Below are 230,686 nucleotides of genomic sequence, written 5' to 3' on the forward strand. Positions count from 1 at the left end.
TAATTGCGAGTATTACAGCTGAAGAATTTGGTCATGTTGAATTAGTGGCAAATGCTATTAACCTACTATCTATTGGCAATACCGTTCCTGGTGATCCCGATACTGCTCCTTTGCAAAATGGAAAAGATGCCCGCTATTCCACGCATTTCACAACTACGGCTCAAACAGCATATCCAGGAGACGGGATGGGAAGACCATGGAATGGATCTTACGTTAATAACAGTGGAACGCTCGTCGAAGATCTACTCGCTAATTATTTATTGGAAATTGGAGCGAGAAACCACAAAATGCGTGTGTATCAAATGACGACGCATCCAACTGCATTAGAAATGATTGGCTACTTACTTGTTCGAGGCGGAACGCACATTATTGCGTATGCGAAAGCGATTGAAGTAGCTACGGGGGTTGAGGTCGGTAAGATGCTCCCAGTACCAAGCTTGGATAATAATCAGTTTGATTACGCTAGAAAGTACATGGATCAGGGTCTGTTTAATGTCTTGTATACATGGGGAGAACCTGAGTATCGGGATATTAATCAAATTTGGAAAGGGGAAAACCCTGAAACCGGTGAAAGGTTGAGAGTAATTGATGGAATGCCTGAGGGCGCAGATGTTCCGGATTTCCCAGAGCTTCCAGAGCAATTTGCACCAGGCATTGATCGTGATGACTACTATCGTATTTTAAAACGTTTAAAAAGCAATATGTAAGAAATGGAACATATTAAGATTAAGCTCATTGCATGAGTATCTGTTCACTAATCTTAATATGTTTTTTTATGCTTTTTTATAGATCTAGGCAACTTCCCCCGTTCAGCTACACAATACATCAGCACCTTGATAACAGTCTCACAAGTTAGGTACTACACCTAATATGACAAATTATTGCCCTGAATAATATTCCATACATAGTTTTAGAAAAATAGAGGAAATATATAGTCAAACTGTATTTATACTAGGAGGAATTTCGATGTCAGGACAAGATCAACATCATGAAATTGAAAGATGTACAAATCAAGTAAAACAAGCTTATCAAATGATTGTACAGGCAAAAACGAACGGAAATATGGAACAGTTAGAACAAGCTGAGCAGCAATTACTTCAAGCAGAAGAGTATTTAAAGGCTACACAGGCTCACTTTGGAAGTGAAGCTTTAGAAAACCCACAATTCCAGCAAACCGAAGAACAATTGCATGATGCTCGTCAAGAAATAAATCTCTTTAGAAATAATCATAGATGAGGTTGAAGCTGATAATATTTTTTGAGGGCGGTTTTCTCCTCTTTCCTTTTTGGCCAAAGATTCTAGTCTTCAAATTGCGATACTGCTACCCACATTTAAGGATAAGATAATAAAGATACCCTAAAAAATTTGCTACAGGCATTTTTCAGGGTAGAATTTTTTATTATATAGATCTCTTGTTACGTTAACTTTTCTAATCAAATTCTCATTTTCCTATAATTCCCATCTCATTTATAAACGTTACGATTAGAGGGACAGCCTAATGAGGAGGAATTACTTATGAACAAAAAAATTTTAATTGGAGCAGTAGCGGGAACTGTTATTTTTGGAGGAACCGCAATCGTAGGGGCATCGGATGAAAATAAGAATGTGGAAATTTCTGCGCAACAAGCCCTCCAAACAGCCTTAGAGAAAACAGAAGGGTTTGTGCAAGAAGTAGATCTATCCTATGAAGATGATGAAAATTACTATGAAATTGAAATCGAAAGTAATGGTAAAGACTATGGATTTCATATTGATGCAGTTACTGGAGAAGTTTTAGAGCAAGGGAAGCCTGATGATGTACAAAATGACAACCAAATAGAAGATGATCAGAATAATTCTAATAACAACCAATATCCAAATGAACCAGCGAATCTTATTTCTTTTGAAGAGTACAACGCAATTACCGGCCAGGTGAACACAGACGATCTGACTTTCCATCTGGAAACGGACAATCAAGGGAACCGTATCATGTTCCTCGTTGATGAAGATGGTAAAAAGCATTATAAAACCATTTTCATCAAACATACAAACCACTTGAAAATCATTGACTTGAATGGTGGAGGACAGATTTACGACGACCGGGTTTAATGAATCGGTTGGGGAGATTCTTCTAAATATACGCAAAGGACCTAACATATTGACTGACCATATGCTAGGTCCTCTGTTAGATTTTGGTCATAATTTAGTTGCTACTGTTCAATTATATAGGTTCATCCTGTGTTGAGATTTGATTCATCTTCCACATTATTTATGTAATAACCTCTATTCTTTAATCCAATTAAACTCTCTAAATATAAACCCTTGTTTTTTAGCATAGTCATTAATCATTTTAATTAGCTTTTTCTTAGATATAGAGAATGAATGATGAATTTCTCTTTTGTTATCTATTTCATATTCTTCAAAGACAATAAAGTTTAATATGTCCATTTTCTTTACTACAAATTGATTCCCTTCATACTCTCCACATCTAATGTTGTATGAATAAATAAAACGAATGATGTCATCATAGTATTCTTGATCAGAAACCTCTACTTCTAGAAAAGAATGGATTATTTCTTCCATGTGTGATCACTCCTTGACAGCTATTTCATACATATCACGTTGGAACGTATTCCATTGGCTTTGTGTACTAATTAGCAGGTGAGTTAATAAGTTTTATTAAACAACGAATAATTTATAAGTATTAAGAATAAAAATTCTCGGGTTCTGAGAAATACTTGTCTACTACATCAGCTGCATCGTCGTGATACATGTTGGGGCATCTTCAAATGTCGAAATTGTCGATTTGGCTTGTTTATCTTCATATGTAATCGTTGCTTTGAATTCTTGATCTCGTGGTAACCATAAATCCACAAATCCATTATCAAAGGATTCAACCGTATCATCAAAAACCAGATTGCCTTCCATATCTTCAATATAAATATCAAATGGCTTGTTTACTAATTCACCTTGGCAACCTGTCAAACTATGAAATGTACATGGATGCGTCTCATTAATATATGGAGCAATGGAAACAAAGAACTCGTCCTCTGGCAATTCATAATTCTCCTGTGTGTCATCATTCTCGACCATAAGTTGCGTAGCATTAACAGAAGCAGATGTGGCAGTTAATTGATGCGTGCTGTAATCTTGTATCATCGATTTAATGTCTTCTGTAGATGATTCTGTATTATTGGCACAGCCGACTAAAACAAACAAAAAAGCAATGGAAATAAATAATACTAATTTAATTTTCATCGATAGCCCTCCTTGTTATATCTAGTATTAATATAACATTTATATTGAGGGGATATTTTGATGAATTATTACAATTTATGAAAATAACGTACACCTTGTATGGAGAATGATTGTGACGGGGATATGTCTAAAAATCAACCGACATGAAGTAGAGTAAAAATTTAAATGGTTTCCCAAATTAGGAATAGATGTTGCTATAATCTTAACTTTACTTATCCCTAACAGTAATAATCATCATTCGCTATCACTGCCAACTCTATAATAACGATTAAAGCCTAATTCATAATTGTTTAGTGAAACAATAACAAACTAGGCTTGATATAATTCATCACCGAATATTTAGAAACAAAAGATCTGGAAGAGAAAATTAATTATATTTCACTGCTAATTTTGTTGATCTTGTTGTTCAGTTGGTTCTTCTGTTGGATCTGGTTCCTGTTCATCTTGCCCGTTTGCACATCCAAACAATAGACTGGTTGAAAAAATCGCTGCGAAAACAGTTGCGTAGAATCTTTTCTTGTTCATTTTATTCACCTCACTTATATATTTAATTACACTTTATTTCTCCCCAAGATCATTCTACTTATTCATTTTTATATTAATGGGTTACATATGTTTCTTTTTTAGAGCTGCTCTATTCACTACTTTTTCACATTCTCAAGCTGTTTTTGGTTAAAAGAAATAACCACCCCCAGCCTGATGGCTAATAAAGGTGGTTATTTCGATTTCTCATTAAATTTATCGAATCTTCTATTGCACTTTAACTAACTACTAATTATATTCTTCAACTATTCTACTCCCACTCCTGTATAAAGTTTTCTGCTTGATGCAGTAGCGTGTGATAAGCAAAATCAGAGATCGCATCGTCATCATAGTGGTGTTCGAGTAAGTCCACGAATCCATTCATGTGCTTAAGAATTTTTTCTGCATCTTCTTGTTTCTCAAACTGCCTGACAGCCTTCAAGTGAACCTCTAATGAGTGGGCAGTGTCCTCATCTGCGAATTCTTCTTCTGTTTCAAAGTGCTCTACTAGCATCTCTATACTTGATACATTATTTTCTAAGTCAGGCAGTAATATAATCCGCTGATCGGTGGCTTCTTCTATCTTATCTCGGCTATATAATAATGGAATTGCTTCGTCATTAGCCCACTTATCAAATAAGTCGTCATAGTGCTTACTGTTAGGGTCGCCTGATTGTCCAGGGCTGTTCATCGCAATCGAATTATCCCATTCTCCAACGTCGACAACCACCCTGAATGTAGCACCATGTACTTGCTGGAAATTCGAATTATATCTTGATGCGCCGACCGTATCTCCACTTCCACCACGTGGCAGAGGACCAATATTCATATCGGCAGCTTGTTCCTCACCAACTAATTCGGCTAAAGGATGATCTAAATATGCATGCTTTAACTCTCCCCATTGCCACTCATTCATGTTCGGCCCTAGTAACTCCTCTACTTGATCAATCGCACTATCTAATGAAGAAAGCAAAATTTCATCACGTATTTCTACGGGATTATCGCCGAAACGTTCATCTGGATTTTCTAATAAGTCCAAGATGACAAGCGGATCACCAGAACCAATATATTCCGCAGCTTCTTCCGACATAATCTCTGCCAATACCGCGTCACCTAAATGATATTGGTACCATACTTCAAACAAGGTGCCTGCTGTCGTTTCTACAGACAATTCACCATCCCACGACCGCAACAATTCCAATGCTTCATTTACCTTTTCATCCGATGAATCCAGTTCGATATCATTAAGTAAATGGACGACACTTTTTGCTGGAATGGATGTATAGTCAGTTTGTAATTGAAGCGAGTCTTCAATTCCCATTTTTTGATTGCTTTCCATGACTTCTTCTATCCGCTGAAAGCGAAATGGAGCTGTCCATTCGAATCCCAGTTTATATTTTTCATAATCGTAATCATTCGGTAAATTCATCTCATTGGCTGTTCCTATCCAACCTCTGTCGGGATTAATCTCATGGGGTAAGTTCTCTTGATCGAGAAAACCATCCCATTCATACGTCCCGTCACCCGGTACTGGTAAAAGACCATCCCAATTGTCTCGAACTGGGGTTAGACCGCCTGGTTTCCATCCGATGTTTCCTTCTACATCCGCATAGACCTGATTCTCGGATGGCGATCCCCATCGATTCATTGCTTCATAAAATTCGTCCCAGCTCTTGGCTCCCATATACGATAAGCTTCCCAAATATGGAGCCATTCCTGGTTCTAACCACCCTGCTCTCACTGCATATGCACGGTTATTCTCCTCGTCCTTATAAATAACCGGACCGTGGCGTGTAAACTCTAAATCGGTTACTTGATGTTCTCCATCTTTTACCGCAATATCTTCGGAAACCGAAGTCATCGATTCCCACCCATCTTCATAGCGATACTCCGATGGGTTATCTGGATTGGTTTCATATACATAGAGGTCTTCCTGATCAATGGAAAAAATCGTTAGTCCCCACGCGCTCGTCCCATTATGCCCAATCGATATCCCTGGCAAGACTGGCTCTCCGCCTCCAATCACATCTAATCCCGGCGCAGATAAATGAGTAATATAACGCAAAGATGGAACATCAACAGCTCGATGCGGATCATCAGCCATAATTGGACGCCCTGTTTCCGACTTTTCCGGGCTAATTACCCAGTTGTTACTTCCAAGTGAAGATTCAAGTTCAATCTGTTCATTTAAGTTTCCAGTTTCCGCCGTCAGTTGTGTCTCCACATTCTCCAGCCCTTCAGCTCCATTTCCAACGTTATCAAAATTCACTCCACTCGTTGCTAATTGATACGTATCCAATACGTCTTCGGAAATATCCTCAAGATCCAACCCCACTGGTATTTCTGTCTCCCAATCAGGTTGGAGTTTTTTTCGAACGCTTTCAACATCTTGCCCATGATCACGTAAAGTAATCGCCCGCGCTACTTCATTAGTAATATTTCTCGTTAATCCATGACTACGAATACGAACGACATCTTCCGGTTCCCATTTCGATGGTTCGTAATCGAGAATATCAAACTCATCCGGCAGCAACTCAGGATTCGCTTCCGTCATTTCAACATATGCGTTAATCCCTTCAGTAAAAGCAGTTACAATTTCCTCGGTTTCTGGTCCATATGCTTCCCATTCTTCCTCCATATCTCCTCGATAAAGGAATAATCGCTTCGCCTTATCCTGTTCGACATACTCTGGACCAAGTACCTCCGATAGTTCCCCTAATCCATTTTTTCGCCATAAATCGATTTGCCATAAACGGTCACGTGCCACATTGAATCCTTGAGCAAAGTAAACATCTGTTTGAGAAGACGCATAAATATGCGGGATTCCCCAGTTGTCGACGAGTATTTCTGCCGGTTTTTCCAGTCCCTCCAGTTCATGGATGGTCGTCATAACACTTGAAGTGGCATTACTCGTCGTGCTAGTAAAACTAGATAAAAAAGGTGTCATTAAAAGCATACAAATAAGCGCAAATACAAATATTTTCTTCATGGACTCACTCCTCATAAAATATGATCCCTACGCATCCCCTGTTCTGTATTTTCTTTTTCACCTTTCTTGTGTCTATCTTTTTTCAGCACGTTTTATTAATCTTTTGAACTCCTTTCTCGATAAAATCAAAATTTCATCGGTGTACAATTCCACACCTATTCAAACGTACATAACCGGAAAAATTGGCTTTAAATTGCTAGTAGTATTCCCAACAAATTTCCAGTATTTTCAATTTGATTATAGCAACCGTTATATACAGCGTCAATAAATTTTAAAAATTCAATCTATTATACCTATTACGTCCAGTACAATAGGTCTACTAGGGAGGTCTGTTAGTAGACACTGTAGTAAATGGATTATTTTTATTGTAAGTAAAAGATATAGTTGACAACGTTGGTATAATTTAGAATAAACAAGATGTAATACTTACTATTTAGGGATACCGGCTTAATATGGAGGAATTCAAAAACAGCCCTATTTACTAGAGCTGTTCTTTCTTAGGTAGAAAATTTATTTTTTAAATTTATAATGCAATTCAATAAATTGATTAAATTATTCGTTCCTTTCAGAGAAAGACCTATTTCCCCGGCTCCAACATCAATTCTTTCCCTTCTACACCATCTATCCGGGTCTCGTGATAATTTCCTTCGACCCAGTCGCTCATTTGGTCATGGTACCAGTCGCTGCGAAAATGACCGTCCTGGCCTGGGCCTACAATATGGTAGCCAGACTGCATGTCGCTTGTATCAATCACAAACCTCCAGGAAGCGCCGTGGTCGACCTCGCCGGTTTCGGTATCATAGCTTGTCGCCATTGGTGTTACACCACTCCCACCAACGGGGATCGCATCTTCATTATTGAAGAAAAATGCCACCAAAGGACTCACGCCCGATAAAGGATGGTGGAATTGCACTTGGTGGTAATCGCCCCATTCCCAAGCAGCTATATCTTCTCCATACGTTTCTGTTAGTTTTTCCATCGTGTTCTCTAGCGCATCGTGCAATACTACTTCGATACCGCCTTTTTCTTCTATCCACTGTGACTCTTCACCGCTTGCTGCTTTTCGTAATACGTTTTCGGTGGATTGGGATTGTGTAGAAAATAATGTTCGCATCACTTGTGGTATTTCCTGTTGATAAATGGTACTTTGAATTGCTTGCATCCAATGTTCAAAGATAAGTGGCTGCGGTGCCTCCTTATCTGCTACAAAATCCCATCCCGATAAGGATTCCAATGCTTCTTGTTCCTGCTTGGTAAGATCGGTATCTGCCAACACTTCTTGGAAAATCGGTACAAATTCTCGTGCTCTTAAGTCAGTTTGATCCATTTGTAAATCTTGCATATCTTCTGCTGTAAAATTATCACCCGCTTCTAACACTTCTGCAATCCGTTCATAGCGATACGGCTGTGCCCACACATTACTGATATGGTACGGATAGCTGTCTGGTGCAATCTGATTATTAGCAGTTGCGATAAAACCCTTCTCCGGATTAACGATTATTGGCAGTTCATCATAAGGAATATAGCCTTGCCACTCATTGTCTGCTTCCCAGCCATTCAGTGGCAATAGCGCATCGTGGCCATCTTCATAAATTGGAATTTTTCCATTTGCTTTATAAGCAATCGTTCCATCATTCGAGGCAAATACAAAGTTCTGAGCTGGTACGAGGAACTTTTCTAACCCTTGTTCAAATTCCTCCCAGTTCGTGGCTCTGTTCATCTCCATAATCGCTTCGAGCTCTGTAGTGGCATCGAGTGCCGTCCATCTTAAAGAAAGTACCGTATCCTTCCCAGTCTCGGAGGCAAATTCGGATACAATTGGCCCATGTCTCGTCTCGACTACTTCATAGTCGACCGTGTCTCCATCTTTCACTTTAATCGGTTCTTCGATAATCGTTGCTTCTTCCCATTCATCCTCAAAAAGAAATTCATCTGGATTGTCTGGATTACGCTGCTCGATGTATAACTGCTGCACATCTGGACCGGTATTGGTTACGCCCCAAGCAATCTGATCATTATGCCCGAGGATAATTCCTGGAACACCCGCAAAAATAACCCCGCTCACATTCAGTCCATCTGTTGATTCCAAATGCATCTGTAGCCATATAGATGGAGTTGCCAACCCGAGATGCGGATCATCTGCCAACAGCGGCAGACCAGACGCCGTCTTATCACCGCTCACCACCCAGTTGTTGCTGCCGTTGAACGGATGCGGGATCACTGCATGCTCAAAACTCGCTGCGATATCGATTTCATCCTCTTGAATAATCGTTGGCTTGTTTTCCGGATAGGCCGGGAACAACTCATATGCCTTTTCTTCTTCATAGTTGTCCAACAGGTAATAGTTGAACGCTTGTTGCTGCCAATGCCCACCAAGGTCAAATGCCATATATTTTCCTATTGTCAATGAGTCCACCGGTGTCCATTCTTTCGGTTCAAATCCCATCAGTGTAAATTCCACCGGCAAGGTATTGTTCGCTTTGGCTTCTTCTATGTAGGTATTCACCCCGGAGGCAAACCACTCCAGCACTTCCACAGAATCACTCGAGTACACCTCATACGATTCTTCTGCCGCCCGTCGCAGCCCGAGTGTACGAAAATACTTATCTTGATTCAGCGCATCTTCTCCGACTACTTCACTTAATGTACCAGACGCTTGTCTTCGCGACATTTCCATTTGAAACATACGCCGGTCTGCCTGAATGTAGCCCTGTGCAATATACATATCTCTGGCAGTTTCCGCTTTAATATGCGGAACACCATCTTGATCGGTAATCACGGTTACTTCGTTTTCCAGCAATGGCAGTTTGATCGTACCTTCTGTCTGTGGTAGTGATTTGTTTATGTATTCGTTTACAAATAAAACTGCAATAAGTACGAGTAAAAATACTGAACTTAATCCACCCAATATAATCTTCTTTTTACTGATGCTTGCTTTTTCTTTGGTTGCGACACTTGCGCTTCCTGTCTTTCCCCCATTAGCAAGACCTCTCTTATTTACATAATTTTTTGAAATATTTCAGTTTAAGAGAATCATAGCACTTTTTAGGGTAGATGGGCAAGGTGGATAGAGGACGAATATCTGTACAATTCTAGGAAATGAATACACAGCGTATAACCTGTAAGTCATTCAGTGAGAACAAATTGAATCACCACTGAATTGGCCAATAGGACTGCTCTATTAACTCTATGGAAAATGGATGTCCACTTCTCAGTAATTCCGATAACCTTCACTTCTTATTAACCCTCTCATTTCTGTTTATTACACACTACATCCAAGGCTTCTTTGAATTCATCTGGCTTTTGCGTCCCAATCACCACTGTTTCATATTTTAATTTCAACTCTATACCTTTTTTCCCATACAAGTTATAAGCTGTTTCACCTTTCATATTTATCCTTATTCCAATTCCACCAAACTGTTTGATTGGACTGTACGTAATGCTTTTATAATCATATATATCTTTAAAAAGGAATTTCTTATAACGAATATGAAAAGGTGATAATCGAATATATATACCATCATGACGCACTTCAGTAGTCAGCTTTGAAAAACCCAACATAACAACAGGAAAGATTACCCCGAAAATTACCCAAATTACGATCATTGTTCCATCGGAAGCAGGATTATTTCCAAACGGAACACCAAAAATAATTTGTTGAATGAACCCGTACCACATAATGGCAGTGCATAATAAAACAATTGCCCAAACCCAAAATTGCCGCTGACGCTGAACTTCCCAATATACAACTTTATCGTTCATTTTCATAGCATCGCTTCCTTTTCCTATTTTTCTTTTATTTTACACTTTATAATATGAATTCTAAAACCAAATCATTTTTGCATAGTACCAATTTCCTTAGGAAATGCTAAGCGCAACAAATTGGAAACGTAGAGGTGAATAAATAATGCGAGATGATGAATCGTATAAAAAACACATGAAAAATGTGCAAAATGAAACGGAGAATCCAGCAATCTTGGAAGATATTATTGAAAGTGGAATGGAACCATCTCCACAATATGGGGCACAACAGGCACAACCAAAAAACAGTTCGCTAAATCCTTTAAAGAAGTAGTTCGAAACAACACCGACGGAAAGACGTGGCAAGAATTGGATAGTTAGTTGACCAGCTATTTCGAGTGGCACTTGGATTCTTATATTTTTAGAAGTGATTCACATTTTGAACATTTGGAGGGATGTAGTTATGACAAATTTACAAAATAAAGTGGCCATCATTACAGGCGGTGCTTCAGGGATTGGCCTAGCAACCGTAAAGGCATTCTTAAAAAAAGGGGCGAAAGTCGTCATCGCCGATTACAATGAAGAGTCTGGTAAAGGTGTCGAAGAGCAATTTAAAGAAACATATGAAAACGTGTTATTCGTTCGCACTGATGTAGGAGATGAACAATCTGTAGAAAACCTTGTGAAAACAACCGTGGATTCATTTGGCCAATTAGATATCATCTTCAACAATGCTGGAATTGGCATTCAAAAGCCGACACACGAACTAACCGATGAAGATTACAAAAAGGTTATTGCGGTAAACCAAGATGGTGTATTTTATGGCATTAAATATGCACTTCGCGAAATGATAAAGACAAATGGCGGTGTGATTATTAATACTTCCTCTATTTTAGGTACAGTCGGTGAGCCAACATCGATTCCTTACACAGCAAGTAAAGGCGCAGTCAATCAAATTACCAAATCCGTTGCATTGGAATATGCAGATCGCAATATCCGTGTAAATGCCGTCGCGCCCGGATTTATTGAATCAGGCCTAGTCAATAAAGAAAAATTAGGCGACTTCTATGATGGTCTTATAGCCAAGCATCCGATTGGTCGTCTTGGCAATCCTGAAGAGATTGCACATGCAGTTGTCTTTTTGGCAGAAAATGACTTCGTTACCGGTACAACCGTTTACGTAGATGGCGGGTATACGGCGATATAAATAGAACGATTAGATTTAGAATCGTTTCTGATAATAAAAGAATCCGTCATAAAAATTAGCCTTGTGTGAGGGATTCTTTTTTATCTATGTTCGGTATTCCAGTCTTGGTTACCTGTGTCTTTTAAATTAAATTACTAAACTATTTCCATTAACTCTTTGGTCATTTCCTCTACTAACTCTGGTCTACCATGAAACTGAGCTGGCGTATTTTGAAAGAGCTCAATCTGCCATTCATCATCCTTCTTCACCGCAACTAGCGTTTGGTGCGCATTTACCGATGGATCAATCTCTTTTTTGCCAGGAGGGATCATCCCTGCAATAGCGTGTAAAATCGCAGTATCGTTCCCTAGAATCCGTATATTTTTTACTTTAGTAACAAAAGGAGGGGTAGGGTGGTTTTCAAAAATTGGTACAAGGTGCGATAATATATCTTTCTTCCCTACTAGCTTACTTCCATCAAATCCAATTTGTACTCCTTGTGCTGTAAAGAGACTAGCCATTCCTTCAGCATCGCGTTTATTCCACGCGTCTATTAGTGTTTGATAAAGATTTTGGACTTCTTGATTGAATGAATCATTCATATTCATACCTCCTCTATCAGGATCCTTGCAATACTATCTTAAATTCGTAACCTATTTATTTCAAAATACCATAAAGTTCCTCGAGTGTTTGAATTTCATAGGTTGGAACGATGTCTGTGTTATTGGCTTTCTTATCCGGGTTTAACCAACATGTATCAAGTCCGGCTAGTTGTCCACCTTTAATATCCGCAGTTAAAGAATCTCCGATAATCAATGCTTGGTTCACATCAAAATAAGGAATTCGCGTAAATACGTAATCAAAATACTCTTTCATTGGTTTTTGAAAGCCCGTGTCCTCTGAAACAAAAATATCTCTAAATAATGGATGCAGTCCCGAAGCGCCCAAGCGTTTATATTGCGTCTTTGAAACACCGTTCGTCACGATATATAACTCATATTTAGGCTGTAAGTCTGTTATCAGTTCAAGGGCTCTATCAACAAGCTGTTTTCCTTCCTCTAAGTAGCTGCGATATTTCTTTTCCAGTAACACCCCATCCACTTCTCGATCATACTCTTTAAACAAAAGTGAAAAACGCGTATTTACAACTTCATCACGAGTTAATTTCCCTTCTTCAAAAGAGCTCCAGAGGCCTTGATTTATTTCTTTATATTGTGTTTTGATTTCAGCGGTTAAAGGTATGTTTTGCTCTTCGAAAAGCAAGCGTAACGCTTCCCTTTCTGCTGCTCCAAAATCCAATAATGTATCATCTACGTCGAATAATAATGTCTTGTACTTTTGCAAAATTACCTCTCCATTTCTTGACTATACGTTATAATAACCATATAAATAATCCCTCATGCACTATAGTGGTATGTGAGTAATTAATTTCCTAGGATTCCTAACCCTCTTGCCAGAATATAATTTGATGCGACTACTCAATAACCACATGTGTGCGCTTTATTATTTCACATTATAGCACGGATGATATGTACCTATAATCAAATCAGCTTCTACGTACTTTCATATCCTATAATTTAGCAATAACATCTAGTCATGACTACTCCCACACGGATAATTGTTGTGACTTCGAAACAAATTCGGATGACATCGCATCTGTTCTTGCTTCTAGGAGTACTCTTCTGCCTTCTGTTGTTCTCGTATAAATCAGCTCTGCTTTTCCTAGACGTTTTACCCAATGCTTTAAGAATATCTCGGCAGTTTCTTTTTTCTTTGCTAATTCAGAAGGAACAGCGTGATAATCTATCTTCGTACGAAATAGCGCTTTTGCTTCTCTTCGAATGATGTATCGTGGATTCTGAATAGGATCACACACTTCTAACAATGAATGTAGATATATATTCTGGTCATATATTGTACAATCCTCTACCCAACAAAATAGGTTTGCACTAAATTCATCTGTCTTTATCGTAACACCTTTTGGATTAGTTTCAGCCAAACCAGCTTCATATAAGGAGTGATAAATTACTTCTCCTATCTGTCCCAAGCTTTTCTCTACACTTATATTTTTATAAGTAATCTTTAATAATTTCCAAATATTACGTGAAGCAAGCATAATACCAATTATAATAAAAGTGGTCACAAATATGAATATTGATTTGGTACTACCCGTAACTACTTCATTACCATCTGATAGTATCAGCATGAATAATACATAAAAAGAAATTGTAGCTACAATAGAGACCATTAAACCCTTCATGGTATTTCCAAATACAAACATAGTTGGCACCTTTACTACACTTTTATCTGTACGTAGCTTTTCTTTCAACTTGCCGTCTACTTCTACCGCTTCCTTCCACCTCTGAAATAACCTATTCCGCTCACTTGAACGATCTATCATTTTCTTATTTTCCGTATCGATATCCAGCTTTCCGAAAGGTGGTTCAGCTAAGTCTAGCCGATTTATTCCTGATTGGATAACACCTTTAGTATGGCCTAAACCAATCAGTGCCTCGAATCTTCTTGTTAATGATAAGTAATCTTCTCCTCCATCAAAACGTGTAGAATCGAGGCAAACGAGATGCCAAATATTTGCAGTCTTTGTTGGGTTTCCTTTTTCCACACGAATTGCTCTTCCTCGCATTTGATTGGATAGCATAAACGATCCTACATATGACGCTAGTATCAACGAATTGATAAAAGGAGCATCCCACCCTTCACCTAATAATGCCGTTGTACCAATCAGCACTTTGATATGTCCTTGTTCAAACAATATGGTCATCAATTGGACCATTCGATGTTTCGATGTAGAATTCAGGCTGATTTCCACAAACCGTGGATCATGAGGAAGTTCCTTTCTAGTTACATCTATATTCCATTTATCTTCTAGTTTATTTACCTCGATAAGTGCTTCTTTTGGAATAATTGAAAGTGAGCCAGTTACTACTCCTACGGGAATTTCTAACCCTTCCCTACGCAGCCTCTCAAAAATAGGAACCGCTCCTAACCTGCGCAATTCCTTTTCATCTCCGACCTGTGTGGGTAAATCTTCTTTTCTGATATAATCCGTTAAAATAACCATCCGTAATTGTTCCTTCAACGCAGTAGCTTCCACCCGAACAATTTCTTCAATACTATTTAATTTAGACGGACTTTGAACAAGCATTCGATTTAATCGCTTATTGGAAGTAAGGAAAACTTTCTGTCGTTCAATCGCCCCTAACCGCTTCAACTGCTTCCGCTGTTCTTCCAGCACAGGTTGTTTAATGTCAACGAGGGTTTCTTTATATAACAGTTTGCTAAGTAGTATCTCTAGCCACTCTAGATTTAATTCCGGTAATTTTTTTGTCTTTGCTCCAGTTAATTTAACTGGCTCTACCCACGCACCACTTCCTGCTTCCTTTAAAAAAATAAGCATACTTACAAAATAGGTCGGTTCAGATAAAATCTCTTCCGTATGTATAGAGGATTCAGTGATATATGGATGTGACTCAATGATTTCAATAAATGAACTATTCAACCGAATTTGTTCCTGATATTCATTAACTTGTCGGCGAAATCGATTGATCTTTTCCTTTTCTGTATTCATCGGATTAGACATCCACACATAATCTTGAAAAGGCGCTAACTCTGATTCTCGAACAAGCTCTGCAATATTAATCTCCGCATCAATTTCACCGCAAAGCTCTATATACCGACCCCATTCTTGCATCGTTACATCGTAAGGCGGTGTAGCGGTAAGTGCTACAATGGCCGGATCGGACAATTGATTTTTAAAACGCATGGTAGATTTCCACCAGGCCGTACGTAGGTGATGGGCTTCGTCGAGCACAAGCGTTTTTATTTGTTTAGCCAATAATGCCTTGGATACATCCTTTTCCTTTGTTATCCATTGATGAAATCCTTGATATGTGGATACCGTCACAAGCCTCGGATTCTCTAAATCTGTTGTAAGCCAATCCAGCTTCTCTTTTTTTTGATAAAATAATTCTATAAATCTATGTATCCACTGATTACGTATAGCAATCGTTGGCGCTAGTATAAGCGTTGCTTGATTAAATCGCAGCATCATCTCAAGACCAATTACTGTTTTCCCTGAACCGGGTGGTGCTACTAAATGCAAATGTCGTTTATCCAAAAAGTTGTCCATATCATCGATCACTTTTTGTTGATACGATCTCCATGGATATTTAAATTGAATATCTGATGGAAACTTTCCCATACAACTGTCTCCTTACATACCTTCAAAAGTACAATTTTTTAATCGTTAAAATAGTTGAAATATAACTAGTACAATTATATACGAATCAGTAAAAACTTTCATACCAATCAATCCGTTCTATGTCATAGTACTCAGCCTATTGTCTCTTTAAAACCATTAACACTATCTTATGAATCCCCAACATAAAAACACCCGCCATCCCTTGATCATACCTTGTATGAAACGGTGGGGGGAGTATGTGTACGGATAACGATTGAGAAGGTATACAGAGATGAGCAGTTAATTGTGTTAGGAAGGGGTTATTTATTCCATCTATGATCGCGCTGAATATAAATAATAGACAAGCCGGCATTAAGAGGATTCCGCTTAAAGATACATATGTCCTCTTTTGATCCCCATAAAGCAAATGTCTCGAATCAGGTGAAACCAATGGCCACCACATTAAAACAGCCAATAGTAAAAGTAAATATATCATTGCTTGATGAGCAACGGGATTGTTTGAAAGAAACGTTAACACAACCGGCAAGTGATACATAAAAAATAACACAGAAAACAGAATTAATGAGGCCTTGGAAGTGGACAACCATTTGCTTCCTTTAACTGACTTTGACAACTTCCATACCCTTTGCCATAAAGCCGTTGGAATCCCTGATATAAGTAATGGAGGAACTATAAAATATAACATGCTCATTTGAATCATATGTAAGCTAAAGGAAAGGTGACTAATCGTTGTAAATGGACTGCCCACGGTTACGTAGAACAAGCTTAAACTAAGCAAGAAAAAAATAGGTTGTCGATGATACACTTTTATGTCGGTTAGATAAGTGATGGATAGGGCATAAAGGAAAGCAATCAGAATAATGACAATCAATAATAGAACATTCCACGATAGTAGCTCTCCAACGAATATATCATAAAATATAAACATCCCTCTCTTCTGATTTTTCATCATGTAAATATACCCTTTTTATAATTATTGATATAACATGTGATTTATAACAACGAATTACATGTTATAATGAAGAAAAAAATCATATTTTCAAAAGTTGGACAATTGAAAAATTAAACTTGTTAAATTATTTACTTTCCATCAGAGGCATATGTTTATAAAGAATGGAGGTGAAAAAAGTGGAAGATAACAAGTATGTAAGAGCGAAAAAGAAAGTGGAAGAGCTTAAAGCATTTTATATTCATTTAATTGTTTTTATCCTTATTAATTCCATGTTTATCGTCATCAATGTATTGAACTATGAACAAGCTGGCCATTGGTGGTTTGTATATCCACTTATTGGTTGGGGGATTGGTTTAGTTGCCCATGGTATTACCATATCCTCGTTTGGAATATTTGGCCCAAACTGGGAAGAGAGAAAAATTAAAGAATATATGGATAAGGACACTAGTGATGATTAGGTTTTTGAGCCTTTTTTTACCTAGAAAGTATCCCATACAGTAAAAAAACCCATTCTGCACATATGTCAAAATGGGTTCCTTATTCACTATTATTGCGCTGTATATCCACCATCAATAACTAGACTATTTCCAGTCATGAAGGAAGAATCATCACTAGCCATGAACAGTACTGCTTTTGCCATTTCTTCTGGTTTACCTAAACGATTCATCGGAGTAGCAGTTGTTAGAGCTTCTCTATCCGAATCACCGAGGATTGCTGTATCAATAAATCCTGGGCAAAGTGCGTTTACACGGATATTACGTGTTGCATATTCCAAACCAAGTGAACGTGTTAAGTTAACCACACCTGCTTTTGCTGCGTTATATGCCGCACTTCCTGGTGATCCAACCCAACCATACATAGAAGCTGTATTTACAATAACTCCACTTCCTGCTTTCAAGAATTCTTTAATTGCGCCTTGTGCAACTAAGAATACGCCATCTAAGTCCACTTCTACCGTTTTTCTCCATTCTGCATAGCTTAGTTCTTCGGTTGGTTTTACTGCACCAATTCCAGCGTTATTGAATAGAATATCTACTTTTCCATAAGTATCTAATGCTGTCGTAAAGATGCTTTTCACTTCTTCTTCACTTGTCACATCTGCTTTGATAAAAATAGCTTCTGATCCCTGTGATTTTAATTCTGCTTCTATGCTAGCGCCTTTTTCTTCATTCATATCTACAAGTACTAATTTCGCACCTTCTGAAGCGAATAATTTTGCTGTTGCAGCACCAATTCCAGATACCCCACCAGTAATAACGGCCACTTTATCTTGTAATTTCATCATAAATTCCTCCGATTTTTTATTTTTAGGTTCTCCGTATTTTTTTTATTTCATTCATCATAATGCACCAACGACTCAATATTCCTGCGTTTTCAGTGAGTAAATATTCACCTCGAACTCCTTAATGAACCGCTTCTATGTTTGTTATTTGTTCATCACACGTTGAATAAAGCACCATCTACTGTATATGACGATGAGCTTACGTAAGCCGCTTCATCAGAAAGTAAAAATGCAATGACGTTAGCTACTTCTTCAGGTTCTCCGTAACGCTTCATTGGAACCGCATCGTTATAGGCTGTTTGTGCTTGATCCGCAGATCCTGGTGCTACATTTGATTCAATGTTACGCATCATTTGTGTATTAATCACACCTGGGTTTACCGTGTTTACACGCACGTTAAATGCTGCTGATTCTAAAGCCGCAACTTTATTCATACCCATAACAGCGTGTTTCGATGAGTTGTATAGTGCCATGCTTGGTGAACCAATTAAACCAGCTACGGATGAAGTGTTGACGATTGAACCAGCTTTTTGTTCTTTCATTACTGGTAATACGTATTTCAGACCGAAAAGTACGCCTTTCACGTTAATGCCATAAACGAAATCGAATTCTTTTTCTGTAATTTCTTCAATTGATTTAGCTGGACCTTCCACGCCAGCATTATTGACAAAACCATCAATGCGACCAAATTTAGCAATGGTTTGCTCCACATAATTTTTAACATTTTCTTCATTTGAAACATCCGCTTTTACAACTAGACTATTCTCTTCTGTTAAACCAAGCTCAGCTTGAACGGATTTGATTGCTTCTTCATTTAAATCAACTAATATAACTTTCGCTTGTGCGTTCGCTAATTTCCGAACAACTTCTTTCCCGATACCACCTGCAGCACCTGTAACAATGACTACTTTATCTTGAAATTTACTCATGTTGCTTCCCCCCTATTATAATAAATGTGACAATCCACTGAATTTGAAAGTGTTTACAAATTTATTATAATACGATGAAAAGTGGGTTCAACCACCAATAAAACACTTATTGTGTATTTACTAGACATATTAGGTATAATTGTCTAGTAACGTTAAATTTTTTGATATATAAGGAGATGGAGTGAATGCAAACCAATAAATCTACCCCGAGAAAAGATCGGACAAAAATGCACTTTCAACAGGCTCTGATTGCCTTAACGAAAGAGAAGGGGTTTCACTCTGTTTCTGTAAAAGATATCGTGCAGTATGCGAAGTATAATCGAAGTACGTTCTATATTCATTATCGAGATAAATTTGAATTAGCTGAGGATCTTCTGTGTACCAATTTCACGTTATTAGAGGAATCTTTTGAGAAACCATACAAATTAAAGCGAGAATTTAATACTGATCTATTAAAACAAGGTTCGTTTCATATCATCTCATCGATTTATAATAATCGGGAGTTCTATGATTTAATCAACTATGTAGACACCATTCCAAAACTGCATACCCGGTTCCCACAGATCATACTTAAAATGTATCAGGAGAAGTTTGAATTTAAAACGATTAATGATCTGCCAGTTAATATGGATTACTTTAAACGATACACAGCGTATGGCTTTTTTGGTCTATTAGCCCATTGGATTCATACAGGTTTCCAGACGCCGCAAGAAGAATTAATTAAAGAAGTTATCATGTTAGCTCAAACCCATATGGCCTCAGTGAAATATATAGGAAAACAATAGAAGCGTGCAGAAAAAGCGGTTATTTTAATGCACACTTCTTGTGGCTAGTTACGATCCTTTAAAAAAGAACGGCTTGTTTTTGCGTTTTGCCAGCATCCTTCGCCATTGCTTTTAGTGCCACTTCATTCAGGAAGTTCACTGGTTTATTGTAATGCGGCTGGAAGAAGAAATCGGTCAATGCCAATTGCTCAATCGTCATGTTATTGGCAATACCGACACTAATCGTATTGATTGCCTGTGTGAAGTCAGCATCGGAAATCACCTGTGCACCAACGATGCGATGTGTCTCCGCCTCATAGACAAGTTTTAATTGAATCTCGGCGTTTTCTGGCATAAAATCTGGTCGATAATTATCTTTATAGACAACACTATCCACCGTCAACCCTGCAAGATTTGCGGCACTTTCTGTTAATCCAGTTGAAGCAATGTTATGATGATATAACTTTAATCCGGACGTACCTTGCGTTCCCGGATGGGCCATCACCGGACGCATCAGGTTATGCGCAGCTATCGTCCCCATTCTTACTGCATTAGTTGATAATGGGATATAGGCAGACTGTTTGGTCGCATTGTTATAAATAGCACAGCAATCCCCTGCCGCATAGACATCCTTTGCACTGGTTTGCATATATTCATCCACCACGATCGCACCATTACCTAACATGTCTAATTGATCGTTCAACAAGCCAGTATTTGGTCTAAATCCAATACACATTACCACTAAGTCTGCGTTATATTCACCCTTGTCGGTAATCACCTTTTCAACCGTTTCTTCTCCTTCAAATTGGGAAACCGTCTGGCCGAGTGCTAATTGAACACCGCGCTGTTCAAAACTCGCTTCCACAGGTTCGGTAAAGATATCATCCAAATAGCGATTTAAGATTCGTTCTTCACTATCAACTAATGTTACATTTTTACCGTTTTCTTCAAAAGCTTCCACGAGCTCCACACCAATGTATCCTGCACCGACAACAACAACATTTCGGACCGATGCGGAACGTTCAATAATCTCTTTAGCATGGTCATAATTTTTACATAACAACACATTATCTAAATCAGCGCCTGGAATTGGTGGCGTTATTGGCCATGAACCCGATGCGATAATTAATTTATCGTAGGAATAGTTTTTGTGCTTATCTGTTTTCAAATCTTTTGCTTGCAGTTGCTTATTCGTTACATCACAGGCAATCACGTCATGATTCATATGCATGCGTACGCCTAAACTTTCAAATTGTGGGACAGAAGCATAAAAGAGATCCTCTGGATTCTCTACCACACCGCCTACAGAAAGCGCGATCCCACAAGATAGAAAGGAAACATTATCATTTCTTTCGAATACATCAATCTCTGCTTCAGGGTAAAGGTCTACTATATTTTTAATCGCTGTTGTTCCAGCGTGTGTACATCCAATTACTGCTACTTTCATTACGAAACACCCTCCAATTTATGTTATGTTCAGTATTTCACAAAATAAGGTGAATTCCTTTTTAAGGATTCATATTCTTAGTATAACAACTTGTTCACTATTTCACAATAATAAATGTGAATTATTGAGCAAATTTTTGTACTCCTCATAATAATTCCTTTAGATACGTAGTTTAAAAATATAAAACCAGCTCTTTACATTTATTTATAAAAAGCTGGTCTTATAAATTTCAAAAAGGGATTAATAACATCATCCGAACACTAATATTTCTGGCACAAATGTGATTACGAGTAAGACTGCAACTAGTATTAAAAACATAGGAATCACAGCTTTCGAGATTTTTGATATAGATAGACCTGAAATACCTGTGGCCACAAACAAAATCCCTCCGAGAGGCGGCGTAATAAAACCAATTGCTAAGTTAACGACAAGTATAATACCGAAATGTATTGGATCTACTCCAATTTCTACAGCGATCGGGAAAAGAATTGGCGTTAGAATAATAATAGCTGCCAATGTGTCCATAAACATTCCGATAAATAATAAAAATAGATTAATAATTAACAATAAAATAATAGGATTTTCCGAAATACCCGTAATTCCATTGGCAATCATTTCTGGAATTCTTTCTAGTGCAAGAATACGACCAAATGTAGTGGCTGTACCAGTAATAATTAGAATGACACCTGTGGTAAGTGCGGATTTAATAAATACGCTATAAATCTTGGAAAGTGGCAATTCTCGATATATACATGTGGCAACTATTAACCCGTATACTACGGCTACTACAGCTGCCTCCGTCGGCGTAAAAATACCACCATAAATACCGCCCAATATAATGACAGGAATAAGTAAGCTCCAGAATGCTTCTCTCACTCTACTAAAAAGTAGCTTCCCAGTAAACTTTGTTTGGTCACGTTCATAACCTTTTACCTTCGCATAGAAATATGCATAAACAGCTAAAGCTAACCCCATTACAATTCCAGGCACTATACCGGCTAAAAACAAATCTCCAATAGACGCTCCAGATGATACACCATAGATCACCATTGGAATACTTGGCGGAATAATAACACCAAGTGTACCCGCACATGCAACGAGAGCAGTAACAAATTTTTTATCATATCCTTCCGCTACTAACATCGGGATAGCCATCCCGCCAATAGCAGCAACCGTTGCGGGACCCGAGCCAGAAATGGCAGCAAAGAACATACTTGTTAGTACAACTGCAATTCCTAGCCCACCTGTAATATTTCCTACAAATATCCGAGCAAAATTAAACAACCTTCTTGATATACCACCTTGGGCCATAATTTCTCCCGCTAAAATAAAGAAAGGAACTGCCATAAGCGGGAAAGAATCCGTGGAGGTGATTAAGTTTTGTGCTAAGAATAGTGGAGAGATTGTCCCACTTGTAAAAATTGCTACCAAACATGCCAGTCCAATTGAAATACCGATCGGCACGCGCATTAACATAAATATAATAAAGGCGGCAAAGAGCACTAATGCAACCATTGTTTTTCTCCTCCTTAATTAAAATAGTCCGTTTTGTCCCTCTGTACCTTGCCAACCGCGTACGTGATGGATAACATTTTGAACCGCACGAATAACAGTTAAAAACATACCTACAGGCGCGGCAGCATACACAATGACCATATTTAAACCAAGTGCAGGACTAAGCTGACCAAACTGCGAAATCATCGATACTACAATAGAACCGTAGTACAATAGTAATATCGCAAAACATGCGACCAGAATTTCAGCTACAATATCCATGTATCTCTTTATACGATTTGGTACAACTTCATAAATAACATCCAGAGTAATATGCCGTTGCTTTTTAATCCCATATGGCACCGCAATATAAATCAGCCAGATGAAAGTATAACGAGCAAGCTCTTCAGACCAAGATAAAGAACTATCTAGAACAAAGCGCATAAACACTTGCAATCCTATAGAAAATACTGCTGTAACAAATAGTATAAAAAGGATCCATTCTTCCAAATGCTCGTCTATTAATTTAGTAAAACGTTTCACTATTTATCATCGCCTTTCTCATTGGCTTCATTTTCAGAATAGGAATTGACCGCTTCAAGAAAGGATTCATAGACATCTTCTCCAATTACATCACGGTATTGCTCATAAATTGGTCTCATTTGCTCTTGGAATCGATTCAATTCTTCTTGATCAAGCTCAGTAACTTCCATTCCGTTTTCCTTAAGGCTTTCAAGTGCATCGACATCCTCTTGTGTTGCAAGTTCACGATTGTAAGTTTTTGCTTCTTGTATCACTTCGTTTAAGACATTTTGTAGGTCACTTGGCAACTCATCATAAAATGGTTTGTTCATAATGACAACATATGGACTGTAAATGTGGTTTGTTAACGTTAAATAATCCTGTACTTCATAAAACCGACTAATATTCATCAAGCCCATCGGATTTTCTTGTCCGTTTATAGTACCTTGTTGTAGCGCGGTATATAATTCTTCAAAGGACATTGGCGTAGGATTTGCGCCAACACTTCTCCATGCATCAATATGCATACTATTTTCCATGGTACGTATAGACAGATCTTCCACATCTTCTAATGCCTCAATTGGTCTTGTACTATTTGTCAGATTACGGAAACCGTTTTCAAAAAAGGTTAATCCTTTCAAATTATTATCATCTAACGTAGCCAATACTTGTTGACCATTCTCTCCATCTAAAATATCATAGGTCTGTTCTCGAGTTGAGAATAAAAATGGCAAGTCAAATATATTAAAGGTTTTATTAAAACCGGTTACCGCTCCAGTGGAAGGTGCAGTCAATTCGATTGCTCCAAACTGTACAGCCTCAGTTAAAGCACGATCCCCACCAAGCTCCCCATTAATAAACAATTCAACCTCAAACCTGCCGTCCGACTCCTCCTCTAGGCGCTCTTCAAAGAACGCCCAAGTTCTGGAAAGAGAATGCTCTGGACTACTTGTTCCACCGCCAACACGAATAACATATGACTCTTCACCCTGTGATTGCTGGGTAGAACATGCTGCTACCAAAGAAAGGATAACAAGTGAAAATAACATAATTACTTTTCTCATAGAAAGATCACCCTCTTATAGAATTTCTTTATTGATTAAGTAACGCGGTACATCACCATCAAGCACCAATTTTATATTTTCTGCTGCTTTTTGCTTCATTTCTGCCGATGATTCATCAGAATAAAAAGCTGCATGTGGCGTAACAATAACTTGTTCCATATCCAAAAGGGGACTGTCTGCACTAAGTGGCTCTACTTCAAATACATCTAACGCTGCCCCCGCAATGGTCTTATTCTGAAGCGCTTCAATTAATGCTGTTTGATCAATCACTGGACCTCTACCAGTATTCACAATAAAAGCGTCTTTTCTTACTAATGAAAGCATCTCAGCATTAATGAGATGACGAGTAGACTTGGTCAGTGGTGCATGCACACTTATAACATCAGAGCGCTTCATTAATGCCTCTAGCGGTAACAATTCCACACCATACTCCTTAGCAATTTCCTCCGTGCAATATGGATCAAACGCAATCACGTTATACCCAATTGCTTTTAATTTCCGAGCTAAATTTCGAGCAATATTTCCAAAGCTAATAAGTCCGACTGTTTGTGTTTTAATACGACGAATTGGGGTTTGGTCAAATACAGTTGAGCGAACATTCTTCTTCAACCCTTCATGCAAAGGTATGATTTTTCGACCCATTGTTAAGATGAGAGATAAAGCATGGTCCGCTACTTCATCATGGCAGTAGTCTTGTACATTTGCCACATAGATACCTCTCTCCGTTGCGGCTTTTACATCAATTGTGTCCACACCAATCCCATAACGACAAATCACTTTTACATTCGGTAATAGTTTTATACGCTCTTCTGTTAATTGGAAAGCAGCATTTAATAATGCATCAGCATCGTGCGCAACTTCGACAAGATCCGCGGTCGATTTACAGTCTGCTACTACAAACTCAACTCCCATTTCTTCAAAAATCTTACGCTCTATTTCATAATCCTTAAACGTGATATCGGTTACAACCACTTTCATAGTTACCTCTCCTTACGTTTTGTTTATCATAGTTACGGTTTCCCCTACATGGAGAACAGGGTTAATGATACGCTCTCGAATTGGATATGATTCTTCAATTAATAAACGGTTTTTTAACATCATGGAGGCTTCAAGACCAATTTGGCGTGCCTGCTGTGTCATTAACGTTATAGTTGGTGTAAATAATTTCCATTGCGCCTGATCTCCAAATGCAATAATGGATAAATCCTCTGGCAGCTTCATGTTCCGTTCCTTTACAGCCTGTAGTAATCCAAGTGTCATGGTGTTATTACAACTGTATATGGCGGTTGGAGGGGTGGGTAGTGACAAGAGATCCATTGTTTTTAAATAAGCCTCTTCTTCTCGGAAGTTTGCCTGTAGCACAAGCCGTTCATCATAATTCCCTTCCTCCTTTAACGCTTCCACCGCACCATGGTAACGCTCAGCTCCAATAGTGTTAGACGTATGCCCATACAGTACTCCTATTCTCGAATGACCATTACGTTGTAAATACTTAATAGACTCATAAGATCCAGTGAAATTATCATCAGCAACATAGTCGGTCTCCACATTATTTACACGACGATCGACTGCGATTACGTGGATCCCACTTGCCATCATGCGCTCTACTATGTCCTTGTTAGCACCGGTTGGAATTAATACCATCGCATCAACTTGTTGTTGTAATACAATTTGAAATAATTCAGCCTCTATCTCTGGATTATCATTATGACTCATTAAAATCATATGATAATCAATTGCACGAATGGTTTCCTCCACTCTTTTAGCAATAGACATCAGATACATATTAGAAATATCAGAGACAAGGACCGCAACCTTCTTTGTCTTTAACGCTTTTAAACTCTGAGCATTAGCATTTACCTGGTATTTTAGGATAGATATAGAATGCTGCACTTTCTCACGTGTTGCTTGACTGACATATCCTTTCTTATTAATTACTTTAGAAACCGTCGCAATGGAAACACCAGCATATTTTGCAACATCCTTTATAGTAGTTCGTTTCATGTACCCAACCCTTTCGTAAAACGTTTATCTATAACGCCTTAAAGCGATTTATTATCGCTCTCTAGTTTACCAGAGTTGGATAGTTATGCCTACTATGCAAGTAATTCTTTGCCTTCTTCTGCAAGTACGTCTAATTGCTTATATAAATTGGTAATCTCAGCATCCGTTATTTTAAGCTGTGGACCTCTTACATCTCCAACATCCAATCCACGATAATTTAACGCTTCCTTGAAAACAGACAGGTTGGCACCGCCACGTAGTACTTCGCAATATTTCGCAGCAAAACGCTGAAGACGTTGCGCTTTCTCCAAATCTTTTTCCAAATAAGCGTTATAGATAGCAACAAATGGCTCTGGATAGACACTAGATACACCTGAAACGACGCCATCACAACCAAGGGCAAGTGCTGGCAGGAATAGCTTATCCGCACCTGGGACAACAGAGAAATTAGCATCATTTATTGCAGTATACTCTGCAACACGGTGGAAATCTGGAAAGCTATACTTCACACCAATGATATTGACAAAATTAGATGCAAGTTCTTCCACGACAGATACTGGTAAATCATTCGCTGAGCATTGCGGTATATTATATACATACATTGGAAAATCAGCAGGAATGCTTTCAGATACCGCTTTAAAGTAGTGGTATAACTCACGTTCATTTGTGCTAAAAAACGCTGGGGTAACCACACCAATTCCATCTGCTTTAATGGAAACAGCATGCTTTGCTAGTTCAATTGTTTCTTCAGAATTCATAGCACCGACATGTACAAATACCGTCACGCGACCGTTTGCTTCTTTTACTACTGTTTCTGCAACCGCTTTACGTTCATCTATAGATAATTTAAACATTTCCCCAGTCGTACCAAGCGGGTATAGGCAGTTAACACCCTTCTCAATCAAGAAGTTAGTTAATTGTTGGAGCTGGTTATGATCTACCTCTCCAGATGCTTTAAAAGGGGTAACCATAGCTGTTGTTACTCCATATAATCGTTTCATGTAAACCCTCCTCTTTTTAGTAAAACGTTTTATTATTTCGGTATCTAAATAAATCCTTAATATATACATATAAAGAGTTTGTTTTAACTATAATTTAAGTTATATTTTGAAAGTAATAGTAAAACGTTTTATTGTACAATAAGTATAAAGGTAGCGGTTTCATATTGCAACCCTATTTTTTAGAAAAGAATGTAAAATACAATTACACAGATGTTAGATATATATATTGAAATAACTCCTTACAAAGGCAGGAAAAAAAACGTGAAAACGAGAAAAAAGTGTGCAAACCATTCCGCGGCGTCAAACTTAGAAGAAATAAAAGAGTTTCTTTCTAAAGTCCCGTAAAGTTTGAGATTTAAAAACAAAAACCGATTTTCTAATTAGATGGAAAATCGGTTTTAATTATTAATTCTAAACACCAATAGGTAAAACTACTACCATTTCTCCATTATGGCGTCTACTACCTTTGTGTATTTTTAAATTTATTTTCTATATTCACTTTATGCCTTCTATCAATTCTATCCTCAATTTTTTGAAGTGTTTCTTTATCAGTAGTGACTTCGACTAAATTAATCTTTATGAGTTCCTCGATGCTTAGATGTTTTCTTCTCGAATGGTTAAGGATTATAAACACCTCCAATACAATATAACCACCAGACTTAATATCTTTTAATTAAATAAAACCAATATCCCACACCTAATAACAGGTTTAAGGATATTACTATGCTTATACTCATTTTAAATACTTGATAAGATATTTCAGACCAAGTATTAAAAAGGAATATTATTACTATTCCTAACAATAAAACTGTATACATACTTTTGAATACTTTTTGTGAAAGAAAAATTGTTCTTTCATCATTCCCTTGGTTTTTCATACTTAAGATAAACAATAGAAATCCAATCAATGAAATAGCTACCAGACCATTAAACAATGCTTGAAGTATTTCCATGTACTCAATCCTCCCCAAGTTGAAATTCAAATACTTCTGTAATACTAACATCAAAGACATGTGCAATTTGAAAGGCTAATAATAATGATGGCGTATATCGTTCTTTTTCAATTGCAATGATTGTTTGCCTACTTGCCCCTACTTCTTTAGCTAACGCTTGTTGAGTCATTCTCTTTTCAGCTCTCAATACATGTATTTTATTACGGATGTGTGGTGAATTATTCGACATTAACATCCTCCCCTAATGTAAAATAAATTGAACAAATAGTACATTGAATTATACTTATTGTAAAACAAAACACACTTTATGTAAAGTATTTTTGACATAAAGTGTGTTTTGTTTTTAAGTTGCTGCCATATGATAATCTTTTTTACTTCGAGAATGAAAACTATTGTAGAAATCAGATAATAATAACATTTCCTCATGGTTACCTTGATTTATTATTTTCCCGTCTTTGACTTCAATAATATTATTCGCATCCACTATCGAAGAAAAATTATGTGTGATAATTACTCTTGTACAATTTAAGCCTTTTAAATAATCGTCTATCTTCTTTTCATTATGATGATCTAAGGAACTGGTTGCCTCATCTAATAACATTATTGAAGGTTTATTTACTAATGCTCTCGCTAAAGCTACTCTTTGTCTCTGCCCGCCAGATAAATTCATACCCATTTCGGACACCATAGTATTTACACCCATAGGCATATTACTAATATCCTCTTCAATGTTTGCCATTTTAATTGAATTAATCAACCCTTCATCAGTTACATTCTGATTTCCGAATGTTATATTTTCTTTAATCGTTTGATTAAATAAAGAAACATTTTGAGGAACTACACCAATTTGTTTACGTAATTCATTTAGCTTTAATTGATTTAGGTGTATATTATCAAAATATACATCGCCTTCACTAGGTTGGTATAACCCTAGAATTATAGATGCAAGTGTGCTTTTACCAGCACCAGACTTACCTATTATAGCGATTTTATCACCTGGATTTATTTTTAGATTAATATTTCTTAATATATCTTCGCCATGTTGTTCATATTTAAAAGAAACATTTTGTAATTCTACTCCTCCGTTTAACTGTATTTGACGGTCACCCTCTTGTTCTTTTTTGGATTTCAAAACATCATTTACCCTAATTAAGTAACCTGTTGTTACATTAATTGAATTGTATGTTTGAATTAAAGAGTTGCTGCTTGAGAAAAAAGTTCCACATAATGAATGAAATGCTACCAATTCTCCAATTGTTAATGCACCGCTAAAAACTTGATACGATCCTAGCCAAAGAATGATAAGAGGAAACACCGTCTGCATCATGCTCGTAACAGAAGTTATATAGTTTAAGAAGATTTCCTTTAGTCGATAAGCTCGTATTTGTTTATTAAGAAATTCATCCCAGTTAGAATATACTTCCTTCTCTATACCAGATACTTTCACACTTGAAATTCCATAAAGTATTTCCGTTTGATATCCTTGTAATTGTGCATTCATAGATATTTCTTCTGCATTTTTTTCTTTTAACTTTAAACTGTGCATTATAGTGAAAATAACGCTGATCATAGCTAAACCAAATACCGCTACAGCCAAAATGGGCGATTTAATAGTCATATATATTAAAATAAATATAATAGAACCTATATTTAGTGTACCTAATACTAGTTGAGAGGACATCATATCTCTAATTATTCTTAAACTAGAAGCTCTATATAAAATATCCCCAAAAGATCTTGTCTGAAAATATTTAAATGGTAATTTTAAAATATGTGAAAAAAACTTGCTCATAAGACTCTTATCAAGGAATGTATTAAGTTTTATAACTAAATGCCCACGAAGATATTGGAAACCACCTTGAATAACTAATAAAGATATAATCCCAGTCATAAACCAAAAGAGAAGATTTTGGTCACCCTGAATTAAAATATTATCAATTAAATATTGTATTAGTATGGGCACAATTAACATGCTTAGTTGTAATACTAATGCAGCCAACAATATCCACATTACTAAATATGGTTTCTCTTTTAGTTGTTTAAGATAATCCATCCAGACAGCTGTCTTTTTTCTTTCCTTAAATGAAGAATTAGGTTTTAATTCCATAATTATATTTTTGTATTTAGATTTAAACTCACTATATTCTAATTTTTTTCTTCCAAACCCTGGATCAATAATATGATACATACCTTTTTTTACTTTCTCTAAGACAACAAAGTGATTATTGTCAAAAAAGACTATGGCAGGTAGCTGAATATGATTTAATTCAGATTGATTACATGTATTGGTTTTAAGTACTTTTGTATCGAAACCCAAATCTCTACCTAAGTTCCGTAAATTCAGAAGGTTTAAGCCATCACGCCCCGCCTCATTAAATTCGCGCAGTTCATTTAAAGTGTAATTACCATTATAATATCCAGATACCATTGCTAAGCAACATAATCCACATTCCGTTTGTTGCATTTGTTCAATAAATGGTGTTCTTTTTTTAAACACATTCCCACCTCTTTCTTTCTATATATCTAGAGTAAGAATAGAGGGTACTCTATTATCATATAGTTTCAACATCCCATATCCAAATCCTGCTTCTCCTAGAAATAGACCAAGCAATTCTGCTTCACCATAAGAAGCATTGATAAATGAGGATTCCATACCTTTTCTTAACTCTTCTATTTTATGAGTAACTATATGGCTTTCTCTTAAAGAATGAAACTCTTTTAATATTAATAAGTTTCCAAATAAACCATGACATATACTATGATTATTATATTCGGATACTTGGAGTGTCCCTTGTAAAGCTTCTTCTATCTTTAAGTCTTGATTACTTAGGTAAGGTAATTCCATCTGCAGCTTAGTCCTTCCTATAAGAATTCCAGGAGGTCCATAACACCAAAATGTAGGAGATAATTCTTTGTTGTTGTTTCTAATATCTTTCCAATTATTTGCTGAAGGTACAAAATATTCATCTTCTTTTCTGATTAATTGTAATATTATATCAATAACCTCACTCTTTTCATCACTATATTTAACATATGTTGAAAGAGCGTAAGCAATCCCGGAGTACCCGTGCGCAAATCCAGTGTATATTTCATCTGATTCCAATTTATTTTTAAGTAGGAGTATGCAATTTGTTTTCAACCTTTGATATATATGTTCTAAACATATTTTCACCCCATTAGTAGGGTAATTATCATATAAATTAATAACTACTTTTAATAAACCTGCTAATCCACTAATAAAATCACTTTTAAGTGGTTGTTTTTCTTGTATGAATTGATTACAAATTTCTATTGTTACAGCTTCTGCTCTCTTTAGAAGTTCTCTATTTCCCCATAACTTTCCGAGATAAGTATATAAATAAACAAATATTCCTACTCCATTGTAAGCTGAAATTGAAGTAGTATTTGCCATATATGTTTGTTCACTATCCTGAATAAGAGATAGTATCTTTTGGGATATATCGGTATATTTCTTATTATTTAAGACTCTGCCAGCTTCAGCGTAAAAGATACTTAGACCTGTTAATCCGTCATACAATTCTAATTGCAAGGTAGAAAAGGTAATAGACGATTCATTAAGCTTATTCGTTATCCAAAACGGGCGCTCATTATGCAGGATTGCTCTATTGAGGATGGAATCCGCAATATTCTTTATCTCGCTTTTTAGATCACTTACGTTTTGTTTTGAGTTATATCCTAGATTTATGGCTTGTTTTGTTTTAATGGAATTTAGAGTGTTCAAGGATAACTTAATGTATCTCAACTGTCTCTTCAAATCTATTAAAGAAATTCTCATAATTACATTCTTTGACCGTTCAAGCGCAGATATTTTAAAAGCTCCATTAATTAATTTATAGTTAGAATCTATTAACTTTGTGTCATCTGCTTTGAAGTAAAAAAAAGGTACATCATTTTGAAGTAAATCGTTTATTTCAGAAGGGATATAGACATTTGCTCCTTCCATTGTTTCTCCAGCAGTACTTAAAAACTCAAACAAACGTTCACGCTGCTTAGTATCACTTAAGTACTTGGGATGAGAAGAGGCATCTAAAAACCTAGAGTAAACACCAGTAGGTCGAATAATATGTCTTATAACAACATCTTTAAAGTAATTAAGTACGCCTCCTTGTCTTAATAATTCTTGCTTCTTATAAAGAAAAACTTTATAAGTATCTTCGAAACCATCCAAAATGAAGTTACTATAATTTTCACTATAACAAAATTTACCATTGAGTTTGGGATTATTCTGTTTCTCTGTAGTAACTGCATTTCGTTTTACTAACTTCATATTTTCTTGGGCTCTATTTTTAATATCATAAGAAATCATTTTATTAGAAGGTTGTCCACCTCTTGCACCTAAAGCACTTAAGTCAAAATCGTAAATTTGATCCCAGTCACTGAATGAAGGTAACATCGAGCTTAATAAAACACTATCTTGAACCTCGAGGGAAATAGGATCAAGGTCTAGATTCTCCTTGAATACCTCAATATTGCTAAATAGTGTTTCTGTATCAATAAGTATAGGATACTCTCCAGAAGCCATTATGTTCTCAGAATGGAAATCTACACCTTTAAATATATACAAAACAGCTAATAAAACACCTTGTCTATAATAAAAATTTTGAACTTGAGGTTTTTCTGTACACTCTTCATATGTAACAAATTCTTGCCATCCATACTCATTTTTACTCACTGTAGTAGCTGTTTTAAGCTCGCATTTAATTTCTTGAGAATTTAGCCAATTGATGAACCTGTCAAACTGATAATCTATCTCAAGAGACTTTGGTTTGTATACTAATTTAGAGGTTTCAAATGTAAAAGTTTTTACACTTTGTCCCTTATTATGTGAATCTCCTTGTCCGCCTTCTATATATAGTAATTGAGCTCGGTTTAAATTAAATTTTTCATTTATTTCATCATAATCTTCCATGTACCTACTTATGACCTGTAACGTATCTTTGACTACGGTTATAACTTTCTCTGTCAACACCCTCGCTAACATTGGATATAATTCTAATATCGATAAGAATATATTATAGTCGTCTATATAATGCTTGTTGAAGTAAAAAAACCTTTCTCTTGAATCTTCCCCTTTAATTAAACCTTCTTCCACCGCTACATGTAGTTCAGTAATTAAAGTTTTGTTTCCAAGGATACTTAATCCAATCATTAATTCATTAATAAAATTAGCTTTAAATTTATGAGTATTAATAAAACGTTCTATGTATATTTGTTCTTCTAAATATTTATCTATTTGAATAACTGCATATTTTATAAAGGGTTTATAGAAATTAGTACATATAAAACTGTCTTGATTGGGTATTTTAATATTATATTCACCATGATATTTTAATTTTGTAATATCTTTGAGAACTTCTAACCATTCAGGTTGAGATTGTTTATCCTCAAAACTATAAAATGCTTTTTCAAAGTCATTTATTGTAATAGACATTTTAAAACCTCCTGGAAAGCCCATCAATTTTAAATTGATGGGCTTTTAAGTTAAGGCAACTTGTTTTTACCACTCCGTACAATCACTTGTACATGCTGATGTTGGGCAGAATGCTAAAGAAATTGCAACACAAGATCCACTTGAAGGAGTAAGCGGAGACAGAGAGTTTTGCTCAACTTGTCCACCAGAGATTGCTAATAATTCCTCTTCCGAAATTTCCCCTGCTGGATGATTTTCAAATGATGTATTAATCTCAATTCTTTTTGATGAGTTCTTAATTATGTCCATCGATAAACCTCCCTTCTAAATTATTCAAATACAATATGTCATAATATTTTATAATTGTCAAATTTTTTAATATAATGAAATTATTGACAAAATTGTAAATTATATGTACTATACTAATTGTAATTTTCTAAATAATATAACAGGGAGTGGTTCAAATGAAAGAAAAAGTAAAGGCGTGGAAAGATCCGTTAGCTAGAGATGTGCATACTTCTCATCCTTCAGGGGATATCTTTAGCGAGATTAGTGATGAGGAAATGTACAAGCTTTCAGGGGGCTCCGCAGAAACACAAGATATTACTTTACCAATAGACTTATGTTGGTTAAGTAGATTAGGTGGGAATCAAGGGTGGTTCTGTACCATTACCAAAGAATGTCAAGTTAATTGTAATGTTGGCTAAATTTTTGACCACTGATAAAAGTCACTTTGGCTTTTATCAGTGGATTTAATTAAAGGAGGGGAACAGGATGAATAAATCTGCCTATTATGATGAGCGTATACTAGAAGAAAATAAAGAAAATCATAAGTTATATAAAAAGAAATTAAACTATTTAGTAGAATTACACGAGGGGGAACAACAATTTCTTGAAAGAACAAAAAGCTTTCTTACTTCAGATAATTTGTCTACTTTAATTAATTCTTCACTAGCACCTACTGTTCAAACAAAGCAATCCTTCTTTGACAACAATTGGTTGACCATTTATAAAAAGCTAGCTTGTCATACATACGATTACAATACATTTTCATATAGAAATGAATCTGTTCAATTCGATTCTTTATTATGTAAATTTGTCAGTATAGCATTAGAATACTTAGAGAATAAAGATCAACCATTTAACGATATAGTACGTAACACATCCATAAATTATCTAAAGAAAATTCTATTAGAAGTAGCTTACCAGACTTTAGTACTTGAATTAAATGTCTCTAAAGAACAAGGGCAACTAATTGGTAATACATCTGAAGAAAGATATACATACTATAACAACGAACTTTTAACATCTCCATCATACTTAGAACAATTATTTGAGGAATATCCTGTATTATTGCGAATGCTTTGTCAAAGAACTATTGATTGGATAAATTCAGTAACATTGTTTAATACTAGATTAAAAAAAGATCAATTTATATATTCAAATGATTATGATCAGATTCAAGAAATTAACATCGGACTAGGAGACCCTCACAATAACGGTAATTTTAATGCTTCAGTTACATTCAAAGACGGAAAAAAATTAATGTACAAGCCCAGGTCCCATAGCATTGATGAAAAATATCAAAATCTCATAGAATGGATAAACGCTTCCTGCCCGTCATTAAGCTTGAGGACACAAGAAATTATGAATATGAAAAGTTACGGTTGGTCGGAATATATTGAATACCTACCATGTAGTAACGCAGAAGATGTTAATAATTATTATTATAATCTAGGTGGCGTGCTTTGCTTATTGTATAGTCTAGGAGCAGTCGATTTTCATAGTGAGAATATAATTGCACATGGTATTTATCCAATGTTAGTTGATTTAGAAACGCTTATGCATAATAAAAACTTGTCAGTTGAAGAAAATAAAACTGCACATAGTAAAGCAATGTATTTCATTAGTCGTTCGGTACAGTCTACAGGGTTGCTACCTTTTGACATATATTTTGGAAATGACAAGCAAGAAGTTATGGACCTTTCAGGTATGAGAGGTGAAAACTCGAATGCAAAAGTTAATGTGCGTGTAATAAAAAACCCATTAAGAGATGATGCGTTAATTAAAAGAGAATTAATGGAGCTACCAAAGGATAATAATGCGCCTAACTTAAATGAATTTGAAACTACTCAACTTGATTATCTAGATACAATTTTACAAGGATTTAATATGACTTATAAAATCATTCAACAAAATAAAAATTCGTTCATTAATTTGTTAAATGAATTTAAACACGTTGAAACTCGTTCTATATTAAAACCGACAACGTATTATGCATCTGCTCTTCATAAAAGCTTTCACCCAGATTTTTTACGAGACTCCGTTGATAGAGAATTGCTTCTAACAAGATTAATCAGTAGTAATGCAACCAATTTAAATAAAGAAGTAATAACATCTGAAATAAAGCAGTTAATTAATACAGATATTCCTTATTTCTTTTCTGTTCCTGCTCTTAAAGATCTAAAGTCAAGCCAAGGGCTGCACATTAAAAATTATTATAATGAATCCGCATATGAAAGAGCTATAAAAACTTTAAATTTATTTTCAGAAGAGGACTTAAAGCAACAAAATAATATAATTAGAATGTCATTACTTGCAAGTCACAATGCAGAGCATCATAAAGAAGAAAGACTCATATCGGAGATGAACATAAATAATATAAATAGAAAAACACCTAATCCTTTAGCTTTAGCTAAAAAAGCGGGAGAACATTTATATGATAAAAGAATTAAAGGGGACGAGAATGATGTCACATGGATAAGTACGCTTATTCAAGGAACTAACCAGGTATCTTGGAGTGTTTCCCCTGTTAATCTTGACTTTTATAACGGATTATCAGGTATAGGTATTTTCACCAGTTATTTAGATAAATACGACAACAGAGATATATTTTCCAAAGTTACCATGGAGATTGTAAATACTATAAAAAAAAGTATTACACATATGGAAAAAATTAAGTTAACAACAGGATTTGAGTGCGGTGCTTTCACAGGATTAGCTGGATACATGTATTTTCTACAGCACGCAGCTAAGAACCAAAATAAGAAAGAATGGATAAATGAAATCTATAGAATGTTACCTTTATTAAGAAGTGGTAGAAAAAATATAAAAAGTGTAGATATACTAGATGGTCACGCTGGAATAGCAATGGTACTTCTCTCTTTGTACGAAGATTTAAAGGACGATTTGTTTTTAAAAGAAGCTGAAGTATCCATTCAATTCATTATGGATTCTAAAATCACCTTAAAAAATGGTATAGGGTGGAAAGATTCGCAAACAAACCGTTTTTATACAGGGTTTGCGCACGGTTCCAGTGGTGTAGCTACAGCCCTAGCAAAATATAATTACTATATTAATAATACATCCATTGAAGACACCATTTACAAAATTTTGGAATTTGAAGATAGCCTGTATGAACCAACATCTAAAAATTGGTTTGCATCATTTGAGAAAGATAATATACCTTTTAATTGGTGTCATGGTGCTCCTGGTATAATTATGGCGAGAAATAGGTTAAGACAGTATGGAATTGATAATGAACATATAACAAACAGTATAAAATTTGGTATTGAATCGACTCTTGAAAATGGATTTGGTCACACAAGATGTCAATGCCATGGAGATGCAGGAAATATAAATATACTTCAAACCTTTAAAGAGAAAAATGTTCAGGATTTCTTAGTAGAACAATTAAAAGTTCAAGAGGCATACTTTCATCAAAATCCTTTTGAGAAAGGTGTATCTCGTGGAGTTGAAGCTGTTGGTTTTATGATTGGGATAGCTGGAATTGGATACTCCATGCTAAAACAGCATGATAATAGATTGCCAAGTATTCTTGAATTAGAGCCTCCTCAATAATATTTTTTCATTAGTATTCACGCAAGGTCCGTGGAAGTATAAACATACTCTCATGGATCTTAATTTTTGTTGGAACGCTTTTCAAATATTCCTTCTAAGTTATAGGAATCGCCTTTACTATAAAATATCTCCCAAAATTAAGACGTTTAACAGAGCTTTCTATTAAGGTTGAATTATCCATTACCCCCTCTTTTTATGTTAAAATAAGTGGATGTGAGTTAATTTATTCATGGCTTAGATAATGAATTAAGGGAGAATCCATTTTGAATAAAAAAGATATAGCAGACATCAAGAAGCAATTTAAGATTAATAATGATCTATTAAAGATTAAAGATATTTTTAATGTTTATATAATGAAAGAATCTAGTGAAATTTATCACCATCAAAGCACACCGTTTGAAATGCTTGAACAGGAACAGCAAGAACTTTTCTTAACGAATTTCAAAAAAGTACTGACTGGCCAGCTAGATCAGAAGTTATTCGAACTAAAATTTCAGCAGGATGTAGAAGACAGCAGCCAGCTAATCCTTCATCAAGGATTGCTAACCAATGATACGGAAGAATGGAAAGCGCAGATGCTCCAGCTCGTAGAAAAAATGCTGAAAGATAAACAATATGAAATGGACATTGTCGTTACATTTATACATGGCGAATATTTAAAGCCTTCCAAGCGAAGCAATGCGGAAACCGAAGAAAGTAGCCGGGATATGGTCTATTCCAATCCCTTTATCTTATGTAGTATCAACAAGACGCTCGACCCTAAAAAAGAGCTTCTGTTTGACTATGTGGAGAAGGAATTCAAATATCACTTTGTCGTAGACCCTGTCATCAATTTGAAAGCACCCGTCGGCGGATTTCTATTCCCAAGCTTTACGGATAGTGCCGCAAACGTAAATCGTGTCCTATACTCTGCAAGCAAGCCATACGAGCTCGATTATCATTTCATCGAGGAAGTATTGAATGCCGAAGAAGCCATGACAGCCGAAGACGACAAGATTGTATTTGAGGAAATTGTGAAAGATGTGGCCGGCGACCAGATAAATACATCGACACTTGCCAATGTATACGATGAAATCCACCGAGTTGTGGAAGAAAATGAAGAACCCGATGCGCCAAAACTGGATTATCGAGACGTGGAAAAGGTTCTAACAAGTAGCGGGGTTCAGGATGTCGATCCGGAAAAAGTGGAATCCGCTTTTAAAAAGGTGATTGACGATGAAAAATATGAGCTGAAAGCAACCAGTATCGTTCCAAAGTATACTTCTAAGTCGATAAAAATCAAAACAAAAGTAGCGGATATTTCTGTGTGTCCTCAGGACCTGCGCTATGTTCGTCAAATGCATCTCGACGGCAAACTTTGCCTGATGATCGAAGTTGAAGAAAATACCGTGATCGAAGGCTTTGAGATGATTCCGGAAATCATATTTAACAAAGCAGAAGATGAAGAATAGTTGACAGGTTTTATATCACTATAAAGGCATATTTAATATAATTTAATAATAAAGGAAATAATTAAAACTTAACCGCCTTAAACCAACTATAAGGCGGTTAAGCAAGACTTAAGAGTGTAAGGAATAAAAGTTACTAATAGTTTAGATTCTAGCTCTTACTCAAATGCGTTTTACAAATCCAGTGGTTGCTGCCATACCTTCCGTACACCTTTTTCTAGTAACTGATTACTTACTTTCTCCGCATCGTTCTTAGATTTAGCTAGGGCAATGATACTTCCTCCCAAGCCACTACCAGTCAATTTAGCTCCCAACGCCCCAGAGTTTAACGCGGCGCCAATTATATCATCGATAAAAGGAAGGCTTATGGATAAATCTTTTAAAACGGTATGTGCTCTATTAAAATAATGTCCGAGATTTATAGGATCATTTTCTATTAAAGATTCTTTTGCACGTCTAGTGAAATTACCTAATTGTTTAATCTTTTCTTCCGTTGATGTCTTATCATGGTCAACCAAGTATTTCACTTTCTTAATTGCAGTACGCGTATTTCCTTTAATTCCACTTTCAGCAACAATTAGAACACTGTCCATTTTCAATGGAAGGTAAGTGGAAAACTTCCTATTTTCAAAGCAAACTAATTTATTACTACTCGTCGCAAATGCATCCATACCGCTTGGATTCCCATGTGCTATTTTTTCTGATTGATTCACATAATTTAATAACGCTTCCCGCTTAAGTGGTATATCCATATAATCATAAAATGCTCTTGTTATTGCAGTTCCCACGCCCGCACTTGATCCCATACCTCTTTCTAAAGGTATATCACTACGTATAATTAAATCTATAGAATGGAATAATCCAAATTTATTAATAAATAAATGAATCAAATATGCAATACTGGCAAATTGAGTTGGTAGATCTGCAATAGCTCCTTTGAAGTGAGCACATTCTATCCAGTTTGTATCTCTATTATTCTTTTTAATCTCCACCGTACAATTCACATGTGGAAATGGCATAACTAATGAAGGTTCTCCATACACTGCTGAGTGTTCCCCCATTAGAATAATTTTTCCTGTAGAAGTTCCAATTCCTGATATTCCCATTGTAAACCTCCAGGTTCTTCACTATTTATGAAATATATAATTGCAAAAATCTATTAAGTATTTGGGTAATTTTTTGTTAAAATCGGCCCGTCCTTAATCCCCATTCATACTGTCCACGAACAGCCGCTTCCATTCCTACTATATATTTCTCCACTATTTCTTTATATGAAGAATTTGTTGTTAGAAGCCTATTTTTCAATTTATTATATTTATATAGTTCAATATCTAACATTTGCAATACATGTTCTAGTGAATCAGATATGGAAGTCTTGTTCTGCCTATGAACGCTTATCACTAAATTTTGGCTTTCCCCATTCTTTAATTCTTTCTCTAAAGATAATATATCATTTGTCCAGTTCGCTATTTTACTTGCAGTATTTACTAAGTCTACAAACACCTCATCACGAAACTTATTTGCGCAATATCTCATTCCTCCCCTTTCTACTAGATCAAAACAAACAAACACACTCCCACTATGTTGACGATTCAGCACATACTCATGGACATTAGGAATAATATTACGAATGCGATTGTTAATCTCCCACATAATTGCTTTAAAACATTTAGATATACTATCGATAATACGAATTTGCCATTCCTTAGGGGTGCCTGCTCTCACACGTCCCCACCAATCTTCCCACCCTTTTAGAAAATCGTCTCCTTTTATAGGGGGGTTCATACCTCTTAATATATTTAGAATCTTACCAGAATAATCACTAAAATCATCCGGGTTCGATACTTCCTCACTGTAGTCATCTAACATACATAGCAACAGAAGATACTCTGAAGTCAACATTATATCGGAGAACTTATCATATGGTTGCGCTCGGCATGCTAAGTAGCCTAACTTTTGGATTTCATAACTTTTTAAAAGAGATGGCTCATTTAATATGTTGCGTTCTATCGCCCATTCAATTGTGGAAGTTTGGACACGTGTGGCAAAGGGACTAATTCCACCTTCTAATACATATTCAATCTTAGGAATTTGTTTTATCTTCTCCATGTTATGGCCTCCTTTGCATATTATATTTTTGAATAGAAACTGTGAAAAAGATTAATTATTTTCTACCGGATATGCATACGTAACAAATCTTTCTGGTGCACCACCAATATAGTGAAAAGGATAACACGTAGTTACAACAAGAACCTCTTCTCCCATATCCCTAATAACCGAAGTATCATCTTCAGGCACAATCTCTGTTTCTCTTATTTCATAGATAAAGGTTCCATAGGGCATATTTACAACAAATTGATCTCCTATTTCCAATTCACCAAAGTCACGGAAAACAGTATCTCGATGTCCAGATAATAAAATTTGTTCCCCTTGTCCAGGAAAAACAGAATTCGATAAATGCCCAACACCTCTATCAAGTGAATCCGGATCAGTACCACCCACTACCGGAAGTTCTTTATCTAATTTAGGGATTTCTAATGTCGCAAATGCCTCCCCTGCGTTCACGAAGAAGTTATCATGAGGGGAAGAGCTGTCAGCTTCCATTACTTTCTTTGGTTTATCTTCGTGTTCAATTTTCTGAGTAGCTTCAACTAGAGCAGTATCCTGTTTTTGTTCCAAAGAACTTATTTGATAACCATATATAAAAATACAAATTATTCCTACTAACAACAACCAATTCCCTATATGTCGCATCTAATCACCTTTTCTGCGTTATAGTTTTTTTGCGTTTGTTTCTAGTTGTTGATTTAATAATTTATAATATCGACAATATCCCGATAAATAGTGTTCTACATCGTCAATTCTAGATCGAAAAGAATGATGTCGGATAAAGAAACTACCATTTATTCGGGCAGGGTTCTTAAAATACATAGATAGCTCTGGATAGAAAAAACCGTTTCGTTGGTATTCAGCACGCTTCTGTATAGTTTCATGAAGAAAATATTGATCGAAACCATCCAGTAATTCTTCACAATCTTCGGTTCTCATTTTTTCTACAAGACTATATACAGAAAGTAGTAACTCTAAAAATGTTGGATAAGTTGTTTGACGATGATAGATAAAATCGAGTTTGTTTTTGATGTTCAAGATTCCAAACTCATAATACTTACGTAGAGGACGATATGTTGTTAGTTCATTGACACAGTAGCCCAACCAATGATCATGATGTTTCCAATATTTATTCTCAATAAAATAGTCCATTGCTTTCTCTACTGCATGAATCCATATATCTTGGTTGTCTAATTGATACAGTCTCATAAGTGCAAATGCTGCTTCGCCGTCGTAATATACAATACGAAAATCTTCTTTTGTTTCCAAAGAAGGGAACAGAACATGCGTAAATGCACCATCTTCCAACTGCATATATAAAATACCCCTAGCTAAACGTCGAGCATTCTCTAAATGGACCGAATTATTAAACACACTCATGTACTTTGTTAATGCCAGGAGGGCTGTAGCATTCGCACCTAATTTATATTCATGAGAACCTTTACTAGTCTGATCTATTACATAAGACTTCTCATTATGGTTGTACGTCTGGATACCTTGAGTTAAAAGAAAATCAATTCCTTTCTCAATAGCTTTTTGTAAATCATTACTCGGAAAAAGTTCATAAACTTCAATCATAGAATACAGTGTACTTGCATGTCTTAGCATATTATAAAATTTAATAGGCTTATCAAAGCAAGAAAAATATCCATAATTAAATTTGCCGTCACTTCTATTATTGTCGATTAAGAAATTAGCTCCTGAAGTAATTAAGTACTTCAATTCATCATTATTCAATGGCGTATCTCTGCGGCCGTTATCTAGTTCATTATTTTTTAACGTGTAGAAGTTTCCTTCGCTATAATAAAACCCGCTTGTTGAAAATGATTTAATTACATGGACTTTCGTAAAATCCACCATGGACTGATTCGGACGGTGGTTCTTAATATAATGGTTAATATTTTTTGCGTTTAAATACCCGCGATTGTTTTTTTCACCTTTCTGAATAAAAGCATTACCATTTACTTCTTGTTCTAAGAAAGCATAGTTGTAGTCGTTACCGAGAATAATACCTTTTCTATAGTAGTTCTTCTTTGTCTTCGTGATTAGATTTATAAATTGTGCAACTGAATGTGTTGTTTCTTCTTCCATCCAATCTATCTTCAAACTTTTAATCTTCTTATCAAATGTAGAGGAAAAATGACTAAATTGTTGAGATAAATCAGCCCATGCTTGATCGAAGTTTCTTTGAGTGGAAACAAATACAATTGCACGACTATTTTTCGAACCTACAGATAGAAAAAGTGTTGTTTTTGTGTCCTTTTGACGGTCTTGAAAAATACTACTTTGACTTATTTTTTCATACATTTTTTCCATGTAACTATTTTTTACATCCATCGGCGCACTTGAAGTTGTCAACCTATAAACTCCCTTCACCATGTATTTTGTAAAGAAGTTGGGACAAAAAGTTATAGTCAAAAGATAAATATTTGAAAGACAGCTTGAGAAATATCCCCCCGTTTTCAGCAGTTAGCTGGCGAGCCTCCGTTTTGCAAGCAATCCTGGTAGGCTCACCTAAGCCTTCCTACTGCAGGAGTTACATATATTTCTTACAATTCTTTATTCAATGTTTATAGCAATACTTTTTGTTATGTCCCAACTTCTTTGTCATTACTTATTATTTACGGCGGAAGAACCCTGCTAACCTTGCTAATGCTCCAGCAAGAATCGATCCCAATCCGATTGCTCCTAATGTACCAACTCCAGCTGCTGTATCTGGTAACGTCTGGTCATTGTTTGTGTTTGAATTGTTATTAGAGTCTGTGTTATTGGAACCAGTATTTGGATTAGGTGAATTATTTGTACTTACCACTTGTTTAAACGTTGATTCTCCTTTATTTCCGTTCTCATCCACTTGATACAATTCGACAACATCTCCTGAAGTTACTGATTCATCTAGACCAATCGTAAACTCACCATTATTCGATACAAAAGCATAACCAATCACTTCACCATTCACTACTGCATAAACCATAGATCCTGCATTCCCTTCACCGGTGATGCTTGTTGCTCCATTATAAATTGGATCGATACGATCAATAATTAGGTGATCTAAATCGGCGTCGGCATCCGCGTCAGCATCGGCATCCGCGTCAGCATCCGCATCCGCATCGGCATCTGCATCCGCATCTGCATCCGCGTCAGCATCTGCATCGGCGTCGGCATCCGCGTCAGCATCCGCATCGGCATCTGCATCGGCGTCGGCGTCGGCGTCAGCATCCGCGTCAGCATCTGCATCTGCATCCGCGTCAGCATCGGCGTCGGCGTCGGCATCCGCGTCAGCATCGGCGTCAGCATCTGCATCTGCATCCGCGTCAGCATCGGCGTCAGCATCTGCATCGGCGTCAGCATCTGCATCTGCATCGGCGTCAGCATCCGCGTCAGCGTCGGCATCCGCATCCGCATCCGCATCGGCGTCGGCATCACTATCATCCTCAAATAATAATGTTGTTTCCGTTCCTTCGTCTCTTATTTGACTAAGTATATCTGCACCAATTACTGGGTCATTGACTGCACCTGCGCTAACAGTAGCTTCACTAACACCTGGGTCGGAAATTTCCGTTTCTAACTGAAAACTGGTTTCTCCTAATAACCCTGCATCTAAAGCATTTGTAAGTACATCACTAGATCCATTAGCAATTTCATCAACTAGGTCAAATAAAGGGTTAGCTGCATTTTGTACAGCTTCAATTGCCGCACCCACCCCTGGTATAGAACCAGTATATTCAACTTCATTCACTGCATCTCTTAATGGGTCAAAGAGGCCGGAAAATGCTGATCTAGTAAATTCGCCTAATCCCTCAGAGAAATCAACTGTGATGGACTTTCCATCTTCAGATACAATTCCATCCACTGTTGTTTCATAAGAACCCAAATCTTGCGTACTATTCACTGCTTCAAATGCTGTATTTAATGGATCTAAATCCAAACCAGGTACCGGAATATTTGAGAGTGCTTCTACAGCAGTACCTAGAGCACTAACTAATGGACTCACACCAGGTACATCACCTGGAGTAATTGCAGTTAACTGAGCATTAATTGTCACAGTGCTATCACCAACTACTGTACCTTCTAATTCTTCTGGCAATGTAAATACAACTACCTTATCATCAGCAAGACTTAAATCTGCAACACCAGTACCAGTAAAAGTTAAATCTATGTCATAATTTCCTGCTTCATTTTTGATTTGTTGTTCCCCGTTATTGGAAACAAGGGAAGCATTTTGTAAGATACTTATATCAGCTAATGCAAACAAAGATACCTCGTCCGATACAGGCGCTTCTGGATCGACTAAAGGATTTGCATTAATACTATAAGCTGGTAAAGTCCCAGACAGTACTAGAGCAGATGTTGTTGCAAATATCATCTTTTTTTGGTTTCTTGACTGCATATTCTTTCTATTTAGTTTCTTCTTGTAATCTATTTTTTTTCTCAATATGAATCCTCCTAAATAATAATTAATAATTAAATCAAACTGCTATATGATCTTTCTTCCAAATTTAGTAAAAGATAAAAAATAATCTGATTATTCATGTTGTAAAAAGAGAATTATTGCTATTAAAAATGGAATACAGAACTAAACAATGAACTAATCTACTTGCCCCAACCTTGAATAAAAGAAATTCTTTTTTATTTTCTAACAATGTTTTCTAGCTCGGAAACTAAGCTCAGAGCTGCTTTTTTGGATAACACCACCTCTCCGTCACCAAGAATGATATTATCGTCAGATATTTCACCAGTTATCATACACTGTAGATTTCCATTATTTTTTCTTAGAACAATATGATCTTCTTCTAAAGACAAATTCACTTTCTCGGTAGAATTAATATGAAGAATATTAAGTATTTCTCTTGGAAGTACAATTCTTCCTAAAGAATCTATCTTTCTGTACATGTCAAACCTGCTTTCTATCACTATTATTCTTCTTTATGAATCAAGGTTGAGAAGGGACAAAAAAACCAATGGCCCAAATACAAAATGCTCCTCCCTTCGACTTTTTTTGCGATACAAGGCATATTCTAGAGGTTCAACTTAACTTTAAGTCAATACGATTTTTGAACTGGTTCTGTCTATATATAGAATTGGATTATAATGGAAATTTTATGTTTGTATCGACCTAACGATAATTTAAGGTTTTTCTTTCTATATTTATCTGAATATAGAAAAAATAATTAAAAGTCTTTTTTCTTTGCGTAATCTTTTGAAATTAATTTTTATACCATGGTAAAAAACCAATACTTAACCATTTGGTTAAGTATTGGTTTATCTTGGATATTATAATTAAATAGACTTACCATTATAATTACATTTGCTCTAAAAGTTCCATTTTTCTAGATAATTTATGAAGTGCATAATCTATATTTTCTCTTTCTTTTAGTAATTTTTCTTTATGTTCTTTAAATAGCTTTTTTCTTTCTTCTACCGTCGATGTTCCCCTCGTGCGTAATTGTGCTACTTTCCGTAGTTTGTTGATTGACATACCTGTATCACGCATACTGCCTATCATTTCTAACCAGAATAGGTCACTTTCTTCAAATTGTCGACTTCCATTTTTATCTCTTTTAATAGAAGGTAGTAAACCTTGGGAATCATAATATCGAATGGTGGATGGAGGAATGGATACTTCTTCTGCAGCCTCTTTAATAGATAAAAACATCTATATCACTCCTTTTTCTTTGACTTTTGTAACTCCAATTCGAGTCTTTTCTCGCTCGCTCTCCATACAGTTCCATATGTATTCATCCACTTAAGTGAGCGTTTAAACTTCGGTCCATTTAAACGACATTGTTTCACCCTCCCTATTCTTAGAACTTCTATTAATCCAGCATGCTCTAGTACTTTTATATGTTTGGATACACCTACTAAAGATATGCTGAATGAATTGGCTATTTGCGAGACTGTCATCTCCTTTTCTGAAAGCATTTCTATAATGCTTCTGCGTTTTGAGTCTGATAATGCATAAAACACTCGGTCTAATTCTTTACCTTCCATAAATCGAATATTACTAACAATTGTGTATATCCGCAACAAATTTGACTGGAAATTATTAACAATAATTATTTTTTTACCATACGTTTACATAATCATCTATTTTTCTAGTTTTTGTGTTTTATTATTATGTTTATTAATTCTTTTAAACTAGAAAAATTCCTTTTTCTGTAAATATATTAATGACATATTATTAATTTCAAAAAAATACATTTATTTACATTATTTTTATGGTAATCTTTGTTATTACAAAATACTTTTAAGGAGTGGTGTTATGAGGAATCGTTCTATTATCTTTGTTGTTGGGTTAGCCGTCACTCTATTTTCTTTTCTGTTACCATCTTTGCAGTTATCAAGTGCACAAGCTAGTAGTTTAGAAACCTTTGAAGTAAATAATACGGTAATTAATGTTCGCTCTATACCTTCTATTGACGGTGAAATTGTAGGCCAGTTAGAAAAAGGAGACCAATTGGTAGCTTTTGATGAACAGTATGGTTGGGTACAAACTTATTATGCAGGTAAAGAAGTTTGGGTTGCTAAATACCTGTTAATAGCGAAAAGTTCGAACTCCCCCTCATCACCAAATCCTACACTAAACCAATCTACTGATCTAGAAGGGTATAATATTATCATTGATCCAGGTCATGGAGGAAAAGACCCTGGTGCGATTGGTATCAATAATATACAAGAAAAAGAACTTGTTTTTTCCACTTCTTTAAAAGTGGTAGAGCAGCTCCAAAATCACGGTGCTACAGTAATAACTACGAGAGCAAATGATAATTTCATATCATTAGAGGATCGCGTAAGAATAAGCAACAGCTATAATACTCATGTCTTTATCAGTATTCATTATAATGCAGCAATAAATCATTCTGCTAACGGAATTACTACGTATATTCGAGACAATTTGGATAGAGATTTAGGGCAATCCATTCAAGAAGCAATGATTTCGAGTGTCACGCTTCATGACCGTGGAGTTAGACAGGCCGATTTTAAAGTTTTAAGAGATACAGAAGCTCCTTCTGCATTACTAGAGTTAGGTTTTATAACAAATTTCACTGATTTATCTATTGTCCAAACAGAAGCGTATCAAGAAAGTATTGCTGAGGGTATCACGAATGGAGTCCTTGATTATATAGAATAGGTTATATTATTATATGATGAAAGTGCTGTAAAACTGAAGGTTAGTTCAACATCCTTAGGGTCGGGTTCATAGTTACTGTGAAAATAACCACAACAATTGCTTGTTCGCAATGGGTGGTTATTTTTTATAGTTAGCAGACAACCACAACAACGCGTAAAATCATCATCAGTACTAGCGACTCATATACTATCATAGATAAACTCGAATCGTAAAAAGAGATAATAATTACACCGTTTAATGAACGAAGTCACAACATTAATCTAACTACTAGATAATTTTATTCACTCATCCGCAGTCCCAAGTGTCATTCCACCATCAACAACAATCTCTGTACCCGTACAATAAGAGCTTTCATCAGACGCCAGAAATGCTATAACCTTAGCAATTTCGACTGGTTGTCCAATACGCTTGAGCGGTACTGAATCATAATAAGCGGGAACAGTTTCACTTTCGGTGACCATATCGGTTTTGACTCCACCTGGATGGACCATATTCACTCGAATCCCTGCTGGACCTAATTCTATTGCTGCAGCTTTTGACATTGCCACCACAGAGGATTTTTTCGCAACATAAGCAGAGGATTTACTGATTGGAGCAAATGCAGAAATAGATACGTTGTTGATAATAGAGCCTTTTTGCTGTTTCTCCATTTGCGGAATAACGGCTTGCATACCCATAAAAACGCCGAGCTGATTGACATTAATCAACTGTTGATAATCATCCAGTGTTGTTTCTTTAAATGGTTTACGTTTAAGAGCCCCAGCATTATTGACTAACACATCAAGCTTACCGAATTTATTTAATATCTTATCTACTGCAGATTTCCACTCTACCTCTTTTGAACATCTAACTGAATTGGAAAAGCATGTTCTTCTCCAATCTTACCAGCCACTTCTTGAGCATCCTCATAGTTTCGAGCAGCAACTCCTACTATTGCGCCCAAGGAAGCAAGGTGCTGAGCAATTGCCTCCCCCTGTCCTCGATTAGCCCCAGTTACAAGAATGACATGGTTGTTTAAATTTGGCATATGCACACTCCTTCTTTTATCCTTACAAACATTTCTAATTTAAACTTTAATACCATAAAACATTTTCATTGTACTTTCTTTAGATTTAGCACCTATTCTTTATGTTCAAGCAAAATCCTATACAAATCCCCCTCCATTTACTACTATATCTTAACAAGGAGGAGTACAGCATGAACACAAATAATCACGATATGTTTTCCCCATTAACATTTAAAAATGGAGTTGAATTAAAGAATCGTTTGGTAATGGCGCCGATGACACATTACTCATCCAACCCAGATGGAACGGTAAGTGATGAAGAGATAAGTTATTATGCTCGCCGTTCTAAAGACGTAGGCATGGTCATTACTGCAACAACTTATGTAACACCTAATGGAAAGGGATTTCCCAATCAATTTTCGGCAGTTGAAGATAACATGGTCCCGAGTTTAAGTAAACTGGCAAAAGGAATTCAAGACGAGGGCGCCAAGGCCATATTACAAATTTTCCATGGAGGAAAAATGTGTCCACCCTCTCTTGTTCCAGATGGAGACGTTGTAAGTGCTAGTGACATCCCAGCAAATAGCGAAGCTGTAAAACCGCGTCCCTTAAAAGAAGCAGAAATAGAAGAAATTATTGAAGCTTTCGGTGAAACGACACGTAGAGCCATTGAAGCAGGCTATGATGGCGTTGAAATTCACGGAGCTAATGGCTACTTAATTCAGCAATTCTTTTCTCCGTATTCTAACCGACGTGAAGACCGGTTTGGAGGAAGTTTGGAAAAGCGGATGACTTTCCCACTCGCTGTTATTGATAAAGTACAAAGCGTTGTGGCAGAACATGCAGATGAATCATTTATTGTAGGTTACCGTTTTTCACCGGAAGAGCCAGAAACACCAGGAATTACGATGGGTGAAACACTAAAATTCGTCGATGTTTTAGCAGAGAAAAAATTAGATTATCTACATGTTTCCTTAATGAGCTTTTTCTCCAATGCCAGAAGAGGTGTAGAAGATTTAAATAAAATGCGAATTAGCTATCTTCTAGAAACGATCGATAATCGTGTACCATTAATTGGTGTTGGTTCTATCTATACAGCAGAAGATGCCAAGAAAGCATTTGAGACTGGTATCCCGCTTCTCGCATTAGGAAGAGAGCTTATCATCGATCCTGATTGGGTAGAAAAAGTCGCTGAAGGAAGAGATGATGAAATTATTACCGAAATTAATAAAGAGAAACAGGAAGAATTAGTAGTTCCAGATCCACTTTGGAAAGTTATTATCCATACACCAGGATGGTTTCCTGGAGTATAGAAGAGCGAAGTCCGTTCTCTACATTGTTGTAGGGAATGGCTTTTTTAATTTGGTCCAATAGTACAAGAAAAAGACACATCTCTACCAAGATGTGCCTTCCTCTCTAATTCCGATCAAATGTGACTCTCTCTGTAGCATTTCCCAGAGTAATTGCTGTTTCGCTTGGCTTCGTCTGGGAAATTAATTTTCCATTTCTGAAGGAATATCTTACTGTCGCCTGCTTGCGTATGACTTCATACTCATTCTCGGCTGTCATGACGATAAAGTTCGCTGGCTTGCCTTCTTCAATTCCGTATTTGTCTTCAATGTGTAATGTCTTCGCACTATTTTTGGTAATCATATCAATAGAGTTGACAATTTGTTCATACCCCATTAATTGCGATGCGTGAATCCCCATTTGCAAGACCTGAAGCATGTTCCCTGTCCCTAACGGATACCATGGATCAAAGATATCATCATGGCCAAAGCAAATGTTTAAGCCAGCTTCCTGTAATTCTTTTACGCGCGTTAGACCTCGGCGCTTTGGATAAGAATCAAATCTTCCCTGCAAATGAATGTTTACAAGTGGATTGGACACAAAGTTAATATTTGAGAGCTTCAACAAACGGAATAACTTTGCTGTATAGGCATCATTGTAAGAGCCCATTGCTGTCGTATGACTTGCTGTCGTCCGTGCACCCATGCCACGTTCATATGCCTCTTTGGCTACCACTTCTACAAACCGAGACTGCTCGTCATCAATTTCATCACAGTGAATATCGACTAAACGATCATATTTCTCTGCCAAGTCAAACGCCGTCTTCATCGACTCAACGCCATATTCTCTCGTGAATTCAAAATGAGGAATACCCCCGACCACATCTGCTCCCATTTTCAATGCTTCTTCTAGCAATTCCGCTCCATTAGGATAAGAAGGAATTCCTTCTTGCGGAAAGGCAACAAGCTGAATATCAATAAAATCTGCCATCTCTTTTTTCACTTCCAGCATGGCTTTATGCGCGGTTAGGCTAGGGTCCGTCACATCAACATGCGTCCGCACATGTTGAATTCCTTGGGCAATTTGCCATTTTAAAGCTGTTTTCGCCCTTGTTTTTACATCCTCTTGTGTTAGCGACTCTTTGCGCTGTGACCAACGCTGAATCCCCTCAAACAACGTACCGCTCTGATTCCATTCCGGCTCCCCAGCAGTTAAAGTTGTATCTAAATGTATATGCGGTTCAACAAAAGGAGGTAAAACGAGCGCCCCTTTTGCATCAATTACTTCTTTTGTTTCCGGCACTTCCTCTTGTTTTTGGGTAATCGCAGCAAACTTGCCATCTTGAATGGTTATATGCCATTGTCCTTCTTTTCCACGTAATGTTGCATTTTTTATAAGCATTTCAGATCTCCCTTATCTTCTTCATTTTTATTAGTAGATATCAGATACATAAATCCGATATACACGACAGCTGTTCCAATCAACGCATTAAGTGGCGTAATCCCTGGGGCTATCTGAGCAATCACCACTCCAATCGCCCATGCAGCAATTGAAATCCAATTTACTTTTTTAAATACCATTTTTTCAAACGTACCATACTTTCTGCGTCTGACAAAGAAATAATCAGCGATAATAATTGCCCCGATGGATGGAACTGCAGCACCTAGGACGTTTAAAAATCCGACAAAGTTGTTGTACATCCACATCGCAAGCAATGTACCGACAAGACCATTTATCACTACAAACGTTTTGCGAGAAAATCTTGTAATATTGGCAAACCCTAACCCTGAAGCATAAAGCGCATTATCATTGGTCGTCCAAATGTTCAATCCCAACACGATGATCGCAGGGATCATTAATCCTTGTAAAAACATCACTTCTGAAATATCCGGTAATCCATAAGACATCGCGCCAACTGCACCAAACAAGAACATCAGGGAGTTCCCTAAGAAGAATGCAATTACTGTCGCCACAACAGCAGAGCGTGATGACTTCGCAAACCGTGCAAAATCAGGTGTTAGTGTCCCTCCACTAATAAAGGATCCGACACAAATCGTTAAAGCTGCTGCTACTGTCAATGTCTCCGTTGTTTCATAGTTCCATAATGCCTCCATACCACCTAGTGCTTGTGTGGCTTCAAATGCAGAATAACTTCCTAGAATGGCAATAGCTGGGACGGCAATAAACCCTAAAACAACTAATGCTTTCATTCCGTATATTGCCGATATGGTTATAGCAATCCCAAAGATAAAAATTAAGGCATAGACATTCCACCCCATCGCATTTGCAACAGGAACCGCAAACATTGCAACCCCTACACCAAACCAACCAACCTGGGTAAAACCTAATAGAAAGGATGGTAGGTACGACCCTTTATCGCCAAACGCATACTTGGCCAACAAATGTGTGGACAAACCTGTCTTTGCTGCGATATAAGCAAGCGCTCCTGTATACATACCAAGCGCTATATTTCCTGCTAACACGATAATAATAAACTGTGAAAATGATAAACCAACACCTAACTCCCCTCCAGCTAGCATACTCGCAGAGAAAAAGGTGAATCCAAGCATGACGGATAATGTCTTCCAAAAATTATTTCGCTCTGTTTTTGGTACTGCCTGTGATGAATACTCTAAATCTATTTTTTCCATCTTAATTCCCCCAACTATGATTTCCTGGTACCCAAAACCACAGCACATAAAAAAGAGGCTAATCATCAGTTCAACCTGACAATTAGCCTCTTTTTCGTTACAATACACTACACCATCATAGGATAAAACACACCTACTCCGCTGTATATTGTAAAAAAATCCGCTGTCCTTGTCAGCCTCTCTGGACTGAATTAAAGGTACCTTATGCAATTAGAATAGATTATGACAGGAAAATTGAGTTGTGTCAATGGGTGAAGCATTATGGGAATATGTTCCAATTAGCAGAATTTGAGCAAGAGACAGTTTTATGTTTTTCTAGTTTTGTCTTGCCAAACACCACTACTATGTTATACTATATACCAGTAGTAAGTAACACTTATTACAAGTCATACAAATTAGAGAGGAGTGGCTATATTGGAAAATCTAACAGCAATGCTAAAAGGCGTGCTTGAAGGCTGCGTTCTTGAAATTATCAGCCACAAACAAACCTATGGTTACGAAATTACCCGGCAATTGAATGCACTTGGCTTTACAGATGTTGTAGACGGAACGGTGTACACGATTCTGGTTCGGCTTGAGAAAAATAAACTTGTCGACATCGAAAAAAAACCTTCCGACATGGGACCACCGCGAAAATTTTTTATGCTTAACGACGAGGGTCGCGAGGAACTACGGAAGTTCTGGGATAAATGGGAGTTTGTATCAACAAAAATGAATGCATTAAAGGAGGGAAAACAATGAACTTTTGGGAAAAAATTACGGGTAGCGACATGACGAAAGAAATGAAAAACTTTGAATCACGAGCTAAAAATCTGCCATCTGATTATCAAGCTGCATGGGAAGAAATTAAAACCAATCTTTGGCCGCACACAGATTTCACCGGGCGTAACCTCATGCCAATACTTGACGGTGTGCTCGGCCTGCTCGAAGAAACAGCTTCGGAAGGGCAGAGTGTACAGGAGGCTCTGGGTGAGGATATCAATGCCTTCTGTTCAGCGCTAATCGGTGAAGAAGGGGCAAAGTCTTATCGCGACAAGTGGCGCAATCAACTCAACAATAATATCGCCAAAAAATTAGGCAAATAGGAGGGTGAATGAAGATGAGAATACAAGATATCATCGAAGGCAAAAAAGAGTGGCGAGCACACATGGCGCGTGTAAAAGCACTCCCGAAAGATTATCAAATTGTCTATAAAGAGATTCAAAAGTATCTCTATAAAGTCGGCCCTGTTGAGCTAACCAATGGAATTGGTTTACTCTCGGGAATTATCGATCTTTTTGAAGAAGGCGCTAGCTTAGGAAAAAATGTGCTTGAAGTAACAGGAGAGGATGTAGCAGCTTTCTGCGACGATCTAATCAAAGATTCAAAAACTTACGCTGATATCTATCAGGAATCTGTTAACCAAAAAGTTAACGAAGCCATGAAAGAAGATTAGTATATAAATCATCCTAATATTCCACAAAAAAGCACATTACTGGAGTTAAGTAATGCGCTTTTATGCATGAAGCGGACGTACTGTGCAAATTAGGCGCAACCCCAAATTTTGGTGTGCGCCTCTCCTATTTTTCTAAAATTATTACTATGCAGTCGCTGTCAAAAGAATTGCCAATCCGTTAAATAATGCATGAATTATCATTGCAGGATAAATAGACTGTGTTTTTTCATATGTCCAGGCAAAAATCAGACCAGACAAAAAAGTGTATGGCAAGGAATTAAATGTTGGAATATGAACGAGCATGAAAATGAATGAGCTAATCAACATCCCCGCTAACAGTCCATACTTCGTTCTAATCCAGCGATATAGAAAACCACGATAAAAAATTTCCTCATAAATGGGCGAAATAATTGCAGCTGACACAAAAGCAATCACGATATTCATCGTTGTTAATCGAGTTTGTAAACTATCTGTCTTGCTATTGTCCGTTCCGGTATCGAATACCCATTCCATAATATAAGATAGCAAAATGCTACCGATAATTAGAACAATTGTCCATCCGATTATCGGACCCCAATAAGATTTTGAAAATCGCTGGAAACCTACTTCCTTCCAAGAAAGGTTTTTTGGCCTAATCGCAATAAAATAAACACCAAGGGTAAAGATAATCGACATGATCAATCCGATTAACGTTCCCGAATATAACTCATTTTGAAAAATTTCGGTTAAATATTGCATTAACAGATATTCAATAAAAAATGGGATGAGTACCAAAACCAGCGTCAATAGCAATATTAATTCCTTCCACGACCATGCACTTTGATTAAAATAAGATTTTTCAATTTTCATGAATTACCACTTCCTTTTTTATGCTATATTAAGTGTAATTGGTGACGTTGCGTAACCTGCAACAGTTATTTTTGGAGGGATTAAGGTGAATTTTTATTCAACAGGAGAAGTTGCGAAAATGTTGGGTGTTTCGGTCCGGTCATTACGGTATTACGACCAAATCGGATTAATGAGTCCAAATAAGAAGGATGATTATGGTAAACGATTTTATAGTGATGAGGATTTATTAGTACTAAAGAAGATAACGATACTTAAAATGTCGAACTTGTCACTAGACAATATTAAGAAAATACTTTCCGATATTACGATAGAGCAGTTACTTTATGTCCATAAAGATTACTTACAGCAAAAAATTGAGGAACTTCACGCATCCGTTAATCATACGAACTCACTTCTCAATAGTATTAAGTTGGAAGGGGATTTAAAGTGGGAGCAATTAATCCCTTTGATACAAGAAGCACAAACAAAGAATCGTACCGATGACGACTGGAATCAATTTTTTGATGATCAAGAACAGAAAGCCCTTAAGGAAAAACTTCCAAAATTAGAACAAGATAGTCCACAAGTTAAACAATGGATTAATCTGATTAGAAGAATTGAACTTTGTTTGAAACGAGGAGATAACCCAGCTTCTGAAGAAAGTCAGATTATTGCGGAAGATACGTTGATATTATCGAATGAATTATTTGCCGACAATGAAGAGCTAGGTGAAAAATTTTTTGAAATACGTAAGTCACCTGAAAAGTCACAAGCCATGAACCTCTATCCGGTAAAAGAAGAGGTATTGGATTTTTTGGAGAAGGCAATACAAGTCTTTGAAGAAAAAGTGTTGGTGGACTGAGTAGGCGTTGGATAAAAATCTTCTAGAGTTTAACTATCAGTTTCGTTTGTATTGTGATGGACTAAAAGGTTACCTGGAGCCATGTGAAATAAGGAGAAACCTGTTAATGCTTTTATTCAAAAGTATTGCTTAATAAAGCGGTTTCAAAAATGTAGCTGAGAAAGCTATTTATAGGAGGCGTAAAAATATGCAAAAGGTAGTTAAAGGAATAAATTATTGGATAGAAAAATTACCAGAAGAGTACGACTCCATGTCTGAAAAAGATATTACTAATCGACCACTACCACATAAATGGTCTAAAAAAGAAATTTTAGGACATTTATGTGACTCTGCGATAAATAATATTGAAAGGTTTATAAAAATTCAATATGAAGAACAAGTATATGTTATTCAATCGTATAATCAAGACCAATGGGTAATGGTTCAGAATTATCAAGATAGACCATTTAATGAAATAGTAAACCTTTTTCAGACATTAAATAAGCAAATTGTTAATATTGTTAAAAATATTCCCGATGAAAAACTATCCAACCTTTGTGATATAGGAAATAATCAACATAAGACACTAGAGTGGCTTATTCAAGATTATCTTGAGCATATGGAACACCATATTCATAATCAAATTTTGATTAAAAATTAAAACTTATAAACTTTACTCTTATCTATGAATAAGAATCAGCTCTGGAATAAGCCACAGCCCGTAGTTCAATATGGGGTAAATGCAAACAGTGGCAAAGTCATTGCTTTAAATGATTTATAGATTAGCGACTAAATCATAACATGGAGGTTATGATTTAGATCACAAAATTTGAAAAAGCGGCTTACAAAATACGTTGGCTGCTATTCTTTTTCTTTTCTTTACCCTTTGTTGTTCAATTGAAAAGAAACATAAAGCCACAACAACTAGTAAACTTAAAAAGAATAGTAAGATACCATTCCAACTACCGTTAAATAAGTTAATATTTATGGAGGTTGATATGAACATTAGCAAAATAATAAACATTAAAATTTGGTTAGTTTTCAATTAATCATCTTGTCCTTTCTTACAATACAATGCTAATAGAAATGTATACTCATTTTCAATAGATGAATCCATATTTTCCTGTATCTGTTGTCCTATCATGGCACTTAATAATGTAATAAACAATATCCTTATAAACTACTTAAATGTTCATGTATTAATCTCCACTCACCATCATGCAATGTAAAAACATTAGTCGCCCTCCCACTACCAGATACAAACTCTTCAAGATAATATCCTTCGTAATGATAAGTATAAATACAAGTAGCGACTTGATCACTTGCAGCAATCCATTGGACATCTGTAGCAGAGTAAACTTCTTCTTTAATAGTATCCCAAGATTTCATAAAGTAGCTCCCGATTTGCTCATTGGAAATACAATTTTGATCAGTAAACCAGTATACTGCTTGAGGGTGTAGTACTGCTTTTACATTATTAAAATCATGTGAGTTAGTTGCTTCAATATATTTATCTAACGCTTTACGATATCCCATTTCTCATCACCTTCCTAAAACCATTTAATTTTGACTCATAATATATTCACACGTCTTCTTATCCCCTCTGTCGTTACTATGTTCAAACGAGGTAAAGGGCCAAATAGTTTCAATCTTTACTATAAATTTTTTAATCAACAATTATTCAATCCTCTTCACTTAAACAAATCCCATTAAGCTAATAATTCTTCTTTTGAAACAATACTCCATTCATTTGCCATAAGTTTGTCTATATAGTCGTTGATACTAATATCCTCTAATTCTATCGCTAGTGGATGTAGAGAGACATAGCACTCATTTGTCGTATAATTTATAGTAACTTTTACAACCTCATAGCCATTATGAAATCTTGAGTCAAATCCGGGATCGTCAATAATATCTCCTTTAACAGGGCGAATCATTGATTCAAATGTTTTCATTACTATTTGACCACAATTATTTTTTTCTTTTGAAGATGTTAGAAAAATGATCATTTTGATTTTCATTCGCTCGCCTCTCTTTAACTATGAATTTGTTACTTATAGTATAACATTTCTACGAACACCTTCACCTGCACCCCCAAACTTATCGAGATAAATCTCAAGATACGAAGCTATTTCCTTTATCACCATCGGTTTTCTTCCCAAAAAACACCTCCTTTTGGTTCTCTCATTCTTATAATCGAAATGAAAGTCCAAAAAGAGGCATTTTCGGTTAAATTAGTTTAATCTTTTTTCAATCGTGCAGCAAAGTAATTGCCGAGCGACTGTAATCCTTGCACTAAAATAATCAGGAGAATAACGGTTACGTACATCACATCTACTTCATATCGTAAGTGACCATATCGATATGCGAGATCGCCAAGGCCTCCACCGCCAACTAAGCCAGCCATAGCAGATGCTCCGATTAGTCCGATGATCGCAATCGTTAACCCGAGAACAATAGAGGAGCGAGATTCCCGTACAAGTACATGCCACACGATATGTCTCGTTTTAATCCCCATCGCTTCATATGCTTCAATGACACCACGGTTTACTTCCAGTAATGCAGACTCCATTAACCGAGCGATATAAGGCGCCGTATAAACGACCAATGGAACGATAACGCCTTTGACACCGATCGATGTTCCGACAATAAATTTTGTAAAAGGCAGAATGAAGAATAATAGAATGATAAACGGAACCGAACGAATAATATTGATGACGATATTCAACACATTATAAACGAGTTTATTACTGAGTGCTTTCCCCGGTCTCGTTAAAACAAGTAGAATTCCTAGCGGTAACCCAATCAAGACTGAAATAGCAAGGGATATACCGACCATCTGAAACGTTTGAATCGTCGACATCCATAAATCCGAACCCCATGCATCAAGAAACGCGTTGATTTTCTCCATCGAACGTCACTCCTTCCACATGTACTTGTTGGTCTTGTAAAAACTGAAACGCATTGTTTATCTCCGCTTGTTCCCCTTTGAAGTGAACAAGTAATTGTCCGAATGCTTCTTCCTTAATTCGTGTAATACTACCGGACAAAATATTCGGATAGATATTGTATTTTTTCGTTACGAGCGCAAGCGCCGGATCTCCCGATGATTCTCCGAAGAAAGATAATTTAGCTACTTGGCCATTCTCACTCAATCGATCTACTAAGTCATCCGGAATGTCATGCGAGAATAAACTGTTCACAAACCGCTTCGTTGTCCGTTGCTGTGGTGAAATGAAAATATCTTTAGTATTGCCTTCCTCAATCACTTCGCCATTTTCCATGACAGCGACCCGATCGCAAATTCGCTGGATGACATTCATCTCATGCGTAATCAGCAAGATCGTAATTCCGAGTTCTTTATTTATTCGTAATAATAGATCTAGGATCGCCTCTGTTGTATCTGGATCGAGTGCACTTGTCGCTTCATCACTTAACAGAACTTCTGGCTCATGAGACAATGCTCGGGCAATCGCCACTCGTTGTTTTTGCCCACCGGAGAGCTCTGACGGGTATGCATCATGCTTGTCGGCTAAGCCAACGATATCCAAGTATTTCTGCACCCTTTCCTTTACTGCCTGTTTATCGAGGCCAGTTAATTTCAGCGGAATAGCGATATTATCGTAGACAGTTGCTGTCTTTAATAGATTAAACCCTTGAAAAATCATCCCGATATGACTTCTGGTGTCTCGGAGTTTTCCTGCCTTTAACGTGGTTAATTCTACATCATTTACTTTTACCGATCCTTGATCCGGCTGTTCCAGTAAATTCACACAACGAATCAATGTACTCTTCCCGGCGCCACTATAGCCGATTACGCCATATATTTCGCCTTTTCCAACGGATAAAGAAACATCTTTTAATGCATGAATATCTCCTTGTTTTCCTGAAAAAGTCTTTGTGATGTTCGTTAATTCAATCATATGTTTATGCTCCTTCCGTTACGCTCATTTCCTTACTCCCTTACCATGAAGGAATGAGCGATCCGCCAAATTCCTCTTCGATGAACGTTTTGACTTCTTCACTACGATAAATATCTGCTAGTTTCTGGATGATTTCATCGTCTTCGTTTTCTGCCCTCACCGCAGCATGGTTAATGTAAGGAGAATCTTTCGGCTCAATATAAATAGAGTCTTCCGTAGGGGTAAATCCGGCTTCGATAGCAAAATTTGTATTAATCGCAGCTGCATCCAATTCCTCTAACTGACGTGCAATCTGCGCAGAATCTAGTTCCACAAATTCATAATTGCCGTTATTCTTATCAATGTCACGAACCGTAGAATTAATTCCTGTCTCCGAATCCAACTCAATTAAACCAGCTTGTTCAAATAGTAAAAGTGCACGACCACTATTTGTAGGGTCACTAGGCAGTCCGATGGTGGATCCCTCAGGTAATTCAGACACATCATCGACATCTAATGAATAAATCCCCATCGGGAAAGTAACGGTATCAAATGATTTCACTAAATCTAAGTTTCTATCTTCTTTAAACGCATTAAAATACGGTTCTGTTTGGAAGATATTTAAATCAATCTCCCCTTCAGCTAAAGCAACGTTTGGCATAACATAATCCGTGAACACCTTTGACTCGATTTCGATGCCTTCCTCTTCTGCTAGTTCCGTTACTTTTTCAAGAATTTCTTCATGTGGCCCTGCCGTTACACCGATGACTAATTTTTCATCATCGTACAATCCTTGACCCGACCCGCTAGATTCCTCACTGCCACACGCAGCCAATAATGATATTGCTAAAAGTACGATCGCTATTAATAATCCTTTTTTCATGATGTTTTCTCTCCTCTTTTTTCCGTGTAATAGGCTTGATTATATTTCTCTACTTGCTGTAACGCACCAGCTAATGATTCCGCCGTAACTTCCTTATTCATAAAATGAATCGACTCTTGCGGCAGAATTGCTTTCTGAATGATTTTCTCCACGAGCTCCGTATTGGTTACATCAATGCCGATTCCTTGTAAACTAGACGGCAATTGCCATTGATCGTAAAAATCGAGTAGACGCAAAAGCTCATCCTCTTTGTTTTCGAATGCCAATTGGCCAAGAATTCCGTATGCGACGAGCTCTCCGTGTAAGAAGTTTTTTGCCTCGATTGCTTCCGTTAATCCATTATGTATCGAATGCGCACCGGCAATTCTCCCTGCTTTATCGCCAAATCCGCCTACCATTCCACCCGTGATGATGATCGCCTCGATAACTCGAATAAATGCAGGCGTAACTTGTTTAGTGCGTGCGGCATCCAGTGCAGCCTTTCCATCCTTCAGTAGTACATCCCGGCAAATCCCCGCAGAAAATTGCGAAACTTTCACTGGTACAGGCGCTTCTTCATTCGGGTAAAAACTCTCGATCAATGCATCTGCTTCATAAAATTTTGCCAGTGTATCACCTATCCCCGCCCTTAAATATTCTATTGGGGCATGTGCAATGATAGCTGGTTCTACTAAGACAAGCGTGGTCGCCAACGGAAAATCCGTATAATGTGTAAATGCCCCATCGCTGTCATAGAAAACACTAAGCGGTGTCCACGCAGCACAAGTCGCAGCAATCGTCGGAATTAAAATCGATTTAACATCTGCTTTCACAGCTGCAGCCTTCGTAATATCGAGCGCTGTCCCGCCGCCAATACCAATCACAGCATCCACAGAATGTTGATGAAGCTGATTCGCTATGGTCTCTGCTTTTTCTAGCGTGGTATGACCTTCGATAAAGATGATATTCGGTTCTACTTGCTCCACTAATACATAAGGTAAATACGGCTTTGTCGCCTGCCATGATTTCTTCCCTGCGATAACTTGTATACGGTCAACTGATAATTCTTCAAGGAGTACAGGAATTTCCTCTAAGACATCAGAGCCAATCCGATAATGACCAGGAGCTCCTTTAACAATAGATGTGGACATAAACCCTTCCTCTTTTCTCATGGTGTAAATTTTTTTGGGAAACTAAAAATGCCTCCCGATTTGAACTCGAGAGGCATAACATAACAATACGTAAGTCATTCATCACCTCTCTTATTTCTCAAAATACTATCCGTATTTTGCAGGATTTAGCACCTATTCATCATTGGAATTAAGATGAACGGTTGCCGGGCGTCACAGGGCCAGTCCCTCAGCCACTCTCAATAAGAGATATTAGCGTATTTAATTTTAATTATCATACTATTACGGTTTTTACTAATTGTCAATAGAGTTAGTTAGGTTTTTTTAGTAAACAGGCAGCAAAAAACTCTACTATTCCTTTTAATGAGTATATTTTCTTAAAATTCAGTAAAAACATTGACACACGAAATTATAACTTTTAAGATAGATTCATATATAAATGAGACCGCTTTATTATAGTGGGAATCGTATTCAACCATTGGGGGACGTGTTATTACAATCTAGGGAAGTCACAGATAATCCTATTACATTTTAACAAATAGGATTATCGCTTCTAAACCTCGGGAGGTGTATTCTCCGCAATAATTCTAAGAAATAAACCAGGACAAGCAGGAAAGCCATTCAAATTTAGTTTTTCGATCCTTTACGCCTTTTTGATCTTGTACGACAAATACAAAAAAGAAAGGAATAAAGAAAATGAAAAAACAACTGTTATGGTATTCACCTATTATCGCAATGTTGCTCGTTAGCTTTACAACGGTATCGTTCACCTCACACATAAACGCGGAAAGCAAAAGTACGGAAGTGGAATACGAATTCTACCCAACACCCCAGAGTGTCGAATACGGGGAAGGTGCGCTAACCCTCAACAAGGATATTCAAGTTGTTTATGATGACACGATTGATGATGCCACAAGGAAAAAAGTAACCGAAATATTTGCCACCAATAACCTGCCCATACCGGAAATCACAGAAGAACCTTCCAAAGATGCCATTACTCTTTTTGTCGGAACCGTAGAATCTGGTGGCCCAGCAGCAAAGAACGCGGAGAATACACTTGATTCGAATAATATGGACTTTGATCAGATTGATGCTTACCAATTGGAAATTAGCAACAATACGATGACGGTGATTGGTAAAGATACCGATGCTGCATTTTATGGGATTGTCTCCCTCGAAAAAATACTCAGCCAGCGTTCTGATAATCAAATTAAACACTTAGAAATCAACGATTATGCGAATACGAAAGTGAGAGGTTTTATCGAAGGTTATTACGGCATACCTTGGAGTAATGATGATCGTAAATCATTGATGGAATTCGGTGGACAACTCAAGGCGAATTCCTATGTCTTCGCTCCGAAGGACGATCCATACCATAGGGAACAATGGGAAGAACTCTATCCTGAAGATATGTTAGAAGAGATTCGCGAATTGGCAGAAGTTGGGCGTGATAGTAAAACGCAATTTGTTTGGACCATCTCCCCGCTTGGCGAAGTTGCTGAAATTGCCCGTGAAGAAGGCGAAGAAGCTGCCATGGCATTACTCGATGAAAACACAGAAAAAATGCTTACGAAATTCGATCAATTATACGACGTAGGTGTACGACAGTTTGGCGTTTTAGGTGACGATGTTGGTTCGCTGCCATTAGATTATGTCGCTGAACTGATGAATTCTGTTTCAGAATGGGCCCAGGAAAAAGGTGATGTGAGGGATACACTATATACGCCTGCAGCCTATAATTCTGCTTGGGCTTGGGATGGCGGAGAAGAATTAAATAGACTCGAAGAAGCCTTTGACGAGAACATCCACATTCTTTGGACAGGGGAAAATACCGTCGCTCCAGTCGAGCAATATACCATCGACCGCTTTAAACATCGTGATAATAATGGCGTGGTACGTCGCGATCCACTTTTTTGGCTAAATTGGCCGGTGAATGACATTGATATGACTCGTGTGTTCCTTGGAAAAGGAGACATGCTAGAACCCGGCGTGGAAAATCTTGCAGGAGTGGTAACCAACCCGATGCAGGAAGCCGAGGCCTCAAAGGTTGCCATTTTCGCCGTTGCGGATTATACATGGAATACAGAATCCTTTGATGCTCAAACAAGCTGGGAAGACAGCATGAAGTATATTGAACCAGATGCAACAGAAGCTTTCCATACGCTCACCAAACATATGACACATGCAGAGCCGCAGAATGGACTGGAAGCTGATGAAAGCGAAAATATTAAGGAATTGCTAGAAGAAACATTGTCCCGTATCGATAACGATGAACCCCTCGGGAATGTTGCACCTGAATTTATAGATGAACTGAGCCTCATTGCAGAGGCAGGAGACGAATTTTTAAGAGAATCCAAAAACGAAGCATTGAAAGAGGAACTCGAGCCATTTGTCCACGCACTTCAAGATATGGTTCTAGCCGACATCGAGTACATCCAATTTCATCAAGACTTGGAGAATGACGATATAGAAAGTGCGAAAGAACACTATGTATCTGGTACGATTTTACGTGAACAGAGCTTGAATCATGAACGCCCAATGGTGGACGAAGAAGATACCGTCTACGCTATACCTGCTGGTAAAAGACTACAACCATTTACAAATGATATTGAAGACCACGTCATCCAAAAAGCAGAAGAATTGATTGATGTAGGTGTGATGAAAGCATTCGTCGATCAATATGTCGAAGCAGGAAAGATTGAACAGGGCGAAAACGTACGTTTGTTGCAAACCCATCTGACTTCCATTGAACATTTTGTAAAACAAGAATCCTACAACAAAGCGGTAAAACATATGGAGTCCTTCAAACAATTAATAGATACATTCCAAGAAGAAGGAAAGATCGACCAACAAGCAGCAGCCCAATTAACAGAAGTTGCTGATGTCTTGATTGAAGAATGGACAAATTAGGCGTGGGTTTATGAAGAACAAAGAGGTAGTGGCCGATTGAGCTACTACCTTTATTGACCTACATTATGAATTAAAATAGTTAATACATAACTGTATTTCAGAGATCTTGAGTAAATAAAAGCTACGTAGACCCCCAGCCTTGTAAACATCTACTTGTGTGAGGTAGTTAAACACAACTAAACCACAGTTTTATTCGCTTTAGCTATTAATCCTGGTGGCATTTCCTCTCGCAATTTCCATATAAAGCTGATCGGCTTTTCCCCAGAGTGACTCACGTAATCGCAGGTACCTAAGAATGTAAATGGTGCTGTATAGCCCTGTTCCTTTTTATATTGCCTAACAAATAAAGCTATTTGACTCTTTTTTTCCCGATGGTGAATATATCTTTGTGCGGTCGGGCTTTGAAGCGTCAACATACTTTGCGATTGCCAATGGAATAGTCTCTCATTAATTGCATAATCCTCATATAAGGTTGAAGGTGAAAAGTCTTTTTCTGATTTATTCAGCGTAATGAAAAACACGTCTATATTTTCTTCTTTAAAATATTTCGCTCCTTCACGGAATGCTGGGCTTTTCTCCTCGTTGTAATAGCCAAATGCAGCCATTATTTGATCTTTAGAATAAGTAGAATGGACTGTTAAAGGTGTTGTAAAATTAAAGTCATTTGCTTTCTCTACATTTTTTATCGAACGATAGATAAATTTGAGTATTTCTAATATCTCCTTTCGTATCGATTCTTCTTCTAATACAGATTGAAGTGCCTCATAGAGAGATGTGAATCCTTCTTTAGCTGGATCTCTTTGAAAAAATGTATAGTAAAACATATTCAACATTAACTTTTCATTTTTATCACCAACAACGAGCTCACCTCGTTCATCTACAAAACGAATTAAAAATGTAAGGAGGTTACTTGAATTTAAATAGAAAATTTTTGGAAGACGTTTAATAATCTTTTCTTCATTCACACAATAAAAATCATCTGCATTTCCTGCTTCTACCATCATACGCTGAAAAGAGCGGTTACCACTCTTCCCATAAAAGTCATATAGCGATAGATGGTAATGTTCTAGAAAATTCCCCAAAGTTAATGATAGACCTGTATCCTGTTCAAAATACTTCATTTTATTAATTAAGTTTGTCTTCGTATTAGCCGTAGATTTTATGTTCCTTAATACATATTCTTTCACTTGTTTCTCTAGTTGGATAAAGCTCCCCTTTGGCAAATTAGAGAAACCTTCTTCTACGTAATGTTTAATAGATTGTTTAGTTCTACCAATAAGCGATCGAAATTTATCTTCAAAACTATAATTCAGATGTGCTTGGCCAATAAAATCTAATACAGTTAAGCACTCTTTACCTTCCGCTAGTCTTAAACCACGACCTAATTGCTGTAGAAATACCGTTAAGCTTTCAGTTGGGCGTAAGAAAAGAATAGTATTTACCTCCGGAATATCTACTCCTTCGTTGTATAAATCGGCTACAAAAATAAATCGGATATCACCTTTTTTTAATTGATCTTGAGCTAATTTTCGAACTGTTTTATCAGAAGACCCATGCAATGCAACAGAGGGGATTCCTTGCTTATTAAAGTAAGTAGCCATATATTCAGCATGTTCCACACCAACACAGAAGCCTAGACCTTTCACTTCACTAACATCTGTTACATACTGATTCAAGCTTCTTATAATTTGCTGACTACGTCTCGTGTTATTCGTATATACATGCTCTAATTCACTGATGTCATAGCCTTTTCTACTCCACTTCAGTGTAGATAAATCAACGGTATCACTTACACAGAAATATTGAAAGGGACTAAGCAATTTTCGATTAATCGCTTCTGTAAGTCGCATTTCTGAAGCAATTTTTCCATCAAAGTACTTCGTAATATCTTGTCCATCCATTCTTTCTGGAGTTGCAGTTAATCCTAGAAGAATCTTTGGGTCGAAATAACTTAATAGTTTTTGATAGGATTGAGCAGCTGCATGATGAAATTCATCAACGATTATAAAATCATAAAAATCATTAGATACATGTTCATAAATCTTTTTACTATTAAAGCTATGAATACTGACAAACAAATGGTCTAAGGTAGTTGGATTTTGACCACCCACTAACATATCTCCAAAATTGAAATCTTTTAAAATAGCACGGAACGTATCCCTACTCTGTTTCAATATTTCTTCACGATGAGCTACAAAAAGCAATCTAGCTTTCCTATCATGTTTTTCTGTAAATTTTCTATAGTCAAACGCTGATATAACCGTCTTACCCACACCTGTTGCTGCCACAAGTAAATTTTTATTTCTACCAAATACTTCTCTTTCTGCTTGTAAATTTTCTAGCATTTCCTTCTGATAAAAATAAGGCTGGATATCGAAATTAAAATGTATATCATTTTCTTCTATTACGACCTTTTTCTTTAATGCTTCCTTAAGTATTTGGTGATCCACTTCATTGTTTTTATCAAATAACTTAAACTCAGCATCATTCCAATAACTTTCAAATGTTGCTTCAAATTTCCGTATAATATCAAATGAATCCTTTTCCGTTACTTTCAAATTCCACTCCAATCCAGAAGTCAACGCAGGATTAGATAGATTTGAAGAACCTATATATGCTGTTGTAAAACCAGTGTCTCTATTAAACATATACGCTTTTGCATGAAGCCGTGTACGAGCAATGTCGTAGGAAATTTTAATTTCTGTATTGGAAAGCTGACCAAGTTCTATAACAGCTTTATAATCTGTTGCTTCCATATAAGATGTGGTGATAATTCGAAGCTTCCCTCCGTTTTCTGTAAACGTTCTTAACTCATCAATAATGCAACGAATACCACTCCACTTCACAAAGGAAACAAGAAAATCTATAGAATCACATGAAAGAATTTCTTTTTTGAGCTCATTCAACATATTTGGCTCATTACTTGAACCTGTAAACAAAGAACTCTCCGCAATGGAAGTTACTGGGCGTATTGTTTTTTCTTTTTGAATGCTTCTTACAGAGTTCAGTTTTGCAAAAACAGACTGTAATACTTCACCCGCCTCATCAATTTGTAACAAGTCGAATGATTGATCGTCTATTTCTTTTCTTAATAGTGCAATAATTTGATTACAAGCATGAATTTGCTTTAAGAGTGCTTCCTTACCTTCTGATTCCTGGTCACGTATAAAATTCAATGCTTTTCTCGTTACACGTGAAATATAGGAAGCTAGAAATTTACGAGCTTCCTCTACATCTAAATCTCCTATCTCCACATCAAAATCTGCTTCATCAAGTGCTAAAATCTCTTGTTTCAATCTCTTATTGATTATCTGTTCATAGAGTCCCTGCTTTACCAAAACGTAACACCCCAGATTATAGTTTGTATTCTGCAACTATTATACTAGAAAACCGCTTTATAAATTGAAAATTATCTCATGATTATAAATTAGAAAATTCCTTTACAACTTTTTCAACAGCTGGTAAATCTGCTGGTGCCCAATCTAATGAAGATAATTCACTTGGGTCTAACCATTTGATAGCCTTATGCTCCGTTAACAGTGGTTCACCTTTGGTGAGCTTGCAATAAAAGGTAGTTAAATGAACTTCACCAAAGTCATACGCATGTACAGTATGAACAACTTGATCTCCTATTTCAACGATGCAATTCATCTCTTCTATAATCTCTCTCATTAAAGCTTCTTGTGGCGTTTCACCTAATTCTATTTTCCCACCTGGAAACTCCCATTTAGAAGGAAGTGTTTTGTAATCACTTCGTTGAGCACAAAGGATTTTCTCGTTAGAAATAATAATAGCGCCAACTACATTTATCTTTTTCATATTTGTCTCCTTAATATTATTTTCTTTTATAACCTTCTATATTTACTTATAACGCAATTTAAAAAGAGCTACACTCGTTTATGGTGATAAGGACCTTATAAAGCTACTTTAACACAATCACAAAAAGGGTCTTGCAGGACGTGTTCTTTCCGTTTGCTGAACAGGATAATTTTTCTTAAAAAAGGAAGATTATACTTGCGATTTAATGAAGAACTACGTAAAACAATGGGAATACGAATGCGAGAGGCTAGAGAAAAGAAAAGATTAACGCAGGAACAAGTAGCTGAAATTAGTGAGTCGGATGACAAACACATCGGAAAAGTAGAAAGAGGAGAGAAAACTCCTTTAATATCAACCATGTATGGGTATTGGAAAGCAACCGATATAAATATGAACCAGCTCTTTCGTGAATTACAAGAACTCGAGAACCAATTAGAGAAACAACAATCACTAGAGGAAGAAGATCTAGAATAACTCCATCTACTTTTAATGGTATCTCCTCTATGACTATGGCTATTTACCCTACATATAGACCTGATGTTTCTTCTATTATTCTCGAGCAACAGAAATCAATAGAGCATAAGAAAACCCCTCTTCAACTCATTAAAGAAGGATGCTTATATCATTATTCCACTTATGAAGGCAGAAAAACTGCTACATCCTATCACACTGGTTTCAAACGAAAAGTGCCTATAGTAATCAGCGTCTCCCAACAAATTATTGCTTTCCCCACCCATGCTACGACTAATAATGAGTGTAGCTGGATTTTCTATCACCATGTTCAATCCATTCAACCGCAAACTACTAATGACCAAGGAAAATCGATCATCACATTCCGTAATGGAATCCAACTCCCTATCAGCATCCCTGCAACGTTCTTAAAAAAACAAATGATAAGGAGTTTAGCTTGTTACTATAGTTTAAACAAATAAATTAATAAGAAATTTCTTATTATTTGTTGCACAATTTCACACTAAGCGAGACAATAGTACTAGAAAAGAGGAGTGAAATGATGAATAATGAAAATAATATCGCCATTCCAACAGAACTACTTCAGGATAGAAAAGTAGAGATTACTTTTTTCTCAGAGATAAAAAAGAATCTAGGAATCCTTGGTTTGTCTGAACAGACCGATGCTTATATATTACACCTGTATCGCTTGTTCTATAACGATTCAAAGGGTAAGTTTGAACCAATTCAGCAGTTAGAAGCCTTTCAATTCCAAACAGAGTCAGAGATGCATCAATTTATCGATAACCTACCTAATATCAGCGCCTTAGATATGATCCTCCTCATGAATCCGACTACACCACCGAGAAAGCCGTTTTCGTTTTTGATGTAACTATTGAAGTAACAAAATGAATCAAAATGAATAGTAAAGATATGTTTCACTTGATATTTTTTCCTTAAAAACATCTCTTTGTACATTTTAGAATTTAGATAGAAATAAGGGTAGAGAAACAATTCTACCCTTGAATATATACTAAACATTAAATTGAACGTTTTTATCCCTTTTCATAACAAAATCTTCTCTTATTATGAATTCCGCTTTTGTCCTCATTTATATATCTCATTGCTCTCAGCAACTATTGCGCTTGTCCTGAAAAAATCATTTGATTCGTAATCATTTACCATTTTCATCCTATCAGTAAGATAAGTAGCTAGTGCTTTATCCGTGCAGTAAACATAACAACCTTTCTGTCCACGAGTTAAAAGAGTTCTATAAGTGTTGCGTATAATAGTATCAGCTAGTTTATTGGCTTCTTTTGGTTGTTCTTTTAGCATTTTTTTAATACCAAATAACGAACGATCTGACTTAGCACGTTTAGTATGGTTTGTATAGACTTCACCATCTTTAAATAAGAGGTCGTCTCCTATAATGACTCCTACATAATCAAATTCCAACCCTTGAGAAGTATGTATACAACCCGCTTCATTTACTGAGTCATCATCAATAGCCCACGTCAATGTATTATCTAAGTTCCAACTTATCCCAAAGTTTTTATCGGGAATAATAATATCGGGTGTATCTGATTTTTTGCGTGATTCTTTTGGCCATTCCCAACAATAACCCGCCAACATCCTCGCTTTATTCTTCTCTTTGTTCAATCTTTGAATTTCATTCAATAGATCATTTGGATCGTCAAATACTTTGAAATCATAATCTTTGCCAATAAAGTTTGAGTTAGCTGTTTCCCGAATCTGTAATACATCATCAATCCATGCTAAGTAACCGTCTGATCCGTTACATCTAAATTGAGATTCTAGTTTCAACTTATGTACTTCACCATTGTATTCATTGGCATATTTTTTTATTAAATCCATACTTCCAATATCTTTTAAAGTTACTTTCTGATTTTCGTCTAAGAAGAATATTGTCATATTCCCAGAATTAATTAATTCCTTCACTTGATTTTCACCTAAGTTTTGAAACATTCCTGATTTTTCATTTAACCGATGTGCCTCATCTACTATTAGAACATCAAATTCATTACTTGGTACATCTACATAACTACCGGATCCCTTAAATAAATTATCAATTTGAGTCTTTTTAAAATCTCTCTTTAGTTTTGTAGCATATATATTTCTTGGAGCAGAGTTCTTCGTTACATATTGAGCCACCATACTTCTTTTAGTTAATTCAACTAAGAGATTTACTGCTAATACAGACTTCCCTGTCCCAGGTCCACCTTCTACAACGAGTACTTGTTTTGTATTAGTTCTTTTTGCTTCATTTGCAAGTCTTAATGCTTCTTCAAATACAACCTTCTGTTCATCAATCATTATAAATTCATCATTACCACTTAACATTGAACTTAAAGCATCTTGAAGCGACTTAGACGGCCGTATTTTGCCTTTTTCTATTTTATAAAGGGTTTCTTTATTATCTCCGTACGTTATGTATCTCTTTATAAATTCCCTTAACCTTTTCGCGTCTCCTTTTGCGTACACAGGGGCTTTATCAATATAATATTGATATACATTGTCAGTTAGAGGATCACCACTTTTATTTACTATATAATTATGTAGATATGTGCACGGAAATATATTTATATTCTCCTGTTGTACCGTCGCATTATAATCTTTTATTAAAGACGCATAGGACCAGGCTTGGTAAGAAGGGTGTGTAGTTTCCACAAGCCCGTGACTAAAATTGGTTTTAACAATAGCTTCTTTTCCGTCTACTTTTTCAACTTTATCCCATTGTTTTAACTCAACAACTACTACAGCCTCTTGATTATCACTTTTTCCAGTTATTAAGAAATCAACTCTTTTAGATGAATAAGGAATTCTATATTCAATTGCAACACCCGAATCTTTCGGTATTTCTTCATCCATTAATACCCTATACATATACTGCATAGAATTATCCCAGGATCTGACTTCACTTTTGTTTACTTTACCAATTTTTGTTTGGAAATTATTAATAATATTATTTGTTAATTCATCATGAAAAACATCATTCAAAAATTCAGTTTTTGTTGCTTCATAAACTAACATAATATCTCCTTATCTAATTCAATGATTTTATTTAATGTGACTATAATACTATTTTATCAAAATTCACATTTTTGTTAACCATTTATTACCAAAAAGTAGTAATTTAAATATCATAAAATATTGATTTAAATTTACTACTACGTTTATTTTTTACAACAAGAAAAATCTCCCACTTGAAACCTCCATAAATTCCTAGTAAACTATTCAAGTGTTCATTAAAATCTAATAGTATACTGTATAACCTCAAGAATATGGCTTGGGGGTCTCTACCAGGAACCATAAAATCCTGATTACAGAAAATGAGTCGATCATTTTTTGTAATCAGGATTTTTTTGTTTTCTAGTAGAATTTATTATGTTTATCAGAAAGGAAGAAAAACAGAATATGAATATAAAAGTATTTATATTAGCATTATCCACGGTTGCCGTTGGACTTGTGGAACTGATTGTCGGAGGGATACTTCCTACGATTGCAGAAGATTTAAATACCTCGATTAGCTCTGCAGGACAACTGATAACCGTTTTTGCACTTATTTATGCCGTTTCCGGTCCAGTATTACTTGTTCTCACGAGCAAATTCGAACGTAAGAAAGTATATCTTATTTCCTTAGGTGTATTCTTCATCAGTAATATCATGACGTATTTCAGCCCTGATTTTACATTTATGATGTTCGCAAGGGTATTAAGCGCAATGAGTACTGCTCTGATTGTTGTACTATCGTTAACGATTGCTGCGAAGATTGTTGCACCGGAACACCGAGCAAAAGCGCTTGGACTTATCTATATGGGGATTAGTTCATCTCTTGTCATGGGTGTACCACTAGGAATTCTTATTTCCGATAACTTCGGATGGCGCGTGATTTTCCTTGGCATTGCGATTTTATCAGTGATTTCTTTTGTGCTTATTTTCATCTTTTTGGAGAAAATTCCAGGAGGGAAGACAGTCCCGCTTAAACAACAGTTAAAAGCGGTAGCTAGCTTGAAAATTGGAAGTGCCCATCTGGCAACCGTATTTATGCTGGCAGGACACTACACGCTATATGCGTACTTTACACCATTTTTAGAGACAGAACTTAATATGAATGCGTTTTGGGTAAGTATTTGTTACCTATTATTTGGAATTGCAGCAGTAAGCGGTGGAGCATTCGGAGGATTCCTATCTGATTCCATCGGTCCGAAGAAAAGTATCCTATTCGTTATCACGACCTTTGCTGCGATGTTATTCTTATTACCATTCACGACCTTCTCTCTTGTATTATTCATCCCCGTGATGATGGTTTGGGGAGCACTAAGCTGGAGTCTATCTCCACCGCAACAAAGCTATTTAATTGAGACCGATCCAGAAACATCCGACATTCAGCAAAGCTTCAATAACTCGGCATTGCAAATCGGTATTTCCATCGGTTCAGCATCTGGCGGGCTCGTATTAAACCAGACAGGAGCCGTTACTAATGCTGCCTACTTGGGTGGCGCGCTTGTGATTATCTCCTTGTTATTTGCTGTCTTTTCTTTAACTCGGAAGAAAAAGGGTGAAGAGGAAGTAGTTATGAGTGACGCGATGAGTGATCAGGTAGAAGTAAACTAAATTTATTATTATAGAGAAACAGCACCATTCGGCATCAATGAATGGTGCTGTTTCTTTACCTAACCTACTTCACTACCCAACCACATCCTCCACCAACACTTCCATAAACCTTTCCTGCTCTTCCACAAACGGAGAATGCGCCGAGTGTTCAAATGTGTACATCTGTTTCGATGTCGCGTCGATACTTTCATAGAATCGCTTCGCTTCCTTATAAGAGGTTTGATAATCATACACGCCATGCACAATAAATACAGGAATCTCGAATCTTGGTGCCATGACAGTGGCATCTGTATTAGCCAATGATTCGCCTAACGCTTGATAACTGGAGAAAATGCCCTTTAGAATGTTCAGACGTTCCTTCCACGTATAGTGCTTACATTCGATAATATCCTTCATACCCTCCCAGCTCGAATCACCCTCACGCTTCGTACCGCCGCCATATTTATTGAGGTACCTGCCTAACAGTTTGCGATACTCCTGACTCTTATAAAACCCTTTATTGAATTTGACCGAGCGTATATGTTTTTCTGCCTTTTCATCTCCTCGTTCGATCGCTGTCTCCAGTAAGAAATCATACGTATCCCTATTCGATTCATAATGTCTTCCCAGTTGCCCGATACCGATGTACGCAAGGAAATGTTCAGGTTGTCGACTTGCCATGATACTGCTGACTAACGAACCCCACGAATGTCCGCACAAGTAGATTTTCTCCTGGTTATATTTCTGTTTAAGATGGTTTACGACTTCTAAACCATCAGCAACGATTCTTTCTAATGTTATCTCACCCTGAGTAGATGCATTATACGACATACCGGTACCTCTTTGTTCCCAGTAACACACGGTAAAATGATTCGCCCACGCAAGCCCAGATGCTTTCACATGTGCATATTGTGGGAATCCAGGACCGCCATGCACAAAGAGTAAAACAGGATTATTAAGATTCGTGGACTCGATAAACATCCCACTTTTATGCCCAGCTGTATCTATATACTCTTTCGTTACGTTCATGTTCTGATTTGTAGTGTTCAAATTATCCCCCCTTGGACCGATTCGATACTTACAATTATTATGTCTGAATATAAGTAAAAGAACAAATTTTTGAAACATCATACAACCTAATTTGTATACAAAACTCCATCGATAGTTTGATTTCTTCTCAAAACAGACGTGTCATTATATAAACAACAACTGATGGTGTTTTTTATGTAACCATCAACTATACCTACTCCAATGAATACTCTTTTGACTCACTAATCCGTTCAGGAATAATACCTTGTAAATAAATCAAAAAACCCGTTGCGAAGTATTAGAAACTATTAAGTAAAGGATTATTTGAATGAAGGAAACCTAGTAGACGAAAGGAGAAAAAAAGATGAGTAATGTTAATCATGAACAGCTCCCAAAAGCAACATGGCGGGAATGGATAGGATTAGGGGCTTTGACATTGGCTGTTTTCATGCTCGCTACAGATATGACGGTCCTTTTTCTTGCGATGCCATCCATTGCTGCGGATTTAGCACCGAGTGCAACCCAGATGCTTTGGATTATTCATATTGGTGAAATGTTGGCGGTTGGATTTGTGCTTACAATGGGTCGGCTAGGAGATAAGGTGGGTAGAAAACGCCTGCTGATTATCGGGGCATCCATTTATGGATGCGCCTCGCTTTTTGCAGCATTTGCGACGGAAGCTTGGATGTTAATTGCTACTCGAGCATTGATTGGTATCACGGCTGCAACAGTGATGCCTTCTACAATGTCGTTATTACGGAGTATGTTTACAGACTCGAAACAATTTTCCGTAGCTATCGCTATTAATCTTAGTGCATTCTCTGCAGGTATGGCATTAGGACCCCCGATAGGAGGTTTACTTTTGGATACTTTTTGGTGGGGGGCAGTGTTTCTTATCAATGTCCCTATAGTTATTGCATTGTTACTAACATCGCCACTTTTACCTGAATATCGCAATAAAACATCTAATCGGATTGATTTTGTCAGTGTGCTACTATCTTTGTTAACTTTAGCAACTTTAATTTTCGGTTTACAGGAGATGGCTAACCATGGCTTTCATTTTGTTTATGGAGGATCGATACTGGTTGGAATCGTAACTGGAATGTTATTTATTCGGCGTCAGAAGAAAATGGAGGATCCATTGTTGGATTTACGGATGTTTCATATATCATCGTTTAGCTTTTCATTGATTGCAGTAATGGCTGTATTACTAGTAACTACGGGGGCAGATATGCTTTTCGCACAACATTTACAAGCAATTATAGGACTCACTCCAACACAGGCAGGACTTCTATTGATTATACCCGCATTCTTATCGATGGTAGGTACTTTAGTATCTCCCGCACTTACAAAGTGGTTGCGCCCAGCTTACGTCATGGCAATAGGTCTGCTTACTGCAACTGCAGGAGCTTTAATCATCATGATAACGGTACATGACGGGGGAGCGCTTATCTTAATTATTGGTGCATCACTAGCCGGATTTGGTATCGGCCCTACCATGACAATCGCAAGTGAACAAATTGTTTCCAGCGTACCGCAAGAGCGGGCAGGTTCTGCTTCGGCAATGAGTGATGTAAGCAGTGGGCTAGGTTCAGTACTAAGCATTGCATTTATTGGAAGTATCGGCATGATTGTATATCGTGCTACTCTAATGGACTCAATTCCTTCTGGAGTTCCTCAAGAAATAGTTGCGTTTTCCTCAGAAAACGTAGGGAGTGCCATTGTAGCATCCGAAGGGTATCCAGATTTCCTTCTTGCCATACAATCTTCATTTAGCTTTGCGCTTCAAACCGTATATGGCATTGTTGCTGTAGGGTTATTTACCTTAATGCTAATTATCTTATGGAAGTTTAGACATGTAAGGCAGGATGACTCTACAAATGAAGAAGAGCAAGCCTTATAAACGATGGAAAGAGTACACATCAGCGATGGTGCTCCTTTTCTGCACCAGCGGACTGTATCTTACTTTTTGTGGAATACCACATATCATTTATACCGTCTCCAAATAATGATTGGTTCCTTCCTCTAGACTTTCCATCAATTCATCATATACAGCCGTTGTATTTGACCGATCACCATTTACAAATAGAGAGTCACGTAACCCTGCAGTCAGCTCTAGCTGTACACCTTCTCCTAATTGCGTATCATTGACAATATTATCTTCACTCATCCCTGAGATATGACTAGGTGCATTTTCAACGGCGAAACCATGGTGCTGAAGAGCATCACGTATCGATTCCCTATATGCTTCATTTCTACCGCCAAGGAATATCATTGATTCTTCTCCTTGATATCCATGAATAGATAAAGCACTTACAGAATTTTGAACCATATTTCGTCCGATCGGTTCATCAAAAAGTGTAGATTCTATATGCAAGATCATGTTGCCTGCTGGCTTTATTCCTTCAAAGAGATAATAAGAAAGGTCCATCCTGTCTGCCAGCCCTTTTGCTACCTCTGAAGTTCCCGGTTCAATACCTCCACCATGGACTGCAATCACAGTAATGTCGCTATCCCGCTCCACATAATTGATTTCGTAGTCTTCATTCAGTTCTTCATGTTCCTTTAATTCTTCATGGGAATTATATTTTAAACTTATGTAATGGGTACCGCCGTAAAGTAGTAAACATAAGAAGGCAGGAAGGAAAATTATATACGTATATCTATTATTTTTTCTCATCTTAACCTCCTAATCATTTACTAATATTTTCCATTATATCAAATAAAGCTATAATGTTAAGAAAAATGGTACACTGTCATATTAGGAGTTCAAAGGTATCAAGTGCCACCAACTACGCCTAGATGGAATGAAGCTCTACTTTAATTTGATTTTTTACTAATTTTTCAATTTCTCCATCCATATAACGTAGTGTCAATCCTTTCTTCCCTCATAATATGATTTAAGAATATCTTCTAAATAAGGTTCTGCTTCATCAAGTAAGTCTTTTTCACCTTTATTCCATTTTTCCCGATGCTTATCTACTTGGAGAAAAGCATTCGTAACCTCTGATTTTCCTTTAGTCACTTTTTCAACCATATCAATCCACTCTTCAGCTAATTCAAATGCAAGACTAGAGTCTACAGGTACACCAGCACCTTTATATGAAACCGCCTTTATGGATAATTTTCGAAAAGTATTATAAAAACTGAAAACAAGTTGTTGAGAATCAAATACATCCTTAAATATGGTTAACTGATCCTCTGAAAAAGGGTAGTTACTCCAAATGGAAATATCCACTTTATTTATACCCATCATAATTTTAGATAATAAATCCCAAGGAGGGGAATATCCCATTTCAATCAATCGTTTTGAAGTGGTTACTGCATCTATTTTCCCTTGAGTCTCTTCTAACTGTGAATATAAATAAATTTCTTGTTTAGATAATACATCTAGTAATGATTCTTCTTGGTCATTATAATTGATTTCTTCTTTTATCTGTTTAAGAGAAAATCCTAAATTACGGTAAAAAGTAATTTGTTCTAAGATACGTAATTCCTTAACAGTATAAAAACGTCGATTGTTTTCATCCCGACCTGCAGGTTTTAATACCCCTTCATTATCATAGTATTGAATAGTTCGCCTTGTTAACCCTGATATGTTTGAAATATCATTTACGTAATAGCGTTCCTTTTTCACAACTTTAGCTCCTTTATTTATTCATATTTATATCTACTTCATGTAAAAAATCTACTATGTTTTTAGCTAACTTTTCTGGGTATTCACCATTAATTGCATGAGAAGCATTTGTGAACATTACCATATGACTTAATGGATGTTGCAAGTTTTCTAATCCTACATCCATCGATTCTTGTGAATGATGCATCGTTGAGTCTTCAGCTAAAATACCCAGTACAGGCATTTTTAATTCCTTCAATTGTTCTTCTGTTATTTTCTCCGGTAAAGGAAGTTTACTTTTATAAGTTCGCATACTTGTTTCTATAAGCTTACTTATTGGTTCACTTCCATCTGTTTCTGCTCCACCTGCGATATAACTTAACATTTTTTCTCGGATTGATTGTGGAACTGCTGGAATGGAAGCCGGAATGGAGGCTAAGATCATCTTTAAAGGGATGGGTCCAAAAACGTATACTGGATCAATTAATGATAAAGATGCAATTTTTGTAGACTCATATAATGTGACATTTACTGCATTCCAACCACCAAATGATAATCCTGCAAGATGAATCGTTTCTTCAGGCAAATGTTCAATAACGTTGTTTAACCAAACAGCTTGATCATTAGCAGTTACTATACTTTTTGTTTGAACACTTAATCCTGGTTCTCCTAAAAGATCGATTGTGTATATGGGCCTATCTTCCATGAGATCTTTCAAATTTGGTTCCCACATGGGAGTAGGTGCTGATTTCCCTGGTAACAGTAATAATGGAATTTTTGATTCTGTACCTTCTTCTGAAAATTTATAAACCTTCACCTTTCCAAATTCAGTTTCTACCCAAAATTCTTTCGTCGGGTTGGGCAAATCTTTCATGGCAGTATCGTATGCTTGAGCAAACTCTCTTTCCCCTTCATCAGTTATAAAACCTCCCAACTTATCATCATCTCGAAATAATAATCCAATTATCGTTAGCACAACAAATGATATTCCAACAATTATGATTACTGATTTTATCCACTTCCTTTTCATAAACTCAACTCCATCATATATTTTCCTCCTATCATAATCTATTACGTAACGTTATATGCAAGTAGTGAGAAATCTATTTTCTGCCCTAAAGGAAAAATAATGGGGGAAGTAAAAAACAAAATAATACTTTTTAGTTTAGTAATGAAATATCTTATAACACTCTAAAGTCAGCAAAATTCTTTATAAAAACTAATAGACGTTAATTACATAAATTCAGCACCTTTCAAATAACTGAAAGGTGCTGTTTATCGTTGCGTTGAAACAGTTTCTAAGATTAACTAACAAATCCGTATTTTGCTACTCACTTTTCTGCCTTTGAAATAAAATCGACGCTGCTATAAACGAAACAATAAGCAACCCACCAAACCAAGCAATCGTCAACCAGTGATTATTATCAATTGGAGTAGCGATTAAAAGGCCACGCAATGTTTCAATCAGTGGCGTCATCGGTTGATGTTCGGCAAAGGCATGGAGCCAAGCAGGCATCGTCTCTGTCGGCACAAAGGCACTACTAAGATAGGGTAAAAATAACATTGGAAATGCGAAGGAATTTGCTACTTCGACATTCTTGGTCATCAATCCAAAGACAACAAATAACCAGTTAATCGAGACCATATAAAGCGTTAAAACACCAATCACACCAAGCCATTCTGGCCATCCGGCCTCGGGACGAAAACCAATTAACATAGCAACACAAAAAACAACTGCGGTGGCAATAACATTCCGGAGATACCCCCCTATCACATGACCAACCAATAAAGAGGAGGGGTGAAGAGGCATGCTTCGGAATCGTTCAAATAATCCTCCACTCATATCCTTCGTCACACTAACAGTGATTAATGAACTCCCAAATCCAGCACAAGTGATAATGGCACCTGGAACAACATAGTTCACATAGTCCGTACCTGTTTGAATAGCTCCACCAAATATATAAACAAATAAAAGCATAATCGCAACGGGTAGAGCTATTGCCATTAACAACGATTCCCCTTCTCGGAAAATATGTTTTAAACTGCGCTTTGACATCGTCCACCCATCTCGTATCGCCCATATCCATTTTGCCTCACTCATGTACTAACAACTCCGCTCTTTTTTTGATTTGTCATTGTCATAAAAACATCCTCCAATGTTGGTTGACGAATATGAATAGTATCCGGTTCTATTCCATTTTCAAATAATGTATTTAAAAGTTCGCGCAACTCGTGAGATGAACGCATCGGTACGGATATAAGTAGTTCTTCCTGATTCGTTTGACCAGAAATATACTTCTCAGCATGATAAAAAGTATCGAGATCCAAAAATGTTAATTCTAATTTTTCTTCTCCAATCACACTCTTTAACTCTTCAGCAGTTCCTTCTTTGACGATTTTGCCATTATCAATAATAGCGACTTTATCGGCAAGCTGATCCGCTTCTTCCAAATATTGTGTCGTTAAAAAGATGGTCACACCTTGGTGTGCCAGAGATTTTATAAAGCTCCACATATTGTTGCGACTACGAGGATCTAAACCGGTTGTTGGTTCATCTAAAAAAATTACTTCAGGCGATGCAAGTAAACCAATCGCAATATCTAATCGACGACGCATCCCACCAGAATACGTCTTTACTTTCCTTTTCGATGCATCCTGTAAATCAAAATAGTCAAGAAGCTCTGCTGTTCGTTTTTGTACGAGTTTTTTATCTAGATGATTCAGCCTTCCCATCATCAGTAGTTTTTCCTCCCCCGTTAACAAATCATCCACAGCCACATATTGTCCCGTTAGACTAATCAATTTTTTAACAGAATTGGCATCACGTTTTGTATCATAACCAGCTATTGTCGCTGTACCTTCATCCCCATGAATTAATGTTGATAAGATCCGAACGGTTGTCGTTTTTCCAGCCCCGTTTTCACCAAGTAACGCAAATATTGACCCACGTTGTACATCAAAACTCAAATCATCTAGCACCATTTGTTTACCGTACATTTTCTTTAAATTTCGAACCGAAATAACATTATCTTTCATCACTTAACCTCCTTGTGATTGATTTATTCAGTCAATATAAACGCTAAAAAAATAAACCAAGTAATTAATTATATTGATTGACTTTATCAGTCAATATAATAACCACTATCTACCTCTTTGTCAATAACCTGCTCGTCCGTTTTTTCCTTTTGCTCCATAGGAGGTCTCGTAAAGTTTCCAACTCCGTGGTCGCGATCAGGATCAGATCATTCGTCCCTACTTCCAAATAAATAAAAAAATCCTGAAGCTCAGGATTTTTGTTTCTTTCATATAAGTTTTTTATCGTAAAGTAATCATTCGAGATAAGAGAGTCACCTTTTGTTCAATATTATCGTTCCACCAGTCCGGATCGTCCGCCATAATGCCGGAAATAACACTTAAAAAAAGCTCGACTAATTCCTCTGTATTGCCTTCAATAATTTCTCCTACTTGTTGCCCCTCTTTAAAAATCGGGATAAAAAATTCTATATAAACTTCTCCCACATTTGTATATAGTTCATGGATATGACTTGGAACACCTTTACTATTTTCTAGATGTTGAATGACACGAAACACCTGATTACTACCCGATGTTAGAGCAAATTTGGTAAACGTATGTATTTTTTCTATAGGAGAAAGACTATTATCATCTTTAAGTTTCTCTAGGAAATCTTGTGTCTCTCCTAAAGCAACAGCCCACTCAAGGCTTTCGTACAATACATCTTCCTTCGATTGAAAATAATGATAAACAAGCCCGTGACTAATACCGGCCTCTTTGGCAATCATACTAATCTTCGTCAGCTTGACCCCGTTCTCGGCAAACACCTTTATCGCAGCTTTCATAATTTGTATTTTACGTTCTTCACGAATCGTCTCTAACTTGGTATCACTAAAACGAGGCATTATCTCCAATCTCCTTCACCATAATCATTTTCAATGACTATCATAACAGATATTGCTGCGTATAAGAAAGTTTGATTTACGTTATTAAAATGGTCTTAAATGTATTTAAGCAAGCCTTCAACGTTTTATTTAATTCGACGTTAATTGCCTCTGCAATTTATCATCAATCTCATTAATATATTCCGTATACTCCTCTACCTTTTCTCTAAGCACCCGCTTATGTTCCAGTAAAATATTCTCTAGGCTCTCATCATTAAAGTGATTCACATCGATATTCTGTTTGATTTTACTAATCGGTACATTCAGCCTTCGCAAACAGGCAATCAGCTTAATTAATTCGATATTTTGCTCGTTATATACGCGATTATTTTGTTCATCTCGTTCAATATTCTTTATCAGACCATGTTTTTCATAATATCTTAGTTTACTTTTGGATATATTAACTTCCTGCGATACATATTCAATATCATATTGCTTCATAAGCATTTCACTTCCTTTAAACCATAGTTTAAGCGTTACAATGCAAATATACAAAAGTTAAGGAGGTTTATATAATGAAAAAAGTACTCATTGCAGTGACGAGTGTCGCAAAATATCCAAATCTTGAACGCCCTACCGGATTATGGCTAGGAGAAGCTGTACATTTTGCTGATGAAATGTACAACAAAGGATACGAAATTGACTACGTCAGCCCTGAAGGCGGCTATACTCCAATTGATCCAGAAAGCTTAAAACCTGATTTCATGAGTGAGTTAGATTGGAAATATTATCAGGATAAATCCTTTATGAACAAATTAGGCAATACGTTAAAACCATCGGAAATTAACACTGAAGATTACGAAGTGATTTATTATGCAGGTGGTCACGGTGTTATTTGGGACTTCAAAGACAATCAAGAGCTTCAAACCATCTCAAGTGAAATTTACAATTCCAATGGTATCGTATCCTCTGTATGTCATGGCGCTATTGGCTTACTAAATATTCCTGGTAGCGATAACCAATACTTGATTGACGGTAAAAATGTCACTGGGTTTACCAATAGTGAAGAGGAAGCAGTAGGTTTAGCTGACCATGTACCTTATCTAACGGAAGATGCGTTGAAAGAACGAGGCGCCAATTTCAAAGGAGAAGCGGACTGGTCTTCATTTGCCGTCGTGGACGATCGCTTAGTAACCGGACAAAACCCGCAATCTGGTAAAGCTGTAGCCGAGCAGGTATTACGTATATTAAATAAGGAATAATTGTATGAAAAAAACATGAGTGGTATGCGATATCACTCATGTTTTTTGATTTCGGGATTTTATCGTTTCCACACATCGTTTGCGATGGAGATGACATGCTTCATCTTGTTCCATTGTTCTTCCTCTGTAAGAATGTTGCCTTCCTCCGTACTGGAGAATCCACACTGTGGACTGAGGGATAAATTTTCTAACGGAATCGACTTGCTCGCTTCGGCGATTTTTGCTTTAATCGTATCTGAATTTTCTAATTCTGGGAATTTAGAAGTGACTAAGCCTAAAACGACGGTTTGTTCCCGCTGCGTAAAGCTCTTCAATGGCTCAAAATTACCCGAACGATTATCGTCATATTCTACGAAAAGCCCGTCTACCTCCAAGTTCGCAAATATCGCATCGGAAATATGATCATACCCGCCGCCGTTGATTTAAAGTTTCCACGGCAAATATGCATGGTTATCACCATATCCGCTGGCTTTTCTGAAATCACATCATTAATACAACGTACTCTTTCATCGATAATGTCCTGCAATTCCTGCCCGGTTTTTTCCATAACCGCCTGGATACGCTCTTCCGAAACAAAATCAATCCACGACGTATCATCTAATTGCAAGTAGCGACATCCTGCATCATAGAAGGTTTTAATCGCCTTTCTATATGCCTCTACGGTGTCTGCAAACAATTGCTTCGTGTCACCATTGTAATACTCATCCCCTTGCATTCTCGTGAACAACATATTGGGACTAGGAATAGAAAACTTCGCCACCTGGCTGCCGTCCCCATACTGGTCAACCGCTTCTTTTAAAAATGTAAAATGTTTGACCATCGGATGTTGGCGAAACCCAACTTTACCAACTACTTTAACCGCATTATTCTTCGTTTGGGCACCTTTAAAATGGCTAATATACTCCGATTCAAAAAGTTCCACACCTTCTAAACCAGCCAAGAAATCCAAATGCCACCATCCGCGCCTAAATTCGCCATCAGTGATGGAATGAAGACCAATATCAATTTGCTTTTTTACCAGTTTTTCAATCTCTTGATCTTCTATTGCTTTTAAAGCATCTTTCTCCAATTTCCCGTCCAAAAAAGCTTGTCTCGCCTCTTTAATTGGTTCCGTTCTTAAAAAACTACCTACATGATCTGCTTTAAATGGAGCTTTCACCACTGTTTGAGTCATCGTGCATCTCTCTCCCCCGTGTCATTGATTAGGAGGTAGTGTACCATAAAAACAGCCATATAACAAAACAATCTAAAACTATCGGTTGTTATAGTATTAAACTATTCATGACTAATAACCCCAGTGGAAATCGAATGGCCATGCAACCCGATAAGTAAATTAAATAACGTCGCTCAATCACTCATTTAAATATTTTTCGTTCTGGTGAGCGTGCTCAAAATTTCCTCCGAAAAATAAAACGTATTATAATTGTCCTGTTCGAACGAGAGATAAGGATAACCACATCTTCTAGCAATAGAACGACTTCTCGCCACTTCAATCACATTTCTTAAATGCAGTAGTGTCATATTGGACCTTCCTTTTTGCGAGTAATTAAGCTTTTGAGCGAACAACAATACCTTAACACTCTGTTTGGAATTCTGCTTTCCCCTCCAAAATTTCATTCAAAAACTTTTTTGACCTAGTCAGTTGTTCTCTAATAACATCAATTTCTTTGATCTTTTGTTCAAGCATTACTTTCTTTTCATCGTACGATAAGTTAATTTGTTGATTTACCATTAAACTTAACTCTTCTATAGAAAAATCTGCAGATAAAATTGCCTTCACATCTTCTAAATACTCAACGATTTCCTCCGAATAAACACGATAATTATTTACATCTCTTTTAACATATTTGTTAGGAATTAGGTTTTTACGTTCATAAAATCTTAATGTGGAAATGGCTAAACCTGTTAATTTCGAAACCTCATTTATTTTCATCACAGGACCTCTTTTACTGTTGCTATGAACCTAAGTTCATAGTTCATAATGTGATTATGATAACCAAAGACATATAAAATGTCAAAATAATCTAACGTTATCAAAAGGAGAGATTTTATGTTCAACCATATTCTTAATAACGATTTCGTCGATATAGTCAAAGGGCGGCGTTCTGTTCGTCATTATGATGAGAACTTTAAAATATCGAGAGAAGAATTAAGCGAGATTATATCAGAAGCCAGTTTGGCTCCGTCCTCTGCAAATATGCAATCTTGGCGAGTAGTTGTGGTCGATACTCCCGAAGGAAAAGAAAAACTGAAACCTCTTGTACGTTTTAATACATTACAAAATGATACTTCTTCAGCCATGTTATTAATTTTTGGTGATACTGAAAGCTATTTATATGCAGAAGAAATATATAATACAGCTGTGGAACAAGGAAAAATGCCAGCCGAAGTGCGAGATAACCAACTCGAAACTATTCTTTCCTTCTTTCCGACTCTATCAAAAGAAATGAAAGTGGAAATTGCAAAAATCGATAGCAGTCTTTTCGCAATGCAGTTAATGTTAGTAGCCCGTGCCCACGGATATGATACGAACCCAATGGCAGGATTTGAAGCAGATCAGTTAGCAAGAACATTTGATTTAGACGAAGAACGCTATGCTCCAGTAATGATGATTTCAATTGGAAAAGCCAAAGTTGAGGGATATGAATCTGTTAGATTAAGTGCTGATAAGATTTCGTTTTGGAGGTAGGGGGAAAGAGGGCTAAGGAGATAGTTCAACAGACAGCTATGATTTGGTTTCAGTAAGGTCTAGAGGAACAGTGGTGGGGCTTGTTTGTAGTTTATAACAATCGTAGCACTAACTCTATGAAACTATAGATGCGGCTTCTAAAATCTTTCTCGTTATTATGGACAAAAAAATGGGGATACATATTGGACTAGTCCTCCTATGTATCCCCATTACATATGTTCTACTAGATTTACTTACTCATCGAACACGATGAAGGTTTAATGAATAACTCTATTCACCATCAATCTTTAAAAGTTGTCTAAACCCAAAATGAAGACGGTCGTTTTTAAACTGCAACAAGTGCTCAGTACCATGCATCGCTATGGTAACAACCCCTCTACCAACGGGGCGGGTTGGAATTTCCGTTCCTAAATAATCTATAAAAATAGCTTCATCCTTTTCATAGACTTTGATCGTTTGCCCCTCGTTAGAATGATACGTACCGGTGATCGCTTGGCGATCTGCTTCAGAGAGCGCATAATCTTCATACTCGATAGCTTTTTTATCAGGCTCAATACCTATCTCACTCTGTATTGCCCCTTTTAACAGCGCATCAGCAGGAGCACCGGCAATATTCGTCAAACACACACCCGCAATATCCTTCTCAGGCAATACGGAAAACTGCGCTGATACGCCTTTAATTCCTCCACCATGTTCAATTAACGTTGTGCCAAAAAAGTCAGGGATAATGATGACCCCGTAACCATAATGTAAGCCTGGCTCGACTTCAATATGCTGGGATGTTAAGTCATGTAGGCTTTTAGAAGTTAAAATACCATTGCCATCATTTAAAAAGACATCTCCGAAGCGAAGCATATCATCCGCAGTTGATTTTACATAACCAGCTGCCCACATTGCAGGCGCATCCCACCATCCAAGTGAGTGTTCCACTGCTGGTGTCTCGGCAAGTGGGTTAACGCTGTACAAACTTGTCGCTCGATTATCCAATCGTTCCGGTTCAAAAAAACTACTTTTCATACCAAGTGGCTGGAAGAGATTAGTCTCTATATAGTGTGCATACGACTGTCCACTAACACGTTCAATAATGATGCCAAGGAGAGCATAGCCATCATTTGAATAGCTGAATGAACGACCAGGACGATCAAGTGGGTTAAATTGAATCGTATTTAAATAGTTTAAAAGATCTTCATAAGTATCAATGCTATCTTGCTCAGGATCGAGGGGTACACCTAGCTTAATCTGTAAATCGAAAGAACCATCTTCTTCCATTGACTGCTTGTTCGCGTAAAAAAGTGTGTTTAACGGTGGGATTCCGGATGTATGGGTCATCAGATGATGAAGTGTTATATCTTCACTCCCTCTAAACGTAATCTCGGGAAGATATGTTTTAATCGTGTCGTGGACAGATAATTTGCCCTCTTCTTGCAGCTGAAGTATGGCGATGCAAGTCATTGACTTCGTAATACTTCCAATACCAAAAATAGTGTCCGCTGTAACAGGTAATTCCTTTTCTCGATCTCGGTATCCGAATCCTTGTTCATAATGTTGATGGTTTAATGCGACCATTGCCCCTGGGGTTTGATGGGCGTTTATAAGCGATTTAGCAAATTCTTCATACTTTATTTTATCCAAGGTTAGATCCCTCCCTATTAGGTTAACTAATTATACGTTTTAACACGGCCATAGTTTCAAGAAAATTATGAAGATAAATCCTATAGTTGTTAGGCTCTAATTACTGCCTAATTTGTTGAAATCAGAAAACGTCTAGCACTTAATCTAAATAATGTGACAGAACAATACTCAATCCACATTTTAGGTGTTGCACTTAATATTACAATTCGTCATGATTAAATGATAGATTCGCCACATGTTGAAGATTGAAAAGTAGAATGCAATTCAGTCAAAACCTTTAATTCACCTTCTTTAAAACAACTCCTGTTATCATTTCTCTACCTTAAACAAAACAACGTTACTGCTTGATAGAATTTTCCATCCAAACCCTTAAATGAATAAAAGGGGGAGCAAATTAAAGAGCTGATATTCTTTTTTTATTTTGACTCAATTGAGATAATTAGTTATCCTCAATTGAAAAAGGAGATAGTATTATATGAATTTGACCCTTTTAGCAATAACATTATTTCTTGTCTTAGTTTCCAATTTTAGTATTATCCTTATCTTAAAAAATAAAATAGAGAAAACTATTCTCAATTTCCTTAGCAGTATCGTGATATTGCCTGGAATTCCGCTATTTTGGTTAATGGTCTATACTAATTTACCTTCTAATGATTTTTTATCTTTTTATTTTCCTTTGCTTATTACAGTGTACTTGATTTTAATGTTTACAATTAGGTTAATGAAGCTGATAAAGAGGGATAAGTTGATTTCTTAAAAGGAAAGGAATGATTTTATGAACTCAATGACGGAAACATCAAAAAATAAGTTATCTCTAACTGGGACAATTATGCAATTAATAGTCCTTTTGATTATTTCACCATTGGTTACAAATTGGTATAGTGATAATGTTCCATTATACTTTATATTTATAGGGATAATTACAATAAGCAATGTTGTTATTGAAAAATTCTCTATAAGCAAAAAAGGTAATAACACACAAAATTATATGTTACTTTTTCTAATGATTACAATACCAATAAACTTAATTCTAATAATAGTTATACAATCTATTTCATAATGTTAATTTTATTTTAATGAGGTTACAGACTTCATACAGTCTAACTGTAGTAAATAATTCTATCAATAGCCTCTTTTTCTGTTCAAATAAATAGCATAATAAGCACTTGTTGCCTAATACGCAACCAAGCGCTTAATGGTTTAGAAACCTTGATAGGATTAAGACTATCAAGGTCTATTTTCCTTCACTTCTTCAAACCATAAATCATACGGTAGTAGTTCGTCATCAATCGAATAAACTAAATCATATCTATATTTCCCTTTTAAGCTATTTTTCTTTACATTATAATATAATTTCATTTCTGTTGGCATTTCTTTATTGAACTCTTTACATTTATTATGAATAAGTTTTAAATTTTGATTACCTATTCTTAATGCGTCCTTCTGTCTTTCCCTCGAAATATCGTAAACTTGATTGTGTTGACTATCTCCTTTTGCAACCTCGCTTAGTTGATGTTTATGAACAATCTTCCCATTAATTTTATAGAAAAAATCAAAAACATACATTTCGGGTTCATATGAACAATAAATAAAGATCTCATCTGCTTTATTATCGACATATTCTAAACAAGTAGCCACCATATCTGTTTGTAATTCTGAAAAATAGTCCTCAAATACCTTCATCATAATCCCCCTAATTTTCTAAACTTGCAAATCTCATACGACCATCTATTTCATATTCTATATCAAAGCTTTTCGGTCTTAAACTGTTTCCTTCGAATTAACTTTAACATTAACTGAAACATCTTTTCCTTTTTCTATTGCTTTAGCCCAAACGTTAAGTAACTTAGATTTTAGAACTTAAAAAGAGCATTCTTAAATAAGAATACTCTCTTAAGCAATGACCATACACCAATTAATATTGGTTCCTATTAACCAATAAGATATAATTCTTTAAGGGTTTCTATAAAATCAGTATCTCCCTTAACATCTACCTTATTAATAAGATAATGAAATTGACGTAGTTTAATAGAAAAATTATATAAAACAGCCGCTGCGCTATTCATGTTTCTAGATTTATCTATATAAACCTTAGAATCTTTTTTTCCTAAAAACAAAACGTTATATTTATCATTTTTGCTTTTTTCTAAAATTATTTTATCTTGTTTAAGTACCAAAATAGAATAATACTGTTCATCTATAGAAGTTTTAAATATTTGTTCAATATCCGTTAATGAGGTCGCAACTTTAATTTTGTTTTTAACATTTGCATCATAATTTCTTACTTCTAACTTACTTTTCACAAAAATATATAAAGCCAATACTGACTTATATTCATCTATAAATGTATCTACTTTATATTCTTTACCTCGAACTACTTCAAAAAGTTCATACTGATTTTGTACTTCATTTAAAGTTAATTTAACTATTTTTTCTGGATAAGCTTCACCACCTAATGGGGCTACACAAATAAAACCTTTTTCCTTTTTGGTCACTTTAAATTCTGTATCGATTAAATTATAAATACGACTTACGTCCATAAATATTTATTTTTCCTCCCTTTCTCTTGTTTTCCCACCAGTCTCACTTCATATCCATAATAAACATACATTATTTATGTCGTCTTAGGGTAGAAAATTTGACATCTACAGGAAAACTGTATTAATCCTTATCATCATTTATTTCTTTTAAAAAATCAGGATCAATCCAAACACCTTCAACTTTATAATCACCTAAATCTTCGTCATGGTCATAGGGTTTAATAACATTTAAGAAATCTGTAAAACTACTAGCTACTTTTATAAGAGGATTAGCTGAATAAATATTTTCGTCTATGAGTTCTGTATCATGGTCCCAGAAATTTATACTCTCGTTATGAATATTTAAACAAACTATACTTCCTCCCTCTACTCTACAAATAGGTAAATTTCCATTTGGTACCCGTTCTTTATATATTTCAAATTGATATTTTAAATCAAAGATTTTAGCATTACCAATACCAAAAAAGTCAGTTATCGAAAATGACCTTATTTCTTCACTTTGAAGTTTAACAATGTTTAATTTAGGAGTTCCACCATTATTCATTTCTAAGAAATTCTTATAATCTTTTGGTAAACTAACGCCTAACTCTTTTTGAAAGTTATCAAATTCTTTCTCATTAAACTCTACATTACTTGGTTTTATTTCAAGCATTATTTACACCTCTTTCAGGATAATTTAAATCACGGCGCTAATCCTTTTCTGATTAATGCCGCACCACCGGTATGTCTAACAGCCTGATGTAAATCTGTCGGTACCAACATTAATGTTCTACCATCTTCCACATGATGCTATGTAAAACCTCTAGGAGTTTTCTTTAATCCTAGAGTTTTATTTGCAACAGTAAAATCACTGGTTGTATTTCCTTTTAATCCATCTACTTTTACATTAACTTTAGAATAAGGACTAAAATCTGGGAAACGATCTTTTGTGAATTTAACTCCATTTGGATACTTTTTAGCTAACTCACCACTTAGCCTGTACGTCTGTCCTGCATATTTCTTATTTATAATTCTAACACCTTCATATTTAAACCCTTTATCCACATCCCCACTAAATTCACTCTTCTTCGCAGGAACCTCACCCTTACTATTCACTTTAAAGCCATCATATTCCTTCACTAGCTTGCCAGCTTTTCCAAATTTCCCGATTGGTAATAAGAAAAACCCAGCCATCGCGTTCTCGCCAACTGTTGCTTCATTATCTACTAGTGTTTTCATTTCGTCGAGATTTTCCCACAAAAAAGATTGAAATAAGAGTTTTAACTTCTTATTTCAATCTTAAATATATTCAAAATTATTGTTTTAGTTTCCATTCTCTTACAAAAGAACTGTTTTTAATGCCTCTCCCAACATAGATTCAAAACTAACATACGTTTGAATTTTGGTCCCTGAAGGTTTATCGAGTTCAACAAATACGTTCTCTTTCAGATCATAACAATACCAAGCTGTATTTGAGTCTCCAAAAAAAATATATTACTTTTGCCACTCATTCTCATACCAAAGCTCGTTACTCTCAATAATCCCATGGACATCATCCTCTACTTCTTGATCAAGAAGAACTTTATCCACACCATAAATTACTAATCCATTAAAATCTAAACCATTTATTGTCTTGAGAAATTCAATATATTGACTAGGTAATAAAATGCTCCCTAATTTCTGCTGAATATAATCATTCATTTTTTTAATTTCAGCATCCGTGGCCGGAATTCTTAGTGAATCTCCGTATTTTTCTTCAATTTTCTCTATTTCTACCAATAAATTTTTCCACTGGGGCATATCTACACTCCTTTCATTTAAATGGTTTTGATGGATACAGATCCCCATCAAACATAGGCCAATCTATCTTCTTACTTTGTTTAGGCGCTAATCCTCGTGTTAAAGAGTTTTGTTCATTAGTTATCGCTTTATGATAAGGATCATTCTTTATCAAGACTAGGTTCACCATTTCTATCACTACCCTTACTCACATTCGAACTCCCACCACTACCCCCACTTCGAAGAGTGTCCGTCTTAACTAAATGATAAGCTCCAGTTGCATCCTGTACAAGCCCGACTTCAGGCATTCGTACACGGAACCACTCGCGAATGTTGGTTAGTGTTGGTAATTTTCCAGGTATATACGTATTAGTACTTGATACAGTAGATTTAGTACTTGGTGAATCCTTGTCTTTCTTCGGTGCTGCTTGTGCACCTGTCGTTTTACTATTTGGAACGGATATACCTGCTTTAGGGCTTGATGTCATGAAAGCGAAAACAATTCTTCGTATTGTTTTCTTCGAATAACGTAATATTATTTGCCCATTAGAAAAACACCTCCAACCCTGTATATTTTTATATACGATGTTGGGGGTGCTTTTACTGTACCATTTATTACTTCTGTTTTTCCTATGCTTCAGGATCCTCATAGAGATTATCCAAAAATTCATTAATATCATCTGCTAAAAAATACATATTTCTCATATCATCTGGATTTTCCAGTTCCTGTTCATGATCCCAAAAATAAATCTTGTCGTAATAAGGTTCCTTTGTCCCTAAACATATAACATTTCCTGAGGGATCATCTCCTATTGGAATAAATCCTACTGGTAACCTCTCATCCATTATCTCAATAAAGTCTGTCAAATTATCATACATATCACCAATACCATAAAAAACATTCAAAACACTTGGTCCTTGCTCAGTGGATATCATAAATAAATTAGGTATCACTTTCCCCCCATTCCATTTTAATAAAAAATTAGTATACTGTTCAGTTAGTTTCATGTTATTTTCATTTTCAAATGTTTCTATTTGTTCTAAAGAAAGATTATCATGTGTACCATAGATTTCCGCCATATATATCCTCCTAACTAATTTCCATTAATGATACTTATTCCACCTGCATGAGTAAATTCTCTATGAACTTTTTTATCGACAAGAATCATCGTTTTTCCATCTTGATGATGATGCCAAGTATAACCTTCAGGAGCTTCATTTAAAGAAGCAACTGGTGGATTAGAGTCTTTATTCAATCCTGACTTGATATTTGCATTTTTATAATCTAAAGGGCGATTTGTTGGACTTGCTATATCAATTTCTACTGGTTTAACAGTTGGATGTGCAAACTCAGTGAAATCTGGATATCCATTAGGGTAACTTACTGTTTGACCTTTTTTATTTGTATATACCCACGTTCCATTGTTACCTATTTCCACAGTTCCTCCTTTTTTCACCCATTTCTCAGGAGCCGGTGAATATGAGGGTTTATTTGTAAGTTGTTCTTTTGTAAATTTTATTTGTTTACTCTCATTCGAACTCCCACTACTCCCCCCACTTCGAGGGATATCCGTCTTAACTAAATGATAAGCTCCAGTTGCATCCTGTACAAGCCCGACTTCTGGCATTCTCACACGGAACCACTCGCGAATGTTGGTTAGTGTTGGTAATTTACCAGGTACATACGTATTATTACTCGATACAGGAGAGTTAGTACTTGTTGAATCCTTGCTTTTCTTCGGTGCTGCTTGTGCACCTGTCGTTTTACTATTTGGAGTGGATATACCTGCTTTAGGACTTGGTGTCCGTATAAACATAAGCATACCCATTGAAATCACATGCGCAACATGTTCTTTTGAATTTGGATCATCCGGATTAAACGCACCCTCAGCAAGATCCACTCCACCCATTGTTACCCAGTTGGCAAAATCCGCAGGCGAATTTAACATGTTTTCACTATAGCCTACCATCGAATTGTAAGTATTCTTTCCACCATCTAAAGCACCGACGGTTAAATAATTGGCAAAGTCATAAAAAGAATTCATCTCATTATCATTTAATTCTTCTAGATGATTGCCAAACCCTTGAACTGCGTCTTTCCCTAGTTCATAAGTTGAATCTAACGTTCTCATAAAGCTAGATCCAAATCTATTTAGAAAGCCCTTATCCTCTTCCACCGGCTTCAAGCGTTCTTCTGGAATATTTCCTACAACAATTAAAGAGTTACATGATATATTAAAAAGTGCGAATCAATAATCCTTGATTCACACTTAGTTTTGTTTTTTAATCTGATAGTAATTTCAAATAGTACTTATCATTCTCTTCTATTCTAGTTAAAAATTCCTCAAGGGAATTCGCTATTTGGATATCATAATAATAAACTGGATTTCTTCTATCATCGTTTAATTCAATTGATATTAAAGCAGTTTCACTACCTTCGAAAAAAATTAATTTATTATTCTCATATTATTCACAAATTTCAATATCAGGATAATACTCAAAATTATTTATTCTCAAACGATCCTAAAAATCAAATTGAAAAGTTAAAACGGCATTAAGGAATAAAGAATATAAGAAGATGCCGCCAATTAATTAAATATCTTCTTCCCAAGCCTCTTTTGCATCCATCAACCTCTGTGATAAAAACTCATAAAAACCACCAGCTGTGTTAAATTCATCAAGTCCCCCTTGCCTATTCCATGCTATTACTGGACATTCTTTATTTTCCATATTACCTGTATCTAAACAATAAGCATATTCATCTACATCTTCAATGACTACTAATTTCTCACTCATTCCTAAATCCCTATAATTCTCCGTTTCTATAACGACAGAAGCTATATTATGATTAGACACTCCTAAAATATCGACACCAAATAAACCACCAGACCCAAAATTATTTAAAAACCACTTATAACTTTCTGGCAACTCTAACTTTAGAGCATCTTGAACATAATCAATCTGATTATTATCTACTCCTCCAGTAAAATCATCTGGCTCCATATTTCTCTTAATAAATTCCGTTAATTCCTCTTCATTCATCAAAGACTCCTCCTTTTAGAAATCTCCATTATCTATCTGGTTAGCTCTCCATCTCCAATATTTTGACCTGAAATTTTCATATTGCTTCTTTAAGGCAGGATCATTTCTAAAGCTACCACCATTCTCTACTAATCCATGCAATATTCTATCATATTCTTTATGCATACTACTTGGAATCTCCACCATTGATCCAGGTTCTTTTTGAATTAAATGATGAAGTTCTATTTTCGTTCCATCTTTCCAAATTGGAGGTCTCCCTTTTTTCATTAATTGATAATTACTTTTGCCAGTCTTAGGGTCTATTCTCTCATAATCAATATCTAGCCTTTGATATACTCTTCTGCTAGTATCTCTTATTTCTCCGTTAACTTTTGTTGTTCCAGTATATTCTACATCCTTATAGTTTTTATAGTCTTTACCAGTATTATTGCTATTACCACTCTTCTTCGCAGGAATTTCACCCTTACTAGTCACTTTAAAGCCATCATATTCTTTCACTAGCTTGCCAGCTTTTCCAAATTTCCCAATCGGCAGTAGGAAAAATCCAGCCATAGCCTTTTCGCCAACAGTTGCTTCATCATCTACTAGAGTTTTTACGTCATCAAGGAATAAAAAGTCTACTGCTGCTTTTCCACCTTGGAGGGTCTTCTCACCTGCCCATGCTGCTCCATCAACTATTGCATCTCCTGCTTTGAAGGCGCCGTCCCACATTTTCTTACTAGAATTTACCGTTTCATTTAACAGCTTTCCGCCTATTTCAACCGTTCCATCCGCCACTTTTTTCGATAGGGCTACGGTATGATCCCATAGGCTTTTATCCTCTTCCACCGGCTTCAAGCGTTCTTCTGGAATATCTCCCACAAAATGATACTTCATGACACCATCGTGATCCATGAAGGAGCGAACGATTCTTCCATCTTGCAACGTAAGATAGTTTCCGTAGTATTCACCTTTATAATCACGTACCGATTGGCTGCTTACAACCTTAGCATCTAAGCTCTTGTACTCATCTTCTAGCATGACTGGAGATGTCGTATCGACGATAGTTGCTAAGGCGCGCATGCGATAACTCATCGTCATACTCATTGTATCATTTAATTGTGCTCGTACAATCGATGCAGCTGTATTTCCCATTGCAAGATAACTAGAGTTGGTTATCGATCTAAATATGTCTAAGACAACATCTTTCGGTATGGTTTTTTGTACAATTCCAGCAATCATTTGCTGGTGGACATCGAGTTGTGTAATCGAGTTTGTTTGGTAACTCGTCATAATCAATTGGCGATCTTTTGTTAACGATTGAATGTCAGAGAGGTAATTTTCTAGGAGGTCCACATCGTTTTCCGTAGTTGTTAATTTATGGGTTGCTTCTTGATCAAATTGATGAAGCTTTTCAATGGTTTTATTTACTTTGCTTTCTGTCTTTTCGACACTGTGTATGAATTGATCATCGGATAGATCTGACAGATGAATAATATCACGTACCGAACGTAAGATATCATTCGTTTCATCGGTAAGTTGTGCCGTTTGTTCTTTCGCTTTATTTAATTGACGCTTCATTTCTGTTTTTAGAAAATCCTCGTCAATAAATGCTTGTTCGGATCTGTCTAGCTCATACAATAACTGTTGAATTTGCCTTAGAATATCATGATACTCTCGAACAATTCCTTCTAAATAAACTGCTAGTGGTGCATGGATATCTTTATAAAAAGCCCTGATGGAAGATGCTGCTTGACCACTAAAATCGGACTCAGTATTCAGTATACCAGTAATTTTTCCGTGTACTTCTGCCACTTGATTTGCTAACTCAGATAATAGCTTTGTCGTCTGTTCAATTCCTTCATGAATCGTTGAAGCTTCTATTGTCTTCATTCTCCTAAATCCTTCCCTCCTACTCCCCCGCTAGGATTCAATCATTTCTATTCCTTTTGCAGCCATTCTTTCCTCTTCTTCTAAACTATCTAACGTACGATAAGCAGTAAAAAGATGTTTTGTGGAGATTTCTCGATATCTTTCGGTCAGCTCTTGCAAACGTTGATTTAGCTGGTTTATTTTCTCAACTACTTCTACGTTGTTGTTGCCGCGAATATCCGAGATCCCTTTCAACTTCACTTGGTTGACTGCCTTTTCATAGTCTTGAAGTTTATGTTCAACCGGACTTCGATTCAATTTTATTTCACCCATGTCTTCACTCCCTCAACACTTCAGAATACGCATCTTATTTCATGGTAAAATTTAACTTATTTTTCATCTCTTTCTAGTATAAACATCCTTACTCATGATTCGAAGGGGAAATTTTGACTATTTTTTAAGGATTACGTATATAAAACAGACTTTTGAACTAGTTATTAAGAATGGTTACAGTCAGAAGCTTCTTTCTCGGCTTATCATCTGTGTATCCAGTTGATTCCGTTTTTCTAATGAAGTTATTGTTCTAATCATGCTCAAATAAAAAGAAAACTGAAACTACCAAATAATTGAATAAAAGTAAAAAAATGTATATAATCCAACTACATCGTTCCATACCATCCTAATCGTTTGCTAGAATTGAACAAGTTTATTTTTAATAACAATCTGAAATAAGTAATTTATAAAAAGGAAGCAAGAGGAATAAAAGAGAGGATTACACAGCACATGTTCGTTACATCACAAAATAGACAACCTGAGATAAAAAAGCGCGCCATTTCATTAGATTTAGCAAGAGGCACGATCTTATTATTAATTGTACTCGCCCACGCGCCACTTTACTTATATAACGCGGAACCAGGGCTTATGCAAAGAGTCGCGAGTACGAACTTCTTTGATGAAATTGTAAACCTTTTTGGAATATTTTTTATTGATCATCGAGCGAGAGCAATGTTTGCCTTATTGTTAGGGTATGGTTTAGTTTTGTTATTTAATAGCCAACGCTCTAAAGGAAAAAGTGAGAAAGATGCAGCAAAATTGATACGAAGACGTTCCTGGTATTTAATCTTATTCGGTTTCATATTAGCAGTCATCGTAGGCGGGCAAGATATCCTTATGGCTTATGGTTTTGCTGGACTTATTGTAAGCACGCTATTAAGTCGGAATCTTAAAATAATCGTACGATCACTTATCATTATTACACTAATTTACTGTCTTGTGACTCCAATATTATGGGGATTCGGTATGCTAGAATTCAAGAGTTACGGTTTCCCACTAGATTTATCAGCAACAGACACCTATGTAAATCGCACATTATCTCTTTTAGCTACTTTTCCAATCATTCCAATTATCATTCATTTGATGATTCCTATACTCCCATCCGTTTTGATAGGGATGTGGTTAGCTAAAAAACAGTTATTGACAAAGCCAGAATTACATTTAAGATCACTTAAACTCATAAGTGTTATAGGCTTAACGATTTCGATATTAGGTGCACTACCACTATCCTTAATAGGGAGCGTGTGGCATCCAAGTTTCTTTGTATCAGGTTTAATATTTGGGCTCCATATATTAACTGGAATTGCAGGTGGGTTAGCCTATGCAGCAATTTTCGGATTAATTGGGGCTAAATTAAAAGAACCCGGTCCTATTAGTAATTCTTTAAAAGCTTTAGGAAAACGTTCATTAACATTTTATATATGGAATGAGGCTATGCTTGTTCTATTTTTATCACCGGTAGCACTTGATTTAGCAGGAACAGTCAATAACGGGATAGCTGCTCTTATTGCTGTGGGCATTTGGATGTTTTCCATTTTGATGGCGACTTTATTAGAAAAAAACAATATGAATGGTCCATTGGAAATTGTAATGAGGCGAATGATGTATAAAAATGCATAAACTTAACAACAACCGAGATAATTGAGATTACCTCGGTTGTCTTTCGTTTTGAGAGCATTCCTTCAAGGGTGAATACGAATCTTAAAAATCTAGTATCTGTACTTACTGCATTGTACTCTCATCCTATCACTTCAAGTCCTTCACACCTGTTTCCAATACTTCCATCTGAAGCAGGGTCTGTTCGTCTGTGATTGTTTTGTCTTTCCCATGGATGACCGCTTGATATAAATCATCATATACACGTCCGTAATCGCCATTAACGGACTTCACTTTTTCCTCATGGATAGTACCTTCTTCATCGACATAGGTCAGTAGGCCATAATGATCGAGTGTATCAATACCAAAATCGTTGTTATCCGGCATGTAAAATAACTTCAAATGCTCTTCCTGACGATCTTTGGTTTGTTTCACAAAGCTGCCGTTCTTTCCGTGAATAACGAAGCTTGGTCTTTCTTTCAATCTAAAGTAACTGGATTTCACCGATACTTTTAACCCGTCGTAATACAAATCGAGATCAAAGTAATCATTCATTCTTCCTTGTCCTAATAACTGTCTGACATCATAGTGGATATGATCGGGCTTGCCAAAATAGCTAAAGACCTGATCGAGTGTATGACAGCCATGTCCGTATAAAAAGGACGAAGCCGGATCAAAAGTATCCGCAGATTCAGGTACTTCAGGACGATAGTAGTCATAATGCATTTCTACTTCTAAAAGCTCTCCTAGTTTCCCTTCTTCGATCACTTTTTGCACGGTTAAGAAATCACTATCAAATCGTCTATTTTGATAGGCTTGGACAACTAATCCTTTCTCTTTCGCCAGTGCAAATATTTCTTCTGCCTGTTCGGAAGTCTCCATAAACGGCTTTTCTACTAAACAATGTTTATTATGTTCGAGTACGTTTTTGGCGTATTCATAATGGCTGTCATGTTTTGTGCAGACAACAATCAGTTGAATGTCCTCATCCTGTAATAATTCATCTATATCCGAAGTATAATGTACTCCAGGAATTTTGCCCCAGCTATCACGATCAGGGTTTCTGCGATAAATGGTTTTAACCTTGATATTGTCTCTTTGCAGTACAAACGGCAGATGGTATCGATTGGTGCTTTTCCCATTGCCAATATAACCGATAGTAAGCATAGCCAGCCTCCTAAAATTTCGTGTGAAGTTTGTAAGAAAAAATACCTCCTTGATAATAGTTCTATCATACAGGAGGTACTTTTTCTATTTGAGCCAATCTCATAATTGCTAAGTTCCCTTTAAAAATTTTGGTGATAGTTACATAATAACGTTCGTGTTATAGCCAAAACTAGGCTTTGATTGCAATGAAAGACGGCGACTCCTGCAGGGATAGCACGAGCTGAAGATCCACTTGAAAAGTGTTCTTCTTTTCAAGTTAGCTGAAGCTGTGCCTGTGGAAAGCGTCCGTCTGCAATGGAAATCAAAATAGCCTCATTCGGATTCCACGCAAATATATTATTATGAGATTGATTCATTTATTTGAAAATGATTCTTACATTAAACCGATAACATGGAAGACGATACCTACCACGAACAATCCAAGAATCATAATGATTGGAGAAACTTTCTTCCTTAGTAGCCACATACAGAGAAGCGTTAATAGCAACCCTGCTAAACCAGGAATTAAGCTATCTAAGTTGTCCTGTAAGGTCGTTACATTCGTCTGGGTCAGTGATCGACCCTGTTCTTGCTGAATCAGTGCGGTTTGAATTCCTTCCGATCCTGCAGGCAAGCTATCCCAATCAATATAAGCACCATCGTCCAATTGAACCTCGGATACCGTCGGAGCAAATGAGACAGCTACCCACCTATTTACCAATGCACCGAGGATAAACATACCGAGTATCGAGGCGCCTTTGGTAATATCCTGAAGTAATCCGCCAGATAAATCGTCGGTAATTTTGGAACCGGCTTTGTAACCAAGTTCTTGTGAATACCACTTGAATCCCATACGAATAAGATTCCATAATACAAAGTAAAGAATTGGTCCGAGTATATTACCGCTAAGTGCAAGCGAAGCCGCTAAAGCACCAAGGATTGGTTTCACTGTGAACCAAAACATCGGATCTCCGATACCTGCAAGAGGTCCCATCATACCGACTTTTACCCCTTGAATTGCCTTGTCATCCACCGGAGCGCCGTTTGCCCGTTCTTCCTCAAGTGCTAATGTTACACCAATAATCGGAGAAGCTACATATGGATGTGTATTAAAGAATTCTAAATGACGTTGTAGTGCTGCAGCACGATCTTCTTTTGTTTTATACAATCTCTTGATGGCAGGAATCATGGAAAATGCCCAACCACCGTTTTGCATACGTTCATAGTTCCAAGAACCTTGAATGAAAGTGGATCGCCACCAAATCGCAATCCGATCTCTTTTTGTTAATTTCATCTCTTGAGCCATTTTATGTCCCTCCTTTTTAGTAGTTATCTATAATTTCACCTAGCGGATCCCCAGTGTTTCCGTTGCCACCATTACCTGAACCGCCTTGTTTTGTAAGTGCTAAGTAAATTAATGCAAGAGCTACACCGATACCACCAAGACCCATTAGAGTGATGGATGGGATAGTTGCTAATACGAAACCGATCGCAAAGAACGGCCATACTTCTTTTGTCGCCATCATGTTAATAACCATTGCATAACCAACAGCTACTACCATTCCACCGCCGACTGCTAGACCATCTGTTAACCAAGAAGGCATAGATTGAAGTAACTCTCTAACTGGACCTGCACCAATTGCCAAAATTAATGCAGCTGGGATTGCGATACGTAACCCTTGTAAACAAATAGCGACAATATGCCAAAAATCAATTCTTCTAATGTTTCCTTCTCGGGCTGCCGCATCCATTAAGTGCACCAAACCAGTCGCAATCGTTCGAACGATAATAGTTAATAATAGACCTGCAACTGCAAGTGGTACTGCAATCGCGATTGCTGAAGATACACCTGCTTCTCCCTGGCCACCTAATACAAGAATAATTGCCGATGCAATGGATGCCAGTGCAGCATCTGGTGCTACAGCAGCTCCAATGTTTGCCCAACCTAACGCGATTAATTGTAGGGTACCACCTAAGATAAGACATGGTACTACTTCTCCTGTAACTAATCCGATTAACGTACAGGCAATAATAGGCTGATGGAAGTGGAATTCATCCAAGATTCCTTCTACACCAGCTAAAAATGCTACTATAATAATTAATATTATTTGAATAATAGTCAATTCCATAATCATTAATCCTCCTTTTTTTACTGATGATTAGGATTATCTTTGTTTGTCCAGCTCTGCCTGAGCCCTTCTCATAATCTCATCCATGTTTCCTCTGGAATCGTTCGGTACTTTACGCACGTCGAATGTCAATCCAGCTTCTTTTAGTTTTTTAAATGCATCGAGATCCGCTTGGCTAAAGGCCAAAACTTTATTCGGCTGCACTTTACCAGGTGAGTGTGCCATTGAACCAACGTTGATGGTTTCTAATGGAACGCCACCTTCTACCGCTCGAAGTACATCATGCGGGTTTTCGAATAGGAGTAACGCTCGCTGACCTCCAAAATGTTTATCATCTTTGGCAAGCTCAATCATTTTATTAATGGGAACAACGTGTGCCTTTACCCCTGATGGAGCAGCTTGCTGGATTAATTTCTTACGTAGCTCATCCTTCGCTACTTCATCTGATACAACGATGATACGTGTAGGCAACGTATTCTTTGTCCAAGCAGTTGCCACTTGCCCGTGCAGCAAACGAGAATCGATACGGGCTAATACATAATCAAATGTACCAGGAGTACCTGTATTCACTTGTTGAGCATTATCTGCAGTAGCTTCTGCTGGTTCTAATTCTTCTGGTTTTACCTTAACCGCTTCTTTTGCTGTTCCTAAAATATGTACAGCAATTTCTTGGGCTGATTCCTTGGAAAAGCGTGTTGCAAAAGCTTCAATCAACATTGCTAAGTTTAACCCAGCAACGATTGCCCATTTATCTTGGTGCGCTTCCATCAAGCCACTTGCTTGGTTGAAAGGAGTTCCACCCCAAAGATCGACTAAGAATAATACTTCGTCTTGATTTTCGAAAGAGGCGATTGCTTTTTCCATTTTTGCCCTTACATCATCAGGTCCCTCGCTCGGCATCAATGTAACTGCTTTTACATTTTCTTGTTTTCCGAAGATCATTTCTCCAGATTGCAAGATACCCTCTGCGAATTCACCATGAGTAGCAATGATAATTCCTACCATCTTTTTACCTCCTATTCTTATTGTGAAAGCTTACATAAATATGGCATCCCTAAAGTATGTTTTATTCGCTTATCTAGAGCGGTTACACTTCTGATTGGAATAAAAAAGGCATGAGTAAAAAGACGATTAAATAAAGGTAGGAGAAATAAAAAGAACCTGACCTTCGTGTTAATCTATACTTTTTACTCATGCCTGATCGAATCAGTAACACGTAAAATAATAAAGATAGCTATTTAATTTTTATTTGAAACCGTTTTAATTTTACCGCTAAAAATAATCATTTAAAAACTTTAAAGATTTCCTTAGGTGAATTATATCATAGCCATTTTCCCACTACAAGAAAATATTTCACGATAATCGACCTATACATTACAAGGGTCTAATTCTATTTTCTCAAACAAAAGCGATTTTATAAGGATTCTATCATACTTTACCAATCTACTTTTTCAGCAAATCGAGTGCTTATAGATATTCAATTCTATTTCTTTTTACGCTTAAAATTGCGTTTAATAACATCAAAGAATCCTAAGGACTGAACCATACGATTCGGCTCAACATATTCACGAGTAGCCCGCAAGACTTTTTTTGGATCTTTTGAAGAAAATGTATAGGTTCCATTTCGCTTTGTTTGGATAGCGTAACGCGGGATCCATTTCCCTTTGAATAGAACGGAAGCAATCACATAATCTACTTCTTCCCAAGGAATTTGAATAAATTTACGCGCATCACGTTTATTGTAGAACTCAAATCCTTTATCTCCAATCATGATCTTTCCATAGTCTGTCAAATTTATATGTGAGGTCGCATCAATAACTAAGTCGACCTTTGTATTAATGGATTGAACCATTTAATATACCCCATTTCTTTCCCTATTCACTTACTCATTATTATACACATTGTAGCACTATTAGCAAAAATACTTTGGGAAATTTGATGCAGTTTTCGCAGGAGAATGGAGTAGACAGCTTCTCGCTGACAGTCATAATTTAAATCACTCTATCATGGTTGCATCAGCCATCGATGTGCTTCTGAAAACAGTGGACCCCACGTAGATTCATGGTGTGTTCCATCTGGAATGACGTCAAATCGAATTCTGCTTTGCGCTACACCTGCTGTAATCAGCGTCTGACGAGCAAGCGTGACATGCTCACAAGCAATTCGGTTAAATTCTGGATTATCCGTCTCCTGTTCTCCGATGCTCAAGTAGATTCGCAGTGTAGGAGAAACCTCCGACTGTTCAATTAACTGGAGAATCGCACCGCTGTCCTGCCACATCACGAAAGAAAAGCCACCCACTCGGTTGAACTGCTCAGGATAACAGATGGCAGTGTAAAGCGATATGTATGCACCAAAAGAGCTGCCACCAATCATTGTATGTTCCGGTGTGGAAAGAGTGCGATAGTGACGATCGATATAGGGCTTGAGAGTCTCCGCAAGAAATGCAGCATAAGCCTCTCCTTTGCCCCCAAAACCATATTCCGGATTAATCGTGAAATTATATTCATTGTTGCGCTGGTCGCCTCCATGATCAATAGCAACTACGATAGTCTCAAGCCCAGGTTCATCAATCGTCAATTTCTCCAACGTCTCATCAACGCCCCACTCCGTTCCCCAAGATGTCGCTTGATTAAACACATTTTGCCCATCATGCATATATAAAACAGGGTACCTGCGAATGTCTTCGTTATAGCTTCTTGGCAAGTAAATCCATACTCTTCGCTCCGTGTTAAGCTGTGGAATTGGGAAGGCATTAATTATCCGAACATCACCAGAAATGGAATGCATCTTATCGTCGTTCAGAACTTCTTCCCAAGGCATATCAGTAGTTTCTATCATACATGATTTTCCCCTTTTCATTTTTACTCTAACCCTGATTCGAACAGTTTCCAGACTCCTTCAAATTCACGTTTAATATCAATGAGGAACCATTTTCTGCATACGCTGGCGAGGAAAGCCAGGAGAATGCCAATAGAATAGCATATAATTGTTCTTCATCTTCAATTCCACTTGCTTCTTTTAAGCTTTTCACTAAATCCCCAATGTGTCGTGTCCAAACAACTGGATTTCGATCGATGTAGATGGTATAAAGCTTGAACATTTCCGGCTCACGGACACAAGCCTGATATTTGGATTCGCTCAAACCCCAAAGCCAATCATGAACAATTTCCTTTGTAGATGAATAATCTTCAGTTTCAAAAGGAACGTAACTAAACATATTATATTTAAAAATCTATCTTTTCTCCGTTAATACTGAACTCAATTATTTCAGCAATATTAAAATCATCTCTGTGTTCAATTATGTAAGCAATTTCGTAAGGTTCTCCATCTACATGTAGCTTCTGATATACAGAGGTAGTTAAATTTTCCTCGTTCAATTCAGACCCACCGCTAATATGTTCTATATTTTCTCCTACGATGTTTTTTTCAAGAATTTCACTAGTTAATTTATGATTAGCCTCTGGCAAAATAGCATAATTTCCATTATCACCGTACCATTTTGCGTCAACAATCTCTAACCAATTAAACCACAGCTCTTCAGGATCTTCTCCGTATTCTTCAGCTATCTCGTATACAGTCTCCCGATCACCTGAGAAATCATCTATAGCATTTAATCTTGTCATTATTATATCGTACCACTCAAGGTCTTCTTCGGTAAGATTTCTTAATCTAGTTACTTCTGGATAGAAGGTTGTTGTAATTTCGTCGGCTACAATACTTCTTTCTTCAGGTTCTTCAATTGCTTCTACAGTTTCTACTACGGTCTCTTCTATTGTATCCTCTGAGCTTTCTTCAGTATTGGTTGCTGCAGAACAACCAACTAGCATTAACCCTAACAATCCAATTAATAATAATTTATTAACAAAAAACCTCATTTTCTTCACCCCCTAAAATATTTAATCGAAAAGGTCATCACTAAAGTTACAACCAATTGTTATTTTATCACTAAACTCAATGATATTTATGTAATATTTGAAAAATACTATATACAAGCATCACAAGAAAAATTAACATAAAACTACCAGAAAACCTCATTTACTTGTGATACGGTTCCCCCCGATTAATCCGAAAACTACGATAAACCTGCTCCAGCAACACCAGTCGCATCAACTGATGAGGGAATGTCATCTTGGAAAACGACAATGCCAAGTCACTTCTTTTTTGCACGTCCAGACTAATCCCGAGTGATCCACCAATCACAAATACAACTTTGCTTTTTCCATACGTGGCAAGCTCGTCCAATTTCTTTGCAAGTTGCTCAGATCCTAGCATCTTTCCTTCAATCTCGAGTGTAATCACAAACGCATCCGGTGCGATATGAGATAGAATTCGTTCGCCTTCTTTGCGTTTGACTTCTTTCATTTCCGCTTCGCTCATGGTTTCTGGTGCTTTTTCATCTGCTACTTCGATTATCGACACTTTTGCATATGCATTTAGGCGTTTTTTATATTCATCAATACCTTGTTTTAAGTACTTTTCCTTTAATTTCCCAACCGATACAATCGTTATATTCATACAAATCTTCCTTTTCGACGCATGTTTTCCTTTAGTTTACCATATGACAATCAAATAATAATTCTATTCACCTTTTAAGATAATACTATGATTCCCTACCTAGGAAAAAAATTTGTATTTGCATTTAATCGAATTGTTAATTACAATGTAATTGATCAATAAATAACTAAAAGTGGGTGTCTGGTATGGTCAGGTCAAGCAAAGAAAATCGGAAGGAAGAAATCCTTGAAGCAGGATTAGAAGTATTCGCAAAAAGAGGTTATCATAACACAACTACCGCACATGTTGCAGAAAAAGCGGGTATATCCCAACCATATGTATTTAGATTTTTTAAAACAAAGGAAGAATTGTTTATTGCAGCTCTAGATCGAGCGTTTGAAAGGATTCTTCTGGCTTTTAAAAATGTCGATTCGAGTCCAGAACAGCTCGTTGATAAAATGATTGAAGCATATGAAGAACTTTCTGAATTGCACCCTAATGAAATCGCACTACAGGTGATAGGAATTTCGGTAACAGAAGAAGCTATACGAAATGCAACAAAAAAAGGATTATCCAACATTCAAAACTACACTTTAGAACGATTTAAAGACGCTGGAATAGAGAATGTGGAGAGTGAAGTTACGACGTTCTTAGCAAGAGGAATATTATGCAATATTTCTTATTTCTTAGACCTCCCAGAACTTATAGCAAAAAGTAAATAATCGAATCTAGATTATTTATTTTTTACAACTTTATTTATTGATTAATCACTAACAAAAATTGAGGAGCTGAAGATATGAAATTAAACAAAATCGACTTTGTTTTTATTGGAATAATTGTCGTTTGTATCATTAGTTGGTGGGATTAATGCTTATTTTCAACATTTTAAAAAGGAGGTAATACAGATGATGAAGAATAATAAAGAAAATTCTATTTCCTCTTTATCCATTGGATTAAGTATAGTAACTATTATCTTTGTATTGTTCACTTTTTGGGATTAAACAACAAATTGCATACTTACAATGTGATTATTTAGCGGAATTGCATAATAAAGAGTTTAAATTAATTCTAATTATTTTATTGTATTCTTTGTTATTGATTAATCACTAACGAAAGGAGTGTTTAAATGAAAACAGCGATTGTACTAGGAGCAACTGGTGGTTCAGGTCAAGTTATAGTTTCAGAATTATTGAACAGAGGGGTAGAAGTTATTGCTTTTGGACGTTCTCAAAGTAAACTGAAAGCATTAATAGAGGAACATGATAATAACCCAAAATTAACTTATACACTGGGAGATATATTTGATTATCAAACAATTATACAGGCTGCAAAAGATGTGGATGTTATTTTCCAATGTGCAAATGTTAAATATCAAGAGATGAAAACCAAACTCTTGCCACTTGGGGAAAGTGTAATGAAAGCAGCAGATGCTTTAGGGAAAAATATTGTTATTGTAGATGGTATTTATGTGTATGGACATCAAGTCGCTAAAGGGGATGAAAATCACCCACATCACCCCCATACGAAAAAAGGCAAACTTAGAGTCGAATTCGAACAATTAATATTCAACAGCAAATGGAAAAACGCCAAAGCATTAATTGTTAGGTTGCCTGATTATTATGGCCCTACATCACAAAATTCTTACCTGCAACCGACACTGGAAGGAATTGCAGCCAATAAGACATCGATTTTTATAGGCAATTTGAAAACTCCTCGTGAATACGTCTATTTGCCCGATGCGGCTAGAATGATTGTAAATATAGCTGAAAAGGACGATTCTTATGGAGAGAACTGGAACATACCTGGGGCAGGGTTGATCTCCGGGAAAGAGATAATCAAAATTTCTCGTCAAATAACTGGCAATCAAAAAATAGTTATCCCACTAACTAAAAGTACAATTCGTTTTATTGGTTTATTTGATGAATTTATGAGAGAAATAGTTGAGATAATGTACCTTACTAAAGAAGGATTTATCCTAAGTGGAGAAAAATATGAAAAACGAATCGGTACCATTCCAAAAACGCCTTTTAAAGAAGGTCTTAAAGAAACATTACGTGTATTAATGGCCAAAGAAAAATAGATAATATCTGCGTTTTAGGCAATGAAACGAATGAAGCTTGGCGGTCTTATGAAGTAAGACACAACAAAAGCAATCTTTCATGTTGTGTCTTACTTCGATTTTGTAATTACTTAGCTAGAAAAGTTCCCGAGCAACTATTCTTATTCACTACTAATGAGGTTCAGACAAAAACTCCCAACTTATAAATAGAAAATTAACCTTAGAAACTCATTACTGTTCTTCCAGCTGATCGGTTATCAGCATATGTCCCGGAGCATGGGCTATCATGATTGGTGGCTTAACATTCAATCCAACATTCTGCGGGGTCACACCACAAGCCCAAAACACCGGAGTCCTTTCCTCTTCATCAAAAGAAATACTTTCTCCATAATCTGGGTTGTCTATATCCGTGATACCAATTTCTTCAGGATTACCAATATGAACCGGAGCCCCGTGAGAAGTCTCAAACCTTTCCGTAATCTTAACTGCTTTATCGATCTCCTCTGTCTTCAACGCCCGCATGCTCACGACGATGTTCCCTTCAAAGCGCCCAGCTTTTTCACAAGGAATGTTGGTCTTGTACATCGGCACCACCCGATCTTGTTCTTGGTGAAGAAGTCGAATGCCATTCTCAAGCAACGCCTTTTCAAACGTAAAGCTGCAGCCGATAAGAAACGTGACAAAATCCTCTTGCCATTCCTCATTTATATCCGTAACTTCTTTATCCAATTGACCGTTACGATAGATTCGGTATTTAGGCAAATCCGTACGAACGTCCGCATCAGCTATCTTCGGGGTTGTCACACCTTCTTCAAGCACATCAACAATCGGGCATGATTGCCGATTACGCTGACAGAACAACAGAAATTCAAATGCATATTCTTTTGGCAAAATAATCATGTTGGTTTGTAAAAAATTATCACACATACCAGACGTGGTGCCTGTGTACTGATTAGAACGAAATGACTCTCGCTGTTGCTTTGGATGCAATGTAATCTCCTCCTATGTATGCGAACTTTTTTTTACTCTAACATATCTATCTATTTATTTGTTAAATGAGCCAACTGTCTAGTACTGAACAAATAATCTGCCAGAAATAGCAATTAAAAAACAGCAATACCAGACCTTAGGCAATACTGCTTTTTATTGTTGAATGTTATGTTTCTATAGATTATTTAATTCTTCTTCTACTTGCTTATCCGTTTCATTATCTCTCGGTCTTTCGATCTCTAGATGTTCTTTCATCCTTAATTCAATATTACTCAAATTTTGCTCATCTAACATCCAATAATATACCCCATTAGACATATTATCACTCCCGCTCAAGTTAAGAGTGTTAATCTTCAAATCGTCTCCTTTTGCAACATAGGAAAACAAGCTCTTCATTTCTGAAAATGACATATTTGTAGCCATATTCTCACCAACTGATTTAATTACTTTATCTATATTAAATAGAGAGTCTACCGATAGAGTTTTATCTGCAATAGACTTAATTACTTCTTGTTGTCTTTTACCACGCTCGATATCGTTATCTTGTTTTCTTGTTCGAGCGAATGCTAACGCTTCTTCGCCATTGAGTGTTTGCTCTCCTGGCATTAAATGAATGGCATCCTTTTTATCATTAGAGTCTGATTCCGTGAATTCATAAGGTACATCGACTTCAATTCCACCGAGAGATTCCACGACGTCAACAAAAGAATCAAAATTAAGCTTTACATAGTAATCTACCGGTATATCAAGCATATTTTCTACCGTGTCAATTGTTCCCATAGTACCGCCAAAGGCGTGAGCGTGTGCAATTTTATCATTTTTCCCTTCGCTAGGTATGTACACATAAGAATCACGTGGTATGCTAAGTAAATCAACACTTTTATCTTTTTTATTTAGTGATGCAAATAATAACGAATCGGTTCTTGATCTATCTTCATTGCCTCTTTTTATTCCAGTATCAACACCCATAATTAATACGGTTATGTTATCCATGTCAATTTCAACTTCCGAATCGCGTAGGTTAGATTTATCTCTTCCATTATCTTCATAAGAATCCTTCATTACATTCTTTGTGGTACCGTAGACATACCCTGCATATGATAACCCTCCAACGATAAATAGTAGCATCGGAATCAACACAATGGATATCATCTTTTTCGTTTTCTTTGGATTTTTTTCAACCCTAGTTCTATACTCTCTCCTTTTCATTACAGAAACTCCTTTTTGAGAAAAACTAATGTAAAAGTACTAGAATATTAATTTTACTACTGTTTATTTAACATTCAAGTTATGTATAGATTACAAAATTAAATAAATACGGAATTGTTGTGGCAATTATGTACATACCATTACAGTATGATTCCTTTTTAACTATATATGTCATCCTAATTCTACTTTATTCCTTATGCTCACAATTCAAACTGGTTACACTTCTCATTTTAGGGAATTGATACTGTAGATTGAGTTACTTCATAAAAGCACTTCTGTCATTAATACCTTTTAAAGAAAGGATGGATAGCCTGTATGAGTGTTCAACTTTATGAATATTGGAGTATCGATGGATATCTATGATGATACGAAAAAGCCCAAAAAGCCATTTCCATATTATCTAACTGTTATTATTATAGCTTTTATTGGAATTGCTATAGGACTGATCCAATTATTTTAAAGCGGTAAACTTTCAGACGCTATTATTGTAGATAGTGTAATATTTATATATTTTCTCGTTCCCTTTACTTATGCCTATTACCTACGAAAAAACGTTCAGAACAGCTTGATAAATAAATGCTGGACTTCTACAGCATTTATTTATCAAGTTGAATAGAGTTCATCATTGCAGAATATATATTTCTAATCAGTTTGTAGGAAATACTTGGATTGATTGAATTGGCAGAGACGGCGCCTCCTGCTCAAATAGAGTTCATCTTTTAACCAAAATACGAGTGAAACGTATGATTTTTAGTGAATAGAACCCGTCTGTAAACCAAATTACAAGCAAAACACTTAAATTTTCGTAAATAGAGCACTGATTATTCCTATAGAGCTTAAACTCCTCAGTGGCTGCTAGCTGTTAAAATAGTCTATCTGCAATGGAAATCAAATATCTCAAAAACTCGAATTGGTGAAATTAATCCAATCCAGACACTATAACATTTCTTGGAATCACATCAATCGATTCATTCCCACCTCCTCCACCCATTTCATGATAAAATAAACAGAAACAACCAATGAGAGGATGTGTATGATGATTAAACATAAAATCTATACCATGAGTTTTGCAAGTGTCTATCCCAATTATGTCAAGAAGGCGGAGCGAAAAGATCGCACGAAAGCAGAGGTCGATGAGATCATCCGCTGGTTGACTGGATATAGCCAAGAGCAGTTAGATGCGCAACTAGAAAAACAGACAGACTTTGAGACCTTCTTTGCCGAAGCTCCGGAAATGAACGATTCACGAGCTTTGATTAAAGGTGTCATCTGCGGTGTGCGAGTGGAGGATATTGAAGAGCCAACCATGCAGGAAATTCGCTATTTAGACAAGCTAATCGATGAATTAGCAAAAGGCAAAGCGATGGAAAAAATATTACGAAAACCAGCTTAAAGTAAAACTTCTTATGTAGATTGGATAAAAACCAATCATAATAGTGGAGCAAAAGTATTAACCAAAGATAAGTCCGTACAAACAGGTTTTGAAAATTCGTCTCAAGAAATATACTCCGCTTATCCAAGGGCTGCTGGTGATCCCCACATTTCGGGATCTCACCTTTGCCTTGCTCCATTCGTCTGAGACCAAATGTCCAAGCACCGTTTTAACGCCAATATCTAGATTAACGAAATTGACCTATCCTCATTTTATTTGTAAAGATTCACTGTTTCTTCCAAAAATTTCACATAGCTAGTGATAAAGTTTCTTGGCTTTATAATTTTAATTTTATTACCAAATCCAGCTAAAAATTGATAGGCATATGAATTTTGAGGTAATTCAATTGTTACAAGGTAACTTTCTGTAGTCTGTTTTGTAATGGCATTTTTCCCATACCTCTCTATAAACTGATCTCTTACAGAAACATCTATCAAAAGCTGTACACTCTCTAGCTGTTGTTGTTCGTAGTGTTGTATGGTCTTCTTAACTTCCTCATCTGACCCTGACCTTGGAACAAAAAATCCATTTCTTTGTATATCTAATATCCGCGTCAATTTAAATGTTCGATAATCTTTCCTTTCTAAACTATAACCAACCAGATACCAATGCATCTCACTCAAATGTATTTTATATGGTTCGATTACTCTATTCGATTTATTTCCTTTTTGGTCCACATACGCAAACGTTAATAACCAATGATTTTCAATTGCTTGCCTAATAAAATCTATATCTTCCTTGATTTGACTCCTTCCTGGCCATTCATAGAACGTTAAATCAAGCTTCGGAGAGAATTCTCTGATGGTCATTCCTTTAATTTTTTGAATCGTTGTTTGAATGTCTTGATTCGTAATCAGTTGCTCAAAACCACCTAATGCGACGAGTATATTTTCAATATCATTGTTATTCAATAGTCGTTTGTCGAATTTATACTCTTCCATTAACGCATATCCTCCATCAGCACCATATACTGCATAGATAGGAATACTTGCATACCCTAATGTTTCCATATCACGTTGAATTGTTCGCTTGGTCACATTGAAAAGACTGCTAAATTGGGATGCAGAAACTACATCTTTTTGTAGCAAGATCATAACTATTGAGATAAGTCGCTCAATTTTTTTCATATACTCCTCCGATATACGACATACATATGTCACCTATATCTCATTATACTTCAAATGTAAGAAAAAAGGAGGAGTAATAAGATGAACACAATAGCTTATCTACAATTTGATGGGAAGGCAGAAGAAGCATTAATGTTTTATGAAAAAGCATTACAAGCAACAAGCGTGAAAAAGGTAAAGTTTGGTGCTCTTGGTCAAGATCCAAGTGCTCCATTAACAGAAGAAGAGCAAGATATGATAATGGAGTCTCGTATTGAGTTTTTAGGAAATGTTCTAATGATGTCTGATGTTTTACCTTCTATGCAAGCAGTAACTGGCAAAACATCAATAGGTAATAATCTCTTAATTAGTATCATTGATGCTGATCCGGAAATAAATAAACAAATTTTTGAAGCCCTCTCCGTTGACGGTAAAATAATCATGCCGTTATCTTCTACTCCATGGTCAGCAAATTTTGGAATGGTTGTTGATAAATTTGGTGTCGTGTGGAAATTTAATAGTGAGGCAAGCAAGTTTCTCGATAGTTTCATCAATTAAGTCTGTATAAATAGAATAGAAAAGTAAAAAAACAGACCTGCCCCCTAAGCAGGTCTGTTTCCTAAGTAAAATTATCTGCTACCTTTAATATACGGTACACCATTTGCTCGTGGTGCATCCGCTCTTCCAATAAATCCAGCTAGTGCTAATATCGTTAATACATATGGCGCGATGAGAAGCAGTACTTGCGGGACATTTTCTAAGAAAGGTACACCGGAACTTACCACGGTCAAGCTTTGCGCCAATCCAAAGAATAGCGCTGCCCCCATTGCACCAAGTGGATGCCATTTACCAAAGATAACAGCCGCTAATGCCATGAATCCTTGTCCAACAATTGTTGAGCTTGAGAAGTTCGATGCAATCGTTAGTGCGAATACCGAACCACCTAATCCACCCAACACACCAGAAAGAATTACCGCAATATAACGCATTCGCTCTACTTTTATTCCATTTGTATCGGCCGCCATTGGGTGTTCTCCGACTGCACGAAGGCGTAGTCCAAACGGTGTCTTATATAAGACATACCATGCGACGAACGCAAGAATAATTGCCAAATAAGACGTTACATATACACCTTGGAAAAAGATTGGTCCGATGACCGGAATCTTTTCAAGTAGTGGAATATCGGTTGTGTAAAATGGTTGGCTTACCATATCGGTTTGCCCTTTATCATACCAAACCTTCGTCAAGTACACTCCTACACCGAGTGCAAGCATGTTAATGGCTACTCCACTAACTACCTGATTCGCGTGAAACGTAACAGATGCTACCGCATGAATGATAGAGAATAATCCACCGATTAACATTGCAACTACAATTGATACCCATGGGGTCGACGTTCCAAATACATCGGCAAACGTAAGGTTAAATACGATCCCGACGAATGCCCCCATAACCATTAAACCTTCTAATCCAATGTTCACGACACCGGATCGCTCACTGAATACGCCACCTAACGCTGTTAAAATAAGAGGTGCTGAATAAAATAGAACCGTTGGAACAATGGACTGTAAAATATCTAGCATCTATTTTTCCTCCTTTTTAAAGCGAAGTGCTACCCAGCGAATAATATAACTTGATGCTACAAAGAAAATAATTAATGCAATAATAATATCTACCAATTCTGTCGGTACCCCTGCAGCTGTCGGCATTTCTCCAGCGCCTTCTTTTAAAGCTCCGAATAGAATTGCCGCTAATACAACCCCTATCGCATTATTGGACCCAAGTAGTGCCACTGCTATTCCATCAAAACCGAGATTGGTAAATCCGGACATTACAGAAATCGTACCGTAAGTTCCGAGTCCTTCCATTGCTCCTGCAAGACCTGCAAATGCTCCACCAATTACCATGGATAGAATGATATTTTTACTTACATTCATCCCAGCATAATTCGATGCATGAAGGTTGTGACCAACAGACTTCAATTCATAACCATAAGTTGTTCGCTCAATGATAAACCACATGATGAATGCAGCAAGTAGCGCAATGAGAATTCCATAGTGCACCCGAGAGTAAAATGTAATGCTCTGTAACCATTCGGATGCTAAAGAAGCCGTTCCTGCAATAGATTCTGTAGTTGTATTTTGATCGGTTAATACACTTCGTATAATTTCATTTGTGATAAACAATGCAATATAGTTCATCATAATTGTGATGATAACTTCATGTACACCTAGTTTTGCTTTTAGCAAACCAGGCAAGAATCCCCACAAACTACCCGCTAACATTCCAGCAATGATCGCAAGTGGTAGATGGACAATCATCGGTGCATCGATTGCTAGCCCAACCCAGACAGCAGCTAACCAACCAACAATTACTTGTCCCTCCGCACCAATATTGAATAGCCCTGTTTTAAATGCAAAAGCAACTGCAAGGCCCGTTAATATTAATGGTGTTGTTCTACGAATGGTTTCGCCAATCGTATAGGCATCACCAAATGCACCATTCCATAATGCAGCATATCCTTGAATCGGATCATGGCCAGATAACAGCATGATGACAGCTCCTGCCAGTAGACCGACAATAACCGAGATAACCGGTACTAATAATCCAAATAATTTATTATTCGATGTCATTCGCTTGTCTCACCCGCCTTGTCCACTTTGCTACCTGCCATCAACAGACCAAGCTCTTGTTCATTCGTTTCTTCTGGTTTTACATCCGCAACAATCTTGCCATCAAACATCACGGCAATACGATCACTGACATTCATAATTTCATCTAATTCAAAGGAAACGAGAAGAATCGCTCGCCCTTTATCACGTTCTTCAATCAATTTCTTATGGATAAACTCAATCGCACCAACATCCAGCCCTCTCGTCGGTTGTGCAGCAATTAATAATGCTGGTGAACGATCGACTTCACGTCCGATAATCGCTTTTTGCTGGTTTCCACCAGATAATGCTCGTGCTTTTGTATAGACACTCGGCGTACGCACATCATAGTCCTCAATAATGCATTTCGCCTTTTCAAATATCGCTTTATAATTCAGTACTTTCGCTTTCGAGAACGGTTTTTGATAGTACGTTTGCAAGACAATATTTTCACCAATCGAATAATCCAATACAAGTCCATATTTATGGCGATCCTGCGGAATATGTCCGATACCACTTTCCGTGATTTTTCTTGGTGAAAGATTTGCAATCGCTTTATTATGTAATTGAATTGAACCTGATTTTGTTTTTCGCAGACCAGTAATCGCCTCAATTAATTCTGATTGTCCATTGCCGTCTACACCGGCAATTCCAACAATTTCTCCAGCACGAATCGTTAAATCAAGACCTTTTACCAAATCTACTTTTCTCGCATCTCTTACAAAGAGATTGTTGATTTCTAGAACATTTTCTTTCGGTTCGGAAGGAGTTTTTTCAGTTTTAAAACTCACTTCACGTCCAACCATTAACGATGCTAATTCAGTTGTGTTGGTATCCGCCACAGTAACGGTTCCAATCCCTTTCCCTTTACGAATTACAGTACAACGGTCACATACTTCCATAATTTCTTTCAATTTATGTGTAATTAGAATAATCGATTTTCCTTCTTTAATTAGAGCACGCATAATCACCATCAGTTCACTGATTTCCTGTGGTGTTAATACTGCCGTTGGCTCATCAAAAATCAACACTTCCGCACCACGATAAAGTGTTTTCAAGATTTCCACACGTTGTTGCATCCCAACAGAAATATCGCTAATTTTCGCATCTGGATCAACTCGAAGCCCATATTGGTCGGATAACGCTTGTATTTCCTGTCTTGCCTTCGATAAATCAATCTTGCCAAACTTATTGGTTGGTTCACTTCCGAGCACAATATTCTGTGTAACAGTAAATGGTTCGACTAACATAAAATGCTGATGCACCATACCAATCCCTAGATTATTCGCAATATTGGGATTTGTTATGTTGACTTTCTTTCCATTTACATGAATTTCTCCCTTTTCGGGTTGATACAATCCAAATAAGACATTCATTAATGTCGATTTACCCGCTCCATTCTCACCTAACAGAGCATGAATTTCCCCTTTTTTCAGTTGCACAGTGATATTGTCATTAGCAACAATACCTGGAAATTCCTTTCTGATATTCAACATTTCAATTGCATAATCCACTCGTTTTCACTCCTATAATAAAACGTTTGATTCACAACCTTGAACAGCAAGGAATATAGACAAATTAGTTATAAGAAAAAGGCTTTTACATACTAATAACATAGAGCACATAGAAACGTAGTGACTGGACGGCATCAACATCATGATGAAAATAGTTACCTATGATGACTTTCACTCTATGGTAAAAGGGATACGAAGTCTCTGCTAAAAATCAAACCATCTATGCTTCTTCGTCGGAAGCAAGAGATGGTTCAAGATCGCTCGTTTCACATACTTTAAGCTAAAAGCAGGAAAAACCTTTTTCATTGTATTCTTAAACTTTAACGATTATAAATACTTCTTATAATGATTCTAAAAATGTAGTTAATTCTTCTTCTGTATGTGGAACTTCAATTTGCCCATTCAGGATTTGTTTTGTATAGTCTTCGATAGCTGTAATAATGTCTTCTGTCATCGCTTCTTCGTTTGTAGTAGCGGCAGCAATCGCATCATCTTCTATTCCATACTCTAAAGTCTCTCCACCAGGGAACTCGCCAACCATTCCACGATTCGCAACATCTTGTACAGCTACGTCTACACGTTTCACCATAGAAGTTAATGTTACGTTATGATCACCAATCGCACCTTCTTCGTGCTGATCACGGTCAACACCAATTACCCAAATCTGACGCTCAGGATCATTTTGTTTAATGTCTTTCGCTTGGTTAAATACACCATTACCAGTTGCACCAGATGCATGATAAATCACATCTACTCCACTGTCATACATGTTTGTTGCAATCAACTTTCCTTTTGCTGCATCAGCAAATGATTCTGCATACTGTACATCAACTTCGATATCAGGATTTACAGATTTAACACCTGCAATAAATCCAGATTCAAATTTTTTAATTAGCGGCGAATCCACACCACCGACGAATCCTACTTTATCAGTAGTTGTTTTCATTGCTGCAGCTACACCAACCAAGAAAGAACCTTGGTGTTCACTGAACGTAATACCTACTGCATTATCCGCTTCTACTATATCATCTACTAACGCAAAGTTCGTATCTGGAAATTGCTCTGCAGCTTTTTGAATATCTTCTTTCAGTTCAAATCCAATTCCATAAATCAAATCATATTCATCACGTACAAAACGAGTTAAGTTTGGCATATAATCAGCCTTGTCCGCAGACTGTGCATAATCAAAACCATTACCTTTAGATAAACCGTTTACTTCTCCCCATGCAGAAATACCTTCCCATGCAGATTGGTTAAATGATTTGTCATCTACTCCACCGATATCTGTAACCATTGCAATACTATAATCTTCAGAAGCAGCTGCTTCACCTTCACTACTTGTATCTTCTTCTGTTCCTTCTGCACCTGCATCACTTTCTTTGCCTTCATCCGAACTACCACATGCAGCTAAAAACAGACCTAAAATTAAAACCAAAACAAACAACAAAAACTTATGATTCTTCATTTTTTTCCCTCCTGTTTTGACTTTCTTATGTAGGAATATACGCCCAATAACAAACTAGACCATTCCTTTTATTTCGACCTTTATACTCAATCAATCTATTTATCTATGAGTATATAGCAATAAATTGCCCCCTTAAAATAAACAATTAGAAACATTGCTAAAAGATTACGAAATACAAAATTTATATTACCACTATTACTTGGAATTTGAAATACTATTGTAAAAAATATTTTTAAAATTGTTATCTTATTGTTAACAAATTGGCAGGTAGTAGTCACTAGTCCTATGTCCCTAGCAACTTCTAATATTTTTGTAAGTTTTTATATTTTTAGGTGAAAATGCAAAACTATGATTAGGTATTTCCGATTAGGGAATTGTTTTGTAAAAGTAGTTAGATGTGTCATTTTTAGAAGGAGGGGCATAGATGAGTATTTTATTCTATTTTATTGCGCCTTTTATAGCCGCTACAATAATGCATACAATTATGTACGCGAGGAGTAAGAACACAGAAAAAGTAAATAGGGGTTTTGTTTTTAACCACTATAAGTTAACTTATCGCAGAAGAATGATCCGATCCTTATGGAATATTCCTATTTTTATCTTGATTTACCTTGGTATATATTGGACAACAGATTTAAACTCAACAGAATATATCATTCTCGGAATGATGTTTATCTTACTTGGTCTACTAGACTTCCTATATAATTTTGTAAAGTGGCAGAAGCATGAAAAAGAGATAAGTTTTTCAGAGAGAGGAGAGTGAAGAAAGTAAGAATCCAGCTCTCTTTCTTTAAAATGAAGCTGTTATATGGTTTATTTCTATCAAAAAAATTAGTAATCTAAATTCTTATCTTTCGCGTTTTCTAAATCCGATTTTAGCATGCCGAATACTATACTGTCCGTCCACTCTCCCTTATTCCAAAAATCTTGTACAAAGTGAGCTTCTTTCCTCATCCCAACTCTTTCACATAGATTTCGGGATGCTGTATTTCGTGCATCTAAATTTGCTTGAATACGATGAACTTGTACAACTTCAAACAGATAACCGATGAGAGCACTCACCGCCTCTGTTGCATAACCTTTTCCAGACACAGATTTTGAAAACGTATAGCCAATTTCAACAGTGTCTTTCATATCTGTGTACCATACAGATAAGTCACCAATTACTTCAGAGTCCACTAAAACAGCTAAGTTTAAGGTGTTTTCTTTTGTTAATTGATTATGTTTTAATTTCTTTTTAAATTTTCTTTCTTTATTTTCATCTGTCCATTTGCCATGCAACAGAAAATGGCACGTCGTCTCATCATTATAAATCTTAAACACATCATTCAAATGATTTGTCTCAAAAGGCTTGATCAATAATCGGTCAGTTTGTAACTTCAATTAAATACACATCCTTTAAGATGAAATATCTAAATCTTCCATCTATTATTAATGATAGATATAAGTATAACACAGTTTGCTGGCATGTTTCTTAATCAGGCATAAATCTTTTATGTTACCTTGAAGCAACCTCAGCACGTTATCGAAACCTCTTGTATATAAAATTAAATGTCACTACTCTACTTCACAAAATTATTAAAAAGGGCCATCGTGACTCCTTTATGTCACAACCACCCTTTTTTTGTTGAATATGCATTTCAAAGAAAAAACAACTTATTTTTACTTTTTTCCCTATATTCTGTTTTACTCTTCAGCGTTATTCAATGCATCACTAATTAACGCTAAGTATTCATCGATTGTATAGGAGATTGCAAGTGGATTCGGCGTACCTGCAGCACCTAACTCCGAGGTACCATTAATAAAAGCAACCGATCCCTTTTCAATCGCTGGGATTTGTCCGAGTATAGGATCATTTTGAATGGTTTCTACTAATTCTTCATCACCATAACCAAGGAAAACATCGACATTATTTAAAATATCTGCATTTTCAGCACTAAGGTTCAATGAATAATCAGTTTCATTTTCCAACTCATTTAGAATCTCTTCAGGAAATTCCATTTCTAATTCTTCCGTTAAGAACTTAACACGCGTATCCGTTGGCGTATACAGATGCATGCTCGACGTGTCTGTTGCAGAGAAGTTTACCCAAGCTACTTTTTTCCCGCTGATTTCAGGATACTCTTCTAGTTTCTCATCAATAAGATTATCCGTTTCCTCAATTAATTCTTCACCTTTTTCCTTCATTCCCATGCCTTCTGCGCTCATCATTACTTGCTCACGCCAAGAAGTCGTCCATGGTGAAACAGGATAAGCTACTACAGGAGCTATTTCCGTCAGTAAATCGTAATCCTCTTGCGTAATTCCTGAGTAAGCTGCCAGAATAACATCTGGATTACTATCTGCAATCGCTTCAAAATCTAATCCATCCGTATCCTGAAATACATTCGGATCTTCGACATTTAATTCTTCCAACTTCTCCGCTGTCCACGGTAATAATCCACTATCATCTTCCACACCAAAATTCGCTGCAGAGAAACCGACTGGAACAACACCGAGTGCTAAAGCAACATCCTGGTTCCCCCATTGAATTGTAGTAACACGCTCAGGTGTTTCTTCAATCACAGTTTCACCAAATGCATGCTCAATTACGATTGGCTCTGGACTTTCTGTTGTCTCTTCTGTATTATCACCCTCTGTCTCGGGATCCGCTGAATCTGCATCATTAGAAGAACAACCAATAAGTAAAGCAAAAATAATTATGGATAATAATATGTAATACAAATAATGTCTTGATTTCATCTGTTTTATTTTCCCCCTATTTTTGATAATGATAATCATTATCACTAACATTACTTTATAACTATAAACTTGTCAAACTATTTTTAATATAAAAATCTATGATAGCTTGAAACGATTTGATTATTGTGAAAAAATATAGTGAAACTTCAGTCAGTGGGGGATACTGCGACTCGGAATAAAACACAATCTATTTTTTGAGAACTTTTGATAATTTTTGTGGCTACATGTAATTGCAAAGAGGATGAACTTACATATGTTAGATGTATAATGAGATTTAGATTCTTTGATAAATCACCTAAAAGGATACGCATCAATAGGGGGTAACAATGAATTACTATGAGGCACTTTGCTATAATTGTAAAAAAATTTTCAGAGTATACGAGGGTTCACTAACATATAAGCAATTTAAGGAAAGAAGCAATAGGATTTTTTGCTGTGAAGGCTGTGAAGATTGTAGTCATAAGATACGTATGGATGCAATCAAAAATTTCTTTAGATAATTTATTGATGAACGTCTTTCTAATAGATTTTTGATACGCTAGATTCTCTGAATATGGCGTTAAAAACGAATTAATAATTTATTGTTTTTTATTTTCTTTCCATTTATACGGTATATTTATCCATTCCCAAGCAATATACCCTAAGTATAGAATAATTGGAAATACAGCAGTATACACCCAATCAATACGATCATCAAAGATGATTTGTTTAAGCAGTAGGAATATAAAAGCAAAAATAGGAATACCGAGGTATTTTTTAAACATGCACTTCACTCCTCTAGGTTTGTTTTATAGATATATATAACATAGGAGGCATTCGATTTAAATGTATTATTTAGCGATAACTTATGATATATGTGAACACAATAATTTAGTTGAAGAGATGAATGAATATCGTTTAGAACCGGGTGTTGATTTCGAGCAACAACTAATAAAATTAGCGAAGAAAGATATAGCTCCTCTTATTAAAGTATATCAATCTATTACGAGTGACTTTAAAGAAGTAACCCTATATAAAGAATATACATTCAAGGATTACGAATGTAAATGTCATAGAGAAAAAGGGTAGATAAATGATTAATTTCATATGTACGAAATTCGAATTTTACTCAGTTTGCTTTGCAGACGGAAGATTTTAGCAGCTAGTAGCCATTGAGGTGTATACTCTATAGGTAATAATCAGGGCTCTACTTACGAAAATTTAAGTGTTTGCTTGTAATTTGGTTTACAGACGGGATCTATTCACTCAAAACCTTACGTTTCGCTTGTGTTTTGGTTAATAGACAAGCTCTATTCACTAGAAATCTTATGTATCACTTGTAATTTGGTTTACAGACGAGCTCTATTCACTATTTAGCTTTGTTATTCTGAGCAGTCTTCCATTGCAATCAAAGCAAAACATTTCCTGTAATTCGAATAGTGGTTTTAAGAAAGGACAAAATCTTATCTGATGGTAATTACTATAATACTTTATTAACGGGGAGAATTAAGTAAAAGGAGCTAACAATTACGTATGGAATACTTGATCGAGTTTGAAAAGAAAATAAAAAAAGACCATATTGATAGCGTACTTGTTCAAAACGATAATCGTTTAATATTTGAATACTATCGAAACAGAAAAATGAAAGAAAAACAACACAAAATTTATTCTATAACAAAAAGTGTTTTATCGATATTGGTTGGGATAGCGATAGACAAAGGATTTATTAAAGATACTAATACATCAATAGTTGATTTCTTTCCAGAATATAATGATGATGCAAATAACGATATCACCGTCAAACATCTATTAACTATGACTTCAGGGTTACACTGGCCAGGTAATAACCGTATGTTACCGAGTAAAAACTGGGTCGACTTCGTAATGCAACAAGAAAAGGTCCATCCTCCAGGGAAAGAAATGGTATACAGCTGCGGCTCTTCTCACTTGCTTAGTGCCATTTTACAATCAACTACTGGAATTTCTACTGAAGACTTTGCTAATAAACATCTATTTACTCCTCTAGGAATAACAAATTATAAGTGGAACAAAGATGCACAAGGGGTAAATATCGGTGGATTCGGTTTATCAATGAAAACAGCGGATATGCTTAGAATTGGCTCCCTTTATTTAAATATGGGGAAATGGAAATCTAAACAAATTGTATCCGCTAGATGGGTGAAAGAATCTACACGCCCTAAAGTAAAAATTGATGATACTACTTCATACGCGTATCATTGGTGGAATATAGCTCTAGAAAATCAAACAGCTACGTTTTTTTGTGCTTCTGGATATGAAGGACAGTACATTATTGTAGCACCTGAGTATAAATTGATAACCGTTTTTACAAGTAGCATAAAGGATGAATCATCAAGACCTTTAAGATACTTCGAGAACGACCTTCTACCTTACCTCACAAAACAATAAGTTTTTCTTTAACATATTAAATTTAATTAGATGATAATTTAAATTAACTGACTAGCGGAGGAAAAACACGAAGACTCCTGTGGGAATGCGCAGTGTGAAGACCCCGCAGAAAAAGCGATCTCCTTTATCGAGGAGGCTGAGGACAAGCCCACGGAAAGCGTAGTGTTTTTCCGAAGCGACTGCTTACATTAAAATGACATCTAAAATACCTCTCCTGCGGTGCAGTGATTTTATAATAAGTGTATAATCAACTAATATTACTCCAAGAAAGAAGAATGGTTCTATTGAGAAAATTAATTATTATTATTTTATCCCTAACAACGATTATCACTGTTTTTTTATTAAACAATCCTTCTGCCAAGGCGGAGAATGTGATCTACGTAGCAACTAACGGAAACGATCAAAACGACGGTACGAAATCCAGTCCATTTCGAACACTAAACAAAGCTGCATCACAAGCAACAAACGGCACTACCGTATACATTCGAGAAGGGACTTATCAAGAGCACCTTCATATCAAACATAGTGGGACAAAATCAAAACCTATTGTTTTCAAAGCTTACAATGATGAGGACGTGACGCTTACCCGTGGAGATGATGTAGATACAGAGGGAAATACTGCCTTAATTACGATCGATAGCAAGAATTATATTACCATTAATGGGTTAACATTGGAGAATCTATCTACAAATCTAGCAGATGAAACGGTGATGGGAATTTTTATCACGGGATCAAGCAGTCATATTTCGATTGAGAATAACCACGTTCAGCATATCGAGACACATGCTGAGGATGGAAATGCACATGGGATTGCCGTATACGGAACCAAAAAAATGACAGACATCCATATTAAAAGTAATCTCTTAGAAGATTTAAAACTAGGTGCAAGTGAATCCCTTGTACTTAACGGTAATATTGAAAGTTTTTATATAGAGGATAATATCATTCGCAGAAGCGATAATATCGGCATTGACTTGATTGGCTATGAGGGAGTAGCACTCAATAAAAGCACTGACTATGTGCGGGAGGGGACGGTGCGAAACAACCGTATCTATGACATATCGTCGTATGGAAATCCCGCATATGGAGAAGATTATTCTGCGGGTGGCATCTATGTTGATGGCGGGAAAAATATTTCCATAGAGCAGAATACTATACATAACGCTGATATTGGAATTGAAGCCACCTCAGAGCATGCTGGAAAGTATGCAGAGAATATTAGCATTATCGATAATATTATTTATAACAACTATTATACGGGGATTTCCATCGGTGGATATGATAAAATCGCGGCGGGACGATCCATTCAACCATCGCAAGAAATACCTTGTACCGTAACGACACTAAAGGGCTAGGCGGTGGTCAGCTTTTATTACAACATGATACGAAAACGAATGTTATCGAAAAGAACCTACTCACAGCTGGCCCGTCTCGCCTGTTTATCGCAAACTATTTTACAACAAATGCATCTAACTCTCTTCGCGGGAACATTTTCCATAAAGAAGTAGGAAAGGATGGTATTTGGGTATGGAAGGACGAGGAATTTACTGTTTTCTCTGATTTTGTAGATGCTTCCAACAGTGATGCCCAATCTAGTTATATCGATCCTGAATATGAAAATGAAGACGGCAATAGTTTTCAATTGAAAGAAGATTCACCCGCTAAGGAGATAATTTTTGAATAACCGTGAAGAGCTATAATAATTTCCTGTGTTACTCAACAATCGCTCCTTATTGCGGTTTTATTGTTCTTACAATGTGGTAATAATTGGCCCTTCTTTCGTAACAATAATGGTATGTTCGTATTGAGCTACCGCGCTTTCCACCGTTAGGAAGGTCCACCCATCTTCCGCTTGATAGACTTGCTCTTCAAATGTGGAGATAAATGGTTCAAAGGCAATTACCATACCATCTTTTAAAATTTCATTATCCCAACGAGAGAAAAAACTGAAAATATGATCAGGCGCTTCATGAATGGAGCGACCAATTCCGTGTCCAGTAAGATTCTTGATTACGGTTAAGCCATGTTTTTTTGCCACATTGTGTGCAGCTTTTCCAAGCGCACTTGTGCTCACACCTGGTTTTGCCTTCTCCAGTCCAGCCTCGAATGCTTCTTTCACAACGTCACATACTTTATGTGACATGTCCTCTCCCTGCCCAGCTACAAAGGAGATTCCAGTATCTGCAAAATAACCGTTTTTCGACCCGGAAACATCTATGTTAACAATATCGCCTTCTTGAATAATCCGTTCCCCCGGAATTCCGTGCGCTACTTCTTCATTAATGCTAATACATGTATATCCTGGGAAATCGTATTCTCCTTTTGGCGCCGATTGAGCTCCTACCTGTTCAAACATCGTTCCCGCTATTTCATCAAGTTCTTTTGTAGTAATTCCCGGTTTGGTAGAACGAACTAATTCATCTCGAATCGCACCACAAATTTTACCTATTTCTTTTAATCCATTAAAATCCGCTTCCGTCTTTGCGATCATTATATACACCTACTTTTTTACATATGATATGTTCTATGTTTGTTTTTTGACTCTATTCTAGTATAGAAGAAAAACCTTTTTCTTCAACATATTCAATTCTCCTTGGTTTTGAAAATCGTATACATCAGCGGTCCAGCAAAAAATAATCCTCCAACAGCTGATCCGAGGAATACAGCGGAATAGGACGTCCATTCCATTTCCCTTCCTAAAAAATAATCAAGAATAATACGGAATATAGTTATAAATGCTGGAAGGACTAAGGCTGCAAACATCATTATTTTTACACCTTTGGACATGTAATTACCTCCTTTATACATATTTAACTAATTCGGGTAGAAAGACTTGATCGTAAGAAAGAAACCTTTACTTCTCCCAATGCGTCATTTGTTCTTCTTTATAATACATTTGCTGGGAACCGCCGAAACGTACTAAATATCTTTCGCGCTTTTCATCGATATATACCACCGTGCCAACTAGAGGCATATGATTATCATCGACAGTCACCATATCACCAATATTGAATTTATCCATATTAACCGCTCCAATCTTTTTTCAACCTTTACTGGTCAACCTAATTACAGACGTTAGTATTTCCGATACATCCCTTGTGATTTTGGATAAGTATAACTAAATCCAAATTGTTTATAAAGTTTATCCGCGGATCCATCGGCAATTAAGCTAACATATGAATCGGGATATGTATGTTTTTCTAAAAAGTTCATAATATGTTCCATAATTAATTTACCTAATCCTTGTCCTTGATAGCCCGGTTTAACAACAATATCTACCACCTGAAAGAAAGTTCCTCCATCGCCAATGACTCGTCCCATCCCGATAAATGTTTCTTCATCATATACACAAACAACAAACAATGAATTCTTTAGTCCCTCTTCAGATGCTTCGCGCGATTTCCCGCTCATTCCACCTTCCAATCGCAAGTTATTATAATCTACTGGGTTTGGCGGCTCATGCGTGATCATATACTGTTCTTTCATACCTTAATTCCTCCCTTAAACTAAATCTGACGAAACTCTTCTTACCTTTATTTTAATATATGAATGGAAACTTATCCACGAAGCAATAACAAACAAAAACAACCAAAATTAAAAATAAACAGAATAAATGATATACTAAAATCAAACACAAATAAAGATATGTTATTCGAGGAGGTATGTTTCTTGAAAGCAGATAAGCATCAAGCATTGATCTCTTTATATGAAAGTAAACACAATGAAAAAGAAAAAGTAAAGTCGCATTATCATGATACTTATCAACTATTATATACACTAAAAGGCACTGGTATCTGTACTCTGCACCATCAAGAGTATGCGATGGAACAAGATAATTTTATTATCATCCCTCCTGCAACGGAACACTCAATTGCTGCGTCATCAAAAATGACTGTCTTGGTGCTTGAATTTGAAACAGATATATTTGACTCGAATGTACAAGTGGAACTGATTCCCGAAGTATTTCGATCAGCGCGCGTACAAAAGCTTAGTACATTTGATAGTAGTGAGATTCGTCAGCTACTTCGAAAAATGCTGTATGAACAATCTTATGGTGACAAGTTATGGGAGACTGGTCTAAAGATATATATGGCAGAGTTATTTTTTATCATTGCACGCTCTTCTCAAGAACCTTCCCAGACGGATATCAATACATTGCGTGTTGAACAGCTAAAACATTATATTGATACACGTTATTTTGATATTAAAAATGCAGAAGATATTGCAGACCGAATGGGCATCAGCAAACGTTACATCCAAAGTATTTTCAAAGAATACTATAATAGTACTCCAATGCAGTACTTGACGGAGGTTCGACTAGGTTTAGTGAAACAGATGTTAGTCGAAACCGATAAAGATATTGTTTCAATCTGTTTTGAAGTTGGGTTTGAATCGCTATCCACCTTTTACCGATTATTTAAGAACAACGTTGGAGTTCCACCAAATATGTATCGAATTACGCAAAGAGAACGTTAGACATGGATATTTTTATCCTTAAGATTTCCAGGCGATGACACAATACGTTATTTCACCTGTTTTTAATTGATTTCCGAAAATGAGAATTTGTTTCCCCTTCTAATAAGACACCTTATATGGTTATGTTTACACTTAACGTAATCAGTTTAGGAGGGAATTATATGACTACAAATAAGATTGGAATCATTATGAATGGTGTTACTGGACGTATGGGAACGAGACAACATTTAATACGTTCCATTATGGCAATAAGAGAACAAGGTGGCGTACAGCTAGCTAATGGAGATTATCTCATGCCTGATCCGATTCTTGTCGGTCGAAATGAGAATAAATTGAAAGCGCTTGCCAGTGAACATTCCATTGAACGATGGACTACTAATTTAGAAGAAGCATTGGCAGATGAAAATAACATCATTTACTTTGATTCACAAACTACTTCCCGTCGTGAGGAAGCGATTAAACAAGCTATTGAAGCAAATAAACACATTTATTGCGAAAAACCAACCTCAACATCATTAGAAGGATCATTAAGACTAGCGAAACTTGCAAAAGATGCCGGCGTCAAAAATGGCGTTGTTCAAGATAAATTATTTCTTCCAGGCGTGATGAAGCTAAAACGATTAATTGATGCTGGATTCTTTGGTGATATTTTGTCTGTGCGTATGGAATTTGGATATTGGGTTTTTGAAGGCGATTGGCAGGAATGTCAGCGTCCATCCTGGAATTATAAAAAAGAAGAAGGCGGCGGAATTATCGTGGATATGTTTCCGCACTGGCGCTATGTGTTAGACCACTTATTCGGTTCGGTGCAAGCACTCTCTACTGTTGCTACTACACACATTAACAAACGTGTCGATGAAGAAGGAAATACGTACGAAGCTACAGCCGACGATGCTGCTTATGCAACCTTCGAATTGGAAAATGGTGTAATTGCTAGTGTAAATTCTTCTTGGGCAGTTCGTGTAGATCGTGATGATCTATTAACCATACAAATTGATGGAACCGAAGCAAGCGCGGTAGCTGGTTTACGAGACTGTAAAACACAGCATCGAGTAAACACTCCAAAACCAGTTTGGAATCCAGACCTTAAAAACACGATTGATTTTCAAGATCAATGGGAGGAAGTACCAGATAATCAAGTGTTTGAGAATGCATTTAAAATCCAGTGGGAAATGTTCTTAAAACATGTATATCAGGATGACGCTTTCCCATGGGATTTATTAGAAGGTGCAAAAGGTACACAACTTGCAGACTTGGGCTTACAATCTTCACAAGAGCGTCGTTGGCTAGAAGTACCAAGCCTGGAAGTCTAGAGGAGGCAGTCATAATGAATATCTATTTACCTCATTCGGATGGATCAACGTATTTATATGAATTAGTTAATCGAGAACCTTTACCAAAACTCGAAAAAAGTGCCTTTCATTCACGGGTTGCCTATTCAGCTGCGCATGTCGTAGCTGATCCGTTTGGCAGCAACAATCCATTACAAGAACCTGCGATTGATTGGGAACTTACTATGCAGTATCGTCATTACCTCTGGTCCCTCGGCATGTCTGTTGCAGAGGCGATGGACACGGCACAACGCGGAATGGGACTTCACTTTGAACATGCGAAAGAACTCATTACCCGCTCGGTAAAAGAAGCAAAAAGTGTCGGCGGAAATATTGCAAGCGGCGCTGGAACAGACCATCTGGCTCCGAGTCCAGAAGTACGTCTAGAAGATGTCATTCATGCTTATGAAGAGCAGGTAGCGTTTGTAGAAGGAGCAGGCAGTAAAGTGATTTTGATGGCTAGTCGTGCTCTCGCAGCTTGTGCTACTTCTGCATCGGATTACGAATATGTATATAACCGTATTCTAAGTCAGGTGTCTCAACCAGTTATTTTGCATTGGTTAGGGGATATGTTCGATCCGCAGTTAGCGGGCTATTGGGGACATGAAAACTTGGACGACGCGATGGACGTCTGCCTTCGTATTATCCATACACATGCAGATAAGATTGAAGGCATCAAACTTTCCTTATTAGATGAGCAAAAAGAAATTACGATGCGCAGAAGGCTACCAGAAAATGTGCGGATGTATACTGGCGATGACTTTAATTATACGAAGCTCATCGAGGGAGACAGCCAAGGATATAGCGATGCTTTACTCGGAATTTTTGATGCGATTGCTCCGGCAGCTTCCTCTGCTTTTCAAGCTTTAGACCAAGGAGATATAGAAACGTATCGTGAACGATTAGATAAAACAACGCCACTCGCTCGCCATATCTTTCAGAAGCCGACATTTGCATACAAAACTGGGATTGTCTTTCTTGCTTATTTAAACGGACATCAACCTCATTTTCGAATGATTGCTGGAGCAGAAAGCGCACGATCTATTCTACACTTCACAAAGCTATTTGAACTTGCAGATCAAGCGAATGTGCTAACCGATCCTGAGCTAGCCATTGCACGCATGCAACCAATATTAGAAGTAGCTGGGATTAAGCAATTGGAGGCTAAAAAATGAGTGTAACTAAACTAGATTTACAGCGATTGAGTTTGAATCAAATCACTACGGAAAATTGGTCATTAGAAGAAGCCATCAATGGCTGCGTCGATCATGAAATACCTGTGATTTCCGTTTGGCGTCATAAAATTGCAGAAGTAGGATTGAAAAAAGCGAAAAAAATGATTGCTGCATCCGGGCTGAATGTTTCCAGTGTTTGTCGGGGCGGTATGTTTCCTGCACTTACTTCCGCAGAGCGGACCGAACGGATAGAAGATAATAAAGTTGCAATTGAAGAAGCAGCCGAACTAGGAACTGATGTACTCGTTCTTGTCTGTGGTCCATCGCCACATAAAGATATTGCAGAAGGCCGCAAATGGGTGCAAGAAGGCATCGAGAAAATCATTCCATTTGCAGAGCAGCATAATGTGAAATTAGGAATTGAGCCGCTTCATCCAATGTTTGCTGCCGATCGTTCCGTCATTACCACTTTAGGAGAGGCAAACACGCTTCAACGCTCGCTCGGTTCTTCTCAAGTCGGGGTTGTTATCGATGCCTTTCATGTTTGGTGGGATCCTTTCTTATATGAAGAAATTGAAAAAGCTAGAGGAACGATTCTCGGCTATCATGTTTCCGATTGGAAAGTTCCGCTTCCAGATCTATTTAAAGGTCGCTCGATGATGGGAGATGGGGTCATTGATTTACCACGCATTCGCCGGGCAGTAGAGGACAACGGTTACGACGGACCAATCGAAGTAGAAATCATTAACCAAGCTATTTGGGATATGCCCGGAGATGAAAGTCTAGAGCTTATCAAACAACGTTTCTTAACTACTGTGTAAAAAAGCTTTACTGCGCGTTACTTACTGGATAAAACGGCTTTCGGTGTAGCAAGTATAGGACAGATTTTTTCTTCTAGAACTAGGACGCAATGTCACGCGGATGATAGCTAAAATAAGCGTAAGAAATATACGCAGAATCCTTGAAAATCAAAAATCGATTTTCTGCGTGCGGTGCAATGCTGTCGAGGTCTTCCTTGTCCTGAGGGAGTGAGGCATAGGTAGACCCCCGATGCATAAGCATCCGGAGGCTCACCAGCCGCCTCTGGATAAGCGGAGTATATTTCTGAAGCGAGTTTTTCAAATCCGATTCAAGGTAAACTTTAACCCAATATTTTTAAAGGAGGGTTTCATACGATGGAGTCAACGCATCATACTGACTTTGAACCGATTCATCATCAGGAAAATCCCGTTAAACCAAATACATTGTTTATCGCTGCTTGTGGATTGGAACATGGCCACATCTATAGTATGTGTAAAGGTATGAAGAAAGCAGGTGCAGTGATTAGCTGGGTATGGGATAAAGACCCAAATAAAATAGCAGCTTTTCAAGAAGAATTTCCCGAAGCGAAGACAGCTTCTTCTCTAAACGAAATCTTACAAGATCAAGGGATTCAAATGGTCGCCTGTGCTGCCATCCCTTCTGAGCGTGGTCACATTGGTCTACGTGTACTTGATGCAGGAAAGCATTTCTTTTCAGCGAAAACCCCATTTAAAACTCTTGAGCAACTACATGCAGCGAGAGAAAAGGTGAACGAAACTGGTCTAACATGGGCTGTGTTTTATAGTGAACGATTGCAAGTCGAATGCAGTGGTTTTGCAGAACAATTACTGGAACAAGGTGCAATTGGTGATGTCATCCAAGTCCTTGGATTAGGACCCCATCGTTTAAACATAACAAACAGACCAGAGTGGTTCTTTCAAAAAGCATATTATGGAGGAATCATAAGTGATATCGGAAGTCATCAAATAGAACAATTTCTCTGGTTCACCCATGCAAAAGACGCAACCATCCAAAGCAGCACAGTTCGGAACTTTGCCCACCCAGAGCATCCAGAATTTGAAGATTATGGTGATGTTCATTTAATTGGAGATAATGGTGCCATGCATTATTTCCGTGTCGACTGGTTCACGCCAGACGGATTAAGTAATTGGGGAGATGGACGTACCACTATCTTAGGCACAGACGGTTACATTGAATTACGAAAATACGTCGACATTACGAGTAACTCAGATGGTGAGCGTTTATATTTGGTCAATCATGGTGGAGAAAGGCTATACGACGTCAGAGGAAAAGTTGGTTACCCTTACTTTTATCGGTTGGCACATGATATTCTAGAGAACACTTCCACCGCAATGCCGCAAGAACATGCATTTAAGGCAGCCGAGCTTTGCCTGTTAGCACAACACCGTGCAGATACACAGAAGAAAGAAGGTGGCATTCGTTGAAACAAACATGTGATATTGTCTTAGTCGGCATCGCCGGATATGGCGAAATTTACTTACAAGCTTTAGAAGAAAGAGGATACCTGGCTTGGGTTAAGGGTGTCGTAGATATACAGCCTGAACGCAGTACCTATTTTTCTAAACTAGAAGCACTAGGAATTCCTTGTTATTTATCCCTTGATGAATTTTACAAACAAGCTTCTGCGGACTTAGCGATTATTTCTAGTCCCATTCATTTACATGCACGACAATCGATTACTGCAATGGAAAATGGCAGTAATGTTCTTTGTGAGAAACCAATTGCTGGATCATTAGAAGAAGCCAATCAAATGCGCGAAACAAGAGATAAAACCGGACGCTTTTTAGCTGTTGGGTTTAATTGGTCGTTCAGCACGCCTGTACAGCAATTAAAAAAGGACATACAAGAAGGACGGTTCGGAAAGCCATTACGTGGGAAAAGTCTCGTGCTATGGCCTCGAAATAAACAGTACTTCCAGCGCTCCAATTGGGCAGGCAAACGCCTCGGCCCAAACGGGGAAGCTATATACGATAGCATCGCTAATAACGCAGCATCCCACTTCCTCCACCATCTCCTTTATGTATTAGGAGATACAACCAAACAAAGTGCGAAAATTGAAAGTTTAAAAGTAGAGTTATACAAAGCGAATCCTATCGAAACTTTTGATACATGTGCGTTACGAGCGAACACAGAACAGTCTGTAGAATTGGTATACCTCGTTTCTCATGCGGTCGATTCTACAATTGGTCCCAATGTTACTTTAGAATGTGAACACGCCACGATTACCTATGAAGCAGGAGGCAATATGCAAGCTGTGTTTAAAGATGGAGCAACGAAAAGTTACGGAGATCCTGAGGCTGCACATTCTCAGAAGCTAGATGTGTGTATTCAAGCTGTGTTAAACGAAGAAACCTCCATCCCTTGTAGTATAGAAGCTGCATATTCACATTTAATTAGTATTGAATACATACATCGATCAATTTCGAAAGTCCCACATTTTCCTGCGTCAATCATAAAACAAGATGCTCATACACAACAAACATACGTGCACCAATTAGAAGAAAACTTTTTATCTTGTTACGATGCGTATAAGCTCCCAAGTGAAATGAACATTCTTTGGTCGCAGCAACCAACAACGATTCAAATTCCCGAAAATAGCTATCCATACGAATAGCAAAAACACGATTAAAATGTCCGGACTATACATAACAAGTAGTTTGGACATTTTTACATCCAATTCCCGCTTTTGTCCGTTTTTCTTTATTTCTGAAATTGAGATAGTAATTCTTATATTAATAAGACACCGTTTTTGAAAGCGCTTAAAATATAATTATCTGAAAATACTACCCAATCTATCCATAAAATATTTGGAATGAATATCTCTTGGATAGATATCGAAATTTATCCGGGTGTTAATGTCTGTTAGCCCTCTTCTTTACGTTCTTCTTACGGACGTTTACGCACTGTGATTTACAATGATGGAAGGAGTTTGTACATGAAACTTTACTCAATAAAAAGAGGTTTACTGATTAGTACGTTGCTGTTAGCATTCTTCTTTCTAAATGCTTGTTCCGCTACAGAAAATGTAGCATCTGGTCAAGAACAAACAACAACGTTGACACTAGCTCATATTCATAATGAAGCAAGCCCTGTATATCAAAGTTTAGAAGAGTTAGCAGAAAAAGTAGAGAAGAAAACAAATGGATCGGTAAACATCAAAATCTATACAGATGGAGTTCTAGGAGAAGAGACAAAAGTGATGGAACTTGTACAAAATGGCGTCATCGATATGACCAAAGTAAATGGTGGAGTGATATCTCAATTTGATGAGACATTTTCTGTTTTTAGCCTCCCTTATGTCTTTCGAGATGATGCACATTTTCGTCAATTTATGGAAACGGATACAGTGAGCCAAATGTATGAAGATCTAGAAGAAGTACAATTACGTGGAATCACATTTTATGATGCTGGTGCACGAAGTTTCTATACTGCAGACACGAAGATTGAAACGCCTGAAGACTTGAGAGGACTTAAAATTAGAGTAATGAACAATGTAACTGCCATCGATATGGTCGAGTTGCTTGGTGCTTCGCCAACACCAATGGGCGCAACAGAAATATATACGAGCTTGCAACAAGGGATTATCGATGGCGCGGAAAGTAGCCCGATTGCATTAACGGATGCTAATCATGGTGAAGTTGCGAAACAATTTTCGTTTGATGAACATACTAGAATACCAGATTTCCTGATTATGAGTGACGCAGCATGGAATAAATTAGATGCGACCGAACAACAGGCTTTAGTCGAAGCTGGTCAGGAGAGTACAGAAGCACATAATGAAAGATGGGATCAGATGATTGAAGACAGTATGGCCCAAGCAGAAGAAGAAATGGGTGTAGAATTTTCCAATCCTGATCAAGCACCATTCCGAGCATTAGTAGAACCACTGTTAAAAGAACAACGAGAAGCAAATCATGCGATTGACGCATTGCTTAAAGAAATAGAAGCAATAGAGTAACGGAAGTAATGAAAGTTTGGAGGAGTTCAAGTGAAGAAAGTAAAACGCTGGATTGATTTAGGACTGTTAACCATTACCAGCATCTTAATCTTATTTTTAGTAGTCGCAGCAATATGGCAAGTGTTCACAAGATTCGTATTGCAAGACCCTAGTATTGTCACTCAGGAAGTGTTACGATTTTCGTTAATCTGGGTAGCAGTAATTGGTGCTGCTTATGCATTTGGTCAAGATGAACATTTATCTCTTACCTTTTTAAGAGATAAGATAACTGGTCAAGCTCATAAAATCTTACGTTGGTTCATTGATATGCTCGTCATTGTATTTGCACTATTTGTGATGGTGATTGGTGGTTTTAATATTGCACAACCAACGATGGCGGAACTGTCACCGATTTTGAATATGCCAATGGGATTAGTATATGGTGTTCTTCCAATTTGTGGGGTCATCATCATTTTCTATCAAATCATCCATATTTCGGAACGCCAGGGCATCGATCGCTCCAATTCATTTGAAAAGGGTGAGAATACATGGATGTAACCGTCTGGACAGCCATTATATTATTTGGATCGTTTTTCTTACTCTTATTTATTGGCGTACCGATCGCCGTAAGTATCACTATTTCTTCTTTTGTTTCTATTTTAATTCTATTGCCAATGACACCATCCTTATTAGCGGTGTCCCAACAAATTATTACCGGTCTAGATAGTACGGTGTTATTAGCGCTTGTTTTCTTTATGTTGGCTGGAAGTATTATGAACAATGGCGGGATTGCCGATCGGCTGATTAATTTAGCGAAGTTAATTGGTGGAAGAATGTCCGGTTCACTCGCACATACGAATATTATCGGAAATACATTATTTGGTGCGATATCTGGTTCAGCAATTGCCGCAGCAGCAACGATGGGACGGATTATGCACCCTCAAGAGAAAAAAGCAGGATATGACCCTTCGTATGCAGCAGCTGTAAATATTGCTTCTGCACCGACAGGATTAATTATCCCTCCAAGCGGGATGCCAATTATTTATTCTCTATTAACCGGCGGAACATCGATTGGCGCTTTATTTATCGCAGGATATTTGCCAGGTCTATTGATGATTGCGCTAATGATGATTGTCGCTTATATATTAGCTAAAAAAGCCAAATACCCTGTTTCAAAGCCAATCAGTGGTGGCGAATCATTCAAAGTAATTATACAAGCAATCCCTAGCTTATTATTAATTATTATTGTCATAGGTGGAATTGCCGGAGGGATTTTCACAGCGACGGAAGGAGCAGCAGTGGCTGTGCTATATGCCGCTATTCTTAGCGTCATTTACCGTCAGTTAAAACTAACCGATATCCCTAAAATACTTAGAGAAACGACGATTTATTCTGGTATTATCATGTTATTAATAGGAGCATCTACCGCGATGTCATGGGTGCTTGCATACGCAGGTATACCACAGGCTATTACGAGCAGTCTATTAAGTATTACAAATAATACAGTAATTCTATTATTAATCATGTTAGTCATTTTACTAGTAGTTGGAACATTTATGGATATTGCACCAGCTCTATTAATTTTTACACCGATATTCTTCCCTGTAGCAACGCAAATGGGTATCGATCCTGTTCATTTTGGAATGATTATGGCAGTAGCCCTTGCTATTGGTGTGACAACTCCGCCAATTGGAACTGTGTTATTTATCGGAAGTAGTGTCAGTGGTGTACCTATAGAAAAAATTATACCGAAGCTACTGATCTTCTATATCCCATTAATTGTAGCACTATTGTTAGTTGCGTTTATTCCAGAAATCAGCTTATTCTTACCGAGGTTATTTGGATTATTGGATTAAGTAAATCTTCATCAATAAGAATCTTGCAGGAAAAAATCACCGAGTTACGAATATAAACGTAAATCGGTGATTTTTTAGATACACATCACTTCAGCACTCGTTTCTACTAAACTAACTTCAGTCCTAGCCTAAGCCCATCAAGTATATGAAACCAAATCCGCATCCGATTAAAACCAATGTTCCTAGTAATGCTGCCAAGAAGACATGCAAACCGAACTTCTTAAATACAGAGAACTCCACATTTAAGCCTAAACCAGCCATTGCCATACTTAAAAGCAGATATGCTGCTGCAATCAGCAAGTTCACGACACTTTCAGGTAAGAATCCAATTGTATTAATCGCACTCATGGCAAGAAAACCGAATATAAACCATGGTATAGGGAGCGTTTTTAAGGAATAACCTTGCTTATCGTTTTGGGGTTCTCTTTTCTTTACATAGATACCGATCAATATAGCTACGGGAACAAGTAAGGCAACTCTAGTTAGTTTTACCACAATAGCAATATTCTCCGCTTCTTCTCCCCCAGCAGTCGAAGCAGCTACTGCATGAGCAATTTCATGCAACGTCCCTCCCGAAAAAATACCGTACTGATAATCGGTAAATGGTAAGAAAGGGTACATCAATGTATAAATAAGTGTAAACATCGTCCCAAGTACAGCAATAACAGCGACACTGACTGCTGTCGTGCTTTCTTTCGCTTTTACTAAAGGGGCAATAGCAACAATCGCAGCAGCTCCACATATTGCCGTTCCACAAGCCGTCAATATACTTAATGTCTTATTAACATGAAACAACCTCGCCAAGCTATAGACGGTCACCAATGCAATCGTTAATAGCAATCCGGCATATAGGAAAGCGTGTAGACCCGCATCATACATGTCTGATAGATTCAGCCGCAATCCTAATAGAATAATCCCTATCCTTAACAACTTTTTACTGGAAAACTGTACGCCAGATCGATGTGAATTTTTCAAACCAATGGTGTGTCCCCATACCATTCCTATAATAATCGCTAGAACAAGTTGTCCCACAATATCGAGGTAAGGAATCTTACCGAGCAACGCTCCCATCAAGGCAATTATAAGAGTAATACATATTCCTGTATAAAAGGACCGTGTCTTGTTATCTGGATGTAATTGCTGCATCTTGTTGTGCCTCCTTCTCTGTCTATAAACAGTATAGACTGGCATCTTTTATTTTTGAAATAAATATATATAATAGTATTTATTAATAAACTTAATAAACGAGGAATGTAACCATGCATATGGAAGAACTAGAGACCTTTATTGTTCTCGCACGCGAAAAGAATTTTACACGGACAGCAACAAAACGCGCATTGTCTCAACCAACGGTTAGTGTTCATATAAAAAATTTAGAGAACAAGTTTGCAACATCGTTCATCCAACGTACGACGAAGCGTGTTCATCTTACACCTGAAGGGGAGTTGTTTTATGAACATGCATTGAAGATATGGAGTCAATATCAACAGCTCCAAGAACATCTTTATCAAAAGAAACAAACCGCTTCTGGTCTTATTCGAGTAGGGGCTAGTTTTACCATTGGTGAATACCTCCTTCCAGAAGTGATGGCGTCATTGCAGAATCAATACGAGCAGTTAGACTTTTATGTGACGATTGGCAACACGGAAAAGATCATTGATTCTGTTCGCAGACTTGAGGTGGACATCGGACTGGTGGAAGGATCTAACTACACGAAAGACGTGTTACAATCTGCTTTTAAAGAAGATCGACTCGTCATTGTCTGCTCCCCCGAATATGAGACAAATTTTAAAACCTTAGCGGATTTACATCATCATAAATGGGTTATAAGAGAAGAAGGTTCTGGTACACGACAATACTTTGATCACCTCATTCAATCCAATGGAATTCAAGTCAAATCAACTTTGGTTATTAGTTCGACACAAGGGATAAAGAATAGTGTTACCAATGGATTAGGTTTAGCTCTATTGTCTGAAGCAACTATCAAAGAAGAATTAGCTCATGGGAGGCTAAAGATGGTTCCGATTGAATCTCTATATGAAAAACGAGATTTTTCCTATGTCTTAACGAAAGGATCGCAACTAAACCGAAATACACAATTATTAATCGATACATTAACAAATGGAGAGGAATAATAGTGGAATACTTTTCTCTATGACCGGGGCCTCCATGTGTAATCCTTTTCAAACCGGGTAATTACATAACAGAGAGAAAGTAACTTCATTCAGCGGAGTGATACTAAATTACCTAAAAGGGGATGTATTTCATGGAGTTTTCTGCTACAAATATCATTTTGTTAGCAACATGTTTGCTTGTTATTGCCATCATTATCATTCCACTACTTATGTTTGGATATATATATGGAAAAGACCGGAAACAAGATCAGCATGCAATTTTACGTAACTTTCCGATACTTGGAAAACTACGCTATATTTTTGAAAAAACCGGTCCAGAGCTCCGGCAGTATTTATTTGATGATGATAGATCTGGAAAGCCTTTTTCACGTAAGGACTATCAAGATATTGTCATGCCTGCAAAATATCAAAAGAATATGCTCGGATTCGGTTCGATTCGTGACTTTGAAAAGGCTGACTTCTATGTAAAAAATGCCATGTTTCCAAAGCAACAGAGTGAACTTGAAGTAGATAACGACAAAGAGATTCATTCAAAAGTTTACGAGATTCAAGAGGATAACCTTCTCAGCCGGAAGGAAGAACTACAAGATAAACCTATAAAACCGTGGTTACTTACCGATAAAAATACAGTGGTGATTGGCCCTTCTTCCCGTGCTCCCTTCCGTGTAAAAAGTTTGGTAGGCATGTCCGCAATGAGCTATGGTTCCCTCGGAGAACATGCGATTACAGCACTATCGAAAGGAATTGGCATGGCTGGCGGAGCGTGGATGAATACAGGTGAAGGCGGCTTATCCGATTATCATCTAAAAGGGGACACCGATATTATCGCGCAAATTGGACCTGGTCTATTCGGTGTGCGTTCTAAAAATGGAGAGTTTAGCTGGGATCTTTTGAAAAAGAAAGCAGCGATACCACAGGTGAAGGCATTTGAACTCAAACTTGCCCAAGGAGCGAAAACACGTGGCGGACATGTGGACGCAGAGAAAGTCACAGAAGAGATTGCAAATATTCGTAACGTCGAACCATACAAAGAAATTAACAGTCCGAATCGATTCAATGAATTTGATGATGTACCGACCATGTTTTCGTTTATCGAAAAAATACGCAATCATACCGGGTTACCTGTTGGAATAAAGGTTGTTCTCGGAAGTTCGGATTCCTTTGAAGAAATTGCATCTTATATGAAAGAATCAGGAATAGGACCTGATTTTATAACCATTGACGGTTCAGAAGGAGGCACTGGTGCTTCCTTTCAAGAACTCGCAGACCGTGTTGGATTACCAGTAAAATCAGCAGTGATGATCGTGGATCAAACATTGAAAAAATATGGGATTCGTGACCGTACAAAGATTATTGCCTCCGGAAAACTTTTTACCGCAGATCGCATCGCAGTGGTTTTAGCGATGGGCGCTGATCTAGTCAATATTGCACGCGCATTTATGATATCAGTAGGATGCATTATGGCACAGATTTGTCATACGAATCGTTGCCCTGTCGGCGTCGCAACGACTGATGCGAAACTGCAAGAAGCACTCGTCATTGATGAAAAACAATATCGTGCACTAAATTACCTTGTGACCCTTCGCGAGAGCCTGTTTCGTATTTCTGCAGCAGCAGGGCTAACCAGTCCAACAGGCTTTAATCATGAACACATTTCGTATATAGATGAACATCATCGTGTGAAAAATTTAGAAGAATGGTATACCATGCAAAAATCCGCATCAACACCTTAATGCGTTTTTTATGGAATGACGACAAACAGGATGCTCATTAAGCTAATTAATAAAGCAATGTTGACTGGAATGGAGTCTCTATTAATTTCGTCTCTCTTCCAGTCAACAACATGCATTTTATATTCTTTTATCGCTTTTCTCTTATTTAGACCTTTTGCATTAATTTTCTTGCTGTTTCAGCTACTTTACGATTTCCATTTTTAATAATTTCCTCGGCTTTATCAGGCATCGCATTATGCCCTTCAATAATGATCTCATCCGTAACGTTCATACCAAACATTCCAACAAAGATATCGCGCATATAATTAACAGCGTGTTCCATTTTTTGCATTTCTGGTAAAGAGTAATCCCCACCACGTGCATTAAGAAAAATGATTTTTTTGTCTGGCATCAAATATACTGGTGTACCATTTTCACTATATTTAAAGGTATAGCCAGCTTCATCAATATAATCAATAAAGGTTTGAAGCTTGGCAGGAATCGTTAAATTCCACAATGGAAACGCGAAGACGACCAGATCAGCCGCGGCAAACAGATCTTTCGCTTTTTGTTTTGCATCTAAAATACGCTGTTCTATTTCAGATAATTTTTCGCCACTTTGTAATTTGATTAAGGCATTGAAATAATCCTGACCGAAATATGGCATATCTTCTTTAAAAACATCATACACCGCTACATCCAAATGATTTTCTTCTTTAATTGTATCCATAAATGTATCATACATTTTACTTGATACACCATCTGGTCGATTATTGGATTTTACTACTAATATATTCATTTAACATCCTCCTAGTTATAGTAACATCTATCGCATATGCAACAGTTGTTGTATAATTAGATTATAGATGCAATGGATGCATAATCCCAGCAACAAAAACGTCATTTTGTCGCATAAGATACAATTTATATAAAATGTCTAAAAATATTAGATTGGAGATACTCTATGGTTAAGGAGAACAAAGACCTGCGTTTAATTCGCACAAGAAAATTTATTATTGATTCCTTTATCGACCTTTTAGAAAAAAAGGATTTCAAAAGTATAAAAATAAGTGATATCACAACAGGAGCCATGATTAATCGAGCTACCTTTTATCACCATTTTTATGATAAATATGATTTACTTGAAACCGTAACACGAGAAAATTTAGTGAAAAGTGTTCTACAAGAACTTTCGAACAATACAGATTTCAATGAACAAATGCTGCGAAGCGCGTTTTTATCAATAACAAACTATCATGCTAATTTATCTGATCGCTGTAAACGAAGCTATGACGATATGACCATGAATATTGAATCTCTGTTAAAAAAAGAGCTTGAAACGATTATCTCTCAGTCCCTATTAAAAAAGTATCCAGATATAAGTAAAGAAAAATTAAGAATGCTATCGACCATGTTGAGTTGGATGATTTATGCAGCTTCGATTGACTGGAAACAAAATAGCGATCAGTCCCCTGAGGAATATTTTGAATATGCAAGTTTCTCTATGAAGCAATTGGTAAAGGATGAGACGTTCGATAGTTAACCTCCACCTGCAAAGCATACTAACGCTCTTTTCTTAATAATAGTTTGATATCCGTCGTTTTGTGGAATAACGATTAATACAAAACAAACAAGCAACCTATAAAGGAGCCATGTATATGTTTGAAGATCGTGCAGGAAAAGTACTAGTAGATTTATTATCCGAATGGGGTGTCGACCATATTTATGGGATGCCAGGAGATTCGATTAACCAACTGATGGAAGAGTTACGTAAAGAAAAAGATAAAATGAAATTTATCCAAGTACGCCACGAAGAGGCTGGAGCACTTGCAGCTGCTTCTTACGCTAAACTCACTGGAAAGATTGGCGTATGTCTATCAATCGCAGGACCTGGTGCGATTCACTTACTTAACGGACTTTACGATGCAAAAGAGGATAGCGCACCAGTATTAGTACTTGCAGGACAAGTGCCAACTGACCAGATCGGAACGGACACATTCCAAGAAATCAATATGCAACAAATGTTTAATGATGTCGCAGTATATAACGAACAAGTGGTGTCAGAAGAACAATTGCCAGCACTTGTAAATCAAGCCGTCCGCACTGCCTATGCAGAAAAGGGACCAGCCGTTTTAACCATACCAGATGATATTCCAGCTGCAAAAATCAAGAAACAAGTACAAAAGAACGCAGCGATATACGAAGAATCCGAACAAGTACCAAGCTCCACGGAAATGGAAAAAGCACTAGAACTCATTTCCAAAGCAAAGAAGCCAATTATTTTAGCTGGAACTGGTACAAAAGGGGCGAAGCAAGAACTTGAACAGTTTTCTGATAAGATTGCTGCCCCAGTTGTTGTTTCCCTACCAGCAAAAGGCGTAATAGACGATAATCATCCGAACTGCTTAGGCAACCTCGGGATGATTGGAACCAAGCCAGCATATGAAGCAATGGACGATACCGACTTGCTTATTCTCATCGGAACGTCTTACCCATATGTAGAGTTTTTACCAGAGGGAGTAACATGCATCCAGATTGACAATGACCCGCTACAAATCGGAAAAAGATATCCCGTAAACGTCGGTATTGCTGGCGACGCACAAAAAGCATTAACCTGGTTAAACGAACGAATTACACGCTCGGAAAATCGTGATTTCTTAGAAAATAGTCAAGAGAAAATGGCGAAATGGTGGAAAGAGATGGAAGAAGATGAACAACAAACGTCTACACCGATTAAACCACAACAAATCATTGCTGAAGTACAAAAAATCGCAGAAGATGACGCTGTACTATCTGTAGACGTAGGTAATGTGACAGTTTGGGCTGCCAGACACTTTCGTATGAAAACAACACAGAAATTCCTTACATCCAGTTGGCTTGCCACTATGGGATGCGGATTACCAGGGGCTATTGCAAGTAAAATGGCATACCCCGAACGCCAGGCAATTGCATTATGTGGCGATGGGGGATTCTCCATGAATATGCAAGACTTCCTCACTGCGATTAAATACAATTTACCGATGACAGTGATTATCTTCAATAACGAACGCATCGGCATGATTAAATACGAACAAGAAGCAAAAGGAAACCTTGATTATAAAACCAATCTCGAGAGCTTTAACTTCGCCCAATTTGCAGAAAACTGCGGCGGAAAAGGTTATCGTGTAGAGAAATTCGAGGACCTTGGCCCTTCTATACGAGCAGCAGCATCCTTCAATAAGCCCGTTATTGTAGATGTATGTATTGAAGATGAACCGCCAATCCCAGGAAAGCTTTCGTACGAACAAGTGACCAGCTACTCCAAACAAACAATAAAAAAGCTATTTGAAAAAGGAAAATTAGAAGTTCCGCCAATTCGAAAAGGATTGAAACGGATATAATATAGCATAGAAGCAAACTGGCAGTCAGTTTGCTTCTTTTTTGTTGTTTATAATCTATTAACCAAAACGGATTATTTTTTCTACCATTCTGGTTTTTTAGAACGGCACTATTGACTAAAACTACCTCAACTTTCGCCTATATTGGTGATTAGAACTACTCTATTGACTAAAATGTCTGCTATCCTCTGCTATTCTGGTTTTTAGAAGCGCTCTATTGACTATTTTTTCGCGGTTCTCAAGCTTTTTTGGATTTTAGAACCATTCTTTTCACCACTTTTCCCGGTTTCTAAACTCACTTTGGGTTTTAGAACCGGTCTTTTTACTAAAACATCCTTGATTCTCTACTTAAACTTTTCTTTATTCCACCAAAACATCATCTTTTTTATGTAAGCTACTCAAAACCTCTAATCCTAGGGATAAGTAACCTCCGGATATAATTGAATAATTTGTTCTTCTTCGATGTCCTCTGCTTCTATATGTTTAATAAGCATTTGGACTAAACTCTCTGCGATTTTTTCAGAAGGTACTCCAACTGTATATACTGGCGTATCAATAGCATCAAATTTTTTAATATTATCGTAGGAAACAATCATCGGCTTTTCCGCTTGTTTATCAATATGGTGTAGTAAACCCATTGTAATATCATAACTACCACATACAATTCCTCTTTTAAGCGTATTATTCGCGAGAAATTTTCTTAACGAGTTACTTGTTACCTCTTCGGACAACCCTTCTGAATCGATTAGTCGATAGTTGACTTTCTTTTCTTCACAATAATGAATAAATGTTTCTTTCTTTATAATCTGTCGGATATCCTTCGTTTCGAGGTCACCGATATAATCTATTTCACTATGCCCTTTATCCATTAGGGTATCTACCGCTAGTTGCATAGATTTATCGTGATTAACATTAATGATTGGATAATCTAATTCTCGTTCTACACCGTACGCAACTACAGGAATATTATTTGTTATTTTAGCAGGCAGCCTCGTTTCTTCCCCTTCATCAAAAACGATCACTCCATCAAATCGCAATTCCAAAAATTTCCCAGCAGCAGTTATTGGATCATCGATAGATACCACCATAAAATAACCCGCTTTTTTTACTGCCTCATTTATTTGTGAAGCCAGTGTGGTAACGGCTACTCTATCTACTGCTGGCCATATTAAACCAATGGTATTACTTTTATTGGAGACTAAAGATCTTGCAGAATTATTTGGAATATAATTCATTTCTTCTGCTTTTTCTTTAATCTTTCTTTTCGTTGCTTCAGTCACAAGTGGGGAGTCTTTGAGAGCCTTACTCACCGTAGAATAGCTCACTCCACATTCTATCGCTATATCCTTTAATGTTACGGCCATTTTTAAACTCCTTAAAATTATCTATTGATTTATCTGCTAGATAATTATATCATAATAATTAATTGTTATGAATATTTCCAACCAAAAATAACAACGTTGTTATTCAGCAAGGAGGCTAAACATGCGTATTTTTTTATTGTTGTTTGTAAGCGTTTTAACTTTGTTGGTAGGGTGCACTTCGTCTAGTAATTCTAGTAGTGCTGCTCAGCCCAAAGAAATGGTTTTAGGTCATAACCAGCCTACAACTCATCCAATTCATGAATCATTGGTTGACTTTAAAGAATTGTTAGAAGAAAAATCAAATGGCAAGTTAGAACTTAAGATATATGCGAATGGGCAGCTCGGTAGTGAGCGAGAAGTAATCGAAATGACGCAAACCAATGCAGTACAATTTACAAAAGTCTCTGCGAGTGCATTAGAAGGTTTCTCAGAGTCCTATTCTTTGTTTAGTATGCCTTATCTATTTGAATCCCAAGAAAAATATCGTGAGATCATGAAAAAACCTGTAATTCAAGAAGCATTTTACAATACAACCGCAGATAACGGTTTTATCGGCATTACTTATTATGATGCTGGAGTTCGTAATATGTACACCAAGGATCGTATTATCAAAACAAATGACGACATGCATGGATTAAAGACACGTGTGCAGCCAAGCAAAACGAGTGTACAGCTTATTGAGTCATTGGGAGGAACACCAACTCCAATGTCTTTCGGTGAAGTGTACACGGCTTTACAGTCCGGAATTATTGATGCAGCTGAAAATAATGAATCCGCTCTCACAGACAATAAGCATGGAGAAGTTGCGAAACATTACTTTTACACAGAACATGCTATGGTACCTGATATCTTAATTATGAATGTCGATACCTATAACGAATTGTCAGAAGAAGAACAAACATGGATTAAAGAGGCTGCGGAAGAGTCTACTGCATTACACGAGCCACGTTGGGATCAAAAAATGAAAGAATCGAAAGAAATTGCGGAGGAAGAGATGGGAGTTACGTTTTATGAAGTGGATAAGAGTTCATTTATGGAATCCGTAAAACCCTTGCAAGAATCATTTCAAAAGAATAAAGCAACAAGGGAACAATATAACCTGATTATGGAGGAGGGGCAAGATGAATAATGCAAAAAAAATTATTGATAAGACCCTTCTCATTATCACTGGAATCTTAATTAGTGTGATGTCCATTTTATCTATTTGGCAAGTTGTTGCCAGATATATTTTAAGTACACCTAGTACCGTAAGTGAAGAAATTATCCGAATGTTGCTCATATGGTTCTCTCTAACAAGTGCTGCCTATGTATTCGGTCAGCAAAAGCACATTGCTATTGTTTTCTTTCGAGACAAGCTTTCTATCAAAGGACAGATAATGATTCTACGAATATCTAACATTATCTTACTTCTGATCGCTCTTGTACTTATGATCTGGGGTGGTATTCAAGTAGTAAACCTTACCTTAACACAGGTAGCGCCATCTACTGGGATATCAATGGCATTTATGTACGGCGCACTTCCTATTTCTGGTTTATTTATTACTTTTTATGCACTATATAATTTCACAACAGTGAAGTTATCCATCACAGAGAAAGGGAGTGATGCATAATGACTATCATTGCAGGAATAGTATTATTTCTATCTTTTTTCATTTTGCTATTTTTCAGCATTCCGATTGCGATATCTATTATTATTAGCTCTATCCTAACATTGCTATTAATTTTACCGTTTGATGTAACCATTATTACTGCTGCACAACGCATGGTCACAGGTATTGATAACTTTACCATGTTAGCAATTCCTTTATTTGTATTAGCAGGTATATTAATGAATAATGGCGGGATTGCTTTTCGATTAGTTAATTTTGCAAAAGTATTAGTGGGGAGAATGCCTGGATCACTTGCTCATACGAATATTGTTGGAAATATGTTATTTGGATCTATTTCGGGTTCTAGTGTAGCCGCAGCCGCAGCAATGGGAAGAATTATGACTCCCTTACAACAAAAACAGGGTTATCGAAAAGAATATTCCGCTGCTGCCAATATCGCATCAGCACCAGCCGGGTTATTAATTCCCCCGAGTTCCATGCTTATTGTCTACTCCCTAGTAAGTGGTGGGACATCGATTGCAGCCTTATTTATGGCTGGTTATATTCCCGGGATATTATGGGGAACTACTTGTATGATTGTTGCCTATATACTGGCAAAAAAAGAAGGTTATTCAGTATCAGAGAAAATAGGCTGGAAAGATCGCTTATTTCTAATTCTTGATGCTATTCCTAGTTTATTTTTAGTTATCATCGTTATTGGAGGTATTGTTGCAGGGGTATTTACCGCAACTGAAGGTGCTGCAATTGCAGTATTATATGCATTAATACTTTCTTTAATCTATAAAAGCTTTAAATTAAAAGACATTCCGAATATATTAAAAGAAACTGTTGAAATCACTGGGATGATATTACTTTTAATTACCGCTTCTGCTCTATTCTCTTTAGTAATGAGCTATACAGGATTACCAGAAGCGATATCGAATGGAATTCTGTCATTAACAGAAAATCCAATTCTTTTATTACTGCTTATGAATATTATTTTACTCGTAATCGGTACATTTATGGATATTACACCGGCAGTATTAATATTTACACCGATATTTTTACCAATTGCGACTTCTGTAGGGTTAGACCCTGTTCATTTCGGAATTGTCATTGCATTTAACCTATGTATCGGAAATATAACTCCGCCAGTAGGGAGTGCATTATTTGTAGGAGCTAGTGTAGCCAATGTAAAAATTGAGAGCGTGATTCGTACCCTTGTACCTTATTTCATAGCGCTTATCATTATGTTATTGGTGATCACTTTTATCCCACAGATATCACTATTTTTACCAAATTTATTTGGACTATAAAGTAATGATTGATGGAGGAATGTTTATATGGTTTTAATCAACAACGACTTTTTACTAACAAATCAAAAATCAAAACAACTTTATGACTCTATTAAAGAGGTTCCCATTTACGATTTCCATTGCCATCTTAGTCCAAAGGAAATCTATGAAAATAAAAACTTCGAGACAATAACACAGCTATGGTTAAGGCACGACCATTATAAATGGCGATTGATGCGCGTGAATGGAATAGATGAATCTCTTATTACTGGTAACGAAAACGACTTTGACAAATTTAAAGCATTTATAGAGATGCTACCAAAAACCATAATGAACCCAATGTATCATTGGTGTTATATCGAACTAGCGAGATATTTTGACCATTACAAAGCTGTTCAGCATACTGAAACACTACAGCTATATAATGATTTAAATGCACAATTACAAAAAGAGTCCCACAAGCCACGTAATCTTTTGAAAAAAAGTAATGTAAAAGTCGTATGTACGACCGATGATCCGTGTGATGACTTAGTATATCACCAACGATTAGCAGAAGATACATCATTTGATATTGAAATAAGACCAACATTTAGACCAGACTATTATATTAACCTTAATCACGATACGATTCATCAAGCTATCCATCGTTTAGAAGAAGCAACCGCTGCTGATATTCACTCGTTTGATGATTACATTGAAGCGCTAGGAGAACGAGTACGATATTTTCATCAACACGGAGCAAGAAGCGCTGACCAAAGTTTTTCCGAAGTAGTACTAACAGGATTAGAAAAAGAAGATGTACAAGCCTATTTCCAACAATTAAAGGACGGCGCTTCATTAGATCCTTATATATTAAGACAACTATCAGGCTATTTGCTAACAACATTAGCAAAGTCGTATAAACATTATGGATGGGTGATGCAATTACATCTTGGCCCATTACGAAATAATAACTCTATTCAACATCAAGCTATTGGAAAAGATGCTGGATTTGACAGTATTGGAGACCCTTTAAGTGCTAGAGATCTAAACCTTTTTCTAGATCACTTAAATAGCCATCATGTACTTCCGGATACGATTATTTATCCTCACAATGCAAATGATCATCTGATGGTTCAGGCTACCGCAGGAAACTTTACTTCCAAGGAAGCTAAAGTCCAATTAGGTGCTGCATGGTGGTATAACGACACAAAAGATGGAATGATTCAACATCTAATCGACTACGCTAATGTAGGCTTATTATCTGAGTTTGTCGGAATGTTAACCGACTCAAGAAGTTTATTATCATACTCTCGACACGAGTATTTCCGAAGAATCTTATGCCAGTTAGTAGGAGATTTAGTAGAAAAGGGAGAAATTGAAGATGATGTGGAATTATTAACCGATATTCTAAAAGATATCTGCTTTAATAACGCTACACGATTATTCCGTATTGAAAATATGAAGGAGGTAAAATAATGCAATTATCTTTTCGATGGTATGGAAATACTGACCCAGTTACTTTAAAACAGATTAAACAGATACCTGACATGAAAAATATTGTATCCGCAATTTACGATGTTCCAGTTGGTGAAGTTTGGACGAAGGATAAAATTAATTCATTAAAGTCATCCATTGAACAAGAAGGACTTACATTATCCGTTATTGAGAGTCTTCCAGTTCATGAGTCTATTAAACTAGGTGAGGCTAATCGAGATAGTTTAATAGAAAATTATAAAGAATCGTTAAGAAACCTTGGTAATTCCGGCATCAAAACAGTTTGTTATAACTTTATGCCTGTATTTGATTGGACTCGATCCAACTTGGATTATGAATTAGAAGATGGTTCAAAAACGCTGATGTATGATAATGATTTTGTAAAAGACATCGACCCTGTAACCACAAACCTTAATCTTCCGGGTTGGGATGAGAGTTACACGAAAGAGGAAATGGCTGCCTTAATCGAGAAATATCGTCAAATTGACGAAGAGGACCTATGGAGAAATCTAGAATACTTCCTAAATGAAGTTTTACCTGTAGCTATTGAACACGATATTGACCTTACGATTCATCCAGATGATCCACCATGGTCCATCTTTGGAATACCGAGAATTATTAAAACAAAAGAAAGCTATCAACGCCTAATCTCAATTAACTCCTCCAAAAATAATGGTATTTGTTTTTGTACGGGTTCCTTAGGATGCCTAGAAGAAAATGATCTCCCGGAAATCATCAAGGAGTTTGGCGATCACATCCACTTTGTGCATATGCGAAACATAAAACGACTGGATAATCATTCTTTTGTTGAGAGCGGTCATCTATCGAAATATGGATCGGTAAATATGAAAGAAGTGGTTCGTGCATTAAAAGCCATTGATTATAAAGGGACGATTCGTCCAGATCACGGGAGAATGATTTGGGGAGAGACTGGAAAAGCTGGCTACGGATTATTTGACCGTGCACTAGGTGCAACATACATTAACGGTCTTATTGAAGGAGTGGAGACAAATGACTCAACAATTTCATAATCTTAATGTTATTGTTACTGGTGCAAGTGGGGTAATTGGTAGTACGTTTGTAAAAGCTTTAGTCAGCGCAGGAGCGAACGTTGGATTACTTGGTCGCAACGAAGGGAAGCTACAGAAAGTAATTGAAGAAACTGATCATCCTGAAAAAAGCATTGCTCTAGTGGCTGATGTACTGGATAAAGCATCTCTTATTCATGCTAAACAACACTTTAATGAACGGTTTGGTAACATCCATGCACTCATTAATTGCGCAGGAGGAAATCATCCTGATGCAACGACCGATGATGAACATTATAATCCAAATACAGAGAAAAACTTATTCGGACTTAGTGAAGAAGGTGTAGAAAGTGTATTTCGACTCAACTATACTGGTAGCTTTCTTCCCATCCAAGTGTTTGGCCAAGATTTAACGGAAGGTGAAGGGAATACAATTATTAATATCTCTTCCATGAATGCATTTCAGCCACTCACAAAAATTCCTGCATATAGTGGAGCCAAAGCAGCAATTAGTAATTTTACACAATGGCTCAGTACGTACTTCGAAGGGAAAGTACGAGTAAACGCCATAGCACCTGGTTTTTTTGAAACATCGCAAAATAAGGCGTTGCTCCGAAATCAAGATGGTTCCTATTCAAACAGAGCGAATAAAATACTTGGGCAAACACCGATGAATCGCTTTGGGGACCCAGAAGACTTAATTGGAACGCTATTTTGGTTATTGGATTATGAGGCAAGTAAATTTGTGACGGGAGTCGTCATTCCTGTCGATGGAGGATTCTCTTCCTACTCCGGAGTTTAATCGTAAATAAGGAAAGCCGAGCTAAAACGGGAATACTTCCCCGAGAATAGTTCGGCTTTTACTCTATCTATTAAAATCGTTTATCTTGGACTACTTTCAGATCATCGTCATACATTGGGATAGAAGTTCCTTTTTTCACAAACAAAGGAATATGGTCCAATGCAACATCTACAGTTATTGTCCTTCCGCCTTCGTATTCTTTACGATTATGGAAGTTAATCCATCCTTCTTCGTTATTTGGTAAATATACCTCTCTCTTCGTTTGGCCTTGTTCTATAATCGGACAAACTAATAATCTATCACCAAGCAAGAAATCATCACCATCTCGAAATGTATGTTCATCATGTTCGAATTCATAGAAGGTAGGACGAATAATTGGCTCATATGCTTCATGTGCCTGTCCCACAAGATATTGAATATATGGAACAAACCGCTCATGTAAATGCATGGCACCCTTAACTTCTTCTAGCACTTCCGGATGCATCCAAGCTTCATTGACAGATCCATCTTCATTCCATGAGTGGATGGAAAATCTCGGATAAAAGGCGCCACATTGTACCCAACGTAAAAATAATTCTGGATCTGGCTTATCTCCAGAGAAACCACCAATATCATGTCCAAAATTATACACTCCGGATAAGCTTAGTCCGATCGCCATTTGATTGTTAAATTTGAGCGTATGCCAACTTGTTCTGTTATCACCTGTCCACGTTTGCACATACTTACTCATACCTGCACAACCAGAACGACTTATAACATATGGAAATCTTTCTTGGTGATAATCCATTTGAATCTCTCTAGATGCCTTCATCATTAATAATGGCATAATAGATTTATAGTCATTGAAATTTCCTCCATTACCGAAGCCATGTACTTGCGCATTACTATCCCAAATTTCGAATTCATTATTGTCATTCCAGGTACAATTTATATGATTCTCTAATAATTTCGTCTTGATCTGCTCTTTCCACCATGTAATCGTTTGAGGATTTGTGAAATCAAGATAATATCCTTGATCATCCCAAAACTGAACCAATAATGGTTCTCCTGCCTCATCATTAATAAATCCATTAAATTCCATTACTTCTTCTAATAATGGGTGGTTTACCATTAATGAAGGCTTAATATTTGCGACAATTTGTACGCCTTGATCTACGAAACTTTTACCAAATTCTTTTGGATTTGGAAACTTATCATAATTCCAGTTAAACACATAACGTTTATCCTTAATAGAAGTATATCCTGATGAAAGGTGGAAAGATCGTACCGCTATATCATGTTGATTACATTGGTTAAGAAAATCTTCTAGTAACTTTTGTGAGTTAGGTAGATCCGTATATTGCATTGTTGACCCAGAATAGGAAATACCCCATTGAGGCATTTTAGTTGGTCTACCTGTTAACCAACTAAATTGTTTTGTTACATCCTTTATTTTAGGACCTCCAATCACATAATAATCTAAGAAATCACTTTTTGTTTCATAATATCTATATGCTCCATGATAATTATCTAATTCCTGTCCAAAATCAAATGCTGAATCTTGATAATCATCATAAAATATTCCAATCGATTGCTCGATGTCTGGCTTATACGTGATATAGAAAGGAATATGCTTATATAGAGGATCCGTTGTTTCAGCATTATACCCCATTGCATCAATATTCATCATTCTAAATCGTCGTCCGTGCTTATTAACTTTACCCGTTTTTTCTCCTAATCCGAAATACATTTCTGCTTCATCACGTTGGAGATAATGACAAGTTGGGTGATTCGAGCTTATCTGGTGTTTATAGCTTTGTGTTTGACGATCAGTGAGTACCTCTTCAAACTCTCCGTTTGCTTCTAGTTGATACCACGTCAGATAAAATCCTTTTTTCTCTATAATCAATTTTAGCTTCGATGTTGTTATTTCGATGGTGTTCTCATTATTAATAAAATCATAGTTAGGACAAGAGAACGGTTTCATAAATTGACGTGATAATCCTTGATAAGGAAGGTCAGTATCACCTGGTGTAACCGTCCATGTCGGGAGTTCAATCTCTTCTTTTTCACTCAATTTCACGTTCATAATCGAAGGTTCTAAAATACGAATGTGACCGTACATAGAATGCGATTGATTTGTTAAAGTAACTTGATTGGACTTATGTGATATAACTTGAAATTCATTCATTTTGTTCACTCCAATAACAACGTTGTTATTACAAATATGCCACACTTTATTAAAAAAATAAAGCTACTTGGTGAAATTTTTGTAATACTAAAAAATAAACACAATATCGTATTTATTTCCTGCTTTTAACACTAAATTTAAAACCATATTGATATAACTTTATTAATCACGCCTACTACAAACACCCCTGCAAAAATACCAAATGCTAAACGATACGCCCCTTTTTTAGTTATTACTAGAGTTTTCACCATACTTTCACCACCAAAATCATGATACTCCCATTCTAGCAATCATTTGTAATTGTTCAATACACATCCAATTTATCTCATTGCCGTTTTAGAACTCTTAAGTCTATCTATTTCTTAATAATTAATCTTATTGGCGGTTAGAGATGAACATCTAAACAAATATACTCACATCCAAAATATTATTGTTATATTCTTGAATATACAAAAAAGCCAGCGCTTATCAGCCCTGACTTTTTCCATCACATATAATGAATTTGTTCTTTGTAATGTTCAAATAACTGATTATTATAGTCGTCTCCGCCATCAATGTTTGCACTTCTGAATATAGGAATGTCTTTTCCCGCTTCTTCAAATATTTCTATCATCTTTAGCACAATCGAATGGATTGTATAACTGCCTACAATTGTGGAAATCGGCGCTACTTTCTGCGTGAGCGAATCAATCGATACGACTGCATCTCCTGGTTCTCCACCATTATCGATAACAATATTACTTACCTCAAACAATCGATATCCTGAAGAGTGACGAGAGGTAACTTGCTTAGAATAATCTAGATTCGTTAAGCAGATGACTTCCATCCCTTTTTCTTTCGCGGCTAATGCCATATCAATCGCTACGGCATTCCTCCCAGAAACGGAGTGGATAAAAAGGACATCTCCTTTTTTCACTGGTTTGGAATCAAGTAAAATATCTCCGTAACCTTCTAGACGTTCTAATTTACTTGTCTGTGTAATAGGCTCTACATTCAGCATCAAGCTAGGACTGAAAATCGGATTGAATAATGCAAATCCTCCTGCCCGATAAAATGCATCTTCAGCAATAATTCCCGCATGCGATGCTCCAAATAAATAAATGGAGTTTCCATTCATCACAGCTGCAGCCATGCTTTTTGCTGCTTGTGCAATCTCTGTGTCTTCTTTTTCTAAAATGTCATTCATTGAATCGATAATCTTTGTATAGTACTCTTTCATATATGTCATGCGCTCACCATCCTATTAGAATAACTTTGCGATCCAATCTGTCATAAACGCCCATAGAGAAAAGTCATTTCCTCCAAAAATAACAATCCAATCGGCAATTGTTCCATTAAGAATCGGCACCGATAATCCTACAAGAAGAATCATCACAACCCCGGCAACAGCAGATCCGGCAATAGCTCCCTTTAACCCGCCGGTTCCATTACCAATTATGGCTGCGGTTCCAATTTCAAAGAAACACGTAATCGTAAGGGGGACGATAACAAAGCTAAAGATCCCTAGACTTCCTGTAATAAATATTGTTGCTACCGATGTAATCATTGATACAATAAAACCGATTAATACTGCATTTGGTGCATATGGGAATAAAATAGGCGCATCTAAAGCAGGTACTGCATTCGGAATCCACTTCTGTGAGATTCCTTGAAATGCTGGAATAATTTCCGCAAGCATCATGCGTACACCAAGTAATAGAATCGTTAAGCCTGCACCGAATAATACCCCTTGCATTAAGCTATAAATAAATAGATTTTGTTCCGCAGCAAATGCTTCTGTAGCTGTATCAAAACCGATAATGATGCTTACAACAAGATAAACAAAAAACATCGTAATCGAAGAAGTGATACTAATTTCACGTAAGAACTCCGTGGATTTAGGAAATTTAATATCCTCAGAAGATCTACCTTTCGTACCGAATAGCTTTCCAACTCCTCCAGCAATTAAGCTTAGAATTGTGGTTGGGTGTCCAATAATAAAGTCGTCCGATCCGGTTACCTTTCGTACAAATGGACGTAATAATGCTGGCGCAATAATGATATATAATGCCGTCATAATCGATGCAAAAATAATTAGTTGGACATTGCTTAAATCATTTTCTACTCCCACAGCCACGAATATAAATGGAAACCAGAATAGCATGTGTCCCGTTAAAAATACGTGCTTAATCTTCGTAAAACGAGCTACCAATAAATTAATCGCAAAAGCAGCGAGCATCGCAATTCCAATTTGTGTACCATATTGACTTAGCACTTGATCGGAGCCAAGTGCTGGATTAACTTCGGTTTCCTGAATATCATACATAAGGTTAAATCCCGCTGTTAGCGGCTCAATCGAACTTACTAATATATTTGTACCCTGTGTTAAAATCACTACACCAATTATCGTTTTTGCTGTACCTGATACAATCGTGGATATATCCTTTTTCAAAAGCAATAGACCCGTTAATGCAATTAATCCTAGAAATATTGCTGGCTCACGAATAATTTCAATTACAAAATTCATTACGGATTCCATCATTTATCCCCCTTTTATATGGTTGATTAGCTTTGTAGTTCTTGTTGCACCTTTTCTTTTATCTCTTCTTTATTTACAAAACTATTAATCACTACTACCGGTGTTGTTGCAGAAGTTTTTAAGTTGTTTGCTAATTCATTACTGGTAAAAATGTAATCACAGCTTGTGCCAATGGCAGAACTTACATCTCCTGTAAAGACATCTGCTTCAATCCCTACATCTTTTAACACACTTTCTAAATTCATTTTTAATACCATAGATGAACCTAATCCAAACCCACACACAGTCATTATTTTTAATTTACTCATTGCCTTCACTTCCTTTTAATATGATTTGATATGCATCTTCAATTGTTGAAGCATTCCTTAATTCATTCACTTGCTCCTCTTTCATTAAAAAAATAGATAATTGCTCAATCATTTTAAGATGAGATTCATCTCCTATTGCAGAGAAAGAGAAAACGAGGTCAACTGGATCATTCTCTTTACTATGAAATGTTACTGGTTCCTTCAAAATAGCCAAAGCCAATGCATTTTCTTTCACACTTTTATTTGGTCTTGCATGGGCAATTGCGATTCCGGGAGCGATTACAATATATGGCCCATTCTCTTCTACAGAAGCAACCATACTTTCTACATATTGCTCTGTTACCGCTCCTGACTTAACAAGTAATTGTCCAGATGATTCAATGGCAGATCGCCAATCTTTTGCTTCTGTTAGTATAGATATATGATTTTTTCGTAGTTGCTTCAACATTACTTCCTCCACTCTTGATTGTTGCTGTCTATTAGTTTTTCGAAAACCGCTTGATTCTCTAAATATCTATAAAGTTGTAAAAAGTCTTGATTATGTGATTCTTTAATAGCAAGTACAATAATGATTTTGACTTCTTCCGGATTTTTAGACCCAAATATCATGTCATTTTCAAAAACCGTCATACTTATCCCTTCTTTAATAACATTCTCAGGGCTCGCATGTACGAATGCGATTTTGGGAAGAAAGACCATATAGGTTCCGTTACGCTCCACAGACATTATCATTTCTTGAATATAACCTTGCTTAATATATCCTGCTTCTAATAAAGGTGTTGCAGCAATAGATATGGCATCATGCCAATTGTTAGTTTTACTAATATGAACTTGTTCATCAAATAAGGTCGGCACAATCGAAGTCGCATGTTGATATACTTCATTAAAACGTTGAAGCTGCTTACGATTCACGACTTTATGCGCTTCATGCTGAATTTTTGCTTTCTCTTCATCCAATAACAACGGACTTACACGATAGATTTTCGTATCACTGGCAAAATCAATCGATAATTTACTAGTTGTCAAAACAAAATCAATATTATCTAAACATAACTCCTCATCCACTTCTTGAGAACTAACGACTCTTACCAAATGAAATCCTGGTTCAATATGTTCTAACTTCGTTGTTAAGATTGAAGAAGTAGCTAGTCCAGTCGTACATACGACAATAACATTGGGTAAATATTTTTTATTTCCACTTCTTTCAAATGCGGAACTGATATGCATCGTAATATAAGCTACTTCTGCCGCTACCATTTTATACCCCATATCCGTCGTAATCTGGTGAACCATCTCATAAATAGCACGATAGCGAATTTTAATTTCTTCTGTATAAGGATTATCTATCTCTGCACCTTGCTCCATTCTTAAGAACGCCGATTTTGCATGGTACATTAAATCATTCATTAATTTCTTATCGGAGGCTAGATTCACTTCTAATATTTTGGAAATCTCCTGAATAAGATACAACGTAAACGCATGTTCTCGCTTATAGTGATCTAAATCATCTGCCTCAAATTCATAGGTGACTACTTTTAGTTGGTCAAAAATCTGATGAACAAAGTTCTTCTCGTTATCCATCAATTCCGGTTCATTAGATAATTGGTTTAGATAGTTATCAATCGTACCAATAATAGGATTATGGATACGATGTTTCTTCGGAATAAACACAGATGTACCAACACTTACACGATTTTTCCACCAAACTAAGAACAACGATAAATGTCGTTTGGAGTCTTCACTATACAACACGCCTCTTTCTTCTTCACAGGAACTAATCCAAGTAGCAATTGTTTGTTGTTCGTTAATGTCCATCGGAAGCCAGCTACATATCGTATTCAAATCTACCCATTTACTCGATAACCAGTAAAAAACAGCTTTTCGCTTGCTTCTTTCTGTACCATGAATAAACAGTCCTTTTCTTACTTCCTTCGTGAGCTGTAAATTATACGGATCAAATAATTCTTCTACTTCTAAAAGAATCTGATGAACACTCGATCGACTAAGATAGAATTCGTCCGCTATTTTTTGAATCGTTACATTCTCTGTCATTAAGACATATAAGCTCACCATAGTAAGTTGGACATTTTTATCAACTAATGACGTCGCTAATTCTAATGAATCCATAAGTTCTTCTCTCACATCACTATCGGCATAAAGAAGAACGCCTTTTCCAGGAGTTCGAATCAAAGAGCAGCCCATTTCTTCAAGAACACTAGCTAACGTTTCTAAATCATTGCGAACCGTTTTCTGGCTAACATCCAACCACTTTGCCAAAAAGTCCACGGTCATATACTGATGCGCTCCTATAAGCTTGGTAAGTAGTTTTTTTTGTCTCGTTGATAACATGTTCATCACCTTTAAGCTTAGTTTATTATTTCTTCTTATTTATCTAAAGAACGAAAATTAACACAACTGTGGTAAAAAAATATCAGTATCTCTGCTTAGAAAACGGACGGAGAGTAATTTTCCCACTGAATTTTTGTTTTACTTTATCTAGTCCACATTAAAATAAAACTCATTATCCATCTTTCTATATGTAAGTTCAATATATTATGCTTCTATGTAAAATAACTATAGCAAAATCTCCCAGCAAAAAAGCCTTGCCACCTTCTAGCAGCAAGACCTTGCAAACATTTATTCTATCAAAATCGTATACATATTTTCCTCATTAAGTTCAGCCACTCTACCTTTCCTTCATGAATGACATTTCCATTTTGTTGAAACGCAAAGTGATGCATTGTTCGAATCGTTAAATCCGATTCTATAAAATTATCAGTTGGCTTTTCCTTTATTTTCATCCCAATATCCGATACGGTTCACCATCAAATACTTCCGATACAACTGTGAGTGACACCTCTTATTGGCTCAATTAATGTAAACTGTACCATTGCTGTTTCACGTGAAACTTCATCTTGTCTACAGCCATTCAGTAATATCATTATAATGAACAACAGAATGACTTTTTGCATTCGTTATTCACTCCGGATCTAGCGCACTATTTCTAACATTTTATATATTATAGCACCCCAACCGTACATGAATAGTGAAAAACCACATAATTAATTCCCTGCCTCAAGATCCTCGATAATTTCATAAGCCTCATTCAATGCTGTTTCTAATTCTGTGACATAATCCACTAAATACGTAATATCACTATACAATAATTCATTATCACTTACGAGATTACTATTTTCTTCCTCTAAAGTAAGCACCGTTTCTTCTAGACTACTATTCTCATCTTCGAGAAGATTTAGTTTCTCTTCTAACGCTTTATTTTCTTCTTGCAACGTCGTATTATTATTTTCCAATGCTTCTAATTCTGCAGAGTCGTCCATCACGAAAAAAGTAACCCCAAAAGCTGCCACAACCGTTACTACGAACCATATCCAAATATTTTTGTAAAACGGTTGCTTTACGTTGTCAGTCTTCGCCATTCATTCTACCCCTTTATCACATAATTGCTCAACCATACTAACTATTGTATGTAATAGTAAAACAAACTCGTGATTAATTCACAATATTCTGATTATTATTGTAAAGTTGTCCGCAAATTTTGTAGCCAACTTATGGATAATTAGCTAAAATAAAATTAGACTTATTTAAAAAATGATACTTTTATGAAGGATGATTCGATGGCAGATACGAACATTACCAAGATTGCACACCTAAAAACGCTCGTCCTAAGCGAGAAAATAGAACAATCAATTTCATTTGCACAAGAAACAATCACTTCTCACCCCGATAGTCCAATTGGTTATGTATTAAAAGCACTGCATCACTATTACATAAATGAACGAAAAGAGGCACTATCCTGGGCTAATCAAGCATATGAATTAGCTCCAGAAAGTGAAGAATCGCTAACGATTGCACTTGCTTTCTACCATGAGACCGAATTACAACAAGAAAAATGGAAGAACCTCACCAAAACCGCGAGACAGCTTTACCCTAACAATGATTATTTTCATTTTATGCATGCACTTATTCATTTGAATGTCGATTTTAACCAGTCCAAAAAGTCCTATCAAGAAGCAATACGATTGAATCCAGATAACGCTGAATACGTCGCATATTACGCATATATGCTTTACTTTTTAAAAGACAATAAAGAAGCACAAAAATACGAAGAGCTAGCATTACAAAAGGAACCTAATAATCCTGCTTTTCTAAACCGATTTGCGCTCATTGCCTACGATAGGAGAAAATATAAAAAAGCACAGATATTAATCAACAAAGCAAGACAACTGGATCCGGCAAACACTGTAATTCGAACCTCATTCAAAAAGATTCATCCAACCGAAAATGCCGTTGTTCGAGCGAAACGGGAAATCAACAATATGATTCAAAACGCTTTTGCCACACCAGCTGTATGGTTATGGAGAAACGTATTTAAAGAGAATATCTCGGTTATGCTCGTTTCGTTTCTTCTTTTTGTTACGGAATTCGTATTACTCGGAGTTTTAACAGGACGATATGGACTGGCTCTTGTCGTTATCTATCTTATCTGGGGTTATATCAGTCAACAAATTACAAGAGCCAAACTCTCTAAAGTAGGTTTCACCATGACAGAACTAACCTTGTTATGGGGGCGAGCTCGTACACAGAGCAACATTTTTGCAGACAGTAATGCAAAGTTACAGCCGGCGTTACCAATCACTGACTTGGAAAAAGTACTCATCCATCTATGGAATTCAGAAAGTGATCACAACGTAATAAAATTAGATGTAACTACTTTAAAGACCGCATCTCCAGAACCAGGCGGAAATCAAGAAGTAGCTGCAACAACGACAACATTAACGCCAGAGAAAGAATACGCACCTTGGCCAACCATATTACTCATTCTATTGCTTGCTGCTGCGATTACGCTGCAGTTTGGGACAATGTTTTAGTCCTCAAATCAGTAACAATTAGATTGTGCGTAGGAAAATCTATTCAATAGAACTGTTCTCAATATAAAAAAGGATGGGGTCAATCATCCCCATCCTGCCATTCAATTCGATTCATAAAGTCTTCTGCTGCATTATAACCTTGTTGTTGTAAATACCAATTATTCGCTGCCGCCTCTATCAATCCAGCTACATCACGCCCTGGTTGCAACTGAATTTCAATGCTTGGCACATGTACCCCCATATAATCCCGGTACTGCGTTTCAAATTCCAGTTCATTATGTAGCGAGTCCTTTTCCCATTTCGATAGCTTTATATCAAGCGATATACGTGTTTCATCTTGGAAAGCTCTACTTCCATACGCTCGGACTACATTTAATAGGCCAACACTTCTTAATGCTAGAAACTCCTTGTTCTTATCATTATGCGTACCAAGTATCGTTTTATGGCTTAATCGTTTCAGTACCACGATATCATCCGCTACTAAGCGATGCCCACGCCCAAGTAACGTATGAGCCAGTTCACTTTTTCCAACACCGGACTCTCCTCGAATTAAAATACCGATCCCTAATACGTTCATACACACTCCGTGAACTGCAATTTCTGCAGCTAGTTTTCGAGTAAGATAATGATCGACCTTTGCCATAAAATCCACTGTCGTATCTTTCGTTCGTAATAGAGGAATATCTTCTGCATGACAATATTTTTTCAAGTAAGTAAGCCCATCTTGATCAGAAGTCACAATAAAACAGGGTGGATGGTAATTTACAACATTCCCAATTCGTATATCTCGTTCTTGCTCATTTAGCTGATGGAGATAGTTAATTTCCTTTTTTCCTAATATCTGCACCCGCTCCATCGGAAAGAAATCAAAGTAACCAATAAACTCAAGGCCTGGCCGATGTGTCCGAGATTTTGTAATTGTCCGCTCTAAATGGTCATCTCCCGCTAAAACTTCTAAATTAAATTCTTCTACTAGTTGTTGTACTTGAATGGATTTCACTCCGTTGCACTCCTCTACGTTCCTAATGCTTCTTTAATTATAACGAATCAAGGGGGAAAGATACAGAAAAGGATCTGCGAATCAAACACATGGTTAGGTTCATTCTACTGAGCTACTGTGTAGCGACTTCCCACACAAACGGGTCATTCATCGTTGACCAATCTTTTCTCATTTCTTCTGGTGTTAATAAGCATTCATCAAGTTCTTTGATAATTGCTTCTTTAGGAAGATCTACACCGATGAATACAAGATTAGTTTTACGATCACCATATGACTCATCCCAATCTTCTCGTAAATTAGGATTGTTTTTTAATATACGTTCTTTTTCTCGCTTAGATAAAGAGTCTACCCAGTATGAGATTGGCTCTATGGATACGGATGGCCCTGCTTGAGAGAGTAAAAGTGCTAAATCATTTCTAGTTGCACACCAAGAAATTCCCTTTGCACGTACGACTGCAATAGGCATTTGACTAATCCAGTTATAAAAACGTTCTGAATGAAAAGGAACCCTCCTGCTATAAACAAATGAATTAATTCCATACTCTTCTGTTTCGGGAGTATGTTCTTGTGGACCAGCCATTAATTCTTTTAACCATCCTGCAGATTGACTTGCCCTTTCAAAACTAAAACAATTAGTATTTAGTATTTCTTCTGGAATAATTTCACTATAGTTTGTCTGAATAATTTTGGCATCTGGTTGTAATGTTTGTATTACTTTAGTCAATGATTCTAGCTGTTCTTCACTCACCATGTCACATTTATTAATAATTAAAACGTCACAAAATTCTATTTGATCAATAAGTAAATCTGCTAAATTTCTGTCATCTAATTCTCCTACTGCCTGTTTACGGTCGAGTAATTTATCTCCTGATTCATAATCATGCCAGAATCGATACGCATCTACCACCGTCACCATCGTATCTAATCGACAGAAATTCGTAAGATCGATACCCATTTCTTTGTCAATATAAGAAAATGTTTGAGCAACGGGGATGGGTTCACTAATTCCTGATGATTCAATGACAATATAGTCTATATCTCCTTTTTTAGCGATTTTTTCCACTTCTACTAGCAAATCTTCTCTTAGCGTACAGCAAATGCAACCATTGGACATCTCAACTAGATTCTCATCCGTTCGGGAAAAATTGCCTCCTGTCTCCACAAGATCTGCATCAATATTAACTTCACTCAAATCATTTACAATGACAGCTACTTTAAGATTATCCCTATTATTTAAAATATGGTTTAGTAATGTAGTCTTTCCTGCACCTAAATATCCACTCAACACAGTAACTGGGATTTTTCTTCTCATATTTTTCTCCTTTGCTTTTTCAAATTTTAATAGCCCATCAGATTGACTTGTATGAAGAGACTCCACTTAATATAACGTAACGATTACGATTTAGTTATTAAAAAAAACTACATTTCTTACTTAAAATTCCTAACTAAAAGCTGGCAATGGATCTATCAATTTATTCCAATCGGATTCCATTTCCGAATCTGTTAATAAGCATGTATCTAATTCTTTCATAATTGCTTGCCTATCCATTTTTATACCGATAAAAACTAACTCATTCATCCTATCTCCATACTTACTATCCCAATGTTCTAGGAGATTCGGATCCTCGATAATTAATGACTTTCGCTCTTCTTTTGGGTACGTCGCTACCCAATTTCCCGCTCCTTGAATAGATAGTGAAGTACCTGCTTGTGATAGTAATCCAGTGACATTATTTCTTGAAGCTAACCAGAAAAAACCCTTTGCCCGGATAATAGCATTCGGCCAATTATTTAACCATTCATACCATCTTTCTGGATGGAAAGGTCTATTCCGGCGATACACAAACGAACTTATCCCATATTCCTCTGTTTCTGGGATATGCTCCTCATTGAGCTCCTTTATCCACCCAGCTCCTTGGCTAGCTTTTTCAAAATCAAACAAACCCGTATGGAGTATTGCTTCCAATGGTACGGCACCGTACTCCGTCTGTATCATTTGCGCCTCAGGATTTAATTGGTGGAGTACAGCCATTAATTCTTCTTTTTGTTCCTTATCGACTAAATCTACTTTATTTAATATGATTACATTTGCAAATTCGATTTGATCAATGAGTAAATCAATTACTTCTCTTTCATCGCTCTCATTTACTTCTTGATTACGCTCTAGCAAACTGTCTCCAGAGCCATAATCATTCCAAAATCGATTAGCATCTACAATTGTTGCCATCGTATCCAAACTACAATGATCACTAAGATTAATTTTCAATTCCTCGTCTTCATAAATAAAACTCTGAGCAACTGGAATTGGTTCTGAGATACCGGAAGATTCTATAACGATATAATCGATATCCAGTTTAGCAAGTTTATCTACTTCTTGTATCAAATCTTCTCTTAATGTACAGCATATACATCCGTTCTGTAACTCTACTAGTTTTTCTTCCGTTCTACTGAATCCTCCCATTTTTACCATACTTGCATCAATATTAACTTCACTCATATCATTTACGATGACAGCTATTTTTAGATTTTGTTTGTTATTTAATATATAGTTCAGCAGTGTTGTTTTGCCAGCACCTAAATATCCGCTCAACACTGTAACTGGTATCCTCTTAGACAATTGATTTTCCTCCTATGCGGTTTGTAAGATTCGTTCGGTTGCTTTTCTCGCTCCGGCAATATTACGTGATACTGGCCCTATCTCAAGCTCGGCTAAAGCTCCTGTAACAAATAGACCGTTTTTCCACTCTAATGATTTGGAGACGATCGGAAAACCACAAGGAGCGCAAGGTAATCTTATATGATCGATAGCTTCTTTCAACCATTCTCTTCCTGGTAAACTAGGTTCAGCTCCGGTGGATAATAAAACTGCATCACCACTTAACATTTCATCTTGACTAGTCAGCAGTTGTATACATTGACCTTCTAGTTTTGCAGATACAACCCCTCCATTATAAACATGCAATTTACCAGTATTTATTTGTTTCTTAATATTTATATAGACATCCTTTGTAATAGAACCGCGATACCTAGCCTCTTGGATCACTTCACGTCTTTTCTTATAATTCGTTAACTTATCAAAGCTAGTTAAAAACTTAGGACCAAGCCAGCCCGGATCACTGTCAAAGCGGTGAATACGAAAAGGATGACGTTTTACTAATGTAACTGAATTAACATCTTGTTGCTTTGACAAATTGGATGCGAGTTGGGCAGCTGTCATACCACCGCCAACAACGATTATATTCCCACTGTTAGGGAGGTCTTTTTTTAAGTCAAATATATGATTCATACGCTCGTTGTCTTGTAATTCTTGTGCCCAGGTAGGGAAATGTGGCGTATTATTCACCCCTATGGCTAAGATAACACGCTCCCCATAGAAATTCTGGCCATCTTGTACACTTACTTCCCAACCAATGCTATGCTTTGCAAGCTTATTAACCAAACCTTGTCTCCAAGAATCTCTTACTCCTGTTTTATTTACAACATTTAAGCTGTGGTCGTTAAAAAGATCTAGGCGAGGTCGACCATATTTTCCTTTAAAAGGTTGTGTAAAATCATGTAGCTTCGCAAACTTCTTCAAACTATATGGATCCGCTTCTAAATGATGTACTACCGGTGACCTTAAATACTGCATACCGATTTTACTCGTGATTCGTTGCCACATTTCTAATGGCTCAGCGTGCGGGTCAATAATAAGCAACTCTTCCGTCGTTACTTTTTTCTCTATAAGTAGACGAGAGGCTACAGAGCATCCCTGTACACCTCCACCAATAACAATCCATTTATACATAAGACAGTAGCCTCTCCTTCTTCTACATTACCAACTTGATTTCTTCACACCTGGAATTTGTCCTTTATGCGCATACTCCCTAAAAGCAATCCTAGACATTTTAAACTGTCTCATATATCCTCTTGGTCTTCCTGTCACTTCGCATCTACCGGTTAACCGAGTTGGAGAAGAATCACGAGGTAATTTTCTTATTGCCTCATAATCACCTTTTGCCTTTAACTCCCTACGAAGTTCAGCATACTTTTCGACCATCTGTTGTCTCTTTCTCTCTTTTGCTATTTTTGATTTTTTAGCCATCCTAAATATCACCTTTCTTATTTTAAAATTAGATTTTCTTTATCCATATGGATTGCACTTGTAGTTGTACTTTGTTGTTTACTATACTTTCCTTGATAAGCTGTTGTAGGCTTATCTACTTCCGCAATAACTAATTGACATACTCTCCTTCCTTCTATTAATTCAATAGGAAATCGATTTGAATTAAAAAGTTCCAATGTGATTCTTCCTTCAAATCCAGGATCGACCCACCCTGCATTCTGTACGAATAACCCCAACCTGCCTATAGAGCTTCTTCCTTCTATAAATGCAGTAAATTTATTAGATAATCTTACCAATTCCTTTGTTGTTGCTAACATAAATGAATGGGCCGGAATCATAATCGAATCACCTTCCCCAATGAATATCTCTTGGTATGATCCTTCTTCTTTCATAGAAATTTTACTCGTTGTATATTCATCTAATACTTGAAAATGTTGTCCTAGTCTTAAATCAATAGATGCGGGTTGAATATTTTCATCATCTAATGGTTCAATTAATAGCTCTTTTTTATCTAGTTTTTCTCTGATTGTTTCACTAGATAGAATCAAATCATTATCACCACCTTACAGTTAGTTATATAACGCATATAAGATTATCGATAATATAAATGTGCTTATAATCGAAGTAACAAATTGTTTGGAGAAAGTACTTAATGCATATTTATAGCCTAATTCCTTTGTTATCGAATACAACGTCACCAAGCAAGATGAGATGGTAGATGCTAAATAAACGACAATAAACAATTGCCAAACTCCAATTGATTGTAATAGCGTTCCTTGTCCTTCGTTTAAAATCATCATTCCATCTTTTCGAAGGATAGAAAATACGACACCTGGAGCAGCTTCTGCTGGTAACGAAAATATTCCTAATAATGGTGCTATCCATACCGATAAAACGCGTATTATATCGAAATAGTTAAGCGCAGAAGCAATCAGACATATCAATATAAATATAGGCATTGCTTGGAGAAGAAATTGCTTCACGATCGTTTTAACACGAAACACAGTCCCTCTCCATGTCATTCGTTGTAAATATGGAAGAGAGCTCATCATTGTAGATGGCACACCATTTTTTTGCCATAACCTAGTATGGATTGCCCCAACAACAAACAGTAGAAAAATATAAGGAATAAATAATATAGGATGTCCAGCTGCTCCAAATAATGATAAAGATGCCCCTATCTGATAACTACAGGCAGAGCCAAATGAAATCATGGAAATACATGCGCCTCTAGTACAGCTACTACAACTTCTGCTTTGCATTACTGCCACTACATTGCAACCAAATCCGGTTAATACTGGAATCAAATCTCTACCAGTTAATCCTATTTTTCGCAAGTATGGATCCAATGCATAGGTAATATGTTCTTGAATCCCTGTCTCTTCTGCTATCGATGTACTTATGCCCATAAGAATAACGACTGGAAAGGCCCATAGAAACGAAAACCATCCAAGTGTCAGTACACCATATTGACCGATAAATAATTCCTGTATCCATGCAGAATAATTCATAAAAATATTTTCCAGCGGCGAAATAATTATATTTTCGGTGATTGTCTCGAAGTAACTGGAAAATAGAAAAGCTAGGAAGACCGGAAAAGCAAACATACAAATCATTAATAATATAGATATCAATGGCCCCAAAAATCGATGCACCATCATGGTTTCAAACCAATTATCTTCTTTAATTTCTTTCTCTGATGGAAGAAATTGCAGTATATGTCTGTTTAACTTCCATTCTGAAGAAAGGGAAAGTGACTTTAGAATGCCCTTTAAATCAGAAGAATGCAGTAGTCGACTATTACACCAAATGACTGGTACGTTTAATAAATCTTTAATGAACTGTCTCTCTTTTTCCGTCGGTAAATATTTATCTTTATGCGTCACAATAACTGTGATATTTCTCCCTTTTAAATTCAACTGATCTTCTAACAATTGAAGTTCTTCTCTTAAACGAGAGGATTTGACCACTAGAATCAGCTGATCTAAATCCTCCGCCTGTTCTAACGTCATTTTGGTTGTATGGCTGTCATTCTCATAACGAATTCCCGGAGTATCCACGACCCTAATCGTAGGTGCTTCTTTTATAAAACCAGAAGTAAGTACGACGGTAGAACCTTTTATATTCGTTTCCACTCCAGCTTGATTTCCTGTTAATTGCCTAAATATAGCAGACTTACCTACAGATTCTAAGCCGACTAAAGCAAATGTTTGTTTTGAATTAGCACTCACAACGTTCCCCACAATTGGAAAGATCATAAAGATAAAAATTTTCTTTTTGATACATTTCTAGAACCTCTGTATTTAAAGCTAATCTCGTTGCAATTTCTTCAGCTACCACAGCAAACCTTTGTCGAAACTTATAAATATAACAAAACACATGACTCCCATGCCTTAATTCGGGCCCAGCAAGAAAGAGATTATTACATTTAGTAGATTCATCTTTTTCATTAACTAATGGCTCACCATGTTTTCCAAATTGAAATAGCTTGGGGATACGTGACGTACTTCCTTTAAATCCAGTTGCTAAAATTGGTTGTTTTGAAGTTGTGAATCTCTTGCCTTCCTGTGTATATACGTGATATTTATCATCTTTTTTTTCTACGGAAACAACAGTTTGGTTTTGTACTAATTCTATTCTTCCATTCATCATTGATTTTCTTAATCGCTTATAAGTATATGGCGTTAAAGCAGTACTTGGATCACTGCTGTCAATTTCCCATGTTGGGGTTTTTGCAATAAGTGTGGAACTTTTCTGTGCTTTGTCCAATTGACAAACGGCGTCCACTCCACTTTCATATCCGCCTATTACGATATATTGTTCTGAATCCATTTCTTCCCATGCTTGAATTTGGCTGCTATGAAGACAGTGTTCTGCTCCAGAAATAGCTTCTACAGCTGGATATTGATACTCTCCAGCTGCCCAAATAACATATTTACTTAGTACATCTCCTTTAGATGTCTCTATTTCAAAAAGTTGATCCTTTCGTTTATTGAGATTATATACTTCAAACTCCTCTTCTACCGGTAGAGCATAATGATCCACTAGTAAGTCTAAGTATTCCGCATAATCTTCTCCGATCGGGTGTTCTTCATCTAATGTATATGCTGGCGAGGTTTTTGGGGCAATCGCATTTAAATCCGTCTGCCCGAACCCTTGCGCTGGAAAGGAAGGAGTGATAAACCTCATTTCTATTGGCCAACGCCTGAAGGTCTCTCCTATAGTTCCTTTATCAACTATACAAAAACTCTCACAGCCCATCTGTTTCAGTAGTATTCCAATACCGATTCCCGATGCTCCAGCTCCAACGATAAGAACATCATAGTGTTTAACCATCTTATTCCTTCTTCCTATATCGTAAAGATTACGATTAAACTTTTAAAATTTTTTATCTTGAGATACATTTATGAAATTGTTCCTTTAATTTTTGCTTGTTTAAGTCTTTTCCGATAAATACGATCTCGCTTCTTGGTGACGCATCTCCCCATTCGGTTTGTTCTTCTGCTGCAAACAACATATGAACACCTTGGAAAATATACTTTTTCTTTTTTCCATTGATATATAAAATACCCTTGTAACGGTATAGACTTTCTCCAAGTATTTGAACTAAATAAGAAAACCACAGATTTAGTTTTCCTAGATCTAGAGGTTGTGTTTCTATTAACGATAAAGAAGTTACGTTATCATGATGGTGATGGGTGTCATGTAAAAACGCAGGATGCATTTGTAATTTATCCTTTAAATCAAATGAATAGAAATGGATAACTTTATTTATATCAATCTTACTGTTTGTTGTTTCATATATATTAGCAAACGGATTTATCTTTGTTATTCTCTTTTTCAACTTTTCTAACTGGTCAATAGAAATTAAATCAATCTTATTCAATATAATATTATCTGCAAATGCTACTTGGCTAAGTGATTCATCTTTCTGATCTAAATGCATGGAAATATGCTTACTATCCACTATCGTACAGACACTATCTATGTCGTACGCTTCAATCATTTTAGAATCCATTAGGAATGTTTGAACAATCGGTGCGGGGTCTGCTAAGCCGGTTGTTTCTATTACTACTCTATCGAATTCAATCATCCCTTGTTCTCTAGTAAATGAAAGCATCGATAATGTGTCTATTAAATCTTTGCGTACATTACAGCATATACAACCTTTATTGATTTCAATAATCTCTTCTTTTGTCTTTTCAATTAACTGATCATCAATTCCAATATCACCATATTCGTTTACGATAATAGCTATTTTTTCGTTTGTTTGGCGAAGGAAATGATTTAAAAAGCTTGTTTTTCCTGCACCTAAATATCCTGTCACTATAGTAACGGGCGTCCTTGGATCCTTTTTCATGCTTTCCAATACTCCTCTAAAATGGAATTTTTATTACTCGTAATCATTACGATTAATACCCAAAAAAATATGAACCCTTAGGCAAGTTCAACGTAATATCCAGTACTTAGTGGATATTTCTTATAATTCACTTTTCCAGTAAAGAAATGTTTTTCTTTTTTCTAGTTTTCTTGTTACTTTTTCATCGATATCGCTTAACTGTTCCAGTAGTACTTCTAATGATACACCCAGCTTCTTCGCAATTCTTTTATGAGGAGAATATGTTGAAACCATATTCAGCAGTTGTTCGTAGGTATCTGCCTCTTGGATCAGTATATCTTCTATTTCTATAAATGCTTGGTAAATTTGTCTTTCCTTTTTTGGTAATTCATCGATTATGTTGGAAAGAAACTCTTCTTCTATATGTTCATACACATTAACACTCCTCGACACAAAACGTAATCATTACGATTTATAGAAACACTATATCATTGTATTATTCTTTTTACAAGAAAATAACCATATTTTTTAAAAAAGGATTAAAGCGGAGGGATTTACGTTCATTTTTTTTTATGCCAATATATACTATATACAATAAGAAAACGAGGAGTACTCACATGAAAAAAATCACGTACCTTATTCTTTTTATTATTAGCATCGCGATCATGGTTGGTATTTCATTTATTCCGGCATTACAAACAGCTACTACAAGCGGCGATCAATACTTAGGCATTCCTGCATTTTGGTTAGTCATTTATGCAGATGGAAGTTTTGGTTTTCAATGGGCAGGATTTTTTCTAAACATCCTCGTTATATATGTAATTGTCCTCGTTGTCACAAAGGTTTATCAATTGTTCTATCGATTCATTACTTCTCCATAATATTAGAGGAGTGAAATAAATGAATAATGGTCAAGAGCAACCGGAGCAACAAAGAGAAAATTAAGACAAGAAGAGTTAAAGCATCCTACTAGCAGTTCACAAGGCAGTAGCCTCGCTAATCTCGTTAGTAATATGGGGTGGAAAGTTACGTTAATCCTACTCCTTACACTTATCCTAGTTACTGTCGTTGTATCGTTACTTTAGAAAACCCTGAAACTGGAGTGAATATATTGGCAATATTAAAAGAAGTTAGCCTCGTTATAGTTGGAATACTAATTGTTTTTGGTATCAGCATATTACTAAAGTATCTAACGAACTCGCCGATAGATTGGCCAGATACGGTATTTAAAAGTGGATAATCGGAAAATAGTGTGGAAAGGGGGTATAAAATGCTTTTCCTCAATCGTTTTGATTAATTGTCCCCCCGTTTGTTAAACGAAACCATTAATTTTCCTGCGGACTCCCCCCTTTTCGTACTGGTTGATATGTATGAAGTACAGCTCCTGTATGAAATACTCTTGTATTTAATAGCTTCAAGTTGATCATATCAGCCAAATTTTTGAACAAGGGTTGCCCCTTTCCCAATACCACAGGATGAATAATTAGTCTGTATTCATCGATCAGATCAAACCTTGAAAGAGACTGAGCAAATCTTGCTCCCCCGTGTGCCAAGATATAATTTCCAGGCTGTTGCTTTAGACGAGAAACTTCCTCCTTAATATCACCGCTTACCACTCTTGAGCGGTTCCAATTTGCTTCCTTCAGTGTCTTAGAAAAAATGACCTTTGGTATTTCGTTCATCGGGGGGGCAAAAACTTCTGTTGAAAAAGACCAATGATCTGCCATATCGTTATAGGCAACTCTCCCCATAATATGCGTGTCAGCCTGCCATAGCGTATCAACAAGGCACGCTTTCAACTCATCATTAAAGCTACCAAAAATCCAGTCCAAATCTCCATTCGGTTTAGCAACAAATCCATCAAGAGAAACATCCATTTTTAAAACGACTTTTCTCATATATTCGTTATCTCCTTTGTTTGCACAGTCAACATCTTTAAAAGCATTAAGATTTTTTCATTCACAATCAAGCTTCATTCTTATTCTAACAAGTTGTATATTTAATGATTTCTTTTGGATTGCTTTTTTGTTTTAGAAATAACTTAATTAGGTTAAAATGTCCTATCTGGATAGTAATTTGTTTTTTTCCACACGATAATCCGAATACCCTTAAAAGTATTCTTACCGTATTTTTTATTCGATTATTTTTGCTCATCCCTAAGTTAGTCTATAAAAGATAAGCATGCTCATCATTGTTGTCTTGTTTCTAACTATGTAAAAAAGAATAGCAACTGTGATAGTTACTATTCTTGCATTTTTATTTTATAATCTGTACGCGACTGATATATCTAGAATCAACTTCCAAGATGTGGAAGGTTAAGTTTTCTTTCTCTAACACATCGCCTTCTTTTGGAAACTCTGTAAAGTGTGTTAATAAATAAGCCGCTAGTACATCTTCTTCTTCAGGAATATCTGTATCAAACGCATGATTCAATTGATGCAGTGTGATTTTTCCATCACATATAATTTGCGTATCGGTTAATTTCTCAATTAATGCATCTTCTTCAGCATCCATTTCATCTTCAATTTCTAAACCAATCATCGCTTCAATAATATCTTCATGCGTAACAATACCTTCCGTACCACCATATTCATCTAACACAATGGCCATATGTTTCTTTTCTTGTGTCATTTTACGGAATACCCATTCAATATTATTAAATTCATATATATAAAGCGGATCTGTATCACTAAAATTCGAAAAAGGTTGTCCCTTATCATCGGTCCACGCAATTAAATATTTGGAATGGAACACGCCAATAATATCATCAATATCCTCATCATAGACAGGATATCTTGTAAATGGATTCGCGAGTACAAGTTCTTTTACCTCATCGTATGTAGCCGTATTCTCTAATGCTACAATTTCTACCCGTGGCGTTTTTAATACATCTTTTACATTTAAGTTGTAAAAATCCAGCGCACCACGAATACGAGAGCTCTCCTCTTTAAGGAATGTTCCTTCAGAGTCAGCGATATCTACAATCGCTCGGAGTTCTTCTTTTGAAACAGACTCTGTTTGTACCTGTCCTTTAGAGAGTAGGTTCGTGATGAAACCTGTCAGCCCATTTAATAAAAATGTGATTGGTTTTAATACTGTAACTACTAATCGAATGATAGGATATACAAGGTTAGCAATTTGATTGGGAAAACTTGCAGCAATCGACTTTGGAATAACTTCAGAACATATAATAATGGTGACCGTTAAAATAGCAGAGGCTAATCCTACATTAAAACCATACTGCACTGCTATCATCGTTACCAATGTCGGTAACACGATATTAGCAATATTATTCCCTATTAAAATAGCCGTAATAAACTCACTCGGCTTCGATACTAACTTCAGCATTTTTTCTGCTTTTGTATCTCCATTATTCGCTTTTGACTGTAATTTCATTTTATTTGTCGCCGTTAATGCGGTTTCACTTCCCGAGAAGAAAGCTGAGACAAATAATAAAAGTATGATCGCAATGATCACGGGTTGATTCCTCCCGATTCCTTATAGAATATTAATACTATCATAACGGATATATAGCCAACTACGCTATTATAATGTATTCAAATATCATCTTTTTTTATATTATTTTCATAAACTGCCAAATTTAACCCTATTTCATGTTTGATACGGGCATATAGCGTTAATATACATAATAAGAACAGTAAAAAGCAGGTGTATAAAATTGAGGAATCAGCAAGACCTTCAAGAAAAAATTGATCAACTTGAAAGACGCATGGATCATGCTTCTGAGAGCAAGTTGAATCATAATCAGTTCATGAAGTTATCGAAAGAAAAAGATAAGCTCATGAACGAATTAGCACAACTTAAACAGACAGAATTAGAAGGACGCGTATCACATTAACGCGTCTTTTTTCATATATTTATTAAACATGTCAATTCAAGCTATGCAGAATCTCGAGTCATCTCTCATTATGAAATTGCCTCAACCAAATAAGTTATTAATAAATACTCGAACAACATCTACTCCACCTATAAACGTACCGAGCGAGCTACCTAAATTGGCTAGGACAACGACAAGTAGAATTCGTGTTACCTTATTTTGCCAAAAACCTTTTACCGAGTGGACATCATCCGCTAATTGATCGAAATCCCCAACATTTGGGCGCTTAATATAGGCCTGAACAAACCCTGCAAACCAACCGGCAGCAAGCAATGGATTCAGAGATGTAATTGGGGCAGCAACAAATGCAGTTAATATTGCTAACGGATGGGCGAATGCTGCTGCAGCACCAATAGCAGATAGAGACCCGTTCCATAATGTCCAGCTAAGCGTTTGTTGCCAACCAGCTTGCGGATTCATCATAAAGGTATAAGCGATAATTGCAATAATCGCAATCGGAATGGACCATCCAATGATTTTTGGAACCTTCGATTTCTTTGGTCGCTCCATTAATTTTTTTATGTCATGTTCCTTTTCAATTTCCTTTGTAATTCCCGGAACATGTGCTGCTCCAAGTACAGCTACTACTTTTTCTCCAGGAGCTTCTTTTATTTTTTGCGAAAGGTATTGGTCACGCTCATCAATTAATGGCTTCTTCAAATCCGGGAAGTATTCAGTAAATTCTTTGAGCATTGCATTTATCGTATCTTGTTGCTTCATTTTTTCCATTTCTTGTTCACTAATCTCTTCTTTACTAAAAATACTACCCACGACTTGCATCATTAACATTGCTTTTCCTTTAAGATTAATATTTCCCCAGATACGTGCAAATGTAATCTGAATATCACGATCGGCTAAAACTAATTCTGCATTATGTTCTTTTGCTGATTCAATTCCTTGAATCATTTCCTCCCCAGGACGAATGCCAAATTGTTTTGCCATTCTTTTTTGAAAGGAAGAGATAGCCAAGTTCATCAATAGCATAACTGCTTTTTTATCTTTAATGACTTGAAAAATATCTGTGTCCTTCCACTTATTCCCTTCCATCACTGATTTGTATCGTTGTGCATCAAGCTCAATACACACCGCATCCGGTTGCTCTTGATCAATGACTTTTTTGACCTGTTCTGCACTGTTTTTTGAAACATGTGCTGTTCCAATTAAAATATATTCTTTGTTTCCTCTATGTATCCGTGTAATGGTTTCTTCCGACATGGTAGGACCTTCCTTATCTAATATGAAATAGAGAGAATCTTCTATCCGTGGATTTTTTAAGAATAATTAGGTACTTGCTAGTGTAATTCTCATTTCTCCGTGTAGATAGAAATTTCACATACATTTACCCTTAAATTATCCTTTTTGTACCAATTCACTATGTGTTTACATAGCCTATCATATCTATTGTAATACATTTCTGTCTAGTTCGTGAACTTCAATGCTGTTTTATCTTGATTTGAGTAATGTAAATCACATTAAATCGTTTTATGTTAAAATAATGATACCTACTCTAGGGGGCATGATACGTATGTTCAGCTATGTAATCGATAATCAAGTAAAGCTTCGTCAACTAAAACTAAAGGACGCAAAAAATATGTTCAACGTTGTGGATCAATCACGTGGTTATTTGCGAGAATGGCTTCCATGGGTGGATACCACCAGGAAAGCAGAGGACTGCCTTACATTTATTGATCAAACGATTCGAAATGCAGAGAACCAACGGGCATTAACACTAGGTATTTTTGTTGAAAAAAAGTTTGCAGGATTAGTGGGATTTAATTATTTTGACTGGCATAATAAAATCGCTCCAATTGGTTATTGGTTAGCACCTCAATTTCAAGGAAACGGTATTATGACAACATCAGTTCGTTCATTGATTGATATCGGTTTTCACGAAATTGGTTTAAACCGTATCGAAATTCGAGCAGCTGTACAAAACCAAAAAAGCCGCTCTATACCAGAACGACTTGACTTCAAAGAAGAAGGACTCATTCGCCAAGGAGAATGGCTATATGATCATTATGTCGATCTAATCATATACGGAAAGTTAGCAAGCGAATGGTATCGGTTCAGATAGGTTCTAAAAAATTATCTTGACGTCTCTTTAAATTGGATGTTTGTGATTTTTTCTGTATCGGTATCAAAATGAATATCGATAACAACACCGAACTCTTTCGTCTTTCCTTCTAGCCAGAGTTTGAAAGTTTCTATGGTCTCTTGATCATCTGTTTTTCTGCCAACATGTAAGTAATCCACTACTTTATCTTCAGGATATTTGGCTTTTACTTCTTGTACGGCAATTCGGCCCCATTTCGCATAAGCAGGTTCTTGCGGAGCGTCATTTCCCGGTGCACCAAGCGCATTCATCGGAAGCATAAAAGTTAAGACCATTACCATCAAAAAACTTAAAAATGACTGCTTTTTATCCATCATTTTATAAACACCTCCTGTTAGCTCTTTTTTTTATTACATTCATTTATAGCATTTCTCATCCTCAGAAAAATATGTTGAAGAAGGTAACTACATCATTTTTTATTCCCCGGGAAATATCGACAAGTAATAAAACTGTTTACAGAAAAAAATGCCGACATATCGTCGACATTTTTCTATTTTAGTGCGTGTTCAAAAAGAAGGATGCGGACTTTTGAACAACCTCTTTTATTTCTTCATTTGTACATCATGTAAATGAGCAAATAATCCGCGTTTTTGTAGCAAGTCTTCATGCGATCCTTCTTCTTCAATCCCCTTTTTGGTAACGACCATTATACGGTCTGCTTCCTTAATTGTTGCAAGACGATGGGCAATTACTATCGTTGTACGACTTTCGGCAAGTTCATTCAACGCTGTTTGGATAATCATTTCTGTCTCTGTATCCAATGCTGAAGTCGCCTCATCTAAAATTAAAATTGGCGGGTTCTTCAAGAACATACGCGCTATGGCGATTCGCTGTTTCTGACCACCTGATAATTTTAATCCCCGCTCTCCAACTTGCGTTTCATATCCATTCGGAAGTTCATTAATAAAGTCCTCCATATGTGCACGTTTTGCAGCAAGTTCGATTTCCTCATTAGTCGCATCTAATTTACCGTAAGCGATATTTTCACGTAATGTTCCAGTGAATAGAAATACGTCTTGCTGTACAACACCGATTTGGCGACGCAACGATTCTTTGGTCATATCTCGAATATCGATACCATCAATGGTAATGGACCCCTCTGTTACATCATAAAAACGTGGAATCAGTGCCGATATTGTTGTTTTCCCTGCACCAGACGGACCAACAAAAGCAACTGTTTCTCCTGGTTTTACGGTGAAGTTCATATTGTTCAATACAGCACGATGGGATTCTTCATAACCAAACGTTACATCTTGAAATTGTATATTACCTTTTAACTCATCAACTTCCACGGCATCTTCTTTATCTTGTACATCCGGATTTACTTTCATTAGATCTGTAAATCGTTTAAATCCAGCCATTCCTTTTGGATATAATTCTAATAGAGCAGTAATTTTGTTGATTGGTGTTGTTAAGACATTGACAAATAAAATAAAACTAACTAATTCCCCAGCAGTCAGCTGCCCTTGGTACGTTAACCACGCACCTATTACTAATACGGTTAACGTCATTAAACGCATTAGTAAGTAGATATTAGAATGGACAATTCCCATTACCTTGTACGCGCCCACTTTCGCTAGACGGAACTTTTCATTATCTTTTTGGAACCGTTCTTTTTCAAAAGTTTCATTTGTAAACGATTGTACAACGCGTACACCTGATACCGCATCTTCGACCCTCGCATTCACATCAGCAATATTACCGTACATTTTCTTCCATGCTTTATTCATGCGAATATTCCCGTATGTAATCAAGAAGATTAATATTGGCACTAAAATTAATATAATCATCGCCAATAATGGATTTATCGTAAACATAATGATGAAAGCGCCGATAAACGTCATAATCGAAATAAAGAAGTCCTCTGGTCCATGGTGAGCAAGCTCGCCCAGATCAAATAAATCATTCGTAATTCGACTCATAATATGTCCGGTTTTTGTATTATCAAAGAATCGGAATGATTGCCGCTGCACTTGATAAAATAAATCTCTCCTCATATCCGTTTCTATATTAATACCAAGCTTATGCCCTAAATAAGCAACAACATATTGTAAGTACGTACTTATGATATAAACCAATAATAGCAGGATAGCTACCGTTACAACCGCATTCCAATCCTCTCCAGGCAATAGCCGATCAATAAACCATTGTACAGCAACTGGAAAGGCAAGCTCTAACAATGCGACAAATACTGCAGCTGAAAAATCTATAATAAATAAGCGCTTATGTGGCTTGTAATAAGAAAAAAACCATTTTAGCATTCCTGTGCACTCCCCTTTTTTAGACACCTAAATGAAATTATATAGTCTATTTCAATCTGTGACAATATACTTATTCGACAATATATACTTTATTCTTTATCGCTCGGCAAATTTGTTTAACAAAAAAATTTATAATTGTCATATTAATCAAATAGTATTACCATTAATATCATCAAACTTGGTCGTATTTCTTAATTAAAATGGAGGAGAATTGACATGAACAACCTTCAAGCTCGAATTGAAGAACAAATTGATAACATTAGTAAATTTACAGCAACACCAGATCAAGGAACAACGAGGCTCACTTATAGTAAAGAAGACAAGCAAGCACGGGAATATATCAAAAATAAAATGTTGGAATATGGTTTAAGTTCGTGAAGATGGCTTTGGAAACATTTTCGGCAAATTAGAAGGGACTATAAAGGATGCTCCAAGTATTCTGATTGGTTCCCATTTTGATTCTGTACCAAATGGTGGTTCTTTTGATGGCCCTGCGGGAGTAGTAGCAGGTCTAGAAGTCGTGGCATTATTTAATGAAAATAACCTTAAACCAAAATATCCATTGGAAGTTATAGCTCTTATTGAAGAAGAAGGTTCAAGATTTGGAGGAGGATTGATGGGTTCAAGAGCAATGACTGGTTTACTTAGTGAAGAAGATTTTAAAAACTTCATAGATCATAACGGTGTCTCCACCTTAGAAGCGATGAAAGAAATCGGTCTCGATTCTTCACTTTCAAAAAAGAGAGATCCAGAAACAATTAAGGCATATCTAGAATTGCACATTGAACAAGGACCTATTTTAGAAGCTAAAAAAATACCAATCGGTGTAGTAGAAACCATTGTCGGTCTAACTCAATTTGAAATTACAGTGGATGGCCGAGCAGGGCATGCTGGTACAACACCAATGGATCATCGTTCAGATGCTTTAGTGACTGCAGCACAGATCATTGCTGAAATTCCTTCCCTGGCTAAGGAAGAAGGCGAAGGTACAGTTGCTACTACAGGAAAACTAAATGTTTTTCCGAATGGTTCCAATGTCATTCCGAGTAAGACTGTCTTCACAGTAGATATCCGTTCTGGAAAAGAAAAACATATCCAGAATGTAATTCGTAAGTTAAACCAATTGGTAAATTTCCACAATAAGGAGGGGATAAAAATCACGGTTAGCCAGCAATTATATATGGAGCCAAAAGCAATGAATCGAGATATCATCTCCCTGCTAAAGAAAAGTAGCAGTACTTTAGATATACCTTATTGTTCTATTAATAGTGGAGCTGGTCATGACGCAATGGTTTTAGCTGAAGTAACAGATGTCGGTATGCTTTTCGTCCCAAGTAAAGGAGGAGTTAGTCATACCCCGGAAGAATGGTCTGACTCACTAGATATTGCCAAAGCCGTTGAAATTTTATTTGAAACTGTCAAGAAATTAACGGAAGTTGAGGAATATGATTAATGAAGCAACTAGGTATAGAGAAGAAGTTAACAGCCATTCACCTTAAATAATAACGTTCGTGACAATAAACTTATTCGATAATGTTTACTTTCTTCATAATTGCTTGGCAAGTTTGTCCACAACCTTGCATACAGTGATATAAGAAGGGAGGTTTTGCTTATGTTACCGAATAAGTTTATTTGTTATGCATTGGGGTATGTATTTATTATATCTGGCCTAATAAAACTAATTGATCCATCCAGAAGAGGGATGTTCCACGAATTAGCACTTCCTTTTCCGGAAACGCTTTTCTTTGTCGTCGCTATGGTTGAATTTCTAGCAGGCATGTTATTAGTCGGCCGGATGTACCTTCATCTAGCTATCCCACCACTTATATTCATCATGATTGGCGCACTTTTCTTTGCAAAAGTTCCGATCCTCTGGACAGAAGGATTATTATCTTTCTTATTTGCATCTCGTTTGGACATTGTTTTATTGGTTTTACTAGTAATGCTTTGGCAACATGTAGGCAAATGGAAAAAAATATAGATTTTACGCACATGCATTTGTGGAAAACATCTGTGTAAGTGTTAAAATCTGTTTATATCCTCTAAATCACTTTAAGTTATCCACATTTTTATTCACATATGCACAAATGTTCGTAGTTATTTTGTGTCCGAACATATTTTCTACACCAAATATAGATTTCCACTTAAAAGTTATCCCCGATTTGTGAATAAGTTTAAATTTCTGTGGATAAATAAGTTGAATTCGTTTATATCAAGGTTTTTATCCATCTCAAAAAACAAAAGAATTTTTCCTTTCTATGTCGTAGAATAATCTTATCCTATTTTGAAAGGAAGTCATCCGTTTGAAAATTTATAGTTTTAATCAACAATATGGTCAGTTTATCACCCATTTTGATTCTATTTTTACTATGACTAGAATCCTCCAGACCAATCACGAGACGAGAATTGGTTGCATGCATTTAGATAACAATGGTATCATTGGCTATCATCAAGCATCGGTAGACCAACTGCTTCTTGTTGTCAACGGAGATGGATGGGTTCGAACTTCAGATACAGATTAAACACTTATTCAATCTGGACAAGCTATTTTCTGGAAAAAAGGAGAATGGCATGAAACAACAACCACTAATGGATTAACCGCTATCGTTATTGAAAGTTCTTCACTAAATCCCGACCAATTTTTGACACAACTAGCAGTGAAATGAATTTATCCACAGATTATCCACAGAAAAAGGCGCCTCCTGATGGACAACTTATTGAAGATTCTCTGGAAAGATCATATTTCCATTGCTTCAAATAGTTCCCACGGGTAAGCGCCTATTTTACATTATTTATGTTTCAAATTAATTGTTTTATATCCCTAACGGAGCGAAATCCTCACATAGAAGAAGTTTCACTACATCATTGACTTCCCAAAGTAATGGTCGTGTTCATTTGACGACCATCTCGATAAAATGTTAGATCTACTTCATCGCCAATTTCTTTTTCTTGATATAATATTTTTCTCAAGTCAATCATGTTATGAATTGGCTCTCCATCCATTTCGACGATGACATCTAATTCTTGTAAGCCTGCTTTATCTGCAGGAGACAATCGTTCCACTGTCCATACATATACTCCACCGGTAACTTCATGAGGTAGATTTAATGAATTTCTCCACTCATATTGCGGAAGTTCATCTAAGGAATAGATTTCTACTCCTAAATATGGACGTGTTACTTCTCCTGTTTCTTCAAGCTCTTCAATGACAGGAAGCGCGCTATCAATAGGAATGGCAAAACCTATGCCTTCCACAGCGTCTTCATTTATTTTCATTGAGTTAATCCCAATTAATTGCCCATTAATATTTATAAGTGCTCCTCCACTATTACCAGGATTAATTGCAGCATCTGTTTGAATGACTTCTGCTTGCCAATCTGCACGTCCATCCATATCAAAATCCATTGGAATGGTACGCTCCTTCCCACTTATAACACCCTGTGTTACTGTACTAGAAAGGTATAAACCAAGTGGGTTTCCAATAGCAATTGCTGGCTCACCAACTTTTATCGTAGATGATGTACCCATTTCAATTACTGTATCTACTCCCGCTCCATCCATTCTCAATACTGCTAAATCCGTAAATATGTCGCTTCCGATAATCTCTGCTTCAATATGTGTTTCATCATGCATAACCACTTCAACCGTGTCTGCTCCTTCGATCACATGATGATTGGTAACAACGTAAGCTGTATCCCCTTCAAGCTTGTATATGACACCTGAACCGGTTCCTGCTTCAACGCCTTCTTCCTGAGACCAAAAATCATTGCCACGCTGAAAATTTGTTATACCTACCACTGCTGGAGTTACTTCACTAACTACATCAGTCAATTGTGTGGATACATCTACTTGTAAAGGTTGAACATTCGGTGAAGGCTCTACATCTGGACTATTTTCTTCCGTAGAAGTCGCTTGATCAGTATCTCGACCATCTTCGTGATTTAAAAAGAGGTCTGGGACAATAACTAATATCACTATCCCACCAAGTACAATACCTGTTAATAATGGAATAAACCAGGTGCTTTTTCGTTTCTTTTTTTTGTAAGATTGGTCATAATATCCCATATATCGATCTCCTTATCGGTTTCTATACCTAAGTATTCCCTAAAGATCGTAAAACATAAACCTTTTTAATCCCAATTCACTACCTTATCCAACTTCATAAAGTGGTGTTGCAAGTCTTGGGTCTGTATGATGCAAATCCACCTGAATTCCTCGTTCATCTAACACTTGTTTAACCGACATTTGAGCAAGATCTTTCATGTTATTATCCATACTTAAATGAGCTAAATAAATTCGTTTCGTACGATTCGATATGATATCGGTTAGTGCAAGACCACAATCTTCATTTGATACGTGACCTGAATCTCCAAGAATTCGTCTTTTAACACTCCACGGATACGGCCCCATGCGAAGCATACCTACATCATGATTTGCTTCAAATATATATGCATCGGCATCTTCCACAGTTTTTTTAATTCGCTCCGATACATACCCTAAATCTGTAACAAGCGCTACTTTTTTCCCATCATGCCGGAATGTATAAAACATCGGTTCCGCAGCATCATGGGATACACCAAACGACTCCACCTCCAAATCTCCGAAACTGCGAACAGACTCCAAATCAAAGGTAAATTTCTGATCAAGTGGAATTTTACCTATCGATTGATCCATCGCATGCCATGTTTTTTCATTTGCATAGATTGGTAGTTGGTATTTACGTGCTATAATTCCTAATCCCTTAATATGATCACTATGCTCGTGTGTCACAAGAATGCCATCTAATTGTTTCGGATCTACCTGAATGCTTTGAAACAACTCGTCTATCTTTTTACCACTTAATCCTGCATCAACGAGCATCTTTTGTTGCTCTGTTTCTATATAAAACGCGTTCCCTGTACTGCCTGAAGCTAGTACACTAAAACGTAGGGTCATTCATCTTCACTCCCGATTTCTTCCAGCTTTCCTTCCATCAGTTGTATGATGTTTTCTCTAATTTCGTTTTCTTCATCTAATCGTCTTGCTTGTACTAAAATATTTTCGTTAATGGTATCTGTAAAAAATTGCGTATAGTACCCTGGATAAATGATCCCTTCGAAACCATTAACAAAATAATCGACCGTGTCATCGATTGTTACTTTCCAAGTTGGTGCAAAGACAATTTCTCCACCATCTTCAGGTTCAATACGAGAGTAATACCCAATGGCAATATCGCTGACTTCCTGATCTTGTCTGAGGTAACCATTATTACTCCGCAACAAATAGCTAATAGCTGTTTTCGGAGACACAATAGATCTATCTCCCTGTTTATTTGAATCCCCAAGCATGGTCTGCGTATAATGTGTGATCTCGTTATCATCATTTAAATAAAAGAGTAGTATAGCTTGTTGGTTAAGGAATACTGGTGCCCCTTCTTTTGTTTGAAAGAAAGCGATAATATTTAAGTCTTTATTCCATGTACCATAAGTATACTGACCAGCCTGAATGACGTAAGGAGCAATGATACTTTGAAGCATTTCTCTTTCCGTACCTTCTTTTGGCATCTCAATAGGCTCTTCAAATTGTGCAAAGAGAAGTGTATTATCTATACTTGTAGTCGCTTCTAATCCATCTATATTATTTAATTCTTCTACTTCACTTGATTTAAATAGACGCTTAGCCACAGATAAATAACTTAAATCAGGCACTTCTCTATTTATAATAGCATTATTAATTTGAATATTCTCTGATTCCAATTGTTCATCTACCGTCTGATCATCGTTGCTTAAAGATGGTAGATCATACTGGTCTTGACGTTGAACGAATTGAAAAAGCAAATAAACATTTAAGACAAGGAAACTGAGAATAAAAAGTGTTTTAATGTGAGACCATTGCATCCTCAATCCCCTCCTCTAGCCGCATCACCAGGCTCATACGGTACGGCCGACCAACTATTATTTACTTTCATAAACCACTCTGGTTCCATTGATACATAGTCCCCGTTATCATCTGTTTCCACTTGAATCTTATAACCTACTTTTAAATCTTTAATGTTATCCATATTAATTTTTGAATTCGCTAAATCTTCTATTATATCTTCTCCACTACGCATTTCTTTTTTTGTTTTGGTAATAATATCAGTCGTATCGAGATAAATAGCCGGACGTTTATACTCTAATAAGTGTTGATTACTATGCTTTTGTTTTATCGTTGAGATGTCTGGTGAGGAACCTTGAAATACAGGATATCCCTCATAATACATTTGATACGTAATTGTTTCATTATCAATGTTCATTAACCGGAAGTCCTCGGTAAAACCAGAATGTCCATTAATATTCTGTATACTACCTTCAATTAAATTCAATTCCGACATTGGTTCCGATTGTTCTAAATATAAATATATATATTCCATTACATTGCGTTCAATCGTCAATTGTCGCACATCCGTCGCATATAAGTAGCCATTCCCCGGAGTCGCAGATCCTCTTATACCAGAAGTATTCTCAAATAACATTTCTTGAAGTACGGATTTGTCCATCTGTGTAAAAAAGATCGACAATGGTTGCATCGCTGGTACTTCTCTTGGAATATAAATATCGTTTTCTGAGCCCTCTACTAACGTCATCGCTTGATAATCTTCTGATTGCAATTTATGCATCTCATCCCATACCTCTTGATATCTCGATGTACTCGTTACTTCCGCTTTCACCTTTTCACGTCCATCAATGGAAATAAATTCGAATTCTAATGACTTCGAATTCGGTTCAAAGGTAATATAAAATCGATCTATAGAAAATGTAGGATATGGTATTGCCTCATCTTCAAATTGCAAAATACGATCAAATAATAAGAATGGAACTTCTTGTGGAAAAATAACTTCGATTTCATAGTTAGATGCTGTTCTTTCTTCTTCTACTGGTAATCTTTCCATTTCTGTTAAGGGTAAATCCTGCAAACGATCATAGAATTGTTCCTTCAAACTAGGGTTAGCATGCGTATAATAATTTCCCTCTTGTTTAAATAAAATTTCAGATGGCACGACAATTTCATCTACAGACTTTTCTGCTCCACTTAAAGTTCCTTCTACGGATCGTTCATTCAAAGGATCATAGTCAGCTTGATAATTCCACATACCGAACGTCAGAATCATACTTGTCCCAATTAACACGACTAAAAGTAATGATTTAGCTGTCTCTAGTTTCATCTGACATCCCCCCGCTTCGAGCTCATCAGTGGTAATGTAAATAAAATTGTTGTTCCTTTACCTTCACTACTTTGAGCCCATATCTGACCATGATGTGCTTCAACCAATTCTTTTGTAATTGCTAGTCCTAAACCGGTACCTCCAAGTTTTCGGTTTCTTGCTTTATCCACACGATAAAACCTTTCAAATATTTTATCTAATTTATCGTAAGCAATTCCCATTCCTTGATCTTGTACACTTATTAATAAATAATGGCGTCTAATATCTAATTTAACTCTGATTTTTCCGCCATCTGGAGAATATTTAATTGCATTGGTTATGACATTATCCATTACTTGTGTAATCTTGTCCCGATCCATCCAAACATAGGCTTTCGTATTCGGTATTATTTTTTCCATATGAATGGATTCTGGAATATTCATTTCATAGCGATCTAATACTTGGTATAGATAGCTTGTAAATTCTTCCCGTTGCTTATGCATTGGAAGTTCATCCGAATCCATCTTAGACAGTTGTAATAAATCATTAACCATACGAATCATTCGATTGGTTTCTGTTTGGGTCACATCTAAAAAGCGCGGTGCAATTTCTTTGTTTTCCCAAGCACCATCCGACAATGCTTCTAAGTAGCTCTTCATTGTGGTTAAAGGTGTTCTGAGCTCATGTGATACATTGGAAACAAAATCACGACGTTCTTGTTCCATTTTCTGTTGTTCGGTAACATCACTTATAACAGTAATAAATCCAGTAATCTCTTCTTCTTCATCGACCACTGTTGTAAAATTGGCGCGAATAAGGAATGGTGTATCCTCATTACTAAAATCAATGATCATGGAACCATTATTATGTAATTCACTTAGATCAATTTCATTTCCTTCTAAGTGTAAGACATCAATAACAGAATCTCCTATTAAATCTTCTGGATTCTCACCAATTAATTTAGCCGCTGCATCATTCATTAATGTAACAGAACCATCGTTATCTGTAGCAATGACACCATCCGACATATTGGCAAGTATCGAACTGAGCTTTCGCCTTTCTTCTTCAATGGTGGCATAAGAATGCTTCAGCCTACTATTGAGATCATTAAACGTCTCAGCTAGTTGCCCGATTTCATCTCTACCATATACATTTACCTTCTGTGTGAAATCTCCATTTGCCATGATTATAGCTTGTTCACGCATCTCCATGATTGGTTTTGTGATAGTACGTGCTACCAAAATCCCAATAATAGCCGAAATCGTAATTGCAAGAATGGAACCTTGGAGGAAGATATTATTTATATCCTCGATTTGGCCATATACTTCTTCTAAAGAAGACTTATAAAACACAGCCCCAACAGCCATGTCGTCATCACCCAAAATGGGCTTGACATATACATAGACCCTGCTATCTGTTTCATCATCATAAAACGTACCATCGTCCGTAGAATTAAAAAGTAAGGCATCACGCACCATTGAATTGTTCAATTTTTGACCAATTTGATTTTGGTCATCCAATACATTGGTACCCCTTACTCTACTCTGATTATCAACAACATTGATTGTTGTTGAAGCATTTCCTCTATTTATATCATTAATAATTCGTGTAATCTCTTCTTCTAAAGACTCTATGGTTCCACTTTCCTCAGATCGATCTCTAGCAAACGCTTGCTCTAAATTATGACTGAGCATTTCTACACGTTCGCTAGCCGATGTCTTGAAATTTCTTGTTAATTCATCATTTAAGCGATCCGTAAAGAAGGATCCTATCACTTGCACAGCTATAATCAAGAGTAATATATAAATAATTATAAATTTTAACTGTATCGATCGAAAGAATCCTACTTTATTCATATACAACTACTCCTGCTCAGGATTACGTAAATAATAACCCACACCTCTTCGGGTTACAATCCATAAAGGATTACTTGGGTTCTCTTCAATTTTTTCACGAAGGCGACGAACGGTTACATCTACTGTACGTACATCACCGAAATAATCATATCCCCATACTGTTTCTAATAGATGTTCTCTTGTCATTACTTGTCCTATATGACGCGCCAGATAGTGTAGAAGCTCAAACTCACGATGTGTAAGTTCAATTTCTTCTCCTTTTCGCGACACGACATATGCATCAGGGTGTACGATAAGATCCCCAATAACAATATCTTTCGTTGTTTTCACCGTTTCATCTGGTACTTGTTCACGACGTAAATTCGCCTTAACACGCGCAATAAGTTCTCGGTTGCTAAATGGCTTTGTTACATAGTCATCTGCACCAAGCTCCAGTCCTAAGACTTTATCGATTTCTGCATCTTTTGCTGTAAGCATGATTACAGGAATATTTTGTGTTTTCCTTACTTCTCTTAAAACTTCATTTCCGTCTTTCCCCGGAAGCATAATATCTAAAAGAATTAGGTTCGGTTTTTCACTTTCTGCTAATTCTATCGCTGTATCTCCATCATTTGCTACGACAACTTGGTAGCCCTCTTTTTCTAAGTTAAATTGTAATATATCTGCAATTGGCTGCTCATCATCTACTACTAGTATTTTTTGACTCATTTTAGCCACATCCTTTTCATCCAAAAGTTACACAAACTTTTCTTCTATTTTAACGCAAAATGACATTAATGTCTTGTACACTGAATAATAATTTGCCTTTTAAAAAATGACGCTCTTTTTTCTTACCAAGATCATCCATTAATTGTTCATATAATTTACTTATTTGTACTTTATTTTAAACTTCTACACCCAGTTAACGTAACACAGTGTTTCACGTGTAACAACTCAATAGTATAAACCAAAAGAAGCAAAAGCCAATCAAGTTTTATTGGCTTTTGCTTCTTTTATAACTTAGTTACAGCTTTTTTTTATTTTATTATGGACGATACACACTACGTACAACATTTGTTTGAGAACGATCTGGGCCAACAGAGAAAATCGATAACGGAATCTCTGTTAATTGTGAAACTCTCTCTAAATAATGACGAGCATTCTCTGGTAGGTCGTCTAAGCTCTTCGCTCCTGTAATGTCTTCTTGCCAGCCTGGCATTTCTTCATACACTGGTTCACATTCTGCAAGTACTTTTAAGCTCGCTGGGAATTCTTTCATAATTTCCCCTTTATAACGATAGGCAACACAAATTTTCAATGTTTCAATACCAGTTAATACATCAATAGAGTTTAAGGATAAATCAGTTATACCACTTACTCGGCGAGCATGGCGAACAACAACACTATCAAACCAACCAACGCGGCGAGCGCGCCCCGTAGTAGTTCCATATTCACGTCCAACTTCACGAATTTGATTCCCGATTTCATCATGAAGCTCTGTTGGGAAAGGTCCGTCACCTACACGAGTTGTATATGCTTTGGATACGCCAACAACATGATTAATTTTCGTAGGTCCTACCCCAGATCCAATTGTTACTCCTCCCGCAATTGGGTTGGAGGAAGTAACAAACGGATACGTTCCTTGGTCAATATCTAGCATAACGCCTTGTGCACCTTCAAACAACACTCGTTTACCTTCATCAATGGCATCATTTAATACAACAGAAGTATCAGTAACATAAGGTGCCATCTTCTGGCCATACTCATAATATTCTTCTAAAATATCTTCTACTTGAATAGGATCCGCTTCATATACTTTTTCAAATAAACGATTCTTTTCTCTTAAATTCTGTTCCAGCTTTTCACGAAAAGCATCTTTATCCATTAAATCCGCTACACGAATTCCAACACGTGCGGCTTTGTCCATATATGCAGGGCCGATTCCTTTTTTCGTTGTTCCAATTTTATTTGCACCTTTTTCTTCTTCTTGAAGAATATCCAGTTTCAAATGATATGGAAGGATAACATGTGCACGATTGCTTATACGAAGATTATCAGTTGATACATTACGTTCATGAAGATATGCAACCTCTTCAACAAACGCCTTCGGATCAATTACCATTCCATTACCTAATACACAAATCTTATCATCAAAGAAAATACCAGATGGAATCAAATGTAATTTATACGTCACATCATCAAATTTAATTGTATGTCCAGCATTATTACCACCTTGATATCTTGCAACTACTTCTGCATTTTGAGAAAGAAAGTCTGTAATCTTACCTTTCCCTTCATCTCCCCATTGGGTACCCACAACAACTACTGAAGACATAGTGCACCTCCATAATGAATTTTAATAATATACTTACTTTTCATAGCAACCATAGCATCCGTAAAATTGATCATTATAATGAATTTACGAAAGTTACTTCACTACGATAAATTATTTGTCTTTTATTCTAACCATTAGTCATTCTATCAATACGAATCTAAATAGTCAATGTAAAATACGAACATTTTATCGTTATAATCAGTTAATGTACGGAACATCCTATATATTTTATAATTAAAAAAGGTTCCTATCACCGTATTGATAATAGAAACCTTTTAACTGATTCAAGAACAGAAATTATTTTAATTACTCTACATCTTTTGTCCATTCGTCAACTTTATCTTGGTTAGCTTCTACCCAATCAGCAGCTGCTTGTTTTGGATCTGCGCCTTCACTGATTTCAAGCATTACTTCTTCCATAGCAGCAGTGTCCCATTGGAAGTTATCAAGTACTGTGTATGCTTCTGGCATGTCTTCTTCTAGACCTTCACGAACCATCGTTTCAATCGTTTCAGCATCACCAAATACACCTTCTGGATCTTCCAGATACTTTAAGTCATATGCTTGGAATTTCCAATGCGGAGACCACCCTGTTACAATAATATCTTCTTCATTATTAATTGCACTACCTAGTTCAGTAGCCATAGCACCACTAGAAGAAGTTTGAACAGACCATCCATCTAGGTTATCATATGTTTCTACAGCGTCTTCTGATGCGGCAACAACACCTGCACCTGGCTCAATACCAGTGATCGTTTGCCCAGCTTCATCAGAAAGGTCTTCAATGGAGTTAACATCCATATATTCTGGAACAACTAATCCAATTTTTGCTCCCTCTAGGTTTACACCAAGACTTTCAACTTGATCACCGTAAGCTTCATACTGCTCAGCATGAGTGTTTGGTAACCATGCTGCTACCATTCCGTCAGCTTCCCCATTTGCTACAGCTTCCCACATAATTGCATTATCTAAAGCAGTTAATGTTACATCATAACCTAAATCTTCTAAAACTTTACCAATCACGTGTGTTGATGCTACTTCCGTATCCCATTCTACGTATGCTAGTTCAATTTCTTTACTATCTTCTCCAGCTGAATCTCCTTCACCATCTCCACTATCGTCACTTCCGCAACCTGCAGCAAATAATGATAATGCTAGTCCTGAAATTAGACCTGCACGTTTTAAGTTCCATGTAGCCATAAAATCGCTCCTTTTATTAGTATAGATTAGTTTATATAGACTCTCCTCATGAAGTACATGAAGAGAGGTGACCCACAAAATTACTCTTTATCTTTGTTCATATTTTGCGTAATGCGATCAATAATAATTGCTAAGATAACAATTCCAATCCCTGCTACGAAACCAGGTCCTACAGATGCACGTTGTAGAGAAGAAAGTACTTGACTTCCTAACCCTGGTGCACCGATCATAGATGCAATTACAACCATGGATAGTGCTAACATTACTGTCTGATTAATCCCAGCCATAATTGTCGATCTCGCCATCGGTAACTCAACCTTAAATAGTTTTTGAGCTCCCGTACTACCAAATGAATCCGATGCTTCCACAAGATCCTTCGACACTTGACGAATACCTAAATTCGTAAAACGAACGGTAGGTGGCGTTGCAAATATAAGTGATGCAAACACACCAGGAACCATGCCAATACCGAAGAATGCTACTGCAGGAATTAAATATACGAATGCTGGCATCGTCTGCATAAAGTCTAGAATTGGCGTGAATATTGTGTTCGCAATCTTACTTTTCGACATGAGTATTCCAATTGGAACACCTACGATAACCGATAGTAAACTTGCTAATAATACAAGTGTTACGGTGGACATTAGCGCATCCCATAAACCTTGGTTATATACAAACCAAAGACCAACAATGGAGAATGCTGCTAAACCAAATTTCTTACCTGATACAAAAAATGCTATTACCGCAACAATGAGAATAAATAGTACTGGTGGAATTTCTACAAGTAAATCTCCAGATACATAATCCATAAAATCGCCAAAATACGTCTTTAATGGTTCAAAGACAAATGCAAATTTCTCTTGAATCCATTTTGTTGCATTTTCTGTCCATTGTGCTAATGGAATCTGCGGTACAACATCAAGCATGCTTTCATTACTCATCTGTATTCACCTCTCCATCTCCAGCAAGAGCGGCAAGCACAGCCCCACGAACGATAATACCTTCTAAACGATCATCCTCACTTACCACTGCTAATGGAATAGGCGAATCATAAATCATTGAGAAAATTTCCTGCATAGCAGTATCTGGACTTACTTTTAAGATATCTGTTTTTAGAATGTCTTCGATAGTATTGCTTTCTTGTTTTCTTGCTGCTGATGCATCATCTGCAGTTACATACCCTTTCAAGTGGCGCTTCCCGTCTACAACGAGAATGCTCGAAATACCTTCTTTTCGCATTCTTTCAAGGGCGGCACGCGGACCATGCTTCTCTATATTTATCGTTTCTGGGCGTTTCATAATATGATGTGCAGTTAGAATCTTAGAACGGTCTACATCTTCTACGAATTTTTCTACATAATCATTCGCAGGATTCATTAAAATTTCTTCTGGAGAACCAATTTGAACAATTGCACCATCTTTCATTAATGCAATTCTATCTCCTAAGCGTAATGCTTCATCTAAATCATGCGTGATAAAGATAATTGTTTTCTTCATTGATGATTGTAAATCAATTAATTCATCCTGCATCTCTTTACGAATCAACGGATCAAGTGCAGAAAAAGCTTCGTCCATAAGAAGTACTTTCGGATCATTGGCAAGTGCACGCGCCAGCCCAACACGTTGCTGCATACCACCAGATAATTGGCTTGGTTTTTGATGAATATAATCACCTAACCCTACTAATTTCAATGCTTCTTCAGCACGTTTATGCCGCTCATTTTTATCTATCTTTTGTACTTCTAAGCCAAATTCTGCATTTTGCAAGATTGTACGATGCGGGAATAATGCAAATTGCTGGAAAACCATTCCTAGTTTTTCTCGACGAACTTGGCGAAGTTCTTTCTTATCCATTTTTGCTAAGTCTTGCCCTTCGATAAGAATAGAACCCTCACTTGGCTCGATTAAACGATTCAATAAACGAACTAATGTGGACTTACCACTACCGGAAAGACCCATAATAACAAATATTTCTCCCTCTTCTACAGAGAAGCTTGCACGGTTTACACCAACCGTGTTGCCAGTTTTCTTAAGGATCTCTTCTTTCGTTAATCCTTGATCAAGCAGTTTTATAGACTGCTTTGTATTTTTTCCAAAAATTTTAGATAGATTTTTTGTTTCAACTACTGGCATTGTTTCACCTCTATTTCTTTTGATTTTTGGGTAGATTTGCATAATACTAAACGATCATATGTGTAATAAATAAAAATAAATGAATCTTTTGGACTCATTTATTTTTCGTTTCGGTGTGGTTAAACCGTCCCTTTATGAACGCACTTACGCTATTATATACAAAATATAATTTTCAAACAAATACAATAAAAGCTCGTCTTTCACACTATTGTTTTAAAATTAAATCTTTCTTTAACTTAATAAAGACAATTCATATTATATCGTCCATATACTCTTAAATACTTCACTTCATTTGAAATCTGAAACCTAATTTTATCATCAAATTGTAATTTTGTTATATTCTATTAATTTCTATCATTATTCCGTAATTTTTGAATTCGCCATTTATAGATTGCATATGGTGTAAAAGTCACCGAAAACCCGATAATTAAAATACTAAGAACACCAATAAGTAGATTTCTTACTATATTCCATTCAATAAATACCCATCCTAAAAATACAAAAAGTATGGCAATAAAGATACCAATACTATATTTTCCGAAATAAGAACTTTCGCTACGAAAACGCGTTTGTAATTTTTCTGAATTTCTTTCTAGTAGTGTTGTTCCAGCAGGAGCAAAAAATAAGTGCAAACTATTTGAAGTATCCACTAACTTCCATCCTGCATTGTAAAATACACGATAATATTGTTCTGTAGGATTTGGTTGGGAATCGAAATAATAACTAATTGATTTAGGCTCTACTTCTTCTAATATGTACATAAATCCACCCAACCATATTTTCTTTATTTGCCAGCCTTCTTCTGCTAATTCTTCAAATTTGTCGACACTTCTCTTCTCAGCAAAAATAAATGGATTACTTACTATAAATTTTAGACCCTTCATCATTTCTTTCCATTTGTTTATCATTTCAACAACCTCTCTATCAATCGTAGTTTTTTAAATATATGCCTTTATAGTTTCCTATACCCTATTATTATACTTTCTGGCTAGGATTTTTAAGATTTTAAGTTATTTTATAATGATTATGTATGATTGCGTAAAAAGCCCAGATACCATTCCTCGATATCTAGGCTTCCTTCTGTTCATAACATAACAAACACTAGCAATTGCAAATATCCATTTCGAGTACTTATTATGGCCTTTGCTAATTACCAAGCATTTTAAATAATATTTGTTTTAGTTGCATTGCTTCTGTTTCGTTTAAATTAGTCTGTTCAATAAATTTTAATGGAATCTTTTCTGCTTGTTTTTCTGCTTGTTTTCCTTGCTTAGTTAAGACGACTTCTACAATACGTTCATCTTCTTTTGATCGGATTCGTTGTATGAAGCCGTGTTCTTCCATTCGCTTCAGCATTGGAGTAAGTGTACCTGAATCCAAAAAAAGCCTTTCACCTAATGCTTTTACTGAGATCCGGTCTGTTTCCCATAGAACAAGTAAAACTATATATTGCGGGTAAGTAACGTTTAACTCTTCTAACAATGGACGGTAGCGTTTTGTCATTTCCCGAGTCGCAGCATATAGAGGAAAACATATTTGATTATCTAATTTTAATATATCTTTGGACATTATTATCACTCCTAAACTTATTATAACAAGTTCATATATAAAATTATATTAGTTGACGCAACACAATTTGATTGTGTACAATCTAATTGTGTAAAATTTAAATAAAAAGAGGAGTGTTTTATTATGGGATCAGCATTATATACGGCGTCTTCTACTGCTTCCGGTGGCCGTCAAGGATCAGTAAAGTCGTCTGATGGCACATTGGATTTAACTTTATCTTTACCAAAAGGGTTAGGTGGAAATGAGAAAGAAGGTACTACAAACCCGGAACAGCTCTTCTCTGCAGGCTATGCTGCCTGTTTTGACAGTGCATTGCAAATGGTTGCTGGACAAGTGAAGAAAAAAATTATTTCTGAGGTAACCGCAGAGGTAAGCATTGAAAAACAAGCTAGTGGCTTTGGCTTAAGCGTGAATCTAACAGCAAAAATGGAAGGCGTAACACAGGTGGAAGCGGAAGAATTAATGGAAAAAGCTCATAAAGCTTGCCCTTACTCCCGTGCCATTGAAGGAAATGTGGAAGTAAAGAAAAAAGCAATCGGAGAATAATGTATGTAAAACACACTCTAAATCTTTCAGAGCAAGTTAGGGTGTGTTTTTTTCACTCGTTATAATTACAAACTAATATACTTCAGGCTCCAAAGTTTCGCGCTTTAAAAGAAAAAAGAACTATAATCTTCAAATCATAGTTCCAGAATGCATTGATAATTACATCGCAGGAGGGATGTCTCCTTCCTGATATCGATGGTCTAAATCAACGAATTTATTATATTCTTTTACAAAAGCCAGTTCTACTGTTCCTGTTGGACCATTACGTTGTTTTGCTATAATTATTTCTATGATATTTTGTTTTTCTGTTTCTTGATCATAATAATCATCACGATAAAGGAATCCAACAATATCAGCATCCTGCTCAATACTTCCAGACTCACGAATATCCGACATCATCGGTCTTTTATCTTGTCGTGATTCTACACCACGAGATAACTGAGATAGTGCAATTAAAGGAACTTCTAATTCTCTTGCTAATGCTTTTAATGCACGTGAAATCTCAGACACTTCTTGTTGTCGATTTTCTTTTGAACTTCCGCTCCCTTGAATCAATTGCAAATAATCGATTAAGATCATGCCAAGTCCATGCTCTTGCTTAAGACGACGACATTTAGAACGAATTTCATTTACACGAACTCCTGGTGTATCATCAATATAAATTCCGGCATTGGATAATGAACCCATTGCCATCGTTAACTTTCCCCAATCATCTGCTTGTAGTTGTCCATTTCTTAGACGCTGTGCATCAATATTTCCTTCTGCACAAAGCATACGTTGGACTAATTGGTCAGCTCCCATCTCAAGACTGAAGATGGCCACATTTTGATCCGTCTTTACTGCTACATTTTGTGCAACGTTCAATGCAAATGCCGTCTTACCAACCGACGGACGAGCCGCAATTATAATTAAATCATTGCGTTGGAACCCAGAAGTAATTCGGTCTAGATCCTGAAATCCTGTTGGTACTCCCGTTACATCTCCATGTTGTTGATGTAATTGTTCAATATTATCGTATACATCAATTAAAACATCTTTGATATTTTTAAAAGCTCCAGAGTTTTTTCTCCCAGAGACTTCCAGAATACTTTTCTCTGCATCATTTAATACATCTTCTACTTCGTCCTCTTTTTCAAATGAAGAGGTAACGATATCCGTCGCTTTACGAATTAAACGGCGTAACGTAGACTTCTCTTCCACAATCTTGCTATAGTATTCTATATTCGCAGCTGTTGGTACACTTTCTGCTAACTGCGTTAAATACGTCACACCACCGGCTTCTTCTAATTGCTTCCGATCGTTCAAAAAAGTTGTCACTGTCACAACATCAATCGGTTCCCCTTTATCGGACAAGCTCATCATTGCAGCGAATATTCGTTGATGACTCGCCCTATAAAAGTCTTCTGCAATCAAAGTCTCTGATGCGGTTACGTAGGCTTGTGGCTCTAAAAAAATCGCACCAAGCACCGATTGCTCTGCTTCAATATTATGTGGCGGCGTACGGTCATTCCACGATGCACTCATCGCATTCTCCTCCTAATAACAATTAACAAAATCCCTAAATAGCGAGACCTATCAAGGTGTTCGTGTCCATTATAACTAAGCTTATACCAAAGATTTTACGGGCGTTAATGCACACTTCACCATGATTATATATCTAAAGATAGCGAAGAAATCGGCGCCTAGCATGCCGATTTCTCTTCTCATCTTATTTATTTCTCTGCTACATGAACTTTAATGGACCCTGAAACCTCTGGGTGAAGTTTAACTGGTACGGTTGTATATCCTAATGAACGAATCGGTTCATCCAATTCAATTTTTCGTTTATCGATTTTATGACCAAATTGTTTCTGCAGTGCCTCTGATATTTGTTTACTGGTAATAGAACCAAACAAACGTCCATTATCACCTGATTTTGCTTCTAGTTCCACTGCAATCTCAGCAAGCTTATCTTTTAAGTTAATCGCATTTTCTTTTTCCTGCTGCTCTAGCTGGTCCGCCTTTTGTTTTTTCGCTTCTAAAGCTTTCATGTTTCCAGCTGTTGCTTCTTCCGCTAAGTTATTTTTTAACAAGTAGTTACGCGCATAACCATCTGGTACATTTTTTACGTCGCCTTTTTTTGCTTTTCCTTTAACATCTTTTAAGAAGATTACTTTCATTCTGATGCTCTCCCCTCTTCGTATTCATCTATAATTTCTATTAAATCTGCTGCAGCCTCTTCAATCGTCGTATCATCTATTTGCGTAGCAGCATTCGTTAAATGACCGCCACCGTTCATTTTTTCCATAACTACTTGTACATTGACATCACCAAGTGATCTTGCACTTATTCCTATTTTACCATCAAACCGTTCGGAAATAACAAATGATGCGCTTATCCCTGTCATGGTTAGTAATGTATCTGCTGTTTGTGCAATTAATACGGGACTATATGAGATTCCTTCTGGAGCTTTGGCAATCGCAATATGTCCATGAATTATTTCAGAACGCTCGATAATTTGACTTCGCTCAATATATAATTCTAGATCTTCTTTTAGAAAACGTTGTACTAAGACCGTGTCCGCACCCTGTGCGCGTAAATAAGATGCCGCATCAAAGGTTCTTGAACCCGTTCGCAACGTAAAACTTTTCGTATCAACGATAATACCAGCGAGTAATGCCGTTGCTTCTAGCATTTTCAATTTCGTTCCTTTTGGCTGATATTCAAGCAGTTCTGTTACTAACTCTGCTGTCGATGATGCATATGGTTCCATATATACTAATGTCGGATTATCAATAAACTCTTCTGCTCTACGATGATGATCTATCACAATTTTATACTCGGTTTTATTTAATAAACTTTCGAAACCGACCATACTTGGTTTATGCGTATCTACAATCACCAGCAAGCTTCGTTGTGTTATTCTTTCCTCTGCTTCTTCGAGGTCAATAAAGTTATCCCACAGACCTTCGTCAGAGCGTATCGTTTCCATCATCCGATTGACACTTGTTTCCATATCATTTTCATCAAAAACAATATAACCAGGAACTCCATTCGTCTTGGCAATGTTCATGACACCGATTGCCGCTCCGATTGAATCCATATCAGGAGATTTATGTCCCATAATCATTACATTATCACTGGCTTTTACAAGTTCTTTTAAAGCATGGGAGATAACTCTCGCTCGAACTCGGGTACGTTTTTCCATCGGATTGGTTTTACCACCATAGAAACGTACTTTTCCTTGTTCATCTTTAATTGCCACTTGGTCACCACCACGACCTAATGCTAAATCCAAACTAGATTGAGCAACTTCTCCAAGTTCAGGTAGTGTCATATTCCCTACACCAATCCCTACACTTAATGTGACAGGGTTATTTTCGACACCTTCCATCTCTCGGACTTCATCCAATATATCAAACTTTACTTTTTCTAACTGTTGTAATATTTTCTTCGTTCCTACCGCTAGAAAACGTTCTTGAGAAGTTCGTTTTAAATATAGCCCATAGTGACTGGACCAGTTATTTAAAATAGTTGTTACTTGAGAGTTTAATTTACTCTTCGCAGTGTCATCCATGTTTTGTGTGATTTCTTCATAATTATCTAAGAAAATAATTGCAAGCACTGTCTGTTCATTATGATATCGTTGTTTTAATGCTTCTTGATCGGTGCGATCCATAAAATAAAGGAGCTTTTCCTCTTTTTTTATGACCGTTAAAAACGTATATCCTGCTAGTTCAACCCAAACTTCTTCTTTATTTTCCTTAATCATCGGTATGAGATCCTCAGATAACAGATGTAAAGATCTGCCTACAAGCGTTTCTCTGTCTTCACTGAATTGGTTCATATACGGATTAGACCATTCAATTTGAAATTCATCATTAAATAGTATAATTCCAAATGGCATTTCCAATAAAGCTTCCTCACCTACTTTTTTTACACGATGAGAAATCGTTGATATATATTCTTCTGCTTCATCCAGAAGAATTTGTTCGGTTCGAATACTGTAATAAAAAGAAGCAGCCAAAACGATGGTCATAATAAGACCGATTATCCATTGGAAATACCAGAGTGCCACAAGCAAAATAATAGATATTCCATATACAACCCATACATGTTTGCTTAGTGCTGGCTTATTGTGTAAATCTGGCATAGCTTTCAGCTCCTTCAAAACCTACAAGTGTCTGTTGGGTTACTTCTTCTGCAAACGATCTCTTAAGTTAAATCCTACATCAATTATACCTAAGATTCTTATGAAATAAAGAAGAAATTGTGGGAATATAAACGTAAAAATCACAATTAAAACCGGAATGGCTTTTGACATCTTTTTGGCATGTGCATAGAAGAAGATAAATGAAATCCCTTGTATTGCTAATAACATTCCAACAATAAAAAATAGGTTTTGTAAACCAACATACAATGTGGTACCTGGATCCTGGATAAATAAAGATACAACAAACGCTAAAAAGTAGACCCAAATTATCGAACTTGGAAATCTTATATCACGTATTGGGGGAAAACGAAGCTTCTGCTTATCTTTTCGATTAATAATTTTATAACTTATCCATTGGACAACCAATGCAAGAATTGCTGCTGCAGCTACTAAAAAGGATGGGAGTAATTCTTTCATCATTTGTATTTGTGTTTCTGCAACTTCCTGAATTTGTTCTGATTGTTCCGCAAGACCCATCTCTTCGATAAATGCAGTACTTGTTTCAACAGAGTCTTCTACAACTGTTTCAAATTGATTTACTAAATTTACATCCAAAAATAATTGTGTGAATCCGAATGTAAATAAAATACCTATGATGAAACCGAATATTCCTCTAGCCAACGTATCATAAGGAGTAACACCTTTATACATTGCATTACCAATCATTATTCCACCAAGCCCCATCATCAAGACCAGTGGTATAGCGATAATTGTCATGATAAGCAAGGATATCAATAACGCCAATGCCAACATCACAAAACCTGACTTCAGCCCATACTTTTTTGTGAATAGAACAAAAGGTATTGGTAGTAAAAATATTGATATAATAGGCAAAAACAAGAAAGAGGCTAATATGATTGTAAATATAAATAGCATCAATGCCCCATCTTTTATTTGTTTAGATTGATTCATTTCATGCACCTCGTTCTAACTATAGTGTTATGTCTAAATGGCATATTATATAATGATAACATGATTTTCTTTTGAAGGCTTGTCGAATCTTGTTATCAATATATTTCCCGGGAAATAAATAATCTCTCTTTATTCACTACAATTATTGACATTTTTTGTCACAAACTTGCTAATAATTTCTACTTTTTATTCCCTTTTTAGATCATTCATCTATTATAATGAAATAAAACAGACTTTGATATAAGGATGGCTCATATGATTTTCGTTGAAATATTAAAACACAGTATAAAATTACCGCAAAAAAAGGCCCTATTTCAATTAAATCGAATTGGAATGGATATGATCATAATATATTTAATTATCATGTTAGCGATTGTATCGATACCGGAATGGATAAATCGTTTAAACCAGTCTAATGGAATCGGCGCAGATATGAATATCATATTTCAGTTTATCTATTTCTTTATGTTCTATTATTTAATTATGACCGTTTTTGTGTTTATTGCTATATCTGTCATTGCATATGTAGGAAAAGGAATCTCTCATCTTATGAAACGTAAATTAACTTATGGGTTACTTTGGAAAATGAGTGCTTGTACTGTTACAATCCCGTTTTTATTATTTATGTTTATTTCATTTATTTGGCAGGTAAATGATTCTTTTCTCTTTTTCACATTTTTATTTAGTTTAGGGTTATTGTTTATTATGATTCAGCATTACCCAAAAAGAAGAAAGTCATAATTAGTACCGAAATTACATCCTATCAACAGCTTGAAACCGAGCTTGATTTCCACACTAAAAAAGGAATGAATCCCTTTATGATTTTCATTCCTTCGCTTATTATTGACGTTGATATACGGTTAGCCTACGTTCGGAAGGTTTATTTTTTCTTTCATCCCAATAAATCTGATATTCAAAAGAATCCTTCGCCAGTATATGTCGAATACGAACTTTTATATCTGGGTGAATCATTATTTCATCCAAGCGATCAATTGGGTGCCATAGGCATCTCCCTTCTGTCCCAGCTTCCATTAACTCTCCAGAAAAGTCATTCGAGAAATAATCCAAATAAACAAACTGCTCAAGTTTTTGTTCGTTAATATACCCGGATATACTTACTAGCTCCAATTGGTCTAGCTTTAATCCCGTCTCCTCATAAACTTCTCGCTTTGCAGATTCTTCAAATGTCTCTGGAAACTCCACTTTTCCTCCTGGTGGAACATATCCATCAAAATCTCCCTTATTCCTCTCCAATAATAAGATATTATTATGCGAATCAACGATAACTACTAAATTCCAGAAATGATAATTGATATTCATCTTCATTGCACCGTCCTTTATCGTCTAATCTAATTTTCGTAAAAACGGATTATAATTGAACAGAATACACACATACTACCTTATCTTTCAGAATGATTTCTTTTTCAACCTTCATCATTAGTTTCTTCGCTACGTTACAAGATGCAGTATTCTCATGCTGTATTAATGAAATAACACGATCAACCTTCATATTTTTCCGTGCAAATGCGAACAATGCTTGCGCAGCTTCCGTGGCATATCCTTTTCCCCAATGGTTTTTAGCAATCCAATATCCTATCTCAATTTCGCTTTTTCCTTCTACAGTTTGTGGAACAAGCCCAGCATGTCCTACCCGCTCATTTTGTTTATTTATAAGAACATGTAGGCCAATACCATTCCCATATTTATATGTATCATAAATCCATTGCAGAAAAGCGTTGGAAGCTTTATCGTCTTTTACGCTACCATCTCCAATAAAACGAACCACTTCTGGATCCTGTAATAAAGATTGGAGAAAAGGAAAATCGTCATCACAATAAGGACGAAATGTTAAACGAGTGGTATGTAGCATTATTATTCACATCCAAAACATAATTATCGTCTTTAATATACCATTTCCATACGAATATGAATAGAATATTTAGCCAATTCTATATATTAACTTTATATAAAGATACTTTTATCTTTTCTTTTAAGTAAACTATCAATAACAATACTATTTAAGTTAAAAAGAGGTGTTGTAAATGCAAGTTAACCAGACTTTATTTCATGAAACACAGCGATTTCGGCAAATTTGGATATGGATATTAATATTAATTATTGCCCTGGATATGTGGTATGAGTTTATACAACAAATCATATTCGGTAAAACAGTAGGAAGTAACCCTGCACCGGACGTAGTTACTATCGTTTTTTGGGCGCTCTTTGGTATTATCTTTCCCGTATTTATGTTAGGACTTTTAAAGTTGAGAACCGAAGTTTATAGCGACGGTATTTATATTCGCTTTTTTCCTTTACATCTCCGGTATAGAAGGTTCCTTTTCAAAGATATACAGCATTACGAAAGTATTTCCTACAGTCCGATCAAGCGATTTGGAGGATGGGGCATTCGATTTAATACAGATGGCGAGACCGCTTATAATGTGATTGGCAAGAAGGGAATAGAATTGAAACTAAAACATGAAACCGTAGTCATCGGAACCCAAAAACCCGAAGAATTCAAAAGAGTGCTAGACTCCTTAATAAGTTAAGATTAAGTATTTGAAAATAAAAATCCGAACTACTTAAGTAGTTCGGAAAAATTATAAGCCATTATGCAATATCTTGTGTTACCCTATCTTTTGACTTTGTAAATGTCAAAACTCCATCAATTAATAGACAAATAAACGCAGCCCAATGTAGCATCATTCCTAGACCTGGAATAAAACCTACTGTGCTAGCTACGATACCTACAACTGGCCCCCATATCGGTTTATTAGCATTCTTTGAAAATATTAATGTAATAATATGATAAACTAACATAAATAATAGCGGTGTCCAATAAAGAGCTAATATTATAGATCCACCTAAAGCAGGAATCCCTAAAATAAATTCGAAACCAGAACCAACAATTTTCAATACACCTGACAATAACATCCTCTCACCTCACATCCATTTATTTCAAATTTATAAGTATATATTACCATAAATTTACTATTCTACAACAAAAAATAAGAATTTTTTACCATGTTAATTCCTTACAAAAAAGAAAAATGAACACCTCTTTAAAAAAGTGCTCATTTCTCCATATTACTATCAACGAATTTCTACTCGTTTCTTTTGTTTATGCGATAAGTCAGCAGCCTGGTTGATTACGGTTAATTGTAAAAAATCATCCTTGGTAATGGTTGGCGTACTATTCTTTTGGATAGCATCAGCCCACTGTTTCATTGGAGATGCTATTTGTTTTGGTGCTTCTAGTTCCAACCATTTATCGTCCTGGTATTGCTTACGTTTGATTTTTACTTTTCCGTCCTCTGCTAACAATGTTCCTTCCGTTCCATACAACTGTAACTGAAAAGGACTCCCATGAGATAAAAAACTAGTCTCGATTATCCCGAGTGCTCCTGACTCATATTCTACTGTCACGACCGCAGAATCATCCACCTCATACTGATCACTTATCGACTGTAAATGGGCGTATACCGATATGGACTTGCCCATAAGACGGTTGGTTAAATAAATAGGGTGCGCCCCTAAATCTACTAAAGCACCTCCACCAGCTCTTTGTTTATCATAAAATCGGTCAGGCAACCACCCAAATTCTTCTCCATCTGGGATTACTGCACCATCATGTGCCAATCGACAGCGAATCATCGTTAAATTCCCAAGCCATCCTTTTTCTACTGCTTCCTCTGCACATAGAAACTCTTTTTCTGTTAGCCTCGGTAACGAAACCATCAACTGAACATTGTATTTCAATTTCGCCTTCCATATTTCCTCACTTTCCTTTACAGATAATGCAAGTACTTTCTCTGTAAAAATATGTTTGTTATGTTGGCAAGCTTTCAATAATATTTCCGTGTGTAAGTTGGTAGAAGTTGTAACAATAATTGCATCAATATCATCGTCTTTCATTACTTTATCGATATTTTCTTCAAACGGGACATCTAACTCTTTTGCCCATTGCTCTCCTCGTTCTACATTATCATCCCATACCTTTTTAATTTGAATGTCAGGGTTTTCTAAAGCTTCTTTTGCATAGTCATCCGCATGCACATGCCATCGACTTAATAACGCAACCTGTATAATAATTCTTCAACTCCTCTAATCAAAATATACAGCTTTTCCCGTTTTCGCAGATTGATAAATTGCTTCTAAAATCTGAGTAACAACTAGTGCCTCTTTTGGCAGTACTGTTGCCTCTTCTTCATTGATAATTGATTCAATCCACATTCTTGCTTCTAGTTCAGCATCGCTTTCCGTATCACCATCATAAAAAGCGACGCCACCCGGTCCAAGGTTTACTTTTTTCGTGTATAGTTCACCTAAGTCCTCACCGTGGAGTCGCAAACCCTCTTTCATATCAGCTCCACCTTCTGTACCGCTAAGCGAACACTTTGCCTCATCGACGTCCAACGAATTCAGGGCCCAGCTTGATTCTAAGATAATCGTGGCACCATTTTTCATTGTAATAAAACCAAATGCCGCATCTTCTACTGTAAATTCATTTGGATTCCATGGTCCCCACGGATTTGCTGCGTCTTTTTTCTTTCCCAATTGGTGATGTGTTGTTCCCATAACAGATTTTGGTTCATAATTATCCATCATCCAAAGCGTAAGGTCCAGAGCATGTGTACCGATATCGATTAATGGTCCACCACCTTGCTTTTCTTCATCTAAAAACACACCCCACGTTGGTACAGCACGCCTGCGAATGGCGTGTGCTTTCGCAAAATAGATGTCACCAAGATCTCCACGCTGGCAGATTTTTTTCAAATATTGACTATCCGGACGAAAACGATTGTTATAGCCAATTGTTAACTTCTTATTATATTTTTTAGCTGCATCTACCATTGCCTGTGCTTCTTCTACTGTTTTGGCCATCGGTTTTTCACACATTACATGCTTACCTCCACGCAGTGCTGCAATGCTGATCTCCGCATGCGAATTATTCGGCGTACACACATGGACTACCTCTACAGGAGATTTCTCAATTAGCTGAATGTAGTCTTCATAAGTTACAGCATCTTCCGCTCCATATTCTTTTGCTGCACGCTCTGCTTTTTCCTTATCAATATCACAAAAAGCGACTATATTTACATGTTCTAGCTTTGTTAAGCTTGGTAAATGCTTACCAAACGCAATACCACCACAACCAATAATCCCTACTTGAATGGGTCTTGTCATATTACATTCCTCTCCTTCTGTGTTTTATTCTTTTACAGATCCTGACGTTAATCCCGATACAATTCGCCGTTGGAAGATTAATACAAGTACTACAATGGGAATCGTTACAATCACCGTCGCAGCTGAAATATCTCCCCATGGAATTGAAAATTCACTTTGGTACATGGAAATTCCAACGGGTACTGTCCGCCACTGGTCATCACTATTAATCGTTAAGGCAAATAGATATTCATTCCACGCAGCAATAAATACGAGAATTCCCGTCGTAAATATACCAGGTGTTGCAAGAGGTAAAATAATTTTTCGAAAGGTCTGAAATGGACTGGCACCGTCTAACTTCGCTGATTCCTCCAATTCATATGGTATCTTCTTAAAGAAAGTAGAAAGAATCCAAATAGCTAGCGGTAAACTAATCGTAATATATGGAATAATTAATCCTAAGTAACTATTTCTTAACCCGAGGTTTGTCACTAAATTAAACATCGGTGATATAATCGCAATTTGGGGAAACATCGATGCTGCTAAAACTAGCCCTAAAATTAATCCTTTTCCTTTGATTGGCAGTCTTGTAACGGCATACGCCGTAAATGCTGCAAAAGTTAGTGACAATACCGTCGTTAACATCGAGACGACATAACTATTTAACATATATCTTAATAACGGACGATTCGTTAATGCAGCTTCATAAGATGATAACGTTGGATTACTCGTAAACCATTTAAAAGAAGAAAAAATTTCATTAACTGGTTTTATCGATGTTAAGAAAACCCAAATAAATGGGAACATCACTAAAAACACAAAAACTACTAAGAAAATATAAAAACCAACTGTACCTCGTTTTTTCATGCTACTCTCCTCCTTACTTCGTTCTACCTGCAAACAAGTCGGATCCTATTAATTTGACATAAATGAAACTAATAATCGCTACACACAGGAAAACGATGACAGATAACACAGATCCTTCTCCAAAATTTTGTTGTGCGAACAAAGTTTTATACGCGTAAACCGATATAGATTCGGTAGCATTTGCCGGTCCACCGCCAGTTAATACATAGATTAAATCAAACACTCGAAAAGCATCTAACGTTCTAAATAATAAAGCTACAAGAATAGAGGATTTTAATAATGGTAATGTAATCTTCCAAAACTGTTGAAATTTATTTGCTCCGTCTACATCCGATGCTTCATACAACGATTGGGGTATCGTTTGTAATCCCGCTAGGATAAGCAAAGCCATATACGGCGTTGTTTTCCATACATCTGCGAGGATAATCGAGAACATTCCACCATCTGATGTGGATAGTAGCCATGATGCGTCCGGAATGATATGTAGTGCTTCTAAATAATGGGCAACAATTCCAGATTGTCCATCAAAGAGAAATCCCCACATCATTGCTGCTACTGCTGTTGGAATCGCCCATGGAATTAATACGGAAGCTCGTATAATCCCTCTGCCTTTAAATGCCCGATTAATTAACAAGGCAATACAGACGCCAATCACTAGCTCTAACGCTACTGTAATCACTGTAAAAAATGTTGTATTCCATAAAGCTCCCCACATTCTGCTATCCTGGAGATACTTGCCATAATTTTTAAATCCAATAAAGTTGGACTGTAAAATTGTTTCGCTGGTGGCTCCTGTTAAATCTGCAGTTTGTTCAATACTTTGGCTTAAGTTTTCGTCTGCTGTTACTTCTGCGATTTCCATCAGTGATGCTTGATAATGTAACAATTCATCTCGATAACGATTTGCAAAATCATTGTAAATCTTCTGATATTTAAGTTCAGAGTCCGTCACAGGCTGATAACTCATCAATAATTCATCGACTTTTTCTACTTTTTGTTTTGTTTCTTCGTCTGCCAACAGCTGCTCATGTTGATGGCTAATACCTACTTTCATTTCCTCAATCTTAGCTGTTGCATCACTATCTACCTTCGTTGCCAAATCATCTAATTGGCTATTTAAGTAATAATGGTTATCTACATATCTTTCTAAGTCTATATTGGCACTAAGCATTAATTCGGAGCGATTGGGATCATTTAATCGATAATCGAACAAACTATTCCAAAACGACTGTGCAACTGGCCAAAGAACAACAATACAAACGAGGATTAAAGACGGCAATACCATTGCATATCCTAATTGTTTCTCATTAAGCTGGAAGCCACGTTTATTTTTCTTCATGTTGTACCTCCTTTACTTACTATCTATAAAGGCAAGATGAGAGAATCCCCATCTTGCCTTATTAACTTTCGTTTTATTCATTCATTGCAGCTTCCATTTTGGTTTGCATATTTGTTGCAGCATCTTGTGCTGATTGATCTCCAGTTAACACTTTTGAGATTTCAATTTGCATAATATCAGAGATTTCTGGATAGATTGGTGTTACTGGACGTGGAACAGCTGTTTGTAACACTTCTCTAAACTCAGGGTTAGCAAATAACGAACTTACTGCTTGCACCTCTTCATCATCATAAAGTGCTTCGATTGTTGGTGCACGACCCCCTTCAACTGCAGATATCTTTTGTCCTTCTGGTCCAGAAATAAATTTAACAAATTCCCATGCTTCTTCTGGATGCTCTGAGTATCGGTTAATCATCGTCATCCAGCCGCCAAGTGCAGAAGCACTACCTGCATCTCCTGCTGGCATAGTTGTCATTTCTACATTGCCTACGATGGATGAACGTTCTTCATCATTGGAAGAAGACATCAAATATGGCCAGTTTCGAGCAAATACAGACTTTCCTTCAATCCATGCATTTTCTGTTTCAATTTCCATAAAGTTAAGTATATTGGACGGTACAAAATCAGAGCCAACGACCTCTTTCATTTTTTCTAAAGCTTTCACTGTCTCTGGACTATCAACGACAACTTCATTATTCTCATTAACCACTTCTCCACCATATGAAGCGATAAATTCTATTGCATTTGTAATTAGTCCTTCGTATTGTGCAGATTGCATTAAGTATCCAAATTCTGTACCTTCTTCTCCTTTTAGTTCCTCTGCTTGAGCAATTAAATCATCCCATGTTTCTGGAGGAGTGTCCACAATGTCTGTACGGTAGTAAAGTACCCCAGCATCCGTATATTGCGGCATTGCCCATTGCTTTCCATCAAATTTTCCAGCCTGTACGGTGCCTGGAAAATAATCTTCCAAGTTAATTCCATCTTTTTCAATAAAACGATCTAACTCTAACGCATAATTTGCTTGTGCAAATTCCGCTGGCCAGATAACATCGGCATTAAACACATCTATTTCTGTACTTTGCGAACTGAATGCGGTTACATATTGATCGTGGGATTGACCTGTATCAGATGGCATCTCACGTTGTTCAACTTTAATATTTGGGAATTTCTCTTCAAATGCTTTAATAACAGCATCACTAGCAGGTGTAGTATCGACTCCTCTTGCATAAACAATCGTTACCTGTTCTTCTTCACCATTTGCTTCTTCGCTGTTATTTGAATCGTTTTCATCTGTTGGTTCATCTGAGGACGAATTATTACATGCTACAAGAACTAGCATCAAACCAAGTAATAACAAGATTCCAAGCATACGTTTAGTTAATTTCAACTTAAATCCCCCTTTGTTTTAACGATTCCATTGTACAAAAAGTTCGTAAAATGAAATCGTTTACATTTTAGTTTATTATAACGTTTCTCTTGAAGTTGTCAACATGATTTTTTAATTTTAAGATTATTTCCTTAAGAAAGCACCTTCTGAGTTAATTATCTGTCCTGTGATCCATGCAGCGTCTTCACTAGCCAGAAATGCGATTAACTTCGCTGCATCCATCGGTTGACCCACTCGTCCAAATAAAAATTTTGATTCCAATTCTTTTTTTAATTCTCCGTTCATCCACCCTGTATCGGTAGGGCCTGGATTTACCGCGTTAACTGTTATACCCAGGTGGGCAACTTCTGCTGAGAGTGACAATGTAAATGCTGATATGGCTCCTTTTGTAGCTACGTATGCAAGTTCATCGATCATTGGACCTTGAAATTGACCCGATGTAAGGTTAATAATTCTGCCTTGCTTATGTCCCTCCATCTCTAATTGACGTGCAAATGCTACGCTTAACATCATCGTTTGACGCATATTGACTTGATAGTGCTTGTCAATAATCTCTGATGTAAGTTTTCTATATCCATCTCGAGTAGAATGTGCCGCATTATTGACTAGAATAGACGGTGTTCCGATTTTACTGGTTACTGTGTTCAATATATTCTTATAAGCATATATTTCAAACAAGTTAACCTCCATAGACTCACATACTACACCTTTATTTCTAATTTCTTTTTGAAACACATAAGCCCAATTGTCTTTCGATTGATAGTGAGTAAAAAAGATAGAACAACCTTGTTCCGCCAACTTTCTGCATGCCGCAGCCCCAATACCATTTCCATGACTTACACCTGTAACAACAGCTATTTGTCCTGTAATAGTCATCTCCTCCTATGTAGACTCTCGAATAATTAATTCATGCTCTAATAAACGACTTTCTACTTTTTCTCCACGAATTTTTGCTATAATCATCTCTGCAGATATACTTCCCATTCGGTACATCGGTTGTGCTATTGTCGTTAATGTTGGATATGTCATATTGGAAAAACTAATCTTATCAAAGCCTATAATTGCAATTTCATCTGGAACGGAGAGGCCCGCCTCGTGTATTTCCTTTAGTGCACCTATCGCAAAGACATCTGATACTGCAAAAACAGCATCTGGCTTTTCTTGTTGTTCCAAAAGCATTCGCATCGCTTGTTGACCATTTTCAAAGCTTAACCCTTTTATATTATACATATAACTCGGATTAACAGAACGACCATATTCTCTGAAAGCTCTTTCATATCCTGCCCGACGTTCTCTGGCATATAAAAATTTTTCCTCTGAGTTAATAAGGGCGATTCGTTGTCTACCAATCTTTATTAAATGCTTTACTGCTTGATAAGCAGCTAATTCATTATTTATAGATACATAGGAAATTAACCCATCCTTATCAAACTCACTACACTGTACAATCGGATGTTGATCTGCTAATTGTAATACATTATTTCGATTAATCGTAGGGTCCATTAAAATAATCCCATCTGCCATTCTGTTTCGAACAAGATTAAAATAAATCGCTTCTCGTTGCGGATTAGAGTCAGTCTCGCATAGCATTATATTATATCCTTCTTTAATCGCTGTATCTTCAATACCATTAATAATCTCAGTGTAAAATGGGTTGGCGATGCTAGGAATAAGAACTAATAATAAACGACTTTCTGAATTACGTAAGTTTCTACCTAATACGCTAGGCTCATAATTCAACGCTATTATCGCTTGTTCCACTTTTGATCGAGTAACTTCTCTCACTTGATGACGATTATTAAGAACACGAGAAACAGTTGCTACAGAAACACCTGCTTTTTTTGCTACTTCTAGAATCGTTGCCAAAGAATCCCCCCTTATAATGTAATCGATTACAAAAATTTTACTTTTTTCACCTATGTTTGTCAATTCAATTTTAGAATGCTTAGATTTCTATTCATACTAATTGCACTCAATTTATTCAACATAATATGAAAAGGCTGATTTAAATCTACATTAGCCTTTTCACAACTTACTACTCCTGCATCTTCCCGTTTTGAAAAATATCAAAGTGCTGCCAGATATCTTCTAATACATTAAGGTGGGAATGTATATCTTCTTGCTTTTCTTTACCCACAAACATAATTAAAGCATTAATTAAGCTTAATGGTGCAACAAAGGAATCAATCAGGGAAGGCATTTGGCTAGAAGCCGTAAGCGGAATATCAGCATAAGGTACTAAGGGTGAGAGCAAATTATCAGTAATCGCAATCGTTTTTGCGTCTTTCTTCTTGGCAAAGGAGAACATTTGAACCGTGCTCTTCGTATATCGAGAAAAACTTATTCCAATAACGACATCCTTTTTATTTAATTGATGTAGTTTTTCAGAAGAAATCTCTAATGATTGTAGTAACTCGACATTTTCTAATATCATTTCAAGATAATATTGGAGAAACACACCAAGAGCTGCAGCGCTGCGGTTTGCGATTATGTATATTTTTCTTGCACTTACTAAGCTTTCTACCGCTTGATGAAATGCTTGTTCATCCAAAGTCTCCATCGTTGTATGGATGTTTGCCATATCATCTTGAAAGACCTCATATACGCCCATAGGTTCTTGATTATATACTTCTTGAGAGATTTTAAGTCTTTCCGATGTTGTAAGCTGTTCTTTGACCGAGTTCTGCAATAACTTGTGCATCTCTGGATATCCTGAGTAGCCAAGTAAAGTTGCAAATCGGACAACTGTCGCATCACTTACGCCTGCTTTTTTAGCCAATTTATTAACCGTTAGAAAAGGAACAGTAGATTGATTTTCTAGAATATAAGTAGCTATTTTCACTTGGGATTTACTCATTTCATCTATTTTTCCTGCAATTTGTTGGTACACATTCGTCATAAACATACTCCTTTTCAATCGTTTCTATATTTTATTTTAACGTATTAAAGCCCTGAACAAAATAGAATTTGATCTAGGGCTTCTGGACGCTTCAACAGTCTATTTATTTAATACTCTTCTAATCGCCTCTTTATGTGCTTTTACTGTACGTTCAATATCTTCTTCCGTATGCACAATAGACATGGAATAACGATTTAAGGGCTTTGTGTAAATTCCTAATTCCAATAGCTTATAATCAATTTCTTTTCTCAATTGCAAATTGGCTTTTTCAAGATCACGATAGTTTTTTATTGGACCTTCTGCTATAACAATATTAAAAATACTGCCTTCACCAATTGTCTGCATGATAATTCCATGCTCCTTATAAGCTCTCTCAAGCTGTTCACGTAAAGCATAGGTTATCGCAAACAATTCATCCATTGTTCCTTCCTTTTCCAATTCATTTATCGTTGCCAAACCAGCAGCGACTATCAATGGGTGACCATTATATGTTCCGCTATGATAAAGCGGCTCTTGTTTATTGGAATTGTCCATACCAGCGGTTAATATATCACGTCCGTCTCTAGCTGAAGTAATCATCATAATCTCTTTTTTTCCTCCAACAGCACCCACAGGAAATCCTCCACCAAGAACTTTACCGAGTGCTGTAATATCAGGAGTAATTCCATAAATTTCTTGAGCTCCTCCGAGCGATAATCGAAATCCAGTTTTCACTTCATCGAAAATAAGTAATATACCAAGTTCTGCTGTTATCTTACGTAGTCCATCCATAAATTCCTGATCAGCAGGAATAAATCCACTTTGTATTGGCTCTAAAATAGTACATGCCAATTCATCCGCATGTGCTCGTAAAATCTTCTCCGTTGATTCTAAATCGTTGAATGGTAAAACAATCGTATTTTCTAAATAATAATCTGGAAGTCCCCTTGATTCACCTATTGCTCTTGGTTCTGTTTGATCACCGGCTAGTTCCATATCAGGATTTACACTAACCAACACTTGGTCATACCCACCATGATAATGACCTTCAAACTTTGCAATTTTTGATTTTCCGGTAAAAGCGACTGCTGTGCGAATGGCAAGTAAGGTTGCTTCCAAACCAGAATTTGTATAGCGTACCATTTCAATGCTCGGATATAACTCTATCAATTTCTCTGCCATTATCGTTTCCAGTTTATGGGGTGTACCAAAAATAGTAGTACCGTACTCTATCATTTGTTTTGTTACAGCCTCAAAAACTTGCTTATGGCCATGCCCTAATATGAGGGCTCCATAGCATAATAAGTAATCTATATACTCATTACCATCTACATCGTATAATTTACTGCCTTTTCCCTTTTCCATTATGAGTGGATGTGGGTCGAAATATTTAATATTGGCAGTAACCCCTCCTGGAATTACTTCTGAAGCTTTTGAAAAATACTCCGCTGATTTTCTCGTTGATTCAGACAATGGTGTCATCATTAATAGCTCCCTTTTAAAGAAATTATTATTTCATTATAATACATAATATGAAATAATAATTTCAAAGTCAATGGTTTTTTGTAAAAGGGTAAGCAATACTAATAAAATCTGTATTAAGCATAGTTATTCGTTCCCTTCAATAATAAATAATAGATCATAAAAAGACAGCACTACAAGGTACATACCTCATAGTGCTGTCTTTATAAAATCATTCTGCAACGTACGGCAATAAAGCCATTATACGAGCACGTTTGATTGCGATTGTTAATTTACGTTGATATTTTGCAGAAGTTCCAGTCACACGACGAGGAAGAATTTTTCCACGCTCAGAGATGAAACGTCTTAATAGATCAACATCTTTGTAATCGATGTGCGTAATTCCGTTCGCTGTGAAGTAACACACCTTACGACGTTTTGCACGTCCGCGACGAGCTGCCATATTAATACACTCCTTCACTTAAAGATTTAATTTTAAAAAGTTTATCCTCTTTGAACAAACATTATATTAAAACGGTAAATCATCATCAGAAATATCAATTGGTTCACCATTATTTTTAAATGGATCATCTTGATCTTGGTTCTGATTAGATGCATATTGATTTTGATTTTGATATTGGTTCTGATTTCTGTTTTGCTGATAACCTCCAGATGAATCCTGTCCACCTTGAGAACCCTTTGTTTCTAGGAATTGAACACTATCTGCTACTACTTCAGTAACATAGACGGTTTTCCCATCTTGGCCTTCAAAATTTCTCGTTTGAATACGGCCGTCAACACCAATCATACTTCCTTTTTTCATATAATTGGCTAGATTTTCAGCTGGACGTCGCCAAATCACACAATTGATAAAGTCTGCTTCGCGATTTCCTTGCTGATTCGAGAAAGGTCTGTTTACAGCAATGTTGAAATTGGCAACTGCAACCCCGTTTGGTGTATAGCGTAAATCAGGATCCTTCGTTAACCTGCCTACCAGTACGACACGATTTAACATCAGAACCACTCCTTATTATTGTTCATCTTGAATAGCCATATGACGAATAATGTCTTCGCTGAACTTCGCTAAGCGGTCAAATTCATTAATTGCTTCTTCACCACTTCTAAAGTTAAGAATTACATAGTATCCATCACGGTAATCGTTGATTTCGTATGCAAGACGACGCTTGCCTTTTTCGTCAACTTTATCAATTTCCGCGCCATTATCAGTTAGAATTGTGTTGAAACGCTCGATTAAAGCAGTTTGCGCTTCCTCTTCTATGTCTGGGCGGATGATATACATGATTTCGTATTTTCTCATCCGTTACACCTCCTTTTGGTCTTAGCGGCCCTCATTATCGGAAAGTATGCTTACTATCCTCATAAGAGCAAGGAATAATCAAATTCTAATTACCCACAATGTAGTATTATATCAAATGTTGTATTCCTTGACAAGTGTTCGAAAAACTAATTTACGCTATTTTAAATGGGAATTTCTTGGTTTATCAACTATTATACATTGAATCGGAAATGAATAACATCTCCATCTTGTACGATGTACTCTTTTCCTTCTAGTCTTACTTTTCCTCTTTCTCGTGCTGTTGCCATATTTTCAGCATCAACAAGATCTGTATAAGATACGGTTTCTGCACGAATAAACCCTCTTTCAAAGTCCGTATGAATAATTCCTGCTGCTTGTGGGGCCTTTATGCCTTTACGGAATGTCCACGCACGTACTTCTTGTTCTCCAGCTGTAAAATACGTAGCTAGTCCAAGTAAATTATACGATGCTTTAATAAGTTGATCTAGGCCAGATTCTGCGATTCCTAAATCCTCTAGGAACTCTTCTTTTTCCTCAGGCTCTAATTCCGAAATTTCTTCTTCAATACGAGCGCAAACAATGATTACTTCTGCATTTTCACCTGCAGCATGCGCTTTTACTTTTTGTACATATTCATTTCCATCTGGATCAGAGACTTCATCTTCACTCACATTTGCAACATATAATGTTGGTTTACTAGTTAGTAAATGCAAGCCTTTCACAATTTTCCATTGCTCTTCTGAAAACTCTAATGCACGAACAGGCTTATCATTTTCTAATCCTTCTTTCACTATAGCTAATACTGCTTGTTCTGCTACAGCGTCTTTATCTTTTTGTCGAGCTAGCTTCTCTACACGCTGATATCGCTTATTAACAGTATCTAAATCTGCTAGAATTAACTCTAAATTAATAATTTCGATATCATCAATCGGATCCACCTTACCAGAAACATGCGTAATATTCTCATCTTCAAAGCAACGAACAACCTGACAGATTGCATCTACTTGACGAATGTGAGATAAGAACTGGTTTCCAAGGCCTTCACCTTTACTAGCGCCTTTAACAATTCCTGCTATATCTGTAAATTCAAATGCAGTAGGTACTGTTTTCTTTGGATTTACAAGTTCGGTTAATTTATTTAATCGTTCGTCAGGTACTTCCACGATTCCTACATTTGGATCAATCGTTGCAAATGGGTAATTTGCAGCTTCTGCTCCAGCTTGTGTAATCGCATTAAAAAGTGTTGATTTTCCAACATTCGGAAGACCTACGATTCCTGCTGTTAATGCCATACTTCTTTTTCCACTCCTTAAGGATTCCATTCATATGAAGGCTTTCATTAATCCAATTATAGATATTAGACATAAAAAAAACAAGCAAGTAAAAAACAAAAACAGGCATGAATCCACGCCCGTTTTTGCTTTACCCTAATACATTTTTAAAAAACATTTCTCTATATACACCTATTATACTATTTAACTACAGTTTTAGTCAATTTTATCTAATTATTTATCCCTGGTTATTTCCTTTTTCTAGTACTTTCTTCATTTTTTTAGTGAAATCCCTTCTAGGAATCATCACACTATGTTGGCATCCTAAACATTTAATTCGAATATCCATCCCCATTCGAATAATTTTCCAACGATTTTCTCCACAAGGATGTGCTTTTTTCATTTGGACAACATCATTTAGGCCGAATTCTTTCTCCATCATGCGTATCTCCTTTTTTTCTTACCATTATAGCAATTCATTACGCATTATTCATCATCACGTGCTTTAGAACGTTCTAGTTCACTTCGTACTTCACCTTTAGATACTTCTCGTCCTTGTACACCGCGAATTTGATCTCGATCGATTGTTAAACGCTCTTTTTCTTCTTTTGAATACATAATGATTCTAGATGCTGGCAACTCTATACCAGACTTAAATAATTTATCTTGAAGTTCTTTACGAATATTACGTTCAGCTGCCCACTGGAATCCAGGAGATGTATCTGCAATAATTCGAATAACATAATGCGAAACATCCAAGCTTTGAACACCAATAATTTGGGGAACTTCTAGTAGAAATTCATATTTATTTGGTAGTTCTGCAGCAACTTCTTCAATTACTTTTTCTGCTTCATAAACATCACTTTCATAAGGAATATTCACATCAACAATAGCTAATCCATTATGAATAGAATAATTGGTTACTTGCGTCACATTCCCATTAGGAACCACATTTAATTCCCCAGTCCAGCTAAGTATTTTTGTCGTACGTAATCCAATTTCTTCTACAGTACCTTCGACTCCAGACACTGCTACATAGTCTCCTACAGAGAATTGATCTTCAAAAATAATGAAAAATCCAGAGATAATATCTCGAACAAGGTTTTGAGCGCCAAAACCAATAGCTAAACCTGCTACCCCTGCACCAGCAAGTAATGGTCCAATTTCAAAGTTAAATACACCTAAAATCATTACAATCGCTAAGAAATAAACGACATATGCAACGACATTTTTAATTAGTTTTTTTAATGTGTTTTCTCTTCGTTCCGTAATTCGAATAGGACCAGATTGTCGTTGAACAAAGAATTTATCTACAAATTTTCTCGTAACTTTTACAATCAATAAAGCTAGTAAAATAATTACTACAATTTGTAAAGCACCTTGAAATATTCCTACCCATAAATCTGGATTACTTAAGTAATTCCAAAGTCTTTCCCATTGTCGATTCAAAAAATCCATTGCTACCTAACTCCTTCTCCCGTTGTCTATGTTCTTTTATGTCTATTTACTATTCCCCACACAGGATAAAGTAATAGTCTTGCCAATACATAGAGATTTAATATGGCATAAATAGGATATAAAACACTAATAAGGTTTGAAAATCCAAAAGTAGTAAGTGGTATCATAATAATTAATGTTACCAAAACAATCAAGTACATTGGCTTTTGGATATAGTACTGTACCCTTGTAGCAATTCCTAAAACACCCGATGCAGCTGTTGTAAATATAGCAAACCATAACAGAATGGACATAATGATTACCATACTTAATGGATAATGTTTTAGAATGGCAAACAAAGGGATTTCATATAATATAATTTCATCTGCTATTTGAATTAAGCTATTGTTATAGATATAAGATACCGCCCCTAAAGCCAGTCCACTTCCAATGCAAGATATTATGATTTCTTTTTGACTCGTTACTTTATTACCAATAGCTCCCAATACAGCAATGAGCGGTAAGATATTCAAAGCTGTAAATGGAAAGGCAGCCATCCAGTTCCTCTGTTCCTCCCAATGGGAAAGTAAGTGGAGATCTTGGTCAACTGTAAATTTCAATAATACTAAAAGCAACCCTCCTATTAATATCGGTAAAATAAATTGATTGATCGTTAATAATCCATTAATTCCTTTTCTAAATAACAAAACAAGAATGACTACAATTAACACTATACCCCAACTATAATGTAGATTAAACGCTTGACCTGTAGCACCGCTCCCAGCGATCATAATCATCGTAGTTGTAAATAAGTACAGCATGATTAATAAATCGAATGCTTTTGTTAATTTCTCTCCTACTATCTCTTTTAAAACCGGTAAATAGTTTGTTGATTGCAAACGATAACTAATTTGCATAATAACAATACAACAAATCGAAAAAAATATAGCAAACAGTACAATAGCTAGTCCACTTTCATGGCCAAAAAATTGCCAAAGCTCTCTCCCTGAAGCATAACCTGCTCCTATCGTTGTTCCTAAAATGAGTGTTATCCACTTTAGGCATGATCTCCACATATAGTTTCCTCCAATTCATAATTTACACGTATAGTTCGAACAAAAAAGCCGTATACTATACCAATATGATTTTGGAGGATAAGCTATGAATCTAAAACAACGATTTGGCCAAGAATCTTCATTATTAAGGTTACATTATAAAGAAAATAATTTACCTTCATTGATGTGCCAACATATTATGAATTGGTTTCCATATCAGCCTCGTGAGTATGTAGCTGTTTGTATCGGAACAGATCGTTCTACCGGAGATGCATTAGGTCCATTAACTGGTATGTATTTTGAAACATATAAACCAAGGCATATACGAGTTTATGGTACGATTCATGAGCCTGTACACGCAGTAAATTTAGAAGAGTCATTGGAACGAATTTATAAGCTACACAATAACCCGTTTATTATCGCCATAGATGCTTGTCTCGGCCGTAGTACATCAATTGGACACATTATCACTGAAAAGAAGTCCTTACAGCCAGGAACAGCCTTAAATAAAACATTACCAGCTGTTGGGGATATAAGTATTACGGGAGTAGTAAATGTCAGTGGATTTATGGAACATTCTATTTTACAAAACACAAGATTATCTGTGGTGATGGACATGGCAAAACAAGTATCTGGCATCTTAGAAGATATTGATGATCAATTAACTTACGTTCGGATTCCTACTGTCATTCAAGCACGTAAAGAAAAATCAAACCCAGAAATAATATAGAAAGTAAAACTAGCATGCAATGGAGGGCTCGTTCATGCTCGTTCATCCCCACTGCATGCCAGTGCAACAGAATCGAATTTTTATGAGTAGGATAAATTAGAGCTTTCAGCAGCATAAATTTACTTAATACGCTATTAAAAATAAATACAATTCTCTCGAGCTCTTTCTATCTAAAGAAATTGCACAATACTATAAATAATAATAACTGTCCCAATTGAAGGGAGGAGGTTTCCAATTCTAATCTTTGTTATATTTAATAGATTTAATCCAATTGCTACGATTAATAATCCCCCTACTGCTGTCAGTTCAATAATTAATCCATCTAGGAACACAGGTGATACCCAATTTTCAATTTGTGTTGCAAATAAAGCGATTAAACCTTGGTATACGACAACTGGGATAACCGATAAAATGACTCCAAAACCTAAAGTAGTCGTTAACACAAGCGATGTGAATCCATCAATGACACCCTTCGTCATCAATACTTCATGATCACCACGAATTCCACTATCTAATGCACCGATAATCGCCATTGCTCCAATACAGAATATTAAAGAAGCCGTAACAAAACCTTGAGCTATACTCGTTTCTTCACTCTTTGTTGATACTCTATTGCCCACCCATTCACCCAGTTGATTCAAGCGCTCTTCTAACCCTATAGCTTCACCTATTAAAGCTCCAGTAAGCAAACTTAGTAATACGATTATAATCTGATCTGTTTCAAATGCCATCTGTAAACCTATAAGGAAAACTACTAAGCCTATTCCATTCATCACAGTTTCTTTATACTTTTCGGGGATTTTCGTAAAAAATAAGCCAAGAATACTTCCAATTACAATTAATATTCCATTTACTACTGTACCAAGTAAGACCATATATTCTTCTCCTATTTATCATTGATGTTTATAACATTGTTCCACGTGAAACAATTGTCTAATTATGTAACATAAAATATTTATAACTTGGTTACTAAAGATATTATAATAATTTAACGATTATCCGTATGCAAAGCTAAAAGTCATTCGAAAATAACTCTGAGTGTCTCCTACCTGTTCTATGACATAGATATTTCGATGTCATCATTGACTCTTTCTCCTAATGTTCCACGTGAAACATTTTGTCTAATTATGTAACAATTATTGATAGCTTATAAGTATTTGTAATGCATGTAGAAAAATAGACGATTCCAGTAGGGACAGCTCCTTCTAAAAAGTAAACTTGGATAAGTGTACTTTCTTTTCCAAGTTAGCTGAGGAAGTCCCCGCGGAAAGCGCCTATTAAATCAAATTACGATATTACAATTACTTTTATTTATCAAGGTACTCAATAATACGATTTAAATCATCGTCATTGTAGAATTCTATTTCTATTTTCCCTTTTCGTTTCCCTTTATGGATATGTACAGCAGTTCCTAATACATCTCTTAATGCAGATTCACGCTCTTGAATGAATATATCTCTTTTTGGCTTTTCTTTTGGTTTTGCTGGTTTTTCATTCATCTCTACGATTGCTTTTTCAACTTGTCGTACATTCCATTTTTCTTTACGAATTCGTTGTACTAGTGGAAGTAAATATTCCTTCTTTTTTAATCCTAATAAAGCTCGTCCATGACCCATCGATAGTTCTCCATTATTAATATAGGCAACTACTTGGTCTGGTAGAGATAATAAGCGCACCATATTTGCTATATGAGAGCGACTTTTGCCTAATCGTTTGGATAATTCATCCTGGGTTAACTTTAATTCTTCAATAAGATTAGCATATGCTTGTGCTTCTTCGATTGGAGTAAGGTCTTCACGCTGTAAATTCTCTAACAACGCAATTTCCATCATTTTATCATCATCTAACTGTTTCACGACCGCTGGTATTGTTTTTAACCCAGCTTCTTTTGCAGCACGGAAGCGTCTTTCGCCAACAACAATTTCATAACCTTTTATACTTTTTCGTACTGTAATTGGTTGTATAATTCCATATTCTTTTATAGAATTTTTTAATTCCTCAATTGAATCCGTATGAAATGTTTTTCTTGGTTGATATGGATTTGGTCGACAGGACTGAATATCAATATCTTGTACTTCATCGCCGCTATGCTGTATTAATGCGTCTAATCCTTTACCTAACCCTCTCGCCATTAGCCATCACTTCCTTCGCTAGATCAAGATAAACCTCTGCTCCTCTAGATTTAGGATCATAAGAGATTATTGGTAATCCATGACTCGGTGCTTCTCCTAAACGGACATTTCTAGGAATAATTGTTTGATAGACTTTATCCTGAAAGTATTTTTTCACTTCTTCAATTACTTGAATACCAAGGTTTGTACGTGCATCAAGCATCGTTAATAAGACACCCTCGATCATTAATTGTTGATTAAGATGCTTTTGTACAAGTCTTATTGTATTTAATAACTGGCTTAGACCTTCTAATGCATAATACTCACACTGTACAGGAATTATCACTGTATCCGAAGCAGTTAACGCATTAATCGTTAACAGTCCTAAAGAAGGAGGGCAATCAATAATAACAAAATCATATTGATCCTTCACTGCTTCTAAAGCTGTTTTCAAGCGAATCTCCCTAGAGATTATTGGTACTAACTCTATTTCAGCCCCTGCAAGCTGAATTGTCGCAGGAATAATATCTAATTGCTCCATCTCTGAATGAACAATTACTTCTTCCGCTGTAGCATCTTCTACGAGAATATTATAAATACATTGACTAACATCTGCTTTGTTTACACCGACACCACTTGTCGCATTCCCTTGTGGGTCTGTATCAACTAGTAATACTTTATTTCCTAAAGATGCCAGACAAGCACTTAAATTCACAGATGAAGTTGTTTTCCCTACGCCACCTTTTTGATTTGCGATGGAAATTATTTTACCCATGTTGACACCTACCTAACTATATAAACTATATTACCACTAATTAAAGAACTGCGACTATTAAATCTACGAATTTAGCGAAATTGTAATATCAATAGCAAAGAAATACCCATCTTATTAACGTAGATGGGTTGCATAGTGCTGCTATAAAAATAATAAATTCTATTGATTTTTTTTCGGTATTTTTATCGTTATTTGATAGTAATCATCTAACTCTTTTTCATCTGATTCTACTTCTACACCTGTATCAGAAACCATATTAAGTGATTGACGAATCGTATTCATCGCGATTCGTATGTCTTTGTTTACACCTTTAAACTTCGGTTTTGGTTTTTTCTTGTCATTTGGTTCGTTCATTTGTACGATTCGATCTTCTGTTTGTTTTACATTTAAACCTTTTTCTAATATTTCATGTAAAACAGCTATTTGTTGATCTTCTTGTTTTAGCTTAATTAGTGCTCGGGCATGTCTTTCTGATATTGCTTTATCTAATAAGGCTGTTTGTACTTCTTCAGGAAGTTTTAATAACCTTAGTTTATTGGCAACCGTCGATTGATTCTTCCCTAGTCTTTGTGCAAGTGCTTCTTGTGTTAATGAATGTAATTCTAATAATTTAGCATAAGCAACTGCCTCTTCAATTACAGTTAGTTCTTCTCGTTGTAGATTCTCTATGAGTGCTACAGAAGCAGTTTCCGTATCTGTCATATCTCGAATAATCGCAGATACGTGCTCCCAACCTAAATGTTGAACTGCACGCCATCTTCTCTCTCCTGCAATTAATTCATATGAATCTTCTTCCTCTAACTTTCGAACAACAATAGGTTGAATCATCCCGTGTGTATGGATGGTTTGTGCAAGTTCTTTAATTTTTTCTTCCTGAAAGATTGTACGTGGTTGATAACGATTTGGATGAATGTTATCTACATTTATTTGAATGACCTCATCAGCAGAATATTCTACCTGATTTTCTACTTCATCCGTATCGATATTCTCCTTTTCACTCTTTCCAAATATACGATTAAAAGGATGCACCAATTCTTGACACCACCTTCAAAATTTAACAAACTATAAATCTTCAATATAATATCTATGTAAAAATGTTTCACGTGAAACATTTTATGAATTTTTAGATTACATTACGTTTTTCACTTATCTTAGCTAAACCTATTTTACCATATCTATCGAAGAAAAAGTATATAATAGAATACAAGAAGTGATAATTAAATATTAGTTTTTTGTCTTATTCTATTGGCTCTTTGTTTGGTAAGCCTGCTTTTCGTGGATATTTTTTCGGTGTTTGACGTTTTTTTGAAATTATTATAATCGATCTTTCACTTTCTTCTATTGGTAAAGAGAACGTATGGATTTCTTCTACTTCCCCACCTAATAATTCAATAGCAGGTTTTCCAACTTCTAATTCATCTTTTGCTTGCGCACCCTTCATCGCAATGAATACACCATTCTTTTTAACAAGTGGTAAACAAAGCTCACTTAATACAGACATGCGCGCTACCGCACGAGCTGTTACTATATCAAAACTTTCACGAAACGTTTTATTTTTTCCGAAATTTTCAGCTCTGTCATGATAAAATGCAACATTTGATAATTCTAATTTTGTTGCTAAATGGTTTAGAAATGTAATTCTTTTTTTCAAGGAATCCACGATGGTAACTTTTAATTGAGGAAAGACAATTTTTAAAGGAATACTTGGAAATCCCGCTCCTGCCCCAATATCACAAATAGAAATTTCTTGATTAAAATCATGATAAAATGCAGCTGTAACGCAATCATAAAAATGCTTAACATACACTTCTTCTTGATCAGTAATTGCAGTCAAATTTACTTTTTGATTCCATTCTACTAGTTCTTGGAAATAAATGGAAAATTGTTCTATTTGTTTTTCAGATAAATTTATTCCCTTTTCTTTTAATGCTTGTACAAATTGTTCTGGTTTCATGAGATCCTCCCTTAATTACTTTTATAAGGAAAAAGCGACGCATACTTGTGACGCGCCGCTATATAATCAATCATTTGCTACTTTCGCAATACTTCCTTGTTCAATATACACAAGTAATATTGATATATCAGCAGGATTTACTCCAGATATACGTGATGCTTGTCCAACAGAGAGTGGACGTACTTTTTTCAGTTTTTCCACTGCTTCTGTAGCTATTCCATTAATTACATCATAATCAATATGCTCAGGTATCTTCTTATCTTCCATTTTAAGCATTCGCTCTACTTGTTCTTTTGCTTTTTTAATATATCCTTCATATTTGATTTGAATAGCGACCTGTTCTTTCACTTCTTCTGAGAGTTCCAAATTACTTTCTATCATTTGATCAACGATATCATAAGATAGTTCTGGACGCTTCATTAAATCATACGCTTTTATTGCTTCCTTTAAGCGGGATGCTCCAGCATTTTCCATGATTTGTTTAATATCTTCCGTTGGTTTAATGATAATTTTGTTTAATCGTTTCTTTTCTTCTTCAATTTGCTGTTTTTTATTGGTAAATCGTTGATAACGTTCCTCGGTAATCAGACCATAATCATACCCGATTTCTGTGAGGCGCAAATCAGCATTATCATGTCGTAATAATAAACGATATTCCGCTCGAGAAGTTAGCAGGCGATAAGGCTCATTAGTCCCTTTCGTAACTAAATCATCGATCATAACACCGATATAAGCTTGTGAACGATCCAAAATAATAGGTTCTTTATTTAATGACTTCGCTGCAGCGTTCATTCCTGCCATTAATCCTTGTCCAGCGGCTTCTTCATATCCAGAAGTACCATTAATTTGACCAGCTGTAAACAATCCTGGCAAACGTTTCGTTTCTAAAGTCGGCCATAGTTGAGTTGGTACTACTGCATCATATTCAATCGCATAACCGGCACGCATAATTTCTGCTTTTTCCAATCCAGGAATGGATTTAATCATTTTATGCTGGATACTTTCTGGTAATGAAGTAGATAGTCCTTGAACGTACACTTCCTCGGTATCTCTTCCTTCTGGTTCTAAGAAAATTTGGTGACGTGGTTTATCATTAAAACGCACGATCTTATCTTCAATAGAAGGACAATAACGAGGACCCGTTCCACGTTTCATCCCAGAATACATCGAAGATAACCCTAAATTATCATTAATCACTTGGTGGGTAAATTCATTCGTATACGTTAACCAACAAGGGATTTGATCCGTTATTTGCTCCGTAGTCTCATAAGAAAATGATTTCGGATTGTCGTCTCCTGGCTGTATCTCTGTTTTTGAATAATCGATGGTATGACTATTAACTCTTGGTGGCGTACCAGTTTTAAAACGAGTTAACTCAAATCCATGTTTTTCGAGATCCTCGGATAATTTAATCGAAACGCGTTGATTATTTGGACCACTTTCATATTCGAGATCCCCCATTAATACTTTTCCTCGCATAAATGTACCAGTCGTTACAATAACAGAATCTGCATAGTAAGCTGCATGTGTTTCTGTAATAACACCTTTACAGATCCCATCCTCGACGATTAATTCATTTACCATACCTTGGCGTATAGTAAGATTTTCCTCATTTTCCATTAAATGCTTCATTTCTTTCATATAAATCGGCTTATCCGCTTGTGCACGCAATGCTTGCACTGCTGGACCTTTACCTGTATTCAACATACGCATTTGAATATAACTTTTATCAATTACTTTACCCATAATTCCACCAAGCGCATCAATTTCACGAACAACGATCCCTTTGGCAGGACCACCAATAGATGGATTACATGGCATAAAAGCAATCATATCTAAATTAAGTGTCAACATTAACGTCTTTGCTCCCATACGAGCAGCAGCATATGCTGATTCTACTCCCGCATGGCCAGCACCAACAACGATGACATCATAATTACCTGCATTATAGGTCATGTTTTCTCTTCCTTTCCATAAAATTTATTTTCCTAAACAAAATTGCGAGAATAACTGATCAATTAGGCTATCACTAGCAGTATCACCGATGATTTCTCCCATGAACTCCCATGATCTTGTCACATCAATTTGAACGATATCCATCGGCATTCCTAATTCAATACCTTCCATCGCATCTTCCAAAGCTTGTTTCGCTTGTTTTAGTAGCTGTATATGACGGGCATTGGACACATACGTCATATCACCAGTATCTATATCCCCGGTAAAGAACGTATCTGCAATGGCTTTTTCAAGCTCATCTACTCCTTGTTCTTCTAGTAAAGCAGTAGTAACAACTGGTCTTTCTTTTGCAAATTCACGCACTTTATCTAAATCCAATTGTTGCTGTAAATCTGTTTTATTGATAATCACAATATATTCTAATCCATCTACCGCTTCAAATAATTTCATATCGTCCTCAGATAATGGTTCATTATAATTAAGCACAAATAAAATTAAATCCGATTCTTTCAACACTTGTCTCGAACGATCGACACCAATTCTCTCTACGATATCCTCAGTCTCTCTTATTCCTGCAGTATCTACTAAACGTAATGGAACTCCTCGCACATTGACATATTCTTCAATTATATCACGTGTCGTTCCTGGTATTTCTGTTACGATTGCTTTATTTTCTTGCACAAGCGTATTCATTAAAGATGATTTCCCTACGTTTGGACGACCAATAATAGCAGTAGACAAACCTTCGCGTAAAATCTTCCCTTGTTGGGCTATTTGTAAAAGTTTATCTAATTCATCCCGAACTTCCTTTGATTTTTCCTTCATCATTGCATGCGACATTTCTTCTACATCGTCATATTCAGGATAATCAATATTTACTTCTACATGAGCAACTGTTTCTAACAATTCTTGGCGCAACTTCTGAATTAGTTTGGATAAACGTCCATCCATCTGTTTTAATGCAACAGACATTGCCTTATCTGTTTTTGCACGAATTAAATCCATCACTGCTTCTGCTTGAGATAAATCAATTCTTCCGTGTAAAAACGCACGTTTCGTAAATTCACCCGGTTCTGCTAAACGCACACCTTTTGCTAAAATAATTTCCAACACACGATTAACAGCAACCATACCACCGTGACAATTGATTTCTACCACATCTTCACGTGTAAATGTCTTTGGTGCACGCATAACAGAAACCATGACTTCTTCTGCAACCTCGTTCGTACTAGGGTCAATTATTTTTCCATATTGGATCGTATGTGAAGGAGCCTCTTGTAGATTCTTACCTTCAAATATTTGTGAAGTAATTGCAATTGCTTCTGGCCCACTTAAACGAACGATTGCAATAGCGCCCTCCCCAACAGGAGTCGATATCGCCGTTATTGTATCTGTATCCAACATTTTTGTCACCTCCACACATTGTCGACTACCTTACTACGATGAATAATCGTCCGTACAAACTCTCATCCTTGGGAGCAAACGGCACGTACACACCATAATAAGTCTCGCTAAACCATCAATAAGAGATAAACATTCCCATTGATAATAGTCTTACTATATCTATTAAAATCACATCATTATATTTGTTGTCACTAACAAACTAGAATAACACAATTACATAAAAAAATAAACTTATCCACATCAATAATTTGTTACCTTTTCATACCAAAGTTATACACATGTGGATAAATAACCGAGATTAACTTTTTTTTACCAATTAAAAACACCCTTTATTATAAAGGATGTTTTTAAAGTTTCTATTTCTTTCTCGGTAATTTTTCATGTTTCTGTTGTTGATCGTCAATTGTACCTTCCATATACGTATCCGATACTTGTTCATGCGATGTTGCCATTCCTTGAGATAGTTGATCATCTTTATAATAATCGGAATACTGATATGTTTTATCAGCGACGCTTTTAGATCGTTCCGTTTTTTTATCTGACACCATTTATTCACCCTCTCTTTATACGAGATAGGTTTAATATGTGTGAAAAGCGTAGGTATTACACTATATTTTTTCATTCAAAAAACCGGTCAATTAATCCAAATATAATATCTAGATTACTGGCCGGTTTTTATAACAAATTTTTTATGCTATCATGATGGTTTAATTACAATATGTCGATGGGGTTCCACACCATCTGAATACGTCGAAATATCTTTTTGGTCTTGTAAAATACTATGAATGATTTTACGTTCAAATGCTGGCATTGGCTCTAAAACAACCGTTTTTTTAGTTCTTAAAGCTTTATCCGCCATACGAGAAGCTAATGTTTCCAATGTTTCTTTTCGTCTACCTCGATAGCCTTCCGCATCAAGCGTTACCGTATAGTAAGTATCACTTTGTCTGTTAATCGCCAAATGGACTAAATATTGAAGGGAGTTCAATGTCTGTCCTCGTTTACCGATTAATACTGCGATTTGATCACCACTCATAGTATAAGTGACGTGATTTCCATCAACAGTGGTATCTA

General features: G+C 36.5%; 223 protein-coding genes, 7 pseudogenes and 2 riboswitches (2 of these 232 only partly in view). Of the genes and pseudogenes, 67 read left to right on the plus strand and 163 right to left on the minus strand.

Translation table 11 applies throughout. The annotated features are described in order from the left end of the window. The 3 genes from C794_RS17815 to C794_RS17825 form a co-directional block, all read left to right on the plus strand. Nucleotides 1-707, plus strand: the 3' portion of a protein-coding gene (locus C794_RS17815; RefSeq protein ID WP_017798535.1) for a manganese catalase family protein. Its footprint begins 184 nt before the window's first position; the window shows 707 of its 891 coding nt (coding positions 185-891); the start codon falls outside the window, past its left edge; it ends in the stop codon at nt 705-707. A 259-nt stretch (nt 708-966) separates the two neighbouring features. Continuing rightward, nucleotides 967-1,236 (plus strand): hypothetical protein, encoded by a 270-nt coding sequence (locus tag C794_RS17820; RefSeq protein WP_017798536.1) that lies wholly within the window; start codon nt 967-969, stop codon nt 1,234-1,236. Between the two features lie 279 nt (nt 1,237-1,515). Beyond that, nucleotides 1,516-2,088, plus strand: a complete 573-nt coding sequence (locus C794_RS17825; protein WP_017798537.1) for a PepSY domain-containing protein — start codon at nt 1,516-1,518, stop codon at nt 2,086-2,088. A 174-nt stretch (nt 2,089-2,262) separates the two neighbouring features. Here the strand turns inward: C794_RS17825 and C794_RS17830 are convergent, their stop codons facing one another. The 6 genes from C794_RS17830 to C794_RS17860 all read right to left on the minus strand — a co-directional run bounded on the left by C794_RS17830 (nt 2,263) and on the right by C794_RS17860 (nt 10,516). Further along, entirely contained in the window at nt 2,263-2,562 is a 300-nt protein-coding gene (locus tag C794_RS17830; protein ID WP_017798538.1) for a hypothetical protein, read from the minus strand. A gap of 162 nt (nt 2,563-2,724) precedes the next feature. Continuing rightward, nucleotides 2,725-3,237, minus strand: a complete 513-nt coding sequence (locus C794_RS17835) for a CueP family metal-binding protein (RefSeq protein WP_017798539.1) — start codon at nt 3,235-3,237, stop codon at nt 2,725-2,727. Between the two features lie 384 nt (nt 3,238-3,621). Beyond that, the gene (locus tag C794_RS20895) at nt 3,622-3,762 is read right to left on the minus strand and encodes a hypothetical protein (RefSeq protein ID WP_017798540.1); all 141 of its coding nucleotides are present in this window, start codon (nt 3,760-3,762) and stop codon (nt 3,622-3,624) included. Nucleotides 3,763-4,030: 268 nt separating this feature from the next. Then, nucleotides 4,031-6,748: a penicillin acylase family protein gene (locus C794_RS20005; protein WP_017798541.1), complete on the minus strand. Its 2,718-nt coding sequence runs from the start codon at nt 6,746-6,748 to the stop codon at nt 4,031-4,033. A gap of 577 nt (nt 6,749-7,325) precedes the next feature. Further along, nucleotides 7,326-9,656 carry a penicillin acylase family protein gene (locus C794_RS17850; protein ID WP_017798542.1) on the minus strand — a complete coding sequence of 777 codons (2,331 nt, stop codon included), beginning with the start codon at nt 9,654-9,656 and terminating at the stop codon, nt 7,326-7,328. Between the two features lie 341 nt (nt 9,657-9,997). Further along, nucleotides 9,998-10,516, minus strand: coding sequence for a DUF6141 family protein (locus C794_RS17860; protein WP_017798543.1), 519 nt, complete (start codon nt 10,514-10,516; stop codon nt 9,998-10,000). A gap of 139 nt (nt 10,517-10,655) precedes the next feature. Here C794_RS17860 and C794_RS20745 point away from each other — a divergent pair, with 139 nt between their 5' ends. Further along, nucleotides 10,656-10,823, plus strand: coding sequence for a hypothetical protein (locus tag C794_RS20745; RefSeq protein ID WP_017798544.1), 168 nt, complete (start codon nt 10,656-10,658; stop codon nt 10,821-10,823). 129 nt (nt 10,824-10,952) lie between these two features. Next, nucleotides 10,953-11,696, plus strand: coding sequence for an SDR family NAD(P)-dependent oxidoreductase (locus tag C794_RS17870; RefSeq protein WP_017798545.1), 744 nt, complete (start codon nt 10,953-10,955; stop codon nt 11,694-11,696). 134 nt (nt 11,697-11,830) lie between these two features. Here C794_RS17870 and C794_RS17875 read toward each other — a convergent pair whose 3' ends face one another. The 4 genes from C794_RS17875 to C794_RS17890 all read right to left on the minus strand — a co-directional run bounded on the left by C794_RS17875 (nt 11,831) and on the right by C794_RS17890 (nt 16,849). Further along, nucleotides 11,831-12,277, minus strand: coding sequence for an SgcJ/EcaC family oxidoreductase (locus C794_RS17875; protein ID WP_017798546.1), 447 nt, complete (start codon nt 12,275-12,277; stop codon nt 11,831-11,833). Between the two features lie 55 nt (nt 12,278-12,332). Then, the gene (locus C794_RS17880) at nt 12,333-13,019 is read right to left on the minus strand and encodes a YjjG family noncanonical pyrimidine nucleotidase (protein WP_017798547.1); all 687 of its coding nucleotides are present in this window, start codon (nt 13,017-13,019) and stop codon (nt 12,333-12,335) included. Between the two features lie 256 nt (nt 13,020-13,275). Beyond that, nucleotides 13,276-15,897, minus strand: coding sequence for a DEAD/DEAH box helicase family protein (locus C794_RS17885; RefSeq protein WP_017798548.1), 2,622 nt, complete (start codon nt 15,895-15,897; stop codon nt 13,276-13,278). A gap of 136 nt (nt 15,898-16,033) precedes the next feature. Then, nucleotides 16,034-16,849 carry a cytochrome c oxidase assembly protein gene (locus C794_RS17890; RefSeq protein WP_017798549.1) on the minus strand — a complete coding sequence of 272 codons (816 nt, stop codon included), beginning with the start codon at nt 16,847-16,849 and terminating at the stop codon, nt 16,034-16,036. Between the two features lie 161 nt (nt 16,850-17,010). Between C794_RS17890 and C794_RS17895 the strand changes: the two genes are divergently transcribed. Further along, entirely contained in the window at nt 17,011-17,307 is a 297-nt protein-coding gene (locus C794_RS17895) for a 2TM domain-containing protein (protein ID WP_026133847.1), read from the plus strand. A gap of 89 nt (nt 17,308-17,396) precedes the next feature. Here the strand turns inward: C794_RS17895 and C794_RS17900 are convergent, their stop codons facing one another. After that, entirely contained in the window at nt 17,397-18,134 is a 738-nt protein-coding gene (locus C794_RS17900; protein ID WP_026133848.1) for an SDR family NAD(P)-dependent oxidoreductase, read from the minus strand. Nucleotides 18,135-18,286: 152 nt separating this feature from the next. Next, nucleotides 18,287-19,060: an SDR family NAD(P)-dependent oxidoreductase gene (locus C794_RS17905; protein WP_017798552.1), complete on the minus strand. Its 774-nt coding sequence runs from the start codon at nt 19,058-19,060 to the stop codon at nt 18,287-18,289. Between the two features lie 185 nt (nt 19,061-19,245). Here C794_RS17905 and C794_RS17910 point away from each other — a divergent pair, with 185 nt between their 5' ends. Further along, nucleotides 19,246-19,845 carry a TetR/AcrR family transcriptional regulator gene (locus C794_RS17910; protein ID WP_017798553.1) on the plus strand — a complete coding sequence of 200 codons (600 nt, stop codon included), beginning with the start codon at nt 19,246-19,248 and terminating at the stop codon, nt 19,843-19,845. Between the two features lie 58 nt (nt 19,846-19,903). On the opposite strand, the gene C794_RS17915 is transcribed toward C794_RS17910, so the two are convergent. The 13 genes from C794_RS17915 to C794_RS17975 form a co-directional block, all read right to left on the minus strand. After that, entirely contained in the window at nt 19,904-21,271 is a 1,368-nt protein-coding gene (locus tag C794_RS17915) for an FAD-dependent oxidoreductase (protein WP_017798554.1), read from the minus strand. A gap of 249 nt (nt 21,272-21,520) precedes the next feature. Continuing rightward, nucleotides 21,521-22,786, minus strand: coding sequence for a TRAP transporter large permease (locus tag C794_RS17920; RefSeq protein ID WP_017798555.1), 1,266 nt, complete (start codon nt 22,784-22,786; stop codon nt 21,521-21,523). 18 nt (nt 22,787-22,804) lie between these two features. Further along, nucleotides 22,805-23,308, minus strand: coding sequence for a TRAP transporter small permease (locus tag C794_RS17925; protein WP_017798556.1), 504 nt, complete (start codon nt 23,306-23,308; stop codon nt 22,805-22,807). Then, on the minus strand, nt 23,308-24,351 hold the full coding sequence (locus C794_RS17930; protein ID WP_017798557.1) for a DctP family TRAP transporter solute-binding subunit: 1,044 nt from the start codon (nt 24,349-24,351) through the stop codon (nt 23,308-23,310). The genes C794_RS17925 and C794_RS17930 overlap by 1 nt, the downstream gene beginning before the upstream one ends. Nucleotides 24,352-24,366: 15 nt before the next feature. Continuing rightward, entirely contained in the window at nt 24,367-25,329 is a 963-nt protein-coding gene (locus C794_RS17935; RefSeq protein WP_017798558.1) for a C-terminal binding protein, read from the minus strand. 12 nt (nt 25,330-25,341) lie between these two features. After that, complete coding sequence (locus C794_RS17940; protein WP_017798559.1) at nt 25,342-26,355, minus strand: LacI family DNA-binding transcriptional regulator; 1,014 nt, start codon at nt 26,353-26,355, stop codon at nt 25,342-25,344. A 92-nt stretch (nt 26,356-26,447) separates the two neighbouring features. Then, on the minus strand, nt 26,448-27,356 hold the full coding sequence (locus C794_RS17945) for a dihydrodipicolinate synthase family protein (RefSeq protein WP_017798560.1): 909 nt from the start codon (nt 27,354-27,356) through the stop codon (nt 26,448-26,450). A gap of 460 nt (nt 27,357-27,816) precedes the next feature. Then, nucleotides 27,817-27,990 carry an FbpB family small basic protein gene (locus tag C794_RS21395; protein ID WP_420872755.1) on the minus strand — a complete coding sequence of 58 codons (174 nt, stop codon included), beginning with the start codon at nt 27,988-27,990 and terminating at the stop codon, nt 27,817-27,819. 25 nt (nt 27,991-28,015) lie between these two features. Further along, the gene (locus tag C794_RS17955) at nt 28,016-28,309 is read right to left on the minus strand and encodes a hypothetical protein (RefSeq protein WP_017798562.1); all 294 of its coding nucleotides are present in this window, start codon (nt 28,307-28,309) and stop codon (nt 28,016-28,018) included. Nucleotides 28,310-28,313: 4 nt separating this feature from the next. Continuing rightward, complete coding sequence (locus tag C794_RS17960) at nt 28,314-28,538, minus strand: helix-turn-helix transcriptional regulator (RefSeq protein ID WP_017798563.1); 225 nt, start codon at nt 28,536-28,538, stop codon at nt 28,314-28,316. Between the two features lie 114 nt (nt 28,539-28,652). Further along, entirely contained in the window at nt 28,653-30,806 is a 2,154-nt protein-coding gene (locus tag C794_RS17965; RefSeq protein WP_017798564.1) for a peptidase domain-containing ABC transporter, read from the minus strand. An 18-nt stretch (nt 30,807-30,824) separates the two neighbouring features. Further along, a complete protein-coding gene (locus C794_RS20010) occupies nt 30,825-33,761 on the minus strand; it encodes a type 2 lanthipeptide synthetase LanM family protein (RefSeq protein ID WP_017798565.1) in 2,937 nt (978 codons plus the stop codon). A 66-nt stretch (nt 33,762-33,827) separates the two neighbouring features. Continuing rightward, complete coding sequence (locus C794_RS17975; protein ID WP_017798566.1) at nt 33,828-34,049, minus strand: class II lanthipeptide, LchA2/BrtA2 family; 222 nt, start codon at nt 34,047-34,049, stop codon at nt 33,828-33,830. Nucleotides 34,050-34,204: 155 nt separating this feature from the next. On the opposite strand from C794_RS17975, the gene C794_RS17980 reads away from it, so the two are divergent. From C794_RS17980 to C794_RS17990, 3 genes are all read left to right on the plus strand, one after another. Beyond that, a complete protein-coding gene (locus tag C794_RS17980) occupies nt 34,205-34,447 on the plus strand; it encodes a plantaricin C family lantibiotic (RefSeq protein WP_017798567.1) in 243 nt (80 codons plus the stop codon). A 67-nt stretch (nt 34,448-34,514) separates the two neighbouring features. Next, on the plus strand, nt 34,515-37,601 hold the full coding sequence (locus tag C794_RS20015) for a type 2 lanthipeptide synthetase LanM family protein (RefSeq protein ID WP_017798568.1): 3,087 nt from the start codon (nt 34,515-34,517) through the stop codon (nt 37,599-37,601). Between the two features lie 263 nt (nt 37,602-37,864). Beyond that, complete coding sequence (locus C794_RS17990) at nt 37,865-39,052, plus strand: DUF4317 domain-containing protein (RefSeq protein ID WP_017798569.1); 1,188 nt, start codon at nt 37,865-37,867, stop codon at nt 39,050-39,052. A gap of 170 nt (nt 39,053-39,222) precedes the next feature. Here the strand turns inward: C794_RS17990 and mvk are convergent, their stop codons facing one another. From mvk to C794_RS18030, 8 genes are all read right to left on the minus strand, one after another. Next, entirely contained in the window at nt 39,223-40,155 is a 933-nt protein-coding gene (gene mvk, locus C794_RS17995; RefSeq protein WP_017798570.1) for a mevalonate kinase, read from the minus strand. A gap of 76 nt (nt 40,156-40,231) precedes the next feature. Beyond that, nucleotides 40,232-41,158: a terpene synthase family protein gene (locus C794_RS18000; protein WP_017798571.1), complete on the minus strand. Its 927-nt coding sequence runs from the start codon at nt 41,156-41,158 to the stop codon at nt 40,232-40,234. A 51-nt stretch (nt 41,159-41,209) separates the two neighbouring features. Further along, nucleotides 41,210-41,803 (minus strand): class D sortase, encoded by a 594-nt coding sequence (locus C794_RS18005; protein WP_017798572.1) that lies wholly within the window; start codon nt 41,801-41,803, stop codon nt 41,210-41,212. 18 nt (nt 41,804-41,821) lie between these two features. Further along, entirely contained in the window at nt 41,822-43,516 is a 1,695-nt protein-coding gene (locus C794_RS18010) for a prenyltransferase/squalene oxidase repeat-containing protein (protein WP_017798573.1), read from the minus strand. Between the two features lie 259 nt (nt 43,517-43,775). Next, the gene (locus tag C794_RS20535; RefSeq protein ID WP_017798574.1) at nt 43,776-45,593 is read right to left on the minus strand and encodes an adhesive domain-containing protein; all 1,818 of its coding nucleotides are present in this window, start codon (nt 45,591-45,593) and stop codon (nt 43,776-43,778) included. A gap of 194 nt (nt 45,594-45,787) precedes the next feature. After that, complete coding sequence (locus tag C794_RS18020) at nt 45,788-46,051, minus strand: AbrB/MazE/SpoVT family DNA-binding domain-containing protein (protein ID WP_017798575.1); 264 nt, start codon at nt 46,049-46,051, stop codon at nt 45,788-45,790. A 409-nt stretch (nt 46,052-46,460) separates the two neighbouring features. After that, nucleotides 46,461-46,814 carry a MerR family transcriptional regulator gene (locus C794_RS18025; protein ID WP_017798576.1) on the minus strand — a complete coding sequence of 118 codons (354 nt, stop codon included), beginning with the start codon at nt 46,812-46,814 and terminating at the stop codon, nt 46,461-46,463. A 5-nt stretch (nt 46,815-46,819) separates the two neighbouring features. Then, on the minus strand, nt 46,820-47,149 hold the full coding sequence (locus C794_RS18030) for an ArsR/SmtB family transcription factor (RefSeq protein ID WP_039819687.1): 330 nt from the start codon (nt 47,147-47,149) through the stop codon (nt 46,820-46,822). A gap of 271 nt (nt 47,150-47,420) precedes the next feature. Here C794_RS18030 and C794_RS18035 point away from each other — a divergent pair, with 271 nt between their 5' ends. After that, nucleotides 47,421-48,290 (plus strand): N-acetylmuramoyl-L-alanine amidase family protein, encoded by an 870-nt coding sequence (locus C794_RS18035; RefSeq protein ID WP_017798578.1) that lies wholly within the window; start codon nt 47,421-47,423, stop codon nt 48,288-48,290. 281 nt (nt 48,291-48,571) lie between these two features. Here the strand turns inward: C794_RS18035 and C794_RS20025 are convergent. Next, nucleotides 48,572-49,317, minus strand: a pseudogene (locus tag C794_RS20025) (SDR family NAD(P)-dependent oxidoreductase). Nucleotides 49,318-49,487: 170 nt separating this feature from the next. Between C794_RS20025 and C794_RS18045 the strand changes: the two are divergent. Then, the gene (locus tag C794_RS18045; protein WP_017798579.1) at nt 49,488-50,609 is read left to right on the plus strand and encodes an NADH-dependent flavin oxidoreductase; all 1,122 of its coding nucleotides are present in this window, start codon (nt 49,488-49,490) and stop codon (nt 50,607-50,609) included. 103 nt (nt 50,610-50,712) lie between these two features. On the opposite strand, the gene C794_RS18050 is transcribed toward C794_RS18045, so the two are convergent. Both C794_RS18050 and codB read right to left on the minus strand, forming a co-directional pair. Further along, nucleotides 50,713-51,987 carry a cytosine deaminase gene (locus tag C794_RS18050; protein WP_017798580.1) on the minus strand — a complete coding sequence of 425 codons (1,275 nt, stop codon included), beginning with the start codon at nt 51,985-51,987 and terminating at the stop codon, nt 50,713-50,715. Then, nucleotides 51,978-53,237 (minus strand): cytosine permease, encoded by a 1,260-nt coding sequence (gene codB, locus C794_RS18055; RefSeq protein WP_017798581.1) that lies wholly within the window; start codon nt 53,235-53,237, stop codon nt 51,978-51,980. The genes C794_RS18050 and codB overlap by 10 nt, the downstream gene beginning before the upstream one ends. Before the next feature lie 414 nt (nt 53,238-53,651). On the opposite strand from codB, the gene C794_RS18060 reads away from it, so the two are divergent. The 3 genes from C794_RS18060 to C794_RS18070 are packed head-to-tail and all read left to right on the plus strand — an operon-like array spanning nt 53,652 to nt 54,672. Beyond that, a complete protein-coding gene (locus C794_RS18060) occupies nt 53,652-53,978 on the plus strand; it encodes a PadR family transcriptional regulator (protein WP_017798582.1) in 327 nt (108 codons plus the stop codon). Then, nucleotides 53,975-54,322 carry a DUF1048 domain-containing protein gene (locus C794_RS18065; protein WP_017798583.1) on the plus strand — a complete coding sequence of 116 codons (348 nt, stop codon included), beginning with the start codon at nt 53,975-53,977 and terminating at the stop codon, nt 54,320-54,322. Before C794_RS18060 ends, C794_RS18065 begins: the two co-directional genes overlap by 4 nt. Before the next feature lie 14 nt (nt 54,323-54,336). Continuing rightward, the gene (locus tag C794_RS18070) at nt 54,337-54,672 is read left to right on the plus strand and encodes a DUF1048 domain-containing protein (protein WP_017798584.1); all 336 of its coding nucleotides are present in this window, start codon (nt 54,337-54,339) and stop codon (nt 54,670-54,672) included. A gap of 144 nt (nt 54,673-54,816) precedes the next feature. On the opposite strand, the gene C794_RS18075 is transcribed toward C794_RS18070, so the two are convergent. Then, on the minus strand, nt 54,817-55,521 hold the full coding sequence (locus C794_RS18075) for a CPBP family intramembrane glutamic endopeptidase (protein WP_017798585.1): 705 nt from the start codon (nt 55,519-55,521) through the stop codon (nt 54,817-54,819). Nucleotides 55,522-55,606: 85 nt separating this feature from the next. Here C794_RS18075 and C794_RS18080 point away from each other — a divergent pair, with 85 nt between their 5' ends. Together C794_RS18080 and C794_RS18085 are read left to right on the plus strand one after the other, a co-directional pair. Then, nucleotides 55,607-56,362 (plus strand): MerR family transcriptional regulator, encoded by a 756-nt coding sequence (locus tag C794_RS18080; RefSeq protein WP_017798586.1) that lies wholly within the window; start codon nt 55,607-55,609, stop codon nt 56,360-56,362. 187 nt (nt 56,363-56,549) lie between these two features. Further along, nucleotides 56,550-57,002: a DinB family protein gene (locus tag C794_RS18085; protein ID WP_017798587.1), complete on the plus strand. Its 453-nt coding sequence runs from the start codon at nt 56,550-56,552 to the stop codon at nt 57,000-57,002. Nucleotides 57,003-57,514: 512 nt separating this feature from the next. Here the strand turns inward: C794_RS18085 and C794_RS18090 are convergent. From C794_RS18090 to C794_RS18120, 6 genes are all read right to left on the minus strand, one after another. After that, a complete protein-coding gene (locus C794_RS18090) occupies nt 57,515-57,877 on the minus strand; it encodes a YybH family protein (RefSeq protein WP_017798588.1) in 363 nt (120 codons plus the stop codon). 173 nt (nt 57,878-58,050) lie between these two features. Beyond that, nucleotides 58,051-58,362, minus strand: a complete 312-nt coding sequence (locus C794_RS18095; RefSeq protein ID WP_017798589.1) for a hypothetical protein — start codon at nt 58,360-58,362, stop codon at nt 58,051-58,053. A 218-nt stretch (nt 58,363-58,580) separates the two neighbouring features. Beyond that, complete coding sequence (locus C794_RS18105; RefSeq protein ID WP_017798591.1) at nt 58,581-59,252, minus strand: methionine ABC transporter permease; 672 nt, start codon at nt 59,250-59,252, stop codon at nt 58,581-58,583. Further along, on the minus strand, nt 59,227-60,264 hold the full coding sequence (locus C794_RS18110) for a methionine ABC transporter ATP-binding protein (RefSeq protein WP_017798592.1): 1,038 nt from the start codon (nt 60,262-60,264) through the stop codon (nt 59,227-59,229). Before C794_RS18110 ends, C794_RS18105 begins: the two co-directional genes overlap by 26 nt. Nucleotides 60,265-60,304: 40 nt before the next feature. Continuing rightward, entirely contained in the window at nt 60,305-61,126 is an 822-nt protein-coding gene (locus tag C794_RS18115) for a MetQ/NlpA family ABC transporter substrate-binding protein (RefSeq protein WP_017798593.1), read from the minus strand. After that, on the minus strand, nt 61,123-62,256 hold the full coding sequence (locus tag C794_RS18120; RefSeq protein WP_039819870.1) for an iron-containing alcohol dehydrogenase family protein: 1,134 nt from the start codon (nt 62,254-62,256) through the stop codon (nt 61,123-61,125). The genes C794_RS18115 and C794_RS18120 overlap by 4 nt, the downstream gene beginning before the upstream one ends. A gap of 108 nt (nt 62,257-62,364) precedes the next feature. Beyond that, nucleotides 62,365-62,484: riboswitch (SAM riboswitch) on the minus strand. Nucleotides 62,485-62,931: 447 nt separating this feature from the next. Between C794_RS18120 and C794_RS20030 the strand changes: the two genes are divergently transcribed. Continuing rightward, the gene (locus C794_RS20030) at nt 62,932-65,145 is read left to right on the plus strand and encodes a glycoside hydrolase family 84 protein (RefSeq protein WP_017798595.1); all 2,214 of its coding nucleotides are present in this window, start codon (nt 62,932-62,934) and stop codon (nt 65,143-65,145) included. 176 nt (nt 65,146-65,321) lie between these two features. On the opposite strand, the gene C794_RS18130 is transcribed toward C794_RS20030, so the two are convergent. Both C794_RS18130 and C794_RS18135 read right to left on the minus strand, forming a co-directional pair. Next, a complete protein-coding gene (locus tag C794_RS18130) occupies nt 65,322-68,483 on the minus strand; it encodes a DEAD/DEAH box helicase (protein ID WP_017798596.1) in 3,162 nt (1,053 codons plus the stop codon). 82 nt (nt 68,484-68,565) lie between these two features. Then, nucleotides 68,566-68,964: a (deoxy)nucleoside triphosphate pyrophosphohydrolase gene (locus tag C794_RS18135; RefSeq protein ID WP_017798597.1), complete on the minus strand. Its 399-nt coding sequence runs from the start codon at nt 68,962-68,964 to the stop codon at nt 68,566-68,568. 195 nt (nt 68,965-69,159) lie between these two features. Between C794_RS18135 and C794_RS18140 the strand changes: the two genes are divergently transcribed. The 3 genes from C794_RS18140 to C794_RS18150 all read left to right on the plus strand — a co-directional run bounded on the left by C794_RS18140 (nt 69,160) and on the right by C794_RS18150 (nt 70,306). Continuing rightward, nucleotides 69,160-69,438, plus strand: coding sequence for a helix-turn-helix domain-containing protein (locus C794_RS18140; protein ID WP_017798598.1), 279 nt, complete (start codon nt 69,160-69,162; stop codon nt 69,436-69,438). Between the two features lie 29 nt (nt 69,439-69,467). Then, nucleotides 69,468-69,896 (plus strand): competence protein ComK, encoded by a 429-nt coding sequence (locus C794_RS18145; protein WP_017798599.1) that lies wholly within the window; start codon nt 69,468-69,470, stop codon nt 69,894-69,896. A gap of 77 nt (nt 69,897-69,973) precedes the next feature. Continuing rightward, a complete protein-coding gene (locus tag C794_RS18150) occupies nt 69,974-70,306 on the plus strand; it encodes a hypothetical protein (RefSeq protein WP_230199307.1) in 333 nt (110 codons plus the stop codon). Between the two features lie 215 nt (nt 70,307-70,521). On the opposite strand, the gene C794_RS18155 is transcribed toward C794_RS18150, so the two are convergent. Next, nucleotides 70,522-72,465: a DUF2075 domain-containing protein gene (locus C794_RS18155; RefSeq protein WP_017798601.1), complete on the minus strand. Its 1,944-nt coding sequence runs from the start codon at nt 72,463-72,465 to the stop codon at nt 70,522-70,524. 213 nt (nt 72,466-72,678) lie between these two features. Beyond that, nucleotides 72,679-72,778: riboswitch (purine riboswitch) on the plus strand. A 71-nt stretch (nt 72,779-72,849) separates the two neighbouring features. Between C794_RS18155 and C794_RS18160 the strand changes: the two genes are divergently transcribed. After that, nucleotides 72,850-74,049 (plus strand): MFS transporter, encoded by a 1,200-nt coding sequence (locus C794_RS18160; protein WP_017798602.1) that lies wholly within the window; start codon nt 72,850-72,852, stop codon nt 74,047-74,049. A gap of 72 nt (nt 74,050-74,121) precedes the next feature. On the opposite strand, the gene C794_RS18165 is transcribed toward C794_RS18160, so the two are convergent. Then, the gene (locus C794_RS18165) at nt 74,122-75,078 is read right to left on the minus strand and encodes an alpha/beta fold hydrolase (protein WP_017798603.1); all 957 of its coding nucleotides are present in this window, start codon (nt 75,076-75,078) and stop codon (nt 74,122-74,124) included. Nucleotides 75,079-75,421: 343 nt separating this feature from the next. Between C794_RS18165 and C794_RS20035 the strand changes: the two genes are divergently transcribed. Next, the gene (locus C794_RS20035) at nt 75,422-76,960 is read left to right on the plus strand and encodes an MFS transporter (RefSeq protein ID WP_017798604.1); all 1,539 of its coding nucleotides are present in this window, start codon (nt 75,422-75,424) and stop codon (nt 76,958-76,960) included. An 87-nt stretch (nt 76,961-77,047) separates the two neighbouring features. Here the strand turns inward: C794_RS20035 and C794_RS18175 are convergent, their stop codons facing one another. From C794_RS18175 to C794_RS18205, 7 genes are all read right to left on the minus strand, one after another. Then, nucleotides 77,048-77,737: a poly-gamma-glutamate hydrolase family protein gene (locus C794_RS18175; protein ID WP_017798605.1), complete on the minus strand. Its 690-nt coding sequence runs from the start codon at nt 77,735-77,737 to the stop codon at nt 77,048-77,050. Between the two features lie 192 nt (nt 77,738-77,929). Continuing rightward, nucleotides 77,930-78,694 (minus strand): MerR family transcriptional regulator, encoded by a 765-nt coding sequence (locus tag C794_RS18180; RefSeq protein WP_017798606.1) that lies wholly within the window; start codon nt 78,692-78,694, stop codon nt 77,930-77,932. A gap of 13 nt (nt 78,695-78,707) precedes the next feature. After that, complete coding sequence (locus C794_RS18185; RefSeq protein WP_017798607.1) at nt 78,708-79,703, minus strand: alpha/beta fold hydrolase; 996 nt, start codon at nt 79,701-79,703, stop codon at nt 78,708-78,710. Between the two features lie 297 nt (nt 79,704-80,000). Next, nucleotides 80,001-80,774, minus strand: a complete 774-nt coding sequence (locus C794_RS18190; RefSeq protein WP_017798608.1) for an ABC transporter permease — start codon at nt 80,772-80,774, stop codon at nt 80,001-80,003. Further along, nucleotides 80,771-81,709 carry a daunorubicin resistance protein DrrA family ABC transporter ATP-binding protein gene (locus tag C794_RS18195; RefSeq protein WP_017798609.1) on the minus strand — a complete coding sequence of 313 codons (939 nt, stop codon included), beginning with the start codon at nt 81,707-81,709 and terminating at the stop codon, nt 80,771-80,773. The genes C794_RS18190 and C794_RS18195 overlap by 4 nt, the downstream gene beginning before the upstream one ends. 279 nt (nt 81,710-81,988) lie before the next feature. After that, on the minus strand, nt 81,989-82,591 hold the full coding sequence (locus tag C794_RS18200; protein WP_017798610.1) for a TetR/AcrR family transcriptional regulator: 603 nt from the start codon (nt 82,589-82,591) through the stop codon (nt 81,989-81,991). 129 nt (nt 82,592-82,720) lie between these two features. Next, nucleotides 82,721-83,071, minus strand: a complete 351-nt coding sequence (locus C794_RS18205) for a MerR family transcriptional regulator (protein ID WP_017798611.1) — start codon at nt 83,069-83,071, stop codon at nt 82,721-82,723. Between the two features lie 74 nt (nt 83,072-83,145). Between C794_RS18205 and C794_RS18210 the strand changes: the two genes are divergently transcribed. Continuing rightward, entirely contained in the window at nt 83,146-83,832 is a 687-nt protein-coding gene (locus tag C794_RS18210; RefSeq protein WP_017798612.1) for a type 1 glutamine amidotransferase domain-containing protein, read from the plus strand. A gap of 59 nt (nt 83,833-83,891) precedes the next feature. Here the strand turns inward: C794_RS18210 and C794_RS20040 are convergent. The 3 genes and pseudogenes from C794_RS20040 to C794_RS18220 all read right to left on the minus strand — a co-directional run bounded on the left by C794_RS20040 (nt 83,892) and on the right by C794_RS18220 (nt 85,765). Beyond that, nucleotides 83,892-85,006, minus strand: a pseudogene (locus C794_RS20040) (5-methyltetrahydropteroyltriglutamate--homocysteine S-methyltransferase). 110 nt (nt 85,007-85,116) lie between these two features. Next, nucleotides 85,117-85,284 (minus strand): annotated as a pseudogene (locus tag C794_RS21090) (LysR family transcriptional regulator); the annotation flags it as partial. A gap of 121 nt (nt 85,285-85,405) precedes the next feature. Then, entirely contained in the window at nt 85,406-85,765 is a 360-nt protein-coding gene (locus tag C794_RS18220; protein WP_017798614.1) for a MerR family transcriptional regulator, read from the minus strand. Nucleotides 85,766-85,882: 117 nt separating this feature from the next. Here C794_RS18220 and C794_RS18225 point away from each other — a divergent pair, with 117 nt between their 5' ends. Next, nucleotides 85,883-86,521, plus strand: a complete 639-nt coding sequence (locus C794_RS18225) for a nitroreductase family protein (protein ID WP_017798615.1) — start codon at nt 85,883-85,885, stop codon at nt 86,519-86,521. A gap of 270 nt (nt 86,522-86,791) precedes the next feature. Here the strand turns inward: C794_RS18225 and C794_RS18230 are convergent, their stop codons facing one another. The 13 genes and pseudogenes from C794_RS18230 to C794_RS18300 all read right to left on the minus strand — a co-directional run bounded on the left by C794_RS18230 (nt 86,792) and on the right by C794_RS18300 (nt 97,677). Further along, a complete protein-coding gene (locus C794_RS18230; protein WP_017798616.1) occupies nt 86,792-88,153 on the minus strand; it encodes a serine hydrolase domain-containing protein in 1,362 nt (453 codons plus the stop codon). Between the two features lie 1,227 nt (nt 88,154-89,380). Beyond that, nucleotides 89,381-89,836, minus strand: a complete 456-nt coding sequence (locus C794_RS18245; protein ID WP_017798619.1) for a hypothetical protein — start codon at nt 89,834-89,836, stop codon at nt 89,381-89,383. A gap of 248 nt (nt 89,837-90,084) precedes the next feature. After that, nucleotides 90,085-90,693 (minus strand): hypothetical protein, encoded by a 609-nt coding sequence (locus C794_RS18250; protein ID WP_017798620.1) that lies wholly within the window; start codon nt 90,691-90,693, stop codon nt 90,085-90,087. A gap of 121 nt (nt 90,694-90,814) precedes the next feature. Further along, nucleotides 90,815-91,345, minus strand: coding sequence for an SMI1/KNR4 family protein (locus C794_RS18255; RefSeq protein WP_017798621.1), 531 nt, complete (start codon nt 91,343-91,345; stop codon nt 90,815-90,817). 29 nt (nt 91,346-91,374) lie between these two features. Then, on the minus strand, nt 91,375-91,476 hold the full coding sequence (locus C794_RS21400; RefSeq protein ID WP_083900540.1) for an HNH endonuclease: 102 nt from the start codon (nt 91,474-91,476) through the stop codon (nt 91,375-91,377). Between the two features lie 6 nt (nt 91,477-91,482). Then, on the minus strand, nt 91,483-91,911 hold the full coding sequence (locus C794_RS18260; protein ID WP_017798622.1) for a hypothetical protein: 429 nt from the start codon (nt 91,909-91,911) through the stop codon (nt 91,483-91,485). Nucleotides 91,912-92,010: 99 nt separating this feature from the next. Beyond that, nucleotides 92,011-92,472, minus strand: a pseudogene (locus tag C794_RS20045) (YrhA family protein). A gap of 140 nt (nt 92,473-92,612) precedes the next feature. Beyond that, a complete protein-coding gene (locus C794_RS18275) occupies nt 92,613-92,939 on the minus strand; it encodes a hypothetical protein (protein WP_077596826.1) in 327 nt (108 codons plus the stop codon). Nucleotides 92,940-93,081: 142 nt separating this feature from the next. After that, nucleotides 93,082-93,531: an SMI1/KNR4 family protein gene (locus tag C794_RS18280; protein ID WP_017798626.1), complete on the minus strand. Its 450-nt coding sequence runs from the start codon at nt 93,529-93,531 to the stop codon at nt 93,082-93,084. Nucleotides 93,532-93,545: 14 nt separating this feature from the next. Then, on the minus strand, nt 93,546-94,583 hold the full coding sequence (locus C794_RS21095; protein ID WP_083900554.1) for an HNH endonuclease: 1,038 nt from the start codon (nt 94,581-94,583) through the stop codon (nt 93,546-93,548). 460 nt (nt 94,584-95,043) lie between these two features. After that, nucleotides 95,044-95,493: an SMI1/KNR4 family protein gene (locus tag C794_RS18290; RefSeq protein WP_017798628.1), complete on the minus strand. Its 450-nt coding sequence runs from the start codon at nt 95,491-95,493 to the stop codon at nt 95,044-95,046. Between the two features lie 15 nt (nt 95,494-95,508). Then, on the minus strand, nt 95,509-97,365 hold the full coding sequence (locus C794_RS20555) for a T7SS effector LXG polymorphic toxin (protein ID WP_017798629.1): 1,857 nt from the start codon (nt 97,363-97,365) through the stop codon (nt 95,509-95,511). 30 nt (nt 97,366-97,395) lie between these two features. After that, nucleotides 97,396-97,677 (minus strand): YwqI/YxiC family protein, encoded by a 282-nt coding sequence (locus tag C794_RS18300; protein WP_017798630.1) that lies wholly within the window; start codon nt 97,675-97,677, stop codon nt 97,396-97,398. Nucleotides 97,678-98,127: 450 nt separating this feature from the next. Here C794_RS18300 and C794_RS18305 point away from each other — a divergent pair, with 450 nt between their 5' ends. Beyond that, nucleotides 98,128-99,297, plus strand: a complete 1,170-nt coding sequence (locus tag C794_RS18305) for a DUF418 domain-containing protein (RefSeq protein WP_017798631.1) — start codon at nt 98,128-98,130, stop codon at nt 99,295-99,297. Between the two features lie 126 nt (nt 99,298-99,423). Here C794_RS18305 and C794_RS18310 read toward each other — a convergent pair whose 3' ends face one another. From C794_RS18310 to rlmH, 9 genes are all read right to left on the minus strand, one after another. After that, nucleotides 99,424-100,440, minus strand: coding sequence for an oxidoreductase (locus C794_RS18310; protein WP_017798632.1), 1,017 nt, complete (start codon nt 100,438-100,440; stop codon nt 99,424-99,426). Nucleotides 100,441-100,813: 373 nt separating this feature from the next. Then, a complete protein-coding gene (locus C794_RS18315) occupies nt 100,814-101,725 on the minus strand; it encodes a PTS system mannose/fructose/sorbose family transporter subunit IID (protein ID WP_017798633.1) in 912 nt (303 codons plus the stop codon). 16 nt (nt 101,726-101,741) lie between these two features. Then, complete coding sequence (locus tag C794_RS18320) at nt 101,742-102,548, minus strand: PTS mannose/fructose/sorbose transporter subunit IIC (RefSeq protein WP_017798634.1); 807 nt, start codon at nt 102,546-102,548, stop codon at nt 101,742-101,744. 36 nt (nt 102,549-102,584) lie between these two features. Then, nucleotides 102,585-103,553, minus strand: a complete 969-nt coding sequence (locus tag C794_RS18325) for a mannose/fructose/sorbose PTS transporter subunit IIA (RefSeq protein ID WP_017798635.1) — start codon at nt 103,551-103,553, stop codon at nt 102,585-102,587. A 478-nt stretch (nt 103,554-104,031) separates the two neighbouring features. Further along, nucleotides 104,032-104,400, minus strand: coding sequence for a DUF956 family protein (locus tag C794_RS18330; RefSeq protein WP_017798636.1), 369 nt, complete (start codon nt 104,398-104,400; stop codon nt 104,032-104,034). A gap of 152 nt (nt 104,401-104,552) precedes the next feature. Then, nucleotides 104,553-105,389, minus strand: a complete 837-nt coding sequence (locus tag C794_RS18335; protein ID WP_017798637.1) for an alpha/beta hydrolase — start codon at nt 105,387-105,389, stop codon at nt 104,553-104,555. A gap of 28 nt (nt 105,390-105,417) precedes the next feature. Next, entirely contained in the window at nt 105,418-105,693 is a 276-nt protein-coding gene (locus C794_RS20050) for a hypothetical protein (RefSeq protein WP_195891529.1), read from the minus strand. Nucleotides 105,694-105,775: 82 nt separating this feature from the next. Further along, complete coding sequence (locus C794_RS18345; RefSeq protein WP_017798638.1) at nt 105,776-106,426, minus strand: hypothetical protein; 651 nt, start codon at nt 106,424-106,426, stop codon at nt 105,776-105,778. A 160-nt stretch (nt 106,427-106,586) separates the two neighbouring features. After that, entirely contained in the window at nt 106,587-107,066 is a 480-nt protein-coding gene (rlmH, locus tag C794_RS18350) for a 23S rRNA (pseudouridine(1915)-N(3))-methyltransferase RlmH (RefSeq protein ID WP_017798639.1), read from the minus strand. Nucleotides 107,067-107,251: 185 nt separating this feature from the next. Here rlmH and C794_RS18355 point away from each other — a divergent pair, with 185 nt between their 5' ends. Beyond that, a complete protein-coding gene (locus C794_RS18355; RefSeq protein WP_017798640.1) occupies nt 107,252-107,767 on the plus strand; it encodes a TetR/AcrR family transcriptional regulator in 516 nt (171 codons plus the stop codon). Between the two features lie 404 nt (nt 107,768-108,171). Further along, nucleotides 108,172-109,125, plus strand: coding sequence for an SDR family oxidoreductase (locus C794_RS18365; RefSeq protein ID WP_017798642.1), 954 nt, complete (start codon nt 108,172-108,174; stop codon nt 109,123-109,125). A gap of 210 nt (nt 109,126-109,335) precedes the next feature. Here C794_RS18365 and C794_RS18370 read toward each other — a convergent pair whose 3' ends face one another. Together C794_RS18370 and C794_RS18375 are read right to left on the minus strand one after the other, a co-directional pair. After that, the gene (locus C794_RS18370) at nt 109,336-110,094 is read right to left on the minus strand and encodes a putative hydro-lyase (protein WP_017798643.1); all 759 of its coding nucleotides are present in this window, start codon (nt 110,092-110,094) and stop codon (nt 109,336-109,338) included. Nucleotides 110,095-110,268: 174 nt separating this feature from the next. Then, nucleotides 110,269-111,303, minus strand: a complete 1,035-nt coding sequence (locus C794_RS18375) for an LCP family protein (RefSeq protein WP_017798644.1) — start codon at nt 111,301-111,303, stop codon at nt 110,269-110,271. Between the two features lie 331 nt (nt 111,304-111,634). Between C794_RS18375 and C794_RS21220 the strand changes: the two genes are divergently transcribed. Further along, on the plus strand, nt 111,635-111,763 hold the full coding sequence (locus C794_RS21220) for a hypothetical protein (protein ID WP_017798645.1): 129 nt from the start codon (nt 111,635-111,637) through the stop codon (nt 111,761-111,763). A 576-nt stretch (nt 111,764-112,339) separates the two neighbouring features. Then, the gene (locus C794_RS18390; RefSeq protein ID WP_017798647.1) at nt 112,340-112,696 is read left to right on the plus strand and encodes a DUF2200 domain-containing protein; all 357 of its coding nucleotides are present in this window, start codon (nt 112,340-112,342) and stop codon (nt 112,694-112,696) included. Nucleotides 112,697-112,947: 251 nt separating this feature from the next. On the opposite strand, the gene C794_RS18395 is transcribed toward C794_RS18390, so the two are convergent. Beyond that, nucleotides 112,948-113,862, minus strand: coding sequence for a helix-turn-helix transcriptional regulator (locus C794_RS18395; protein WP_017798648.1), 915 nt, complete (start codon nt 113,860-113,862; stop codon nt 112,948-112,950). Between the two features lie 81 nt (nt 113,863-113,943). On the opposite strand from C794_RS18395, the gene C794_RS18400 reads away from it, so the two are divergent. Next, nucleotides 113,944-114,399 (plus strand): VOC family protein, encoded by a 456-nt coding sequence (locus tag C794_RS18400; RefSeq protein ID WP_017798649.1) that lies wholly within the window; start codon nt 113,944-113,946, stop codon nt 114,397-114,399. A gap of 71 nt (nt 114,400-114,470) precedes the next feature. Here C794_RS18400 and C794_RS18405 read toward each other — a convergent pair whose 3' ends face one another. The 4 genes from C794_RS18405 to C794_RS18420 all read right to left on the minus strand — a co-directional run bounded on the left by C794_RS18405 (nt 114,471) and on the right by C794_RS18420 (nt 119,471). Then, nucleotides 114,471-115,424, minus strand: coding sequence for an ABC transporter permease (locus tag C794_RS18405; protein ID WP_017798650.1), 954 nt, complete (start codon nt 115,422-115,424; stop codon nt 114,471-114,473). Beyond that, nucleotides 115,425-116,474, minus strand: a complete 1,050-nt coding sequence (locus tag C794_RS18410; protein ID WP_017798651.1) for an ABC transporter permease — start codon at nt 116,472-116,474, stop codon at nt 115,425-115,427. Further along, the gene (locus C794_RS18415) at nt 116,471-118,006 is read right to left on the minus strand and encodes an ABC transporter ATP-binding protein (protein WP_017798652.1); all 1,536 of its coding nucleotides are present in this window, start codon (nt 118,004-118,006) and stop codon (nt 116,471-116,473) included. The genes C794_RS18410 and C794_RS18415 overlap by 4 nt, the downstream gene beginning before the upstream one ends. A 340-nt stretch (nt 118,007-118,346) precedes the next feature. Beyond that, nucleotides 118,347-119,471: a BMP family lipoprotein gene (locus tag C794_RS18420; protein ID WP_017798653.1), complete on the minus strand. Its 1,125-nt coding sequence runs from the start codon at nt 119,469-119,471 to the stop codon at nt 118,347-118,349. Between the two features lie 424 nt (nt 119,472-119,895). On the opposite strand from C794_RS18420, the gene C794_RS18425 reads away from it, so the two are divergent. Then, a complete protein-coding gene (locus C794_RS18425) occupies nt 119,896-120,234 on the plus strand; it encodes a hypothetical protein (RefSeq protein WP_017798654.1) in 339 nt (112 codons plus the stop codon). Nucleotides 120,235-120,302: 68 nt separating this feature from the next. On the opposite strand, the gene C794_RS18430 is transcribed toward C794_RS18425, so the two are convergent. The 3 genes from C794_RS18430 to C794_RS18445 all read right to left on the minus strand — a co-directional run bounded on the left by C794_RS18430 (nt 120,303) and on the right by C794_RS18445 (nt 122,977). Next, complete coding sequence (locus C794_RS18430; protein WP_017798655.1) at nt 120,303-120,854, minus strand: GNAT family N-acetyltransferase; 552 nt, start codon at nt 120,852-120,854, stop codon at nt 120,303-120,305. A 303-nt stretch (nt 120,855-121,157) separates the two neighbouring features. Next, a complete protein-coding gene (locus tag C794_RS18435; RefSeq protein ID WP_017798656.1) occupies nt 121,158-122,213 on the minus strand; it encodes an ABC transporter substrate-binding protein in 1,056 nt (351 codons plus the stop codon). A 578-nt stretch (nt 122,214-122,791) separates the two neighbouring features. Next, complete coding sequence (locus tag C794_RS18445; RefSeq protein ID WP_017798658.1) at nt 122,792-122,977, minus strand: hypothetical protein; 186 nt, start codon at nt 122,975-122,977, stop codon at nt 122,792-122,794. Between the two features lie 61 nt (nt 122,978-123,038). Between C794_RS18445 and C794_RS18450 the strand changes: the two genes are divergently transcribed. The 3 genes and pseudogenes from C794_RS18450 (at nt 123,039) to C794_RS20055 (ending at nt 126,303) form a co-directional block, all read left to right on the plus strand. Then, entirely contained in the window at nt 123,039-123,281 is a 243-nt protein-coding gene (locus C794_RS18450) for a hypothetical protein (RefSeq protein WP_017798659.1), read from the plus strand. A 444-nt stretch (nt 123,282-123,725) separates the two neighbouring features. Then, nucleotides 123,726-124,619, plus strand: a complete 894-nt coding sequence (locus C794_RS18455; RefSeq protein WP_017798660.1) for a serine hydrolase domain-containing protein — start codon at nt 123,726-123,728, stop codon at nt 124,617-124,619. Nucleotides 124,620-124,903: 284 nt separating this feature from the next. Further along, nucleotides 124,904-126,303, plus strand: a pseudogene (locus C794_RS20055) (DUF1565 domain-containing protein). A gap of 66 nt (nt 126,304-126,369) precedes the next feature. Here C794_RS20055 and map read toward each other — a convergent pair. The 4 genes from map to C794_RS18480 all read right to left on the minus strand — a co-directional run bounded on the left by map (nt 126,370) and on the right by C794_RS18480 (nt 128,105). Further along, nucleotides 126,370-127,110: a type I methionyl aminopeptidase gene (gene map, locus C794_RS18465; protein WP_017798661.1), complete on the minus strand. Its 741-nt coding sequence runs from the start codon at nt 127,108-127,110 to the stop codon at nt 126,370-126,372. A gap of 92 nt (nt 127,111-127,202) precedes the next feature. Continuing rightward, nucleotides 127,203-127,406, minus strand: coding sequence for a hypothetical protein (locus tag C794_RS18470; protein WP_017798662.1), 204 nt, complete (start codon nt 127,404-127,406; stop codon nt 127,203-127,205). A 67-nt stretch (nt 127,407-127,473) separates the two neighbouring features. After that, nucleotides 127,474-127,641 carry a hypothetical protein gene (locus tag C794_RS20900; RefSeq protein ID WP_017798663.1) on the minus strand — a complete coding sequence of 56 codons (168 nt, stop codon included), beginning with the start codon at nt 127,639-127,641 and terminating at the stop codon, nt 127,474-127,476. 53 nt (nt 127,642-127,694) lie between these two features. Next, the gene (locus tag C794_RS18480; RefSeq protein WP_017798664.1) at nt 127,695-128,105 is read right to left on the minus strand and encodes a GNAT family N-acetyltransferase; all 411 of its coding nucleotides are present in this window, start codon (nt 128,103-128,105) and stop codon (nt 127,695-127,697) included. Nucleotides 128,106-128,288: 183 nt separating this feature from the next. On the opposite strand from C794_RS18480, the gene C794_RS18485 reads away from it, so the two are divergent. The 9 genes from C794_RS18485 (at nt 128,289) to C794_RS18525 (ending at nt 138,237) form a co-directional block, all read left to right on the plus strand. Continuing rightward, nucleotides 128,289-129,095 carry an AraC family transcriptional regulator gene (locus C794_RS18485; protein WP_017798665.1) on the plus strand — a complete coding sequence of 269 codons (807 nt, stop codon included), beginning with the start codon at nt 128,289-128,291 and terminating at the stop codon, nt 129,093-129,095. A gap of 161 nt (nt 129,096-129,256) precedes the next feature. Next, complete coding sequence (locus C794_RS18490; RefSeq protein WP_017798666.1) at nt 129,257-130,408, plus strand: Gfo/Idh/MocA family protein; 1,152 nt, start codon at nt 129,257-129,259, stop codon at nt 130,406-130,408. Between the two features lie 14 nt (nt 130,409-130,422). Continuing rightward, entirely contained in the window at nt 130,423-131,601 is a 1,179-nt protein-coding gene (locus C794_RS18495; RefSeq protein ID WP_017798667.1) for a dihydrodipicolinate synthase family protein, read from the plus strand. After that, nucleotides 131,598-132,422, plus strand: a complete 825-nt coding sequence (locus C794_RS18500; RefSeq protein WP_017798668.1) for a sugar phosphate isomerase/epimerase family protein — start codon at nt 131,598-131,600, stop codon at nt 132,420-132,422. Before C794_RS18495 ends, C794_RS18500 begins: the two co-directional genes overlap by 4 nt. A gap of 354 nt (nt 132,423-132,776) precedes the next feature. Next, nucleotides 132,777-133,868 carry a Gfo/Idh/MocA family protein gene (locus tag C794_RS18505; RefSeq protein ID WP_017798669.1) on the plus strand — a complete coding sequence of 364 codons (1,092 nt, stop codon included), beginning with the start codon at nt 132,777-132,779 and terminating at the stop codon, nt 133,866-133,868. Then, a complete protein-coding gene (locus tag C794_RS18510) occupies nt 133,865-135,058 on the plus strand; it encodes a Gfo/Idh/MocA family protein (protein WP_017798670.1) in 1,194 nt (397 codons plus the stop codon). Before C794_RS18505 ends, C794_RS18510 begins: the two co-directional genes overlap by 4 nt. 321 nt (nt 135,059-135,379) lie before the next feature. Then, nucleotides 135,380-136,402: a TRAP transporter substrate-binding protein gene (locus tag C794_RS18515; RefSeq protein ID WP_017798671.1), complete on the plus strand. Its 1,023-nt coding sequence runs from the start codon at nt 135,380-135,382 to the stop codon at nt 136,400-136,402. A 30-nt stretch (nt 136,403-136,432) separates the two neighbouring features. Next, nucleotides 136,433-136,939, plus strand: a complete 507-nt coding sequence (locus C794_RS18520; RefSeq protein ID WP_017798672.1) for a TRAP transporter small permease — start codon at nt 136,433-136,435, stop codon at nt 136,937-136,939. Continuing rightward, nucleotides 136,930-138,237: a TRAP transporter large permease gene (locus C794_RS18525; protein WP_017798673.1), complete on the plus strand. Its 1,308-nt coding sequence runs from the start codon at nt 136,930-136,932 to the stop codon at nt 138,235-138,237. The genes C794_RS18520 and C794_RS18525 overlap by 10 nt, the downstream gene beginning before the upstream one ends. Nucleotides 138,238-138,360: 123 nt before the next feature. Here C794_RS18525 and C794_RS18530 read toward each other — a convergent pair whose 3' ends face one another. After that, a complete protein-coding gene (locus C794_RS18530) occupies nt 138,361-139,383 on the minus strand; it encodes a YeiH family protein (protein WP_017798674.1) in 1,023 nt (340 codons plus the stop codon). Between the two features lie 113 nt (nt 139,384-139,496). On the opposite strand from C794_RS18530, the gene C794_RS18535 reads away from it, so the two are divergent. Continuing rightward, entirely contained in the window at nt 139,497-140,372 is an 876-nt protein-coding gene (locus C794_RS18535; protein WP_017798675.1) for a LysR family transcriptional regulator, read from the plus strand. 131 nt (nt 140,373-140,503) lie between these two features. After that, nucleotides 140,504-142,105: an FMN-binding glutamate synthase family protein gene (locus C794_RS18540; protein ID WP_017798676.1), complete on the plus strand. Its 1,602-nt coding sequence runs from the start codon at nt 140,504-140,506 to the stop codon at nt 142,103-142,105. A 145-nt stretch (nt 142,106-142,250) separates the two neighbouring features. Here C794_RS18540 and C794_RS18545 read toward each other — a convergent pair whose 3' ends face one another. Beyond that, entirely contained in the window at nt 142,251-142,883 is a 633-nt protein-coding gene (locus C794_RS18545) for an FMN-dependent NADH-azoreductase (RefSeq protein WP_017798677.1), read from the minus strand. A gap of 165 nt (nt 142,884-143,048) precedes the next feature. On the opposite strand from C794_RS18545, the gene C794_RS18550 reads away from it, so the two are divergent. Further along, nucleotides 143,049-143,627 (plus strand): TetR/AcrR family transcriptional regulator, encoded by a 579-nt coding sequence (locus C794_RS18550; protein ID WP_017798678.1) that lies wholly within the window; start codon nt 143,049-143,051, stop codon nt 143,625-143,627. A 115-nt stretch (nt 143,628-143,742) separates the two neighbouring features. Further along, the gene (locus C794_RS18555) at nt 143,743-145,464 is read left to right on the plus strand and encodes a pyruvate oxidase (protein ID WP_017798679.1); all 1,722 of its coding nucleotides are present in this window, start codon (nt 143,743-143,745) and stop codon (nt 145,462-145,464) included. Between the two features lie 410 nt (nt 145,465-145,874). Here the strand turns inward: C794_RS18555 and C794_RS18560 are convergent, their stop codons facing one another. Beyond that, complete coding sequence (locus C794_RS18560) at nt 145,875-146,825, minus strand: LacI family DNA-binding transcriptional regulator (RefSeq protein WP_017798680.1); 951 nt, start codon at nt 146,823-146,825, stop codon at nt 145,875-145,877. Between the two features lie 121 nt (nt 146,826-146,946). Between C794_RS18560 and C794_RS18565 the strand changes: the two genes are divergently transcribed. From C794_RS18565 to C794_RS18590, 6 genes are read left to right on the plus strand one after another with little or no spacing between them, the layout of a single operon-like run. Next, complete coding sequence (locus C794_RS18565; protein ID WP_017798681.1) at nt 146,947-147,954, plus strand: TRAP transporter substrate-binding protein; 1,008 nt, start codon at nt 146,947-146,949, stop codon at nt 147,952-147,954. Beyond that, on the plus strand, nt 147,947-148,435 hold the full coding sequence (locus tag C794_RS18570) for a TRAP transporter small permease (RefSeq protein ID WP_017798682.1): 489 nt from the start codon (nt 147,947-147,949) through the stop codon (nt 148,433-148,435). Before C794_RS18565 ends, C794_RS18570 begins: the two co-directional genes overlap by 8 nt. Next, nucleotides 148,435-149,730, plus strand: a complete 1,296-nt coding sequence (locus tag C794_RS18575; protein WP_017798683.1) for a TRAP transporter large permease — start codon at nt 148,435-148,437, stop codon at nt 149,728-149,730. The genes C794_RS18570 and C794_RS18575 overlap by 1 nt, the downstream gene beginning before the upstream one ends. A gap of 27 nt (nt 149,731-149,757) precedes the next feature. Then, a complete protein-coding gene (gene uxaC / locus C794_RS18580) occupies nt 149,758-151,167 on the plus strand; it encodes a glucuronate isomerase (protein WP_017798684.1) in 1,410 nt (469 codons plus the stop codon). Next, nucleotides 151,167-152,216, plus strand: a complete 1,050-nt coding sequence (uxuA, locus tag C794_RS18585) for a mannonate dehydratase (RefSeq protein WP_017798685.1) — start codon at nt 151,167-151,169, stop codon at nt 152,214-152,216. Before uxaC ends, uxuA begins: the two co-directional genes overlap by 1 nt. After that, nucleotides 152,197-153,015 (plus strand): D-mannonate oxidoreductase, encoded by an 819-nt coding sequence (locus C794_RS18590; RefSeq protein WP_017798686.1) that lies wholly within the window; start codon nt 152,197-152,199, stop codon nt 153,013-153,015. The genes uxuA and C794_RS18590 overlap by 20 nt, the downstream gene beginning before the upstream one ends. A gap of 70 nt (nt 153,016-153,085) precedes the next feature. Here C794_RS18590 and C794_RS20060 read toward each other — a convergent pair whose 3' ends face one another. The 8 genes from C794_RS20060 to C794_RS18630 all read right to left on the minus strand — a co-directional run bounded on the left by C794_RS20060 (nt 153,086) and on the right by C794_RS18630 (nt 161,448). Then, nucleotides 153,086-155,185 (minus strand): glycoside hydrolase family 31 protein, encoded by a 2,100-nt coding sequence (locus C794_RS20060; protein ID WP_017798687.1) that lies wholly within the window; start codon nt 155,183-155,185, stop codon nt 153,086-153,088. Nucleotides 155,186-155,672: 487 nt separating this feature from the next. Continuing rightward, entirely contained in the window at nt 155,673-156,413 is a 741-nt protein-coding gene (locus tag C794_RS18605; protein ID WP_017798689.1) for an SIS domain-containing protein, read from the minus strand. A 15-nt stretch (nt 156,414-156,428) separates the two neighbouring features. Then, nucleotides 156,429-157,703, minus strand: a complete 1,275-nt coding sequence (locus tag C794_RS18610; RefSeq protein WP_017798690.1) for a PTS ascorbate transporter subunit IIC — start codon at nt 157,701-157,703, stop codon at nt 156,429-156,431. A gap of 26 nt (nt 157,704-157,729) precedes the next feature. Next, a complete protein-coding gene (locus C794_RS18615) occupies nt 157,730-158,011 on the minus strand; it encodes a PTS sugar transporter subunit IIB (RefSeq protein WP_017798691.1) in 282 nt (93 codons plus the stop codon). Then, nucleotides 158,004-158,459, minus strand: coding sequence for a PTS sugar transporter subunit IIA (locus tag C794_RS18620; protein WP_017798692.1), 456 nt, complete (start codon nt 158,457-158,459; stop codon nt 158,004-158,006). The genes C794_RS18615 and C794_RS18620 overlap by 8 nt, the downstream gene beginning before the upstream one ends. Continuing rightward, nucleotides 158,459-160,366: a BglG family transcription antiterminator gene (locus C794_RS18625; RefSeq protein WP_311200324.1), complete on the minus strand. Its 1,908-nt coding sequence runs from the start codon at nt 160,364-160,366 to the stop codon at nt 158,459-158,461. The genes C794_RS18620 and C794_RS18625 overlap by 1 nt, the downstream gene beginning before the upstream one ends. A gap of 470 nt (nt 160,367-160,836) precedes the next feature. After that, nucleotides 160,837-160,983: a hypothetical protein gene (locus tag C794_RS20765; RefSeq protein ID WP_154648761.1), complete on the minus strand. Its 147-nt coding sequence runs from the start codon at nt 160,981-160,983 to the stop codon at nt 160,837-160,839. A gap of 90 nt (nt 160,984-161,073) precedes the next feature. Further along, a complete protein-coding gene (locus tag C794_RS18630; RefSeq protein WP_017798694.1) occupies nt 161,074-161,448 on the minus strand; it encodes a bZIP transcription factor in 375 nt (124 codons plus the stop codon). Between the two features lie 198 nt (nt 161,449-161,646). Between C794_RS18630 and C794_RS18635 the strand changes: the two genes are divergently transcribed. Further along, nucleotides 161,647-162,900, plus strand: coding sequence for a tetratricopeptide repeat protein (locus C794_RS18635; protein ID WP_017798695.1), 1,254 nt, complete (start codon nt 161,647-161,649; stop codon nt 162,898-162,900). 79 nt (nt 162,901-162,979) lie between these two features. Here C794_RS18635 and hprK read toward each other — a convergent pair whose 3' ends face one another. The 10 genes from hprK to C794_RS18685 all read right to left on the minus strand — a co-directional run bounded on the left by hprK (nt 162,980) and on the right by C794_RS18685 (nt 172,779). Beyond that, nucleotides 162,980-163,900, minus strand: coding sequence for an HPr(Ser) kinase/phosphatase (gene hprK, locus C794_RS18640; protein WP_017798696.1), 921 nt, complete (start codon nt 163,898-163,900; stop codon nt 162,980-162,982). A 112-nt stretch (nt 163,901-164,012) separates the two neighbouring features. Continuing rightward, nucleotides 164,013-165,212 carry a GTP-binding protein gene (locus tag C794_RS18645; protein ID WP_017798697.1) on the minus strand — a complete coding sequence of 400 codons (1,200 nt, stop codon included), beginning with the start codon at nt 165,210-165,212 and terminating at the stop codon, nt 164,013-164,015. A 129-nt stretch (nt 165,213-165,341) separates the two neighbouring features. After that, nucleotides 165,342-166,517 carry a GTP-binding protein gene (locus tag C794_RS18650; RefSeq protein WP_017798698.1) on the minus strand — a complete coding sequence of 392 codons (1,176 nt, stop codon included), beginning with the start codon at nt 166,515-166,517 and terminating at the stop codon, nt 165,342-165,344. Nucleotides 166,518-166,529: 12 nt separating this feature from the next. Next, on the minus strand, nt 166,530-167,687 hold the full coding sequence (locus C794_RS18655) for an FAD/NAD(P)-binding protein (protein WP_017798699.1): 1,158 nt from the start codon (nt 167,685-167,687) through the stop codon (nt 166,530-166,532). Nucleotides 167,688-167,714: 27 nt separating this feature from the next. Then, entirely contained in the window at nt 167,715-167,984 is a 270-nt protein-coding gene (gene rpsN, locus C794_RS18660; RefSeq protein WP_011067830.1) for a 30S ribosomal protein S14, read from the minus strand. 17 nt (nt 167,985-168,001) lie between these two features. Then, nucleotides 168,002-168,553 (minus strand): dCTP deaminase, encoded by a 552-nt coding sequence (dcd, locus tag C794_RS18665; protein ID WP_017798700.1) that lies wholly within the window; start codon nt 168,551-168,553, stop codon nt 168,002-168,004. 21 nt (nt 168,554-168,574) lie between these two features. Further along, on the minus strand, nt 168,575-170,236 hold the full coding sequence (locus tag C794_RS20565) for a nucleoside recognition domain-containing protein (protein WP_017798701.1): 1,662 nt from the start codon (nt 170,234-170,236) through the stop codon (nt 168,575-168,577). Then, complete coding sequence (locus C794_RS18675) at nt 170,226-171,341, minus strand: NAD(P)/FAD-dependent oxidoreductase (RefSeq protein ID WP_017798702.1); 1,116 nt, start codon at nt 171,339-171,341, stop codon at nt 170,226-170,228. Before C794_RS18675 ends, C794_RS20565 begins: the two co-directional genes overlap by 11 nt. A gap of 52 nt (nt 171,342-171,393) precedes the next feature. Beyond that, nucleotides 171,394-172,365, minus strand: coding sequence for a CobW family GTP-binding protein (locus C794_RS18680; protein WP_017798703.1), 972 nt, complete (start codon nt 172,363-172,365; stop codon nt 171,394-171,396). 120 nt (nt 172,366-172,485) lie between these two features. Further along, nucleotides 172,486-172,779: a hypothetical protein gene (locus C794_RS18685; protein WP_017798704.1), complete on the minus strand. Its 294-nt coding sequence runs from the start codon at nt 172,777-172,779 to the stop codon at nt 172,486-172,488. Nucleotides 172,780-172,961: 182 nt separating this feature from the next. On the opposite strand from C794_RS18685, the gene C794_RS18690 reads away from it, so the two are divergent. The 3 genes and pseudogenes from C794_RS18690 (at nt 172,962) to C794_RS21225 (ending at nt 173,584) form a co-directional block, all read left to right on the plus strand. Beyond that, the gene (locus C794_RS18690; RefSeq protein WP_017798705.1) at nt 172,962-173,225 is read left to right on the plus strand and encodes a hypothetical protein; all 264 of its coding nucleotides are present in this window, start codon (nt 172,962-172,964) and stop codon (nt 173,223-173,225) included. A 108-nt stretch (nt 173,226-173,333) separates the two neighbouring features. Next, nucleotides 173,334-173,429: pseudogene (locus C794_RS21105) on the plus strand (DUF6366 family protein); the annotation flags it as partial. A gap of 26 nt (nt 173,430-173,455) precedes the next feature. Next, nucleotides 173,456-173,584, plus strand: a complete 129-nt coding sequence (locus C794_RS21225) for a hypothetical protein (RefSeq protein WP_268258093.1) — start codon at nt 173,456-173,458, stop codon at nt 173,582-173,584. Between the two features lie 85 nt (nt 173,585-173,669). Here the strand turns inward: C794_RS21225 and C794_RS18695 are convergent, their stop codons facing one another. Further along, a complete protein-coding gene (locus C794_RS18695; RefSeq protein ID WP_017798706.1) occupies nt 173,670-174,242 on the minus strand; it encodes a dihydrofolate reductase family protein in 573 nt (190 codons plus the stop codon). A 358-nt stretch (nt 174,243-174,600) separates the two neighbouring features. Next, the gene (locus C794_RS18700; RefSeq protein ID WP_017798707.1) at nt 174,601-175,821 is read right to left on the minus strand and encodes a hemolysin family protein; all 1,221 of its coding nucleotides are present in this window, start codon (nt 175,819-175,821) and stop codon (nt 174,601-174,603) included. A 202-nt stretch (nt 175,822-176,023) separates the two neighbouring features. Here C794_RS18700 and C794_RS18705 point away from each other — a divergent pair, with 202 nt between their 5' ends. After that, on the plus strand, nt 176,024-176,203 hold the full coding sequence (locus tag C794_RS18705; protein ID WP_017798708.1) for a hypothetical protein: 180 nt from the start codon (nt 176,024-176,026) through the stop codon (nt 176,201-176,203). Nucleotides 176,204-176,284: 81 nt separating this feature from the next. Here C794_RS18705 and C794_RS18710 read toward each other — a convergent pair whose 3' ends face one another. After that, entirely contained in the window at nt 176,285-177,457 is a 1,173-nt protein-coding gene (locus C794_RS18710; RefSeq protein WP_017798709.1) for a TraB/GumN family protein, read from the minus strand. 310 nt (nt 177,458-177,767) lie between these two features. Here C794_RS18710 and C794_RS18715 point away from each other — a divergent pair, with 310 nt between their 5' ends. After that, entirely contained in the window at nt 177,768-178,316 is a 549-nt protein-coding gene (locus C794_RS18715) for a GNAT family N-acetyltransferase (RefSeq protein WP_017798710.1), read from the plus strand. Nucleotides 178,317-178,327: 11 nt separating this feature from the next. Here the strand turns inward: C794_RS18715 and C794_RS18720 are convergent, their stop codons facing one another. Both C794_RS18720 and C794_RS18725 read right to left on the minus strand, forming a co-directional pair. Continuing rightward, the gene (locus tag C794_RS18720) at nt 178,328-178,672 is read right to left on the minus strand and encodes a YqzG/YhdC family protein (protein WP_017798711.1); all 345 of its coding nucleotides are present in this window, start codon (nt 178,670-178,672) and stop codon (nt 178,328-178,330) included. 225 nt (nt 178,673-178,897) lie between these two features. Beyond that, nucleotides 178,898-180,616 (minus strand): ABC transporter ATP-binding protein, encoded by a 1,719-nt coding sequence (locus C794_RS18725; RefSeq protein ID WP_017798712.1) that lies wholly within the window; start codon nt 180,614-180,616, stop codon nt 178,898-178,900. Between the two features lie 216 nt (nt 180,617-180,832). On the opposite strand from C794_RS18725, the pseudogene C794_RS20065 reads away from it, so the two are divergent. The 3 genes and pseudogenes from C794_RS20065 (at nt 180,833) to C794_RS21310 (ending at nt 183,138) form a co-directional block, all read left to right on the plus strand. Next, nucleotides 180,833-182,069 (plus strand): annotated as a pseudogene (locus C794_RS20065) (allantoate amidohydrolase). Nucleotides 182,070-182,228: 159 nt separating this feature from the next. Then, nucleotides 182,229-182,597, plus strand: a complete 369-nt coding sequence (locus C794_RS18735) for a DoxX family protein (RefSeq protein ID WP_017798713.1) — start codon at nt 182,229-182,231, stop codon at nt 182,595-182,597. Nucleotides 182,598-182,919: 322 nt separating this feature from the next. After that, nucleotides 182,920-183,138 carry a hypothetical protein gene (locus C794_RS21310; RefSeq protein WP_017798714.1) on the plus strand — a complete coding sequence of 73 codons (219 nt, stop codon included), beginning with the start codon at nt 182,920-182,922 and terminating at the stop codon, nt 183,136-183,138. 340 nt (nt 183,139-183,478) lie between these two features. On the opposite strand, the gene C794_RS18745 is transcribed toward C794_RS21310, so the two are convergent. From C794_RS18745 to C794_RS18800, 12 genes are all read right to left on the minus strand, one after another. Then, a complete protein-coding gene (locus tag C794_RS18745; RefSeq protein WP_017798715.1) occupies nt 183,479-184,681 on the minus strand; it encodes a S1C family serine protease in 1,203 nt (400 codons plus the stop codon). An 84-nt stretch (nt 184,682-184,765) separates the two neighbouring features. Next, nucleotides 184,766-185,551: an MBL fold metallo-hydrolase gene (locus C794_RS18750; protein ID WP_017798716.1), complete on the minus strand. Its 786-nt coding sequence runs from the start codon at nt 185,549-185,551 to the stop codon at nt 184,766-184,768. Continuing rightward, nucleotides 185,548-186,492, minus strand: coding sequence for a two-component system regulatory protein YycI (locus C794_RS18755; protein WP_017798717.1), 945 nt, complete (start codon nt 186,490-186,492; stop codon nt 185,548-185,550). The genes C794_RS18750 and C794_RS18755 overlap by 4 nt, the downstream gene beginning before the upstream one ends. A 2-nt stretch (nt 186,493-186,494) precedes the next feature. Continuing rightward, complete coding sequence (gene yycH / locus C794_RS18760; protein ID WP_017798718.1) at nt 186,495-187,799, minus strand: two-component system activity regulator YycH; 1,305 nt, start codon at nt 187,797-187,799, stop codon at nt 186,495-186,497. Further along, a complete protein-coding gene (walK, locus tag C794_RS18765; RefSeq protein WP_017798719.1) occupies nt 187,796-189,634 on the minus strand; it encodes a cell wall metabolism sensor histidine kinase WalK in 1,839 nt (612 codons plus the stop codon). The genes yycH and walK overlap by 4 nt, the downstream gene beginning before the upstream one ends. 6 nt (nt 189,635-189,640) lie before the next feature. Continuing rightward, a complete protein-coding gene (gene yycF, locus C794_RS18770) occupies nt 189,641-190,342 on the minus strand; it encodes a response regulator YycF (RefSeq protein ID WP_011067850.1) in 702 nt (233 codons plus the stop codon). Between the two features lie 316 nt (nt 190,343-190,658). Then, nucleotides 190,659-191,948: an adenylosuccinate synthase gene (locus C794_RS18775; RefSeq protein ID WP_017798720.1), complete on the minus strand. Its 1,290-nt coding sequence runs from the start codon at nt 191,946-191,948 to the stop codon at nt 190,659-190,661. 306 nt (nt 191,949-192,254) lie between these two features. Further along, nucleotides 192,255-193,148, minus strand: a complete 894-nt coding sequence (locus C794_RS18780) for a glycine betaine ABC transporter substrate-binding protein (RefSeq protein ID WP_017798721.1) — start codon at nt 193,146-193,148, stop codon at nt 192,255-192,257. An 80-nt stretch (nt 193,149-193,228) separates the two neighbouring features. Continuing rightward, complete coding sequence (locus C794_RS18785; RefSeq protein ID WP_017798722.1) at nt 193,229-194,089, minus strand: ABC transporter permease; 861 nt, start codon at nt 194,087-194,089, stop codon at nt 193,229-193,231. Beyond that, on the minus strand, nt 194,082-195,281 hold the full coding sequence (locus tag C794_RS18790; RefSeq protein WP_017798723.1) for a quaternary amine ABC transporter ATP-binding protein: 1,200 nt from the start codon (nt 195,279-195,281) through the stop codon (nt 194,082-194,084). Before C794_RS18790 ends, C794_RS18785 begins: the two co-directional genes overlap by 8 nt. Before the next feature lie 344 nt (nt 195,282-195,625). After that, the gene (locus tag C794_RS18795; protein WP_017798724.1) at nt 195,626-196,189 is read right to left on the minus strand and encodes a DUF2812 domain-containing protein; all 564 of its coding nucleotides are present in this window, start codon (nt 196,187-196,189) and stop codon (nt 195,626-195,628) included. A 238-nt stretch (nt 196,190-196,427) separates the two neighbouring features. Continuing rightward, nucleotides 196,428-196,850 carry a MarR family winged helix-turn-helix transcriptional regulator gene (locus C794_RS18800; protein WP_017798725.1) on the minus strand — a complete coding sequence of 141 codons (423 nt, stop codon included), beginning with the start codon at nt 196,848-196,850 and terminating at the stop codon, nt 196,428-196,430. Between the two features lie 123 nt (nt 196,851-196,973). Here C794_RS18800 and C794_RS18805 point away from each other — a divergent pair, with 123 nt between their 5' ends. Continuing rightward, nucleotides 196,974-197,396 carry an organic hydroperoxide resistance protein gene (locus tag C794_RS18805; protein ID WP_017798726.1) on the plus strand — a complete coding sequence of 141 codons (423 nt, stop codon included), beginning with the start codon at nt 196,974-196,976 and terminating at the stop codon, nt 197,394-197,396. Nucleotides 197,397-197,555: 159 nt separating this feature from the next. Here C794_RS18805 and dnaB read toward each other — a convergent pair whose 3' ends face one another. The 4 genes from dnaB to C794_RS18825 all read right to left on the minus strand — a co-directional run bounded on the left by dnaB (nt 197,556) and on the right by C794_RS18825 (nt 202,500). Next, the gene (gene dnaB, locus C794_RS18810) at nt 197,556-198,920 is read right to left on the minus strand and encodes a replicative DNA helicase (RefSeq protein WP_017798727.1); all 1,365 of its coding nucleotides are present in this window, start codon (nt 198,918-198,920) and stop codon (nt 197,556-197,558) included. A gap of 188 nt (nt 198,921-199,108) precedes the next feature. Next, nucleotides 199,109-199,555, minus strand: coding sequence for a 50S ribosomal protein L9 (gene rplI, locus C794_RS18815; protein ID WP_017798728.1), 447 nt, complete (start codon nt 199,553-199,555; stop codon nt 199,109-199,111). Further along, nucleotides 199,552-201,528 carry a DHH family phosphoesterase gene (locus C794_RS18820; protein ID WP_017798729.1) on the minus strand — a complete coding sequence of 659 codons (1,977 nt, stop codon included), beginning with the start codon at nt 201,526-201,528 and terminating at the stop codon, nt 199,552-199,554. Before C794_RS18820 ends, rplI begins: the two co-directional genes overlap by 4 nt. A gap of 39 nt (nt 201,529-201,567) precedes the next feature. Then, a complete protein-coding gene (locus tag C794_RS18825) occupies nt 201,568-202,500 on the minus strand; it encodes a YybS family protein (RefSeq protein WP_017798730.1) in 933 nt (310 codons plus the stop codon). Between the two features lie 255 nt (nt 202,501-202,755). Between C794_RS18825 and C794_RS18830 the strand changes: the two genes are divergently transcribed. Continuing rightward, on the plus strand, nt 202,756-203,241 hold the full coding sequence (locus C794_RS18830; protein ID WP_017798731.1) for a DUF1189 family protein: 486 nt from the start codon (nt 202,756-202,758) through the stop codon (nt 203,239-203,241). Nucleotides 203,242-203,340: 99 nt separating this feature from the next. On the opposite strand, the gene C794_RS18835 is transcribed toward C794_RS18830, so the two are convergent. Both C794_RS18835 and C794_RS18840 read right to left on the minus strand, forming a co-directional pair. Next, entirely contained in the window at nt 203,341-203,826 is a 486-nt protein-coding gene (locus tag C794_RS18835) for an 8-oxo-dGTP diphosphatase (RefSeq protein WP_017798732.1), read from the minus strand. Between the two features lie 43 nt (nt 203,827-203,869). Beyond that, nucleotides 203,870-204,370: a GNAT family N-acetyltransferase gene (locus tag C794_RS18840; protein WP_017798733.1), complete on the minus strand. Its 501-nt coding sequence runs from the start codon at nt 204,368-204,370 to the stop codon at nt 203,870-203,872. A 172-nt stretch (nt 204,371-204,542) separates the two neighbouring features. Here C794_RS18840 and C794_RS18845 point away from each other — a divergent pair, with 172 nt between their 5' ends. Further along, entirely contained in the window at nt 204,543-205,049 is a 507-nt protein-coding gene (locus tag C794_RS18845) for a DUF6141 family protein (RefSeq protein WP_017798734.1), read from the plus strand. 61 nt (nt 205,050-205,110) lie between these two features. Here the strand turns inward: C794_RS18845 and C794_RS18850 are convergent, their stop codons facing one another. The 17 genes from C794_RS18850 to C794_RS18930 all read right to left on the minus strand — a co-directional run bounded on the left by C794_RS18850 (nt 205,111) and on the right by C794_RS18930 (nt 220,703). Further along, a complete protein-coding gene (locus C794_RS18850; RefSeq protein WP_017798735.1) occupies nt 205,111-205,434 on the minus strand; it encodes a hypothetical protein in 324 nt (107 codons plus the stop codon). 159 nt (nt 205,435-205,593) lie between these two features. Further along, nucleotides 205,594-206,556 (minus strand): Gfo/Idh/MocA family protein, encoded by a 963-nt coding sequence (locus C794_RS18855; protein WP_017798736.1) that lies wholly within the window; start codon nt 206,554-206,556, stop codon nt 205,594-205,596. 48 nt (nt 206,557-206,604) lie between these two features. After that, nucleotides 206,605-207,687, minus strand: coding sequence for a Gfo/Idh/MocA family protein (locus tag C794_RS18860; RefSeq protein ID WP_017798737.1), 1,083 nt, complete (start codon nt 207,685-207,687; stop codon nt 206,605-206,607). A 24-nt stretch (nt 207,688-207,711) separates the two neighbouring features. Further along, nucleotides 207,712-208,533 carry a carbohydrate ABC transporter permease gene (locus C794_RS18865; protein ID WP_017798738.1) on the minus strand — a complete coding sequence of 274 codons (822 nt, stop codon included), beginning with the start codon at nt 208,531-208,533 and terminating at the stop codon, nt 207,712-207,714. Between the two features lie 13 nt (nt 208,534-208,546). Next, nucleotides 208,547-209,872, minus strand: coding sequence for a carbohydrate ABC transporter permease (locus C794_RS18870; protein WP_017798739.1), 1,326 nt, complete (start codon nt 209,870-209,872; stop codon nt 208,547-208,549). Nucleotides 209,873-209,945: 73 nt separating this feature from the next. Next, entirely contained in the window at nt 209,946-211,262 is a 1,317-nt protein-coding gene (locus C794_RS18875) for an ABC transporter substrate-binding protein (protein WP_017798740.1), read from the minus strand. Nucleotides 211,263-211,385: 123 nt separating this feature from the next. Further along, on the minus strand, nt 211,386-212,138 hold the full coding sequence (locus C794_RS18880; protein WP_017798741.1) for an SDR family oxidoreductase: 753 nt from the start codon (nt 212,136-212,138) through the stop codon (nt 211,386-211,388). Nucleotides 212,139-212,144: 6 nt separating this feature from the next. After that, entirely contained in the window at nt 212,145-213,128 is a 984-nt protein-coding gene (locus tag C794_RS18885) for a LacI family DNA-binding transcriptional regulator (protein ID WP_017798742.1), read from the minus strand. A 169-nt stretch (nt 213,129-213,297) separates the two neighbouring features. Next, on the minus strand, nt 213,298-214,161 hold the full coding sequence (locus C794_RS18890; protein WP_017798743.1) for a MurR/RpiR family transcriptional regulator: 864 nt from the start codon (nt 214,159-214,161) through the stop codon (nt 213,298-213,300). A 99-nt stretch (nt 214,162-214,260) separates the two neighbouring features. Continuing rightward, entirely contained in the window at nt 214,261-215,625 is a 1,365-nt protein-coding gene (locus C794_RS18895) for an aspartate aminotransferase family protein (RefSeq protein WP_017798744.1), read from the minus strand. 208 nt (nt 215,626-215,833) lie between these two features. Further along, on the minus strand, nt 215,834-216,064 hold the full coding sequence (gene rpsR / locus C794_RS18900; RefSeq protein ID WP_017798745.1) for a 30S ribosomal protein S18: 231 nt from the start codon (nt 216,062-216,064) through the stop codon (nt 215,834-215,836). A 66-nt stretch (nt 216,065-216,130) separates the two neighbouring features. Continuing rightward, the gene (gene ssb, locus C794_RS18905; protein WP_017798746.1) at nt 216,131-216,616 is read right to left on the minus strand and encodes a single-stranded DNA-binding protein; all 486 of its coding nucleotides are present in this window, start codon (nt 216,614-216,616) and stop codon (nt 216,131-216,133) included. A 15-nt stretch (nt 216,617-216,631) separates the two neighbouring features. After that, entirely contained in the window at nt 216,632-216,919 is a 288-nt protein-coding gene (rpsF, locus tag C794_RS18910) for a 30S ribosomal protein S6 (RefSeq protein WP_017798747.1), read from the minus strand. 191 nt (nt 216,920-217,110) lie between these two features. After that, nucleotides 217,111-218,211, minus strand: a complete 1,101-nt coding sequence (ychF, locus tag C794_RS18915; RefSeq protein WP_017798748.1) for a redox-regulated ATPase YchF — start codon at nt 218,209-218,211, stop codon at nt 217,111-217,113. A gap of 217 nt (nt 218,212-218,428) precedes the next feature. Further along, nucleotides 218,429-218,632, minus strand: coding sequence for a DUF951 domain-containing protein (locus tag C794_RS18920; RefSeq protein ID WP_039819694.1), 204 nt, complete (start codon nt 218,630-218,632; stop codon nt 218,429-218,431). A 44-nt stretch (nt 218,633-218,676) separates the two neighbouring features. Next, complete coding sequence (locus C794_RS18925; RefSeq protein ID WP_017798750.1) at nt 218,677-219,648, minus strand: mechanosensitive ion channel family protein; 972 nt, start codon at nt 219,646-219,648, stop codon at nt 218,677-218,679. Between the two features lie 26 nt (nt 219,649-219,674). Then, complete coding sequence (locus C794_RS18930; protein WP_017798751.1) at nt 219,675-220,703, minus strand: YkvI family membrane protein; 1,029 nt, start codon at nt 220,701-220,703, stop codon at nt 219,675-219,677. 85 nt (nt 220,704-220,788) lie between these two features. On the opposite strand from C794_RS18930, the gene yyaC reads away from it, so the two are divergent. Beyond that, nucleotides 220,789-221,412: a spore protease YyaC gene (gene yyaC / locus C794_RS18935; RefSeq protein ID WP_017798752.1), complete on the plus strand. Its 624-nt coding sequence runs from the start codon at nt 220,789-220,791 to the stop codon at nt 221,410-221,412. Nucleotides 221,413-221,582: 170 nt separating this feature from the next. Here the strand turns inward: yyaC and C794_RS18940 are convergent, their stop codons facing one another. The 9 genes from C794_RS18940 to jag all read right to left on the minus strand — a co-directional run. Continuing rightward, nucleotides 221,583-222,287 (minus strand): DUF554 domain-containing protein, encoded by a 705-nt coding sequence (locus C794_RS18940; protein WP_017798753.1) that lies wholly within the window; start codon nt 222,285-222,287, stop codon nt 221,583-221,585. Nucleotides 222,288-222,719: 432 nt separating this feature from the next. Further along, a complete protein-coding gene (locus C794_RS18945; RefSeq protein ID WP_017798754.1) occupies nt 222,720-223,544 on the minus strand; it encodes a ParB/RepB/Spo0J family partition protein in 825 nt (274 codons plus the stop codon). Continuing rightward, on the minus strand, nt 223,525-224,298 hold the full coding sequence (locus C794_RS18950) for a ParA family protein (protein WP_017798755.1): 774 nt from the start codon (nt 224,296-224,298) through the stop codon (nt 223,525-223,527). Before C794_RS18950 ends, C794_RS18945 begins: the two co-directional genes overlap by 20 nt. 159 nt (nt 224,299-224,457) lie before the next feature. After that, on the minus strand, nt 224,458-225,330 hold the full coding sequence (gene noc, locus C794_RS18955; RefSeq protein WP_017798756.1) for a nucleoid occlusion protein: 873 nt from the start codon (nt 225,328-225,330) through the stop codon (nt 224,458-224,460). 205 nt (nt 225,331-225,535) lie between these two features. Further along, nucleotides 225,536-226,252: a 16S rRNA (guanine(527)-N(7))-methyltransferase RsmG gene (gene rsmG, locus C794_RS18960; RefSeq protein ID WP_017798757.1), complete on the minus strand. Its 717-nt coding sequence runs from the start codon at nt 226,250-226,252 to the stop codon at nt 225,536-225,538. Nucleotides 226,253-226,318: 66 nt separating this feature from the next. Beyond that, nucleotides 226,319-228,208, minus strand: coding sequence for a tRNA uridine-5-carboxymethylaminomethyl(34) synthesis enzyme MnmG (gene mnmG / locus C794_RS18965; protein ID WP_017798758.1), 1,890 nt, complete (start codon nt 228,206-228,208; stop codon nt 226,319-226,321). 24 nt (nt 228,209-228,232) lie between these two features. Beyond that, nucleotides 228,233-229,609 carry a tRNA uridine-5-carboxymethylaminomethyl(34) synthesis GTPase MnmE gene (gene mnmE / locus C794_RS18970; RefSeq protein ID WP_026133862.1) on the minus strand — a complete coding sequence of 459 codons (1,377 nt, stop codon included), beginning with the start codon at nt 229,607-229,609 and terminating at the stop codon, nt 228,233-228,235. 359 nt (nt 229,610-229,968) lie between these two features. Further along, nucleotides 229,969-230,160: a YozQ family protein gene (locus tag C794_RS18975; RefSeq protein ID WP_017798760.1), complete on the minus strand. Its 192-nt coding sequence runs from the start codon at nt 230,158-230,160 to the stop codon at nt 229,969-229,971. A 149-nt stretch (nt 230,161-230,309) separates the two neighbouring features. Further along, nucleotides 230,310-230,686: the 3' portion of an RNA-binding cell elongation regulator Jag/EloR gene (jag, locus tag C794_RS18980; protein WP_017798761.1), read on the minus strand. 241 nt of this gene lie beyond the right edge of the window; only the last 377 of its 618 coding nucleotides appear in the window; the start codon falls outside the window, past its right edge; it ends in the stop codon at nt 230,310-230,312.

The sequence above is a fragment of the Oceanobacillus kimchii X50 genome (genome assembly GCF_000340475.1).
Lineage (GTDB): Bacteria > Bacillota > Bacilli > Bacillales > Amphibacillaceae > Oceanobacillus > Oceanobacillus kimchii.

Excerpts from the sequence above, each read along its gene's own strand:
- C794_RS18655 (WP_017798699.1), bottom strand. The coding sequence starts at position 167,687 with ATGTATAAATGGATTGTTATTGGTGGAGGTGTACAGGGATGCTCTGTA.
- C794_RS18225 (WP_017798615.1), top strand. The coding sequence starts at position 85,883 with ATGTTCAACCATATTCTTAATAACGATTTCGTCGATATAGTCAAAGGG.
- C794_RS18145 (WP_017798599.1), top strand. The coding sequence starts at position 69,468 with ATGACTATGGCTATTTACCCTACATATAGACCTGATGTTTCTTCTATT.
- C794_RS18200 (WP_017798610.1), bottom strand. The coding sequence starts at position 82,591 with ATGCCTCGTTTTAGTGATACCAAGTTAGAGACGATTCGTGAAGAACGT.
- C794_RS20745 (WP_017798544.1), top strand. The coding sequence starts at position 10,656 with ATGCGAGATGATGAATCGTATAAAAAACACATGAAAAATGTGCAAAAT.
- C794_RS18115 (WP_017798593.1), bottom strand. The coding sequence starts at position 61,126 with ATGAAAAAAGGATTATTAATAGCGATCGTACTTTTAGCAATATCATTA.
- C794_RS18545 (WP_017798677.1), bottom strand. The coding sequence starts at position 142,883 with ATGAATATATTAGTAGTAAAATCCAATAATCGACCAGATGGTGTATCA.
- C794_RS18030 (WP_039819687.1), bottom strand. The coding sequence starts at position 47,149 with ATGGAAGGTAAAGAATTAGACCGAGTGTTTTATGCATTATCAGACTCA.
- C794_RS20895 (WP_017798540.1), bottom strand. The coding sequence starts at position 3,762 with ATGAACAAGAAAAGATTCTACGCAACTGTTTTCGCAGCGATTTTTTCA.
- C794_RS18565 (WP_017798681.1), top strand. The coding sequence starts at position 146,947 with ATGCGTATTTTTTTATTGTTGTTTGTAAGCGTTTTAACTTTGTTGGTA.
- C794_RS18175 (WP_017798605.1), bottom strand. The coding sequence starts at position 77,737 with ATGAGAAAAAATAATAGATATACGTATATAATTTTCCTTCCTGCCTTC.
- C794_RS18715 (WP_017798710.1), top strand. The coding sequence starts at position 177,768 with ATGTTCAGCTATGTAATCGATAATCAAGTAAAGCTTCGTCAACTAAAA.
- C794_RS18735 (WP_017798713.1), top strand. The coding sequence starts at position 182,229 with ATGTTACCGAATAAGTTTATTTGTTATGCATTGGGGTATGTATTTATT.
- C794_RS18820 (WP_017798729.1), bottom strand. The coding sequence starts at position 201,528 with ATGCCAGATTTACACAATAAGCCAGCACTAAGCAAACATGTATGGGTT.
- C794_RS18420 (WP_017798653.1), bottom strand. The coding sequence starts at position 119,471 with ATGAAGAATCATAAGTTTTTGTTGTTTGTTTTGGTTTTAATTTTAGGT.
- C794_RS17860 (WP_017798543.1), bottom strand. The coding sequence starts at position 10,516 with ATGAAAATGAACGATAAAGTTGTATATTGGGAAGTTCAGCGTCAGCGG.
- C794_RS17910 (WP_017798553.1), top strand. The coding sequence starts at position 19,246 with ATGCAAACCAATAAATCTACCCCGAGAAAAGATCGGACAAAAATGCAC.
- C794_RS18865 (WP_017798738.1), bottom strand. The coding sequence starts at position 208,533 with ATGAAAAAACGAGGTACAGTTGGTTTTTATATTTTCTTAGTAGTTTTT.
- C794_RS17825 (WP_017798537.1), top strand. The coding sequence starts at position 1,516 with ATGAACAAAAAAATTTTAATTGGAGCAGTAGCGGGAACTGTTATTTTT.
- C794_RS17820 (WP_017798536.1), top strand. The coding sequence starts at position 967 with ATGTCAGGACAAGATCAACATCATGAAATTGAAAGATGTACAAATCAA.
- mvk (WP_017798570.1), bottom strand. The coding sequence starts at position 40,155 with ATGGGAATATCAGGAATTGGAACTTCTACAGGAAAAATTATTCTAATG.
- C794_RS18305 (WP_017798631.1), top strand. The coding sequence starts at position 98,128 with ATGTTCGTTACATCACAAAATAGACAACCTGAGATAAAAAAGCGCGCC.
- rsmG (WP_017798757.1), bottom strand. The coding sequence starts at position 226,252 with ATGAAACCAGAACAATTTGTACAAGCATTAAAAGAAAAGGGAATAAAT.
- ssb (WP_017798746.1), bottom strand. The coding sequence starts at position 216,616 with ATGTTAAATCGTGTCGTACTGGTAGGCAGGTTAACGAAGGATCCTGAT.
- C794_RS18150 (WP_230199307.1), top strand. The coding sequence starts at position 69,974 with ATGATGAATAATGAAAATAATATCGCCATTCCAACAGAACTACTTCAG.
- C794_RS17935 (WP_017798558.1), bottom strand. The coding sequence starts at position 25,329 with ATGAAAGTGGTTGTAACCGATATCACGTTTAAGGATTATGAAATAGAG.
- C794_RS18845 (WP_017798734.1), top strand. The coding sequence starts at position 204,543 with ATGCAAGTTAACCAGACTTTATTTCATGAAACACAGCGATTTCGGCAA.
- C794_RS18530 (WP_017798674.1), bottom strand. The coding sequence starts at position 139,383 with ATGCAGCAATTACATCCAGATAACAAGACACGGTCCTTTTATACAGGA.
- C794_RS18120 (WP_039819870.1), bottom strand. The coding sequence starts at position 62,256 with ATGTCCACATCTATTGTTAAAGGAGCTCCTGGTCATTATCGGATTGGC.
- C794_RS18275 (WP_077596826.1), bottom strand. The coding sequence starts at position 92,939 with ATGACATCAAGCCCTAAAGCAGGTATATCCGTTCCAAATAGTAAAACG.
- C794_RS18690 (WP_017798705.1), top strand. The coding sequence starts at position 172,962 with ATGAAAAAAATCACGTACCTTATTCTTTTTATTATTAGCATCGCGATC.
- C794_RS20010 (WP_017798565.1), bottom strand. The coding sequence starts at position 33,761 with ATGTCTATTACAATAAATGACTTTGAAAAAGCATTTTATAGTTTTGAG.
- C794_RS17975 (WP_017798566.1), bottom strand. The coding sequence starts at position 34,049 with ATGGACATAATTAAGAACTCATCAAAAAGAATTGAGATTAATACATCA.
- C794_RS17830 (WP_017798538.1), bottom strand. The coding sequence starts at position 2,562 with ATGGAAGAAATAATCCATTCTTTTCTAGAAGTAGAGGTTTCTGATCAA.
- C794_RS17875 (WP_017798546.1), bottom strand. The coding sequence starts at position 12,277 with ATGAATGATTCATTCAATCAAGAAGTCCAAAATCTTTATCAAACACTA.
- C794_RS18505 (WP_017798669.1), top strand. The coding sequence starts at position 132,777 with ATGGAGTCAACGCATCATACTGACTTTGAACCGATTCATCATCAGGAA.
- C794_RS18035 (WP_017798578.1), top strand. The coding sequence starts at position 47,421 with ATGAGGAATCGTTCTATTATCTTTGTTGTTGGGTTAGCCGTCACTCTA.
- C794_RS18390 (WP_017798647.1), top strand. The coding sequence starts at position 112,340 with ATGATTAAACATAAAATCTATACCATGAGTTTTGCAAGTGTCTATCCC.
- C794_RS18455 (WP_017798660.1), top strand. The coding sequence starts at position 123,726 with ATGGAATACTTGATCGAGTTTGAAAAGAAAATAAAAAAAGACCATATT.
- C794_RS18880 (WP_017798741.1), bottom strand. The coding sequence starts at position 212,138 with ATGACTATTACAGGACAAATAGCTGTTGTTACAGGTGTAAGTCATGGA.
- C794_RS18930 (WP_017798751.1), bottom strand. The coding sequence starts at position 220,703 with ATGTGGAGATCATGCCTAAAGTGGATAACACTCATTTTAGGAACAACG.
- C794_RS18775 (WP_017798720.1), bottom strand. The coding sequence starts at position 191,948 with ATGTCTTCAGTAGTTGTTGTGGGTACCCAATGGGGAGATGAAGGGAAA.
- C794_RS18575 (WP_017798683.1), top strand. The coding sequence starts at position 148,435 with ATGACTATCATTGCAGGAATAGTATTATTTCTATCTTTTTTCATTTTG.
- C794_RS18620 (WP_017798692.1), bottom strand. The coding sequence starts at position 158,459 with ATGTTGAAGCAACTACGAAAAAATCATATATCTATACTAACAGAAGCA.
- C794_RS18325 (WP_017798635.1), bottom strand. The coding sequence starts at position 103,553 with ATGGTAGGAATTATCATTGCTACTCATGGTGAATTCGCAGAGGGTATC.
- C794_RS18785 (WP_017798722.1), bottom strand. The coding sequence starts at position 194,089 with ATGAGTAATGAAAGCATGCTTGATGTTGTACCGCAGATTCCATTAGCA.
- C794_RS18605 (WP_017798689.1), bottom strand. The coding sequence starts at position 156,413 with ATGACATATATGAAAGAGTACTATACAAAGATTATCGATTCAATGAAT.
- C794_RS18675 (WP_017798702.1), bottom strand. The coding sequence starts at position 171,341 with ATGGTTAAACACTATGATGTTCTTATCGTTGGAGCTGGAGCATCGGGA.
- C794_RS18630 (WP_017798694.1), bottom strand. The coding sequence starts at position 161,448 with ATGGCGAAGACTGACAACGTAAAGCAACCGTTTTACAAAAATATTTGG.
- C794_RS18320 (WP_017798634.1), bottom strand. The coding sequence starts at position 102,548 with ATGGAATTGACTATTATTCAAATAATATTAATTATTATAGTAGCATTT.
- uxuA (WP_017798685.1), top strand. The coding sequence starts at position 151,167 with ATGCAATTATCTTTTCGATGGTATGGAAATACTGACCCAGTTACTTTA.
- C794_RS18315 (WP_017798633.1), bottom strand. The coding sequence starts at position 101,725 with ATGGCTCAAGAGATGAAATTAACAAAAAGAGATCGGATTGCGATTTGG.
- C794_RS18245 (WP_017798619.1), bottom strand. The coding sequence starts at position 89,836 with ATGAAGGTATTTGAGGACTATTTTTCAGAATTACAAACAGATATGGTG.
- C794_RS18680 (WP_017798703.1), bottom strand. The coding sequence starts at position 172,365 with ATGAAAAAGGATCCAAGGACGCCCGTTACTATAGTGACAGGATATTTA.
- C794_RS20005 (WP_017798541.1), bottom strand. The coding sequence starts at position 6,748 with ATGAAGAAAATATTTGTATTTGCGCTTATTTGTATGCTTTTAATGACA.
- C794_RS18105 (WP_017798591.1), bottom strand. The coding sequence starts at position 59,252 with ATGGAGAAAATCAACGCGTTTCTTGATGCATGGGGTTCGGATTTATGG.
- C794_RS18615 (WP_017798691.1), bottom strand. The coding sequence starts at position 158,011 with ATGAGTAAATTAAAAATAATGACTGTGTGTGGGTTTGGATTAGGTTCA.
- C794_RS18560 (WP_017798680.1), bottom strand. The coding sequence starts at position 146,825 with ATGGCCGTAACATTAAAGGATATAGCGATAGAATGTGGAGTGAGCTAT.
- C794_RS18110 (WP_017798592.1), bottom strand. The coding sequence starts at position 60,264 with ATGATTGAATTAACGAACATCACAAAGACTTTTTCAGGAAAACAAGGA.
- C794_RS18195 (WP_017798609.1), bottom strand. The coding sequence starts at position 81,709 with ATGAAAGATAATGTTATTTCGGTTCGAAATTTAAAGAAAATGTACGGT.
- C794_RS18800 (WP_017798725.1), bottom strand. The coding sequence starts at position 196,850 with ATGTCCAAAGATATATTAAAATTAGATAATCAAATATGTTTTCCTCTA.
- C794_RS18345 (WP_017798638.1), bottom strand. The coding sequence starts at position 106,426 with ATGAGGTTTTTTGTTAATAAATTATTATTAATTGGATTGTTAGGGTTA.
- C794_RS18090 (WP_017798588.1), bottom strand. The coding sequence starts at position 57,877 with ATGGGATATCGTAAAGCGTTAGATAAATATATTGAAGCAACTAACTCA.
- C794_RS18835 (WP_017798732.1), bottom strand. The coding sequence starts at position 203,826 with ATGAAGATGAATATCAATTATCATTTCTGGAATTTAGTAGTTATCGTT.
- C794_RS18050 (WP_017798580.1), bottom strand. The coding sequence starts at position 51,987 with ATGCTTATAAAAAATGCAACATTACGTGGAAAAGAAGGACAATGGCAT.
- C794_RS18000 (WP_017798571.1), bottom strand. The coding sequence starts at position 41,158 with ATGGAGAAGATAAAACAAATTCCTAAGATTGAATATGTATTAGAAGGT.
- C794_RS18310 (WP_017798632.1), bottom strand. The coding sequence starts at position 100,440 with ATGCTTACTATCGGTTATATTGGCAATGGGAAAAGCACCAATCGATAC.
- C794_RS18395 (WP_017798648.1), bottom strand. The coding sequence starts at position 113,862 with ATGAAAAAAATTGAGCGACTTATCTCAATAGTTATGATCTTGCTACAA.
- uxaC (WP_017798684.1), top strand. The coding sequence starts at position 149,758 with ATGGTTTTAATCAACAACGACTTTTTACTAACAAATCAAAAATCAAAA.
- C794_RS18450 (WP_017798659.1), top strand. The coding sequence starts at position 123,039 with ATGTATTATTTAGCGATAACTTATGATATATGTGAACACAATAATTTA.
- C794_RS18045 (WP_017798579.1), top strand. The coding sequence starts at position 49,488 with ATGAACACAAATAATCACGATATGTTTTCCCCATTAACATTTAAAAAT.
- C794_RS18540 (WP_017798676.1), top strand. The coding sequence starts at position 140,504 with ATGGAGTTTTCTGCTACAAATATCATTTTGTTAGCAACATGTTTGCTT.
- C794_RS18975 (WP_017798760.1), bottom strand. The coding sequence starts at position 230,160 with ATGGTGTCAGATAAAAAAACGGAACGATCTAAAAGCGTCGCTGATAAA.
- C794_RS18550 (WP_017798678.1), top strand. The coding sequence starts at position 143,049 with ATGGTTAAGGAGAACAAAGACCTGCGTTTAATTCGCACAAGAAAATTT.
- C794_RS18335 (WP_017798637.1), bottom strand. The coding sequence starts at position 105,389 with ATGATAGAAACTACTGATATGCCTTGGGAAGAAGTTCTGAACGACGAT.
- rplI (WP_017798728.1), bottom strand. The coding sequence starts at position 199,555 with ATGAAAGTAATCTTCTTAAAAGATGTTAAAGGAAAAGCAAAAAAAGGC.
- C794_RS20060 (WP_017798687.1), bottom strand. The coding sequence starts at position 155,185 with ATGAATGAATTTCAAGTTATATCACATAAGTCCAATCAAGTTACTTTA.
- C794_RS18805 (WP_017798726.1), top strand. The coding sequence starts at position 196,974 with ATGGGATCAGCATTATATACGGCGTCTTCTACTGCTTCCGGTGGCCGT.
- C794_RS17835 (WP_017798539.1), bottom strand. The coding sequence starts at position 3,237 with ATGAAAATTAAATTAGTATTATTTATTTCCATTGCTTTTTTGTTTGTT.
- C794_RS17895 (WP_026133847.1), top strand. The coding sequence starts at position 17,011 with ATGGAGGTGAAAAAAGTGGAAGATAACAAGTATGTAAGAGCGAAAAAG.
- C794_RS18645 (WP_017798697.1), bottom strand. The coding sequence starts at position 165,212 with ATGAGAAGAAAAATCCCAGTTACTGTGTTGAGTGGATATTTAGGTGCA.
- C794_RS18355 (WP_017798640.1), top strand. The coding sequence starts at position 107,252 with ATGGTCAGGTCAAGCAAAGAAAATCGGAAGGAAGAAATCCTTGAAGCA.
- C794_RS18945 (WP_017798754.1), bottom strand. The coding sequence starts at position 223,544 with ATGGCGAGAGGGTTAGGTAAAGGATTAGACGCATTAATACAGCATAGC.
- C794_RS18490 (WP_017798666.1), top strand. The coding sequence starts at position 129,257 with ATGACTACAAATAAGATTGGAATCATTATGAATGGTGTTACTGGACGT.
- C794_RS18480 (WP_017798664.1), bottom strand. The coding sequence starts at position 128,105 with ATGAAAGAACAGTATATGATCACGCATGAGCCGCCAAACCCAGTAGAT.
- C794_RS20765 (WP_154648761.1), bottom strand. The coding sequence starts at position 160,983 with ATGCAAAAAGTCATTCTGTTGTTCATTATAATGATATTACTGAATGGC.
- rlmH (WP_017798639.1), bottom strand. The coding sequence starts at position 107,066 with ATGAATATAACGATTGTATCGGTTGGGAAATTAAAGGAAAAGTACTTA.
- C794_RS18635 (WP_017798695.1), top strand. The coding sequence starts at position 161,647 with ATGGCAGATACGAACATTACCAAGATTGCACACCTAAAAACGCTCGTC.
- C794_RS18570 (WP_017798682.1), top strand. The coding sequence starts at position 147,947 with ATGAATAATGCAAAAAAAATTATTGATAAGACCCTTCTCATTATCACT.
- C794_RS18720 (WP_017798711.1), bottom strand. The coding sequence starts at position 178,672 with ATGATGGATAAAAAGCAGTCATTTTTAAGTTTTTTGATGGTAATGGTC.
- C794_RS18210 (WP_017798612.1), top strand. The coding sequence starts at position 83,146 with ATGAAAAAAGTACTCATTGCAGTGACGAGTGTCGCAAAATATCCAAAT.
- C794_RS18555 (WP_017798679.1), top strand. The coding sequence starts at position 143,743 with ATGTTTGAAGATCGTGCAGGAAAAGTACTAGTAGATTTATTATCCGAA.
- C794_RS18895 (WP_017798744.1), bottom strand. The coding sequence starts at position 215,625 with ATGATGACACCATTGTCTGAATCAACGAGAAAATCAGCGGAGTATTTT.
- C794_RS17920 (WP_017798555.1), bottom strand. The coding sequence starts at position 22,786 with ATGGTTGCATTAGTGCTCTTTGCCGCCTTTATTATATTTATGTTAATG.
- C794_RS18135 (WP_017798597.1), bottom strand. The coding sequence starts at position 68,964 with ATGAAAAAGATAAATGTAGTTGGCGCTATTATTATTTCTAACGAGAAA.
- C794_RS18445 (WP_017798658.1), bottom strand. The coding sequence starts at position 122,977 with ATGTTTAAAAAATACCTCGGTATTCCTATTTTTGCTTTTATATTCCTA.
- C794_RS20900 (WP_017798663.1), bottom strand. The coding sequence starts at position 127,641 with ATGGATAAATTCAATATTGGTGATATGGTGACTGTCGATGATAATCAT.
- C794_RS18795 (WP_017798724.1), bottom strand. The coding sequence starts at position 196,189 with ATGATAAACAAATGGAAAGAAATGATGAAGGGTCTAAAATTTATAGTA.
- C794_RS17945 (WP_017798560.1), bottom strand. The coding sequence starts at position 27,356 with ATGAAACGATTATATGGAGTAACAACAGCTATGGTTACCCCTTTTAAA.
- C794_RS20015 (WP_017798568.1), top strand. The coding sequence starts at position 34,515 with ATGAATAAATCTGCCTATTATGATGAGCGTATACTAGAAGAAAATAAA.
- codB (WP_017798581.1), bottom strand. The coding sequence starts at position 53,237 with ATGGAAAAAATAGATTTAGAGTATTCATCACAGGCAGTACCAAAAACA.
- C794_RS18860 (WP_017798737.1), bottom strand. The coding sequence starts at position 207,687 with ATGACAAGACCCATTCAAGTAGGGATTATTGGTTGTGGTGGTATTGCG.
- C794_RS18405 (WP_017798650.1), bottom strand. The coding sequence starts at position 115,424 with ATGCTAGATATTTTACAGTCCATTGTTCCAACGGTTCTATTTTATTCA.
- C794_RS20035 (WP_017798604.1), top strand. The coding sequence starts at position 75,422 with ATGAGTAATGTTAATCATGAACAGCTCCCAAAAGCAACATGGCGGGAA.
- C794_RS20555 (WP_017798629.1), bottom strand. The coding sequence starts at position 97,365 with ATGAAGACAATAGAAGCTTCAACGATTCATGAAGGAATTGAACAGACG.
- C794_RS18870 (WP_017798739.1), bottom strand. The coding sequence starts at position 209,872 with ATGAAGAAAAATAAACGTGGCTTCCAGCTTAATGAGAAACAATTAGGA.
- C794_RS18065 (WP_017798583.1), top strand. The coding sequence starts at position 53,975 with ATGAACTTTTGGGAAAAAATTACGGGTAGCGACATGACGAAAGAAATG.
- C794_RS18205 (WP_017798611.1), bottom strand. The coding sequence starts at position 83,071 with ATGAAGCAATATGATATTGAATATGTATCGCAGGAAGTTAATATATCC.
- C794_RS18330 (WP_017798636.1), bottom strand. The coding sequence starts at position 104,400 with ATGGTTCAATCCATTAATACAAAGGTCGACTTAGTTATTGATGCGACC.
- C794_RS18020 (WP_017798575.1), bottom strand. The coding sequence starts at position 46,051 with ATGTACAGAAAGATAGATTCTTTAGGAAGAATTGTACTTCCAAGAGAA.
- map (WP_017798661.1), bottom strand. The coding sequence starts at position 127,110 with ATGATCGCAAAGACGGAAGCGGATTTTAATGGATTAAAAGAAATAGGT.
- C794_RS18470 (WP_017798662.1), bottom strand. The coding sequence starts at position 127,406 with ATGTCCAAAGGTGTAAAAATAATGATGTTTGCAGCCTTAGTCCTTCCA.
- C794_RS18610 (WP_017798690.1), bottom strand. The coding sequence starts at position 157,703 with ATGGAATCCGTAATGAATTTTGTAATTGAAATTATTCGTGAGCCAGCA.
- C794_RS18410 (WP_017798651.1), bottom strand. The coding sequence starts at position 116,474 with ATGACATCGAATAATAAATTATTTGGATTATTAGTACCGGTTATCTCG.
- C794_RS18495 (WP_017798667.1), top strand. The coding sequence starts at position 130,423 with ATGAATATCTATTTACCTCATTCGGATGGATCAACGTATTTATATGAA.
- C794_RS17915 (WP_017798554.1), bottom strand. The coding sequence starts at position 21,271 with ATGAAAGTAGCAGTAATTGGATGTACACACGCTGGAACAACAGCGATT.
- C794_RS18220 (WP_017798614.1), bottom strand. The coding sequence starts at position 85,765 with ATGAAAATAAATGAGGTTTCGAAATTAACAGGTTTAGCCATTTCCACA.
- C794_RS18840 (WP_017798733.1), bottom strand. The coding sequence starts at position 204,370 with ATGCTACATACCACTCGTTTAACATTTCGTCCTTATTGTGATGACGAT.
- C794_RS18425 (WP_017798654.1), top strand. The coding sequence starts at position 119,896 with ATGAGTATTTTATTCTATTTTATTGCGCCTTTTATAGCCGCTACAATA.
- C794_RS18290 (WP_017798628.1), bottom strand. The coding sequence starts at position 95,493 with ATGAATGAAGAGGAATTAACGGAATTTATTAAGAGAAATATGGAGCCA.
- yycH (WP_017798718.1), bottom strand. The coding sequence starts at position 187,799 with ATGAAACTAGAGACAGCTAAATCATTACTTTTAGTCGTGTTAATTGGG.
- C794_RS18365 (WP_017798642.1), top strand. The coding sequence starts at position 108,172 with ATGAAAACAGCGATTGTACTAGGAGCAACTGGTGGTTCAGGTCAAGTT.
- rpsN (WP_011067830.1), bottom strand. The coding sequence starts at position 167,984 with ATGGCTAAAAAATCAAAAATAGCAAAAGAGAGAAAGAGACAACAGATG.
- C794_RS18925 (WP_017798750.1), bottom strand. The coding sequence starts at position 219,648 with ATGGATTTTTTGAATCGACAATGGGAAAGACTTTGGAATTACTTAAGT.
- C794_RS18830 (WP_017798731.1), top strand. The coding sequence starts at position 202,756 with ATGATTTTCGTTGAAATATTAAAACACAGTATAAAATTACCGCAAAAA.
- C794_RS18780 (WP_017798721.1), bottom strand. The coding sequence starts at position 193,148 with ATGGCTACATGGAACTTAAAACGTGCAGGTCTAATTTCAGGACTAGCA.
- C794_RS17980 (WP_017798567.1), top strand. The coding sequence starts at position 34,205 with ATGAAAGAAAAAGTAAAGGCGTGGAAAGATCCGTTAGCTAGAGATGTG.
- yyaC (WP_017798752.1), top strand. The coding sequence starts at position 220,789 with ATGAATCTAAAACAACGATTTGGCCAAGAATCTTCATTATTAAGGTTA.
- C794_RS17940 (WP_017798559.1), bottom strand. The coding sequence starts at position 26,355 with ATGAAACGAACTACTATAAAGGATGTTGCAAAATATGCTGGTGTTTCC.
- C794_RS18535 (WP_017798675.1), top strand. The coding sequence starts at position 139,497 with ATGCATATGGAAGAACTAGAGACCTTTATTGTTCTCGCACGCGAAAAG.
- C794_RS18825 (WP_017798730.1), bottom strand. The coding sequence starts at position 202,500 with ATGAATCAATCTAAACAAATAAAAGATGGGGCATTGATGCTATTTATA.
- C794_RS17870 (WP_017798545.1), top strand. The coding sequence starts at position 10,953 with ATGACAAATTTACAAAATAAAGTGGCCATCATTACAGGCGGTGCTTCA.
- C794_RS18155 (WP_017798601.1), bottom strand. The coding sequence starts at position 72,465 with ATGTTAGTTTATGAAGCAACAAAAACTGAATTTTTGAATGATGTTTTT.
- C794_RS17900 (WP_026133848.1), bottom strand. The coding sequence starts at position 18,134 with ATGATGAAATTACAAGATAAAGTGGCCGTTATTACTGGTGGGGTATCT.
- C794_RS21220 (WP_017798645.1), top strand. The coding sequence starts at position 111,635 with ATGAATATTGGAGTATCGATGGATATCTATGATGATACGAAAAAGCCC.
- C794_RS18375 (WP_017798644.1), bottom strand. The coding sequence starts at position 111,303 with ATGAAAAGGAGAGAGTATAGAACTAGGGTTGAAAAAAATCCAAAGAAA.
- ychF (WP_017798748.1), bottom strand. The coding sequence starts at position 218,211 with ATGGCATTAACAGCAGGAATCGTAGGTCTTCCGAATGTTGGAAAATCA.
- C794_RS18260 (WP_017798622.1), bottom strand. The coding sequence starts at position 91,911 with ATGAAAACACTAGTAGATAATGAAGCAACAGTTGGCGAGAACGCGATG.
- C794_RS17885 (WP_017798548.1), bottom strand. The coding sequence starts at position 15,897 with ATGGGAAAGTTTCCATCAGATATTCAATTTAAATATCCATGGAGATCG.
- C794_RS20030 (WP_017798595.1), top strand. The coding sequence starts at position 62,932 with ATGAAAAAACAACTGTTATGGTATTCACCTATTATCGCAATGTTGCTC.
- C794_RS18750 (WP_017798716.1), bottom strand. The coding sequence starts at position 185,551 with ATGACCCTACGTTTTAGTGTACTAGCTTCAGGCAGTACAGGGAACGCG.
- C794_RS18625 (WP_311200324.1), bottom strand. The coding sequence starts at position 160,366 with ATGAACATGTTATCAACGAGACAAAAAAAACTACTTACCAAGCTTATA.
- C794_RS18745 (WP_017798715.1), bottom strand. The coding sequence starts at position 184,681 with ATGGGATATTATGACCAATCTTACAAAAAAAAGAAACGAAAAAGCACC.
- C794_RS18250 (WP_017798620.1), bottom strand. The coding sequence starts at position 90,693 with ATGGACGTAAGTCGTATTTATAATTTAATCGATACAGAATTTAAAGTG.
- C794_RS18280 (WP_017798626.1), bottom strand. The coding sequence starts at position 93,531 with ATGGCGGAAATCTATGGTACACATGATAATCTTTCTTTAGAACAAATA.
- C794_RS18525 (WP_017798673.1), top strand. The coding sequence starts at position 136,930 with ATGGATGTAACCGTCTGGACAGCCATTATATTATTTGGATCGTTTTTC.
- C794_RS18095 (WP_017798589.1), bottom strand. The coding sequence starts at position 58,362 with ATGAAAATCAAAATGATCATTTTTCTAACATCTTCAAAAGAAAAAAAT.
- C794_RS17930 (WP_017798557.1), bottom strand. The coding sequence starts at position 24,351 with ATGAGAAAAGTAATTATGTTATTTTCACTTGTTATCCTTTCTTTGGTA.
- walK (WP_017798719.1), bottom strand. The coding sequence starts at position 189,634 with ATGAATAAAGTAGGATTCTTTCGATCGATACAGTTAAAATTTATAATT.
- C794_RS18790 (WP_017798723.1), bottom strand. The coding sequence starts at position 195,281 with ATGCCAGTAGTTGAAACAAAAAATCTATCTAAAATTTTTGGAAAAAAT.
- C794_RS18160 (WP_017798602.1), top strand. The coding sequence starts at position 72,850 with ATGAATATAAAAGTATTTATATTAGCATTATCCACGGTTGCCGTTGGA.
- mnmG (WP_017798758.1), bottom strand. The coding sequence starts at position 228,208 with ATGACCTATAATGCAGGTAATTATGATGTCATCGTTGTTGGTGCTGGC.
- C794_RS18070 (WP_017798584.1), top strand. The coding sequence starts at position 54,337 with ATGAGAATACAAGATATCATCGAAGGCAAAAAAGAGTGGCGAGCACAC.
- C794_RS18300 (WP_017798630.1), bottom strand. The coding sequence starts at position 97,677 with ATGGGTGAAATAAAATTGAATCGAAGTCCGGTTGAACATAAACTTCAA.
- C794_RS18710 (WP_017798709.1), bottom strand. The coding sequence starts at position 177,457 with ATGTCGGAAGAAACCATTACACGGATACATAGAGGAAACAAAGAATAT.
- rpsF (WP_017798747.1), bottom strand. The coding sequence starts at position 216,919 with ATGAGAAAATACGAAATCATGTATATCATCCGCCCAGACATAGAAGAG.
- C794_RS17955 (WP_017798562.1), bottom strand. The coding sequence starts at position 28,309 with ATGGAAATACTTCAAGCATTGTTTAATGGTCTGGTAGCTATTTCATTG.
- C794_RS17960 (WP_017798563.1), bottom strand. The coding sequence starts at position 28,538 with ATGTCGAATAATTCACCACACATCCGTAATAAAATACATGTATTGAGA.
- rpsR (WP_017798745.1), bottom strand. The coding sequence starts at position 216,064 with ATGGCAGCTCGTCGCGGACGTGCAAAACGTCGTAAGGTGTGTTACTTC.
- C794_RS18890 (WP_017798743.1), bottom strand. The coding sequence starts at position 214,161 with ATGACGAATGTGTACCAACAAATTGCAGGAAAAATAGATGAAATGAGT.
- C794_RS18400 (WP_017798649.1), top strand. The coding sequence starts at position 113,944 with ATGAACACAATAGCTTATCTACAATTTGATGGGAAGGCAGAAGAAGCA.
- C794_RS18255 (WP_017798621.1), bottom strand. The coding sequence starts at position 91,345 with ATGCTTGAAATAAAACCAAGTAATGTAGAGTTTAATGAGAAAGAATTT.
- C794_RS17905 (WP_017798552.1), bottom strand. The coding sequence starts at position 19,060 with ATGAGTAAATTTCAAGATAAAGTAGTCATTGTTACAGGTGCTGCAGGT.
- yycF (WP_011067850.1), bottom strand. The coding sequence starts at position 190,342 with ATGAGTCAAAAAATACTAGTAGTAGATGATGAGCAGCCAATTGCAGAT.
- dnaB (WP_017798727.1), bottom strand. The coding sequence starts at position 198,920 with ATGAGTGCATCGTGGAATGACCGTACGCCGCCACATAATATTGAAGCA.
- C794_RS17890 (WP_017798549.1), bottom strand. The coding sequence starts at position 16,849 with ATGATGAAAAATCAGAAGAGAGGGATGTTTATATTTTATGATATATTC.
- C794_RS18500 (WP_017798668.1), top strand. The coding sequence starts at position 131,598 with ATGAGTGTAACTAAACTAGATTTACAGCGATTGAGTTTGAATCAAATC.
- C794_RS18085 (WP_017798587.1), top strand. The coding sequence starts at position 56,550 with ATGCAAAAGGTAGTTAAAGGAATAAATTATTGGATAGAAAAATTACCA.
- C794_RS18920 (WP_039819694.1), bottom strand. The coding sequence starts at position 218,632 with ATGATGGAGAAAGAATTCGGCCTAAATGATGTTGTCCAAATGAAAAAA.
- C794_RS18515 (WP_017798671.1), top strand. The coding sequence starts at position 135,380 with ATGAAACTTTACTCAATAAAAAGAGGTTTACTGATTAGTACGTTGCTG.
- C794_RS18590 (WP_017798686.1), top strand. The coding sequence starts at position 152,197 with ATGACTCAACAATTTCATAATCTTAATGTTATTGTTACTGGTGCAAGT.
- C794_RS18950 (WP_017798755.1), bottom strand. The coding sequence starts at position 224,298 with ATGGGTAAAATAATTTCCATCGCAAATCAAAAAGGTGGCGTAGGGAAA.
- C794_RS21095 (WP_083900554.1), bottom strand. The coding sequence starts at position 94,583 with ATGAGAACGTTAGATTCAACTTATGAACTAGGGAAAGACGCAGTTCAA.
- C794_RS18755 (WP_017798717.1), bottom strand. The coding sequence starts at position 186,492 with ATGCAATGGTCTCACATTAAAACACTTTTTATTCTCAGTTTCCTTGTC.
- C794_RS18725 (WP_017798712.1), bottom strand. The coding sequence starts at position 180,616 with ATGCTAAAATGGTTTTTTTCTTATTACAAGCCACATAAGCGCTTATTT.
- C794_RS18025 (WP_017798576.1), bottom strand. The coding sequence starts at position 46,814 with ATGTTTTTATCTATTAAAGAGGCTGCAGAAGAAGTATCCATTCCTCCA.
- C794_RS18695 (WP_017798706.1), bottom strand. The coding sequence starts at position 174,242 with ATGAGAAAAGTCGTTTTAAAAATGGATGTTTCTCTTGATGGATTTGTT.
- C794_RS18190 (WP_017798608.1), bottom strand. The coding sequence starts at position 80,774 with ATGAGTGAGGCAAAATGGATATGGGCGATACGAGATGGGTGGACGATG.
- C794_RS18435 (WP_017798656.1), bottom strand. The coding sequence starts at position 122,213 with ATGAAATCAAGACATTATTTGTATTACATATTATTATCCATAATTATT.
- C794_RS18185 (WP_017798607.1), bottom strand. The coding sequence starts at position 79,703 with ATGAAAAGGAAGTGGATAAAATCAGTAATCATAATTGTTGGAATATCA.
- C794_RS18940 (WP_017798753.1), bottom strand. The coding sequence starts at position 222,287 with ATGGTCTTACTTGGTACAGTAGTAAATGGAATATTAATTGTAATTGGA.
- C794_RS18850 (WP_017798735.1), bottom strand. The coding sequence starts at position 205,434 with ATGTTATTGTCAGGTGTATTGAAAATTGTTGGTTCTGGTTTCGAATTT.
- C794_RS18075 (WP_017798585.1), bottom strand. The coding sequence starts at position 55,521 with ATGAAAATTGAAAAATCTTATTTTAATCAAAGTGCATGGTCGTGGAAG.
- C794_RS18005 (WP_017798572.1), bottom strand. The coding sequence starts at position 41,803 with ATGCGACATATAGGGAATTGGTTGTTGTTAGTAGGAATAATTTGTATT.